182 protein-coding genes, 6 tRNA genes, 3 pseudogenes and 1 riboswitch (1 of these 192 only partly in view) are annotated in these 176,674 nt (G+C 59.3%); of the genes and pseudogenes, 69 read left to right on the top strand and 122 right to left on the bottom strand.

The annotated features are described in order from the left end of the window. Window positions 1-218: 218 nt before the first annotated feature. From FHX16_RS16115 to tehA, 3 genes are all read left to right on the top strand, one after another. The gene (locus FHX16_RS16115; protein WP_259129424.1) at window positions 219-887 is read left to right on the top strand and encodes a response regulator transcription factor; all 669 of its coding nucleotides are present in this window, start codon (window positions 219-221) and stop codon (window positions 885-887) included. Window positions 888-1,213: 326 nt separating this feature from the next. Then, the gene (locus tag FHX16_RS16110; protein ID WP_310503132.1) at window positions 1,214-1,588 is read left to right on the top strand and encodes a response regulator; all 375 of its coding nucleotides are present in this window, start codon (window positions 1,214-1,216) and stop codon (window positions 1,586-1,588) included. A gap of 254 nt (window positions 1,589-1,842) precedes the next feature. Further along, window positions 1,843-3,033, top strand: coding sequence for a dicarboxylate transporter/tellurite-resistance protein TehA (tehA, locus tag FHX16_RS16105; protein ID WP_246712536.1), 1,191 nt, complete (start codon window positions 1,843-1,845; stop codon window positions 3,031-3,033). A 36-nt stretch (window positions 3,034-3,069) separates the two neighbouring features. Here the strand turns inward: tehA and FHX16_RS16100 are convergent, their stop codons facing one another. Further along, window positions 3,070-4,827 carry an MOSC and FAD-binding oxidoreductase domain-containing protein gene (locus tag FHX16_RS16100; RefSeq protein WP_183859093.1) on the bottom strand — a complete coding sequence of 586 codons (1,758 nt, stop codon included), beginning with the start codon at window positions 4,825-4,827 and terminating at the stop codon, window positions 3,070-3,072. Window positions 4,828-5,207: 380 nt separating this feature from the next. Between FHX16_RS16100 and FHX16_RS16095 the strand changes: the two genes are divergently transcribed. The 8 genes from FHX16_RS16095 (at window position 5,208) to FHX16_RS16060 (ending at window position 14,442) form a co-directional block, all read left to right on the top strand. Continuing rightward, complete coding sequence (locus FHX16_RS16095) at window positions 5,208-6,350, top strand: HlyD family secretion protein (protein WP_246712537.1); 1,143 nt, start codon at window positions 5,208-5,210, stop codon at window positions 6,348-6,350. Then, window positions 6,343-7,899: an MFS transporter gene (locus tag FHX16_RS16090; protein ID WP_183859097.1), complete on the top strand. Its 1,557-nt coding sequence runs from the start codon at window positions 6,343-6,345 to the stop codon at window positions 7,897-7,899. Before FHX16_RS16095 ends, FHX16_RS16090 begins: the two co-directional genes overlap by 8 nt. A gap of 39 nt (window positions 7,900-7,938) precedes the next feature. Further along, complete coding sequence (locus FHX16_RS16085; protein ID WP_183859099.1) at window positions 7,939-9,165, top strand: adenylate/guanylate cyclase domain-containing protein; 1,227 nt, start codon at window positions 7,939-7,941, stop codon at window positions 9,163-9,165. A 75-nt stretch (window positions 9,166-9,240) separates the two neighbouring features. Further along, a complete protein-coding gene (locus tag FHX16_RS16080) occupies window positions 9,241-10,194 on the top strand; it encodes an aldo/keto reductase (RefSeq protein WP_183859101.1) in 954 nt (317 codons plus the stop codon). A 56-nt stretch (window positions 10,195-10,250) separates the two neighbouring features. Further along, entirely contained in the window at window positions 10,251-10,856 is a 606-nt protein-coding gene (locus tag FHX16_RS16075; RefSeq protein WP_183756786.1) for a TetR/AcrR family transcriptional regulator, read from the top strand. 146 nt (window positions 10,857-11,002) lie between these two features. Beyond that, window positions 11,003-12,796: an acetolactate synthase 3 large subunit gene (locus FHX16_RS16070; RefSeq protein ID WP_246712538.1), complete on the top strand. Its 1,794-nt coding sequence runs from the start codon at window positions 11,003-11,005 to the stop codon at window positions 12,794-12,796. Further along, window positions 12,793-13,344 carry a G/U mismatch-specific DNA glycosylase gene (gene mug, locus FHX16_RS16065; RefSeq protein ID WP_183859103.1) on the top strand — a complete coding sequence of 184 codons (552 nt, stop codon included), beginning with the start codon at window positions 12,793-12,795 and terminating at the stop codon, window positions 13,342-13,344. Before FHX16_RS16070 ends, mug begins: the two co-directional genes overlap by 4 nt. A 99-nt stretch (window positions 13,345-13,443) precedes the next feature. Beyond that, the gene (locus tag FHX16_RS16060) at window positions 13,444-14,442 is read left to right on the top strand and encodes a GlxA family transcriptional regulator (protein WP_259129423.1); all 999 of its coding nucleotides are present in this window, start codon (window positions 13,444-13,446) and stop codon (window positions 14,440-14,442) included. A 6-nt stretch (window positions 14,443-14,448) separates the two neighbouring features. Here the strand turns inward: FHX16_RS16060 and FHX16_RS16055 are convergent, their stop codons facing one another. The 6 genes and pseudogenes from FHX16_RS16055 to FHX16_RS16025 form a co-directional block, all read right to left on the bottom strand. Continuing rightward, complete coding sequence (locus tag FHX16_RS16055) at window positions 14,449-14,742, bottom strand: helix-turn-helix transcriptional regulator (RefSeq protein ID WP_183859107.1); 294 nt, start codon at window positions 14,740-14,742, stop codon at window positions 14,449-14,451. A 47-nt stretch (window positions 14,743-14,789) separates the two neighbouring features. Beyond that, window positions 14,790-15,012, bottom strand: a pseudogene (locus FHX16_RS16050) (thiamine pyrophosphate-dependent enzyme); the annotation flags it as partial. Between the two features lie 100 nt (window positions 15,013-15,112). Beyond that, complete coding sequence (locus tag FHX16_RS16045; RefSeq protein WP_259129418.1) at window positions 15,113-18,040, bottom strand: 2-oxoglutarate dehydrogenase E1 component; 2,928 nt, start codon at window positions 18,038-18,040, stop codon at window positions 15,113-15,115. A gap of 414 nt (window positions 18,041-18,454) precedes the next feature. After that, window positions 18,455-18,547, bottom strand: a pseudogene (locus FHX16_RS16040) (DUF599 domain-containing protein); the annotation flags it as partial. A gap of 306 nt (window positions 18,548-18,853) precedes the next feature. Further along, entirely contained in the window at window positions 18,854-20,530 is a 1,677-nt protein-coding gene (locus tag FHX16_RS16035; RefSeq protein WP_259129422.1) for an ATP-binding protein, read from the bottom strand. Between the two features lie 770 nt (window positions 20,531-21,300). After that, window positions 21,301-21,552: a hypothetical protein gene (locus tag FHX16_RS16025; RefSeq protein ID WP_183859113.1), complete on the bottom strand. Its 252-nt coding sequence runs from the start codon at window positions 21,550-21,552 to the stop codon at window positions 21,301-21,303. Window positions 21,553-21,933: 381 nt separating this feature from the next. On the opposite strand from FHX16_RS16025, the gene FHX16_RS16020 reads away from it, so the two are divergent. Both FHX16_RS16020 and FHX16_RS16015 read left to right on the top strand, forming a co-directional pair. Beyond that, a complete protein-coding gene (locus tag FHX16_RS16020; protein ID WP_183859115.1) occupies window positions 21,934-22,764 on the top strand; it encodes an alpha/beta fold hydrolase in 831 nt (276 codons plus the stop codon). Window positions 22,765-22,958: 194 nt separating this feature from the next. Next, window positions 22,959-23,822: an MBL fold metallo-hydrolase gene (locus FHX16_RS16015; RefSeq protein ID WP_183860698.1), complete on the top strand. Its 864-nt coding sequence runs from the start codon at window positions 22,959-22,961 to the stop codon at window positions 23,820-23,822. Window positions 23,823-23,832: 10 nt separating this feature from the next. Here FHX16_RS16015 and FHX16_RS16010 read toward each other — a convergent pair whose 3' ends face one another. Beyond that, entirely contained in the window at window positions 23,833-24,006 is a 174-nt protein-coding gene (locus FHX16_RS16010; RefSeq protein ID WP_183859117.1) for a hypothetical protein, read from the bottom strand. 213 nt (window positions 24,007-24,219) lie between these two features. On the opposite strand from FHX16_RS16010, the gene FHX16_RS16005 reads away from it, so the two are divergent. Both FHX16_RS16005 and FHX16_RS16000 read left to right on the top strand, forming a co-directional pair. Further along, window positions 24,220-24,474: a DUF2188 domain-containing protein gene (locus tag FHX16_RS16005; RefSeq protein WP_114712520.1), complete on the top strand. Its 255-nt coding sequence runs from the start codon at window positions 24,220-24,222 to the stop codon at window positions 24,472-24,474. A 2-nt stretch (window positions 24,475-24,476) separates the two neighbouring features. Beyond that, the gene (locus FHX16_RS16000) at window positions 24,477-24,803 is read left to right on the top strand and encodes a hypothetical protein (RefSeq protein WP_016553674.1); all 327 of its coding nucleotides are present in this window, start codon (window positions 24,477-24,479) and stop codon (window positions 24,801-24,803) included. Window positions 24,804-24,893: 90 nt separating this feature from the next. Here the strand turns inward: FHX16_RS16000 and FHX16_RS15995 are convergent, their stop codons facing one another. Together FHX16_RS15995 and ftsZ are read right to left on the bottom strand one after the other, a co-directional pair. Then, window positions 24,894-25,094, bottom strand: coding sequence for a hypothetical protein (locus tag FHX16_RS15995; RefSeq protein WP_183859121.1), 201 nt, complete (start codon window positions 25,092-25,094; stop codon window positions 24,894-24,896). A 116-nt stretch (window positions 25,095-25,210) separates the two neighbouring features. Continuing rightward, on the bottom strand, window positions 25,211-26,239 hold the full coding sequence (gene ftsZ, locus FHX16_RS15990; protein ID WP_016553672.1) for a cell division protein FtsZ: 1,029 nt from the start codon (window positions 26,237-26,239) through the stop codon (window positions 25,211-25,213). Window positions 26,240-26,436: 197 nt separating this feature from the next. Here ftsZ and FHX16_RS15985 point away from each other — a divergent pair, with 197 nt between their 5' ends. Beyond that, window positions 26,437-26,652: a hypothetical protein gene (locus FHX16_RS15985; protein ID WP_040674191.1), complete on the top strand. Its 216-nt coding sequence runs from the start codon at window positions 26,437-26,439 to the stop codon at window positions 26,650-26,652. An 89-nt stretch (window positions 26,653-26,741) separates the two neighbouring features. Next, complete coding sequence (locus FHX16_RS15980; protein WP_259129415.1) at window positions 26,742-27,749, top strand: ketopantoate reductase family protein; 1,008 nt, start codon at window positions 26,742-26,744, stop codon at window positions 27,747-27,749. A gap of 83 nt (window positions 27,750-27,832) precedes the next feature. Here FHX16_RS15980 and FHX16_RS15975 read toward each other — a convergent pair whose 3' ends face one another. Next, the gene (locus FHX16_RS15975) at window positions 27,833-28,990 is read right to left on the bottom strand and encodes a pyridoxal phosphate-dependent aminotransferase (protein ID WP_183859125.1); all 1,158 of its coding nucleotides are present in this window, start codon (window positions 28,988-28,990) and stop codon (window positions 27,833-27,835) included. Window positions 28,991-29,200: 210 nt separating this feature from the next. On the opposite strand from FHX16_RS15975, the gene FHX16_RS15970 reads away from it, so the two are divergent. The 5 genes from FHX16_RS15970 to aat all read left to right on the top strand — a co-directional run bounded on the left by FHX16_RS15970 (window position 29,201) and on the right by aat (window position 33,018). Continuing rightward, a complete protein-coding gene (locus FHX16_RS15970; protein ID WP_183859127.1) occupies window positions 29,201-29,959 on the top strand; it encodes a DsbA family protein in 759 nt (252 codons plus the stop codon). Window positions 29,960-30,103: 144 nt separating this feature from the next. Then, window positions 30,104-30,541, top strand: a complete 438-nt coding sequence (gene aroQ / locus FHX16_RS15965) for a type II 3-dehydroquinate dehydratase (protein WP_153270193.1) — start codon at window positions 30,104-30,106, stop codon at window positions 30,539-30,541. A 22-nt stretch (window positions 30,542-30,563) separates the two neighbouring features. Further along, on the top strand, window positions 30,564-31,040 hold the full coding sequence (gene accB / locus FHX16_RS15960; protein ID WP_183859129.1) for an acetyl-CoA carboxylase biotin carboxyl carrier protein: 477 nt from the start codon (window positions 30,564-30,566) through the stop codon (window positions 31,038-31,040). 10 nt (window positions 31,041-31,050) lie between these two features. After that, window positions 31,051-32,397: an acetyl-CoA carboxylase biotin carboxylase subunit gene (gene accC, locus FHX16_RS15955; protein ID WP_183756798.1), complete on the top strand. Its 1,347-nt coding sequence runs from the start codon at window positions 31,051-31,053 to the stop codon at window positions 32,395-32,397. A 6-nt stretch (window positions 32,398-32,403) separates the two neighbouring features. Next, the gene (gene aat / locus FHX16_RS15950; protein ID WP_183859131.1) at window positions 32,404-33,018 is read left to right on the top strand and encodes a leucyl/phenylalanyl-tRNA--protein transferase; all 615 of its coding nucleotides are present in this window, start codon (window positions 32,404-32,406) and stop codon (window positions 33,016-33,018) included. A 3-nt stretch (window positions 33,019-33,021) separates the two neighbouring features. Here aat and FHX16_RS15945 read toward each other — a convergent pair whose 3' ends face one another. The 5 genes from FHX16_RS15945 to gatB form a co-directional block, all read right to left on the bottom strand. Further along, entirely contained in the window at window positions 33,022-33,453 is a 432-nt protein-coding gene (locus tag FHX16_RS15945) for a DUF2155 domain-containing protein (RefSeq protein ID WP_183859133.1), read from the bottom strand. Window positions 33,454-33,557: 104 nt separating this feature from the next. Beyond that, entirely contained in the window at window positions 33,558-33,956 is a 399-nt protein-coding gene (locus FHX16_RS15940; protein ID WP_016553662.1) for an NADH:ubiquinone oxidoreductase subunit NDUFA12, read from the bottom strand. 104 nt (window positions 33,957-34,060) lie between these two features. Then, window positions 34,061-34,522 carry a GNAT family N-acetyltransferase gene (locus FHX16_RS15935; RefSeq protein WP_183859135.1) on the bottom strand — a complete coding sequence of 154 codons (462 nt, stop codon included), beginning with the start codon at window positions 34,520-34,522 and terminating at the stop codon, window positions 34,061-34,063. Between the two features lie 5 nt (window positions 34,523-34,527). Beyond that, the gene (locus FHX16_RS15930; protein ID WP_183756802.1) at window positions 34,528-35,031 is read right to left on the bottom strand and encodes a GNAT family N-acetyltransferase; all 504 of its coding nucleotides are present in this window, start codon (window positions 35,029-35,031) and stop codon (window positions 34,528-34,530) included. Between the two features lie 5 nt (window positions 35,032-35,036). After that, window positions 35,037-36,539, bottom strand: coding sequence for an Asp-tRNA(Asn)/Glu-tRNA(Gln) amidotransferase subunit GatB (gene gatB / locus FHX16_RS15925; RefSeq protein ID WP_183859137.1), 1,503 nt, complete (start codon window positions 36,537-36,539; stop codon window positions 35,037-35,039). Between the two features lie 139 nt (window positions 36,540-36,678). Here gatB and FHX16_RS15920 point away from each other — a divergent pair, with 139 nt between their 5' ends. Next, window positions 36,679-36,993: a DUF1294 domain-containing protein gene (locus tag FHX16_RS15920; RefSeq protein ID WP_183859139.1), complete on the top strand. Its 315-nt coding sequence runs from the start codon at window positions 36,679-36,681 to the stop codon at window positions 36,991-36,993. On the opposite strand, the gene FHX16_RS15915 is transcribed toward FHX16_RS15920, so the two are convergent. Further along, on the bottom strand, window positions 36,985-37,491 hold the full coding sequence (locus FHX16_RS15915) for a GNAT family N-acetyltransferase (protein WP_183859141.1): 507 nt from the start codon (window positions 37,489-37,491) through the stop codon (window positions 36,985-36,987). The two genes, FHX16_RS15920 and FHX16_RS15915, sit on opposite strands and share 9 nt — an antisense overlap. Before the next feature lie 292 nt (window positions 37,492-37,783). Here FHX16_RS15915 and FHX16_RS15910 point away from each other — a divergent pair, with 292 nt between their 5' ends. Then, the gene (locus FHX16_RS15910) at window positions 37,784-38,041 is read left to right on the top strand and encodes a YjhX family toxin (RefSeq protein ID WP_183859143.1); all 258 of its coding nucleotides are present in this window, start codon (window positions 37,784-37,786) and stop codon (window positions 38,039-38,041) included. A 38-nt stretch (window positions 38,042-38,079) separates the two neighbouring features. Here FHX16_RS15910 and FHX16_RS15905 read toward each other — a convergent pair whose 3' ends face one another. From FHX16_RS15905 to FHX16_RS15890, 4 genes are all read right to left on the bottom strand, one after another. Then, window positions 38,080-38,355: a hypothetical protein gene (locus tag FHX16_RS15905; protein ID WP_183859145.1), complete on the bottom strand. Its 276-nt coding sequence runs from the start codon at window positions 38,353-38,355 to the stop codon at window positions 38,080-38,082. Window positions 38,356-38,476: 121 nt separating this feature from the next. Then, window positions 38,477-39,958, bottom strand: coding sequence for an Asp-tRNA(Asn)/Glu-tRNA(Gln) amidotransferase subunit GatA (gene gatA / locus FHX16_RS15900; RefSeq protein ID WP_183859147.1), 1,482 nt, complete (start codon window positions 39,956-39,958; stop codon window positions 38,477-38,479). 54 nt (window positions 39,959-40,012) lie between these two features. Continuing rightward, a complete protein-coding gene (gene gatC, locus FHX16_RS15895; protein ID WP_016553653.1) occupies window positions 40,013-40,300 on the bottom strand; it encodes an Asp-tRNA(Asn)/Glu-tRNA(Gln) amidotransferase subunit GatC in 288 nt (95 codons plus the stop codon). A 124-nt stretch (window positions 40,301-40,424) separates the two neighbouring features. After that, complete coding sequence (locus FHX16_RS15890) at window positions 40,425-41,129, bottom strand: metal-dependent hydrolase (RefSeq protein WP_183859150.1); 705 nt, start codon at window positions 41,127-41,129, stop codon at window positions 40,425-40,427. A 118-nt stretch (window positions 41,130-41,247) separates the two neighbouring features. On the opposite strand from FHX16_RS15890, the gene ruvX reads away from it, so the two are divergent. Then, window positions 41,248-41,742 carry a Holliday junction resolvase RuvX gene (gene ruvX / locus FHX16_RS15885; protein ID WP_183756807.1) on the top strand — a complete coding sequence of 165 codons (495 nt, stop codon included), beginning with the start codon at window positions 41,248-41,250 and terminating at the stop codon, window positions 41,740-41,742. Here the strand turns inward: ruvX and FHX16_RS15880 are convergent. The 4 genes from FHX16_RS15880 to FHX16_RS15865 all read right to left on the bottom strand — a co-directional run bounded on the left by FHX16_RS15880 (window position 41,679) and on the right by FHX16_RS15865 (window position 45,384). Next, window positions 41,679-42,011 (bottom strand): DUF6105 family protein, encoded by a 333-nt coding sequence (locus FHX16_RS15880; protein ID WP_183859152.1) that lies wholly within the window; start codon window positions 42,009-42,011, stop codon window positions 41,679-41,681. The two genes, ruvX and FHX16_RS15880, sit on opposite strands and share 64 nt — an antisense overlap. Before the next feature lie 294 nt (window positions 42,012-42,305). Continuing rightward, a complete protein-coding gene (locus FHX16_RS15875; protein ID WP_183859153.1) occupies window positions 42,306-42,968 on the bottom strand; it encodes a TetR/AcrR family transcriptional regulator in 663 nt (220 codons plus the stop codon). A gap of 149 nt (window positions 42,969-43,117) precedes the next feature. Next, window positions 43,118-43,735, bottom strand: coding sequence for a GNAT family N-acetyltransferase (locus FHX16_RS15870; RefSeq protein WP_183859155.1), 618 nt, complete (start codon window positions 43,733-43,735; stop codon window positions 43,118-43,120). After that, window positions 43,735-45,384, bottom strand: a complete 1,650-nt coding sequence (locus FHX16_RS15865) for an acyl-CoA dehydrogenase family protein (protein ID WP_183756811.1) — start codon at window positions 45,382-45,384, stop codon at window positions 43,735-43,737. Before FHX16_RS15865 ends, FHX16_RS15870 begins: the two co-directional genes overlap by 1 nt. A gap of 181 nt (window positions 45,385-45,565) precedes the next feature. Here FHX16_RS15865 and FHX16_RS15860 point away from each other — a divergent pair, with 181 nt between their 5' ends. The 4 genes from FHX16_RS15860 to dprA are packed head-to-tail and all read left to right on the top strand — an operon-like array spanning window position 45,566 to window position 49,598. Then, a complete protein-coding gene (locus FHX16_RS15860) occupies window positions 45,566-46,522 on the top strand; it encodes an aspartate carbamoyltransferase catalytic subunit (RefSeq protein WP_037127400.1) in 957 nt (318 codons plus the stop codon). Continuing rightward, window positions 46,519-47,808 carry a dihydroorotase gene (locus FHX16_RS15855; protein WP_183859157.1) on the top strand — a complete coding sequence of 430 codons (1,290 nt, stop codon included), beginning with the start codon at window positions 46,519-46,521 and terminating at the stop codon, window positions 47,806-47,808. The genes FHX16_RS15860 and FHX16_RS15855 overlap by 4 nt, the downstream gene beginning before the upstream one ends. 19 nt (window positions 47,809-47,827) lie before the next feature. Further along, window positions 47,828-48,448, top strand: a complete 621-nt coding sequence (gene plsY, locus FHX16_RS15850) for a glycerol-3-phosphate 1-O-acyltransferase PlsY (RefSeq protein ID WP_183859159.1) — start codon at window positions 47,828-47,830, stop codon at window positions 48,446-48,448. 1 nt (window position 48,449) lies between these two features. Next, window positions 48,450-49,598, top strand: coding sequence for a DNA-processing protein DprA (gene dprA, locus FHX16_RS15845; RefSeq protein WP_183859161.1), 1,149 nt, complete (start codon window positions 48,450-48,452; stop codon window positions 49,596-49,598). A 5-nt stretch (window positions 49,599-49,603) separates the two neighbouring features. Here dprA and FHX16_RS15840 read toward each other — a convergent pair whose 3' ends face one another. Continuing rightward, complete coding sequence (locus FHX16_RS15840; protein ID WP_259129411.1) at window positions 49,604-49,783, bottom strand: hypothetical protein; 180 nt, start codon at window positions 49,781-49,783, stop codon at window positions 49,604-49,606. A gap of 258 nt (window positions 49,784-50,041) precedes the next feature. On the opposite strand from FHX16_RS15840, the gene topA reads away from it, so the two are divergent. The 5 genes from topA (at window position 50,042) to rpmG (ending at window position 57,265) form a co-directional block, all read left to right on the top strand. Beyond that, window positions 50,042-52,699 (top strand): type I DNA topoisomerase, encoded by a 2,658-nt coding sequence (gene topA / locus FHX16_RS15835; protein ID WP_183860700.1) that lies wholly within the window; start codon window positions 50,042-50,044, stop codon window positions 52,697-52,699. Further along, complete coding sequence (gene rnr / locus FHX16_RS15830) at window positions 52,696-55,068, top strand: ribonuclease R (protein ID WP_183859162.1); 2,373 nt, start codon at window positions 52,696-52,698, stop codon at window positions 55,066-55,068. The genes topA and rnr overlap by 4 nt, the downstream gene beginning before the upstream one ends. 32 nt (window positions 55,069-55,100) lie before the next feature. After that, window positions 55,101-55,553, top strand: a complete 453-nt coding sequence (locus FHX16_RS15825; RefSeq protein WP_183859164.1) for a DUF983 domain-containing protein — start codon at window positions 55,101-55,103, stop codon at window positions 55,551-55,553. A gap of 263 nt (window positions 55,554-55,816) precedes the next feature. Continuing rightward, the gene (locus tag FHX16_RS15820; RefSeq protein ID WP_183859167.1) at window positions 55,817-57,004 is read left to right on the top strand and encodes an MFS transporter; all 1,188 of its coding nucleotides are present in this window, start codon (window positions 55,817-55,819) and stop codon (window positions 57,002-57,004) included. A 93-nt stretch (window positions 57,005-57,097) separates the two neighbouring features. Then, entirely contained in the window at window positions 57,098-57,265 is a 168-nt protein-coding gene (gene rpmG / locus FHX16_RS15815) for a 50S ribosomal protein L33 (protein ID WP_003587245.1), read from the top strand. 688 nt (window positions 57,266-57,953) lie between these two features. Here the strand turns inward: rpmG and FHX16_RS15810 are convergent. Continuing rightward, a complete protein-coding gene (locus FHX16_RS15810; protein WP_183859169.1) occupies window positions 57,954-59,324 on the bottom strand; it encodes a PleD family two-component system response regulator in 1,371 nt (456 codons plus the stop codon). A gap of 18 nt (window positions 59,325-59,342) precedes the next feature. Then, window positions 59,343-59,714 carry a response regulator gene (locus FHX16_RS15805; protein WP_007531841.1) on the bottom strand — a complete coding sequence of 124 codons (372 nt, stop codon included), beginning with the start codon at window positions 59,712-59,714 and terminating at the stop codon, window positions 59,343-59,345. Between the two features lie 132 nt (window positions 59,715-59,846). On the opposite strand from FHX16_RS15805, the gene FHX16_RS15800 reads away from it, so the two are divergent. Together FHX16_RS15800 and FHX16_RS15795 are read left to right on the top strand one after the other, a co-directional pair. Then, entirely contained in the window at window positions 59,847-60,155 is a 309-nt protein-coding gene (locus FHX16_RS15800; RefSeq protein ID WP_183859171.1) for a DUF3572 domain-containing protein, read from the top strand. Between the two features lie 2 nt (window positions 60,156-60,157). Beyond that, window positions 60,158-60,829, top strand: a complete 672-nt coding sequence (locus FHX16_RS15795; RefSeq protein WP_183859173.1) for a hypothetical protein — start codon at window positions 60,158-60,160, stop codon at window positions 60,827-60,829. On the opposite strand, the gene FHX16_RS15790 is transcribed toward FHX16_RS15795, so the two are convergent. Next, window positions 60,804-61,391, bottom strand: a complete 588-nt coding sequence (locus FHX16_RS15790) for a GNAT family N-acetyltransferase (protein WP_183859175.1) — start codon at window positions 61,389-61,391, stop codon at window positions 60,804-60,806. The genes FHX16_RS15795 and FHX16_RS15790 overlap by 26 nt on opposite strands. A gap of 45 nt (window positions 61,392-61,436) precedes the next feature. On the opposite strand from FHX16_RS15790, the gene FHX16_RS15785 reads away from it, so the two are divergent. Both FHX16_RS15785 and FHX16_RS15780 read left to right on the top strand, forming a co-directional pair. Beyond that, entirely contained in the window at window positions 61,437-62,756 is a 1,320-nt protein-coding gene (locus FHX16_RS15785) for a DNA polymerase IV (RefSeq protein ID WP_183756823.1), read from the top strand. A 94-nt stretch (window positions 62,757-62,850) separates the two neighbouring features. Then, the gene (locus FHX16_RS15780; RefSeq protein WP_183859177.1) at window positions 62,851-64,086 is read left to right on the top strand and encodes a L,D-transpeptidase family protein; all 1,236 of its coding nucleotides are present in this window, start codon (window positions 62,851-62,853) and stop codon (window positions 64,084-64,086) included. A 2-nt stretch (window positions 64,087-64,088) separates the two neighbouring features. On the opposite strand, the gene dnaE is transcribed toward FHX16_RS15780, so the two are convergent. Beyond that, window positions 64,089-67,589: a DNA polymerase III subunit alpha gene (gene dnaE / locus FHX16_RS15775; protein WP_183859179.1), complete on the bottom strand. Its 3,501-nt coding sequence runs from the start codon at window positions 67,587-67,589 to the stop codon at window positions 64,089-64,091. A gap of 304 nt (window positions 67,590-67,893) precedes the next feature. Between dnaE and FHX16_RS15770 the strand changes: the two genes are divergently transcribed. Both FHX16_RS15770 and FHX16_RS15765 read left to right on the top strand, forming a co-directional pair. Beyond that, window positions 67,894-68,478 (top strand): hypothetical protein, encoded by a 585-nt coding sequence (locus FHX16_RS15770; RefSeq protein WP_183859181.1) that lies wholly within the window; start codon window positions 67,894-67,896, stop codon window positions 68,476-68,478. A 70-nt stretch (window positions 68,479-68,548) separates the two neighbouring features. Next, entirely contained in the window at window positions 68,549-69,013 is a 465-nt protein-coding gene (locus tag FHX16_RS15765; protein WP_183859183.1) for a DUF5680 domain-containing protein, read from the top strand. Here the strand turns inward: FHX16_RS15765 and FHX16_RS15760 are convergent, their stop codons facing one another. The 25 genes from FHX16_RS15760 to FHX16_RS15640 form a co-directional block, all read right to left on the bottom strand. Beyond that, window positions 69,014-69,697 carry an ABC transporter ATP-binding protein gene (locus FHX16_RS15760; RefSeq protein ID WP_183859185.1) on the bottom strand — a complete coding sequence of 228 codons (684 nt, stop codon included), beginning with the start codon at window positions 69,695-69,697 and terminating at the stop codon, window positions 69,014-69,016. Between the two features lie 14 nt (window positions 69,698-69,711). Beyond that, window positions 69,712-71,019, bottom strand: coding sequence for a lipoprotein-releasing ABC transporter permease subunit (locus FHX16_RS15755; protein WP_183756828.1), 1,308 nt, complete (start codon window positions 71,017-71,019; stop codon window positions 69,712-69,714). A gap of 16 nt (window positions 71,020-71,035) precedes the next feature. After that, window positions 71,036-72,358 carry a proline--tRNA ligase gene (gene proS / locus FHX16_RS15750; RefSeq protein WP_183859187.1) on the bottom strand — a complete coding sequence of 441 codons (1,323 nt, stop codon included), beginning with the start codon at window positions 72,356-72,358 and terminating at the stop codon, window positions 71,036-71,038. Between the two features lie 576 nt (window positions 72,359-72,934). Then, entirely contained in the window at window positions 72,935-73,216 is a 282-nt protein-coding gene (locus FHX16_RS15745; protein ID WP_183859189.1) for a DUF1467 family protein, read from the bottom strand. Window positions 73,217-73,349: 133 nt separating this feature from the next. Beyond that, window positions 73,350-73,754, bottom strand: coding sequence for a methylmalonyl-CoA epimerase (gene mce / locus FHX16_RS15740; protein ID WP_183859191.1), 405 nt, complete (start codon window positions 73,752-73,754; stop codon window positions 73,350-73,352). Between the two features lie 3 nt (window positions 73,755-73,757). Then, window positions 73,758-75,428 (bottom strand): ribonuclease J, encoded by a 1,671-nt coding sequence (locus FHX16_RS15735; protein ID WP_114712324.1) that lies wholly within the window; start codon window positions 75,426-75,428, stop codon window positions 73,758-73,760. 17 nt (window positions 75,429-75,445) lie between these two features. Then, on the bottom strand, window positions 75,446-76,210 hold the full coding sequence (locus FHX16_RS15730) for a biotin--[acetyl-CoA-carboxylase] ligase (RefSeq protein ID WP_183859193.1): 765 nt from the start codon (window positions 76,208-76,210) through the stop codon (window positions 75,446-75,448). Next, window positions 76,210-77,655, bottom strand: a complete 1,446-nt coding sequence (nuoN, locus tag FHX16_RS15725; protein WP_183859195.1) for an NADH-quinone oxidoreductase subunit NuoN — start codon at window positions 77,653-77,655, stop codon at window positions 76,210-76,212. The genes FHX16_RS15730 and nuoN overlap by 1 nt, the downstream gene beginning before the upstream one ends. An 18-nt stretch (window positions 77,656-77,673) precedes the next feature. Further along, window positions 77,674-79,185: an NADH-quinone oxidoreductase subunit M gene (locus tag FHX16_RS15720; protein WP_183756832.1), complete on the bottom strand. Its 1,512-nt coding sequence runs from the start codon at window positions 79,183-79,185 to the stop codon at window positions 77,674-77,676. Then, window positions 79,185-81,185: an NADH-quinone oxidoreductase subunit L gene (gene nuoL / locus FHX16_RS15715; RefSeq protein ID WP_183756833.1), complete on the bottom strand. Its 2,001-nt coding sequence runs from the start codon at window positions 81,183-81,185 to the stop codon at window positions 79,185-79,187. The genes FHX16_RS15720 and nuoL overlap by 1 nt, the downstream gene beginning before the upstream one ends. A gap of 7 nt (window positions 81,186-81,192) precedes the next feature. Then, window positions 81,193-81,501 carry an NADH-quinone oxidoreductase subunit NuoK gene (nuoK, locus tag FHX16_RS15710; protein WP_007531803.1) on the bottom strand — a complete coding sequence of 103 codons (309 nt, stop codon included), beginning with the start codon at window positions 81,499-81,501 and terminating at the stop codon, window positions 81,193-81,195. A gap of 29 nt (window positions 81,502-81,530) precedes the next feature. Further along, complete coding sequence (locus FHX16_RS15705; RefSeq protein ID WP_183859197.1) at window positions 81,531-82,145, bottom strand: NADH-quinone oxidoreductase subunit J; 615 nt, start codon at window positions 82,143-82,145, stop codon at window positions 81,531-81,533. A 141-nt stretch (window positions 82,146-82,286) separates the two neighbouring features. After that, on the bottom strand, window positions 82,287-82,778 hold the full coding sequence (gene nuoI, locus FHX16_RS15700; protein ID WP_007789671.1) for an NADH-quinone oxidoreductase subunit NuoI: 492 nt from the start codon (window positions 82,776-82,778) through the stop codon (window positions 82,287-82,289). Between the two features lie 40 nt (window positions 82,779-82,818). Next, window positions 82,819-83,862, bottom strand: coding sequence for an NADH-quinone oxidoreductase subunit NuoH (gene nuoH / locus FHX16_RS15695; protein ID WP_016553616.1), 1,044 nt, complete (start codon window positions 83,860-83,862; stop codon window positions 82,819-82,821). Window positions 83,863-83,874: 12 nt separating this feature from the next. Beyond that, window positions 83,875-85,956: an NADH-quinone oxidoreductase subunit NuoG gene (nuoG, locus tag FHX16_RS15690; protein WP_183859199.1), complete on the bottom strand. Its 2,082-nt coding sequence runs from the start codon at window positions 85,954-85,956 to the stop codon at window positions 83,875-83,877. A 217-nt stretch (window positions 85,957-86,173) separates the two neighbouring features. Beyond that, complete coding sequence (locus tag FHX16_RS15685) at window positions 86,174-86,806, bottom strand: 5' DNA nuclease (protein ID WP_183859201.1); 633 nt, start codon at window positions 86,804-86,806, stop codon at window positions 86,174-86,176. Between the two features lie 5 nt (window positions 86,807-86,811). Continuing rightward, on the bottom strand, window positions 86,812-88,116 hold the full coding sequence (gene nuoF / locus FHX16_RS15680; RefSeq protein WP_114712316.1) for an NADH-quinone oxidoreductase subunit NuoF: 1,305 nt from the start codon (window positions 88,114-88,116) through the stop codon (window positions 86,812-86,814). Between the two features lie 10 nt (window positions 88,117-88,126). Continuing rightward, complete coding sequence (locus FHX16_RS15675; RefSeq protein WP_183859203.1) at window positions 88,127-89,263, bottom strand: NADH-quinone oxidoreductase subunit E; 1,137 nt, start codon at window positions 89,261-89,263, stop codon at window positions 88,127-88,129. Between the two features lie 16 nt (window positions 89,264-89,279). After that, the gene (locus tag FHX16_RS15670) at window positions 89,280-89,552 is read right to left on the bottom strand and encodes a hypothetical protein (protein WP_183859205.1); all 273 of its coding nucleotides are present in this window, start codon (window positions 89,550-89,552) and stop codon (window positions 89,280-89,282) included. Next, window positions 89,552-90,742 (bottom strand): NADH-quinone oxidoreductase subunit D, encoded by a 1,191-nt coding sequence (locus tag FHX16_RS15665; RefSeq protein ID WP_183859207.1) that lies wholly within the window; start codon window positions 90,740-90,742, stop codon window positions 89,552-89,554. Before FHX16_RS15665 ends, FHX16_RS15670 begins: the two co-directional genes overlap by 1 nt. A 73-nt stretch (window positions 90,743-90,815) precedes the next feature. Further along, window positions 90,816-91,418, bottom strand: coding sequence for an NADH-quinone oxidoreductase subunit C (locus tag FHX16_RS15660; RefSeq protein ID WP_183859209.1), 603 nt, complete (start codon window positions 91,416-91,418; stop codon window positions 90,816-90,818). Between the two features lie 15 nt (window positions 91,419-91,433). Continuing rightward, window positions 91,434-92,018, bottom strand: a complete 585-nt coding sequence (locus FHX16_RS15655; RefSeq protein WP_016553608.1) for an NADH-quinone oxidoreductase subunit B family protein — start codon at window positions 92,016-92,018, stop codon at window positions 91,434-91,436. After that, complete coding sequence (locus FHX16_RS15650; RefSeq protein ID WP_016553607.1) at window positions 92,009-92,374, bottom strand: NADH-quinone oxidoreductase subunit A; 366 nt, start codon at window positions 92,372-92,374, stop codon at window positions 92,009-92,011. Before FHX16_RS15650 ends, FHX16_RS15655 begins: the two co-directional genes overlap by 10 nt. A gap of 333 nt (window positions 92,375-92,707) precedes the next feature. Then, window positions 92,708-92,784: transfer RNA gene (locus FHX16_RS15645), tRNA-Asp, on the bottom strand. 52 nt (window positions 92,785-92,836) lie between these two features. Further along, window positions 92,837-92,913 (bottom strand) — tRNA-Asp (locus FHX16_RS15640). A 346-nt stretch (window positions 92,914-93,259) separates the two neighbouring features. Between FHX16_RS15640 and FHX16_RS15635 the strand changes: the two genes are divergently transcribed. Continuing rightward, window positions 93,260-93,865, top strand: a complete 606-nt coding sequence (locus FHX16_RS15635) for a class I SAM-dependent methyltransferase (protein ID WP_183859211.1) — start codon at window positions 93,260-93,262, stop codon at window positions 93,863-93,865. 6 nt (window positions 93,866-93,871) lie between these two features. On the opposite strand, the gene FHX16_RS15630 is transcribed toward FHX16_RS15635, so the two are convergent. Beyond that, window positions 93,872-94,273, bottom strand: a complete 402-nt coding sequence (locus tag FHX16_RS15630) for a cupin domain-containing protein (protein ID WP_183859213.1) — start codon at window positions 94,271-94,273, stop codon at window positions 93,872-93,874. A 202-nt stretch (window positions 94,274-94,475) separates the two neighbouring features. Here FHX16_RS15630 and FHX16_RS15625 point away from each other — a divergent pair, with 202 nt between their 5' ends. Then, the gene (locus FHX16_RS15625) at window positions 94,476-95,462 is read left to right on the top strand and encodes an aldo/keto reductase (protein WP_183859215.1); all 987 of its coding nucleotides are present in this window, start codon (window positions 94,476-94,478) and stop codon (window positions 95,460-95,462) included. 68 nt (window positions 95,463-95,530) lie between these two features. Here FHX16_RS15625 and FHX16_RS15620 read toward each other — a convergent pair whose 3' ends face one another. The 6 genes from FHX16_RS15620 to clpP form a co-directional block, all read right to left on the bottom strand. Beyond that, a complete protein-coding gene (locus FHX16_RS15620; RefSeq protein WP_246712539.1) occupies window positions 95,531-97,729 on the bottom strand; it encodes an esterase-like activity of phytase family protein in 2,199 nt (732 codons plus the stop codon). A 69-nt stretch (window positions 97,730-97,798) separates the two neighbouring features. Beyond that, on the bottom strand, window positions 97,799-98,713 hold the full coding sequence (locus tag FHX16_RS15615; protein ID WP_183859218.1) for a DMT family transporter: 915 nt from the start codon (window positions 98,711-98,713) through the stop codon (window positions 97,799-97,801). A gap of 82 nt (window positions 98,714-98,795) precedes the next feature. Continuing rightward, window positions 98,796-98,945, bottom strand: a riboswitch (FMN riboswitch). A gap of 122 nt (window positions 98,946-99,067) precedes the next feature. Then, a complete protein-coding gene (gene hupB, locus FHX16_RS15610) occupies window positions 99,068-99,343 on the bottom strand; it encodes a DNA-binding protein HupB (protein WP_007531759.1) in 276 nt (91 codons plus the stop codon). A gap of 207 nt (window positions 99,344-99,550) precedes the next feature. Next, on the bottom strand, window positions 99,551-101,965 hold the full coding sequence (gene lon, locus FHX16_RS15605) for an endopeptidase La (RefSeq protein WP_183756846.1): 2,415 nt from the start codon (window positions 101,963-101,965) through the stop codon (window positions 99,551-99,553). A gap of 415 nt (window positions 101,966-102,380) precedes the next feature. Next, window positions 102,381-103,658, bottom strand: a complete 1,278-nt coding sequence (gene clpX, locus FHX16_RS15600) for an ATP-dependent Clp protease ATP-binding subunit ClpX (protein WP_016553599.1) — start codon at window positions 103,656-103,658, stop codon at window positions 102,381-102,383. 293 nt (window positions 103,659-103,951) lie between these two features. Next, complete coding sequence (clpP, locus tag FHX16_RS15595) at window positions 103,952-104,581, bottom strand: ATP-dependent Clp endopeptidase proteolytic subunit ClpP (RefSeq protein ID WP_016553598.1); 630 nt, start codon at window positions 104,579-104,581, stop codon at window positions 103,952-103,954. Between the two features lie 422 nt (window positions 104,582-105,003). Here clpP and FHX16_RS15590 point away from each other — a divergent pair, with 422 nt between their 5' ends. Both FHX16_RS15590 and FHX16_RS15585 read left to right on the top strand, forming a co-directional pair. Next, window positions 105,004-106,209, top strand: a complete 1,206-nt coding sequence (locus FHX16_RS15590; protein ID WP_259129406.1) for a GGDEF domain-containing protein — start codon at window positions 105,004-105,006, stop codon at window positions 106,207-106,209. 41 nt (window positions 106,210-106,250) lie between these two features. Further along, window positions 106,251-107,495 (top strand): cytochrome P450, encoded by a 1,245-nt coding sequence (locus tag FHX16_RS15585; protein WP_183859222.1) that lies wholly within the window; start codon window positions 106,251-106,253, stop codon window positions 107,493-107,495. Window positions 107,496-107,568: 73 nt separating this feature from the next. On the opposite strand, the gene FHX16_RS15580 is transcribed toward FHX16_RS15585, so the two are convergent. Further along, on the bottom strand, window positions 107,569-108,903 hold the full coding sequence (locus FHX16_RS15580; RefSeq protein ID WP_019279768.1) for a dicarboxylate/amino acid:cation symporter: 1,335 nt from the start codon (window positions 108,901-108,903) through the stop codon (window positions 107,569-107,571). A 240-nt stretch (window positions 108,904-109,143) separates the two neighbouring features. Here FHX16_RS15580 and FHX16_RS15575 point away from each other — a divergent pair, with 240 nt between their 5' ends. Together FHX16_RS15575 and FHX16_RS15570 are read left to right on the top strand one after the other, a co-directional pair. After that, window positions 109,144-111,006: a sensor histidine kinase gene (locus FHX16_RS15575; RefSeq protein ID WP_183860702.1), complete on the top strand. Its 1,863-nt coding sequence runs from the start codon at window positions 109,144-109,146 to the stop codon at window positions 111,004-111,006. Then, window positions 111,003-112,361, top strand: a complete 1,359-nt coding sequence (locus FHX16_RS15570; protein ID WP_183859224.1) for a sigma-54 dependent transcriptional regulator — start codon at window positions 111,003-111,005, stop codon at window positions 112,359-112,361. Before FHX16_RS15575 ends, FHX16_RS15570 begins: the two co-directional genes overlap by 4 nt. A gap of 68 nt (window positions 112,362-112,429) precedes the next feature. Here FHX16_RS15570 and FHX16_RS15565 read toward each other — a convergent pair whose 3' ends face one another. The 3 genes from FHX16_RS15565 to FHX16_RS15555 all read right to left on the bottom strand — a co-directional run bounded on the left by FHX16_RS15565 (window position 112,430) and on the right by FHX16_RS15555 (window position 114,599). Further along, window positions 112,430-112,774, bottom strand: a complete 345-nt coding sequence (locus FHX16_RS15565; RefSeq protein ID WP_183859226.1) for a cupin domain-containing protein — start codon at window positions 112,772-112,774, stop codon at window positions 112,430-112,432. Between the two features lie 3 nt (window positions 112,775-112,777). Further along, the gene (locus FHX16_RS15560; RefSeq protein ID WP_259129404.1) at window positions 112,778-114,061 is read right to left on the bottom strand and encodes an O-acetylhomoserine aminocarboxypropyltransferase; all 1,284 of its coding nucleotides are present in this window, start codon (window positions 114,059-114,061) and stop codon (window positions 112,778-112,780) included. 109 nt (window positions 114,062-114,170) lie between these two features. Then, the gene (locus FHX16_RS15555; protein ID WP_183859230.1) at window positions 114,171-114,599 is read right to left on the bottom strand and encodes a CoA-binding protein; all 429 of its coding nucleotides are present in this window, start codon (window positions 114,597-114,599) and stop codon (window positions 114,171-114,173) included. A gap of 104 nt (window positions 114,600-114,703) precedes the next feature. On the opposite strand from FHX16_RS15555, the gene FHX16_RS15550 reads away from it, so the two are divergent. After that, window positions 114,704-115,033 carry a hypothetical protein gene (locus FHX16_RS15550; RefSeq protein ID WP_183859232.1) on the top strand — a complete coding sequence of 110 codons (330 nt, stop codon included), beginning with the start codon at window positions 114,704-114,706 and terminating at the stop codon, window positions 115,031-115,033. Window positions 115,034-115,443: 410 nt separating this feature from the next. After that, complete coding sequence (locus tag FHX16_RS15545; RefSeq protein WP_259129401.1) at window positions 115,444-116,280, top strand: DMT family transporter; 837 nt, start codon at window positions 115,444-115,446, stop codon at window positions 116,278-116,280. On the opposite strand, the gene FHX16_RS15540 is transcribed toward FHX16_RS15545, so the two are convergent. Next, complete coding sequence (locus FHX16_RS15540; RefSeq protein ID WP_183859236.1) at window positions 116,281-117,114, bottom strand: enoyl-CoA hydratase; 834 nt, start codon at window positions 117,112-117,114, stop codon at window positions 116,281-116,283. 73 nt (window positions 117,115-117,187) lie between these two features. Between FHX16_RS15540 and FHX16_RS15535 the strand changes: the two genes are divergently transcribed. From FHX16_RS15535 to FHX16_RS15500, 8 genes are all read left to right on the top strand, one after another. Beyond that, a complete protein-coding gene (locus FHX16_RS15535; protein WP_183859238.1) occupies window positions 117,188-117,619 on the top strand; it encodes a PaaI family thioesterase in 432 nt (143 codons plus the stop codon). Between the two features lie 224 nt (window positions 117,620-117,843). Further along, window positions 117,844-118,308 (top strand): 50S ribosomal protein L13, encoded by a 465-nt coding sequence (rplM, locus tag FHX16_RS15530; protein WP_183756857.1) that lies wholly within the window; start codon window positions 117,844-117,846, stop codon window positions 118,306-118,308. Between the two features lie 2 nt (window positions 118,309-118,310). Continuing rightward, window positions 118,311-118,778 (top strand): 30S ribosomal protein S9, encoded by a 468-nt coding sequence (rpsI, locus tag FHX16_RS15525; protein WP_183756858.1) that lies wholly within the window; start codon window positions 118,311-118,313, stop codon window positions 118,776-118,778. Between the two features lie 135 nt (window positions 118,779-118,913). Continuing rightward, complete coding sequence (locus FHX16_RS15520; protein ID WP_183859240.1) at window positions 118,914-119,216, top strand: putative quinol monooxygenase; 303 nt, start codon at window positions 118,914-118,916, stop codon at window positions 119,214-119,216. Between the two features lie 97 nt (window positions 119,217-119,313). Then, complete coding sequence (gene speB, locus FHX16_RS15515; RefSeq protein WP_183859242.1) at window positions 119,314-120,273, top strand: agmatinase; 960 nt, start codon at window positions 119,314-119,316, stop codon at window positions 120,271-120,273. A 63-nt stretch (window positions 120,274-120,336) separates the two neighbouring features. Further along, window positions 120,337-121,269 carry an N-acetyl-gamma-glutamyl-phosphate reductase gene (argC, locus tag FHX16_RS15510; protein ID WP_183859244.1) on the top strand — a complete coding sequence of 311 codons (933 nt, stop codon included), beginning with the start codon at window positions 120,337-120,339 and terminating at the stop codon, window positions 121,267-121,269. 15 nt (window positions 121,270-121,284) lie between these two features. Continuing rightward, the gene (locus FHX16_RS15505) at window positions 121,285-122,076 is read left to right on the top strand and encodes a sulfite exporter TauE/SafE family protein (protein WP_183859245.1); all 792 of its coding nucleotides are present in this window, start codon (window positions 121,285-121,287) and stop codon (window positions 122,074-122,076) included. A gap of 101 nt (window positions 122,077-122,177) precedes the next feature. Then, window positions 122,178-122,954, top strand: a complete 777-nt coding sequence (locus tag FHX16_RS15500) for a DUF4239 domain-containing protein (protein WP_183859247.1) — start codon at window positions 122,178-122,180, stop codon at window positions 122,952-122,954. Window positions 122,955-122,969: 15 nt separating this feature from the next. Here the strand turns inward: FHX16_RS15500 and FHX16_RS15495 are convergent, their stop codons facing one another. Further along, entirely contained in the window at window positions 122,970-123,377 is a 408-nt protein-coding gene (locus FHX16_RS15495) for a DoxX family protein (protein WP_114712294.1), read from the bottom strand. Window positions 123,378-123,543: 166 nt separating this feature from the next. After that, entirely contained in the window at window positions 123,544-124,434 is an 891-nt protein-coding gene (locus tag FHX16_RS15490; protein ID WP_183859249.1) for an aminoglycoside phosphotransferase family protein, read from the bottom strand. 289 nt (window positions 124,435-124,723) lie between these two features. Here FHX16_RS15490 and FHX16_RS15485 point away from each other — a divergent pair, with 289 nt between their 5' ends. Both FHX16_RS15485 and dapA read left to right on the top strand, forming a co-directional pair. Beyond that, window positions 124,724-124,867, top strand: coding sequence for a hypothetical protein (locus tag FHX16_RS15485; protein WP_183860776.1), 144 nt, complete (start codon window positions 124,724-124,726; stop codon window positions 124,865-124,867). A 7-nt stretch (window positions 124,868-124,874) separates the two neighbouring features. After that, window positions 124,875-125,786, top strand: coding sequence for a 4-hydroxy-tetrahydrodipicolinate synthase (gene dapA / locus FHX16_RS15480; protein ID WP_183859251.1), 912 nt, complete (start codon window positions 124,875-124,877; stop codon window positions 125,784-125,786). A 162-nt stretch (window positions 125,787-125,948) separates the two neighbouring features. Here dapA and FHX16_RS31550 read toward each other — a convergent pair whose 3' ends face one another. Then, window positions 125,949-126,158, bottom strand: a complete 210-nt coding sequence (locus FHX16_RS31550) for a hypothetical protein (protein ID WP_183859253.1) — start codon at window positions 126,156-126,158, stop codon at window positions 125,949-125,951. Between the two features lie 108 nt (window positions 126,159-126,266). On the opposite strand from FHX16_RS31550, the gene FHX16_RS15470 reads away from it, so the two are divergent. Further along, window positions 126,267-126,569 (top strand): DUF1883 domain-containing protein, encoded by a 303-nt coding sequence (locus FHX16_RS15470; RefSeq protein WP_016553576.1) that lies wholly within the window; start codon window positions 126,267-126,269, stop codon window positions 126,567-126,569. Here the strand turns inward: FHX16_RS15470 and FHX16_RS15465 are convergent, their stop codons facing one another. Together FHX16_RS15465 and FHX16_RS15460 are read right to left on the bottom strand one after the other, a co-directional pair. Next, on the bottom strand, window positions 126,570-127,886 hold the full coding sequence (locus FHX16_RS15465) for a replication-associated recombination protein A (RefSeq protein WP_183859255.1): 1,317 nt from the start codon (window positions 127,884-127,886) through the stop codon (window positions 126,570-126,572). It abuts the gene before it with no gap. Then, window positions 127,883-129,286, bottom strand: a complete 1,404-nt coding sequence (locus FHX16_RS15460; protein WP_183859257.1) for a DegQ family serine endoprotease — start codon at window positions 129,284-129,286, stop codon at window positions 127,883-127,885. Before FHX16_RS15460 ends, FHX16_RS15465 begins: the two co-directional genes overlap by 4 nt. Before the next feature lie 138 nt (window positions 129,287-129,424). Here FHX16_RS15460 and FHX16_RS15455 point away from each other — a divergent pair, with 138 nt between their 5' ends. Both FHX16_RS15455 and FHX16_RS15450 read left to right on the top strand, forming a co-directional pair. Then, window positions 129,425-129,814 carry a YkvA family protein gene (locus FHX16_RS15455; protein ID WP_183859259.1) on the top strand — a complete coding sequence of 130 codons (390 nt, stop codon included), beginning with the start codon at window positions 129,425-129,427 and terminating at the stop codon, window positions 129,812-129,814. Between the two features lie 13 nt (window positions 129,815-129,827). Next, a complete protein-coding gene (locus tag FHX16_RS15450; protein ID WP_259129396.1) occupies window positions 129,828-130,178 on the top strand; it encodes a lysozyme inhibitor LprI family protein in 351 nt (116 codons plus the stop codon). Window positions 130,179-130,214: 36 nt separating this feature from the next. Here FHX16_RS15450 and ilvD read toward each other — a convergent pair whose 3' ends face one another. Continuing rightward, on the bottom strand, window positions 130,215-132,053 hold the full coding sequence (gene ilvD / locus FHX16_RS15445; protein WP_183859263.1) for a dihydroxy-acid dehydratase: 1,839 nt from the start codon (window positions 132,051-132,053) through the stop codon (window positions 130,215-130,217). Window positions 132,054-132,371: 318 nt separating this feature from the next. On the opposite strand from ilvD, the gene msrP reads away from it, so the two are divergent. Together msrP and msrQ are read left to right on the top strand one after the other, a co-directional pair. Next, window positions 132,372-133,319, top strand: a complete 948-nt coding sequence (msrP, locus tag FHX16_RS15440) for a protein-methionine-sulfoxide reductase catalytic subunit MsrP (RefSeq protein ID WP_183859264.1) — start codon at window positions 132,372-132,374, stop codon at window positions 133,317-133,319. Next, window positions 133,319-133,975 (top strand): protein-methionine-sulfoxide reductase heme-binding subunit MsrQ, encoded by a 657-nt coding sequence (gene msrQ / locus FHX16_RS15435; RefSeq protein WP_259129395.1) that lies wholly within the window; start codon window positions 133,319-133,321, stop codon window positions 133,973-133,975. The genes msrP and msrQ overlap by 1 nt, the downstream gene beginning before the upstream one ends. Window positions 133,976-134,029: 54 nt before the next feature. Here the strand turns inward: msrQ and FHX16_RS15430 are convergent. From FHX16_RS15430 to rpsL, 32 genes and pseudogenes are all read right to left on the bottom strand, one after another. Further along, a pseudogene (locus FHX16_RS15430) lies at window positions 134,030-134,411 on the bottom strand (VOC family protein). 162 nt (window positions 134,412-134,573) lie between these two features. Continuing rightward, window positions 134,574-134,999, bottom strand: a complete 426-nt coding sequence (gene rplQ, locus FHX16_RS15425) for a 50S ribosomal protein L17 (protein ID WP_183756874.1) — start codon at window positions 134,997-134,999, stop codon at window positions 134,574-134,576. A gap of 44 nt (window positions 135,000-135,043) precedes the next feature. Then, complete coding sequence (locus FHX16_RS15420; protein ID WP_007787729.1) at window positions 135,044-136,054, bottom strand: DNA-directed RNA polymerase subunit alpha; 1,011 nt, start codon at window positions 136,052-136,054, stop codon at window positions 135,044-135,046. Between the two features lie 100 nt (window positions 136,055-136,154). Beyond that, window positions 136,155-136,544 carry a 30S ribosomal protein S11 gene (rpsK, locus tag FHX16_RS15415; RefSeq protein WP_003547577.1) on the bottom strand — a complete coding sequence of 130 codons (390 nt, stop codon included), beginning with the start codon at window positions 136,542-136,544 and terminating at the stop codon, window positions 136,155-136,157. Between the two features lie 135 nt (window positions 136,545-136,679). Then, window positions 136,680-137,048, bottom strand: coding sequence for a 30S ribosomal protein S13 (gene rpsM / locus FHX16_RS15410; RefSeq protein ID WP_007531685.1), 369 nt, complete (start codon window positions 137,046-137,048; stop codon window positions 136,680-136,682). 224 nt (window positions 137,049-137,272) lie between these two features. After that, window positions 137,273-137,923 (bottom strand): adenylate kinase, encoded by a 651-nt coding sequence (locus tag FHX16_RS15405; protein WP_259129388.1) that lies wholly within the window; start codon window positions 137,921-137,923, stop codon window positions 137,273-137,275. Further along, the gene (secY, locus tag FHX16_RS15400) at window positions 137,920-139,260 is read right to left on the bottom strand and encodes a preprotein translocase subunit SecY (protein WP_016553564.1); all 1,341 of its coding nucleotides are present in this window, start codon (window positions 139,258-139,260) and stop codon (window positions 137,920-137,922) included. The genes FHX16_RS15405 and secY overlap by 4 nt, the downstream gene beginning before the upstream one ends. A 239-nt stretch (window positions 139,261-139,499) precedes the next feature. After that, the gene (rplO, locus tag FHX16_RS15395; RefSeq protein ID WP_114712283.1) at window positions 139,500-139,976 is read right to left on the bottom strand and encodes a 50S ribosomal protein L15; all 477 of its coding nucleotides are present in this window, start codon (window positions 139,974-139,976) and stop codon (window positions 139,500-139,502) included. A gap of 15 nt (window positions 139,977-139,991) precedes the next feature. Continuing rightward, window positions 139,992-140,201, bottom strand: coding sequence for a 50S ribosomal protein L30 (rpmD, locus tag FHX16_RS15390; RefSeq protein WP_007531681.1), 210 nt, complete (start codon window positions 140,199-140,201; stop codon window positions 139,992-139,994). A gap of 14 nt (window positions 140,202-140,215) precedes the next feature. After that, entirely contained in the window at window positions 140,216-140,785 is a 570-nt protein-coding gene (rpsE, locus tag FHX16_RS15385) for a 30S ribosomal protein S5 (protein WP_016553561.1), read from the bottom strand. A 133-nt stretch (window positions 140,786-140,918) separates the two neighbouring features. Continuing rightward, complete coding sequence (rplR, locus tag FHX16_RS15380; RefSeq protein ID WP_037127225.1) at window positions 140,919-141,281, bottom strand: 50S ribosomal protein L18; 363 nt, start codon at window positions 141,279-141,281, stop codon at window positions 140,919-140,921. Between the two features lie 12 nt (window positions 141,282-141,293). Then, complete coding sequence (gene rplF / locus FHX16_RS15375) at window positions 141,294-141,827, bottom strand: 50S ribosomal protein L6 (protein WP_016553559.1); 534 nt, start codon at window positions 141,825-141,827, stop codon at window positions 141,294-141,296. Window positions 141,828-141,869: 42 nt separating this feature from the next. Next, window positions 141,870-142,268: a 30S ribosomal protein S8 gene (gene rpsH / locus FHX16_RS15370; protein ID WP_183756877.1), complete on the bottom strand. Its 399-nt coding sequence runs from the start codon at window positions 142,266-142,268 to the stop codon at window positions 141,870-141,872. 12 nt (window positions 142,269-142,280) lie between these two features. Continuing rightward, the gene (gene rpsN, locus FHX16_RS15365) at window positions 142,281-142,586 is read right to left on the bottom strand and encodes a 30S ribosomal protein S14 (RefSeq protein WP_016553558.1); all 306 of its coding nucleotides are present in this window, start codon (window positions 142,584-142,586) and stop codon (window positions 142,281-142,283) included. Window positions 142,587-142,618: 32 nt separating this feature from the next. Beyond that, window positions 142,619-143,176, bottom strand: coding sequence for a 50S ribosomal protein L5 (gene rplE / locus FHX16_RS15360; protein ID WP_016553557.1), 558 nt, complete (start codon window positions 143,174-143,176; stop codon window positions 142,619-142,621). Then, the gene (gene rplX, locus FHX16_RS15355) at window positions 143,176-143,478 is read right to left on the bottom strand and encodes a 50S ribosomal protein L24 (protein WP_037127218.1); all 303 of its coding nucleotides are present in this window, start codon (window positions 143,476-143,478) and stop codon (window positions 143,176-143,178) included. Before rplX ends, rplE begins: the two co-directional genes overlap by 1 nt. A gap of 12 nt (window positions 143,479-143,490) precedes the next feature. Then, window positions 143,491-143,859 carry a 50S ribosomal protein L14 gene (rplN, locus tag FHX16_RS15350; RefSeq protein ID WP_007787738.1) on the bottom strand — a complete coding sequence of 123 codons (369 nt, stop codon included), beginning with the start codon at window positions 143,857-143,859 and terminating at the stop codon, window positions 143,491-143,493. A gap of 261 nt (window positions 143,860-144,120) precedes the next feature. After that, a complete protein-coding gene (gene rpsQ, locus FHX16_RS15345; protein WP_007787739.1) occupies window positions 144,121-144,360 on the bottom strand; it encodes a 30S ribosomal protein S17 in 240 nt (79 codons plus the stop codon). A gap of 11 nt (window positions 144,361-144,371) precedes the next feature. Further along, window positions 144,372-144,572, bottom strand: a complete 201-nt coding sequence (gene rpmC, locus FHX16_RS15340; protein WP_007531673.1) for a 50S ribosomal protein L29 — start codon at window positions 144,570-144,572, stop codon at window positions 144,372-144,374. A gap of 12 nt (window positions 144,573-144,584) precedes the next feature. After that, on the bottom strand, window positions 144,585-144,998 hold the full coding sequence (gene rplP / locus FHX16_RS15335; protein WP_003573792.1) for a 50S ribosomal protein L16: 414 nt from the start codon (window positions 144,996-144,998) through the stop codon (window positions 144,585-144,587). Window positions 144,999-145,034: 36 nt separating this feature from the next. Next, entirely contained in the window at window positions 145,035-145,754 is a 720-nt protein-coding gene (gene rpsC, locus FHX16_RS15330) for a 30S ribosomal protein S3 (RefSeq protein WP_007531669.1), read from the bottom strand. Beyond that, complete coding sequence (rplV, locus tag FHX16_RS15325; protein ID WP_018857110.1) at window positions 145,754-146,143, bottom strand: 50S ribosomal protein L22; 390 nt, start codon at window positions 146,141-146,143, stop codon at window positions 145,754-145,756. The genes rpsC and rplV overlap by 1 nt, the downstream gene beginning before the upstream one ends. Before the next feature lie 2 nt (window positions 146,144-146,145). After that, the gene (gene rpsS / locus FHX16_RS15320) at window positions 146,146-146,424 is read right to left on the bottom strand and encodes a 30S ribosomal protein S19 (protein WP_007531666.1); all 279 of its coding nucleotides are present in this window, start codon (window positions 146,422-146,424) and stop codon (window positions 146,146-146,148) included. Window positions 146,425-146,439: 15 nt separating this feature from the next. Continuing rightward, window positions 146,440-147,276: a 50S ribosomal protein L2 gene (rplB, locus tag FHX16_RS15315; protein WP_183756878.1), complete on the bottom strand. Its 837-nt coding sequence runs from the start codon at window positions 147,274-147,276 to the stop codon at window positions 146,440-146,442. 11 nt (window positions 147,277-147,287) lie between these two features. Continuing rightward, a complete protein-coding gene (locus FHX16_RS15310) occupies window positions 147,288-147,581 on the bottom strand; it encodes a 50S ribosomal protein L23 (RefSeq protein WP_016553551.1) in 294 nt (97 codons plus the stop codon). Continuing rightward, the gene (rplD, locus tag FHX16_RS15305) at window positions 147,578-148,198 is read right to left on the bottom strand and encodes a 50S ribosomal protein L4 (RefSeq protein WP_016553550.1); all 621 of its coding nucleotides are present in this window, start codon (window positions 148,196-148,198) and stop codon (window positions 147,578-147,580) included. The genes FHX16_RS15310 and rplD overlap by 4 nt, the downstream gene beginning before the upstream one ends. Window positions 148,199-148,211: 13 nt before the next feature. Beyond that, complete coding sequence (gene rplC, locus FHX16_RS15300; protein ID WP_183756879.1) at window positions 148,212-148,853, bottom strand: 50S ribosomal protein L3; 642 nt, start codon at window positions 148,851-148,853, stop codon at window positions 148,212-148,214. Window positions 148,854-148,887: 34 nt separating this feature from the next. Then, window positions 148,888-149,196 (bottom strand): 30S ribosomal protein S10, encoded by a 309-nt coding sequence (gene rpsJ, locus FHX16_RS15295; protein WP_003547547.1) that lies wholly within the window; start codon window positions 149,194-149,196, stop codon window positions 148,888-148,890. 311 nt (window positions 149,197-149,507) lie between these two features. Next, window positions 149,508-150,683, bottom strand: a complete 1,176-nt coding sequence (gene tuf / locus FHX16_RS15290) for an elongation factor Tu (RefSeq protein WP_016558834.1) — start codon at window positions 150,681-150,683, stop codon at window positions 149,508-149,510. A 70-nt stretch (window positions 150,684-150,753) separates the two neighbouring features. Next, on the bottom strand, window positions 150,754-152,853 hold the full coding sequence (gene fusA / locus FHX16_RS15285) for an elongation factor G (protein ID WP_114712282.1): 2,100 nt from the start codon (window positions 152,851-152,853) through the stop codon (window positions 150,754-150,756). 29 nt (window positions 152,854-152,882) lie between these two features. Further along, window positions 152,883-153,353 carry a 30S ribosomal protein S7 gene (gene rpsG, locus FHX16_RS15280; RefSeq protein ID WP_016553547.1) on the bottom strand — a complete coding sequence of 157 codons (471 nt, stop codon included), beginning with the start codon at window positions 153,351-153,353 and terminating at the stop codon, window positions 152,883-152,885. A 77-nt stretch (window positions 153,354-153,430) separates the two neighbouring features. Further along, window positions 153,431-153,802 (bottom strand): 30S ribosomal protein S12, encoded by a 372-nt coding sequence (gene rpsL / locus FHX16_RS15275; protein ID WP_003547537.1) that lies wholly within the window; start codon window positions 153,800-153,802, stop codon window positions 153,431-153,433. A 485-nt stretch (window positions 153,803-154,287) separates the two neighbouring features. On the opposite strand from rpsL, the gene FHX16_RS15270 reads away from it, so the two are divergent. Both FHX16_RS15270 and FHX16_RS31545 read left to right on the top strand, forming a co-directional pair. Further along, the gene (locus FHX16_RS15270; RefSeq protein WP_007792012.1) at window positions 154,288-154,581 is read left to right on the top strand and encodes a hypothetical protein; all 294 of its coding nucleotides are present in this window, start codon (window positions 154,288-154,290) and stop codon (window positions 154,579-154,581) included. Window positions 154,582-154,619: 38 nt separating this feature from the next. Further along, complete coding sequence (locus tag FHX16_RS31545; protein WP_405049286.1) at window positions 154,620-154,766, top strand: NUDIX domain-containing protein; 147 nt, start codon at window positions 154,620-154,622, stop codon at window positions 154,764-154,766. 329 nt (window positions 154,767-155,095) lie between these two features. On the opposite strand, the gene rpoC is transcribed toward FHX16_RS31545, so the two are convergent. From rpoC to tuf (FHX16_RS15205), 12 genes are all read right to left on the bottom strand, one after another. Continuing rightward, window positions 155,096-159,307, bottom strand: a complete 4,212-nt coding sequence (rpoC, locus tag FHX16_RS15260) for a DNA-directed RNA polymerase subunit beta' (protein ID WP_016553545.1) — start codon at window positions 159,305-159,307, stop codon at window positions 155,096-155,098. A gap of 186 nt (window positions 159,308-159,493) precedes the next feature. Further along, window positions 159,494-163,633, bottom strand: coding sequence for a DNA-directed RNA polymerase subunit beta (rpoB, locus tag FHX16_RS15255; RefSeq protein ID WP_183859270.1), 4,140 nt, complete (start codon window positions 163,631-163,633; stop codon window positions 159,494-159,496). Window positions 163,634-163,890: 257 nt separating this feature from the next. Next, window positions 163,891-164,271 carry a 50S ribosomal protein L7/L12 gene (rplL, locus tag FHX16_RS15250; protein ID WP_183759279.1) on the bottom strand — a complete coding sequence of 127 codons (381 nt, stop codon included), beginning with the start codon at window positions 164,269-164,271 and terminating at the stop codon, window positions 163,891-163,893. A 58-nt stretch (window positions 164,272-164,329) separates the two neighbouring features. Further along, on the bottom strand, window positions 164,330-164,848 hold the full coding sequence (gene rplJ / locus FHX16_RS15245) for a 50S ribosomal protein L10 (RefSeq protein ID WP_016553543.1): 519 nt from the start codon (window positions 164,846-164,848) through the stop codon (window positions 164,330-164,332). Between the two features lie 329 nt (window positions 164,849-165,177). Further along, window positions 165,178-165,876 (bottom strand): 50S ribosomal protein L1, encoded by a 699-nt coding sequence (gene rplA, locus FHX16_RS15240; protein WP_113363768.1) that lies wholly within the window; start codon window positions 165,874-165,876, stop codon window positions 165,178-165,180. A 4-nt stretch (window positions 165,877-165,880) separates the two neighbouring features. Continuing rightward, complete coding sequence (rplK, locus tag FHX16_RS15235) at window positions 165,881-166,312, bottom strand: 50S ribosomal protein L11 (protein WP_183859272.1); 432 nt, start codon at window positions 166,310-166,312, stop codon at window positions 165,881-165,883. Window positions 166,313-166,481: 169 nt separating this feature from the next. Then, a complete protein-coding gene (gene nusG / locus FHX16_RS15230) occupies window positions 166,482-167,012 on the bottom strand; it encodes a transcription termination/antitermination protein NusG (protein ID WP_016553540.1) in 531 nt (176 codons plus the stop codon). Window positions 167,013-167,029: 17 nt separating this feature from the next. Then, window positions 167,030-167,230: a preprotein translocase subunit SecE gene (secE, locus tag FHX16_RS15225; protein ID WP_132592284.1), complete on the bottom strand. Its 201-nt coding sequence runs from the start codon at window positions 167,228-167,230 to the stop codon at window positions 167,030-167,032. Between the two features lie 189 nt (window positions 167,231-167,419). After that, window positions 167,420-167,495, bottom strand: a tRNA-Trp gene (locus FHX16_RS15220). A 140-nt stretch (window positions 167,496-167,635) separates the two neighbouring features. Next, complete coding sequence (locus FHX16_RS15215) at window positions 167,636-168,529, bottom strand: NAD(P)-dependent oxidoreductase (RefSeq protein ID WP_183859274.1); 894 nt, start codon at window positions 168,527-168,529, stop codon at window positions 167,636-167,638. 106 nt (window positions 168,530-168,635) lie between these two features. Next, the gene (locus FHX16_RS15210; RefSeq protein WP_183859276.1) at window positions 168,636-169,469 is read right to left on the bottom strand and encodes a glycosyltransferase family 8 protein; all 834 of its coding nucleotides are present in this window, start codon (window positions 169,467-169,469) and stop codon (window positions 168,636-168,638) included. A gap of 180 nt (window positions 169,470-169,649) precedes the next feature. Next, on the bottom strand, window positions 169,650-170,825 hold the full coding sequence (gene tuf, locus FHX16_RS15205; protein WP_016558834.1) for an elongation factor Tu: 1,176 nt from the start codon (window positions 170,823-170,825) through the stop codon (window positions 169,650-169,652). Window positions 170,826-171,102: 277 nt separating this feature from the next. Here tuf (FHX16_RS15205) and FHX16_RS15200 point away from each other — a divergent pair, with 277 nt between their 5' ends. After that, entirely contained in the window at window positions 171,103-171,612 is a 510-nt protein-coding gene (locus tag FHX16_RS15200) for a hypothetical protein (protein WP_183751395.1), read from the top strand. Window positions 171,613-171,721: 109 nt separating this feature from the next. Here the strand turns inward: FHX16_RS15200 and FHX16_RS15195 are convergent, their stop codons facing one another. The 3 genes from FHX16_RS15195 to FHX16_RS15185 form a co-directional block, all read right to left on the bottom strand. After that, window positions 171,722-172,309: a hypothetical protein gene (locus tag FHX16_RS15195; RefSeq protein ID WP_183859278.1), complete on the bottom strand. Its 588-nt coding sequence runs from the start codon at window positions 172,307-172,309 to the stop codon at window positions 171,722-171,724. 265 nt (window positions 172,310-172,574) lie between these two features. Next, window positions 172,575-172,648, bottom strand: a tRNA-Gly gene (locus FHX16_RS15190). A 26-nt stretch (window positions 172,649-172,674) separates the two neighbouring features. Beyond that, window positions 172,675-172,759: transfer RNA gene (locus FHX16_RS15185), tRNA-Tyr, on the bottom strand. A 207-nt stretch (window positions 172,760-172,966) separates the two neighbouring features. Here FHX16_RS15185 and rlmB point away from each other — a divergent pair. Further along, window positions 172,967-173,857, top strand: coding sequence for a 23S rRNA (guanosine(2251)-2'-O)-methyltransferase RlmB (rlmB, locus tag FHX16_RS15180; protein WP_183751399.1), 891 nt, complete (start codon window positions 172,967-172,969; stop codon window positions 173,855-173,857). 742 nt (window positions 173,858-174,599) lie between these two features. On the opposite strand, the gene FHX16_RS15175 is transcribed toward rlmB, so the two are convergent. Next, window positions 174,600-174,675 (bottom strand) — tRNA-Thr (locus FHX16_RS15175). Between the two features lie 197 nt (window positions 174,676-174,872). Here FHX16_RS15175 and FHX16_RS15170 point away from each other — a divergent pair. Both FHX16_RS15170 and FHX16_RS15165 read left to right on the top strand, forming a co-directional pair. Beyond that, window positions 174,873-175,646 carry an NAD kinase gene (locus tag FHX16_RS15170; protein ID WP_183859280.1) on the top strand — a complete coding sequence of 258 codons (774 nt, stop codon included), beginning with the start codon at window positions 174,873-174,875 and terminating at the stop codon, window positions 175,644-175,646. 3 nt (window positions 175,647-175,649) lie between these two features. Next, window positions 175,650-176,165: a hypothetical protein gene (locus tag FHX16_RS15165; RefSeq protein ID WP_183859282.1), complete on the top strand. Its 516-nt coding sequence runs from the start codon at window positions 175,650-175,652 to the stop codon at window positions 176,163-176,165. A 95-nt stretch (window positions 176,166-176,260) separates the two neighbouring features. Here the strand turns inward: FHX16_RS15165 and prfB are convergent. After that, the gene (prfB, locus tag FHX16_RS15160; RefSeq protein WP_141652299.1) for a peptide chain release factor 2 occupies window positions 176,261-176,674 on the bottom strand; it runs 718 nt beyond the window's last position. Within the gene, window positions 176,261-176,674 belong to an annotated coding region that runs on past the window's edge; the region does not span the whole gene.

Genomic DNA, 176,674 nt, shown 5'->3' with positions numbered 1-176,674 from the left:
GCAGGTTCATCATGACATCGGTCATCGGTGGTTCCTTCCAATCAGGTTGGTGTGAGCAACCCGACTTTACCGGAGAACTTCGATGACCGCCGCTTCGCCGCTCGCTCGCTACGGCGCGATTGAGAACGCGCTCACGAGCGGCTTCGCTACCGCCGACCTACACCATTCGGCGGGACACGACCCCAACGGTCGTCGCACAGGAGGATGTCTTGCAGAACATGAACCCTCCAACAGATCGATGCCAATCGGCGCCTAGTGCGCTGTCGGTGCCGCCACGTCCCGTTATCATCATCATTGATGACGATGCTTCCGTTCGAGAATCGCTGGAATTGCTCGTACGCTCCGTGGGGTGGACACCCCTGCTGTTTTCATCTGCGCAAGACTACCTATCGCATCTTCCACGGCAGCTCCCAAGCTGCCTGGTTCTGGACGTTAATATGCCCGGACTGGACGGCCTCGACCTACAGGCGGCTCTAACCAGCAGGGGAAGCCGGGTGCCCATAGTGTTTGTTTCAGGCGTGGGCGACATACCGATGACAGTAAGAGCTCTGAAGGCCGGAGCTAGCGATTTCCTGACCAAGCCAATCGATCCGGGCGCATTCCTTGCGGTGATACGGACGGCGATCGCACAAAACGAGTCCATCCAACAGGAAGAAAATCACCTTGGCCAAATACGCCTGCGACACGGTTCCCTGACGCGGCGCGAAGGAGAGGTGATGGCACTTGTGGTTGCCGGGTTGCTGAACAAGCAGGTGGCATACGAGCTTGGCATTAGCGAAATAACGGTGAAGGCGCACCGAGGCCAGGTCATGCGAAAGATGGATGCCCGTTCGCTTCCCGATCTTGTGACCATGGCGGCTTTGTTGAACGTCAAGAGGCAAAGCTAGGGGAACGCGTTCGCGGCGAGCCCACGAGCGTGCCGACAGACGAGAGCGCCGGTTTTAGTGAAACCGCGATTGTCCGATCCTGCGTGCCTCCTCGACCCGCTACCGAGGTAGCGAACACACCTTCGTACAATATCATCCCTCCCTCTTTCGCGTGATGGTGCCCATCGAGCTCGTGTTCGAGATCGAGCCGTACCGCAATCGAGAGCACATCCGATACCATTGTCCAATATACTCTTGGTTGTCGGAAGCATATGCCTGATTGTGCGCCATGAGACATCCAGAGGTGGTCGCAAAAGAGGGCAAGCTGGAACCCAATTCCGGAGGTGATGATGGTGGATCTGCGTGCGCTCATATCCGTCGTAGACGACGATGTGTCGGTGCGCGAATCTCTGTCTGGTTTGCTTGGTTCTCTCGGGTTCGACGTCGAGACATTTTCATCCGCGAATGATTTTCTGCGCTCTCCTCGGATAGCTGAGGTGGAATGCATCGTTCTGGACGTCGCGATGCCGGTAATGTCTGGCCCGGAACTTTTTCAATCAATGATCTCCAGCGGACGCGATATTCCGATCGTATTCATCACGGGCGTCGAGGACGAAATTCTTCGAGACCGGCTGATATCAATGGGAGCGATCGACTGCCTGTATAAGCCGCTGTGCGTTGACGAACTTCGCAAGGCAGTCGCCTCTGCACTCCATCGTTGATAAAGCCTCGGTCGGCCGACGGTTCGAGATTCTGACGACGGTCCCACATGGGGGGCGCTACTGAGCTCTCGACGCGACACAGGGGTAGCCGCGGCTTCCTTCGGACGGTCCGAACGACTGAACATAGATCGCTTCGCCGGCTCCCTGACACCATGGTGCAATAGATCGAAACTCGGTTCAGTGAGAGGCTTTCCGCTTCGAAAGGCAGGAGTGTTCGATGATTGCGTTTGCGCATCACATCCGTAGGAAGGTGCTTGCCGGCGCAGCTTCGGCTGCGGTGCAGATTGTCCTTTCCTGCCGCGACGCGACCGCTGCAGAACCTGCCGCAGATATTCATCCTTTCAGATTTGGAGCCTCTCTGGATCAACCGCACCCACCTGTCGAGGCGCGTCAGAGCAACGCGTTTGCCCGATCCGGAGACCGTCGGCGACCATCGAAGGCGCTTGACTATAAAAATGGAGGCGTTCGTGAGCAGATTATCGACCAACGGAAGCTTGGGATCCACCTATGGTGCGGTGCTATTTCCTAGAGTCCAGGCAAGTTATTTCGGGTGCGTTCTGGGTCTATCCGGGTTGGCGACGAACTGGCGCCTCGCTGCGGAATTGTGGAGGCTTCCGACGATTATCGGCGAGGCGTTATATCTCTGTGCCGGCGCGATCTGGGTAGTATTCACCCTTCTGTTTCTAACCAAATGGGCGCTCGCGAGAGATGAAGCACTCGCCGAATTCTCCAATCCGGTGCAGAGCTGCTTCGTCGGCCTTCTCGGCGTGTCGTCAATGCTCATTGCGCTCGGTGTCCTGCCATATTCCTGGCTCGCGGGAGTGAGCCTATTCGCATTTGGCGCTATATTCACGGTCGTTTTCGGAGTCTGGTTGACAGGTTCCTTGTGGGAGGGAAACCGCGATCCAGTTTCCACCACGGCCGCCCTATATCTCCCAGCCGGCGCGGGATCGTTCGTGACCGCGATCGCCGCAAGCGCTTTCGGCCATTCAGACTGGAGCCAGTTGGCGTTTGGCGCCGGGTTCTTCTCCTGGTTGGCGATAGAGTCGGTGGTCCTGCACAGGCTTCTCACGAACAAGGAGTTGCCAGAATTGCTCCGCCCCATGCTGGGCATTCAACTGGCGCCGCCTGCTGTCGGGTGCCTTGCATATCTGAGTGGCACCACCGGGCACCCGGATCCGCTTTCGCATGCTCTCTTTGGATATGGCCTGCTTCAATTACTGATACTCGCCCGTTTGATCCCGTGGATCAGGCGGCAGCCTCTCGATCTATCCTACTGGGGAATTACGTTCGGGCTCACGGCGCTTACCAGTGCATCGATGAAAATGGCAGCGCGGACTGATGGTCCAGTTCTGGGGATGATCGCGCCGTTCCTCCTTATCATCTCAAGTGCGATCGTGCTGGCCATCGCAATCGGGAGCATTCGATGGCTCCTGAAGCGATAAATCACGGCACGAGCAACAGCGGGCGGCTCCATAAGCTTAAAGATCGAGGATTACATTCGCTTTGGGCTTGGAACAGCAGATGAGGACGTTTCCCTTCGCAGCCGTGTCCAACGGCTGGGGATCGTAGACGACGGCACCAGAAATTAGCGCCGTCTCGCACGTGTGACAGACACCAGCGCGGCAAGACCAGCGCACCGGGAGGTCGCAGGCTTCGGCAAAATTCAACAGGCTGTCGTAGTTTGAACTCCACGCGACGCTGAGCCCGCTCCTGGCGAATGTGATCAATGGTCCAGTTCCCCGTTCTCCGGGAGGCTGATGCGGACGACGTCCCTCGACCGCCGCGATGCCGGGCGTGATCGAGGAAACCGGCCCAAATGCCTCGGAGTGGATGCGGCTCCTATCGACCCCCGACGATCGGAGAAACTCAATGAGATCGCTCATGAATTCGGCGGGACCGCAGATGCAGTATTCGGCGTCGAGGGGCAAGGGCAAGGATTTGAGCACATCCGAATTCAGTCGGGATTTGCGGTCGTAGTCGCGTCCAATGACGTCCATCGGCGTCGGTGAGCTGTAGCAGATCACGCTGTGGGCGCGTGGGATCGATGACAGGAACCGACGGGCAGTTTCACCAAACGGATGTTGCAGACCGTTCCGCGCGCCGTGAAGCCACCAGATCTCCCGTTCTGTCCCCTCTTCCGCCAACGCCTCAAGCATTGCAAGCACTGGCGTCACTCCAATCCCGGCGCTTGTTAACACCACGGGACCGTCACCCTGCGGAAGAACGAACGCGCCACGCGGGGCGCTCAAGCCGACGACGTCGTCGACGACCAGGGTGTCGTGGATGTAGCCGCTAGCGCTTCCGCCAACTTCACGCTTCACGCTAATGGAAAACCCTCTACTATCCGGCCGCGCTGATAGGGAGTAGCTTCTCAGCCACGGGATCGAAGCGGTCGGCTTCAACTCGATTACGACGAATTGCCCAGGAAGGGCGTCGCCGATCGGGAGCCCGTCGCTCGGCTCCAACTCCAGCGAGACGACGTCGCTGCTCGCGAACGTCTTCCGGCTCACTCGGAATTCGCGAAATCCCTCCCAGGCCGGATCAGGCTGCGGGTACGCGGCCAGACCTGCGTTTCCGCTGGCCCGACCGTCGAGGTTAGCGTCCCTCAACTTCTCGAAGGACTGCCGCCAGCCCAGACTCAATGCCGGATTGTCGATCGCAAGGTCGAGACGGTCGATGGGATGGTCGGGTTTATATAGCAGGGCGTCGACCTCCGAGATCGTCAACCGGTTGAGTCCGGCGGCGACCATCTCGACGTCGTCGCCCGCCTCGACCAGCCCCTCCTCCAAGACCCGCATATAGAACCCCGGCCTACCATGGGAGACGAGAAGCGACGCCATCTCTGGGACATCCATACGGATCCCGAGGCGATAGCAGGTCACGCGTGGTTGCGAGATTTCGAACAACGCTTTGCCAATCCGGTATTGGTCTCCGATGCACGCTTCCGCATCTGACAGCCCTTCTACCGTGAAGTTTTCGCCGAATTGTCCGAAGACAAAGTCACTCCGACCGAGGAAACGTTGCCAGTAGTCATAGGATTCGATCTGGTACACGTACACCGCACGGTTCTCACCGCCGTGCCCCGCCAGGTCACCCTGGCCGTCCCCATCGATATTCAGGCGCCTTGCCATCCTGGGCCCGGCAACGGGTTCCTTCCAGATGCCGGTCCGGACCTCCCTGCCGTGCCAGGAGATGGTCTTGGGCAAACCTACGTTGACAGATAGTAGTCGGGCCATCGGGTTACCTCAAAGTCTCGTTGCCATCGAGGGCGGAGCGTCCAGCGCGCCTATCGAACCATCTCACAACCTGTCGAACCATCATACGATAGTATCGGCGATACCTAAGTCCTGTGGCGTGTAGCGCCGCCGGATGATCTGATACCCCCGTCCAGTGTCAGCAAAAACGAATAGCAGTACCGGCGAGAATTCATGAAACAGTCCTTTTCGATACGATACGTATCGTATATATGAAGCGTCTCAGGATTCTTACGGTTGACCGTCGACGAGACGGCCCGCCTTCCAGCGACGGAAGCGGCGAACGAATTCTGCAATCGCGGACCGCGAGGTCCATCACGACGGATGAAGTCATGGCGTGGTCAAAGAAAAGGAATTGGAGCTTGGCACACGAAAACAATGTAACGGCGCTCGTGCCGCAGCCGGGGGAAGCAAAAGCGTCGGCGGCTCCCACGGCTCCGGTGGCGGCAGTCCGCAACCGTTCATCGTTGATCGTCCCCAGTTCGGCAATCATTATAGCACTGGGCGCAGTGGTCGCAGCCGGGGCGAACTGGGACTCATGGGTCGCCGCGCGAAGCGTTCAATCTACCGACGACGCGGCGGTTTTTGCCGATGTCTCGTCCGTAAGTGCGCGCATCGGCGGGACGGTCGAGTTGGTGCCTGTAGCCGATTACACGCGTGTCAAAACCGGCGATCTTCTTTTTTCGATCGATCGGAAGCCATACGAAGTGGCATTGCGTTCCGCCGAGGCGAAGCTTGAGGCCGCGCGCGCCCAGCTCGAAGACAATTCGACGCAGCGTACTTTTCAATTCACGCAGATCGACGTGGCTGCGGCGCAACGCCAAGCGTCGGAAGCCGATAAGGTCCAGGCGGACAAGGAGCTCCAGCGTCAGACCCGGCTGGGCTTGGACGGCCGAGCAAGCTCCGTTCAAAACCTCGAGAAGGCTACGGCGGCGTTCGAGCGAGCTTCGGCGAATTCCAAGACCGCCAAAGCGAATGTAGATGCGCAACAGGTGAAGCTGGAAGTCCTCGCAAAACAACGCGAAGTCCTGCAGGCGAATGTCGACCTGGCCGAAGCGGACGTCGCTGCTCGGCGGCTGGACGTCGGGTATACGACCGTTCGTGCGCCGATCGATGGCATTGTCGCCAGACGAAATGTGCAAATCGGCAACTATGTGAGCGTTGGCACCAGTCTCATTTCGATCGTCCCTCTTCCCCATGTGTACGTTCTTGCGAACTACAAGGAAAACCAGCTCTCGAGAGTTCGCGAAGGGCAATCGGTAGAGGTGACAGCGGACCTCCTTCCCGGAGAGACGTTTCATGGCGCCGTCTCGAAGATTTCGCCTGCCAGCGGCTCGACCTTCGCCCTGCTTCCACCCGACAACGCCACCGGCAATTTCACCAAAGTTGCTCAGCGCCTGACGGTTCGCGTCGAGCTCGATGCAAAGCAGCCGCACTTCGAAAGGCTTCGGCCAGGAATGTCGGTCATCACGAAGATAGACACCGAGGCCGAAGGCCATGACTAAGACCGGAAATGGCAGCGACCTGCCGCGGCAAGGTTTTGTTGCCGTGGCAATGGTTCTGGCGTCGATATTGACCGCGTTCGACGTCCGGACGGCAAACATCGGCCTTGCGGACCTGCGCGGAGCGTTCGGGTTGAGCTTCGACGAAGGCGCGTGGCTGAGCACGTTTGCGACAGCGCCTCAGATACTGGTCGCCCCGAGCGTCGGCTGGTTGATAGCCGTCTTTGGCGTCAAGCGGGTGATGACTGTGCCCGTGGCGCTCTACTCGACGGTGTCGGTTCTCATCCCCTTCCAGCATTCGTTCGAAGTGCTTGCAGTTCTGCACGCGCTGCGAGCTGTGGTCCTCGGAATGTTCGTCGGCGCAACGCTGATGATAGCGTTCAAGAATCTCGACCGCAGGTACTGGATCTTCGCGCTGGCTTTCTACGTGCTCCGGATACCGTTCGCCCAGAATCTCGGTCTCTACACGGCGGGAAGCTACACCCAGACGATCGGTTGGCAATGGCTGTACTGGCAGGGCGCCTTGATTGCTCCCATGGTCGGAATCCTGTTCTGGTATGGCGCGAAGCCGGTCGTAACGGACCGGGAGTTGCTGAGCCGTGCGGACTGGGGCGGCATGGCGCTCTTCGGCGTCGCCTTGACCACGCTCTATTTTGCATTGGATCAGGGGAATCGATTGGATTGGTTTCGATCTGGAATGGTCGTTTCATTGATGATCGCCAGCGCTTTTCTGGTCCTCGTATTCCTCTTGCATGAGGCGCGCGTAACGCATCCGTGGGCGCATATTTCCGTGCTCTTCTCTCGGAATGTGGCCTTGGGCTTTGCGGCAATCGCTTGTTTCATGACCACCAGCTTAGGGAGCTCGCTTCTCGAGCCGAACTTCCTGGTCTCGGTCACGCGACTGCGCCCCGAGCAAGTGGGCGATTTTTCGGCGCCGCTTGCTATTGCACTCCTCCTGGTAGCCACCGGCACCGCTGTGGTGCTGGTAAGGACGATCAAGCAGAGGGCCACCCTGATCCTCGGGTTCTCATGTTTTCTTGTCTCGGCATGGTTGGGCACCCAACTCACCAACCTGTGGGCGCTGCCCGAATTCCGTCTGATAGTCGTTCTTCAAACGTTTGGAGAAGAGCTGGTGTTCCTTGCCGCCGTGGCAACGCTTTTCAGCAACGTGAATCCTGCGCGGGCCGTGTCGCTCACAGCATATGTTCAGGTCATGCGTCTGATCTGCTCTGAAACCGTCGCCACCACGATGACGACCTGGATTCGGCAGCGCGAGCAGTTGCACTCCAACCTCATCGGTCTTCACGTCACCGGCACGACGCCCGGATGGAACTCGATGCTCTCCAGTCTCGGTTCCGGTTCCTCGAGCGGTTCGACGTCCGCGGATGCTTTGAAGCGGGGATTGGGCGTGCTCGCTTCGATCGTGCAAAGGGAGGCTAATGTTCTAGCCTATATCGACGGGTTTTGGCTTACGTTCGCTGCAGCGGTCGCTGGACTGCTCGTTGTTTCTCTCATGGCTCCCTCACCCGCGCATCCACTTACGACCCGCTAAAATCGCAGATTCTTGCCAACAGACTGCTTTGACATGCCAATGAAAGACAACCGAGTTGCAGAGTTGACCGCCTGGCTGATGCAGTCGGGCATCGAAGGAATGCCCGAGGCCGACTTGCTGGCCGGCTTCTGCGTACGTTGCGCGGCGTCTGGCGTTCCGGTGGAACGAGCCAGTGCGGTGATCGAGGCGCTGCATCCCATGTACGAGCGTCGCGCTTTCAGATGGGACGCTAATCAGGCGATCGAGAGGTTGTCAGAGTTCGGATTGGGAACGGGTGGAAGCCTCGCGATAAACTGGGAACGGACCGCCTTCTTCTACCTGCGTACGACTGGCGACCTCGAAGTAAGGAGGCGCTTTTGCCATGGTGATGCGGGTGACTTTTATCTGCTCGACTCCATGAAGGCAGATGGGTTCACAGATTTTGTGGCCTTAGCACATAGGTTCGGAGACAACGGAACGATCGGGGAGATCGATTGCTTCTTTTCGCAGTTTGCAACACGAGCACCCGGCGGCTTTTCGAAAGCGGATCTCAACGCGCTTAAAGCGCTCGCACCCTGTCTGGCGCTCGCGACGAAGTGCGTCGCCATCAGCGGCGTCGCGCAGACAATTGCCAAGGTTTATCTCGGTGAGGATGCCGCACGACATGTGCTGCTCGGCCGGATGCGTCGAGACAAGACCGATCAGATTGCCGCCGCTCTCTGGTTCTCGGATCTCGCGAACTTCACCCGCATCTCGGACCTATCCGATCCGCAGGAGATCATCCCGATGCTCAACGACTACGCAGAGGCGGTCATTTCGTCGGTGAATGCTGCAGGCGGCGAAGTGCTCAAGCTGATGGGCGACGGCACTCTCGCGATCTTTCGAGGAGCTACTGCGCAGGAGGCCTGCGCTGCAGCGCTGCACGGGCGGGGCTTGCTCGACAAGAAGCTCGTTGATCTGAACGCGCGCCGCAGGATCGAAGGCCGCGCCGTGACGGAAGTCTATCTGGCTCTGCACTTCGGCGACGTCTTCTACGGCAATATTGGCGGACGGGAGCGATTGGATTTCACGGTCATCGGACCGACGGTGAACGAGGTGAGCAGGATTGCCTCGCTCTGCCGCTCGCTCGAAAGGGACCTCCTGATATCGTCGACATTTGCCTCAGCGCTGGAGGCGGACAACGGAGGTTGCCTGCTGTCGGTTGGCGCTCACACTTTACGAGGGGTCAGCCGTGCTCAAGAACTTTTCACGATCGAACGACGGGTCGACGTGGATGCCTCGCAGTAATTTCGACCGAGACATCTGTTGCCGTAGCGCAATGAGCGCTGTCGCATCGATGTTTTCTCAACCAAGGAGCATACAATGAAAGAAACGGTAGCGCCTCGCGATCGCCGCCTTCCTCTCCTGGACGGCCGCGGCCATATTCCGGTTGTCGGCTTCGGGACGTTGATACCCAGCCCTATGGCGACAAAGAACGCGGTCAAGCTGGCCATCGAAAGTGGCTTCCGCCACTTCGACTGCGCGGAGCGCTATCTGAATGAGCATGTGATCGGGGAAGCTTTACAGGATGCATTCAGCGCCGGGTTGGTCGGCCGCGAGGACATCTTTATCACCACGAAGCTGTGGAACACCAATCACAGGCCAGAGCGGGTCGAGGCCGCGTTTGAAGCGAGCTGCCTCAGACTGCAGGTGGACTACGTAGACGCATACCTCATACACACGCCGTTTGCCTTTCAGCCGGGAGATGAACACGATCCACGCGATGAGCATGGCGCCGTCATCTATGATGATCAGGTGAACTTGATCGACACATGGCGCGCGCTGGAAGCACTTGTCGATGGCGGGAAATGCAGGGCGATCGGTCTCTCCGACGTCACATTGCCGAAACTGAAGCTCGTCGTCGAAGCAGCAAGGATAAAGCCTGCCATCGTTCAGGTTGAATCACACCCTTATCTTCCTGAATGGGAGATGCTCGAGTACTGCAAGCGGGAAGGAATCGTATTATTGGCCTTCGCACCCCTGGGACATGGCATGGAACCGAACCTCCTTGAGGATCCGGTGATCCAGAACGTCGCCAGCCGCCTTGATATGACTCCAGCCCAAGTATCTCTTGCATGGGCCGCTCAGCGAGGAACAGCCTTTCTGACGACGTCCGTAACGCCAAGTCGCATCATGGAAAACGCCAACCTGCTCTCTATTCCCGAGGAAGCGCTGGTCGAGATCGACCAGAAGATCGAGACCGAGATCCGGTTCAATTCGGTCGTCGACACCGGCGTTCCAGGCTTCATCCCGCGCGCGCGACCGTCAAGCTTTTAAATAAGCCTCGCGCTTCGCGGTTGATCCTGACCTTCAACCTGAGTTACCCCTGAAGTATGACCAGTCTGCCAAAGCCTCTCGCCAAACCTCGCAAGTCCACCGGAGCCCGCCGCAATCCCGAGGCGGAGGCGGCCGTGCTTGCGGCGGCGCGCGAAGTGATCTCCGAGAAGGGGTACATCGGATTTTCGGTCGAGGAAGTCGCTCGCCGGGCGGGATCGGGCAAGACGACGATCTACCGATGGTATCCTACAAAGGCGGACCTTTTCATCGCGATCTACACGGCGGAGCGCCATCTTTCAGTTCCAGTTCCCGATACCGGTGATCTTTTGGACGACCTGGAGCAGTACACTGTCAGCTTGTGGCGCTTTTGGGCCTCGCATCCTGCCGGCGCGGCATTGAAAAGTCTCATTGCCGAAGCGCAGGGCGCGTCCGAGGCTCTGGACGCATTGCGGGAGCGGTTCCTGCCCGCCCGCACCGCCGACGTGAGACAGATGCTGAAGAGGGGCGCGGAACGAGGTCAGGTTCGCGCAGAGGACGTAGACGACAAGGTAACTCTCTGGGTCGGCCTAAGCTGGTTCAAACTGCTGGTGAACGAGCTTGATCAGGAACTGAGCGTCAGAAGGCTCATGGCGCACATCGCTGGAATACCCCCGGCGCCATGAAGCTCAGGCGTCGGTAGTGACGCTGGCAGCAATGGACGCGCATCTGTCCGTTTTTGCCCCCAGCAAGACAATTCGGTCATGCTCGAATTCTATATACTGGCGCGAAAGCGAAGTGGAAGCTTTCTCGTACCGAATGGAATTTAAGGATGAAACCAAACGAATACGCTATGCCGTCCGCGCCGGACGAAATGTCGGGAGCGGAGATGGTTGTTCGGGCGCTTGCAGATCATGGCGTCGAAGTGCTTTTCGGATACCCCGGTGGCGCCGTTCTGCCGATTTATGATGCCATGCTCGACGAGCCGAGGCTGCGGCATATTCTGGTTCGCCACGAGCAAGGTGCCGCACATGCGGCTGAAGGCTATGCGCGCTCCAGCGGAAAGCCCGGCGTCGTGCTCGTCACGAGCGGCCCCGGAGCGATCAACACCGTTGTCGGAATTGCGGACGCGCTGATGGACTCGATCCCACTTATCGTGATCACGGGCCAAGTGCCTACGCATCTGATAGGTACGGACGCGTTCCAAGAGGCGGACACTATCGGTATAACCAGGTCGTGTACCAAGCACAGCTATTTGGTCAGAAGCATCGAGGAACTGCCCCACGTGTTGCATGAGGCGTACCGTATCGCAACCACTGGCAGGCCGGGTCCAGTCGTCATCGACATCCCCAAAGATATTCAGGTCAAGGTAGGAAGATATGTCGGGCCAGCGGAAGCGCGACCTCTGCATCGGTTTGAGCCGCAGACCAAGGCATCCCCCTTACTTATTGACCAGGCGATAGCCTTGTTGGCGAAAGCACGACGGCCGATCATCTACAGCGGCGGCGGGATAATCAATTCAGGCCCAGCGGCGAGCCAGCGGCTTAGACAGTTCGCGGCTCTTCTGGGCGCCCCGGTCACATCGACGTTGACAGGTCTGGGTGCGTTTCCTGCTTCCGATCCGCTTTGGATTGGAATGCCTGGGATGCACGGCGCCTACGAGGCGAACCACGCGATGCACGACTGCGACGTGATGTTTTGCGTGGGCGCCCGGTTCGACGATCGCGTCACGGGTAGGCTGGACGCATTCTCTCCCGGTTCGCGCAAGATCCATGTCGACATCGATCCCTCGTCAATCGGCAAGGTCGTCCAGGTGGACGTCGGGATTGTCGGTGACGCCTGCTCGGTGCTCGACGACATGATCGCCGCTTGGCCGAAAACCTCGACCACAAGCCGCCAAGACCAGCTCTCGGTCTGGTGGGAACAGATCGAAAAGTGGCGATCACGCAACGCCTTCGGCTACCGGAAGTCCGACGAGGTCATCAAACCACAATATGCCATCGAACGATTGCGCGCCCTCACCCTTAACCGGGACGTTTATGTGACGACCGAAGTCGGGCAGCACCAGATGTGGGCAGCACAGTTCTTCAGCCTGGATGAACCGAACCGCTGGATGACTTCAGGCGGGCTTGGCACAATGGGCTACGGCCTCCCCGCAGCAATCGGGGCTCAACTCGCCCATCCGACGAGCACGGTCATCGATATCGCCGGAGAAGCCTCCATCCTGATGAATATCCAGGAGATGTCCACGGCGGTGCAGTACAAGCTTCCCGTCAAGATCTTCATTTTGAACAACGAGTACATGGGGATGATCAGACAATGGCAAGAGTTGCTACACGATGAGCGATATAGTCACTCCTACTCGGAAAGCCTGCCCGATTTCGTGAAGTTGGCGGAGGCCTACGGCGCCAAGGGAATGAGAGCTGAGATCCCGGCGGAACTGGATGGAAAGATCCTTGAGATGCTGGCCCACCCCGGTCCCGTAATCTTCGACTGTCGAGTAGAAAAGACGGAAAACTGTCTGCCTATGATTCCATCCGGAAAACCCCACAACGAAATGATCCTTTCGGACGAGGCGGTCGATCTGAGTTCAGTGATCACCGGGGATGGCCGCGCACTTGTATGAGTGAACGAGGTCCCCAGAACGAGGCGCCGGGCCCCACGGTCTCACCCGCGGGGCTGACGGACGTCTTGGCGCCTGACCTCTCTGTAGTTTTCTGCGGGCTGAACCCGGCGACCTCTGCTGTCCGGGACGGGCACAACTTTTCATCACCGAGCAACCGGTTTTGGCGCGTCCTTCATCTTTCCGGCTTCACCCCGTATCTGTTGCGCGCGGATCAGGAGCGCCAGGTTCTGGAATACGGTTGCGGCGTCACGGCCTTCGTATCTCGTGCGACAAAAAGCGCCGTCGAACTCGGTCCCCAGGACTACGCCTCCGCCGCGCCGGAATTCGAACGCAAGTTACGGGCTTTTCGGCCGAAAAGGCTGGCGTTCCTTGGGAAGCCGGCATTTGCCAGTCTCTGCGCATCGCAACGCTTTGACTGGGGCCGGCAAGCCATGACATTCGCCGGCGCGGAGGTCTGGGTACTGCCCAATCCCAGCGGGCTAAATCGATCGTTTTCGCTGCAGCGCCTTGTTGAGGAGTACGCTCGTCTCCGAGCGAGTTACGAGTAAGTCGATGCCAAAGTACTATTGTCCGACAGCCACCGCCGCCGGCAAAGTAGGCGCGGAAGATTTCGGCGGACTCTGGTGGCCGGCGCGAGGAGTAAGCTCATGCGCATAGCGATACTAGCCATGCCCGGCGTGCAAATGCTGGACGTCGCGGGACCGATGGACGTCTTTTCTGAAGCGAACAAGCTCATTAATGGGAGGACCGGATACGAGCTAGCTGTCGTCGGGCGGGACAGGGAGCCGGTCGTGGCGTCTAACGGCGGGCGCCTGCTCCCTGATCGGACCATCGACGAATCGCTGGAAGGGTTCGACACGCTTTTAATTGCTGGCAGCCCGCGCGTTCAAGACTTCGAGGCGGACCCCAAGTTGGTCGATTGGGTGAAGAGCGGATCCGTCCAGGTGCGCCGGCTGGCTTCTATCTGCACCGGAGCTTTTTTGCTGGGCAGCGCAGGCCTTCTCAACGGACGACGCGCAACGACGCACTGGAATTCCACGACAAGGCTCAGAAAGATGTTCCCAGCGATCGACGTCCAGCCGAATACGATTTTCATCAAAGACGGAACCGTCTACACCAGTGCCGGTGTAACGGCGAGCATGGATCTCGCACTCGCGATGGTCGAGGAAGATTTCGGTCGGGGCGTGGCGCTGAGGGTCGCGAAAGAGCTAATACTTTTCCTGCAGCGTCCAGGCGGTCAGTCGCAATTCAGCGTGCATCTTGAAGCTCAGGTCTCTGAAATGGGGCCTATTCGCGAGATAACTCAATGGGTAGCGGAACATATCGCCAATGATCTCGCCGTGGAGACGCTGGCGTCTCGTCTTGGGATGAGCGCGCGCAACTTCGCCCGCACGTTCAAACGCGAAACTGACATGACGCCAGGGGACTACGTCGAAGCCGTCAGGGTGGATGCCGCGAGAAGAATGCTTGAAGAGGGCGACGTTCCCTTGAAGCGCGTAGCAGCCTTGTGCGGCTTTAACGATCAGAGCGCCTTTCGGCGAGCTTTCGTCCGCCGCATCAACGTCACGCCGGTCGAATACAGAAGTCGCTTCCGTCGGGGCGTTACCCCACCGCCAAAAGAAATATTCACTGCGACGGGCGCTTGAGCCGGCCTAAATTTCTGTTGTGAGCTGATGCAGAAAGCTCGATATGGCTGCCTCATTCCTTCGGTAGAACTTCCACTGCCCGATCTTCCTGGCGCTCAGTAAATCAGCGTCCGTTAGTACTTTGAGATGACCGGATGCCGTCGACTGAGCCATTCCGTCGCGCTGGAATTGGCTGGCGCAAACCCCTAAATCAATTGGATATCCCTGCGGCCCAAAATACCGGTCAGGATCCTTCAGCCACTTTAGGATATTTAGTCGCGTCGGATGGGCCAGCGCTCTGATGATGGTCGCGGAATCCATATCTGATTTCCTAGTTGTCATTTGCCGTTTGCAGCGTTGGCGAACGGCCTCCTCGAGAGTTCCGCCATAACTGATCGCGGGCTCATGCCGGCGGCCAGCGTGTGCCCGCGCCCCCTGTAACTGGTGATGACCTGATCGCCGTGGATGAATGCGGCCCGCATTCCCATCGATCACCTCCTGTCGGATGTACAGATGACAAAAGCCGCCAATCAGGCCTGCCCCATACATCTGGCCTGCGCGCTCCTCGAAGCGCCGTATCAAGAGCATCATCCGTAATATTCAAGTAGGTCAGCCGCACGCGACCGCTTAGTGCTCTCGTTGGCTGTTTGAAGTTCAAGTTCCATTCGATCGGCCCGTCCAGTCTAAGAGATCAATCGGTAGCGAAGGCCCGGTCCATTATCGCCTGGAGCTCGGCGACGTGCCGTGCCATCTGTCCAGTAGCAGTAGAGGCCGACGCGGCGCGGCCGATATAGGTTGGCCGCTGCGCCAGGCCGCGTCCCTGCCCCGATGACCACTCCACGTAGGCTTCGACGAAAGACCAAGCGCCCATATTCTTCGGCTCTTCCTGGCACCAACATATTTCGGCTGTCCCGAACCGGTTCAGCTCGAGAGCAAGCGCCTTTGCGGGGAACGGATAGAGTTGCTCGAGCCGCAGTATGTAGACGTCGGTGACGCCGCGCTTGCGTCGTTCTGCCTCGAGATCGAAATAGATCTTGCCTGAGCACAAGAGAACTCTTCGCATCGACGGAGTCTCGACGAGGTCGCCGTCGTTCTCCGCATCGTCGCGAAGAATTCTCCGAAATGACGATCCGAGACCCAGTTCGTTGAGATCGGAGCGGCACCTCTTATGCCGCAGAAGACTCTTCGGCGTCATGAGAATGAGCGGCTTGCGAAAAGGCCGCGTTACCTGTCGTCTAAGCAGGTGGAAGTAGTTGGCAGGAGTAGTGCAATTAGCGACCTGCCAGTTGCCCTCTGCGGAGTTCTGCAGATAGCGCTCGAGGCGAGCCGACGAATGCTCAGGCCCCTGTCCGTCATATCCGTGTGGCAAGAGGCAGACCAAGCCTGACATGCGCAGCCATTTTCTTTCGGCCGACGACAGGAATTGATCGAATATCACCTGGGCTCCGTTTGCAAAATCTCCGAACTGAGCCTCCCACATGACGAGGCAATGCGGCTCCGCCAAAGAGTAGCCGTACTCGAATCCCAGCACGGCAACCTCAGACAACATCGAGTTGAAGGTTTCGCACGGCGCCTGGTCTACGCTTAGATGACATAGCGGTAGATAGCGGTCGCCGGTCTCCTGATCGATGATCACGGAATGACGCTGAGAGAAGGTTCCCCTTTCGCTGTCTTGGCCGGACAGGCGCACGCGATCGCCTTGTCTCGCAAGAGAACCCATGGCGAGAGCCTCGGCCGTAGACCAGTCGAGATCCCGTCCGCTCTCGACTGCCTTGCGGCGAGCTTCGAGGAACCGGATGACGGTCGGATGCGCTGCAAAGCGATCGGGGAGAGCAGTTATCGCCCGCCCGATATCCCGTAGCACTCCGAGATCAACACCTGTCGGACTATCCGACGTTTCTTCGCTTTCAGGTTCACCACGTTCCAATCCCGCCCATCGGCCGTCGAGCCAGTCGCCTTTGTTGGGCCGGTAGCTCTTTGACGCTTCCAGTTCTGTTTCGAGATAAGCCGACCATGTTGCCCCGGCTGCGTCAACGTCGGCTTCGGTCATAATCCCCTCGGCGACAAGCCGCTGGACGTACAGCTCCAGACTTGACCGATGCGATCGTATTTCCCTGTACATCGCCGGCTGCGTGAATGAAGGCTCGTCGCCCTCGTTATGGCCGAACAACCTGAAGCATATCAGATCGATGACCGCCGGCCGGTGAAACGTCTGCCGGTACTCGGTCGCAAGCCGCGCGACCCATGCAACGGCTTCCGGATCGTCTCCGTTGACGTGAAAAATGGGAGCATCTACGGCCTTGGCGACGTCGGAAGGGTAAGGAGAAGAACGCGCATAACTTGGATCAGTCGTGAATCCCACCTGATTGTTTATTATAAGATGGACTGATCCACCGGTTCGATAGCCCTTTAGCCCAGACAGCCCCAGGCTTTCCGCGACGACGCCTTGGCCTGCGAAGGCCGCATCTCCGTGGATCAGCAACGGCATCACGCTTGATCGCTCGACGGAGTCACCCCTCTGCTCCTGCTTGGCCCGCACCTTGCCCAGAACGACGGGGTCAATGACCTCCAGATGGGAGGGGTTCGCCACCAGCGACAAATGCATTTGCCTGCCATCGACGATGCGGTCCGAAGAGGTTCCAAGGTGATACTTGACGTCTCCAGATCCCTCCACGTCGTCAGGAAACGAGGCCCCCCCCTTGAACTCGCTGAAGATGGCCCGGTGCGGCTTTTTGATGACTTGGCCCAGTACGTTGAGGCGCCCTCTGTGGGCCATGCCCAGGACCACTTCGGCAACGCCCAGTTCAGCTCCCCGCGCTATTATCTCCTCAAGTGCGACGATCGTGGTTTCCGCGCCATCGATCCCGAACCTCGTCGTACCCACGAACTTCTTGCCGAGGAAGCGTTCAAACCCGGTGACCTCGACAAGTGTCTGAAGGATGGCACGCTTCTTCGTCCCCTCCGGCTGATACCTCTGCCCTTCGACCTGCCGTTGCATCCATTCGCGCCCGGCGGGGTCGGCAATGTGCATGTATTCAAAGCCAATCTTTCCGCAGTACGCGCTGCGCAAGGCCGAGACCAGTTGACGTGCACTCGCCGATTCCAAGCCCATGACGCCGCCTATGTAGACCGGACGGTCCAGATCCACGTCTTCAAACCCATGGAACGATGGTTCCAGTTCGCGGTTCTGTGCGCGTGGACTCAAACCGAGGGGATCCAGGTCCGCCGCAAGATGTCCTCTGGTCCGGTAACTCCCGATCAACGCCAGGGCACGCGCGGTGTCCCGTGCGTCAAACTCTGCAGAGACCGTACGATCGCCGGTCGCATCAGCCTCGGCTTTTGCCGACACTGTCTGCTGCCAGTTGCCGTCCAGCGCCGCGATGAGTTCACCTTGAAGTGGAACGGGCCAATTCGCATCCTTCCATGACGCCCCCTTCGCGACGTCGCCGATGTCGTCGCCAAGCTGGTCGAAAAAATCGCGCCATTCGGGACCCACGGAGTTCGGATTCTTGGCGAACATCGCCTGTAGCTCCTCAACATAGGAAGCATTCGTGCTGTCGAGGAATGCGGTCTGGCGGAAGGCCTCGTTCGCTGGCTGTCTTGTAAACGCGCTGTTCATTTCAGCACCCAGGTTCGGTTGTTTCACACACTGCACTTCGTTGACCGAGCGGACTGCGTGCCAACACAATAGCAGGATGGCTGTTGTCCGAAAGCGGCTTCAGAAGGCAATTCCGGACAAAGGCCCTGCAGATCCTGCCGATCGATGCGCCTACAATCTGCCACTGTGCTCGCTCCTCCAATTGCACCATGGTATCGGGAATTTCTCCACGGGGCGCAGACCCTCTGACCAATACCTAAGTGCACTTAAATCGTCTGCCGCAGCGGGTTACCCTGGACCTGTCGTTGACCTCCCACTCTCGAACGCACGTTCAAGACCGGCGACATGTCCCGGCGCCCTCCCCTCCGCCGGGGCCAGCGGCCTACGGAGGCCCGCTTGGGCCGTCTCTTCCGCCTAGAGACGGCCCACCTTTCGATCGCGCGTCAGCACCTCGCGCATCCAAGCACGCCGGACTACCACCATATCCTTCGAGAGGTTGTCATTCTGCATAGGCCCGCCGAGCGCCATCAGCGGCTCGATCGCGACCCAGACAATCGCAAAAAGCAGAGTGCAAGCACATCGAGCATTTACCGGTGCCTCTCGAACCTTCCTACCGTCGCAGCGACTGCGTGCCTTCGCGACCATGTCACCCGATGCAGCACACCTAGGCTAAGCAACGAAAACCATTGCATCGTACGACAAGCGTCCGCGACGGCGTGACGACAGCGGATCGTCAAGGGTGCAGGGGCTAATCATCGAGTGTTGATGACTTAACGGAACTTACTTTGACCGTCCAAGCTGAGCCATTGCACGATCATATTGCACCCTCACGGCTTAGGCCGACGATTTCGACGGGGCCTGCTTTTCCGACGCTTCGTGCGTCGGAAGGACGAACGAAAAGCATGCTCCCGGCTCACGCGCGTTGGCGGCGGCAGATATACGCCCGCCATGATTTTCGACTATCGTTCGACAGATCGAAAGGCCGACACCAACACCCTTCGCTTTGGTCGTGAATAATGGTTGGAACAGCTTTTCCAGCGTCGTCTTGTCCAGTCCAATCCCGACGTCTCGGACACTCACGAGCACACCGCCGGTCCGATCGTCATAGATGGTCTCGATCCGGACAATCCGGGGGCGATCATCAACGGAAGCCATAGCCTCGATCGCGTTCAACAGCAGGTTTAGCATCACCTGCTGCAAATGGATCTTGTCGCCGGCGACAAGCGGTATTCTGTCGGACAGGCTGGTTTGTACTGTAGCGCCGCCCTTCTCCAGTTCGCCCGCGATAAGCGCTACGACCTCATTGACGGCATTGTTGATATTCACCGCTGCTGAAGTCGGCGCGGCCTCAGCGAACATCGCTCGCATCCGTTGGACGATTTCCGTTGCCCTCACTGCGTCTCTCATTGTTCGTTTGACCGACTCTGCAACACCGGAGAGATCAGGAGAATCTAAAGCCAGCATCCGCGCGCCGGCGTCTGCATTCGCCCATATTCCCGATAGCGGTTGGCTCACCTCGTGCGCGAGCGAAGCTACAACTGCTTTAAGGGTGGCAAGCCGGGTTGAATGGGCAAGCGCTGACTGTGTTGTGCGTAGCGATTCCTCACCGCGTTTGTGTTCGTCGATATCGGTGGTCGTTCCAACGAACTTCACCACCTGACCCTCGCGGTCCCGTAGCGCAACCGCTTGATGCAAATGCAGGTGGTAGCTTCCATCGCGGGCGCTAAGGCTTCGTGTCTCGAAGGAAAAGTCTTGTCCTAGCTGAACACCCCGACGGAAAATCCGAGTTGCCGCGTCTCTATCGTCCGGATGAACAGCGTCCATCCATGAGGCTGGATGTGACGTGATATGAGCCAAAGACTGATCGGCAAATTCCAATCCGGAGCGGTTTACGAACTCGGGAGTGCCGTTCGGCTCGAGCATCCAAGCGGATACCGGGAGGACGTCAAGGAGCGCGACTTTCTTTTCCAATTCGGCGTAAAGATCGGCGCTTTCGAAGGAGATCGCGGCCTGCGATGCAAGATGTTCGAGCACCGCGACTCGATCCGGAGTGAACACGCAGGGTGCGAAGTTGTTTTCGAGAAAGAGTATCGCGATGAGCTTCGACTGCGAGAGGATCGGAAGCGCAAGTGTCGAACGCATTCCTCGCGAGAGCACCGTTTCGTCGCGACCGTAGACAGCGTCGGTTGATGCATCGTCGAGTATCACCGGTTCGTTCGTTCGGATCACGTATTGCAAGATCGCCATCGGCAACTCCTTGAACATGCCGACTGCATCATTTCGTGCTTGGACCTCAATGCCGGAGGCCCGAACGACAGCCTCCGCTTTGATCGTCGCCGCATTATCGATGATGAAGATCAGGAGGCCCCGCTCGGCGCCTGCATAATCCACGGAGATCTGCAAAAGACGCCCAACGAGTGTAGAATGGAGGAGGTTGCGGGAAAGAGCCTGCGAGAATCTGATCGCGGCCCCGGCGTCAAAGGGTATCCCAATCGGTTTCTCGGATTGCACATTGGAAAGAGCTTCTCGCAGGGCCTCATTCTCCAACACCTTGCGTCTGAGAATAGTCTCAAGGCTGCGCACCCGATCTTCCAGCTTCTTTGCATTGCAACTGCCAGTCACAGGCTGGTCGGAAACCACGGCCACCGCGCCTCCCTCGCTCAGGCGCCGACGCCCGCAAAGAAGGCTCGGCGCAACTCCATGTCGTCAAGCCGCCGAGGAGACGGTCTCCCAAGGGCATAGCTCGCGGCAATGATCTTCAGTTTGCGTTCCGTTGTCCAGCGCCATCACCGACGTCGCGTCGGAACGCTAAGCGAAGGGTTGCGCAGGAAAGCTGGTGACGCCGATCGCACAGACGATCGAGAAGTCCGTTGCTGCCTCTCGATTTCGCGCCACACCAGCCAGATTGCCCTCGCCCACTGCCGCAAGGAAAACTCATCGCGTCGATCCGATCCATTCAAAACTCCCCGTGCGAAATCTTTGCACACTGGCAGATCCTACACCGTCGAGTGCCAGCGTCGATTGTACCAGGGTCTCGCCGACACCATCGTACAATGGCGGCGCTCCGGAATTGGTGACACGGTTCCGCCCGCCCACCCTCGAACTCACGTCAACATGCGCGCGACGATCCCGACGACGTGGCGGGCCTGCAACCCAGGATAATTTTTGGAGCTCAATTCGAGGGCTCGGCAATTCGCACAGTTTTCGAACTTGACGTTGCGCTGATCACGCCAGCCTCGCCGCCGGCACCGCCGCGAATGCGATCGCGTCACAGCGAGCAGCTAGTTCAGGCTGTAGAGGCAAGGATTGATGTCGTCGTCGACTCGATCGGGAAACAGTTGCCTACGGGCTCGCTTCAAGGCTTCGACCTCCAGGCGATGCTGCTGGAGAAGTCGGTGGCTCACGTCATGGAATGGCGCGCCATCGGACTGCGCGATGCGGACAGTGCCGCCGTGCGCAAGAAACTCGCAGAACGACTGCGCGGAACGGAGCCGCGTGGTGATCTCGATATAGCGGTTTTCGTCAGCGTTCATCAGATCGCCTCCCTTCCAGGAAGGTCGATGCTGACTTTGGCGATATCATGGCCAGTGCCCCGTTGAATTCGTAGACACTCCGTGTTCCCAATCAGGGACCGATCTATAACGAATGCGTCCCATGCCCCGCGTCCGTCCGAAGGCACGACCGGCTAGCTTCTCCTGCGCACCATTTCTTCAAAACGGCATCTTCCATTCTGTAATATTTGCCTCAAGTTACCGTTGGTTCGCAGCGCCGCTAAAGCCGCGTCATGATGATGACGTAGTACGGCAGCGCGGTGGGCCAGCTCTAGCCGGACGCTCCATAATATGGGCGCCGGAAGGATGCTGGCGTGCCTTGCCACCATCGAAGCAATCACATCCAGAAAGAGGGACCTGATCATGCCATTCATCAAGACCACGGACGGAACCGAAATCTTCTACAAGGATTGGGGTCCGGCCACCGCCCAGCCTGTTGTTTTCCATCATGGCTGGCCCCTCAGTGCAGACGACTGGGATGCGCAGATGATGTTCTTTCTGGACAAGGGCTATCGGGTGATCGCCCATGACCGGCGTGGCCACGGCCGCTCCAGCCAGACGTGGCAGGGCAACGAGATGGACACCTACGCGGCGGACGTTATCGCGCTAGCCGACGCGCTCGATCTCAAGAACGCCATCCATGTCGGCCACTCGACCGGCGGCGGCGAGGTTGCTCACTATGTCGCGCGTGCGAAGCCCGGCCGGGTCGCCAAGGCCGTTCTGATCGGCGCCGTCCCCCCGATCATGGTCAAATCGGACAAGAACCCCGGCGGCCTGCCGCTCGCGGTTTTCGACGGGTTCCGTGCGGCGCTCGTCGCCAATCGTGCGCAGTTCTTCCTAGACGTACCCACCGGCCCCTTCTACGGCTTCAACCGCCCGGGTGCCAAGGTCAGTCAGGGCGTCATCGAAAACTGGTGGCGGCAGGGGATGATGGGTGGTGCAAAGGCGCATTACGATTGCATCAAGGCCTTCTCCGAAACGGACTTTACCGAGGATCTCCAGCGAATCTCGGTACCGACCCTGGTGATGCATGGAGACGACGATCAGATCGTTCCCTATGCCGACTCCGCTCCGCTTTCGGTCAAGCTCTTGAAGCACGGCATACTCAAGACTTATGCCGGCTTGCCACATGGCATGTGCACAACGCACCCTGAAGTTATCAACGCCGACCTGCTGGAGTTCTTCCTGGATTAAGCATGTGGATCCGCGGCTCCGTTCGTCACGGCTGCCGCTATGCGGATGAGTATTCGCAGGTGAGTGCGGTCGCGCTCGCCTGCGACACATGACGTATCTGCCCAGCAAAGGAGACGGCTGTGACTACACGAGACAGCATTCCAAATGGATTATCCCGACGCGACCTGCTGAAGCTGACGGCTGCAGCAGCGGCGATGCTCGCTTCCCGCGATGCCATCGCGGCCGAGTTCCATCGCTTCCATCACGGCGCGTTCGACATTACGGTCGTCAGCGACGGTTTTCTAACGCTCCCGGTCGAGATCCTGCTGCCCGACGCCACGCCTGAAGAGCGCAAGGCGATCATGCCGCGGCTCGGCGGAACTTCGGCCGCCGCTCCGGTCCAGGCCAACATCCCGCTGATCCGCCACGGCGACGACCTGATTCTCATCGACACCGGTTCCGGCAGTCATTTCCAGGCAAGCGCGGGTAAGCTGGCCGCCAACCTGCAATCCATCGGCGTCGCGCCGGAGGTGATCACCAAGGTGGTTTTCACTCACGCTCACCCGGATCACTCGGGCGCAACGACAACAGCCGACGGCAAGGTGCTTTATCCGAATGCGCAGTATTTCGTCAGTGAAGCCGAATGGAACTTCTGGACCGACAAGGACTATGAGACGCATCTGCCGTCGGTGCTTCACGATTTTGCCCGCGGAGCGCAACGGGACCTTTTTGCCGTCAAAGACCGTCTGACGTTGGTTCGGCCCGATCAGGAGATCATTCCAGGCATGCGAATCCTGCAGAGCCGCGGGCACACGCCCGGCCACATCTCGATCGAATTGGCTGGAGACGGTGGTCTGTTGATTACGGGCGACGCCTGCACCAACGACGTAATCTTCTTCGAACATGCCGCCTGGCATTTCGGCTTCGACACCGAGCCGGAGGTTGCGTTGAAAACCCGTCAAATGCTGTTGGATCGCGCCGCCACCGACAAGCTGAAGATGCTCGGCTATCACTGGAGTTACCCGGGCGTCGGCTACGCCGAACGCAAGGACACATCCTATCGCTTTGTCGCGGCGTAGCTTTAAAAGGCTACTGCGCGTCGGCGGATTCTGCCGGCGCGGCGGCTGGTTGCGGCAGTTCCTCCGCAATTTCTTCAGCAACGGCCGAAAGATCCAGATTTCCCCAGATCGACGCGGATTGGCGGCGCTCCTGGCGGCGCGAGGATTTAACTTCGACGATGAACGGCTTCGACTGAGCGCGCATGTGGTTCCTATTGAAAGGCGTTGAACGAATCCATCAACGTCTCAAACCTATGAAGCGTTCCCCGCTCGCGCAAGATCGTTCTTCACACTGAATCCAGCCTCACACAGGCCAGGCGTCGATGGGAACAAGCATCTGGCGACCTGCGTTCCAGTCTTGCAATCTGTAGGAAGCCGTCCCGCAAATTCCTGAGAAAAGTTCTTGAAGGAATGATCGATGTCGATTACCTACCACGTCGCCGAACACGATGGCGCCTGGGCTTACCGCCTGGACGATGTCTGGTCGGAAACTTTCCCAACTCACGAACAAGCACTGGCAGCGGCCAAACAAGCCGCGGAGCGACAACAGCTCGATGGCCAGGATGCGGACATTACATATCAGCGTGCAGACGGCAGCTGGACAACGGAACGGTCGAACGGAGGCGACCGTCCCGAGGCCGATGTCGTCGATGACGCCAAGGAAAAAGACTAGGAATGACCATCAAAGAACGTTTTCTGAAGCAGCAGCATGCATGGATGCTCGGCGCATGCTATTCCCGCAAACATCCAGACTTCCAGCGCTATGGCGGCGTCGATGTTTCGATCTCGCCTCGCTGGAAAGACAGCGTTGAAACCTTCGTCAACGACATGCTCGATACCCTGCCCCGGAGCCTTGCCGAGCGCAGGCTGGCGCTGAGAAACCCACGCCGCCCCTTCGAGCCGGGCAATGTGGAATGGGTGTTCGCAAGCAAGCACTACGGCCTTCGCGCCCCTGATGGCACCCGGCCCGAGATGGCGGACGTTCGTTCCCGCCGAGCGTAAACCGCTGTTTACACAATCATACCCTCGCCGGCGACGGACATTTACCCAAATGTCTTTCGCCGGCGAACTGTTTCGAGAGCGCGCTCCTAGCTATCGCGGCCGCCGCGCGTTTCTCATCGCTGCAATCACGATAATTCCGACCGCTGCAGCAAGAGCACCCCAATAAACCCAGGGCGTCTGGTTGATCATGAAGCTCTCTGCGGGATAGGGAAAATAGCCGCTGCCCTGCCCCATCCAAACGAGCCCGACTAGAATAAGCAGGCCAGCAACAAAATAGGCAATCTTGGCCATTCGACATTCCTCAGCATCGGTTGCGCAATCCGAGATTGGTAAGCGCAAGGCGACGTCGAAACAAACGAAATCAGGGCAGATCTGCGCATCTCGGCGGATGCGCAGACCGCGAGAACCTATTGCAATGTACGGGGCTGCATATCCTGACCGAGCGCGATGCCCTGGCGCGGCTGTGTCGCGTTGCTCGCTCCGTCCAGGCCTGTCGCGACAACCGAGACGCGGAACTTGCCGTCGAGATTACGATCGAAGATCGCGCCCACGACAATGTCCGCTTCATCCTGCACTTCGTCACGAATGCGACTTGCCGCCTCGTCCACCTCGAAGAGAGTCATGTCCGAGCCGCCGGAGATCGAGATCAGAACGCCCCTGGCACCCTTCATCGAGATATCGTCCAGCAGCGGGTTGGCGATCGCCGCCTCCGCTGCCTTCATCGCGCGCCCCTCACCCGAAGCCTCGCCTGTGCCCATCATCGCCCGGCCCATGCCGCGCATGACGGATTTCACGTCCGCGAAGTCGAGGTTGATGAGACCTTCCTTGACGATCAGATCGGTGATGCAGCCGACGCCGGCATAAAGCACGCGGTCGGCAGTCATGAAGGCATCCGCGAAGGTGGTCTTTGCATCGGCGATACGGAAAAGGTTCTGGTTCGGGATGACGATCACCGTATCGGCCGCTTCGCGGAGCGCCTCGATGCCGACATCGGCCGTTTTCATGCGGCGATTGCCTTCGAAGGTGAAGGGCTTCGTAACAACTCCAACTGTCAGAATGCCGGCGTTGCGAGCGGCCTGAGCGATGACCGGTGCCGCTCCGGTTCCGGTGCCGCCGCCCATGCCAGCGGTGACAAAGCACATATGCGAGCCGGCCAGATGATCCATGATCTCATCGATCGATTCTTCGGCAGCTGCGCGACCGACTTCCGGCAGCGAACCGGCGCCCAACCCTTCGGTCACATGCGCGCCAAGCTGGATACGGCGGGATGCCTTCGAGGTCGCCAGTACCTGTGCATCGGTATTCGCCGCAATGAACTCGACGCCTTCAAGATTTTCCGCAATCATGTTGTTGATGGCATTGCCACCGCCGCCGCCGACACCAATTACTGTAATTCTGGGCCGCATTTCGGAAATCCCGTTCTTGGCGTTCGTCATCGCAATCTCCTTCGTGCGTTTCGTTGTGGCTCCGCCGCTTATTGGGAACCGAATCGAGCATCAGACTAATCGCGCAACAAGGCAGAGCCGGGGCGAAAGAACAAGATGAAGCGCAGTTGAAACTTTATCCGGAACCTTTTTTAGCCCTCGTGCATTATGTTGAATCATCCCCTGCCAGAGAGAGGAGTACCGTGCAGATGCCTACATCAGCCACCCGCCAGTCAGTTACCCCTCCAAACGAGCACATCCTAACAGCCCAGGAGGCCTTGGAACCGCTCTTCCTCAAGATCGAAGAGGAGGCCGAGGTCCGGATGATCGGCGCCGCCATTCGCGCTGGCTGGTCTGCAGAAGACGCGGTGGCAGCCATCGATGAGCTTCGCCGCAACGAACTTCTTCCCCGCGGCGGCCACTAAAAAGCTTGGGCGGCTTCAAAATATCACTCGCCTTGAAGGAGGGATGACCTAAGTTCTGCGCGGTCCATCAAACGCGGAAAGATCATCCCATGCCCTTCAAGAATATCTGCATCTTCGGAGCCGGTGCACTCGGCGGCGCCATCGCTGCCAGGCTTGCCTCGTCGCTCGGCGCAGAGGCAACGGTTTCCGTTGTTGCTCGAGGCGCCCATCTGGCCGCCATCCGAAGCGAGGGGCTGCGTCTCATTGAACCCGGTGCGGAAGCACCACTCACCGTGAACCTTGCAGCGACAGACGATCCCCGAGAACTGCCGCCACAGGATCTCGTTATTACCGGGTTGAAAGGACATCAGCTCAATGCCGCAGCGGAAGGCATCGGCGGCCTATTGAAGGACGGCACGCGCGTCATGATGATCCTGAATGGCATTCCGTGGTGGTATTTTCATCGCGATCAGGACAGCGGTCATGCGGAACTGCAGTTTGAGGAGCTCGACGAGGGCGGCAAGCTATGGCGTTTTGTCGGCCCGCAGCGCGTAGTCGGTTGCGTCGCCCATCAGGGAGCCGAAGTCAGCAGGCCCGGCGAAGTCAGGCTCAGCAACAGAGGCCATTTCATTCTCGGCGAGCCCTCCGGCGAAATCACCGCTGATTTGGGTGACATCGAGGCGCTGCTGCAGCGCGCCGACATCGGCGTGAAACTCTCGAGCCGCATCCGCGACGATATCTGGAGCAAGCTGATGGGCAATGCCTCTTTCAACCCGATCAGCGCTCTCACCAGATCGTTGATGTCCGATCTCATGGCGGATGCCGCCATCGCGGATCAGATCGGCAAGGTCATGAAAGAGGTGAAGGCCGTTGGGGAGGCACTCGGGGCGAACGTGGGAATGTCGGTGGAACAGCGACTGGAACAAGCCCGACAGATCGGGCCGGTGCGCACCTCGACGCTGCAAGATCTTCTTGCGGGAAAGTCGCTCGAGATAACGCCGCTGGTGGGGATGCTCGTTTCACTCGGTCGCCTGACTGCAACTCCGACGCCGGTGTCCGAAACGATTTTGGCTCTTGTGTCGCAACTCGACCTCGAAAATTGCCGTCCCGCGAAGTGAATGCGAGAGCCGAGCAGCCTGCCGAACCCCCGGCAAGCTGCTTACAGGTTAATCGAGAAAATCTTGGCAAGCCACTGGGATATCTACTTCAGCCAGTCGGCCATGCGGTCAACTGCTTCGACGATTTCGACTTCCGAGCCGGCATAAGACATGCGCATCGATCGATTGCCCTCCAGTGGGTCGAAATCCAGGCCCGGCGTTGCGGCAACATTGATCTCGGCCAACATTCGCTTGGCAAACGCCATGCTGTCATTGGTGAACCGGGTGACATCGACATAGGCATAGAAGGCGCCATCCATCGGCGACGCGATCGATAGCCCGATTTCCGGCAGACGCTTCAATAGAAACTCGCGATTGGCCGCATAGCTCGCCTTGTAGATATCCAGTTCCGCGCTCGCGCCGAGCGCCGCAGTAGCCGCAATCTGTGAGAGTTCGGGTGGCGAGATGTATAGGCTTTGTGCAACGCGCTCGATCGGGCGCACCAGCCGCTCGGGCAGCACCATCCAGCCGATGCGCCAGCCGGTCATGCAATAGTACTTGGAGAACGAGTTGATTACGATCGCTTCATCGGTCAATTCCAGCGCGCTGGTTTCCTCGCCGGCAAACGTCAGCCCGTGGTAAATCTCGTCTGAAATGAATGCGATCGACTCGGCTGAGCAGTAGTCAGCCAGCACCTGCAGTCCCTGGCGACCGGTTACCGTACCCGTCGGATTGGCAGGGCTCGCCAGCAGCACGCCCTTCAGCTTGACATTGTTTGTCTTTTGCGCGGCCTCAAGGCTTTCGGGCGTCAAAGTGAAATGAGTTTCGGCCGTAACCGGCACCTCGATCACTCTGAGGCCAAGCGCGCCGAGAATGTTGCGATAGGCGGGATAGCCCGGTCGGGCGATCGCAACCGCGTCTCCGGAATCAAACAGCGAAAGAAACGCAAGGTTGAAGCCAGCGGAGGAACCGGTAGTTATCGCGATGCGTGAGGGATCGATTTCCAAAGCGTGTCTGTCACGATAATGCGCGGCCAATGCATGTTTCAGCCTTGTCGTGCCGAGCGCGTCCGTGTAGCCGATCTTGCCTTCGACAAGTGCTGCGCGCGCAGCCTCCAGTGCAGCGCGGGGCGCGGGATGAGAGGGCTGGCCAACAGCCATGGAGATGACGGGATGACCGCTTGCTCGCCGCTTCGTCGCTTCGGCCAGGACATCCATGGCATGAAAGGGCTCGACTTCGCTGCGTTGGGAAATAGAAAACAAGGTCGCTTCTCTCTAACTTTGCGTGCGACCAGACAATTGCCGCAATAATCGGATCATCACAATCCCGCGATTGAACAGCGGATACGAAAATTCCTGTTTGAAGACGACAGGACGCACCGTAACTTGGCGGCATCGGAGTTCCGCCGTTAACCGTGCAGTGTTATCCGGCGCCTAGAACGACGCATACGAACTGCTGATAACGAGGATATAATGGCCATACTTCCGAAAATCTTCACCGCGCTGGCGTTTACTGCGTCGGTGGCAGCAGCCTATCCGGCGGCAGCACTCGATGACGCGCAGAAGAAGGAGTTCGGCGAGTTCATCAAGCAATACCTGATCGAAAACCCAGAGATCATGCTCGACGTTCAGGATGCCCTGCAGAAAAAACAGGAACAGGCGCGCCTCGTTAAAGCCAACGCCGTAATCTCCGACAACAAGTCGACGATTTTCGATTCGAAGTATGACGTGACGATCGGCAATCCGAAGGGCGACATCACCATCGTCGAATTCTTCGATTACAACTGCGGCTATTGCCGGCATGCCCTTTCCGACATGCAGACGATGCTCGAGAAAGACAAGAACGTCCGCTTCGTGCTCAAGGAATTCCCGATCCTTGGTCCGGAATCTGTCGCTGCCCACAAGGTTTCCGATGCCTTCCGCAAGCTGGCCCCGCAGAAGTACAGCGCGTTCCACATCGCTCTGCTCGGCAGCGATGGGCGGGCCGATGAAGCGAGTGCGATAGAAGTCGCCGAGTCGCTTGGCGTCAGCGAAAAGCAGATCCGCGACGAGATGGCCAAGAGTTCGAGCGACGCGTCCGTGAAGGAGACCTATCAGCTCGCCCAGAGCCTCGGCATCACCGGCACGCCGTCCTATGTGATCGGCAACGAACTGGTTCAGGGCGCGGTCGGTTTCGACGACCTTGAGACCAAGGTCAAGAACATGCGCGCCTGCGGCAAGACAAGTTGCTGATAGGGCGCCCATCAAATCGCCAAAATCGAAGTGTTTCAGCCATGTGGACAAATATGGCGCGATTCGGGCTGCGCTTCCCAAAGGGCTTTCATTAGGTCCGTCGGGAGTCTATAGGTTGCCGTCTCGCATCTATTGGAACATTCGATGACGCAAACGATTTTCGTCCTGAACGGGCCCAACCTCAACATGCTCGGCAAACGAGAGCCCGGCATCTATGGCGGCAAGTCGCTTCAGGATATCGAGGCGGATTGCAAGGTCGCCGGGCGCGAGCTCGGCTTCGATATCGATTTCCGCCAGAGCAACCACGAAGGTACGCTGGTCGACTGGTTCCATGAAGCGAACGATAAGGCAGTTGGCGTGGCGATTAATGCCGGCGCCTACACGCATACCTCGGTTGCGCTCCACGATGCAATTCGCGCTATTTCCATTCCGGTGATAGAGCTCCATATCTCCAACGTTCACGCGCGGGAAGAATTCCGCCACAAGTCGATGATTGCGCCAGCGGTGAAGGGCGTCATCTGCGGCTTCGGGCCTTACAGCTATATTCTGGCGCTGCAGGCGCTGAAGAATCTTACGGCATAAAAAGAAGACAGGGCAAACACTCATGGCTGAGAAGAAAAACGGTATCGACCAGGCGCTGATCCGCGACCTCGCGAACATCCTCAACGACACGGATCTGACGGAAATCGAAGTCGAGCAGGATGATCTGCGCATCCGCGTTTCGCGCGCCGGCAACACCCAGTACATTCAGGCTCCGATGGCTGCGCCCGCGTTTGCGGCGGCTCCGGCTCCCGTCGCCGCAGCAGCCCAGGTTGCCGCAGCGCCTGCGGCCCCTGCACGCAACCCTGCCAACACCGTCAGCGCTCCTATGGTCGGCACCGCCTACATGGCTCCCGCTCCGGGCGCGCGAGCCTTCATCGAGCTCGGCACGACCGTGAAGGAAGGCCAGACTCTGCTCATCATCGAAGCGATGAAGACCATGAACCAGATTCCTTCGCCGAAATCCGGCAAGGTTACCGAAATCCTCGTCGAGGACGGAAGCCCCGTCGAATACGGCCAAGCCCTCGTCGTCATCGAATAAGGCGGGCGTCATGGTCTCGAAAATCCTCATTGCCAACCGCGGGGAAATCGCGCTTCGCGTGCTGCGTGCCTGCAAGGAGCTCGGCATTCCCTGCGTCGTGGTTCACTCGACCGCGGACGCCGACGCCATGCATGTGCGTCTGGCCGACGAGAGCGTCTGCATCGGTCCTCCGCCGTCGCGTGACAGCTATCTGAACATCCACCAGATCGTCGCCGCCTGCGAAATCACCGGCGCCGATGCGGTACATCCGGGCTATGGCTTCCTGTCCGAAAACGCCAAGTTTGCGGAGATCCTGGAAGCGCACGGCATCACCTTCATCGGCCCGACGGCGGAACATATCCGCCTCATGGGCGACAAGATCACCGCCAAGACGACGGCCCAGGAACTCGGCATCCCTGTTGTCCCGGGCTCAGATGGCGAAGTGAAGACCGAGGAAGACGCGCTACGGACTGCAGCCGAAATCGGCTATCCGGTTCTGATCAAGGCAACCGCTGGCGGCGGCGGCCGCGGCATGAAGGTCGCAAAGTCCGAAGCCGACCTGATCGAAGCCTGGTCGACGGCCCGCACCGAAGCGGCTGCCGCCTTCGGCAACGACGCCGTCTACATGGAAAAGTATCTCGGCAAGCCACGCCACATCGAAATCCAGGTGTTCGGCGATGGCGAGGGCAATGCGATCCATCTCGGTGAACGCGATTGCTCGCTGCAGCGCCGCCACCAGAAGGTCTGGGAAGAAGCAAATTCGCCTGCCCTCAACGTCGAACAGCGCATGAAGATCGGCCAGGTTTGTGCCGATGCCATGAAGAAGCTGAAGTATCGCGGCGCCGGGACGATCGAGTTCCTGTACGAGAACGGTGAGTTCTATTTCATCGAAATGAACACCCGCCTGCAGGTGGAGCATCCGATCACCGAAGCGATCACTGGCATTGACCTCGTTCACGAGCAGATCCGTGTCGCCTCCGGCGGCGGACTTTCCGTGAAGCAGGAAGAAATCAACTTCCATGGCCATGCCATCGAGTGCCGCATCAACGCCGAGGACGCGCGTACTTTCGTACCCTCTCCTGGCACGATCACGCACTTCCATGCGCCGGGCGGTCTTGGAGTACGCGTCGACAGCGGTGCCTACCAAGGTTACAAGATCCCGCCTTACTACGACAGCCTCATCGGCAAGCTCATTGTATTCGGTCGCACCCGCGTCGAATGCATGATGCGTCTGCGCCGCGCACTCGATGAGTTTGTCGTCGATGGCATCAAGACGACGCTACCGTTGTTCCAGGATCTGGTGGATAATCAGGATATCGCTAACGGCGACTACGACATCCATTGGCTGGAAAACTATCTGGCCCAAAAACCGGCGTAACAGAGAATGGCAGGATCGCGCAGGAAATCTCCAGGCATCACACCGGAAATTCTCCTGCGCGCCTATTCGATCGGTCTCTTCCCGATGGCCGAATCGGCTGATGACCCGGAGATATTCTGGGTCGAGCCCGATCTTCGCGGTGTCCTACCGCTCGAAGAATTCCACGTCTCCAAAAGCCTCGCCAAGACCATTCGACGCAAGCCGTTCGATATCCGCTTCAACCACGATTTCGATGCGGTCATCGCAGCCTGTGCGGCAGAGACCGGGGACAGGCCAAGTACCTGGATCAATCAAACGATCAAATCGCTCTACTCCACGCTGCATCGGATTCGGCACGCGCACTCGGTAGAGGCGTGGGACGGGGACGAACTCGTCGGCGGACTGTACGGCGTATCGCTGGGTTCGGCGTTCTTCGGTGAAAGTATGTTTTCCCGGCGGACAAATGCCTCGAAGATCTGCCTCGTTCATCTCGTGGAACGGCTGCGGGCCAAGAGTTTTACCTTGCTCGATACCCAGTTTACGACCGAGCACCTCAAGACTTTCGGAGCCATAGACGTTCCGAAGGATGAGTACACCCACATGCTGGCAGCAGCGATGGCTTCGCCGAACCTCGAATTCTGAAATTTAGTTAGCCGCTTTGTCGGGTGCGGGAACGTCCGAGTTCTGCTTGCAGTCTTTCAGCCAGACGTCGTAGATCGGGTGCTCGACGGCATTGAGACCGGGGCTGTCGGCGAACATCCAGCCGGTGAAGATACGGCGGATCTTGCGGTCCAGTGTGATCTCGTCGACTTCCACGAAGCCGTCGATCTTCTGCGCTTCGGCCTGATCGCGTGAATAGCAGGCCTTCGGCGTCACCTGCAGCGCGCCGAACTGCACGGTCTCGTTGACGTAGACGTCGAAGGTCGTGATGCGGCCGGTGATCTTGTCGAGACCGGAGAACACGGCAACCGAGTTCTCGATCCGGGCAGCGGAGACGACTTGTGGGAGAAGCGTCGAGCCAAGCGCCAGGGAAAGCCCGGCGGCACGCAGGATCTGGTTCCGCGTGAAAAGCTTCATATCTGCCCGTCTCCACAGCATCTTAAAATCGAAGGCCGCAATCGCTGCGGCCATTCTGCGGGTAATGGTCAATTGTGGCTAAAAGCGGGGCTGTCGCCGCGCGCTCAGTTGCCAGGCGTCCAGGCGTCGTAGTCGCCGGTCACCCGCGGACGTTCACCAGGAACGACCAGCGAGCCGGGCGGGCGATAGGCCTGCGGCGAACCCGTCGGGTTCGCACGGTGCGGCTTCTGCCATTCCTTCGCAACATAGTTTTCCTGGGTCGGCGGAACATTGGTGCGGTGATGCATCCAGCCATGCCAGCCCGGGGGAATAGCGGAAGCTTCGGCATAGCCCTTGTAAATGACCCAACGCTTCGGGAGACCGTAGGACGACATGCCGCCTTCGTAGTAAACGTTGCCCAATTCGTCTTCACCGACGCGCTTGCCGAAACGCCAGGTCGCGAAGCGCGTACCGATCGTCTGACCGTTCCACCAGGTGAAGATTTGCACGAGGAGATTCTTCATGTCTTTTCCTTGAGCTAGCCGGACGGCAAGCGGGACCAGAATTTGATCCCTCGCTTATGCCGCCAGCGAGGTGCATTGTCCAGTGATTCCAGTGTCACATCGGTTCATTTCAGCGCCATCTTGAAGCCGAGATGAGATTGCTTGAAGCCAAGTCGCTCATAGAAGCGGTGGGCGTCCTTGCGACCGGCATTCGAGGTTAGTTGAACGAGGCGCAGGCCGCGACGTTTTGCCTCCGCGATGGCAAACTCGATCATCTCAGCGCCAATACCCTGCCCACGCATGTCACCACGCGTCTGCACCGCCTCGATGATCATCGACGACGAACCGCGACCAACCAGCGACGTGACGATCATTGTCTGGAACGTGCCGACAACCTGCCCCTCCCGTTCAGCGACATATAGCGTCTGATCGCGTGATAAGGCGATCCGCTCGAATGCTCTGAGATAGTCGCCGAAGGCCTCGGGCGCAGTCGTGTCGCCGTGACCGCCGAGATCATCGGCGGCAAAGATCGCCACAAGCGCAGCAACGTCGGCGCTACGCGCTTCGCGAATAATGGTTTGGGTCATGATGGTTAGCGCAGTTCCAGGGGCTTTTCGAGGATCAGGGTCGGTATGCCGGACTGCCCCGGTCCGTCGTTTTCATTGCGGCCGACATCCTCGAAACCGTGGGCATGGTAGAAGGCGATTGCCGCCGCATTCTGCGGCTCTATTTCCAGACGCATGATTTCTGCATCGGGAAAACAGGTTTCCAACTCGGCGAAGATCTCGCGCCCGATGCCCTGCCGATGGAGAGGTGGACGGACATAGAGCAGATGAAGCATGACGGTCTTCGTCATTTCATCCGACATGGCGGCATAACCGATGCCGCCGATATCCTTGCCATTGTCGGCAACGAGGAACTCGGCATTCTTCTTCGCCAGCCGCGCCTGCAGCGCAGCCGGCGAAAACAGATGACCAACGAGATCCTTTACCTTCGCTTCGCCATAGAGGCCAGCATAGGTCGCGCGAAACCCCTCATCCAACAACGTGCGCATCTTGCTAAGATCACCCTCGCTGGCAGTGCGCACGAAATACACAGTCCCTACTCCTCGATGCCGAGCTTCGCCTTCACGAGAGCCTGGACAGCCTGCGGGTTTGCCTTACCGCCGGTCGCCTTCATGACCTGACCGACGAACCAGCCGGCCAGTGTCGGCTTGGCCTGAACCTTGGCGACTTGATCCGGGTTGGCGGCGATGATTTCGTCGACGGCCCGCTCGATCGCACCGGTATCGGTCACCTGCTTCATGCCTCTGACTTCGACGATCTCGGCGGGATCGCCGCCCTCGTTCAGCACGATTTCGAACAGGTCCTTCGCGATCTTTCCTGAAATAGTCTCCGCCTTGATGAGGTCAATGATCGCACCAAGCTGAGCCGGCGAAACGGAGGTCTCCTCGATGCTCTTGCCGGTGCGGTTCAGCGCACCGAGCAGGTCGTTGATGACCCAGTTAGCGGCCGCCTTGCCGTCGCGGCCTTCAGCCACGGCTTCGAAATAGTCGGCAATCGCCTTTTCCGAGACCAGAACGGAAGCGTCGTAGATCGACAGACCGAGTTCGCGCACGAAGCGCTCCTTCTTGTCGTCCGGCAGTTCCGGCAGGTCGGCTGCGAGCGCCTTGACGAAGGCATCGTCGAACTCGAGGGGTAGCAGATCCGGATCTGGGAAATAACGGTAGTCGTGCGCGTCTTCCTTGGAGCGCATAGACCGCGTCTCGCCCTTGTTCGGGTCGAAAAGACGAGTCTCCTGCTCGATCGCGCCGCCATCTTCCAGAATGCCGATCTGGCGGCGGGCTTCGTATTCGATCGCCTGACCGATGAACCGGATGGAGTTGACGTTCTTGATCTCGCAACGCGTGCCGAAGCCTTCGCCTGGGCGACGGACGGAGACGTTGACGTCGGCGCGCATCGAGCCTTCGTCCATGTTGCCGTCGCAGGTTCCGAGGTAGCGCACGATAGAGCGCAGCTTCGTCATGTAGGCCTTGGCTTCATCCGACGAGCGCATATCGGGCTTGGATACGATCTCCATCAGCGCGACGCCCGAGCGGTTGAGGTCGACGTAGGACATCGTAGCGTGCTGGTCGTGCAGCGACTTGCCGGCGTCCTGTTCCAGATGCAGGCGCTCGATGCCGATCTCGATGTCCTCGAACTGGCCCTGGCGATCCGGGCCGAGCGAGATGATGATCTTGCCCTCGCCGACGATCGGATCCTTGAACTGCGAGATCTGGTAGCCCTGTGGCAGGTCCGGATAGAAGTAGTTCTTGCGGTCGAAGATCGAGCGCTTGTTGATCTGCGCCTTGAGACCAAGGCCAGTGCGGACCGCCTGGGCGACGCATTCCTCGTTGATGACGGGCAGCATGCCGGGCATCGCGGCATCGACGAGCGAAACGTTGGAATTCTGCGGCTTGCCGAATTCGGTCGCAGCGCCCGAGAACAGCTTCGAATTCGACAGCACCTGCGCATGGACTTCCATGCCGATGATGACTTCCCAATCGCCAGTGGCGCCGGGAATGAAGCGTTTCGGATCAGGCGTGCGAACGTCGACAATGGTCATTGGGATGCTCTTTTTGAGGCTGTTCTTTTCAACTGGTGAGGTAACGGAAATGGCTTGCGGGTGCAAGGCTTTCGGCTCTGCGTCGCAGCAAGCCGGCCGGTTTGGCGCATGTTAACGCAATGGGCTTAGCGTGATTTAAATGACAACGATTGATATTCTAAAGATCATCGGGCTCTTCGTGGCGTTGAATGCCTTGGTGTTCTCGATCTACTTTCTCGACAAGCAGGCTGCCCGCAGTCATCGGCGGCGGATCAGCGAGAAGACCTTGCTTACACTCGCTTTCGTCGGCGGCAGCCTTGGGGCGGTCTGTGCACAACGGCTCTTTCGTCATAAGACGCAGAAGGAACCGTTCCGGTCGATCCTGAGGGCTATCGTGCTGGTTCATATGGCGATCGCGCTTTTGCTATCAAGCGCTCTCGGCTACCTCGCGCTGGAGGGCGCGCTGCTAGACTAGGCCATAGATGCCGTCGTCCGCGGATTCCAATGACTTTGACAGCCCGACCGACGGGACATCACGATCGAGCTTGGGATTGTAGGCAATCGATAGCCAATGAATTGCATACCCACGCTTCTGGAAAAAGCCGATCGCCTCAGAGTTCCCCGAGTGTGTCTGCATCATTGCCGTGTCGAAGCCCTGCGCGGCGATGTCCTTCTCGATATCCTGCAAGAGTGCGGTTCCGAGACCGTGACCGGTGAAGGCAGGATCGATCCAGAAGTCCGAGATCTTCTCGTCGAGCGTCTCGCGCGCTGCCCACCCAGCCGCATGCCCGTTCCACTCAATGACGGTGACGGTGATCCAGCTCCCCGCAACGAAGTTGAAGAACGCGCTTCGCGCGGCGTCGACCATAGCATCTCCTTCGCCGATGGATGCCATCGCCTTCTGCCAGGCCCTTATTCCGATCTCGCTCAAAAGCTCCGCTTCGCCTTCCCGGGCATTGCGAATGTGGATCAACGGCACCTCCGACTTTCCACGGAAGTAAAGCACCGAATCACCCCGTTCTCCAAGCCTCAGGTTTCGAGCGCGAGACACGGCGGAAATGTCCTCTCTCGGTTGCAAATCTTGACGAGGTGTCGCGCAGCCAGTATCAAGGCCGCATGTTGAATTCGTCTTCTCAGACCCGGTAGAGGCCCTGCCCGCAGGTTTTCCCTGTGCGCATGGGCCCGAAAAGAACGAAGCCCTGACGTCCGACCGGACGCCAGATGTTTTTGCGCGCCTCACGGCGCAAGACCGGATCAACATTTCCATGGATATTTCACGCACGGAGCAGCGCATCCTGCACCTGTTGGCCCAAGGCGGCCGCATTGAAATCGAACGCGACGACAACCGGAAAATCGAGGCGGTAAGATGCCTTACCCGCGACGGCTGGGTCTATCCCGGCTTCGGCCTTGAGCTGTTTCGCAAATTGAAGCAGAAGCGGGCGATCAAATCCTCAGGCGGCAAGCCCTACCGGATTACCGAACGAGGACTGGTTCTCGTCAGAGCCGAACAGGACAACAGATAGTTGTCCGAGCCGCGCGTCGCCTGGCGCGCGGCTTACTTTCAAAGCTGCTTGAAAAGCTCCGCCTTCATCACCGACCATTCGTCGGCGACCTTAGCGTTCCCACGCCGTTTACCCGCCTGGCGGTACCAGTAGTCGGCATTCCAGTCGTCGCCTTCGATGCGGTGGCAGATGGCATGCCCCCAATCGAAAAGCGCCTCGCCCTCATGCGCCTGGCAGACTTCATGCACTGCTTGCCATTCCGGACCAACGATGAAACCTGCCGCGGCGAGACGGTCGAATGCTTCGATCATCTGAGTGATATCTGACGCCGACATGAGTCCTCCTCCTGGTAGGGCCGCAATGGACGAATACAAAGTCCACGCCCGAGGTAGCTGGACCTCAGTCGCCCGACAAGGAACGACCGCCTCGTCGGCGGCCGATGCCGATGTGGCTCGCTCACCACCACTTGGCGGGCGTGAACTTGCCTGCCGCCTGCTCTATTACGTGCGCAGTCTTGAACAGCGTCTCTTCGTCGAACGGCTTGCCAATCAGCTGCAGACCGAGCGGCAGGCCGCCGTGATCCAGACCGGCAGGAACGGCAATGCCCGGCAGCCCGGCCATGTTGACCGTCACCGTGAAGATGTCGTTCAGGTACATCTTCACCGGATCGGACGCGAGGTTCTCGTCGGCGACGCCGAAGGCCGACGACGGTGTCGCGGGCGTCAGGATCGCATCGACGCCGGCGTTGAACGCCAGTTCGAAGTCGCGCTTGATCAGCGTGCGGACCTTCTGGGCCTTGATGTAATAGGCGTCGTAGTAGCCGGCGGACAGCACGTAGGTGCCGATCATGATGCGGCGCTTGACTTCCTTGCCGAAGCCGGCGGCACGCGTCCTTTCGTACATGTCGACGATGTCCTTGCCATCGACGCGCAGGCCATAGCGGACGCCGTCATAACGGGCAAGGTTTGATGAGGCTTCCGCCGGAGCGACGATGTAATAGGCCGGCAGGGCATACTTGGTGTGCGGCAGCGAGATGTTGACGATCTCGGCGCCTGCGTCCTTCAGCCAGGCAATGCCCTGCTGCCATAGCGTTTCGATTTCCTCAGGCATGCCGTCGACGCGGTATTCGTTCGGAATACCAATCTTCATGCCCTTCAGCGACTTGCCAAGTGCGGCCTCATATTCGGGAACCGGCAGATCGACGGAGGTCGTGTCCTTTGGATCGACGGAGGCCATCGACTTCAGCAGGATCGCGGCATCGCGCACATCGCGAGCAATCGGGCCGGCCTGATCGAGGGAAGACGCGAAGGCTACCGTGCCCCAGCGCGAGCAGCGGCCGTAAGTCGGCTTGATCCCGACAGTGCCGGTGAAGGCTGCAGGCTGGCGGATCGAGCCGCCCGTATCCGTTGCCGTGGCGCCGGCGCAGAGGTGGGCTGCAACGGCAGCCGCCGAGCCCCCGGAGGAACCGCCCGGTACCAGCTGTTGGTTGGAGCCACCCGAACGCCAGGGGTTGATCACCGAGCCGTAGTAGGAGGTCTCGTTGGAAGAGCCCATCGCAAACTCGTCCATGTTGAGCTTGCCGAGCATGACGGCGCCATCGTCCCAGAGGTTCTGCGTGACTGTCGACTCGTAGTGCGGCTTGAAACCATCGAGGATGTGGCTGCAGGCCTGCGTGTGAATGCCTTCGGTGGCAAACAGGTCCTTGATGCCGAGCGGAATACCCTCGAGCTCGCCGCCCTTGCCGCCGGCGAGACGCGCGTCGGAGGCTTCCGCCATCTGCAGCGCCTTCTCGGGCGTGACCTTGATGTAGGCGTTGAGCTTGTCGTTCGCTGCTTCGATCGCCGAAATATAGGCTTCGGTCAGTTCGGTCGCTTTGATTTCCTTGGCGCGCAGCTTCGTGCGGGCTTCGGCAATGGTCAGGCTGGTGAGTTCGCTCATGGTAATTCGCTTCAAATCTGGAATGGCAACAAAGGTCGAAAAACGGCGAAGGCCTTATTCGACGACTTTGGGTACCAGGAAGAAATTCTGATCGGTGACAGGCGCGTTCGAGACGATGTCAGCAGCCTTGTTGCCGTCGGTCACATCATCGGTGCGCTTCTTCATCTCCATCGGCGTGACCGATGTCATTGCCTCGACGCCCTCGACGTCGACTTCGGAGAGCTGCTCGACGAAGCCGAGGATGCCATTCAGCTCACCCACCATGCGATTTGCCTCTTCTTCGGTGACGGCAATACGGGCAAGGCGCGCTACGCGCTTAACGGTGGCAAAGTCGACGGACATGGTATTCTCCGGATAGGATTTTTCCTACCCGCTATAAAGGCCATGCCCGCCGTGCGCAACGGGCATGGCCCTTGGATTGCGTAGAATTCCGCTACCGAAATCGGAGCGGTTTTGCTGACGTAACCTAGACGGAAAGGCTCTCGCCCGGCTTCGGCGTCCTCACCGCGGTCGTCGATCCATCCATACCCGAGACAAACTTCTCCGGCGTCTGATCGATGATCGGGAAGGTGCCGTAGTGGCAAGGTATCGCCGTCTTGAAGTTGAAGTAGCGCTGGCAGGCCAGCGCCGCGACCGCGCCGCCCATCGTGAAGCGGTCGCCGACCGGCACCAGTCCGATATCCGGCTGATGCAGTTCATTGATCAGCGCCATGTCGGAGAAGATGTCGGTATCGCCCATGGCGAGGATGGAGGCTTCCTCGTCGAAATGCAGCATCAGGCCGTTTGCATTGCCGAGCGCATGCGAAACGCCGTCTTCGGTGATCTGGGCGGAGGAATGCAGCGCGTTGGTGAAGGTTGCCGAGAAACCGTCGAAGGAAACAGTCCCCCCGGTATTGCCCATTTCGAGCTTCGCCAGGCCCTTGGACCCCAGCCACGAGGCAAGGTCGGCGTTGGCGAGAACGACCGCGCCGGTCTCCTTGGCGAGCGCTACGGTGTCGCCGACATGATCGCCGTGACCGTGGGTCAGCAGGATGTGGGTGACGCCGCTCGCGACATCCTTGAGGTTCTGCCCAGCGAAGGAGGAATTGTGCGTGAGAAACGGATCCAGCAAGATTTTCGCCTTCCCGATCTCGATGCGGAAAGCGGAGTGACCGAGCCAAGTGATCTTCATAAAATGTCTCCTTCGATTATCGGATGCAAAAGCCTGTTTTGCTGGCTATGGACATATCGGATGCGGTCGCAAAGAAAAGCGTCACCGCTTCAATTTCTTTTGACAGGATGAAACGACGATGACGGTGCTAACGATCGAAGAACTCTCAACTGCGTTGCAGCCGGGACAGGCGATCGCGGGCCTCGATCTCGGCACGAAGACGATCGGGCTTTCGATGTCCGATCTCGGCCGGCGCTTTTCGACGCCGCGGCCGGTCATCAAGCGCGAAAAATTCACGATCGATGCGACGACGTTGCTGGAGTTTGCCGCTAAGGAAAAGGTCGCCGCCTTTGTGATTGGTCTGCCAATGAACATGGACGGATCGGCCGGACCGCGCGTTCAGGCGACGCGCGCCTTCGTGCGCAACATGGAGCAGAAGACTGACCTGCCGTTCGTCTACTGGGACGAGCGGCTGTCGACGGTCGCCGCCGAGCGGGCGCTGCTCGAGATGGACGTATCACGCAGGCAGCGTGCCGAGCGGATCGACTCGGCAGCGGCAAGCTTCATTCTTCAGGGAGCGCTGGACAGGCTATCGTTGCTCGGCAGAACGGCATCGGGCGATTTTGACGCGTGACGTGCACGCCACCAGGCGGCAATTGCCTTGCGTCGGCGGAACCCAATGATTGCGAAGACGACAAGACTGTCGACGACGATCGCGCGGGCAACCAGCGGCGGAATGGTTTCCGGCGGAATGCCGAGCACCTTGCCATAAATCTCGAAGGTCAGGTCATGCACCTGCCTACTGAGCATATAGATGCCGAAGTTCATGTCGTAATAGGAAAGCCAATACCATCCCGCCAGGAAGACAATGGGACCGGCCCAGAAGATCAGGAACCACTTCATGCGGTCGTCTCTCGTTCTCTTCGACTGGATAGCCCCTCGTGGGAAACCGCCCATATCGACAACGCCATCGAACCCAGAACCAGCCCTGGCACAGCGATATCCAGCGCAAGCACAGCGAAAAACATCATCGCGGCAACAAGAAACGCGCCTCTCGCGATTTTAGTTCCCATGGTTCCAGACACCCAACATTTTGGACTGACTGGCAAACTGACTTCTTACCCGGGAAGGCGCAACGTAAACCATTTGTTAAGGTTAACGCGCGCGGGGACGCCTGTGGAAAGACTGTGCTCGGCCTCAGCCGTAGACGCCGCGAACGATACGTTTCAGAGCCGTTGCGGCCTTCTCCCAATCCTTCGACGTCTTGAGCGTCAGTCCGGCGCACTGGCCTCCAGCGGATGCGGAAAGAACGAGATGCTGGATGGCCGCGATCAGAAGCGCATTGACGGCCACAACGTCGACGCCCTTTGGCGGCATCAGCGATCCCCGCATGCGATCGAGCCAGTTTGCTAGGGCCTTCGACCGCGCCTCGGAAAGCCGCCTGACCTGCTCGGTGTTTTCGGAAACCTCCCAGGCAACGATTCGGCGAACAAGTGGATCATCCCGCAACGCCTCGAGGAAAAGCAGCGACAGCCGCTCCATGAGGTCGCCGTAGGTCAGGAGAAACATGCCACCGGTATCCTCGGGAATGCGGTCCTTGACCCAATTGCCGAGATCGGCGCCGATCGCTTCCACGAGGCCGTTCAAGCCGCCGTAGTAGCGGTAGATCAGTTGCTTGTCGCAGCCGGCGCGGCGGGCAACCGCGTTGATGCCGAAATTCTGGAACCCCTCTTCCGCCAGCAACGACTTGGCTGCGTTCAGAATTGCCTTCTCGGTAGCGCTTCGGTCGCGAATACGCTTTTCGGGTTCGACACGGATTGCGTCGGCAACGGGCGCAAGCACCATGGGGTCGTTCAGCATGAGGGATTCGGTCCAGTTGTCACTTTGCGGTGAGTAACAACGCCACAGATCAGCGGCAACGGACATGTCTTGCAAAGATTGTGGACAGTTCGCGAAAGATGGCAACGATTTCAAAGTGTCACCATACGGTGACATTTAGCTGCCTGCCCTTATAGTCTCTGTCCAAACCAGACCGTTCGGTCGGAAGCGTCGACCAATGGCGGGCCAAGTCGGCTGAACCCGCGGGAGCCCCAAAAACGCAGAGCGCCATAATTGTTAGCATTGGCGCCGAGGTGGACGGCTTCGACGCCGGCCTCTCTTGCATTCGACAGCCATCGGTCGAGGAGCTTCGTGCCCATCCCCTGCCCCTGTAAACGCGGCAGTAGGTTCATGTGGATGTGCGCGGGAAAGGCTTCGACGAGCGCAGCAGGCGCCGAAGACGGATGGTGGATCGCGGAAATGCGTTTCTGATCGGCGTCCCAGTTCTCGGGATCGCCCTCCGGATCGCTGTACGCCCGACGAAGTGCCGGCCACCAATCGCGTTCAAGCCGCTGATCGAATGCAACCGTATCGAACCCGCCGACGATGTAGCCGGCAACTCCTTCGGAGTCCTCTGCCACGAAAGCGGTTTCAGGGCTCAGCAGCACGTAGGGTGCCGAATAAATATGTCCGATCAGCTTGCCGTCGCGGTGCAATTTGGACGCATCGCTGCCGGCGTCGCCCGTCACGAGCGAGATTTGATAGATCTGCTCGAGATCGTCGGTACGGACGGGACGCAGCACAGTCATCAGCTTGCCGGCGGATAGAGAAGATCGACGATGTAGCTGGCGTCGAAGCGCGAATCCAGCATGCCGTAGGTCGAGCGCCAGCCGCCTGCAAGGCGGGTTTCGATGAAGGCATCGGCGATCCGCCCTGCCCCCAGGCGATAGAGTTCGGCGGCACCGGCAGCGAGCGCCAGCTGTTCGACGAGCAGGCGTGCAGCGCCCTCGTCCCGCTCGCAAAGCGCCATGGCGGCGCGCAGCACGTCGATGGTCTTCTTGCCGGCCGGTCCGAGATCGCGCGCGAGACCTGCGAATACCGTTTCGAAAAGGTCCTTGCCGCGGTTCAGGATGCGTAGCACGTCGAGTGCCATGACATTGCCCGAGCCTTCCCAGATCGCGTTAACGGGCGCTTCGCGATAGTGGCGGGCGATCGGGCGCTCCTCGATGTAGCCGCTGCCGCCGATGCATTCCATCGCCTCGTAAATCAGAGATGGCGCAATCTTGCAGCACCAGTATTTTGCGACCGGCGTCATGACGCGGGCGTAGGCCGCCTCTTCGGCGCTGCCGCGTGCCCGATCGAAGGCATCGGCAAGGCGGAAGGACAGCGCCGTCGCAGCCGCCACATCGAGGGCCATATCGGCCAGGACGCGCGTCATGATCGGCTGGCTCACCAGCATCTTTCCGAAAACGCTGCGGCCGCGGGTGTGATGCACGGCCTCGGCCAGCGAAGCGCGCATGATGCCCGAGGAGGCCAGCGCGCAGTCGAGCCGCGTTAATGTCACCATGTCGAGAATAGTGCGGATACCGCCATCCGGCGTGCCGAGCAGGAAGCCGAACGTATCGTTGAATTCGACTTCCGACGAGGCATTGGAGCGATTGCCGACCTTGTCCTTCAGGCGCTGGAAGTGCAGGCCGTTCGCCGAACCATCCTCCAGAAGACGTGGAACGAGGAAGCAGCCCATCCCATCCTTGGTCTGCGCCAGCATCACGAAGGCGTCGCTCATCGGCGCCGACATGAACCACTTGTGGCCGGACAGACGATAGATGCCTTCGCTGACCTTCTCCGCCGTCGTCGTGTTGGCGCGAACGTCGGTGCCGCCCTGCTTCTCGGTCATGCCCATGCCGATCGTCACGGCGGACTTCTGCATGGCAGGCTTGTTGGTGGAATCATATTTGCGCGAGAGGATCTTCGGTGCCCAGTCCTTCTGCACGGCCGGCGAAGCCGAAAGCGCTGCGACCGAGGCACTCGTCATCGTCAGCGGGCAGAGATGGCCGGATTCCAACTGCGCCGTCAGATAGAAGCGCGCTGCCCTAACCTTGTGCGCCTGGTTTTTGGCCTCAGTGTCCGCCTGCGGATCCCAGACAGACGAATGCAGCCCCGACGACATCGAACGGCGCATCAGCGCGTGCCAGGCCGGATGGAACTCGACAACATCGAGCCGCTCGCCGCGCGGACCATGCGTGCGCAGCTGCGGCACGCCCTGATTCGCCATGCGCGCCAGCTCCTGCGCCTCCGGAGAGGTCACGTACCGGCCCATGTTGTCGAGATCGTCGCGGATCCCACGCGGCAGCGTGCCGGTCAGGTCGACGATCAGCGGATCGGACCTGTAGGCGTTGATGCCGGACCACAGGCTCGGCTGGTTGAGTTCGGCAAGTTTCTCTTCGGCGGGCGTCATGAATCGCTTCTAGTGCAAGAGGCAGGCAAAGGGAAACCGGAAGTTACAATTTCCCTGTCCTCTGCAATAGTTGAATTCGGGCAAAATTGCAGGGGGAGACGGGCCTTTGCCCACAGCGCAAGCTTGCCGCCGCCCGGCTCACTCTTTATAGACCCCGCAGACGACAGCAAGAGGCAGGTTCATGGTCTTCTTTCCCCACCGCCACCTCATCGGTATCAAAGGGCTCACCGAGCAGGATATCACCTTTCTCCTCGACAAGGCCGACGAGGCCGTCAAGATCAGCAGGCAGAGAGAGAAGAAAACGTCGACCCTTCGCGGCCTGACTCAGATCAATCTCTTTTTCGAGGCATCGACGCGCACGCAGGCCTCCTTCGAGCTTGCCGGGAAACGTCTCGGCGCCGACGTGATGAACATGTCGGTCGGCAATTCTTCGGTGAAGAAGGGCGAGACCCTGATCGATACGGCAATGACGCTGAACGCGATGCGGCCTGATGTGCTCGTGATCCGCCATTCCAGCGCCGGGGCTGCTGCCCTGCTCGCACAGAAGGTTTCCTGCTCGGTGGTCAATGCCGGCGACGGCCAACATGAGCATCCGACGCAGGCCCTCCTTGACGCTCTGACGATCCGCCGCGCCAAGGGCAAGCTGTCGCGCATTATCGTCGCGATCTGCGGCGACGTGCTGCATTCGCGCGTGGCGCGGTCGAACATCCTATTGCTGAACGCCATGGGCGCACGCGTGCGCGTCGTAGCGCCCGCAACCCTGCTGCCATCAGGTATCGCCGACATGGGCGTTGAGGTCTTCCATTCCATGAAGGAAGGTCTGAAGGACGCCGACGTTGTGATGATGCTGCGTCTGCAGCGCGAGCGCATGTCCGGCGCCTTTGTGCCATCGGTGCGCGAATACTATCACTTCTATGGGCTCGACGCGGAAACGCTAAAAGCGGCGAAGGAAGATGCGCTTGTCATGCATCCCGGCCCGATGAACCGTGGCGTCGAGATCTCCTCCGAGGTCGCGGACGGACCGCAGAGCGTGATTGCCGAACAGGTGGAAATGGGGGTCGCCGTGCGCATGGCCGTCATGGAGACGCTGCTGGTCTCACAGAACCAGGGTCCACGCACCGAAGGAGCCGGCGCATGAAGAACTCGGTCGTCCTCAAGAACGTTCGCATCGTCGACCCCTCGCGCAATCTCGATGAAGTCGGCAGCATCATCGTCAGGGATGGCCTGATCGTTGCGGCCGGCGCGGACGCACAGAACCAGGCAGCGCCCGCCGGTGCCGACGTGCGTGATTGCACCGGCCTCGTCGCTACGCCTGGCCTCGTCGATGCCCGCGTTCATATCGGTGAGCCGGGCGCCGAGCATCGTGAAACGATCGCTTCGGCAAGCCGCGCGGCAGCGGCCGGCGGCGTTACGTCGATCATCATGATGCCGGATACCGATCCCGTCATCGACGACATCGCGCTTGTCGAATTCGTCAAGAAGACGGCGAAGGACAAGGCACTGGTCAACGTCTATCCGGCAGCGGCGATCACGAAACATCTTGCCGGCGAGGAAATGACCGAGATCGGCCTGCTGATGGAAGCCGGCGCCGTCGCGTTTACCGACGGCCGCTCGAGCGTCCACGACACGCAGGTCCTGCGTCGCGTGATGACCTATGCGCGTGAATTCGGCGCCGTCATCTCCTGCGAGACCCGCGACAAATATCTGGGTGCCACCGGGGTCATGCATGAGGGACTGTTTGCCAGCTGGCTCGGTCTCGGGGGTATCCCGAAGGAAGCAGAACTCATCCCGCTCGAACGCGACCTGCGCATCGCCAAGCTGACACGCGGCAACTACCACGCCGCGATGATCTCCGTGCCGGAATCGGTCGAGGCGATCGAGCTTGCCCGCAGCCGTGGTGCGCGCGTTACCTGCGGTATCTCGATCAACAATCTTTCGCTGAACGAAAACGACATCGGCGAATATCGCACCTTCTTCAAGCTCTATCCGCCGCTGCGCTCCGAAGATGATCGTATGGCGATGGTGGATGCGCTGGCGCGCGGTGCGATCGATATCATCGTCTCCTCGCACGACCCGCAGGACGTTGACACGAAACGCCTGCCCTTCGGTGAAGCGGCCGACGGAGCCGTCGGCCTTGAAACGATGCTAGCTGCGGCGCTGCGCCTGCATCACAGCGGCCAGGTCAGCCTGATGCGGCTGATCGATGCCATGTCGACGCGGCCGGCGCAGATTTTCGGCCTCGAGGCCGGCACGCTGAAGCCGGGCGCGAAGGCGGATATTGCGCTGATCGATCTCGATGACCCTTGGCTTGTCTCGAAGGACATGCTTCTTTCCCGCTCGAAGAACACGCCGTTCGAAGACGCTCGCCTCAGCGGGCGCGCTGTTGCGACCTACGTCGCCGGACGCTGCGTGCATACGATATAAAAAGACCACCGGAGGGAACATGGTCTCGGATCTCATGACCTGGCAGATCACGCTGCCGATCGCATTCGCGGCGGCCGCCATTGGCTACCTGCTCGGCTCCATCCCCTTCGGCCTGATCCTGACAAAGGCCGCCGGGCTCGGCGACGTCCGCAGCATCGGGTCTGGCAATATCGGCGCGACCAACGTGCTTAGAACCGGCAACAAGAAGCTTGCAGCCGCAACGCTCCTTCTCGATGCGCTGAAGGCATCGGCCGCAGCTTGGATCGTCGGCTATTTTCTGGGCAACGAAGCAGCGCTGATCGCGGGTTTCTTCGCCTTCATCGGTCACCTCTTCCCGGTCTGGATCGGCTTCAAGGGTGGCAAGGGTGTCGCCACCTACATCGGGACGCTGCTCGGCGTCGCGCCGATCATGGTCCTGGCTTTCGCCGTGGTCTGGCTGGCGGTCGCTTTCACGACCCGGTATTCCTCGCTTGCCGCACTGGTTGCAATGCTTGTCATTCCGGTTGCATTGTGGATACTGGGCGCCGAGAAGGTTGCAGCGGTCATGGCGATCATGACTGTCATCTCCTACTGGAAGCACAAGGCCAACATCTCTCGCCTGATGAGCGGGACGGAAAGCAAGATCGGGGCGAAGGGATAGAATGGACGCTCGCAGCGCAAGGCCAAAAGGAATTGCGCTGACGGAACGCCAACGCATCGCGTGGCTGCGTCTCATCCGCTCCGACAATGTTGGGCCGGCAACCTTTCGCGACCTCATCAACCATTTCGGATCCGCCGAGACGGCGCTGGCCGCTCTGCCCGAACTCTCGGCCCGCGGCGGGGCGACGCGCTCCATCCGGATCGCAACGGAGAGCGAGGCGCACAAGGAGTTGGAAGCCGCGCGGCGCTTCGGCGCCCGATTCGTCGGCATCGGCGAGCCGGACTATCCCCAAGCGCTGAAGCAAGTCGACGGTGCGCCGCCGTTGCTCGCCGTCAAAGGCGATCTCTCGGTTTCCCCGCAGCCGGCCGTCGGCATCGTCGGCTCCCGCAACGCCTCCATTAGCGGCGCCAAGTTCGCCGCGACAATCGCGCGCCAATGCGGCCAAGCAGGCTACGTCGTCGTCTCCGGCCTTGCACGCGGCGTCGACACGGCAGCGCATCGCGCAAGCCTCGACACGGGAACGGTGGCTGCGATGGCCGGAGGTCTGGACCAACCCTATCCGCCGGAGAATGCCGGTCTGCTTGACACCATCTGGAATGGCAACGGGCTTGCCATCAGCGAAATGCCATTCGGCTGGGAGCCGCGCGCACGCGACTTTCCACGCAGAAACCGGCTTATCGCCGGCGTTTCGCTGGGCGTCGTTGTCGTCGAAGCGGCGATGCGCTCGGGTTCGCTGATCACGGCAAGGCTGGCCGGCGACTTCGGCAGGCTGGTTTTCGCGGTGCCGGGTTCACCGCTCGATCCCCGGTGTCATGGCACCAATGGATTGCTGAAAGACGGTGCGATGATTGTCACGACACCGGATGACGTCACCGAAGCTCTGGCACCACTCTCACAGATCGAACGCTACTCCGCGCCGGTCGCCGAGGAGCCGGAACGCGACGGCGGCCGCTCCATGCTCCCGCCTGATGATTCCGATCGCTCGCTTATCGTCGATGCACTCGGGCCGACGCCGGTCGAGATCGACGACGTCATCCGCCATACCGGTTTGCCGGCGGCTTCGGTCTATCTCGTCCTGCTGGAGCTTGATATCGCCGGACGGCTTCATCGCCATCCCGGCGGTTTCGTCTCTCTTGCCATGGGCGACTGAGATCCCTACGTCCGGGCCTGAAGATCGCCGGCCTCCACATAGGCCATCTCGATCAGATAGCAGAGCATATCGGCGTTCTCTTTTTCCGCCACCCGCCGCAACTCAGCGAGCATCTGCCTGATGAAGGCGATGTTCTCATGCGAGCCGGATCGTCCGGTATCTTTCTTTGCGAACTTGGCCGCCATGGGATAGTCTCTGACGAAAGAGAGGCGCTGCCTTTCGGCTAGCCCGAACCACACTTCAAAAACGATACCTCAATTATCAGAAATTGCAATAAGTTTACGATCTCGTATTGGTTGTATCGCGTTGTAATGCGTAAAAATGCAGTCAGACCACTTGACCGAAACGAATTCCCTGTCCATGTCGAAGAGCCGGCTATCTGGACACGGCAGGGATTCCATCTGCTTATCCGCCGGCTTGGCACGTTTTTTTAGAGAATCATGATGAATGTTGTAGTGGTAGAATCGCCTGCCAAGGCAAAGACGATCAACAAGTATCTGGGCTCCGGATACAAGGTGCTCGCCTCCTTCGGCCATGTCCGCGATCTGCCTGCCAAGGACGGCTCGGTTCTTCCGGATCAGGATTTCGAAATGCTGTGGGAGGTCGACGGCGCATCGGCCAAGCGGCTGAAGGATATCGCCGACGCGGTGAAGTCGTCCGACAGCCTATTCCTCGCAACCGACCCGGACCGCGAGGGTGAAGCGATTTCCTGGCACGTCCTCGACATGCTGAACAAGAAGCGCGTCCTGAGCGGCAAGACCGTGAAGCGGGTCGTTTTCAATGCGATCACGAAGAAGGCCGTCCTCGATGCCATGGCGGAGCCACGCGACATCGACGTGCCGCTCGTCGATGCGTATCTCGCTCGCCGTGCCCTCGACTATCTCGTCGGCTTCAACCTGTCGCCAGTTCTCTGGCGCAAGCTCCCGGGCGCACGTTCGGCCGGCCGCGTTCAGTCGGTGGCGCTGCGTCTGGTGTGCGATCGTGAGTCCGAAATCGAGCGCTTCATCTCCGAGGAGTACTGGAACCTTTCGGTTCTCCTGAAGACGCCACGGGGCGACGAGTTCGAAGCAAAACTGGTTGCAGCGAATGGCAAGCGGTTGCAGGCTCGTTCGATCGGAAACGGCGAAGAAGCCGGCAAGCTCAAGGCCCTTCTGGAAGGCGCGAGCTATGCCGTCGACACGGTCGAGGCAAAGCCGGTCAAGCGCAACCCGGGACCACCCTTCACAACCTCCACACTGCAGCAGGCGGCGTCCTCGAAGCTCGGCTTTTCAGCGTCCCGGACCATGCAGGTTGCCCAGAAGCTCTACGAGGGTGTCGACATCGGCGGCGAGACGGTCGGTCTGATCACCTACATGCGTACGGATGGCGTTCAGATGGCGCCCGAAGCCATCGATGCGGCGCGGAGCGCAATCGTCGATCAATTCGGCCAACGCTATCTGCCGGAGAAGGCTCGCTTCTATTCCACCAAGGCCAAGAACGCCCAGGAAGCACACGAGGCGATCCGCCCGACCGATTTCAATCGCTCGCCCGACCGCGTGCGGCAGTTCCTCGATGCCGACCAGTTGAGGCTTTACGACCTTGTCTGGAAGCGCGGCATCGCGAGCCAGATGGCCTCGGCTGAAATCGAGCGTACCACGGCTGAGATCACCGCCGACAACAAGGGCGAGAAAGCCGGTCTGCGCGCTGTCGGCTCGGTGATCCGTTTCGACGGCTTCATCGCCGCCTATACCGACCAGAAGGAAGACGGCGAACAGAGCGACGACGGTGACGAGGATGGTCGTCTGCCCGAGATCAATGCCCGCGAGAACCTCGCAAAGCAGAAGATCAATTCGACCCAGCACTTCACCGAACCGCCGCCGCGCTATTCGGAAGCATCGCTAATCAAGAAGATGGAAGAGCTCGGCATTGGGCGTCCGTCGACTTACGCTGCGACGCTGGCGACCTTGCGCGATCGCGAGTACGTCACCATCGACAAGCGCAAGCTCATTCCGCAGGCCAAGGGCCGGCTGGTGACGGCCTTCCTCGAAAGCTTCTTCACCAAATACGTCGAATACGATTTCACCGCTGATCTTGAAGAGAAGCTAGACCGGATCTCGGCCGGGGAGCTGAACTGGAAGCAGGTGCTGCGCGATTTCTGGAAGGATTTCTTCTCCCAGATCGAGGATACGAAGGAACTTCGCGTCACCAACGTTCTCGACTCGCTTAACGAAGCGCTGGCGCCACTCGTTTTCCCGAAGCGGGAAGATGGCGGCGACCCGCGCATCTGCCAGGTTTGCGGCACAGGCAACCTTTCGCTGAAGCTCGGAAAGTATGGCGCCTTCGTCGGTTGCTCGAACTATCCCGAATGCAACTATACCCGTCAGCTTTCATCCGAAGGTGGTTCGGAAGCCGAAGGCGTTGCGCTGAACGAGCCGAAGAACCTCGGCACCGATCCGGTGACCGGTGAAGAGCTTACGCTGCGTTCGGGCCGCTTCGGCCCCTACATCCAGCGCGGTGATGGCAAGGAAGCAAAGCGTTCCTCGCTGCCGAAGGGCTGGAAACCCGAGGATATCGACTACGAGAAGGCGATGGCGCTGATTTCGCTGCCACGCGATATCGGCAAGCACCCGGAAACCGGCAAGATGATTTCTTCCGGCATCGGTCGCTATGGGCCGTTCCTGTTGCATGACGGCGGCTACGCCAACCTCGAAAGCGTCGAAGACGTCTTCTCGATCGGGCTCAACCGCGCTGTGACCGTGATTGCCGACAAGGCGAGCAAGGGCCCTGCCGGACGCGGCCGGACTGCAGCGGCAGCGTTGAAGGAACTGGGCGACCATCCGGATGGCGGTGCGATCACCGTTCGCGACGGCAAGTATGGTCCCTACGTGAACTGGGGCAAGGTCAATGCGACCCTGCCGAAGGGCACCGATCCGCAGGCCCTGACTGTCGAGGAAGCGCTGGCGCTGATCACCGCCAAGGCAGGCAAGGCACCGGCATCGAAGAGCAAGGCAAAACCGAAGGCGAAGGCCGCCTCGGCTGAAACCAAGACTACCAAGACCGCCGCCAAGCCGAAAACGACCAAAGCCAAGGCGCCGGCAAAGACGAAGAAGAGCAAAGAGTGAGCAAAATCCCGCGGGAAAGAATGAAGGGCATGGGCAAGCGTCCCGGCAAGATCGGACGCGCCAGCCAGCAACCCGCAGCCGAACCGCTGAACATCGCCCACGGGGCCCTGCCCTCCCGCGAAGTGATTCTGCGCTTTATCGCCGACCATCCGCAGAAGGCGTCGAAGCGCGAGCTTGCGAAGGCCTTCGGACTGAAAGGCGACAACCGCGTCGAACTGAAGCACCTCCTGCGCGAACTGGAGCAGGAAGGAATGCTCCAGAAGACGCGCAAGTCGCTGATCCGGCCGGGCGCCCTGCCGCCCGTCACAGTGCTCGACATCACGACGCGCGACAAGGACGGCGAACTGATCGGCCGTCCGGCGGAGTGGCCGGAGGAGATGGGGGTTGCGCCCGCCGTCGCCATCCGCCAGTCGACATCGGCAGCAGGTCGCAACGGCAAGGGCAAGGCTCCTGTCGCCGGCATGGGCGACCGAATCCTCGCGAAGATCTTTCCGGCCTCTGATCGCGGCGGCCCGGCCTACACCGCGCGCATCATCAAGATTTTGGACAAGCGCCGCGGCGCGTTGCTCGGCGTCTTCAAGGATGCACCTGGTGGTGCCGGTCGTCTGCTGCCGATCGAGCGGCGCGGCGAGGAAATGGTGATCGACCCCGAGTACAAGGGCGAGGCCAAGGACGGCGATCTTGTCGAGGTCGAAGTTGCCCGTCTCGGTCGATTCGGCCTGCCGCGCGCCAAGGTGCTCTCGATCATCGGTTCCGTCGCATCCGAGAAGGCGATCTCGATGATCGCCATCCATGCCCATGGCATCCCTTATACATTCCCGCCTGCTGTCGTCGCCGAAGCCGACGATGCCAAGCCCGCGACGATGTCGCATCGCGAGGACTGGCGCGATGTGCCGCTGATCACCATCGATCCGGCTGACGCCAAGGACCATGACGACGCCGTCTATGCCGAGGCGGATCCCTCGCCCGATAATCCGGATGGCGTCATCGTTACTGTCGCCATCGCCGACGTCTCCTATTACGTTCGCCCGAACTCTCCGCTCGATCGCGAAGCGCTGAAGCGCGGCAACTCGGTCTATTTCCCGGACCGGGTCGTGCCGATGTTGCCGGAGCGCATCTCGAACGATCTCTGCTCGTTGAGAGAAGGTCAGGACCGGCCGGCGCTTGCCGTTCGCATGATGTTTTCGAAGGAAGGCCGAAAGATCGGCCATACCTTCCATCGCGTGATGATGAAGAGCGCGGCAAAGCTCTCCTACCAGCAGGCGCAGGCGGCGATCGACGGCACGCCTGACGATAAGACGGGACCGCTTCTCGAACCGATCCTGAAGCCGCTTTGGAATGCCTACCGGATCATGACGCTCGGTCGTGGGCGCCGGCAACCGCTCGAGCTCGACATGCCGGAGCGCAAGATCCTGCTGAAGCCTGACGGCACCGTGGACCGCGTTGTCGTGCCGCCACGCCTCGACGCGCACAAGCTGATCGAAGAAATGATGATCCAGGCCAACGTTTCGGCAGCCGAGACGCTGGAGAAGAAGCGGCAGGTGCTGATCTACCGCATCCATGACGGCCCGACGCTCGCCAAGCAGGAAGTGCTGCGCGAGTTCCTGGCAACGCTTGGCATATCGCTTCCCAAGGGCGGCAACATGCGCGCCAACAATTTCAACATGATCCTCGCCAAGGCGGACGACACGCCGCACCAGACGATGGTCAACGAGATGGTGCTTCGCTCGCAGAGCCAGGCTATCTACAGCCCGGAGAATATCGGGCACTTCGGCCTGAACCTGATGAAATACGCGCACTTCACCTCGCCGATCCGCCGTTATGCGGACCTGATCGTGCACCGTGCACTGGTCGGCTCGCTCGGTTTCGGTGAAGGCGGCATCACGCCCGACGAAGAAGCCGCACTCGACGATATTGCCGCAGAGATCTCGACTTTCGAGCGCCGCGCCATGGCCGCCGAGCGCGAAACGGTGGACCGCCTGATTGCGCATCATCTTGCCGGCCGTATCGGCGAGGAATTCCAAGGACGCGTATCAGGTGTGACGAAATCGGGACTATTTGTCACCCTCCCGGACTATGGAGCGGATGGCTTCGTTCCTATATCTACGCTCGGAACGGACTACTTCATCTATGATGAGGCGCATCAGGCATTGTCTGGCGAAAAGACCGGGCTTGGGTATCGCCTCGGCGACGACGTCACGGTCAAGCTCGCAGAGGCTATTCCGCTTGCCGGTGCGCTGCGTTTCGAGGTGATCAGCGAAGGGCGAAAGATGCCGGCCGCTGTGCGTTCGTTCCATAAGGCTGGCCGGCGCGACGCAAGCCGCGCGCGCAAGCAGGCCGGAACGAGGCCGCCAAGAGGGCGGCGATAGGCGTGTAGGGACGCCGCGAAAGGAAACGGACGATGACGACCACTTCCAGCGACCAGCCAATCCGTTACGGAAGCAGTGAAGAGGTGGAACGTCCGCTCGGCCGTTCTATCAAGCGCGGTATGCTGAACACCTGCCCCAACTGCGGCAGCGGCAAACTGTTCAAGAGCTTCCTGAAGCCGGTGGACAATTGCGCCGCCTGCGGCGAGGCCATGTACCATCATCGCGCGGACGACCTGCCGCCCTATCTTGCCATCGTCATTATCGGCCACCTCATCATCGGTGGCTACATGGCGACTGACCTCGTCTGGCCCATGCCGCTCTGGCTGACCTTTACAATCTGGGCGCCGATCACGGTCCTTGCCGCTCTGCTAGTCATCCAGCCAATCAAGGGCGGTGTTATCGGCCTGCAATGGGCACAGCGCATGCACGGCTTCGGCGGGCACGGCGATGACGAGGAATACGAGATTCCCGGCCGCAACCGGTGAGCACCGCCCACCTTCACCTTCACGACACAATTGACGTGTAGTGGCACGCCCCAACTGCCCTGCTGTTCAGCGGCCGCAGGGCGAAATCTTAGGCGTATTCGGTAAGCTTCTTTGATTGAATCAATTCAAGATCATCCAGGTTATTGCCGCCAGCGCGTTTCATCTTGTAAAGCACAGCCGTCATTTGGATTTGGCACTACCGTGCCTTTCTATGGTGCTTTGCGGTGAGCGATTCTCCGCAGCCAGTCTCTAAGGATGGATACATGTCTCAGCCGCGAAACGGCACAACACCAGGCGATGTCGAGGAAATCCATTGGCCTTCCCTGGTGGCAGCCGTCTCGTCCATCTCGGCTGTCGGCATAGCAATCGGCCTCGGACTTCCACTTCTCAGCATCATTCTCGAAAAGCGCGGCATTCCCTCGACGCTTATTGGACTGAATACGGCGATGGCGGGCGTTGCCGCGATGGCGGCGGCTCCGATCACCACGAAGCTGGCACACAAATACGGCGTCGCTCCGACCATGATATGGGCCGTGCTGATCTCAGCCGTAAGTGCGCTTGGGTTCTACTATGCCCAGGATTTCTGGATGTGGTTTCCGCTGCGTTTCGCCTTTCACGGCGCAACAACGACGCTGTTCATCCTGTCGGAATTCTGGATCAACGCAGCCTCGCCGCCCTCCAAACGGGGCTTTGTGCTCGGGATCTATGCCACCGTTCTCTCACTGGGGTTTGCGGGCGGACCACTGCTCTTTTCTATTCTTGGCAGCGATGGCGTGCTGCCGTTTGCCGTCGGCGCCTGTGCCGTCCTACTGGCTGCCATTCCGATCTATATCGCACGGTACGAGAGCCCGGTCCTCGAAGAGAAGCCGGAACTGCATTTCATGCGCTATGTCTTCTTGGTACCGAGCGCAACGGCTGCCGTCTTCATCTTCGGTGCCGTCGAAGCCGGTGGCCTGGCGCTGTTCCCGATTTACGCAGTGCGCGCCGCCTTTACCGAATCGCAGGCAGCCCTGCTGCTGACGGTAATGGGAATCGGTAATGTGATCTTTCAGATCCCCGTCGGCTTGCTTTCAGACCGGATGAAGGACAAGCGACCGCTGCTGGCCGCTATGGCCTTCATGGGCCTGATCGGTTCTCTGATGCTGCCGATCCTCGTTCACAGCTGGGTTCTGATGGCTGCGGTTCTGCTCTTCTGGGGCGGCTGTGTCGCAGGGCTCTATACCGTTGGCCTCAGTCACTTGGGCTCGCGCCTGACCGGTTCGGACCTTGCTGCCGCCAACGCGGCCTTTGTGTTCTGTTATGCAGTAGGGACCGTGGCTGGGCCGCAGGTGATCGGCGCCGCCATCGACGTTGCCGGCAACGACGGTTTCGCCTGGGCAATCGCCGGATTCTTCGGCCTTTATGCCCTGCTTTCCTCCATCAGACTGCTTTTCCTCCGAAAGCGGGCTTGACTTTTCGAGCGAGATTCGTAGTTTCGCGCCAGAATTTGCCGTGGAGCCAATCCGGCCTGCCACGGCTTTCATTTTATTGAAGGCAGGACGACCATGGCCAAGGCTACCACAATCAAGATCAAGCTTCTGTCGACGGCCGACACCGGTTTCTTCTACGTCACGACGAAGAACAGCCGCACGATGACCGACAAGATGACGAAGACCAAGTACGACCCGATTGCTAAGAAGCACGTCGAGTTCAAGGAAACCAAGATCAAGTAATCACCTGATCTGACGTTCTTCAAAAAGGCGCGCGCCCATGGCTGCGCGCCTTTTTGTTTGCCGGCTCTACAGGTTTGGTCTCGATGCCAGAAAACAGAAACGCCGTCCTTCCCGAAAATGCGGAACGGACGGCGTTTTCTTGAAAGGGGGTCGACCAGCAAGCAACGCGGCACGAGGAACCGCTGAATGTTGCAAACCAGCCGACCGACCCCACGACCCAGGAGATGCGGCGGACCTGAGCATCATGGGGTATCTCGGACTCCTCACACGGAGTGCTTATCTCTTATGTGCCGATAATTTGCTCGAAAATGAAAGAAAATCAACAAATTCTTAATGGTTAGATTTCCGAGGTTGATTTTATGGTTAAAAGTACGGCTTTGGGACAGCTTTTAGACCGCCGAATCGGATACATTGGCAAGAATAGCGCCAAATTGGCAAAGAATGGCGGAACTATAGACCAATAGTATTAGCCTACTTGGCCGCGGCCAGCAGGTCAGTTCGCGTCACTATTTCCGTATAATGCCGGCTAATATGATTAATCCTCACATCTGTCCTAGGCCGGCGACGGATCTGCTTGTGACGATATCGAATGCCAATAAATCAACGTTTCAAGCGACCGGCTATGCAGTCAAATTACTTGGCTGGTTCGCAGCTGTGGATGACACGAAATGTCTCATGGAAGCGTTATTCAAGCCGCCGCGACGACACGATTCCGGCCGCCCGTTTTTGCTTCATACAGTGCGAGATCGGCCTGCTTCATCAACTGTCCTGGAGTGATGACGGAGGAGATCCTTGACGAAATTCCGAACGAAGCGGTAACGCTCAATTCCTGCCCTGATGACTTCAGCAAGAACGGCACTGTCTCGACCGCGGAACGCAGCCGCTCCGCGACAGCCGCGGCTATCTCGGGCGACGTGTCAGGCATGACGACCACGAATTCTTCGCCACCATAGCGGCAGGCAAGATCGGCACCGCGGACGGTGGAGCGAATGCGGCTCGCAAACTCCCGCAGCACATCATCGCCGGCATCGTGCCCGTAAGTGTCGTTGACCTGTTTGAAGCGATCGATGTCGGTGATCAACACGGACAGCGGGCGGCCCCGTGCCATCGATCGATTGAAGAGTGTGCTCAGGTGATTATCCAGGTAGCGACGGTTGCTAAGCCCGGTCAGTGGATCTGTGACCGCGAGTTCGATTGTCTGCTTCACGCTTGCGCGCAGGCGATCATTGTAACGCTTGCGGCGCATTTGCGTGAGGCTGCGAGCCACCAGTTCGTTGGGATCGACCGGCCTTACGATATAGTCGTTGACGCCGAGTTCCAGCGCCCGGATCACCATGTCGTCATCGCCCTGCTCGGTGATGATCAAGATGGGCAGAAAACGCGTGCGCTCCAGCGAGCGAAGCTGAGAGCACAGGCGGAGCGGATCGTAGTCGTCAAAGTTGGCATTGACGATGACCAGCTCAAACGGATTTTCCGAGGCCTCGAAGAGCGCGGCTTGTGGGTCCGAAATCGCCGAGACATCGGCGACAGGCTTCAGGGCCTTGATGATGCGCTCCTGGGAATTGGCACGCCCATCAACCAGCAGCACTTGGCCAGATTCATCGCTCCGCCCCTCGCCCGAACGGAGCAGCTCGTCGATCCCCATAGTATGGGCAGTCTCGGCGCGAATGCGCAATTCGTCGCTGAGCGTCTTCAGCCTCAGGAGGCTTTTCACCCGGGAAATAAGTTGAAGGTCGTTGACCGGCTTGGTGAGAAAATCATCGGCGCCGGCCTTAAGGCCACGCACGCGGTCGGTCGGCTGATCCAGTGCGGTTACCATGACCACGGGTATGTGCGCGGTCTTTGGATTGGCTTTCAGCCGCTCGCATACTTCGAAGCCGTCCATCCCTGGCATCATGATATCGAGAAGGACGAGATCGACCTGGTTACGCTCGCAGATTGCCAGCGCCTGATAGCCGTCACTGGCGGTCAATACGTCGAAATACTCGGCAACTAGCCGAGCCTCGAGCAACTTGACGTTGGCCGGAATGTCATCAACCACGAGAATGCGCGCAGTCATAGGCTTCTTTCCGATGCGTCAAGCATCGCCCAGATAGGTCTTGATCGTCTCAATGAATTTAGGAACGGAAATAGGTTTCGAGACATAGGCCTCGCAACCGCCTTGGCGAATGCGCTCCTCGTCCCCCTTCATGGCAAATGCTGTAACGGCGATAACGGGAATGACGTGCAGATCATCGTCTTCCTTCAGCCATTTGGTGACCTCGAGACCAGAAACCTCGGGGAGTTGAATATCCATCAAGATCAGATCGGGCCGGTATTTGCGCGCGAGATCGAGCGCTTCCATGCCGTTTCGGGTCTGAATCGTCGTGTAGCCGGACGCCTCGATAAGGTCGCGAAAGAGCTTCATGTTGAGCTCGTTGTCTTCTACAATCATTACCTGCTTGGGCATGACACGCGTCCTACGTCTGTTCTGGTACCGCTTCCCCGCATGAAGAAGACTTCTGCGATGGCATGGTTCCATAGAACCGATGGCTGCACACTATCGGTATTTGGTTGAAAAATAGGTAACTTACCCAGAGAAATGCAAAGCAACTTCAAGACTTCGAAACAACTCGCTGCCGATCCGCAGCAGACCGCGATCGCCGTGCTTGCCTGGCTTGCCAACGAACCGGATTTGTTCGGCCGTTTCCTTGCATTGACCGGCGTCGAGCCGGCGCAGGTGCGCCACGCGATCAACGATCCTGGGTTTCTTTCCGGTATGATGGACTTCATCATGCAGCACGAGCCAACGGCGATGGCCTTTTGCCAGGCGACCGGCACCGCGCCCGACGCATTGAATGCGGCATGGCTGCATTTTTCGCCGCCGGGACTTGGCTCGGGAGAATATTGAGCATGGATTTTGCAACTAGCGTCGGCCAGGTGCGGCTCGCCGACCGGCCTTTGGTCGTCTGCGACATTGACGAAGTGGTCCTTGAGTTCCTCACTCCGTTTACCGCTTTCCTGCGCTCGCACAATTACGACCTCCTGCCTCGGTCGTTCCGCCTCTACGGCAATATCGTATCGCTCCTCGACGGCAGCGAATTGGACAGAGCCTCGGTCGATTCGTTTGAGGAAATGTTCTTCGCGAACCAGCACCTCTGGCAGAAGCCGGCGGAAAAGGCCGTCGAAACACTGCAGTCGCTTTCGGTCGACGCCGACATCGTCTTCTTGACCGCGATGCCGCCTCGGCACCACGGCATCCGGCGCGAATTTCTCAATCAACTCGACCTCTCTTTCGACCTGATCGCCACCGAGGAGCCCAAGGGCCCTGTCGTGGCAACACTGCATGATCGCCGAAGCCTGCCGGTTGCCTTCATCGATGATATGCAACGCAATCTCCTTTCCGTTGCCGATCACGTGCCCGACTGCCTGCTCCTGACCATGATGGCTAACGCCGACTTCAAGCCGTTCGCGCCGCCGCCTGTTGGAAGCATCGTAGAGGCGGCCGGCTGGGGCCACGCCGCAGAGTTACTAAGGGCACATTTCGCGGCGGATGTTCTCACGAGCGCAAATCCAGCCGCATAAGCGGTCGGCCATCCTTGCGTTTTGCCACGGTCTCGAATCCGGCAGCTTCGAAAACCGCGGTCGAGCCAGTACAGAGCGTCACCGATTTCGATTGCTTGACGTGGTCGATCGGACAGCCTTCAAGATAGCGAGCGCCGTGGCGTCGGGCATAATCGATCGCACCGGCAAGGAGACGGTGGCTTAGCCCCTGCCCCCGCATATGCGACGTCAGGAAGAAACAGCTCACCGCCCAGAACGACGGATCGTGCGCATCCGCATCCTCGACCGGTCGCGAAACCGTCCGCGGCGAATTGAATTGCGGCACGTCGTACCGCGGCCCGACCTGAACCCAGGCGACGGGTTCGTCATCGTCATAGGCCAGAATGCCCGGTGGCGGCCCGACGGCTATCCGGCCGAGCATATGCGATTTCCGGTCATCCGGCCCCATTTTGGTGCGGACGGAATGAGGCAAGCGAAGCGCAACACACCAGCAATCATAAAAGGCTCCACGGGGACCGAAGAGCCGTTCGAAGTCAGTCCAACGGTCTGCCGTCACCGGCTCGAAACGGAGATCGATGTCCAATGCAAACCTCCCAGCCTCTCTTGAGACTCAAAAGTTTAGAGGCTAATGTTGCAATGTTCAATCTTTGTTCTCATCATGACACTTGTGAGCGCCACGACATCAGGCTTCTGTCGCGACTGCCTTGCCGAGCAGAAGGCAGAAATGCGCCGCTGCAGGGCCTGCGGTAGTCCCCGTCTTGTACGCCATCAAGAGCTCTACCAGCTGACACTGGCGCACATCGACTGCGACGCCTTCTATGCGACAATCGAGAAACGCGACAATCCAGAGCTTGCCGACAAGCCCGTTATCATCGGCGGCGGCAAGCGCGGGGTGGTCTCGACCGCCTGCTACATTGCCCGCATCCACGGCGTTCGCTCCGCGATGCCGATGTTCAAGGCCTTGGAAGCCTGCCCGCAGGCAGTCGTCATTCGACCTGACATGGAAAAATACGCCAAAGTCGGGCGTGAAGTCCGCACGTTAATGCAGGAGCTGACGCCGCTCGTTCAGCCGCTTTCGATCGACGAGGCATTTCTGGAGCTTGGTGGCACCGAGCGGCTGCATCACGATCCGCCGGCGCGCACCCTCGCCAAGTTCGCGCAGCGCATCGAGAAGGAGATCGGCATAACCATCTCCATTGGCCTGTCCTACTGCAAGTTTCTCGCCAAGGTGGCGTCCGACCTGCATAAGCCTCGCGGCTTCTCAGTGATCGGTCGAGAGGAAGCGGTTTCATTCCTCGCACCCCGACCGGTGACGACAATATGGGGCGTCGGCAAAGCATTTGCGGCCACTTTGGAGGCTGACGGTATTCGCACCATCGGCCAGTTGCAGACAATGGAGGAGAACGACCTCATGCGCCGATATGGCAGCATGGGCCAACGACTCGCGCGCCTTTCTCGTGGGATCGACGATCGCGAGGTGCACCTGAACGATGCGGCAAAGAGCGTTTCGTCGGAAACCACCTTCTTCGACGATATTTCCCGCCACGATGAACTCGTTCCGATCCTCCGCAGTCTTTCCGAGAAGGTCGCCTGGCGGCTGAAGAAGCACGATATCGCCGGCCATACGGTGGTTCTGAAAATGAAGACGGCGGACTTCAAACTGCGCACCCGCAATCGCAAGCTCGAAGACCCGACACAACTTGCCGACCGGATCTTCCGCACCGGGCTGGAGCTGCTCGAGAGGGAAACGGACGGGACGAAGTTTCGCTTGATCGGAATCGGCGTGACGGATCTTTGCGATCCCGCTCGCGCCGATCCGCCCGACCTCATCGATGTGCAATCGGGCCGCAGGGCAGCTGCCGAAGCTGCAATGGACAAACTGCGCGACAAGTTCGGCAAAGGCACTGTTCAGACCGGATACACCTTCGGCGGTAAGCGCGATCACTAATATGTGAGCCGTACTCAAGACCCATCATTTCAAGTTTTCATTAAGCTTCGCCGCTTAGGCTGGCGCTTCAGGTATTGCGTATCGGTTGAATCATATGTTGTCGCGTCTCGTCCTTGGCCTCGGCTTGCTGTCGGCCACTGCATTGGTGCACCCCGCGCTCGCGGCGGATGCACGCACGCTGCAAATCTTCGTTTCGAAGGATGCGCAGTCGCTCACGCTCTACGACGGCGCCGAGGTTGTAGCGACCTCCAAAGTGTCGACGGGCAAACCAGGGCATACGACGCCGAGCGGCATCTTTTCCGTCATTGAGAAGCAGAAATATCACGAATCCAACATCTATTCGGCTGCGCCGATGCCGTTCATGCAGCGACTGACCTGGTCTGGCATTGCACTTCACGAGTCGAACGCAGTGCCGCGCTACCCTGCATCGCACGGTTGCGTTCGCATGCCGGCAACCTTCGCCAAGCAGCTCTACAAGATGACGGCGATGGGGGTGCCGGTTGTCATAACCGACGCCGAATTGACACCTGAAGCAATCGATCATCCGACGCTCTTCCGGCCGGACACGCCGGCGTCCCCAGCGCTGCTGTCCGATGCTGCCCTGCGACCAGCGATCGGGCAGATGCCCGTTCAGGTCGCCATGAACGACGTCGAAATGTCGTCTCACGAGACCCCGACCGCAACCAGGCCTGAAAACGACACGCCGATCCGCATTCTCATAACGCGCCGCAGTCAACGAGAGGAAGTCCTCGACCTCCAAACCTACCTCAACGAGCTGGGATTTGCAGTGGGTGAACCCGACGGTCTCCTCGGCACGGCGACGCTGCAGGCGATCAGCGATTTCAGGTTGAAGTATCCGGTTGAACCGACGGCAGACAAGTCACCAATGAGTGACACCCTCCTCAAGGCCGTCTATGCCGCGGCTGGCAAGGGAACGCCACCGAACGGCGTCATCATGATCCGCCAAGGATTCCAGCCCGTTCTTGAAGAGCCGATCTCGATCGCAAACCCCGGCCTCGCGCTCGGCACGCATTTCTTCTTTGTCCATGACGTCGATTTCGAAACCGGCTCGGCGGCCTGGATGGGTACGACCCTTCCCAACACACTCTCGCGCGCGACCATGACAAGGCTTGGTATTAGCAGTCTCGAGAGCTCGATCATATCGGGCACGCCGATCGCCAACGCATTAAACCGTATCGATATTCCGGAGGAGACGCGACACAAGATCAACGCGATGTTGACCTCAGGATCAACATTGACGATCTCCGATACCGGCCTCGGACCCGAGACCGGCAAGGGAACGGACTTCATTACCCTCACAAGGGGTTGACGTCAGACCAGCTCAACGTCGATGACGCCGGGTGCAGCGCGAAGCGCGGCGGCAATCTCGGGCGTGATGCGATACTTCTGCGGAAGCTCGACCTCCACCTCGCGCTTGCCCTCCTCCTTGATGACGATGAAGGAAACCAGGCCGTCGCCCTTGGCGTTCAGGTGTGCAGCGACGGCGCGCAGCGGCCCGGAATCGCGCACATAGACGCGCAGAGCCTTCTGCATCTGCAGAGACTTCTCCTCAAGCGATTGTATCGTCTGCAAGCGAAGGCCGATGCCTTCCGGCCGTTCCTCCCCCGTCGCCGTAATCACGAAGGACTTCCCGGATTCCAACACGTCACGGTATTGGTTCAGCATCTCGGAGAATAGGACGGCTTCGAACTGCCCAGAGGAATCTGAGAACACGATGATGCCCATCTTGTTGCCGGTTCGCGTCTTGCGCTCCTGCTTCGAGATGACGGTGCCCGCGAGGCGGCCGTTGCTCGCTCCCTGCTTCACTGCGGCCGAAAACTCCGCAAAGGTCTGAACGCGCATCTTCTGCAGAATGCTCTGATAGCTGTCGAGCGGATGCGCCGTCAGATAGAAGCCAAGGACCTGAAACTCCTTGAGCAGCTTCTCCGAGGCCAGCCACGGCGAAAACGGCGGCAGCGAGATTTTCTCCGGGCCTGACGACAAAGCGCTGCCGAAGATATCCGACTGGCCGCTCAGCTTGTTTTCCTGCGCACGCTGCGCGTAGCCCATGATCCGGTCGAGCCCGCCTGCCAGTTGCGCCCGATCGAGCCCAAAGCAATCGAAGGCGCCGGCGAAAATCAGGCTTTCGAGCACGCGGCGGTTTACCTGCTTGGGATCGATGCGCAGGCAGAAATCCTCCAGGCTCGCGAATGGCGTGCCACCGCGCACCTCCACGATATGATCTACGGCAGATTCCCCGACACCCTTCAGCGCCGCCAGCGCGTAGTAGATTCGGTTGTCGCCGGTTTCGAAGTGGCGGAAAGAGGTCTGAACCGACGGCGGAATCACCTCGATCACGAGGCGCTTGGCGTCTTGGCGGAAGTCGTTGACCTTTTCGGTATTCGACATATCGAGCGTCATCGAGGCGGCGAGGAACTCGACCGGGTAATGCGCCTTCATGTAGGCGGTCTGATAGGAGACGATCGCGTAGGCGGCGGCGTGCGACTTGTTGAAGCCGTAGTTCGCGAACTTTGCGAGCAGCTCGAAGATGTTGTCAGCCTGCGGCTTCGAGACGCCGTTCTTCACGGCACCGACGACGAAGCGCTCGCGCTGCTGGTCCATCTCCGCCTTGATCTTCTTACCCATGGCGCGGCGCAGAAGGTCGGCTTCGCCGAGCGAGTAACCCGACAGGACCTGGGCGATCTGCATCACCTGTTCCTGGTAAACGATAACGCCCTGCGTTTCCTTCAGCAGGTAATCGATCGTCGGATGGATCGACTCGATCTCCTCCTCGCCGTGCTTGCGGGCGTTGTAGGTCGGGATGTTTTCCATCGGGCCTGGACGATACAGGGCCACGAGCGCGATGATGTCCTCGATGCAGTCCGGCTTCATGCCGATCAGCGCCTTGCGCATTCCCGCACTTTCCACCTGGAACACGCCGACGGTTTCGCCGCGCGAGAGCATCTCGTAGGTCAGCTTGTCGTCGAGCGGGATCGATGCAAGGTCGACCTTGATGCCGCGCTTGGTGACGAAATCGACGGCGACCTTCAACGTCGTTAGTGTCTTCAGTCCGAGGAAGTCGAACTTGACCAGGCCGGCCTGCTCGACCCACTTCATGTTGAACTGCGTGACCGGCATGTCGGACCGCGGATCGCGGTACATCGGCACCAGCTTCGACAGCGGACGGTCGCCGATGACGATACCGGCGGCGTGGGTGGAGGCGTGACGGTAGAGACCTTCGATCTTCTGTGCGATATCGAGCAGGCGGGCTACGACGGGCTCCTTGTCGGCCTCTTCCTGCAGCTTAGGCTCTTCCTCGATCGCCTTCGACAAAGGCGTCGGATTGGCCGGATTGTTCGGCACCAGCTTACAGATCTTGTCGACCTGACCGTAAGGCATCTCCAGCACGCGACCCACGTCTCGCAAAGCCGCGCGTGCCTGCAGCGAACCGAAGGTGATGATCTGCGCCACCTGCTCGCGGCCGTATTTGCGCTGCACATAGCGGATCACCTCTTCGCGGCGATCCTGGCAAAAGTCGATATCGAAGTCCGGCATCGAGACGCGTTCCGGGTTGAGGAAGCGTTCGAAGAGCAGCGAGAAACGCAGCGGATCAACGTCAGTGATGGTCAGTGCGTAGGCGACGAGCGAGCCCGCACCCGAGCCACGGCCCGGGCCGACGGGGATGTCATGCTGCTTTGCCCATTTGATGAAGTCCGAAACGATGAGGAAGTAGCCAGGGAACTTCATGCGCTCGATAACGCTGAGTTCGAATTCCAGGCGTTCCCGGTAGTCCTTCTCCTCATAGCCGGGCGACATGCCGAGTGTGGCTAGGCGATTGTCCAGCCCCTCCTCTGCCTGCCTGCGCAATTCCAGAGCCTCTTCGCGTTCGGCCTCCTCGGGATCGGCCGTCGCGCCGGTGAAGCGCGGCAAGATCGGCTTGCGTGTCTTCAGGATGAAGGAGCAGCGCCGGGCGATCTCGACGGTATTTTCCAAGGCTTCAGGCAGGTCCGCGAACAGCTTGGCCATTTCGGCGCGGCTCTTCAGGTAGTGATCGGGTGTCAGGCGGAATCGGGTATCATCCGAGACAATGGCGTTGTGGGCGACGGCCATCAGGGCGTCGTGCGCATCATAGTCCTCACGGGTCGGGAAGAAGGCTTCATTGGTGGCGACCAGCGGCAGGTCATACTCGTAGGCAAGGCCGACCACCTTCTGCTCGTGGCGCTTGTCGTAGGTGCCGTGCCGCTGCAGCTCTACATAAAGCCGGTCGCCGAAATGGCGCTTCAGCAGCAGAAGGCGTGCTTCCGCCTGGGCGGTATGCCCGTCCTTAAGCGCCATGTCGATCGGCCCCGTCAAGGCGCCGGTCAGAGCGATCAGACCGCCGGTACCGATCTCATCGAGCCAAGAGGCGCGAATGTGAATCGATTGACCGTTGCCCTCACCGCCGAGATAGGCGCGGCTGACAAGGTCCACCAATCGCTCGTAGCCGGCATCGGTGGCCGCCAAGAGCACCAGCGACGGGAGCTTGACGAGTGCCTGCTGGCCGCCTCGCCGTTCCGTCTCAAGACTGTCTTCCATATCGATCGAGACCTGGCAGCCAATGATCGGCTGCAGCCCCTCATCCATCGCCTTCTGCGAAAATTCGAGGGCGACGAACAGATTGTTCGTATCGGTGATCGCGATCGCCGGCTGACTGTCGCCCGACGCCTTGTAGAGAATCTTCTTGAGTGGCAGCGCGCCTTCAAGCAGCGAGTAGGCTGAGTGAACCCGCAGGTGAACGAAGCCTGGCGTGCCACCGATAAAACCGCTTGCCGCGTCTTTCTCCGCACCCGCCATAACATGCCTTCCGATCACCTGAATCAATCAGGTCTATTCTCAGCATTGAGGGGTCGATGTCCAGAGAAGCGATCGGGTTCGGACCGCATGGCAGCCATGCGGTCCCCTGAATTCTTACATTGCCATGCAGATCAGCGAGAAGCTGGCAACGAACATTGCGATGGAGGTGAATGCTGCGATATCACGGATCATGTCAGTCATTTGGCTCTCCTGTTCTCTTATGTTTTCAGTTTGTTCCGCCCTTGTTCTATTGTCAACAGGATTCTTTTCCGCTCTGCTGGCTGCATGGCACGGGGAGAAAAGCATGCTTAAGTTTGTCTTAATTGTTGGATTGGCTTGGTCGGCAGCGTTTACCGCTCGGGCCGAACAAATCGATCCCGCGCGCATCATTGACGCGACGACGGGCGATTGGGACGGCGACGGGCATGAGGATCTCGCGCTGCTGGTTGCTCCGGAAGATGACGCCAGCGACGATCAGATCGGCATCTACCTTTACCTTCGCGACAGCGATCACGAGCTTCTGCGACTTTCGCTTACCGCGCCCGACAAGATTTGGGGCAGCACCAATGCCAATGGCGTCTTCGGGCAGGAACCGTCATTGAAAGCCATTGGCAAATCCTCGATCGCCATCCACTCACAGAACAGTGCGATCGGACGCGACCGCTGGGACCAGACGCTGACAGTGGCCTACCGCAACGAGCAGTTTGTCGTCGCCGGCTATACCTACAATCACTACGACACGCTCGACCCGAATGCCGCCGGCTCCTGCGACTACAACGCGTTGACCGGGAAGTTGCAGAAGGATGGCAAGGACGTCAAAGCCGAGCCACGTGTCCTCCCGATCGCTGAATGGAACAACGAGACCGGGCAATCCATCTGCGGCCAGTGAAGCATGTTCCCTTTTTGTTCTTTACAACTGGCAGTCTTTTTGAGACGTTGCCGAACGAGGGGGATAGGTCATGGATATTGCTGCATTGAACCGGTTCATCGTTGAGGCGAAGGCCCGTACCTATGTTGGCGGCGGAACCCCTGCACCCGCCTGCCGGACAGGATCGCATGACATCGGTTATCAGCGTGGACAGTGGCGCTATCTCGACAGCTATTTCGGCGGCGCCGATTTCGCCGGGCAAGAAGTGGTTTGGCTGGACGGCGAACCGGTCTGGGCGATGAACTACTTCGGACGCATCGTCGAGCATTCGTTGATCGACGGGAAAAGAGCGGGAACGGTGATTAAGGCTGCACTGTCAAAAATGTATGCCGAGTACCGACGTTTTCTCGGCGGCATGGAATTCGAGCATGCTTTCGGTTTCTATGCCGATCAAAACACAGGCGACTGCAGCCATTTCAGCGGTCGTGAAGTGATCGTCGTGAATGAGCGCAGGGCCTATGAACTGGACTACCGTGGCGGTCTCATCCAGCCCTGATCAGAAATCCACGACCTTGCCGTCGGTGATCGTGACGCGGCGGTCCATGCGCCCGGCGAGTTCATGATTATGGGTGGCGATGAGTGCCGCCAGGCCTGATTGGCGCACCAGCGCCTCCAGTGCGTCAAAGACATAGCTCGCCGTTTCTGGATCGAGGTTGCCCGTTGGCTCATCCGCCAGAAGCAGGCTTGGCGCATTGGCGACGGCACGGGCAATCGCCACGCGCTGTTGCTCGCCACCGGAAAGCTCCCCGGGGCGGTGCGCACCGCGATGGCCGATACGCATGTAGTCGAGCAACTGGCCGGCTCGTTCCTTCGCCTCCTTGCGCGGCAACCCGGCGATCATCTGCGGCATCATGATATTCTCGATCGCAGAGAATTCCGGCAGCAGGTGATGGAACTGGTAGACGAATCCGATTTCGCTACGGCGGATCGCCGTACGCTTATCATCCGGCAAACCGTCACAGGCATTTCCGTTGATGACAACCTCGCCGCCATCGGGATGCTCGAGCAGGCCAGCAACGTGCAAAAGCGTCGACTTGCCGGTCCCTGATGGAGCGACGAGCGCAACGATTTCGCCGCTGTTGAGCGTGAAATCGGCACCCTTCAAGATCGAGAGCAGCGTCTCGCCCTGGCCATAGTGGCGCTCGACGCCGGAAAGCTTGAGAACGGGATTCCGCTTCATGAAGAGAGCATTCCTTATTCGTAGCGCAGGGCTTGCACGGGATCGAGCTTGGAGGCTCGCCATGCCGGAAAGATCGTCGCGATGAAGGACAGCGTCAACGCCATGATCACCACGGACATGGTCTCGCTGAAGCTCATCTCGGCGGGCAGTTGGCTGAGGAAATAGAGCTGCGGGTCAAACAGCACCGTGCCGGACACCCAAGAGAAAAACTCGCGGATCTTCTCGATATTGACGCAAACAAGAACCCCGAGCAGCACACCGGCGAGCGTCCCAACGAGGCCAATGGCAGCGCCCGTCATAAAGAAGATGCGCATGATCGCGCCAGAGCTCGCGCCCATCGTCCGCAGGATCGCGATGTCACTGCCCTTGTCCTTCACCAGCATGATGAGGCCGGAAATGATGTTCAGCGCCGCAACGAGGACGATGAGCGTCAGGATCATGAACATCACGTTCCGCTCGACCTGCAGCGCGGAGAAGAAGGTCTGGTTGCGCTGGCGCCAGTCAGTAATCGCAATCTGGCGGCCCGCGGCGGCCTCCACCTTCGGCCGCATATTGTCAATGTCGTCGGGATTGTCGACGAAGAGTTCGATGGATTGAACCAGCCCCTCGGCATTGAAATAGAGCTGCGCTTCCTCAAGCGGCATATAGATGATCGTCGCGTCGTATTCCGACATGCCGATCTCGAAGATACCGGAGACCTTGTAGGACTTGACCCGTGGGTTTACACCCATCGGCGTGACATCACCTTCCGGTGATATCAGCGTGATGGTGTCACCTGCCTGAAGGCCGAGCTGTGTCGCCATACCCGAGCCGATAAGGACACCCTGTCCCGCGGCAAAACCGACAAGATCGCCGGACTTGATGTTGCCCGAGACCGTCTTAACCTTTTCAAGGTCCTCGGGCCGGATGCCGCGCACCAGAGCGCCCGTGCCCGCACCGCCCTGACCTGAGGCCAGGGTCTGGCCCTCGACCAGCGGCAGAGCAAGCTTTATGCCCGGCACGCCGGCAAGCTTGTCGGTCAGCGCCGGATAATCGTTGAACGGCGTATCGACCGGCTGAACGATCATGTGACCGTTGATGCCGAGAATGCGGGAGATCAGTTCCGTCCGGAAGCCGTTCATGACAGCCATGACGATGATGAGCGTAGCAACCCCAAGCATGATGCCGATGAAGGAAAAGCCGGCGATCACCGAAATGAACGCTTCCTTGCGGCGGGCGCGCAGATAGCGCCACGCCACAAGCCGTTCGAAGGCGGAAAATGGCCGGCTGGCCGGCGCCGAGCCGGATTTAGAACCCTGCTGGCTCACCGCTACATCTGCCATCCTGCCTCCTGCCTTCTCAGCCCAAGAGCTTGTTGATCGCCGCGTCGATGGTCATCGTTTCGCGGGCGCCTGTCTTGCGGTCCTTCACTTCGACTTCGCCGCTCGCGACCGCACGCGGGCCGGCAATGATCTGCACCGGAACGCCGATCAGGTCGGCGGTCGCAAACTTCGTTCCGGCGCGGTCGTCCGTATCGTCGTAGAGGACGTCCTTGCCGGCGTTCGACAGCGCCGCATAGATCTTCTCGCAGGCAGCATCGCACGCCGCATCACCGGCCTTCATGTTGATCACCACTGCATCGAACGGCGCGACCGACGCCGGCCAGATGATTCCATTCTCATCATGCGATGCTTCGATGATGGCGGGAACAAGGCGAGTTGGGCCAATCCCGTAGGAACCCATGTGGACTGTATGCTCCTTGCCATCCGGACCCTGCACCTTCGCGCCCATCGGCTCGGAATACTTCGTGCCGAAGTAGAAGATGTGGCCGACTTCGATACCGCGGGCCGAGAGGCGATCGCTCTCAGGAATGGCATCGAATGCGGCCTCGTCGTGCATCTCGGAGGTAGCGGCATAAACCGACGTCCACTTGTCGAAGATTGCCTGCATGCCGGCGACGTCGTCGAAGTCGATATCGGCTGCCGGAATGTCGAAGTTCACGAAATCGCGGTGCGAGAATACTTCCGACTCGCCGGTGTCGGCGAGAATGATGAACTCGTGGCTGTGATTGCCACCGATCGGGCCGGTGTCGGCACGCATTGGAATGGCGCGCAGACCAAGGCGGTCAAAGGTGCGCAGGTAGGCCGCGAACATCTTGTTGTAGGAGTGGACTGCGTCTTCCTTGGTCAGATCGAAGGAATACGCGTCCTTCATCATGAATTCGCGCGAGCGCATGGTACCGAAACGCGGACGGATCTCGTCGCGGAACTTCAGCTGGATATGGTACAGGTTGAGCGGCAGGCTCTTGTAGGATTTCACGTAAGACCGGAAAATATCCGTGACCATTTCCTCGTTCGTCGGACCATACAGCATCGGGCGATCCTGGCGATCCTTGATGCGCAGCATTTCCTTGCCATAGGCGTCGTAGCGCCCGCTTTCCTGCCAGAGTTCGGCAGATTGCAGCGTCGGCATCGACAGTTCGATCGCACCGGCGCGGTTCTGCTCATCGCGAATGATGTTGTTGACCTTGTCGAGCACGCGCTTGCCGAGCGGCAACCAGGAATAGATGCCCTGCGACTGCTGCCGGATCATGCCGGCGCGCAGCATCAGCCGGTGAGAGACGATCTCCGCCTCCTTGGGATTTTCCTTCAGGATGGGCATGAAATAGCGAGACAGGCGCATGGCGAATTCCAGAGCTGTTGAGACACCGCATGGCGCGGAATCGAAGGCGTTCACAAATATTGGCAGCGTTCATAACTGCTTCGTGAAAGGAAAGAAACCCGCGACGGACTTAAGCGGCCTTCCGTTAAAGCATGTTCGCACTTGCGAAGCAGACAATCTAAGAAAAAGGCGAAATTATAATGGCTTGTGCGAAATTCTTATCAACAGAAAAAAATTGCTGAAGTGTAGCAAAAATGCAAAAAAAGCTGATGACAAAGCCCATTCTTTGAGCTAGTTTTAGCCCACAAAACAGGCAAGGAGCTCAAATCCTTGTCGATTTCGCGGTCAAGTCTTGGGAGGATCAGATCTTAGGCGCGCTCGTCGCAGCCCCGGCAACGGATAAGGATCACGCGATACTTAAAACAAGGCTTTTAGCCTTGTTTTTTTTTGCTTTTTATTACTCCAAACAGCCCGATGAATTGGGCCTTCTAACGTAAAGCAATGTCCATATCACGTTACGGCAACTCCATGCCGCAACTTGATGACAGGTGTATGACAGTCGAAATCCGCATTCGCCCAAAAACTGGGCAAACGCCCTTAGACATTTGAGAACGAAGGGCCGATTTGTGGTAGGGCGTCGAAACCCCATCCGAAGTAATTCGAAGCGATATACCAGAGAGCATATATGATGGCGGAAATGAGCGTCGTCATCGAAAAAACGAAGACAGCCCTAAAGCGGGTCGGCGCGCTGTGAACCGTTCCCAGCACGATGTCGTTGTCTTCCGCTTGTGTGCGCAGACCGATCGGGAGAACGGCAAAGAGCGTCATCCACCACACGATAAAGTAGACGGCGAAGCCCTGTAGAAATATCTGCAGCATCGAATTGTCCCGCTAGGCTCTCTGCGACGATCGCAATTGCCGTGCTTATAAGCCGAAATACCGGCCAACTCAAAGCCGCTTTCAGGCACCTTGCCGACTTTCGGCATTTTCGGTCACTCTGCCGCAGGCCTGCTCAGACCTGCTCGAGCTCGATCAGGGTGCCGAAGAAATCCTTCGGATGCAGGAAGAGCACCGGCTTTCCGTGCGCGCCGATCTTGGGCTCGCCGGCGCCAAGCACCCTCGCCCCACCTTGGATCAACTGGTCGCGGGCCGCGAGGATATCGCCAACCTCGTAGCAAATATGGTGCATCCCGCCGGACGGGTTCTTGTCCAGAAAGGCAGCAATCGGCGAGTCCGTTCCCAGCGGCTGCAGCAGTTCGACCTTCGTGTTCGGCAACTCAACGAAGACAACGGTAACGCCGTGTTCCGGCAGAGCTTGCGGGGCCGAAACGGTCGCGCCTAGCGTATCGCGGTATGACGCCGTTGCGGCCGCAAGGTCGGGAACTGCAATAGCGACATGGTTGACCCGACCGAGCATCCGTCACACCTTCGTAACGAAGACCGTGACGACAGGCTTCTTGCCCCAGGTCTGGTTGGCCGTCGCTCGGATGGCACGGCGGACCGACTCCTGCAGCAGGTCGAGATCCTTCCGTCGGGCCCGTGGTATACTCTCGATGGCGCCAACAGCCGCATCGTAAAGCGTATCTTCCATCTCGTCGCCTTCGTCGTCATAGACAGGAAGGCCAATCGCGACAAGATCGGGATCACCGACGATATCGTAGCGGCTATCGATCACCACGTTGACGGCGACGTGGCCGACATAGGAGAGCTTCTTGCGCTCGCCAATGCCCATCTCGTCGAAATCGCCGATCAGCGAGCCGTCCTTATATATACGGCCATGCGGCGCCTCGTCGATTACCTCGACGGGTCCTGGTGCCAGCCGGAGGATGTCGCCATTGCGCACGCGCGGTACGATCGCGATACCGGACTGCTCCGCAAGTTCCTTGTGAGCCGTCAGGTGCGTCGCTTCGCCATGCACCGGCACAACGATCTTCGGCCGGGTCAGCTCATACATCTTCTGCAGCTCGTTGCGGCGAGGATGTCCGGAAACGTGAACGAGGGCCTCGTTGTCGGTGATCACGTGGACGCCCTGCTCGATCAGGCCGTTCTTGATATCCTGGATCGCCTTCTCGTTACCGGGGATAGCGCGCGAGGAGAATACCACGATGTCGCCTGATGCCAGCGCCACATTGCGCATCTCGTCGCGCGACAGTTTCGCAAGGGCAGCGCGTGGCTCGCCCTGGCTACCGGTCAGAATGACCACCACCTTGTCGCGCGGGACGTAGCCGTATTCCTCCTCGGAAATGAACGGCTTGATGCCTTCCATCAGTCCGATATCGCGGGAAACGTCGACGACCCGCTTGAGCGAGCTGCCAAGCAGAAGGACTTCGCGGCCTTCAGCCTCGGCCGCCTCGGCCACGGTGCGAATACGGCCGACGTTCGATGAGAATGTCGTTACCGCAACCCGGCCTTCCGCATTCTCGATGATCTTGCGCAGGCTCGCGGAAACGTCCTTCTCCGACGGCGATACGCCATCTCGCAGAGCATTCGTGGAATCGCACATCAACGCCAGGACACCTTCATCCCCGAGTTGGCGGAACCGTGTCTCGTCGGTCAGCGGACCAAGCGAAGGCTCATGATCGATCTTCCAGTCGCCGGTATGGATCACATTGCCGAGTGGCGTACGGATCACCAGCGACATCGGCTCGGGAATGGAATGGTTGACCGCCACGCCCTCGACACTGAAGGGGCCGGCATTGACAGTGTCGCCCGCCGTAAACAGCGTCACCGGGATCTCGCCAATGGCCGATTTCTCGAAGTTGCGCTTTGCCTCCAGCAGGCCAGCGGTAAAGGCGGAGGCATAGACCGGCACATTGAGGCCCGGCCACAGATCGGCGAGCGCGCCGTAGTGGTCCTCATGGGCGTGGGTGATAAAGATCGCCTTGAGGCTCTTGCGCTCACTGGCGAGATAACGAATGTCCGGCAACACAAGATCGACTCCCGGCAGGTCCGGTCCCGGGAAGGTGACGCCGCAGTCGACCATGATCCACTGGCGGTGGTCCGGCGGGCCGTAGCCGTAAAGGGCGAGATTCATTCCGATCTCGCCAACGCCGCCCAACGGCAAAAATACCAGTTCGTCCTGCTTCGCCATATTTTTCGTTTTTCCAATCAACCAAAGAAGACGTCGCCGGCGGCAATCGTCATCATCCTGCCTGCGCCGGTATCGAGCATCAACAGGCCATTATCATCAATTCCGGCGAAGTGGCCGGAAATCGACCGGTCCGGCAGGTTCACAGTTATCTTTTCGCCGATACCACAGGCGACCCGGCGCCACCGCTCCGTGATTTCCCGTACACCGCGGCCGCGATCCCATGCCTCCAGGACCTCAGCCATCGATGCATAAAGATGGGCGAAAACCTCTTCGGGGGAAGCCGAGCTCCCCTGCTCGCGCAGGCAGGTGACCGGGTAGAGCGGGTTATCAGGCATGAATGCGACGTTGATGCCTATGCCGATGACGAGTGAATGACGCCCGTCCGGGAGGGCTTCGCCCTCGACAAGAATGCCGCAAGTCTTCTTTCGTCCGACCAGGATATCGTTCGGCCACTTCACTTCGAGCGGCTCGGCCGTATGCGGCAGCACATGGCGAACGGCTTGGTGAACCGCGACGGCAATTGCCAGCGGCAAAGAGCCAAGGCGCTCCAGGGGCGCCGGATCGATAAGAAGAAGCGAGGCATAGAGATTGCCCCGCTCGGAAACCCACGGGCGTCCCCGGCGGCCACGGCCGCCGGTCTGTTTTTCCGCCGTGATCCAGAGAAGACCGCGGTCCCCTGCCCGCGCACGGGCAAGGCATTCGCTATTCGTGGACGATGTCTCCGACAGAGCCTCGTGCCTGAAATCGTCGAGCGATATCCGGCGCCGTGCCTCAGAGTTCATCAAAAGAGCGTCGCAGCTGCAAGCTCGGCCGCGCCGCCGATCGGACCGCCGATGAAGACATAGGCGAGAATGAAGAGGCCAGACAGACCAAAGACAAGACGGAGCGACCCCGAGACCCGCGCGAACTCGCCGGTGGCTTCATCGAACCACATCAGCTTAATGACGCGCAGGTAGTAGTAGGCGCCGACGACCGAGGCGAGAACACCGATGATCGCAAGAGCATAGAGCTTCGCTTCGATCGCAGCCACAAACACGAAGTACTTCGCAAAGAAGCCTGCGAGCGGAGGAATGCCCGCCAGCGAGAACATCAGGATGGTCATAACCGTCGCCATGAACGGATTGGTGGTCGACAGGCCAGCCAGGTCGTTCACTTCTTCGACGACCGTGCCGTCCTTCCGCCGCATCGACATGATGATCGCGAAGCCGCCGAGTGTCATCACCATGTAGATGACCATGTAGAGCATGACGCCCGAAACGCCGGTCTGGTTGCCGGCAGCTAGGCCAACAAGCGCATAGCCCATGTGACCGATCGACGAATAGGCCATCAGTCGCTTGATGTTCTTCTGGCCGATTGCGGCAAAGGAACCAAGCAGCATGGAAGCGATCGAAATGAAGACCACGACCTGCTGCCAATCAGCCACGACCGGCTGGAAGGCAGTGATCACAATACGGGTCAACATAGCCATCGCCGCAACCTTCGGAGCGCTGGCAAGGAATGCCGTGACCGGGGTCGGCGCGCCTTCGTAAACATCCGGTGTCCACATATGGAACGGAACAGCGGAAATCTTGAAGGCGATACCGGCAAGGATGAAGACCAGGCCGAAGATGAGACCGAGCGAACGCGCGCCGTCAACGCTCAATGCCTGGGCGATCGCAGCGAACTGGGTGTGACCGGTGAAGCCATAGACCAGCGACATGCCGTAAAGCAGCATGCCCGAGGAAAGCGCTCCGAGTACGAAGTACTTCAGGCCGGCTTCCGTGGACTTGACGCTATCGCGATTGATTGCAGCAACGACGTAAATCGCGAGCGACTGCAGCTCAAGGCCGAGGTAGAGCGAGATGAGATCGTTGGCCGAAATCATCAGCAGGATGCCGAGCGTGCAGAGCACGAGCAGGACCGGAAACTCGAACTTGTCGAGCTGGTTTTCCTTGGCCAGACCAAGCGACATGAAGAGGGCTGCAATCGAGCCAACCAGCGCCGTGATCTTCATGAAGCGACCGAAGCCGTCCGACAGGAAGACACCGCCGTAGGCAAGGCCTTCGCTCGGCAGGAAGATCAGCCACAAGGCGGCTGCCGCCAGCACGATCATCGCGAGAACGCTGACCATGCGGCCAGAGCGCTCCCCCGAGAAGACGCCAATCATCAAGAGAACCAAGGCGCCGACCGCGAGGATCAGCTCCGGAATGGAAAGATGGAGGCTTGCGAGAATAGTTTCAGAGGTCATGTCCCAAAAGTCCCGTCATCATTTCATCGACAGCGCAACATCCTGCGCTGCCTGGACTGCGGCCGTATAGCTATGGATCAGCTGGTCAACCGATGCCGCAGTGACATCGAAGACCGGAGCCGGATACACGCCGAAGAAGATGGTCAGTGCGATCAGCGGATAAAGGGTCAGCTGTTCACGAGGCGAAAGATCGAGCAGCGCCTTGAGCTTTTCCTTTTCCAGCGCGCCGAAGATCACGCGGCGATAGAGCCAGAGCGCATAAGCGGCGGAGAAAATTACGCCTGTTGCAGCGAAAAGTGCGACCCAGCTGTTGACGCGGAAGACGCCAATCAGGGTTAGAAACTCACCGACGAAACCCGAGGTGCCCGGAAGGCCGACGTTCGCCATCGTGAAGACCATCATCGCAACGGCGTATTTCGGCATGTTGTTGACCAGACCGCCGTAGGCCGCGATCTCACGAGTATGGGTTCGGTCGTAGATCACGCCGACACAAAGGAAGAGAGCGCCCGAGACGATGCCGTGCGACAGCATCTGGAAGATCGAGCCCTGCAGACCCTGCGCGTTCGCTGCGAAGATGCCCATCGTCACGTAGCCCATGTGGGCCACCGAGGAATAGGCAATCAACTTCTTCATATCGTCCTGCATCAGCGCCACCAGCGAGGTGTAGATGATGGCAATGACCGACAGCGCGAAGACGAGCGGCGCGAAGAACTCCGAGGCAACGGGGAACATGCCGAGCGAGAAGCGGATCAGGCCATAGCCGCCGAGCTTCAGAAGGACGCCTGCCAGGATGACCGAGCCTGCGGTCGGTGCCTGGACGTGCGCATCCGGAAGCCAGGTGTGAACCGGCCACATCGGCATTTTCACCGCGAAGGACGCGAAGAAGGCAAGCCAAAGCCATGTCTGCATCTGCGGCGGGAACTTATAGGCAAGCAGCGCCTGAATATCGGTCGTGCCGGCCTGCCAGTACATCGCCATGATGGCCAGCAGCATCAGAACGGAGCCAAGCAGCGTATACAGGAAGAACTTGTAGCTAGCGTAAACGCGATCCTTGCCACCCCAGACGCCGATGATCAGGAACATCGGAATGAGGCCGGCTTCGAAGAACACGTAGAAGAGAACGATATCGAGCGAGACGAAGACGCCAACCATCATGACTTCCAGGATCAGGAAGGCGATCATGTAGTCCTTCAGGCGCTTCTCGATCGACAGCCAGCTCGCCAGTACGCAGAACGGCATGAGGAAGGTCGTCAGGATCACGAAGAGCATCGAGATCCCGTCAATGCCGAGATGATAGCTGATGCCGGTGCCGAGCCAGCCATGCTTTTCGATCATCTGGAAGCCCGGGTTAGCATTGTCGAAGCCGATCCAGATGAAGAGCGACAGAACGAAAGTGGCGACCGTCGTGATCAACGAAATGTTGAGCACGTTGCGGCGGCCACTCGGACCGTTTTCATTCATCAGCAGCAGGAGCACCACGCCGACGAGCGGCAGGAAGGTGACCGTTGAAAGAATAGGCCAATCGGTCATCAGACGGAACTCCCGAGCATCATCCAGGTAACAAGCGCCGCAACACCGATCAGCATGGCGAACGCGTAGTGATAGAGGTAACCGGTCTGCAAGCGCACGACGCGGTTGGTGACATCGACAACGCGAGCAGCAACGCCGTTCGGGCCATAGGTGTCGATGACGCCGACGTCACCCTTCTTCCACAGGAAGCGACCAAGCGCCTTTGCCGAACGGACGAAGAGGAAGTCGTAGAGTTCGTCGAAGTACCACTTGTTGAGCAGGAAGTGGTAGAGCACCCGATGCTGCTTCGCCAGGACACGCGGCGTCGACGGCGACTTGATATACATGTACCAAGCGGTGATGAAGCCGACGAGCATCGCAATGAACGGGCTCAGCCCAACCCAAGCCGGAACGTGATGGAATTCTTCCAACAGTTCGTTGTGCTCCGAGGTGAAGAGCGCGCCCTTCCAGAACTCCGCATACTCTTCGCCATAGAAGCGGCCCTCGAAAAGGACGCCTGCGAGTACCGCACCGGCAGCAAGAATATACAGCGGCACCAGCATGACCTGCGGAGATTCATGAACGTGGTGCATCACTTCGTGTGAGGCGCGCGGCTGGCCAAAGAAAGTCAGGAACGCCAAGCGCCAGGAATAGAAGCTGGTGAACAGAGCGGCGATCACCAACAGCGTGAAAGCAAACCCCGCGACCGGCGAGTGCGATGCGTAAGCCGCCTCGATGATCACGTCCTTGGAGAAGAAGCCGGCAAAGCCGATTGGCGTGAAAGGAATGCCGACGCCCGTCAGAGCAAGCGTACCAATCGTCATCATCCAGAAGGTGACCGGGATATGCGTACGCAGGCCTCCCATGTAACGCATGTCCTGCTCACCATCGACGGCGTGGATCACCGAGCCGGCGCCGAGGAACAGCAGGGCCTTGAAGAAAGCGTGCGTGAACAGATGGAAGATGGCAGCGCCGTATGCACCGACACCGAGCGCAACGAACATGTAGCCAAGCTGCGAGCAGGTCGAGTAGGCGATGACGCGCTTGATGTCGTTCTGCACCAGACCGACAGTTGCCGCGAAGAACGCCGTGATCGCACCGATCGTCGTTACGAATACCAACGCGTCCGGTGACAGTTCAAACAGCGGCGACATGCGGGCGACGAGGAACACGCCTGCGGTCACCATCGTCGCAGCATGGATGAGCGCCGACACTGGCGTCGGGCCTTCCATGGCATCCGGCAGCCAGGTGTGCAGCAGGAACTGTGCCGACTTACCCATCGCGCCCATGAAGAGCAGCAGGCAGGCGCCGGTCAGTGCGTGCGCCTTGTCGAGATGCATGCCGAAGAGGTTGAGAACGACCTCGCCGCCTTGGCCACCGGCTTCCGACGGCGCAAAGGTCGCCGCGTTTGCGAAGATGGTATCGAAATTGATCGCACCGAAAAGGACGAAGAGGCTGGCAATACCGAGGATGAAGCCAAAGTCGCCAACACGGTTGACGATGAAGGCCTTCATCGCGGCGGCATTCGCCGACGGCTTCTTGAACCAGAAGCCGATCAGCAGATACGAGGCCAGACCAACGCCTTCCCAGCCGAAGAACATCTGCGCCAGGTTATCGGCGGTCACCAGCATCAGCATCGCGAAGGTGAAGAGCGACAGATAGGCAAAGAAGCGCGGACGATGCGGATCGTGATGCATGTATCCGATCGAGTAGACGTGCACGAGCGTGGAGACGGTGTTGACGACGATCAGCATGACCGAGGTCAGCGTATCGACGCGCAGCGACCAGGACACGTCGATGCCGCCGGACTGGATCCAGCGCAGCACTTCGACCTTGATGGGGCCGCCTTCGTGGTGGCCCATGCCGACGGTGATGAAGACATACCACGACAGGACCGCGGCAATGATCATCAGGCCCGATGTGACGTATTCCGATGCCTTGGCGCCGATCGCGCGACCGAAGAGGCCAGCGATGATCGCGCCGATCAGGGGAAGAAAGACGATAGCCTTATATAAAAACATAGCCTTATCAGCCCTTCATCATGTTGACGTCTTCGACGCCGATCGAGCCGCGGTTACGGTAGAAGACGACGAGAATTGCAAGACCGATAGCCGCTTCAGCCGCAGCGACGGTCAGAATGAACAATGCGAAAACCTGGCCGACGATGTCGTTGAGGAACGACGAGAAGGCGACCATGTTGATGTTGACCGCAAGCAGAATGAGCTCGATCGACATCAGGATAACGATGATGTTCTTCCGGTTCAGGAAGATACCGAAGACGCCGAGCGTGAAGAGGATGGCGCTGACCGTCAGGTAATGGGAAAGTCCGATGACCATTGTATTTGTTCCTTAAGCTCGCGCCTGCTTCAAACGCCCTGTCCCGGCTTCACCTTGACCACCTCAACGGCGGTCTTAGGATTGCGGGCAACCTGATTGGCGATGTTCTGTCGCTTGATGTTCTGGCGATGCTTGAGCGTCAGCACGATCGCACCGATCATTGCGACGAGCAGCACCAGACCAGCGATCTGGAAGAAGTAGACGTAATTCGTATAGAGCACGTCACCGAGTGCTGCGGTGTTGGTGCGCTCTGTCAGCGCCGGGATCGGCATTGCCACCGAGTTGGCGATTTCCGGCGAGATTACGCTGCCACCCACAACGACGATGAGCTCGGCCGCGAGGATCAGGCCGATGACCGCACCGATCGGCGCATATTCGAGAACCCCTGCACGCAACTCCGTGAAGTCGATGTCAAGCATCATGACCACGAAGAGGAAGAGAACGGCCACGGCGCCGACGTACACGACGAGCAGGATCATCGCCAGGAATTCAGCGCCCAGCAGCAGGAAGAGGCCAGCCGCGTTGAAGAAAACCAGGATCAGGAAGAGAACGGAATGAACCGGATTCTTCGACCAGATGACCATGAACGCCGACGCTACCGCGACAAAGGCGAAAAGATAGAAAAATAGAGCCTGCAGACCCATGTTGGTGCCTTTTTCATCTTCCCCCGGGCAGCCGGGAGTTTCCCTGCCCGATGAAGCTTCGCACGGAACTCGCCGGCAAAGCCTCGGTGCATGTTGACCGGAAGCCGCGCGAGGGGCGGCACTCCGGCATTTCAATTTCGATCAACGGTACGGTGCATCCAGCGCGATGTTGCGCGCGATCTCACGCTCCCACCGGTCGCCGTTCTCCAGAAGCCGCGCCTTGTCGAAGTAGAGTTCTTCGCGGGTTTCCGTTGCAAATTCGAAATTCGGACCTTCGACGATCGCATCGACGGGGCATGCCTCCTGGCAGAAGCCGCAGTAGATGCACTTTACCATGTCGATGTCGTAACGAACTGTGCGGCGCGTGCCATCGTTGCGGCGGGGGCCGGCTTCGATGGTGATTGCCTGGGCAGGACAGATGGCCTCGCAGAGCTTGCAGGCGATGCAGCGCTCCTCGCCGTTGGGATAACGACGCAGCGCGTGTTCGCCGCGGAAGCGCGGGCTGACCGGTCCCTTTTCGAACGGGTAATTGATCGTTGCCTTCTGCTTAAAAATGTACCGGAAGGTCAGCCAGAACGCACTGACGAATTCCTTCAGGAACAGCGAGCTGACCGCGTTGGACAAGCCTGCCATCTTCAACCTCCAATATTGCTTGAAACGAGGGCCGGCATGATCACGCCCAACCCGTCAGCTTCAGCACGAATGCAACGATTACGACCATGGCGAGCGACAGCGGAAGGAAAACCTTCCAGCCGAGGCGCATCAGCTGGTCGTAGCGATAACGCGGGACGAATGCCTTGACCATCGCGAACATGAAGAACACCAGGCACGACTTCAGCGTAAACCAGATGACGCCCGGCACCCAGTTCAGGAACCATACGTCGACCGGCGGCAGCCAGCCCCCGAGGAACAGGATCGTCGTCAGCGAGCACATCAGAACGATGGCCGCATATTCGCCGAGCATGAACATCATGTAGAGCGAGGAACCGTATTCGACCATGAAGCCGGCGACGAGTTCCGATTCCGCTTCCGGAAGGTCGAAAGGCGGGCGGTTCGTTTCGGCAAGTGCGGAAATGAAGAAGACGATGAACATCGGGAACAGCGCCAGCCAATGCCAGTCGAGGAACGACGCCGGCAAACCGAGGCGCGTACCGAGGCCGGACTGCTGGGCATGGACGATGTCCGTCAAGTTCAACGAACCCACGCAGAGCAGAACAGTGACGATAACGAAGCCGATCGAGACTTCATAGGAAACCATCTGCGCAGCGGAGCGGAGCGCGCCGAGGAACGGATACTTCGAGTTCGAAGCCCATCCGCCCATGATGATGCCGTACACTTCAAGCGACGAGATCGCGAAAATGTAGAGAATACCAACGTTTATGTTGGCGATCACCCAGCCATCCGCCAGCGGCACGACAGCCCAGGTCGACAGCGCCAGCAGCACCGTCACGAGCGGTGCCAGAAGGAACACGGCCTTGTTGGCGCCAGCCGGAATCACCGGCTCCTTGAAGACGAACTTCAAAAGATCGGCGAAAGACTGGAAAAGGCCCCACGGCCCCACCACATTCGGACCTCGGCGCAACTGCACGGCTGCCCAGACCTTACGGTCCGCCAGCAGAATGTAGGCGATGAAGACGAGCAGGCAGACGAGGAGAAGAAGCGACTGACCGACCATAAGGAGGCCAGGCAAGAGATAAGTTGAAACAAACGATTCCATAGTCCCCTGCCCTTACTCTGCCGCGACTTTGAAGTTGTTGCGGGCCAATGCCGAGCACTCTGCCATTACGGCGGAGGCGCGCGCGATCGGGTTCGTCAAATAGAAGTCTTTGACCGGCGACGCAAACCCGGATTTATTCATCTTGCCGGCTTTTTTAGCGACTGCGGCAATTTTGGCGCTGTCGCTTTCGGCGATCTCATCAAGTGCTGCGAAATGCGGGAATGCCGCGTAAAGCCTTGCGCGCAATTCGCCAAGCGAATCAAACGGAAGCTTCTTGCCGAGCACGTCGGAAAGCGCACGCAGGATCGCCCAGTCTTCGCGGGCATCGCCAGGCGCAAAGCCGGCGCGATTGCCCATCTGGACGCGCCCCTCGGTGTTGACCCAGGTCCCGGACTTTTCGGTGTAGGCCGCAGCCGGCAGGATGACGTCGGCATTGTGGGCGCCGTTGTCGCCATGCGAGCCGATATAGACCGTCAGCTTTGCCTTCTTGGCAGCGAAATCAAGCTCGTCGGCGCCAAGCAGGAAGAGAACGTCCATCGACGACAACATTTCGGCAGCGTTGACGCCCTTTGCGCCCGGAACGAAGCCGAGATCGAGGCCGCCGACGCGCGATGCCGCGGTGTGGAGTACGGCAAAGCCGTTCCAGCCTTCGACGACTGCGCCGACAATGCCCGCAAGCTTTGCAGCAGTTGCGAGAACACCAGCACCATCGGCGCGCGACAGAGCGCCTTGGCCGATGAGGATCATCGGCTTCTTGGCATCCGTCAGAACCTTCGCGAAGGCATGGCTGCCGTCGGCTAGATCTTTCAGCGTGTCCGGGCCGGCGCCGAGATATTCGTAGTCGTAACGCAGCTCGCCTGCCTCACCGATCACGCCGATCGGGAAGTTGCCGCGACGCCAGCGCTTGCGGATGCGAGCGTTGAGCACGGCGGCCTCGAAACGAGGGTTGGCGCCAATGATCAGCAGCGCGTCTGCCTGTTCGATGCCTTCGATCGTCGGGTTGAAGACGTAGCTTGCGCGACCGAGCGACGGATCGAGTGCCGTCCCATCCTGGCGACAGTCGAGGTTCTCGGAACCCAGCGACCTCACGAGCTCCGACAGGGCGTACATTTCTTCGACGGATGCGAGGTCGCCGGCAATCGCGCCGATTTTCTCGCCGTTGGTTGCAGCAACGGCAGCCTTGATCGTTCCGAAGGCTTCGCCCCAGGTCGCTGCCTGCAGGCGGCCATCCTTGCGAACATATGGGCGGTCGATACGCTGCGTCTTCAGGCCATCCCAAATGTAGCGGCTCTTGTCGGAGATCCACTCTTCATTGATCTGGTCATTGACGCGCGGCAGTACGCGCATGACTTCACGGCCACGTGTATCGACGCGGATTGCAGAACCGAGGGCGTCCATCACGTCGATCGATTCGGTCTTGTTCAGCTCCCACGGGCGGGCCGTGAAGGCGAAGGGCTTGGAGGTCAGCGCGCCGACCGGGCAGAGGTCAACGACGTTACCCTGCAGCTCGGAGGTCATCGCCTGCTCGAGGTACGTGGTGATTTCGGCGTCCTCGCCGCGGCCGATCAGGCCGAGTTCGGAGATGCCAGCCACTTCGGTCGTGAAGCGAACGCAACGAGTGCAGTGAATGCAGCGGTTCATGACCGTCTTGACGAGCGGTCCGATATACTTGTCTTCGACGGCGCGCTTGTCTTCCTGATAGCGCGAGCTGTCGATACCGAAGGCCATCGCCTGGTCCTGCAGGTCGCATTCGCCGCCCTGGTCGCAGATCGGGCAATCGAGCGGATGGTTGATCAGCAGGAACTCCATCACGCCTTCGCGGGCCTTCTTGACCATCGGCGTGTTGGTGAAGACCTCAGGAAGTTCGCCATTCGGGCCGCCGCGGATATCGCGCACGCCCATGGCGCAAGATGCCTGCGGCTTCGGCGGGCCACCCTTGACCTCAACGAGGCACATGCGGCAGTTGCCGGCGACCGAAAGGCGCTCATGGAAGCAGAAGCGCGGAACTTCAGCGCCGGCTTCCTCACACGCCTGAATGAGGGTGTAATGATCCGGGACTTCGATCTCGTTGCCGTCAATCTTCAGTTTTGCCATCGTCACTCAGTCCTGTTTTCCGTTTGCCGGATGGCGGCAAACAAACCCACTTTGCAACAGTTTCGCTGCCAGGCCGGATTCTTATCCCGTTGGCATCGGTGTCGCTCAAATTCTCTGCCCACCCCGAGACCCGGGATCGGCTTTCGGCCTCTGCAGTTTCGGACCCCTGCCCTCCACTCTTCAGCCTTGACCTTGCTCCGGCCGTTCGGCCGAAAAATCACTTCCGCTTTCGCCCCTTGGCAAGAAGCGCCTTGGCCTGCGCAACCCAGCCATCGCGGACGATCCGCCCATCGAAACCGAATTCGGCGTCTATGCGTGCCGCATCCTCGTCAGACCAGCCGGCAATCACCGCAAAGGAGCGAATGCTCTTGGCGTTCAAAACCTGCTCGATTTTCGGGCCGATCCCGGAAATCTGCTTCAGATCGTCGGACTTGCGGGGGCGCGAAGCGGGCTTGGCCGCCACTTCAGGCTTTACATCCGGCTTCGCGGGAACAACCGACAGCTTGACCTTGGTTGCGGCGTTCGTGGCAGGCGCCGGGCGAACGTTTTCCGGCCGGATTTCCACTTCAGGCTTGGCCTCATCAGGCGGCGTTTCATCGAGAACGGCGGCAAACTTGCTCGTTGCGTCGAACGCACCCTGCAGCGCTCCGAAGAATGCGCCCGCCATCTGCGTCGAAAAGCCGAGGCCGATCGCCGTCGCCGCAGCCATGGCCGCCGCCGGATTGACCATCACAGGCGGCACCGGCAACGCGCGGGCATTCTCCAGCATCTCGGCAGCAAGACGACCGAAGTCGGCCGAAAAATCAGCCGCTCCCTCTTTTCTCATGCTGTCCGATGCCTTCGTCGTCATCGCGCTTACTCCGCAGCCTCCAGAACAGCACCGTGATCCAGTGCGCTCGCCGTATACTGGTCGATCCGTGCTTCGATCTCGTGACGGAAGTTGCGGATCAGCCCCTGCACCGGCCACGCGGCAGCATCGCCGAGCGCACAAATGGTGTGGCCCTCGATCTGCTTGGTGACCTGGAACAACATGTCGATTTCGCGCTTCTGGGCGTTGCCCTTGGCCATGCGCTCCATGACGCGCCACATCCAACCAGTACCTTCACGGCATGGAGTGCACTGACCACAGCTCTCATGCTTGAAGAAGGCCGAGATGCGAGCGATCGCCTTGATGACGTCGGTGGACTTGTCCATGACGATTGCGGCCGCGGTACCGAAGGAAGAACCGACCGCACGCAGGCCGTCGAAGTCCATCGGGCAGTCGATGATGTCCTTGGCCGGAACGATCGGGCAGGATGCGCCACCCGGAATGACGGCAAGCAGGTTATCCCAGCCGCCACGAATGCCGCCGGCATGACGATCGACGAGTTCGCGGAAGGTGATGCCCATTTCTTCTTCGACGGTGCACGGCTTGTTGACGTGACCGGAGAGCATGAACAGCTTGGTGCCGACATTGTTCGGGCGACCGATCGAGGAGAACCAAGTCGCGCCACGACGCAGGATCGTCGGGGCAACGGCGATCGACTCGACGTTGTTGACGGTCGTTGGGCAGCCGTAGAGGCCCATGTTTGCCGGGAACGGCGGCTTCAGGCGCGGCTGGCCCTTCTTGCCTTCGAGGCTTTCGAGCAGCGCGGTCTCTTCGCCGCAGATGTAGGCGCCGGCGCCGTGGTGGACGTAGATGTCCATCGGATAGCCGAGCTTGTTGCTCTTGCCGAGCAGGCCGTAGTCGTAGCACTCGTCGATCGCGGCCTGGAGCGCTTCGCGCTCGCGGATGTACTCACCACGGACGTAGATGTAGGCAGCATTCGCCCCCATGGCGAAGCTTGCGATCACGCAGCCTTCGATCAGCGTGTGCGGATCGTGACGCATGATGTCGCGGTCTTTGCAGGTGCCCGGCTCCGACTCGTCGGCATTGACGACGAGGTAATGCGGGCGTCCGTCGCTTTCCTTCGGCATGAAGGACCACTTGAGACCCGTCGGAAAGCCGGCGCCGCCACGACCACGAAGGCCAGAGGCCTTCATCTCGTTGATGATCCAGTCGCGTCCCTTTTCGAGGATCTGCTTGGTGCCGTCCCAGTGGCCGCGCGCCATGGCGCCCTTCAGGGACTTGTCCTTGAGGCCGTAGATATTGGTAAAGATGCGGTCTTTATCTTGTAACATGCTTCACCTCTTACCGCGGCTTCTTACCGAAGACCTTGATATATTCCGCTTCGCCGCCCTTGGCGAGCGCCTTGGCCTGCTTGACCCAGTCGTCGCGCTCGATGCGGCCCTTGAAATTCAGGTAGCCGTCGACCCATTCGCGTTCAGCCTTTTTCCAACTCGCGACCTGCGCGAAGGTGAAAATGCCGATCTCATGCAGGGTAGCCTCGATCTTCGGGCCCACGCCGGAAATCATCTTCAGATCGTCTAGTGTCGCGGGCTTTTCGATGCCAGCCGGACGGTTCTTGTCGGTCAGGGACGGCTTGGCTGGCGCCGCAACCTGCGCGGCCGTGGCGGGTGCCGGCTGCTCTTCCGCAGCCTTTGCATTCTTCGCAGCCGCCTTCGGAGCCGTGACCGGGGTCTTCAGGGCGGCATTGGTCTCGGCGTCGGTGCTCTTCGCACGGGCTGCCTCAGATGGCGGAACCGGTGCCGCGTCGACCTTTGCCGTAACGGCTTCCTCGACGGCCTTCTTGGCCGAAACCTTCTTTGCCTTCGGCTCCTCGGTCAAAAGCGACGTCGGACCGCCTTCCGGCGATGAGAAGTGACGGTCGATCTGCGGACCGACCTTGATGCTTGCGCCGTTGCCAGCTTCAAACGTGTCGATGATTTCCTCGAGGCGTTCTGGCGTCAGATCCTCGTAGGTGTCCTTGCCAATCATCACCATCGGTGCGTTGACGCAGGCCCCAAGACATTCGACCTCTTCCCAGGAGAGCGTGCCATCGGCATTCCGCTCAAAGGGATGATGGTGGATCTTGCTCTTGCAGACCGCCATCAGGCTTTCCGAGCCGCGCAGCATGCAGGGCGTCGTGCCGCACACCTGGATGTGGGCGCGCGTGCCGACCGGGCCGAGCTGGAACTGCGTGTAGAAGGTCGCAACTTCGAGAACGCGGATGTAGGCCATATCGAGCATGTCAGCGACCTTTTCGATCGCGGCACGCGTGACCCAACCATCCTGCTCCTGCGCCCGCATCAACAGCGGAATAACCGCGGATTGCTGACGGCCTGCGGGATATTTCTGGATCGTCTTATCCGCCCAAGCTGCGTTCTCGTCATTGAAGGCGAACGCGGCTGGCTGGAATTGATCTTCGGCTAATCGACGAACGGACATTCTTCCTCACGCCTTGTCAGTTTATGGTCCCGCACTGCGATGCCGTCAGAGACTTCATCTCGCATGCGTAGGCCGACTGGTCTTTTTGCAAAAACACAACGAACTTGCCGCCGTTCGGAACGGCGGCCTTGATTTCATAGCCCTTGGACAAGAGCTCGCCCATAGAGGCCTTTGCCGCCGGCGGCTGCACCTCGCCCTGGCCCAACTTCGGACCCATTCCACCCACCTCCTGGGCAAAGGCTCCGGAGGCAGCAAAAAGAACGATCGCGACAAGCGGCAGCAGCTTCATCAGCGGTCCACCTCGCCGAACACGATGTCGAGCGAACCGAGCACGGCCGTCACGTCCGCAAGCATGTGGCCCTTGCAAAGGAAGTCCATTGCCTGCAGGTGAGCATAACCCGGTGCACGGATCTTGCAGCGGTACGGCTTGTTGCTGCCATCGGCGACGACGTAGACGCCGAACTCGCCCTTCGGCGCTTCGACGGCCGCGTACACTTCGCCGGCAGGGACGTGGTAGCCTTCGGTGTAAAGCTTGAAGTGGTGGATGAGCGCTTCCATCGAACGCTTCATCTCGCCGCGCTTCGGCGGAACGACCTTGCCGTCGATCGACGACACGGGGCCGGTCTTGGCGCTGCCCATGAGGCGCTCGACGCACTGCTTCATGATGCGAACCGACTGGCGCATCTCGATCATGCGGATCAGGTAACGGTCGTAGCAGTCGCCGTTCTTGCCGATCGGAATATCGAATTCCATATCGCTGTAGCATTCGTAAGGCTGCGAGCGACGCAGGTCCCAGGCTGCACCCGAGCCGCGAACCATGACGCCGGAGAAGCCCCACGACCAGGCATCCGCCAGCGACACCACGCCGATGTCGACGTTACGCTGCTTGAAGATACGGTTGTCCGTCAGCAGGCCTTCGATATCGTCGAGGATTTTCAGGAACGGGTCGCACCACTTGCCGATATCCTCGACCAACTCCGGCGGGATGTCCTGATGGACACCACCTGGACGGAAATAAGCCGAGTGCATACGGGCGCCGCAGGCGCGCTCATAAAACACCATCAGCTTTTCGCGCTCTTCGAAACCCCAGACCGGCGGCGTCATCGCGCCGACGTCCATGGCCTGCGTCGTCACGTTCATGATGTGCGACAAGATTCGGCCAATTTCCGAGTACAGAACTCGAATCAGCTGACCGCGAATTGGAATTTCGAGCTTCAGCATCTTTTCGACGGCGAGCGCGAAAGCGTGTTCCTGATTCATCGGCGCGACGTAGTCGAGACGATCGAAATAAGGAACGGCCTGAAGGTAGGTCTTCGTCTCGATCAGTTTCTCGGTGCCGCGATGCAGCAGTCCGATATGCGGGTCGACGCGCTCGATGATTTCGCCATCGAGCTCGAGCACGAGACGCAGAACACCGTGCGCGGAAGGATGTTCCGGTCCGAAGTTGATCGTAAAGTTGCGAACGTTATGTTCAGTCATAGCGACGCGCTCCGCGCTGGCAATTGGCATGAGACGGCGAGCAGAGAGGCTTCAAGAAATCCGAGCCTCATCTTCACTTCGCCGCCTTCTCGTCTCCCGGCAGCACGTATTCGGTGCCTTCCCAGGGAGACATGAAGTCGAAATTGCGGAATTCCTGCTTCAGTTCGACGGGCTCGTAAACGACGCGCTTGGCAGCATCGTCGTAACGCACCTCGACGTAACCGGTCGTCGGGAAGTCCTTGCGCAAGGGGTGACCTTCGAAGCCGTAATCAGTGAGAAGACGACGCAGGTCGGCATGGCCCGAGAATGGAATGCCGTACATGTCCCAAGCTTCGCGCTCGAACCACTCGGCGCCCTTGTAGACTGATGTAGCCGATGGAACCGACTCACCATCGGCGACGGCAACCTTCACGCGGATGCGCAGGTTCTGCTTCGGCGACAGGAGGTGATAGACGACATCGAAACGCTTTTCGCGCTGTGGCCAGTCGACGCCGCAGATATCGATCATGCTGATAAAGCCGCAACGCGCGTCGTCACGCAGGAACGTCAGCAGCGCCAGAATCGTTTCCGGCGTAGCGGTTGCGTTCAGCTCGTCGTAGCTGATGGATGCATCAAGAAAGAGATCGCCACGCATCTCACGAAGATACGAGGACAGTTCGCTCAAGGCTTCACTCATGACAGTCCTCCGCCCTTAGCGCTCGATCGTTCCGGTTCGACGGATCTTCTTCTGCAGAAGCAGCACCCCGTAGAGCAGCGCTTCTGCCGTGGGGGGACAGCCCGGCACGTAGATATCGACAGGAACGACACGGTCGCAACCACGAACGACCGAATAGGAATAGTGATAGTAACCGCCGCCGTTGGCGCAGGATCCCATGGAGATCACGTAGCGCGGCTCAGGCATCTGGTCATAGACCTTACGCAGCGCGGGCGCCATCTTGTTGGTCAGCGTACCGGCAACGATCATGACGTCGGACTGGCGCGGCGAGGCGCGCGGAGCAACACCGAAGCGCTCCATGTCGTAACGCGGACCGGAGACCTGCATCAGGCCTTCAACGGCGCAGCAGGCGAGACCGAACTGCATCCACATCAGCGAGCCGGTACGGGCCCAGGTGATCAGGTCGCGGGTCGAGGTAACAAGAAAGCCCTTGTCGGCCAACTCATCGTTAATTTCGCCGAAGAACGCACTGTCGCTGCCGATCGGCTTGCCCGTTGCCGGGTCGATGACGCCTTTCGGATGCGGCGCCACGAGCGCCTTGTCGGTTGGGGCTACTCCCATTCCAGGGCTCCCTTTTTCCATTCATAAATAAAGCCGATGGTCAGCACGCCAAGGAAGACCATCATGGACCAGAAGCCGAACCAACCGATCGCACCGAAGGACACTGCCCACGGGAAGAGGAAGGCGACTTCAAGGTCGAAGATGATGAAGAGGATCGACACGAGGTAGAAGCGGATATCGAACTTCATACGAGCGTCGTCGAATGCGTTGAAGCCGCATTCGAAGGCCGAGAGCTTTTCCGAATCGGGCGCCTTGAAAGCAACAGCAAACGGCGCAATCAACAGCGCCAGGCCGATGACAAGGGCGATACCAATGAAAATAGCGATCGGAATGTAGGAACTGAGCAGTCCAGTCATCAGGTTCTTCCCTGCTTGCGGGCTGCGCCGGGAGGCGCTAGTGGGCAATTGCCCGGCAAGCGAACGTGCGTTGCAACAGAGCCGTGGTTAGCGCAGGCAGCGCCACGGCGCAAGACTTTTAGAGTAGCAAATTCGACTGTCGAGGCGCGACATTATCAAGCAGATGCAATGATGTCGCGACAAATCCACACAAGTTGATTCAGGCTGCATGCCAGCCCACCGGATATTGCATGGCTCACGGCAAAAGATAAAGCCAAAGCTAAGCGACGACAACGAAACGGCAATCGTTCATGACTGCGAATAGAGAGGGCAGATACCCAGCTTGGGAAGGAATGGCGCGAGTGACGGGGCTCGAACCCGCGACCTCCGGCGTGACAGGCCGGCACTCTAACCGACTGAGCTACACCCGCGCATGATGGACAGAAGGACCGGACCAAGCGCCAACTGGCGCGTACCTTGAAATGGCGCGAGTGACGGGGCTCGAACCCGCGACCTCCGGCGTGACAGGCCGGCACTCTAACCGACTGAGCTACACCCGCATTCATTTCAAGCGATCCGGAAGCTTTCGCATCCGTGTCAAAGCAGCCTCGCCGCTTCGATGAGCGGCTAACTAAGGGGTTCGCATTTGAGTGTCAAGCAGCTTTGGAGACAAAACGATGACACTCCGCGAATTGTTTTTGGAGAACGAAAATCCGCGGGCAGATTCAGTGCATTATTAACAGAGTGACATTCGGTCTGCGCGCTAACGATCAGTTTCCCCAGCTCCTCGCCCTCCCCGCTTGCAGCTTGCAGGCTCGATCGAGGGTAGCCAATCGCCCGAGAGGCCCGCTATATGGAGGACCGCGGCTCGGTCCCGGGCATTCTACAAGCAGCAGAGACATCATCATGAAAACACGCGAGGAACGGCAAGCACAAAGAGCGAGCATGCCGCGCACACAGTTGAGCGCACACCATTTGGAGAATGCGCGGTTGCTGCCGGATCGCGGCGAGCTCCTCTATCGCATTCCCAATGGTGGCATCGGCCTAGAGATCGGGGCGGCGTTCGGAGAATATACCGCTGAGATACTGGAGAAGAATCGGCCTTCGCAGCTTTATCTGATCGACCCCTGGAGCATGGACCGCTACAGCTCGGGTCTGGATCAGATCCAGACGCAGTTCAGAAGCGAGATCGAACGTGGACAACTGCACTTGATGCAGGGCACCTCTCTCGAAAAGCTCGCCGAGTTCGACGACGACTTTCTCGACTGGGTCTATATCGACACCGATCATTCCTTCGAGCTTACTTGGCAGGAACTCCTGCTCTGCGAGCGGAAGGTCAAGCGGACCGGAAGAATCGCCGGGCACGATTTCTGCACTGGAAACACCGTCAAGCCGATCGTCTATGGCGTCGTCGAAGCGGTCACCAAGTTCTGCAAGGATTATGGCTGGCAATTCGAGTTCCTGACGGTCGAATCGCACGCGCACTTTTCCTATTGCCTGAAGCGCCTCTGATCCGCGTCACGCCTTTCCAGCGTACTCCTCGTCGCTGACCTGTTCCATCCAGTCGGCGGCGCTGCCGTCCAGCGCTTCGTGGATCGCGATGTGGGTCATTGCGGTATCGGGTGCTGCGCCGTGCCAGTGCTTTTCACCCGGGGCAAACCAGACCGTGTCGCCCGCGCGGATCTCGCGAAGCGGGCCGCCTTCGGTTTGCGCCAGACCCTTTCCGGCGGTGACGATAAGCGTCTGACCGAGCGGATGTGTGTGCCAGGCGGTTCGGGCACCAGGCTCGAAGGTAACGCTGACCGCCCTCACCCGTGCCGGGCTCGGCGCCTCCATCAAGGGATCCTGACGGACCGAACCGGTGAAATATTCTGCGGGCGCCTTCATCGAGGGCCGTGATCCGCAGGGTTTGATCTCCATCTGATTTTCCCTTCCATCCCTAACTTTGCGTTTCCGCCGACCGCCCGCCAGTCACCAAGCGGTGACCGATAGATGTGTGGCAAGGCCGCTGTTCGAAGAAATGCCGACGCTTGCGGCTCGTCGCCCTATCTCCGCTTCAGGCGCTTGCTAGTGGTCGGGGTGACTGCTAGTGCCGGGGCATTTCATCACGCGGAGAGTTTCCATGAAACAGCATTCTTTCGGCCACCTGCCCCATACCGTCACAAATATCGGCTTCGGCGCATGGCAGATCGGCGGCGCCTGGGGCGACGTCAGCGAGGCCGACGGCCGCGATGCGCTGAACGCGGCGCTCGATGCCGGCATGACCTTCATCGATACCGCCGATGTCTACGGAGACGGCCGGTCGGAAAAGATCATTGCGGACGTTCTCGATGGCCGCGGCGGTGAGCGGGCGATGGTCGCCACCAAGGCGGGTCGCCGGCTCAACCCGCATGTCGCCGAGGGCTATACCAAGGCCAACCTCGAGGGCTTCATCGATCGAAGCCTGAAAAACCTGCGTGTTGAAAGCCTCGACCTTGTGCAACTGCATTGCCCTCCGACCGAAGTTCTCTATCGTCAGGAGGTCTTCGAGGGCCTGAACGAGCTGCAGAAAGCCGGCAAAATCATGGGCTACGGCGTCAGCGTCGAAAAGGTCGAGGAAGCGCTGAAGGCGATCGAGTATCCTGGGGTCGTCAGCATCCAGATCATCTACAACATTTTCCGCCAGCGGCCCGATCACCTGTTTTTCCAAGAGGCTCGGCGGAAGAACATCGCCGTTATCGCACGCGTGCCGCTCGCAAGCGGGCTACTGTCCGGGAAGATCAGCCGCGAGACGAAATTTGCGAGCGATGACCACCGCAATTTCAATCGCCATGGCGAGGCCTTCGATGTCGGCGAGACGTTCGCGGGGGTCCCCTTCGAGGTCGGCCTGCAGGCTGTAGAGGAAGTGCGTAAGCTCGTTCCTGCCGGTGCGACAATGGCGGCCTTCGCATTGCGCTGGATCCTGATGAGCGATGCCGTCACTGTCGTTATTCCCGGCGCACGCAACGCCGAACAAGCACGCGCAAATGCCGCGGCGGCGAGCCTCGCCCCCCTCTCTCACGAAGTGATGGACGCCACACGCGAGATCTACGAGCGGCTGGTCGCTCCCCATGTCCACCAGCGCTGGTAAGGCAAACGAGCACAAGAAAAATGGCCGGGCATAGACCCGGCCATTTTTGTTTCATAGCTCAACCAATCTCAGTTCGTGCCGACGAGGTCGACTTGGAAGAACAGCGTTTCACCCGAGGAGTCGTCGACGCCATCATTGTCCGTGGCGGCATAGGCCTTGCCGGAAGCGTCAAAGGTAAAGCCTTCCAGCTTGTCGAGGACATAGCCATTGGTGGCGGTCTTCAGTTCCGGAAGGAAGTCATGGGCTTCCGTCTTCTTGACGAGCGGCAGCTCGCCGCCGAGCTTGGCGGGCTTCAGATCCGATACCGCGACCTTGTAGAGCTTCTTCAGTTTGGCTGCGTCACCGACAAGGTTGTCACGCTCGATGATGTAGACGCTGTCGCCCTGCGCGGAAATTTCGGAGAGGCCGACCCAGCCTGCGTCCGATTTGTCGAGCGGATAGCGAACGGCGCCCCACCCCTTGCTCTTCGGGTTGTAAGAGACGAGCTTTACGAAACCCTTCGCATCATCCTTCCACTCGCGCTGAACAGCCATCCACAATGTCGCGTCGTCACCGGAACCGACGATCGCCACGCCTTCGAACCCGTAGCGGATTTCGTTGGCGGTCAATTCGCTCGGCAGAGCGATCTCTTCCTTGATCTCGCCCTTCGGGTTTACGTGATACAGTGCGTGCGGCACGAGCTTCTCGCTGTTGCCTTCGGAGCCCAGCCAGAACCAGCCCTTATCGTCCACGGCAATACCTTCAATATCGAGCTTCTGCGCGGGCTGGCCATCGCGCTTGACGGTCAGCGTTTCGGTGATGACGGCCGGCTTCTTGGTTGCGTCAATGGTGTAGATCGTCGGCTGCATGCCGAGAACGCTGTCGCTGACTGCAAACAGCTGGCCCGGGTTTTCCGGAACGGCAGCAAGACCGGAGAGTGCCGCAAAGCCGACGGGATTACCATCCTTCTCGGCCGCAACGATCTGCGGATAGGCCATTTCGCCTTCGCCGAGCTCATAGATCATGACGTGGGACCGCGGGCCGCCATCCTTGCCGAGATCGACTTCGTTGGCGGTGGCGAGGAGATTGCGGGACGGCACGGCTACGCCTCCCTCGGGCGACACACCCGACGGAAGAATCTGGACGAGTTGTGGTTCGGCGCCGGTATCCTTGAAGACGCCGACGACCGAGGCGCGTTCCGAAAGCAGGAAGATATACTTCTGGCCGCCGAAGGTCGCGACCTCCAGACCTTCCGGCTCGACACCCTTGGCGGACGAGCGCTTGTCCGGATAGTGCCCGATATTGGCGACCGCGCGCTCGAACGAAGCGCCGGATTCGTAGAGGACCCTGCCTGTCTTGTCGAAGATCGTGAAGCCGCGCGAACCGCCTTGGTAGTCGCCTTCGTTCGCGACGACCAGACGGTCGTTGTCCAACCACTTCACGGCGTCGGGTTCACGCAGGACACCCTTGAGTTCGCTGGTGAACTTCAGCGCGCCGTCGCGCTTCGTATCGATGCCGGTCAGATCGACGCTGCCGGCAGAGAAGTGTGCCTTCACCGCCGCGGTCGCCGCATCGATGATGACGATCTCGTTGTTTTCCTGAAGGGTCAGGGCGATCTCGTTCTGATCGTTGAAGGAGACGAATTCTGGTTCCGGATCCTCCGGCGCAATCCCGGCAAGGCCGGTCAGTGTCACGTGCTTGATCGAACCGCAATCGACGGCGCCGTTCTTGACCTGGAACACGACAAGGTCGCCTGCCGGCATCTGCGGTATCTTGCCATCGTTGACGTCTTCGTCGCGTTCGTTTTCGATCGCAATCGTGCCAAGCGTCTTGTCCTTGTTGAGCGCGATCGAATCCGGCTGTCCTCCGAGGTCGCAGGTGTTTTCGATCTTCTTGGTGGCAACGTCGACGATCGCGAGGCGGCCCGATGGCTTTGCCTTGCTCTCCGACGTGTTGACGGCAACCAGCGCCTTGCCGGCCGCGGAGGTCACCGATGTCGGCTCACCGTCCATCATCAGCGCCCCACCGGCCTTCGGCGCCTTGGCGTTGGAAATGTCGACGAATCCGATCGCACCGAGCGGGCTGTCGCTGTAGATCAGCGTCATGCCGTTGTCGGTGGCCGTGATGATTTCAGCCGACGTGATCGAAAGCTTATCCTTTCCCTCGGGCAGGTTGGATGCCACCGGAAAGGTTGCGATGCGGTTGAAAACGGGCTCTGCGGCGGCCGGAAACGCGGCCGTCGCAAGAAGCGCCGCAACGAGCACTGTCTTGCGCGATAAAGTTGTCATGAAATCCCCCATGAATTCAAACAGAGCGGTTTTGCGGGATTGGCATGACACCGGAATGACACGGCTGTCTTATTCTGACGGTGCCAGGGGGGTCCCCTGCTCCTTCTTCATTTCGTTCCGCATGATGAAGAGCGATGCCCCAAGGATGAGGAATGCGCCCACCCAGAGATAGCCGCTTGGCGCGTAGCCGAAGACCAACCACCCGGCGAGAACGTTCAGCGGGAGCTTGAGATCGTCGAAAGGCTGGACGTAAGCGGCATCGGCGGTGGAATAGGCGAGCGTCAGGAAATATTGCGCCAGTACGGTCAGCAGACCCGCCGCGGCAAAAAGCAGCAGTGTGGTACCGGTCGGGACACTGAAGCCCGCGGCCATCGCCAGTCCACCATTGATCGGCGTCAGAAGAGCCAATAGCCAGACCGTTATGGTTTCCGGCCGCTCGACACCCGTCAGGCTCTTGGTGATAAGTGACGACGCACCCCAGAGAAGTGCCGAAACGATCGGCAGGACCGCCGCCCAACTGAAACTGTCTGACCAAGGTTGAAGAATAATCATCGCTCCGACGAAACCGGTGGCTGTCGCCGCCCATCGCGCGGAACCAATGTATTCCCCAAGGAAGATCCGTGCGCCGACGATGATGAAAAATGGTGAGGTCATCACCAGCGCGATTGCCTGCCAGATTGGTACCGACGCGAGCCCCGCGACCCAAGTGGTCACACCAAAGGCCGCCAAGGAGACGCGTACGATGTGTCGCCAGGGATAACGCGTCCTCATTGCCCGGAGACCGACGCGCCGGAGAAAGGGCAGCGAAAAGACCAGCGCAAAGGCATACTGCCAAAAGGCAGCCGAGGCGGCGGGGAAAGCGAGCTTCATTGTCAGCCATTGCGTGACGACATTGAGGATCGAGAAGGCGATGCCCGCGGCAACCATCCAAGCAGCGCCGGCCATTGCTCGCGAAGCGGAAAACGTAGGGGAAGTCTGATTCATGTTTTTCTTTCCGAAACCAACACAAATCAGGACGCATGAGCGCAATACTGCAGCCAGGACGGATTCCGCCCTCGCCCGTTCCGCTCATTCTCTTTCATCCGGACTGTAACCGTCGGCTCCGGAATTGCACCGGATCTGCTGACCCTTTCGACATTTTCGACGAGAGGCGCTCGCGGGCTCGAGCAAAGCTCTTACCGCCGGTGGGGACTTTCACCCCGCCCTGAGAACGAGCATTTCGTAAGGCATCCCCAGCGTGCCGACAAGGGCACCAAATGCAAAAAGGGTCCGGCCATGGCCGAACCCTCCGAAACTTGTGCCGCCGGTCTCGTTGCCCGGCCGCCAAGCAAATTCACATCAGCCGTTGACGGCGTCCTTCAGGCCCTTGCCGGGCGTGAACTTCGGCACGTTGCGAGCCGGAATATCGACTTCTGCGCCCGTGGACGGGTTGCGGCCCTTCGTGGCAGCGCGATGGGAAACGGTGAAGCTACCGAAACCAGCGAGGCGAACGTCGCCCTTGCCCTTCAGTTCAGCCTGGACAACTTCGAAAACAGCGTCAACTGCGGAAGCAGCGTCAGTCTTCGAGAGTCCTGCCTTTTCAGCAACTGCGGACACGAGTTCATTCTTGTTCATGTTTCCACCCCTTTCTAAATGGTTCGAAACGACTCAAATCTATAAGCTAGGCGCAGAATAGAGTTCATCAGGCCCGCCGCACCCCAAAGACCCTGCAAATCAAGGAAATGCAAGAGTCCGCCGGTCAATTTCACAAAAAAAGGCTGGCGAAAACGCCAGCCTTTTCAGGGTTTTTAAGCAATTAGGCGCGAATGTGGCAAACATGGCTCAGTGAGCTATGGTTGCGCCTGTTTCATCGAGCCCTTCGACCGTCGCGATGACAGGCGTCTCCACCGTGCCATCCCACTCGATCGCCTCCGGTCTGCGGACCAGAGCATGCTTGATCACCTCGCCCATGCGGGACACGGGGATGATCTCCATGTTGTTCTTCACGTTGTCCGGGATCTCCGCCAAATCCTTGGCGTTCTCTTCCGGGATCAGCACCTTCTTGATGCCGCCGCGAAGCGCTGCCAGCAGCTTTTCCTTCAGACCGCCAATCGGCAGAACACGGCCGCGCAGGGTGATTTCACCCGTCATCGCCACGTTCTTGTCGACCGGAATACCGGTCATGATCGAGACGATCGCGGTTGCCATGGCAACGCCGGCCGACGGACCATCCTTCGGTGTCGCACCTTCCGGCACGTGCACGTGGATGTCGCTCTTATCGAAGCGCGGCGGCTCGATGCCGAAATCGACAGCGCGCGAGCGGACATAGGATGCCGCCGCCGAGATCGATTCCTTCATGACTTCCTTCAGGTTGCCGGTCACGGTCATACGACCCTTGCCCGGCATCATGACGCCTTCGATCGTCAGCAGTTCGCCACCGACTTCCGTCCAGGCCAGCCCGGTAACGACACCGACCTGATCCTCGCGTTCGGCTTCGCCGTGGCGGAAGCGCGGAACGCCCAGGTAGTCGTCGATGTTTTCGGCCGTCACATGAACGGACTTCGTCTTGCCCTTGATGATCTCGGTGACCGCCTTGCGGGCGAGCTTCATCAATTCGCGCTCGAAGTTACGAACACCGGCTTCGCGGGTGTACTGCTGGCTGATCGCCATCAGGGCGTCGTCGCTGACCGAGAACTCGTTCGGCTGCAGTGCATGTTCCTTGATGGCCTTCGGCAGCAGGTGCCGCTTGGCGATTTCGCGCTTTTCGTCCTCGGTGTAGCCGGCGATACGGATGACTTCCATGCGGTCCATCAAAGGTGCCGGAATGTTCAGCGTGTTCGCCGTCGTGATGAACATCACGTCCGACAGATCGTATTCGACTTCCAGGTAGTGATCCATGAAGGTCGAGTTCTGAGCCGGATCCAGCACTTCGAGCAGAGCCGACGACGGATCGCCACGGAAGTCCTGGCCCATCTTGTCGATTTCGTCGAGCAGGAAGAGCGGGTTGGACTTCTTCGCCTTCTTCATCGACTGGATGACCTTGCCGGGCATCGAGCCGATATAGGTGCGGCGGTGACCGCGGATTTCAGCTTCGTCACGAACGCCGCCGAGAGCCATGCGGACATACTCACGGCCGGTCGCCTTGGCGATCGACTGGGCGAGCGAGGTCTTGCCGACGCCCGGAGGGCCGACGAGGCACAGGATCGGGCCCTTGATCTTGGTCGCACGGGCCTGGACAGCCAGGTACTCGACGATACGTTCCTTGACCTTGTCAAGACCGAAGTGATCGGCTTCGAGGATCTTCTCGGCGTTGTTGAGATCCGACTTGATCTTCGACTTCTTGCCCCACGGAATGCCGAGCAGCCAATCGAGATAGTTACGGACAACAGTCGCCTCAGCCGACATCGGGCTCATCTGCCGTAGCTTCTTCAGCTCGGCATCGGCCTTTTCGCGGGCTTCCTTCGACAGCTTGGTCTTGGAGATGCGCTCTTCCAGTTCGGCCATCTCGTCGCGACCTTCCTCGCCGTCGCCGAGTTCCTTCTGGATCGCCTTCATCTGTTCGTTCAGGTAGTACTCGCGCTGGGTCTTCTCCATCTGGCGCTTGACGCGCGAGCGGATACGCTTCTCGACCTGAAGGACCGAGATCTCACCTTCCATGAAACCGAGCGCCTTTTCGAGGCGTGCCTTGACGCTGGTGGTTTCCAGCATCTCCTGCTTTTCGGTGATCTTGATCGACAGGTGCGAGGCAACCGTATCGGCCAGCTTCGAGTAATCGTCGATCTGGCTGGCGGCGCCAACGACCTCTGGCGAGATCTTCTTGTTGAGCTTCACGTAGCTCTCGAACTCGGAGACCACCGAGCGGCTCAGCGCCTCCAGTTCGACCGGATCGTCATGCGGCTCTTCGAGAACATGCCCCAGAGCTTCGTAAAAATCCTCGCGATCGGTGTAGGCGTCGATCTCGGCGCGCGCGCGACCCTCGACCAGAACCTTGACGGTGCCGTCAGGCAACTTCAGCAGTTGCAGCACGTTGGCGACGGTGCCGACATTGTGGATGGCGGACGGTTCAGGATCGTCATCGCTCGCGTTGATCTGTGTGACGAGCATGATCTGCTTGTCCGACCCCATGACTTCTTCGAGCGCACGGATCGACTTCTCGCGGCCAACGAACAGCGGCACGATCATATGCGGGAAGACGACGATGTCGCGCAGGGGCAATACCGGATATGCGATGCTCGCAACTGACGTTTTCTTCGTCATTTTATTTCCTTTCCATCGTCCCGTTTCCGGGCTCTTCTGGCGCGGCCACTAGAACCGGGCCGCACTCCACTTGAGACAACAAGTGGAGGTTCTGACTATGCTTTTCAAGCTGCGCCATGGCCGGCGTCCCCCTGGACATGACAGCTATGCGACAACGGAACACCTTCACTCTGGAGCACCAGCCTGGACCGGCGCTTGCCACTTCCGCGCCGGCTAACACACAAGGCCGAAACACACCAACGGAATCATTCCATAATTGCCACGGACGTTAGAAACCGCAACGGCAGCAGAGGTGCTTTCAGACCTCTTTAGCAAGATTTATCAGGGTCGTGCACTGGTTTTGAAATAGAAAGGGGCCTGCCGACGGCAAGCCCCTCAAATTCACGGTTCGTATCGTAAAGATATCTCTAACGGCTTACGCCGAAGCGTTGGCCTTCTCGTCCTGACGGTCCGCGTAGATGTAGAGCGGACGTGCAGAACCGCGAGCCACCTCTTCCGAAATGACGACTTCGCGCACGCCTTCCAGCGCCGGCAGTTCGAACATCGTGTCGAGCAGGATCTTTTCCATGATCGAGCGAAGGCCGCGAGCACCGGTCTTGCGCACGATCGCCTTGCGGGCGATCTCGCGAAGTGCGTCCTCGTGGAAGGTCAGTTCCACATCTTCCATCTCGAACAGGCGCTGGTACTGCTTGATCAGCGCGTTCTTCGGCTCGGAGAGAATCTGGATCAGTGCATCCTCGTCGAGGTCCTCGAGCGTCGCCAAGACCGGCAGACGGCCGATGAATTCCGGGATGAGACCGAACTTGACCAGGTCTTCCGGCTCGAGCTCCCGCAGCACTTCGCCAACGCGGCGGTCGTCCGGGGCCTTAACCGTCGCACCGAAACCGATCGAGGTCTTCTCGCCGCGGGCGGAGATGATCTTGTCGAGACCGGCGAACGCGCCGCCGCAGATGAACAGGATGTTCGTCGTGTCGACCTGCAGGAACTCCTGCTGCGGATGCTTGCGGCCACCCTGCGGGGGAACCGAGGCAACCGTGCCTTCCATGATCTTCAGAAGCGCCTGCTGGACACCCTCGCCCGACACGTCGCGGGTAATCGACGGGTTGTCGGACTTGCGCGAGATCTTGTCGACTTCGTCGATGTAGACGATGCCGCGCTGGGCGCGCTCGACATTGTAGTCGGCAGCCTGCAGCAGCTTCAGGATGATGTTTTCGACGTCTTCACCGACATAGCCGGCTTCCGTCAGCGTCGTCGCGTCGGCCATCGTGAACGGAACATCGATGATGCGGGCGAGCGTCTGGGCAAGATAGGTCTTACCGCAGCCGGTCGGGCCGACGAGCATGATGTTCGACTTCGCCAACTCGACTTCGCCGTTCTTGGAGGCGTGCGCGAGGCGCTTGTAATGGTTGTGAACGGCAACGGACAGGATCTTCTTCGCCTGGCGCTGGCCGATGACATACTCATCGAGGACCTTGATGATGTCCTGCGGCGTGGGAACGCCGTCACGAGACTTGACCATCGAGGATTTGTTTTCCTCGCGGATGATGTCCATGCACAATTCGACGCATTCATCGCAGATGAAAACGGTCGGTCCGGCAATAAGCTTCCGGACTTCGTGCTGGCTCTTTCCGCAGAAGGAGCAGTACAGGGTGTTTTTAGAGTCGCCGCCGTTGCTGCCGCTGACTTTGCTCATATCACTTTCCTTCCAGCACGCCGTATTTCAAGGTGAAATAACGGTCTACTCATTGGCCTGCTCCAACTTTGGAGCCCCAGCCGGCCAAGGCCGTTAAGGGGTACGAACCGGTCCAAACTAAGCTGTCCTGGCTCCGGCGGCAACGAATTCCCCTTCCACTGCCGATGCTATGTCATAAAAATTCAACATAGCATTAATACTTGAGATCGCTGCACCCGCCACCGGGTTTCTTCTCTTGTTCGATCACAAATGAGATAGAACTGTGGCGGATACAACACCATCCCTACTTCTCACTAGGCCGCATCGCCTTCCATCTCGATGCGAGATGTCAGGACCTTGTCGATAACACCCCAGGCCTGAGCCTCGTCCGCATCCATGAAGTGGTCGCGGTCAAGGGTCTTCTCGACTTCCTCGTAGGTGCGGCCGGTGTGCTTGACATAGACCTCGTTCAGACGACGCTTCATCTTCAGAATGTCGCGGGCGTGACGCTCGATGTCCGATGCCTGGCCCTGGAAACCGCCCGAGGGCTGGTGAACCATGATGCGGGAGTTCGGGGTGGCGAAGCGCATGTCCTTGTGCCCGGCAGCCAAGAGCAGCGATCCCATGGAGGCGGCCTGGCCAATGCAGAGCGTCGAAACGGCCGGCTTGATGAACTGCATCGTGTCGTAGATCGCCATGCCGGCGGTAACGACACCGCCCGGCGAGTTAATGTAGAGCGCGATTTCCTTCTTCGGGTTTTCCGCCTCGAGGAAGAGCAGCTGGGCGCAAACGAGCGTCGCCATGTGATCCTCGACCGGGCCCGTGAGGAAGATGATCCGTTCCTTCAGCAGGCGGGAATAGATGTCGTAGGAGCGTTCACCGCGATTGGTCTGTTCCACAACCATCGGCACGAGGGCCATAGCGGTATCGACTGGGTTTCTCATGTGCGTCCTTTGTCAACGTCTGCCGGCTGTGGCCGGGAATCAAAGAAATTGCCTTGTCCCTACATAGAACTTCCCTGCCCTCCTCTTCAAGACGCGCTGACGGATAACGTCAAGAGGGCTAATGCAGAGCGAATGCTTTTCGCCCGATATAGGTTCATTCATGCAAGCGATGGTGAAGAGCGAGCTGCAATCCTAGTGCCACACAGCTTTTGTCGGCGTCAGGATAAACGAATTCTGAATCTGCTTGCGGCTGCGCTGCGTTTACAGACCAGAAAGCCTAACACCAACTCAACGCAAAAATGCGCCAAGGGAGAAGCGCAATTAATGAAGTTGCCAGCTTCTTCCGAAACAATACGCGCAATGCAAGGGGTGTTGCCGTGTTCAATGTTACGACTGGATTAGCCATTTGGTGTTCGGAAGCCATGACGCTCGCGTTGGTGGCGTTCATGGCCTGGCGCCATAACGTCCGAAACAAGACCTATTTCTATTGGGGAATGGGTTTTCTTCTTAGTGGCGTTGGTTTCGCAATGGTGGCGTTGCGGGGGCAGATACCCGCTATTCTCTCGATCGAGATCGGCAACACGATTGCGCTATGCGGACAAAGTGCATGGGTTGCCGGGTATCTGGCTCTTGACCATCGCAAGCTCGAATGGTGGGCATTCCTGCCGCCGCTTGTTTGGCTGGGCGGCGTCTTCCTGCCGTGGGTCAACGACGACTACACCAATCGCGTCATTCTCTACAACTTGGCCTCAGCCACCGGCGCAACCGCGCTTGCAATGGCAGTCCGCGCGACAGGCCAACCCAACGAAGGCTCCAGGCGAACACTCGGCGTTATCTTCGTGCTCCAGAGTTTCCTATGCTTCGGTATGGCAATGGCAATGGCAATCATCGGCCCAACCGACGCGGAAGCCGCCAATTTCGCCGGCGGCGCTGCCATGGCAACGGGCTTCATGCTGACCTTTGCATGCGCCCATACCTGCCTTCTCATCATGGAGCGCTCGGAGAAGCATCTTCGTATGCTCAGCCTCACCGATTCCCTCACCGGTGTGTTGAACCGACGTGGCCTTTTCGGACGGTTCGATGCCATTCAGGAGAGCGCATTCCACAATAACCGCCTGGTCGCCGTACTGCTCTTCGACCTCGACCATTTCAAACGCGTCAACGATCGGTTCGGGCATCAGGCCGGTGACATCGTACTGACGGTCTTTGCTCGCATGGCCCGCCAATTCGTTCCTGCCGGCGTCTTCGGCCGCATGGGCGGGGAAGAGTTCGCCGCCTTCACGACGGTGGCCGACCAAACTGAAGCGGAAGCACTGGCGGAATCGATCCGTGCCGAGTTCTGCCGTGTTCCCGTCAGTACCGGCGATGCGATCATTCCGGTCACGGTCAGTATCGGCGTCGCCATGGCCTCTTCCATCGAGGCAAATAGAGACAAGCTGGTTTCGGCGGCGGATCGCGCGCTTTACGCCGCCAAGGCAGCCGGCCGCAACTGCACCATCATCTTCGGTGAGGCTGAAGCTGCTGCGCCGCCGCCGGTCGAGCCCGATCATACCGGCGGTGAGCTCGTCCCCACGCTCGACAATCAGATCCACGCGCTTCGCCGCGTCGGATCCCTGTCGAGAGGTTGAGCATCTTTTCGAGGCTTGGCAAATCCGCTAAGCCTCGAAGCATGATGATCCCACCTTTTCTTTCCATCGATCCTGCCACACGCCACGTTTCGCTCGACGCCAGCAATCCGGCGTTCTACAGCGACCCGAACGCGGCCTATGCCGCTCTCCACGCGCACTGTCCCACATTCTATTGGGAGCAGCAGAAGCAGTGGTTTTTCACAGGTTACGACCACGTCAACGGCTTGCTGCGCGATCGCCGTTTCGGCCGCCAGATCCTGCACATCGCAAGCCGTGAGGAACTCGGCCTTCCCGAGCCGGACCAGCATCTGGCGAATTTCGACCTGGCCGAACGGTACTCCTTGCTCGAACTGGAGCCGCCCGAGCACACGCGTCTGCGTACACTCGTCAACCGCGCTTTCGTCTCTCGCCACGTCGAGAAGATGAAGCCTGAGCTTGCCGAGCTCGCCAGCAAGCTTATCGACGGCTTCGAGAAGAAGAGCGAAGTCGAGCTGCTTTCGGCATTTGCGGACGTTATTCCGGTAACGATGATTGCCCGCATGATCGGCATTCCGGAGGAGATGGGACCGCAGCTTCTGAAATGGTCGCACGCCTATATCCGCATGTACCTATTCGGTCGCACGCGAGAGGACGAGGATGGCGCCGAACGGGCGGCGAAGGAGTTCTCCGACTATGTGAAGACAGTCATCGCCGAGCGCCGAGCCAACCCTCGGGACGACCTGTTGACCCACATGATCCATACGGAACACAAGGGGCAATACCTGACCGAGGACGAACTCGTCTCGACGACAATCGTGCTGCTCAATGCCGGTCACGAGGCGACGGTCCACCAGATCGGCAATTCAGTCCGCATTATCCTGGAGAGCGGGCACAATCCGGCGGACCTTTTTAAGGACGAGGAGACAACCGAACGAGCCGTGGAAGAGTCTCTGCGTATCTGCGCACCCGTTCACATCTTCCAGCGATGGGCGTTGGAACCGGTCGAGATCGACGGCATTTCGTTCAAGCGAGGCGACAAGGTGAGCCTCATTCTGGCGGCAGCCAATCTCGATCCGACGAAATACGACGATCCGCTTACCTTCAAGCCCGACCGCAACGAAGCGCCTAACCTGTCGTTTGGCGCCGGCATCCATTTCTGCATCGGGGCGCCGCTGGCGCGGTTGGAATTGAACGTCGTCCTACCAATTCTCTTCGAGCGGCTGCCTGGACTGAAACTTGCCCGGACGCCCGTCGTAAAAGATGTCTATCATTTCCACGGTTTAGATCGCCTCGACCTTGCTTGGTAGGTCAGCAATGGAAAAGTCCGCGCCCCGGAGGACGCGGACCTTTTTCGTCGCTTTTGAAAGTCAGGCGGTGAAGCTATTCCGCCGCCTGCAGCGCCGGCACTCCATCCAGCGGCTCCTGCGGCAGCTTGCCGGCCATCGCGGCAGCAAACTTCGTCTGGTCAAGTTCATTTTCCCAGCGGGCGACCACAACCGTTGCGACGGCGTTGCCGACAAAGTTCGTCAAGGCGCGGCACTCCGACATGAAGCGGTCGATACCGAGGATCAGCGCCATCCCGGCAACGGGAACCGAAGGCACCACGGAAAGCGTTGCGGCGAGCGTGATGAAGCCGGCGCCGGTGATGCCGGCAGCGCCCTTGGAGCTCAACATCGCGACCAGCAGAAGCAGGATCTGGTCTGCCAGCGTCAGCGGCGTGTCCGTCGCCTGAGCGATGAAGAGCGCAGCAAGCGTCATATAGATATTGGTGCCGTCGAGGTTGAAAGAGTAGCCGGTCGGAATGACGAGACCGACGACCGAGCGCTTGCAACCAGCCTGCTCCATCTTGGCCATGAGACCGGGAAGTGCGGCTTCCGAAGACGACGTGCCGAGCACGAGCAGCAGTTCTTCCTTGATATAGCGGATCAGCGCGAGGATCGAGAACCCATTGTAGCGGGCGACCGCACCCAGAACGACGAGCACGAAGAGCAGCGACGTCAGGTAGAAGGTGCCGATCAACATTGCCAGATTGGCGATGGAGCCGATGCCATATTTGCCGATGGTGAAGGCCATGGCGCCGAACGCGCCGATCGGAGCGGCCTTCATCAGGACTGCCACCAGCTTGAAGACCGGTGCCGTCAGGGCCTGCAGAAAATCGACAACGGGACGGCCGCGATCGCCGACCATGGCAAGCGCGATGCCGAACAGGACAGAGAAGAACAGCACCTGCAGAATATCGCCGTCGGCAAAGGCGCCTACGATCGTGTTCGGAATGATGTTCATCAGGAAGCCCGTGACGGTCGAGTCATGAGCCTTTTCCGCATAGCTTGCGACGGCCTTGGCATCCAGCGTCGCCGGATCGATGTGCATGCCTGCACCCGGCTGTATGACGTTGGCGACCAGCAGACCAACAGCCAGTGCCAGCGTCGAAAAGACGAGGAAGTAAAGCATTGCCTTGCCGGCGACGCGCCCAACCTTCTGCAGGTCGGACATGCCGGCGATACCTGTAGCAACCGTCAAGAAGATGACGGGGGCGATGATCATTTTGACGAGCTTGATGAAAGCATCGCCGAGCGGCTTCAGAGCCGTGCCGATGTCGGGATAGAAATGACCGAGCAGGATGCCAGCGCAGATGGCGGCAAGAACCTGCACGTAGAGAAGCCGATAAAAAGGAACCTTGCCGCGTGGCTCCGCGACCGGAAGTGCTGCACCCATGATGTCCTCCATGTGCCCCAAAACCAAAAGCGGCCTCCCGGGGCGATTTGCGTTACCAGTCAACAGCCACGCTGGCTGTTTGGTGAGGTTTTGCAACATGCGTGCCAACTCCGATGCGGACGTCTAAGTGATTGCTTCCTAATCTCTTTTTTTATAATGACCTACGCAACCTCAAGCGAACGAGCGTATTTTCGCACAAATTGATTTGACGGGAGTGCGGAATTACGCACAAGTTAGATGATGCTTCAGTCGGCACCGACCACTGGTTTTGGCTCCCTCGACCGCGTCCGCCGGCGCGCACGACGCCTGTGGATTCTGTTTGCCTCCATTTCGGCTGTGCTCATCGTTGCCGTGCTGTTTGGCGCGGAGGCTTATGGGCGTCGCTCCGCCATTGACGCGATCGCGGGCCAAGGTCGGACCGACGCCAGCCTGAAAGTCGCGCTCCTGAACGCAGTCCTGGAGAGGCCACGCGCGCTGCCGTTGCTTCTTGCCGAAGACCAACAAGTTCTCGATGGCCTTTCGTCCAAAGGCGGCGATGCGATCGACATATTGAACCGGAAGCTCGAGCGGCTGGTCACGGGAACGCAGGCCGCCGTGCTCTACGTCATCGGCCCCAACGGCATTGCGGTGTCCTCGAGCAATTGGCGGGAGCCCGTCAGTTTCGTCGGCAACGACTACACATTCCGCGACTACTTCACAAAGGCGATGGAGGACGGAACGGCTGAGCATTTTGCCCTCGGCAGTGTCAGCAAGCGCCCGGGCCTCTACATTTCTCGCCGCGTGGGAAGTGCGGCAGCGCCGCTCGGCGTCGTCGTGGTCAAACTTGAGTTCGATCGGCTTGAGAGCGACTGGCGCGACACACATCGCCCTGTCTATGTCACGGATGATCGCGGCGTCGTTCTCATCACCAGCATCCCCTCCTGGCGCTTCATGATGAACAGCGCTGTGCCGCAGGCTGACCTTGCCGCCATCCGCAACAGCCTGCAGTTCGGCGATGCGCCGCTGGCGACGCTGCCGGTCATGCGCCCTCGGCCCGTTGACGCCGAGGCGTCGCTCGTTTCCGCCGTGCTACCGGGTAGCGGCGAAGGCGAGTATTTGCGCCTAACGACACCCGTTCCCACTACGCCTTGGCATCTCGAATACCTTGTACCCACTGATGCGCCAGTTGCGGCGTCCGTTCGCGAAATGCGCCTGTTGTCACTGGCCGTTCTTCTGCCCGTTCTCGCAATCGCGGCGTTAATTCTGTGGAGGCGCCAAGCGGCAGCAACCAAGATCGCGGAAGAACAGGGCATGCGCGAAGAGCTGGAGCGACGGGTCACCGCGCGAACCGACGATCTCAGCCGGGCACGCGATCGTTTGCAGGCCGAAATCTCTGACCATAGAGAGACGGAAGCGAGGCTGCAGGTCGTTCAGCAGGAACTTGTGCAGGCGAACCGGCTCGCGATCCTGGGACAGGTCGCGGCAGGCGTCGCGCATGAGATCAACCAACCGGTCGCGACGATACGCGCCTATGCAGACAATGCCCGGGTGTTCCTGGAGCGCAAGCAGACCGCCCCCGTGGACGACAACCTCGAAGCGATTGCCGGCCTCACCGAACGGATCGGCGCGATTACCGACGAGTTGAAGGCATTCGCTCGAAAAGGTCGCGTGGCGCCGGAGCCTGTGGAACTGCGTGGCGTTATCGATGGGGCGGTGGTTCTGCTGAAAAGCCGATTTGCCGGTCAACTGAATGCACTCAGCATCCGGCTGCCGCCAGCGGGCCAATGTGTGCTCGGCAACCGCATTCGCCTTGAGCAGATTCTAATCAACCTGTTCCAGAACGCCTTGGAAGCGCTCGACGGGCGCGCGGACGCGAAGGTCGATGTCTCTGTTACCGAGACGGATGACGAGGTTGCGATCGACGTCGCCGACAACGGCCCCGGTATTTCGCCCGCTATCCTGAAATCGCTCTTTACGCCGTTCAACACCTCCAAGGAAAAAGGCCTTGGTCTCGGTCTCGTTATTTCGAAGGACATTGTCGCCGACTATGGCGGCCGCATCGATGTGACGAGCGACGAAACCGGAACCTGTTTTACGGTCCACCTGCGGAAGGCCAAGGCATGAACGATGCGACGCCGATCTTTCTAATCGATGATGACAAGGACTTGCTGCGCGCAACCAAGCAAACGCTCGAACTCGCGGGTTTTTCGGTTTCCGCCTTTTCCGACGCCGGCGAAGCCCTGGCGACTTTGAACCCGGATTTTGCAGGCGTTGTCGTTTCCGATATCCGCATGCCTGAAATCGACGGCCTCCAACTCTTCAGCCGCGTACGACGGCAGGACGAGGATTTGCCGGTTATCCTGGTCACCGGCCACGGGGACATTCCGATGGCGGTCAAAGCCATGCAGGATGGCGTTTACGACTTCATCACGAAACCCTTCGCGACGGACCGGCTCATTCAGAGCGTGCGGCGTGCTGCCGAAAAGCGCCGTCTCGTGATGGAAAACAGATCTCTGCGGAAAGCGACAGACGAGGCGCGCGATGACCTGCCGCTGATCGGCCAGACGCCGGCGATGGAACGGCTGCGCCATACCTTGCGGCAAATTGCCGACACCGATGTCGACGTGCTCCTAATGGGTGAAACCGGCAGCGGCAAGGAAGTCGTGGCAAGCCTGCTCCACCGCTGGAGCCGGCGCGCATCTGGTAATTTCGTTGCCCTGAACTGCGGAGCGCTGCCGGAAAGCGTTGTCGAAAGCGAACTTTTCGGACACGAACCCGGCGCTTTCACCGGCGCGCAAAAGAAGCGTGTAGGCCGCATCGAATATGCGAGTGGCGGAACGCTCTTCCTCGACGAGATCGAGAGCATGCCGCCGGCAACGCAGGTGCAGATGTTGCGCGTGCTCGAAATGCGCGAGGTTGCGCCGTTGGGCACCAACGAGGTCCGACCCGTCGATTTGCGGGTCGTCGCTGCGTCCAAGATCGATCTCGGCGATCCCCGCCAACGCGGCGACTTTCGCGAAGATCTCTATTACCGCCTCAATGTGGTGACGATCTCTATTCCGCCACTCAAGGAGCGCCGAGATGACATTCCGCTTCTCTTCGGTTACTTCGCCGAGCGTGCCGCGAACCGCTTCAAGCGCGACGTGCCCACGATCCCTTCATCGATCCATCGCCACCTGCGGGAGTACGACTGGCCCGGCAACGTGCGCGAACTGTCGCATTTTGCCGAACGGTTCGTGCTCGGCGTCGGGCAGGTCTCAGATCGTGCGGCAGCAGAACCGGTAACGGATGGAACCCTATCGCTCCCGGACCGGCTCGAACGCTACGAAGCCCACATCATTCGCGAAGCTTTGAACGCCAACGGCGGCGACGTCCGCCGCACGATCGCGGACCTCGGCATTCCTCGGAAAACATTCTACGACAAGCTCCAGCGCCACGGCATCGTCCGTAGCGATTTCGCATCTTCCGACAGCAGCTAGCTCTGTCAAAACCAGCCAAGATCAGCGGCGATACCCTTCGGCATATCCACTATTCCGCTACCCTGAAATCAGAGCCGGATGACGTAGTCCTTGCGAGTTATTTCAACGACTTCCCATGTTCCCTTAAAGCCGGGCCTGAGGATCATCCGGTCGCCGGCACGAAGATGCACGGCCTCGCCACCGTCCTCCGTGACGATCGAGTAGCCCGAAAGCACGTTAAAATATTCCCACTCAGCATAAACGATGCGCCACTTGCCAGGCGTCGCCTCCCATATGCCGGAATAGAGGCCGCCATCGGCCTCCTCCAGATTCCAGGTCCTGAACTGCGGGTCGCCGGCCAATATCCGGTCGGCATCGGGGGCGCCGAATTCCGGTTCGACGTCGTCGATGTCAAAAGTCAGGTAGCTTGCCATGGCTCAGATCTTCGCCAGCGATTGCTCGAGATCGGCGATGATATCCTTCACGTCCTCGATCCCGATCGAAAGACGAACGACATCGGGACCGGCACCGGCGGCGATCCTTTGTTCATCCGTCAATTGCCGATGCGTGGTCGACGCCGGGTGGATCACCAGCGAGCGCGTGTCGCCGATGTTCGCGAGATGCGAGAACAGTTCCAAACCCTCGACGAGAGTCTTGCCTGCCTCATAGCCGCCCTTGACCCCGAAGGTGAACACTGAGCCGGCACCTTTCGGAGAGTAGCGCTGCTGCAGCGCATGGTTAGGATCATCTTCGAGGCCCGCATAGTTCACCCAGGCGATCTTGCTGTGCGCCTTCAACCACGTTGCAACCGCGATCGCGTTGTCGCTGTGACGCTGCATGCGCAGCGGCAACGTCTCGATGCCCGTCAGGATCAGGAACGCATTGAAGGGCGAGATGGCAGGACCAAGATCGCGCAAGCCAAGCACGCGGCAAGCGATGGCGAATGCAAAATTGCCGAAGGTCGAGTGTAGCACCACGCCATTGTATTCCGGGCGCGGGCTGGAAAGCATTGGGTAGTTGCCGGATTTCGACCAATCGAAGGTTCCGCCATCGACGATCATGCCGCCCATGGAATTGCCGTGACCGCCGAGGAACTTCGTCAGCGAATGCACGACGATGTCGGCGCCGTGTTCGATCGGCCTAATGAGATAGGGGCTGGCCATAGTATTATCGACGATCAGCGGCAGGCCATGCTTGTGTGCAACCGCCGCGATCGCCGCAATGTCGACGAAGGTGCCGCCGGGATTGGCGAGGCTCTCGATGAAGATTGCCCGTGTCTTGCCATCGATCTGACTTTCGAAGCTCGCCGGATCGGCGGAATCCGCCCAGCGAACCTGCCAGCCATAATTATCAAAGGCATGGCCGAACTGGTTGATAGAGCCGCCGTAGAGCCGCTTCGCAGCCACGAAGTTTTCGCCGGCACGCATGAGCGTGTGGAAGACGACCACCTGCGCCGCATGGCCGGAAGCAACGGCGAGTGCTGCGGTGCCACCCTCGAGCGCCGCGACGCGCTCTTCGAGTACCGCCTGGGTCGGGTTCATGATGCGGGTGTAAATGTTGCCGAATTGCTGCAAGCCAAAGAGAGCGGCCGCATGATCCGAATCGTTGAATACATAGGCGGTCGTTTGATAGATCGGCGTGGCGCGCGCGCCGGTCGCGGGGTCCGGCTGAGCTCCCGCATGCACTGCCAACGTATTGAAACCCGGACCGTTCTTGGCCATGAAGCCCTCCCCTTCGGTTGATCGAATGGCGGCGAGCATAGCCGACGGTCGCGAAAAGTTAATCGCGTTCTATTTCAACCCAGGCACGTTATTTGAAAAATCCACCCACTCAGCCGATAAGCCGCGGATATTCGATGGCCGGGCAGCGATCCATGACGACCTTGATGCCGGCTGCCTCAGCCTTTGCCGCTGCCGCGTCATCGCGGACGCCAAGTTGCGCCCATATCACCTTCGGCCGCGGGTTCATTGCCAATGCCTCGTCCACTACGCCTGATAGATATTCCGAGGCCCTGAAGACCTCTACCATGTCGACTGTTCCAGGGACGTCGGCCAGCCGGGCGTGAACCGGCTGGCCCTGGATCTGCTTGCCTGCCTGCCCCGGGTTCACCGGGATGACTTTGTATCCCCTGGACAGCAGATACCCCATCACGCCGTTACTCGGTCGGGCGGGATTGGGCGAAGCGCCCGTCAGGGCAATGGTCTTCACGGAACGCAGAATGTCGAGGATGTAGTCATCCTCATATCTATCGTGATTCAAGAACGTCGACCTCCAATAACAATCGCGTTTACGTGGCAATTCGCTGAAACCACCAGCTAGTTTGCGCGTATATAGGAACTAGGGCTCCTAAGGAGGTAGTTTCCATGAAAAAATTCGTTGTTGTAATCGCCTTCGTCATGGCGGCCTCTCCGGCGCTTGCAATCTCCCGATATAATTCGCTCAGTATCAGCTGCCAGGCGGCGCGCGCCTCGATCCATAACGAGGGCGCGGTGATCCTCCGGTATCCGTCAAAGCGGGTGAGCGGCATGACGTTGTTCGACCGTTACATTCGCGACAGCACCTATTGCGACGCCCACCAATATGCTGAATGGACGACCATCCCGACGAAGGACAACCCGAGGTGTCGCGTGCTGAATTGCCAGAATATCGACAACTTTGACGGGATGTTTCTCGCCCCTTATAACACGCTATGAAACAGCATGGCTCCAGAGCAAAATCATGATCCACGAGCCTGCGAATACAATCGCGCCCGGCGCTTACCCGTTTAGGGATCGACCGATTCCGTGACGGCTTTGTCACACTGTTGTAAAATTTGCGGCGACCCAGCTTCGCGCACCATCATTGTTCTATGTATATCCCGTATATGTTCGCATATGTTCACGCGTATGTTAGAGACGCCTCATAGTTGAAATGACGGCTGGGCGATGAATACCTCTGGTGTACGTTCCTCTTTTTGGTTGGGGGCCACACGGCATCTTCCGGTTGCCGCGGGGCGCAGGAGCTGCTCGAACGCTATTCATCACGTCATCGAACGGGATTGCTTTTTGCCAACAGCCGCGTAACAAGCATCCAGCGATCAGTTTTCACACCATTTGGTGGTTTTTTGCCTCTCCACATCATCCTACTCGTTCTGTTTGGTGCTCTGCTGCACGCAACCTGGAACGCCATGATCAAGGCGGGCACCGATAAGTCGCTGGATGCAAGCCTGATATCGGCTGGCGGGGCAGTCTGCGCGCTTCCGTTTCTGCTGTTCCTGCCGTTGCCGAATTCGGCCGCATGGCCCTTCATCGGCGCTTCGGCTATTCTGCAGTTCGTGTATTTCCAGCTCGTCGCCGGCGCCTATCGCGCGGGCGATATCGGCCTTGTCTATCCGCTCATGCGCGGGTGCGCGCCGCTCCTGATTGCGGCCACCAGCGGTTTCATCCTGAACGAAACGTTGTCGACAGGTGCCCTCATTGGCACGATGACGATCTGCGCCGGCATCCTGACACTGGCCTTCGAAGCACGAAAAGGCGGCGGGCACGCCATCCGGCTGGCCCTAGCGAATGCCTGCGTGATTGCGACCTATACCTATGTCGACGGAATCGGCGCCCGCATCTCCGGCAATGCGGTGTCCTATACGCTATGGATGTCGCTGCTACCGCCGGTACTGCTATTCGCCTGGGCCATCGTCAAGCGCGGTAGCGTCGCAGTCGCCGTGCATGTCCGCTACAACTGGTGGCGTGGTCTGATTGGTGGCGGCGGATCTATCGCCTCCTACGGTCTCGCGCTTTGGGCGATGACCAAGGCGCCGGTTGCGACCGTTGCCGCGCTGCGCGAGACGTCGATCCTCTTTGCGCTGCTTATTTCCGTGATCGTGCTGAAGGAAAAGGCCAGCCCGTGGCGCTATCTCGCCGGCGCGATCATCGCGCTCGGCGGGCTGGTCCTGAAACTCGGCTAGCTATTCGCCCGTCCACTGCGGCATGCGCTTGGAAAGGAAGGCTCCGATTCCCTCTTCGGCATCGGCCGTCAGCATATTGTCGACCATGACCTGAGCGGCATAGCTGTATGCCTCCTCGATCGGCATTTCGAGCTGGCGGTAGAATGCCTCCTTGCCGATCTTCAGCGTCAGCGGCGATTTGCTTGCGATGACGGAGGCATATTTGGTGACGACCTGAGTCAGATACTGCTTCGGCACGATGCGGTTCACGAGCCCGAAATCCTTGGCGGTCGAGGCGTCGATCGTCTCACCGGTAAGCAGCATTTCCATTGCCTGCTTGCGATGGGCTGCCCGCGAGACTGCCACCATCGGTGTCGAGCAGAACAGGCCGATATTGACGCCGGGGGTGCAGAAGGTCGCCGTATCGGTGCAGATCGCCAGATCGCAGGAAGCGACAAGCTGGCACCCGGCAGCCGTTGCGAGGCCGTCGATCTCGGCAATGACAGGTTTTGGCAAGCGTGTGATCTCCAGCATGAGATCCGCAGCCAGCGCAAAGGTTTCCTCAAAGAATGCCTCGCCGTTGTCCTCATCGGCGCGATGCGCGGTCAATTCCTTGAGGTCGTGGCCGGCAGAAAAGACATTGCCGGTCGATGCGATGATGACCACGCGAACGGCAGCGTCTTCGGCGGCGCTCTGCAGTTCACCGATCAGGGTTTCCATGACGGCGATCGAGAGCGCATTCGCAGGCGGATTGCTGAGCGTCAGCCGCAGCACGCCATCGCTCAATTGCGGGATGACGAGCGCACCCTCACCCGCTTTGCTCGGGTCCTTCCGAAAGGATACGACTTCGGCCATGGTCTAACTCCCTGCATTGTTCTTTCGTGCTAATTGTTCTGCCACAGGCGACAAGCAATTTCGAGGCAAACTCATGCAGCCAATCATGACGATCGATGAGCTTCACCGTTTTTTGGACACGGATTTTCCTCAGATCCACACAGACGGGCGCGTGTTCACGATCACTGCGATCAGCCCAGGTAGCGTCTCGATGCGGCTCGACCCCAGCGAAAGGCATTTGCGACCCGGCGGCACCGTATCCGGCCCCGCCCTCTTCACCTTGGCGGATGTGACAGCCTATGCGGCAGTGCTCGCGCATATCGGACCGGTGGCTCTGGCTGTTACCACCAATCTCAGCATCAATTTCCTGCGCCTGCCAAAGCCAAGACCGACGACCTGCACCTGCCGAATTCTCAAGCTCGGAAAGCGGCTCGCGGTCATCGAGGCATCGATTTTCCAGGAAAATGCGGATGAGCTGATCGCCCACGCAACCGCCACTTACTCGATTCCGCCCCGAGAAATATGAGGTAACATGATACCACACGTATAACATATTGATTTTGCTTTAATATTTTTACGCTCTCGCGATCCATCGTCATTGACCGCACAGCCCTTTGTCTTTATACACACCGCCAGAAATGCAGCCTTTCCGGGCTGCTTTCTTTTTGGTGCGTCTTCGGCCCACCAAACCAAGCAACAAGAAACGCCCTCTCGCCTTCGGGCCGAGGGATCCAAAAGAGAGTAACTACTATGGCAACTTTCTCCCAGAAGCCTGCAGAGGTGGAGAAGAAGTGGGTCATCATCGACGCCGAAGGGCTGGTCGTTGGCCGTCTCGCTTCCATCATCGCTATGCGTCTGCGCGGCAAGCACAAGGCAACCTTCACTCCCCACGTTGACGACGGCGACAACGTCATCGTCATCAATGCCGACAAGGTCGTATTCACCGGCAAGAAGTACTCCGACAAGGTTTACTACTGGCACACGGGTTACGCCGGCGGCGTCAAGGAGCGTACCGCTCGCCAGATCATCGAAGGCCGCTTCCCGGAGCGCGTTCTCGAGAAGGCCGTTGAGCGCATGGTTCCGCGTGGTCCGCTCGGCCGTCGTCAGATGAAGAACCTCCGCGTCTACGCTGGTTCAAACCATCCCCATGAAGCACAGCAGCCTGTCGCTCTCGACGTCGCCAAGCTGAACAAGAAGAACGTAAGGAGCGCCTAAGAATGGCTGACCTCTCCTCCCTGAAGGATCTCGGCACGGCTACCGAAGCTTCGGCTCCGGCACACGTCCGTAAGGTCGACTCGCTTGGCCGTTCCTACGCGACCGGCAAGCGCAAGAACGCCGTCGCCCGCGTATGGGTCAAGCCGGGCTCCGGCAAGATCATCGTCAACGGCAAGGAATTCGCGGAATACTTCGCACGCCCGGTTCTGCAGATGATCCTGCGCCAGCCGATCGTTGCTGCTGCCCGCGAAGGCCAGTTCGACATCGTTGCAACGGTCGCCGGCGGCGGCCTTTCCGGCCAGGCCGGTGCTGTTCGCCACGGCGTTTCCAAGGCTCTCACCTACTTCGAGCCGGGCCTGCGCTCGGTCCTGAAGAAGGGTGGCTTCCTGACCCGCGACAGCCGCGTCGTTGAACGCAAGAAGTACGGTAAGGCCAAGGCCCGCCGTTCGTTCCAGTTCTCCAAGCGTTAATCGCTTCGGACTATGGAAATGCGAAGGCCGGGCTCTTGCCCGGCCTTTTCTTTTGGCCGCCGCTTGAAGCCGCTCGTTCCCTTGCCAGTTCTACCGCATTCCAGGCGCTTCAAGCGCGTGCCAAGGGAGGCAGGAATGACCAAGCAAGCAATCTATGTCGAACTGAAAGCAAAGTCCGGCAAGGAAGAGGAAGTGGCCGCGTTCTTGAAAAGCGCGCAGGCACTTGTCGAACAGGAACCCGGTACGGTGACGTGGTTTGCCGTTCGGTACGACCAGAGCACGTTTGCCATCTTCGATGCGTTCAATGATGAGGCCGGTCGGCAAGCACATTTGAACGGCAAGGTGGCCGCAGCGCTGATGGCACGAGCGGCTGAACTGCTTGCCGAGGCGCCGCAACTGAAGACTCCCGAAGTGCTGGCGGACAAGCTGCCACGGTAAAACCAGCTTGGCCGAGCGACCGGCACCGTTTTGGCCTTTCGGTTTGAGATTCGTTTCTGGTAGGCATAGGCACAGCACACCCCTCAAGGAGCATCTCTTGGCCAACAAGTCGATCGACCACGCCTTCACGGCAACGAGCCTGACATCGGCAGCCACCGACCCGACCTTCGCCGGAGCGCTGTCGTTCATGCGACGTCGCTTCACCAAGGACCTGACTGGCGCAGATGCCGTTGTCTGGGGCATCCCCTTCGATGCCGCGACCTCCAACCGGCCCGGAACACGGTTCGGGCCGCAGGCGATCCGGCGCGCCTCGGCGATCTTCGACAACGACCCGCAATATCCCTTTAACCGGGATCTCTTTGCCGAGATGGCCGTCATCGACTACGGCGACTGCCTCCTCGACTACGGCAACCACCCCGAGACGCCCGCGGCAATCGAGCGGCAGGCAAAGACCATTGTCGACAGCGGCGCCTTCATGCTGACCCTTGGCGGTGACCATTTCGTCACCTGGCCGATCCTGAAGGCGCATGCAGCCAAGCACGGGCCGCTGGCGCTCGTCCAGTTCGATGCTCACCAAGACACCTGGTTCGACGACAACAGGCGGATCGACCATGGCTCGTTCGTGGCGCGGGCTGCGCGGGACGGCATCATCGATCCTGACAGGTCGATCCAGATCGGTATCCGCACGCATGCGCCAGAGGATTTCGGCATTCATATTCTTTATGGTCATCAGCTTGAAGAGATGAGTGCGAGCGATATCGCCTCGACGATCATCTCGCATACCCGCGGTGCGCCGGCCTATCTGACCTTCGATATCGACTGCCTTGACCCTGCCTATGCGCCCGGCACCGGTACACCCGTATCCGGCGGCCCCTCGAGCGCCAAAATTCTCTCGGTTCTGCAGCGTCTGCACCAGTTGGACATCAGGGGCGGCGACGTCGTTGAGGTGTCACCGCCCTATGACCACGCGGATATCACTGCCATTGCGGGGGCGACGGTCGCGATGTATATGCTTGGCCTACATGCCGAGCGCCGCGCGAGCGCGTCACACGGCTGACTCATCCCTCTTACAAAATGATTCCGGACTTCTTTCTAACCTATTGAAAGTGTGAGCGAGACAATGGCACCGAAGATCTTCATCGATGGCGAACACGGCACGACGGGCTTGCAGATCCGCACGCGCATGGCCGGCCGTCGCGATGTCGAACTTCTGTCGATCCCGGAAGCCGAGCGTCGCAACGCCGCGATGCGCGAGGATATGCTGAACAGCGCCGATGTCGCGATCCTCTGCCTGCCGGATGATGCTTCGAAAGAAGCCGTGCAGATGGTCTCCGGCAACAACAACGTGCGGGTCATCGACACCTCCACCGCCTTCCGTGTCAATCCTTCCTGGGCCTACGGCTTTGCGGAGATGGACAAGGAGCAGGCCGAAAGGATCAAGGAGGCGCGCTTCGTCGCCAATCCGGGCTGCTACCCGACCGGTGCGATCGGCCTCATTCGGCCGCTGCGCGCCGCCGGCATCCTGCCCGATGGCTATCCGGTCACCGTCAACGCAGTTTCCGGCTACACCGGCGGCGGCAAGCAGATGATCGCTCAGATGGAAGATCCGAGCCGCGACGATGCGATCTCCGCTCCGCACTTTCTTTACGGATTGACGCTGACGCACAAGCACGTGCCCGAGATGAAGATCCACGGTCTTCTGGACCGCGCGCCGATCTTCTCCCCGTCCGTCGGCAAGTTCCCGCAGGGAATGATCGTTCAGGTGCCGCTGCATCTCGACGATCTTGCCGAGGGCACGACGCTCGAAGGCATCCATGCCGCTCTTGTCGCCCACTATGCCGGCCAGGAGATCGTGACAGTTGTGCCGCTGGACGAGACCCGCAAGCTGCCCCGCATCGATGCAGTCGAGCTTGCCGGCGAGGATACGATGAAGCTCTTCGTGTTCGGCACGCCCGGTGCTTCGCAGGTCAACCTCGTTGCTTTGCTCGACAACCTCGGCAAGGGTGCGTCGGGTGCTGCCGTCCAGAACATGGACCTCATGCTCGCCTCCTAATTTCGGAACCAATCGATGTCGTTTGATACGCTGCTGGCGAGCACGAGCGCGTGGTTTGTCGCCGCCTTGCCGGATCACGGCATTCTGTCGCTCATTGCCATTGCCTTGATTGCCGGGCTTGCGCGCGGCTTCTCCGGATTCGGTGCAGCGCTGATCTTCGTTCCGCTGGGTGGAGCCATCATCGGCCCAAAGCTGATCTCGCCAGTCCTGCTTGTCATAGACGGACTGGCAACGCTCGGTATGATCCCACCTGCCTGGCGCAGCGCTAACCGCCGTGAAGTCTTCACGATGGCTGCAGGCGCATTCCTTGGCGTACCGGCCGGGACGGCGACGCTCGCCTTGATGGATCCACTTTCACTGCGCTGGGCGATTACGGCAGTTGCCGTTTGTCTGCTCGCACTACTTGTTTCCGGTTGGCGCTACCACGGCGAACCACGAATGCCGCTCACGTCCCTGACAGGTCTCATTGCGGGCCTTTTCAGCGGCGCAGCGCAGCTCGGCGGGCCGCCGGTCGTTGCCTACTGGCTCGGCGGCAAGACCGATTTTGGCCGGGTCCGCGCAAACATCATTCTCTATTTCGCGATTTCAACTTGCTTCAGCGTCGTCAGCTACTACTTCGGCGGACTTTTCGTTGACGCCGTCTTTGCACTGACCATTGTTATCCTGCCGAGCTACGCCATCGGCCTCTATGCCGGCTCGAAGCTGTTTGGGCTCGCCAAGGAGAGCACGTTCCGGACGATCTGCTATCTGCTGATCGCGGCCTCCGCCATATTGGGAATGCCAGCGCTCGACGAGATCCTGCGATAGCTCGACGCCCTCGAAGCGATAAAGCCGCGCTGTGGTGCAACCATCGTTGATCAAAATTCGTCCGCCCCCTAAAGTCACCAGTGACCTTTGGGGGAGCGCGCATGAGTGCCGTTGTCTTTTTTGGCATTGCCTTTGTTGGCGGGACGATCGTCGTAACGCTCAGCTTTTATTTTCTGATGCGTCTGATCATGGGCGGCGATCCGACCGGTAAGGACAGGGAACTTGCCGGCGCCGTCGTCATGCGCATCTCGTCATTGCATGCGCTCATCCTCGCTCTCGTCTTCGCGCAGGAGATGATCGAGTATCAGCAATTGAAGTTCGAGAGCGTCACCGAAGCGAACGCCATTGCCGATATATATTTCGATGCCAACCGTTACGGCGCCGACGATAAAGCCGCCCCCATCCAGCAAGCGCTCTTCGAATACGTGCAGATCGTTGTCGATGAAGAATGGCAAATGCTTGGACGAACCGGGCAGCTCTCTCCGACGGCTTGGAACAAATGGGACAATGTCTACCAGCGGGTGCTCGACCTGACGCCAACCAACGCGCGTCAACAAAGCATTCGCGAACACATGCTGATCGACGTCCACAGCATCGCTGAGTCACGGGATAAACGCGAAAACAGCGGCACCGACTCCATCAGCAGCATCTTCTGGTTCGCAGCAGTCTCGGGCGTTGTGTTCATGGCACTCGGCTACTATCCATATCCGCCCGATGCACGAAACCTGCTGCTGCTGTCGGTGCTCGGCGCGTTCACAGGCATCATCCTCTTCTTCATCTACGCGTTCTCTGACCCGTACAATCCGCCGGCTACCCTGAAGCCGACGGCGTTCGAACGCCTGCTCGACGAATTGGCGACACCACCCGCCTCCGGATAGTGCGACCGTCCATTGCTACCGAGCCAGAAGCGGGGACCGCGTCCTGACGACCAGCGTGTCTCCCGGACCGTGGACGGCAGCAAATAGCAATCCGGCCAGGAAGGTGAAGTGATCGATAAAGAAGCCAAACTCTGCCTGATTGCCACTCCAGTGGCTCGGGCCGTGGAACGCAAAGGCCAGAAACACGACGTAGATACCCGCAAGGAAGGAAGCTTCCGAAAAGAAGGCTCCCGTCAGGAAGGCCAGCGTCAGAGCCAGTTCGAAGAAGGCCGCCACCCACGCCAGAAAAAGCGGGAATGGAAAGCCTGCCGCAGCGATATAGCTTGCGGTGGATTGCATATCCATGAACTTGAAGCTCATGGCCATCGCGAAAACGGCGCCAAAGATCAGTCGCGCCAGCAGAACTGCAAATGTCTTGCTCATGTCATCTCTCCCCCGGCCGAAGCCGTTCAGCAAAATTGTCGAGGCTTCCGGCTACCACATCAACTCTGGGCGATGCCTTCAGCCTTCGCCCAAAGGACGCCGCCGGATGCTCCCATCCGACAAGCCGCGAGCATTATTTCTTCTGGCGAGCCGACACTGCGTCATGTCAGGCCCAAGCCAAGTGATCGGCCAGCACGTCTTCAATGACTTGCCAGGACTTCTTGATGTCTGCGGGATTTGCGCCCGCCATGCCGGCGGCGACTATCAGGGCCTTCCACAACGTCCAACCGCGGCCCCTCGCCCAGGTGCCCGGATCCAGCGCACGGGCTTTGCGAAAAACCTGCCGGCTCTCTCCCGCAAAGAGGTGCCAGGTGATTGCCAGGTCGCAAGCCGGGTCGCCGACGCCGGACGTCCCAAAATCGATGACGGCATCGAGCCGTCCGTCCTTGACCAGAAGGTTGCCGTAAGCAATGTCACCATGGAACCAGACCGGCGCGTTCTGCCATGAAGTCGACAGCGCGAATTCCCAGACCTCCGTTGCAGCTCGTGTATCGATCCTGCCATCCAGGCGAAAAAGCGCTTCGCGCGTTTGCCCGTCGTACACATCCAGCGATCCGCCGCGAAAGAAGTTATGCGGGCCGGGCGGCGGTCCTCCAGTCGCGTCTGCTGCCTGCAGTGCATCGAGGAAGCCGGCCAATGTGCCGGCGAATTCTTTCAGGTCGTCAATGCGTTCCACCAGCGCCGTCTCAACATCACGCCATTCATAGACGGACCATGGCCACGGGTAGCTCTCGTCCGGCCGTCCCATCGCCAGCGGCACGGGTATGGGCAACGGCAGCTGCGATGCAAGGATCGGGAGCCATTGCTGCTCCTTGGCGACCTGATCGGCGTAGTGAGCAGCGCTCGGCAGCCGAACCGTCATGCCGGCGCCCAGATGAAAGGTCCTGTTGTCCCATCCGCCAAACTCAACCGGTCTGATTGGCAGAGCGGACCATCTTGGAAATTGCGTGGCAATCAGCCGACGCACCAGTGCCGTATCGATTACCGGGGCATCCATTATCCTGGCACTCCTTCTACGGGCATATTGTTCGGGTTTCGCCGCCGAGATCAACCATCGGTTTGCCTTCGGCTCCTCCGACGTTGAATCAAGTTCCTAAGAGGATGATTCGGAATCTTGCGACAACTATCTGCAATTTCGGGAATTTTATCTGAAGCGGTCAGCTTTGGCCTGCCCCCTTCCTTTATGTGATTTCTATATGTCCGCGCTCGCAGCCGAATGGAATTCCTACCGTGAGCGGCGTTAGCCTTCCCAGGAAATGCGAAGGTTGAATGCCATGCGAGACTTCATGCTATCGAACGCTCCAATCGCCCGCCCGCGACGCACGACACCGAAACGGCAAATGCGCGAACGACGAACCGCTCAGGCGCTGGTGCTGTTCGGCCTCGTGCTAGCCGCGGTCGAACTCTACGTCATCCTCGGCAGCTTCTGAGCAGAGTATGCCCGCAGACAGAACATTGCGCCTCGGCCCCACAACGACGGCGCTTGTCACACCGTTTCGGGAGGGAGCGGCCGATCTTTCCACGCTGGAGCAACTCGTAGAGTGGCAGATCCAAAGTGGCGTTGACGGGCTTGCGGTCTGCACACCGACCGGCGAAGGGGCGACGCTCACCAGAAGCGAGCGCGCCGCAGTTATCCTTACCTGCGTCCGGGTTGCCGCTGGGCGTGTTCCCGTGATTGCAGCAACCGGTACAAATGCGACCGCAAGCACGATCGCCTTGACACGCGATGCCGAAGAACTGGGTGCGGCGGCGGCCCTCGTCACGCTACCCTACTATTCAAAACCGGGTCAGAAGGGGATCGCCAGTCACTTCGCTCAGCTTGCCTTCGCAACCAGCCTCCCGCTGATCGTCGAGAACAATCCGCTCCGCACGGCCATCGATATGACGTTACCGGCGCTGAAAGCCCTCGCCGATATCCCGTCAGTCATCGGCTTTCTCCTTGCCGACGGCAGCGGCGCTGCACGTGCCCTGCCGCCGGACTGGCGTCAGCGTTTCTTGCTTCTTTCCGATTGCGACGCAACCGCACGATCCTTTCTGAGCACAGGCGGCAGCGGCGTCATCTCCGCCGGCGCAAACCTGTACCCACGTCTCTATGCGTCGTTGCAGCAGGCGGCCTGCGGCGGCAATCTGCCGGCTGCGCGCTTGCTCGAGGACAGGTTGGCTCCGCTAACAGCCGTGTTGGGCGCAGATGCAGACCCAGCTGCGATCAAACACGCCCTGCAGACCTTGCGGTTGATTGATCCGGAGGTTCGTCTGCCACTCCTCGCCGTCGATGCTAACGAGAAGCAGTCGATATCGCAAGCCATGCTGCGCGCTTCCGATGCTCACGATTCGTACTTATCTATATGATATTTTTATATTTTCTCCTATCAAGACCAATGGAAGACGCATGCGGGTGCCATTAGCTTCATGCATGTGGCACTGCCCCGAGGGGCAGAAGACAATTCGAAAGGAAAATCGATGCCTTCTCTTCAATCTGCTTTCAAAATCGAGCCTCTCCAACGTCAAAGTTCAGCACGCTTTACCATTGGCCAGGATCGAAACGGTCGCTGGGTCGTACAGGACCGTCAGGGGCTCGTTGGAGGCGTATTCATCAGCGAGCACGCCGCCCGTCATTTTGCAGCAGACGAGTGTGATCATCACCCCGAGCAGATCTGCCGCGCAGCCGATGGCATTATCTTGCCGTTCACAGCGCTCGACCGCGGCGACAACGATATCCACTAATACGACCTTCGCGGCGGCGGGCTGCTGGCTCGCCGCAAGACGGCAAACGCTTCCTTAACTGCAATGGCCTATGGTGCAGGCAGAGACGAGCCACGCCACAGACCGATGCCGAAACCGAATTTCCGCTTTACCCACTACGATCTGAATGAACAGCGCGCCGGGACGATCATCGAGGTGACGTTGAACGCCGTTGCGAACGTGCGCCTGATGACGGCGCCGAACTATCAGCGCTTTACCGAAGTCCTCGACTTCAAATATGTGGGCGGTGTCGCGCGGAAATCTCCCATCCGCCTTTCCATTCCCGATAGCGGCCACTGGCATCTCGTCGTGGACATGGAAGGCCATCACGGCCTGGCGGAATCGGCCGTAAAGCTCGTCGCGCCTGCGGGGCAGATGCGCGCTTCCTGATCAGCGCTGATTGCGCTCTTTCCTGAGCTTCGCCCACCATTCAAGCCGCTTGCGGATATCCCGTTCGAAACCGCGCTCCGGCGGATCGTAAAAGGTCTGCCGGCCCATCTTCTCCGGGAAATAGTCCTGGCCGGAAAAGGCGTCCGGTTCATCGTGATCGTAGCGATAGCCCTCGCCGTAACCTTCCCCCTTCATCAGCTTCGTGGGGGCGTTCAGAATATGCTTCGGCGGCAGGAGCGACCCATTCTGCTTGGCAGCCATCGTCGCAGCCTTGAAGGCCGTGTAGACCGCGTTCGACTTCGGCGCGGTTGCCAGATAAACGCACGCCTGCGCCAACGCCAGCTCGCCCTCGGGCGAGCCGAGGTAGTCATAGGCATCCTTCGCGGCATTGCAGATCACTAGCGCTTGCGGATCGGCAAGGCCGATGTCCTCGACCGCCATGCGGACGAGACGCCTCCCGAGGTAAAGCGGATCTTCGCCCGCGTCGAACATGCGAGCGAGATAGTAGAGCGCGGCGTCGGGGTCGGAACCGCGAACAGACTTGTGCAGTGCTGAAATGAGATTGTAGTGGCCATCCTGGGCCTTGTCATAGACGGGCGCGCGGCGCTGTACGATCCGCGTCAGGCCCTCGGTGTCGAAGGTTTCTGTCTCTCGCGCAGCGCGCCATACCTCCTCGGCAAGCGTCAGCACGGCGCGACCATCCCCGTCTGCCATTCGCAGCAGACTTGCCCGCGCATCGTCCGTCAGCGGCAGCGCTTTTCCTTCCGCCGCCTCTGCGCGCTTCAGCAACTCCAGGAGACTGTCATCGTCATGCGACTTGAAGGTCAGCACACGTGCGCGCGACAGCAACGCCGCGTTCAGTTCGAAAGAGGGATTCTCGGTCGTCGCGCCGACGAGGATGACGGTGCCGTCTTCCATTACCGGAAGGAAGCTGTCCTGCTGTGCCCTGTTGAAGCGATGGATCTCGTCGACGAAGAGGAGCGTCTGCCGGCCGTCCATCCGACGCAAACGCGCCGCCTCGAATACCTTCTTGAGGTCCGCCACACCGGAAAAGATCGCCGATATCTGCTCGAACGCCAGGCCGGCTTCACCCGACAGCAACCGGGCAACGGTCGTCTTGCCGGTTCCGGGCGGTCCCCAGAAAATCATCGAGCCTAGCGAACCGCTCTCGATCATCCGCCGCAACACGCCGTCCTCTCCGGTCAAATGCTCCTGACCAGTGACCTCCGAAAGCGAACGTGGCCGCAGGCGATCTGCGAGAGGCCGCCGATTGGCGACCTCTTCAGGAATACGGGGTGCAAAGAGGTCATCGCTCATCGGAAGAACTGTCGGATGCGCTGACCATCGCGCTCGATCTCAACGCGCCAGAAGTTGGGATCTTCGTCGGCGATCGCCGCGAGTTCCTTGGTGGTCTTCACTTCCGCACCATTGATCGAAATGATGATGTCCTTGGGCTCAAAGCCGAGACGGGCAGCAAGGGAGTCCTCCGTGACTTCGGAAACCACAACGCCGGTCGATTCCGAGGGCATGCGCAGTTCGTCCGCGACGCGAGGCGACAGGTTTTCGACCACGGCGCCGGTAAAGGGCGTACGGCCGCCAATCGTGCGCTGATCGCGCGGGGCGGTCTCAGGGGCTCTGTCGAGCGCAAGGGCGATTTGTTGCTCGCGGCCGTTCTCCACCACAGTCAATTGCACCGATTTGCCGAGACCGGCTGTCGTCAGGCGATAGAGAAGCGCGTCCGGGTGCTCGACCGGAATGCCATCGACGGCGGACACGATCTGCCCTGCCTTCAATCCGGCCTTTGCCGCCGGGCTGCCGTCTGTCACCTTGACGATGAGGGCGCCGCGCGCCTTGTTGAGCCCGAGCGCTTCGGCAACCTCGGATGTCACCGCATCGAACGTGGCGCCGACATAAGGCCGCTCAAACGACTTCACGCCGGCATCGGCCGAGGCGAGGAATACCTTGACGAGATTGGCAGGAATCGCAAAGCCGATACCGTTTGAGCCGCCACCGCGCGAGAAGATCGCCGTGTTGATGCCGATCAGCTCGCCCTTCATGTTCATCAGCGCGCCGCCGGAATTGCCGGGGTTGATCGACGCGTCAGTCTGGATGAAGAAGCCGAACTCGTTCTTCACGACCTGGTTGCGCGCCAGGGCCGAAACAATACCGCTCGTGACTGTCTGGCCGACGCCAAATGGGTTGCCAATCGCCAGCACCAGATCACCGACCTCGACGGCATCGGAATTACCAAGCTGGAGCGTCGGGAAGGTTTCCTTCGTATCGACCTTGAGAACGGCGAGGTCGACCCGGTCGTCTCTCAAGACGACCTTGCATGGAAACTCGCGTCCGTCGGAGAGCGCGATCTTGATATCATCTGCGCCTTCCACGACGTGGTTGTTGGTAACGATCGTGCCGTTCGCCTCAACGATGACGCCCGATCCCAGTGACGATTGCTTCTCGCTGCGGTTCGGCATCTGCTGGCCGAAGAACTGCTCGAAGAAGGGATCGCCGGCAAAGGGAGATTGTCGGCGCACCGTCTTCTCGGCATAAACGTTCACCACAGCCCCGGCTGTCTGCTTGACGAGCGGCGCAAAGGAAAGCTGCATTTCCATCTGGCTCTGCGGCACGGTCTTCGCGGTTTGAGCGTTGGCGGAAACCGGTAGCGCGATCACCAGAGCCAGGAAAGGCAGGGCTGCGCGCTTCAACAGGTCATGCATGGGTATTCCTTCTGAAATTCTCTTGTGAAGACGTTGTAGCGCCGGACGCTAGAAAGGAAAGAGGGCGGAAGCATGGAAGAATGAGGCAGCTCACGAACTGCTGAACGCAGTTGCCAAATTGATTCAGGAACGGCTGGTATGCATCTGATATCAAAGCTCAAAGCATGGGCAAAGTCACTGAAGCGTGACATCGTTGCGCTGTGGCTTGCCGCGCGCGACCCACGTGTCCCTTGGCCTGCCAAGGCTGTCGCCGGTGCGGTCGCGGCCTACGCCCTTTCGCCGGTCGATCTGATCCCCGATTTCATACCTGTGCTCGGATATCTCGATGATCTGGTGATCGTGCCGCTTGGCATCATGCTGGCCCTTCGCCTCGTTCCAGCTGATGTCATGGAGGACCTGCGCACAAGGGCGGCAGCGCGCCTCGACCGGCCGTCGAGCCGCCTCGGCTTGATCTTTATCCTTGCCCTATGGGCATGCTGCATCATCTTCGTCGTGACGGCTTTCTCCAGCCGGATACTCAACAAATAGGAACCGATGCATAATGAAATCTCGCAAGCTCCCACTCGCAATTGCCGCCCTTGCCCTACTGACGCTGCCGTGTGCGGCGCAGGCCGCGAGTTTCGATTGCAATGCGAAAGAGCTGAAGCCGGATGAGAAAGCGATCTGCGAGAACCGCGCATTGAACGACGCTGATGTGAAGATGGTCACGACCTTTGACCTGCTGTCGGGACTGATGGCGATGGGCTCGCGCGGCACCCTGCAGGACGAACAAACAGCCTGGCTGACGAAGCGTCAGGAATGCGGCTCAGACGCTGCCTGCATCAAGGCCGCCTACGACGAGCGCCTGAAGCAGCTGGACGAGACCTACAAAAAAATAAACCGGCCGCTTTAACGGCCGGTTCATGTCTCGATATTTTTTATCCGGGGCTTAGCGGTTGCCAAGGTCGCGAACGGCGCCGCGGTCGGCGCTGGTGGCAAAAGCAGCATACGCCTTCAACGCAGTCGTGACGTTGCGTTTGCGCTGTTCGGCCGGATGCCAACCCTTCTCCTCCTGCTCGGCCCGGCGGTTCGCCAGTTCCTTGTCATCGACGCGCAGGCTGATGATGCGGTTCGGGATGTCGATGTCGATCATATCGCCTCCGCGAACCAGACCGATCGTGCCGCCGTTCGCCGCTTCAGGCGAAACGTGGCCGATCGAGAGACCGGAGGTGCCGCCCGAGAAGCGACCGTCGGTGATCAGCGCGCAGGCCTTGCCGAGGCCCTTCGACTTCAGGTAGCTCGTCGGATAGAGCATTTCCTGCATGCCGGGACCGCCCTTCGGGCCTTCGTAGCGGATGACGACGACATCGCCAGCGACGACTTCGTTCGACAGGATCGCCTTCACGGCAGCATCCTGGCTCTCATAGACCTTGGCCGGGCCGGAGAATTTCAGGATGGATTCATCGACGCCTGCGGTCTTCACAATGCAGCCGTCGAGCGCCAGATTGCCCTTCAGAACGGCAAGTCCGCCGTCCTTGGAGAAGGGATGCTCGACGGAACGGATGACGCCCTTTTCGCGGTCGGTATCCAGTTCGTCCCAACGCGCTTCCTGGCTGAAGGCAACCTGGGTCGGGATGCCGCCGGGGGCCGCGCGGTAAAACTTGCGGACCGTTTCGCTGGTGGTGCGGGTGATATCCCAACGGTCGATCGCATCGCCGAGAGTTTCGGCATGGACGGTCGGGCAGTCGCGGTTAAGAAGGCCGCCCTTATCGAGCTCGCCCAGGATCGACATGATGCCGCCAGCGCGATGAACGTCTTCCATGTGGACGTCACTCTTTGCCGGGGCGACCTTGGAGAGGCACGGAACGCGACGCGACAGCCCGTCGATGTCGGCCATCGTAAAGTCGATCTCGCCTTCGTGTGCGGCCGCCAGGATGTGCAGGACGGTATTCGTCGAGCCACCCATGGCGATGTCGAGAGCCATGGCATTCTCGAACGCCTGCTTGGAGGCGATCGTGCGCGGCAGGGCCTTGACGTCGTCCTGCTCGTAGTAACGGCGGGCGAGATCAACGATCAGGTGACCGGCTTCCACGAACAGACGCTTGCGATCGGCGTGCGTTGCCAGCGTCGAGCCGTTGCCGGGCAGCGACAGCCCGAGCGCTTCGGTTAGGCAGTTCATCGAATTGGCGGTGAACATGCCCGAGCACGAGCCGCAGGTCGGACAGGCAGAGCGTTCGATGACCTTGACGTCCTCGTCGCTGACCTTGTCGTCGGCAGCGGCAACCATGGCATCGACGAGATCGAGCGCATGGGTCTTGCCGTTCAGCACGACCTTCCCGGCTTCCATCGGACCGCCGGAGACAAAGACCGTCGGGATGTTGAGGCGCAGCGAGGCCATCAGCATGCCGGGCGTGATCTTGTCACAGTTCGATATGCAGACCATGGCGTCTGCGCAGTGGGCGTTGACCATATACTCGACGCTGTCGGCGATCAGTTCGCGCGAGGGCAGCGAATAGAGCATGCCGTCATGGCCCATCGCGATACCGTCGTCGACGGCGATCGTGTTGAATTCCTTGGCAACACCACCGGCGGCTTCGATTTCGCGGGCCACGAGCTGGCCGAGATCCTTCAGGTGGACGTGACCGGGCACGAACTGGGTGAAGGAGTTCACCACCGCAATAATCGGCTTGCCGAAGTCCGAATCCTTCATGCCCGTTGCGCGCCAAAGGCCGCGCGCACCCGCCATATTGCGGCCGTGGGTCGTGGTTCTGGAACGATAAGCTGGCATTGGTGTATTCCTTGCGTGTCGGAAATCGTCGGCGATGCGGGACGCTGAAGCCTCCAGGCTATCGCTGCTTTTGCAATCGTCGTAATGCAAACGGTGTTGGCTGTCACTACCGGGAAGGCCGAAACCGGTACGCCTGCGCTGCCGGGTGCATCGACCATATACGGTCGGAACAGTGGTTTTGTTACAGACTATTCCATCAAACAGCGTACACAAAAAGTTGGCTTTCCGCAGCCAGGCCAGTAGGCATAAACAATGATCCAAAGACGCATTCGATGCGTTGAAGGTTTATACCGAGCTCTCGTGCTCAGGAGGTTTCCGATGCCAGCCTATCGTCCCCCCAAGATCGCCTCCTCGGAGATTACACCGCAGCAGGTTTATCTGAAGCGTCGCGAGTTCCTCGGCGCTGCAACACTAGGCGCCATGGCGCTTTACGGCGCCGGGAAGGCCAGCGCTGCGGCACTATCGGTCATCGACAGCAAATATACGGTTGACGAGAAGGCGACGCCGCTCAAGGACGTGACGACCTACAACAACTTCTATGAATTTGGTCTCGATAAGGGTGATCCGTCCGCGCTCTCCGGCGACTTCAAGCCGCTGCCCTGGACAATCAAGGTCGACGGCATGGTCAACAAGCCGGGCACGTTCGATATCGAAGCGCTGATGAAGGAATTCCCGATCGAGAACCGCACCTATCGGATGCGCTGCGTCGAGGCGTGGTCGATGGTCATTCCGTGGGACGGCTTCCCGCTCGCTTCTCTACTCAACAAGGTGGAACCGCTCGGGAGCGCAAAGTACGTCGCCTTCGAAACCGTCGTACGCCCAGACGAGATGCCGGGGCAGAAGGGCATCTTCCAATCGCTCGACTGGCCTTATGTCGAGGGCCTGCGGCTCGACGAGGCTCGCCACCCGCTGACGCTGCTCGCCGTCGGTCTTTACGGCCAAACGCTGCCAAACCAGAACGGTGCGCCGATCCGCTTGGTCGTGCCGTGGAAATACGGCTTCAAGGGCATCAAGTCGATCGTTCGGATCACGCTCACTGACAAGGAGCCGAAGAACACCTGGCAGGTGACCAATTCGCAAGAATACGGCTTCTACGCCAACGTCAATCCGGAGGTCGATCACCCGCGTTGGAGCCAGGCGAGCGAACGGCGCATCGGCGAAAGCGGCTTCTTTGGTGCGAGCCGCCACCCCACGCTGCCGTTCAACGGATACGCCGACGAGGTCGCAAGCCTCTATAGCGGCATGGATCTGCGGAAGAACTTCTGATGGCAGGTTTTTCGTTCAGTCTTCCAAAGCGCTGGCAGTCGGCCTCTGTCTGGGCTCTCTACTCTCTCGGACTGCTGCCTGCCGCCTGGACCTTCTATCTCGGCGCCACCGATCAGCTTGGCGCTGACCCGGTGAAGACTTTCGAACTGTTCCTCGGCCTCTGGACGATCCGCTTCCTCATCCTGACGCTGACCGTCTCGCCCGCGCGCGACCTGCTCGGATGGAACTACCTTCGCTATCGCCGCGCTCTAGGACTTCTGACCTTCTACTACGCCCTGATGCACTTCACGGTCTACATGGTGCTCGACCAGGCACTCGATTTCTCTGCGGTCGTGAACGATGTGCTAAAGCGGCCCTTCATCATGTTCGGCATGGCCGGGCTTGCCTTGCTCGTTCCGCTCGCGGTGACGTCCAACAACTTCTCGATCCGTCGCCTCGGCCTGAACTGGGTGCGGCTGCACCGCCTCGTCTACATCATCGCCGCCGCTGGTGCCGTGCATTTCGGGCTTTCGACGAAGATCCTCGACCTCGAGCAGTACGTCTACGTCGGCCTGATCATCGTGCTGATCCTCTACCGATCATGGCGACCGATCGCGCGCAGCCGCAAACGCGGTCAGGGACGCGAACGCACCCGGGCAGCGGCAACCATCTCGTGATCTTCCACAGGGCTGCGGCAAGGATCGCCCTCGAGGCGCCGGGCCAGCAACCAGTTAGACGTCCGTGGCTGGCTGATTGATCATCCCTTCGATGTTGTAACCGTCGGGATCGAGGACGAAGCAGGCGTAGTAGTCGGGCGTGTACTGCGGTCTTGGGCCGGGGCCACCGTTGTCCTTGGCGCCGGCCTCAAGTGCAGCCTGGTAGAAAGCGTCAACTTCCGCCTTGTTGCGTGCACGGAAGGCCACGTGCAGGCGCGTAAAGGGTGGCGGCGTGTCTGCCTCCTGGATCTCAAACAGCCCACCGTCGCCAACATCGAAGGACCAAAACGCGCCCTCCTTCCCGAATGAGAGCTTGTGGCCCAATGGGACAAGAGCTTGTTCGTAGAACAACTTGCTCTTTCAGATCACTAACGGCAATGGTTATGTGGTCGATCACTTTGCACGCTCTTCGAGACGCTGACAGCGACGGCGACGGCGACGGCGACGGCGACGGCGAGCCTAACCCTGATGCGAAATTCATTCAACAGACGCGCGACCACAAACGAAAACAGCCGGGCTTTGCAGCCCGGCTGTTTTGCTTCCGGCGAACCGAAAAGGATTAAGCGGCTTCAGCTGCTGCAGCTTCGGCTTCAACGCGAGCCTTGTCGGCTGCGCCCTTGGCGTAGGTGTCGCGATCAACGAACTCAACGACTGCGAGAGCAGCGTTGTCGCCCTGGCGGAAGCCAGCCTTCATGATACGCAGGTAGCCGCCGTTGCGGGTTGCGTAGCGCGAAGCGATCGCGTCGAAGAGCTTCGCAACGACAGCGGCGTCGCGGATCTGCGAGATCGCCTGACGACGAGCGTGCAGGTCGCCGCGCTTGCCGAGGGTGACGAGCTTTTCAACGATCGGGCGGATTTCCTTTGCCTTCGGCAGGGTCGTCACGATCTGCTCATGCGTGATGAGCGAAGCCGCCATGTTGGCAAACATTGCCTTACGGTGGCTAGCGGTTCTGTTCAGCTTGCGGCCGGCTTTACCGTGGCGCATTGCTATTCTCCTTCACTTGCAGGCATCCGCCTGCCGTTTGAATGTTAGTACTGGTCTTCGTAACGCTTGGCGAGATCTTCGATGTTCTCGGGCGGCCATGCCGGCACTTCCATGCCGAGGTGCAGGCCCATGGAAGCGAGAACTTCCTTGATTTCGTTCAGCGACTTGCGACCAAAATTCGGTGTGCGGAGCATTTCTGCTTCGGTCTTCTGAATGAGGTCGCCGATGTAGACGATGTTGTCGTTCTTCAGGCAGTTTGCCGAGCGAACAGACAGTTCGAGTTCGTCCACCTTCTTGAGGAGCGCCGGGTTGAAAGCGAGTTCGGTGACTGCTTCCTCTTCGGTTTCCTTCTGCGGCTCGTCGAAGTTGACGAACACGCCAAGCTGATCCTGCAGGATGCGAGCCGCGAAAGCGACGGCATCTTCGCCGGAGATCGAACCGTCGGTTTCGATCGTCATGTTCAGCTTGTCGTAGTCGAGAACCTGTCCTTCGCGGGTATTTTCAACCTTGTAGGACACCTTCTTGACCGGCGAATAAAGGCTGTCGACCGGGATGAGACCGATCGGAGCATCTTCCGCGCGATTGCGGTCGGCCGGAACGTAGCCCTTGCCGTTGTTGACGGTGAATTCCATACGGATTTCGGCGCCCTCGTCGAGCGTGCAGATGACATGCTCGGGGTTGAGGATTTCGATATCACCGACGGTCTGGATGTCGCCAGCCGTTACAACGCCCGGGCCCTGCTTGCGCACGACCATGCGCTTTGCGTCATCGCCATCCATCTTGATGGCGATTTCCTTGATGTTGAGGACGATGTCCGTGACGTCTTCGCGGACGCCCGGGATCGACGAGAACTCATGCAGCACGCCATCGATCTGCACGGCCGTCACTGCGGCACCGCGCAGCGAGGACAGCAGAACGCGGCGCAGCGCGTTGCCGAGGGTGAGGCCGAAACCGCGCTCCAGCGGCTCTGCTACGAGCGTCGCCTTGGTGCGCGAGCTCGAAGAGAACTCGACCTTGTTCGGCTTGATCAATTCCTGCCAGTTTTTCTGAATCATATTTTTGCCTTCCGTTCGTTACCACCATCCAATCGTGGCAACCGAGCTTGAGAAGCACCGGGAGCGAAAAGCCGCTCACCGGTGTTGTGAATGGCGATGATCAGACGCGGCGCTTCTTGCGCGGGCGGCAACCATTGTGCGGGATCGGCGTCACGTCGCGGATGGACGTGATCATGAAACCGGCAGCCTGGAGCGCGCGCAGAGCGGATTCACGACCCGAACCCGGACCGCAAACTTCAACTTCCAGCGACTTCATGCCATGTTCCTGAGCCTTCTTGGCGCAGTCTTCAGCAGCGATCTGAGCAGCGAACGGGGTCGACTTGCGCGAGCCCTTGAAGCCCTTGGCGCCAGCAGACGACCAAGCAATCGCATTGCCCTGTGCGTCGGTGATCGTGATCATCGTGTTGTTGAAGGTCGAGTTGACGTGAGCTACGCCAGACGAAATGTTTTTACGTTCGCGACGGCGAACGCGTACGGCTTCCTTGGCCATTTAATATCCCTTTCTTGGATCTCTGCACCGCCGTAATGCCAGCGGCTACACCGGAACGAGACCTTGCGGCCCTGCCCGAAACTCAAAAGAGGCCGGCGCAGACCGCCAGCCCCCTCACCTCCGGTTTCCCGGAAATTACTTCTTCTTACCAGCGATAGCCTTTGCCGGGCCCTTGCGGGTACGAGCATTGGTATGCGTGCGCTGACCGCGGACCGGAAGGCCACGGCGATGACGCAGGCCGCGGTAGCAACCGAGGTCCATCAGGCGCTTGATGTTCATCGAGGTCTCGCGACGCAGGTCACCTTCGACCTGATAATCACGGTCGATGGTTTCGCGAATCTGCAGGACTTCGGAGTCCGTCAGCTGATGGACGCGCTTGTCAGCCGGCAGGCCAACCTTTTCCATGATTTCCTGCGCGAATTTCGGACCGATCCCGTGGATATACGTCAGCGCGATTACAACGCGCTTTGCAGTCGGGATGTTGACGCCAGCGATACGTGCCACGCCTATTCTCCTTGCGTTCCAGTTGCCATCCGGCAAGTGGTGTCTCGTTACACGGCCTTGGATGGCCGCAATTACAATTCAGGTTCTCAACAAGTCAAAACGATCGAACCCGGAGTTCCCTTGGGAAGTCCGCGCCGATCGCATGAGATATCGCGAGTTGGCGCGGTGTTTAGCGGAATCAGCGCTTAAAAGCAACCGCTTCCGCCAAGTTTATTTCCAAAGCCCTAAAGCTTCGAAAGAATGGCTTCGATCTCGTTCGTGACGTGATCGATGTCCGCCATGCCGTCCACCGACTTCAACTTGCCCTTGGCATAGTAGTAGCCGATCAGCGGCGAGGTTTCCTTGTAGTATGCCTGGAGGCGCGTGACGACCGTTTCGCGGTTGTCATCCGGGCGGCGCTTGAAATGCGTCGAACCACAGCGATCACAGACAGCGTCTACCTTCGGCTTCACATTGGTATCGTGATAGCCGGTGCCGCAATTGGCGCAGGTGTAGCGGCCGGATACCCGATCGGCCAGCACCTTGTCGTCGACCTGGATCTCGATCACTGTCGAGAGCTCGAGCCCCTTGCCCTTCAGCATGCTTTCCGTCGCGTCGGCCTGAACCAACGTGCGCGGATAGCCGTCAAGAATAAAGCCCTTGGCGCAGTCTGGAGCGTCGAGACGCTCGGAAACGATGGCATTGACGATCTCATCCGAGACAAGCTTGCCAGCGTCCATGACGGCCTTCGCACGCTTGCCTACTTCCGTGCCTGCCGCAACGGCTGCGCGGAGCATGTCGCCCGTGGAAAGTTGCGGAATTCCGTACTTCTCCACGATCCGCTGAGCCTGGGTCCCCTTACCCGCGCCCGGCGGCCCTAACAGTATGAGTCTCATCGCCCCCTCTTTCCTCCGCGCAACTTCGATTTCTTGATCAGACCTTCGTACTGCTGTGCGATCAGATGACCCTGAATCTGTGCCACCGTATCGAGAGTTACGCTAACCACGATCAAGAGAGAAGTGCCACCCAGGGACAACGGAATGCCCGTTTGCGACACAAGAATTTCCGGCAGGATGCACACGAAGACGAGGTAAATCGCGCCAATCACCGTAATGCGGGTCAGCACGTAATCGATGTATTCGGCAGTCCGCTCGCCCGGACGGATGCCCGGAATGAAGCCCCCATGCTTCTTCAGATTGTCGGCGGTGTCCTTCGGATTGAAGACGATAGCCGTGTAGAAGAAGGCGAAAAACGCGATCAACAGGCCGTAGAGCAGCATGTAGAGCGGCTGGCCATGGCCGAGCGCGGCCACGATCGAGGTTGCCCATGCAGGCAATGATGTGGTGTTGGCGAAGCCCGCGAGCGTCGCCGGCAGCAGCAGCAACGAGGACGAGAAGATCGCCGGGATGACGCCCGAGGTGTTGAGCTTCAGCGGCAGATGCGAGGTATCGCCCTGGAACATCCGATTGCCGACCTGGCGCTTCGGATACTGGATCAGCAGGCGCCGCTGTGCACGCTCGACAAAAACGATGATGGCGATGACAGCAATCGCAATGATGATCACAGCGAGAATCAGTGTCGTCGACAGAGCGCCGGTGCGGCCAAGTTCCAGTGTACCGGCGAGAGCCTGCGGAAGGCCTGCAGCGATACCGGCGAAGATGATCAGCGAAATACCGTTGCCGATACCGCGCGAGGTGATCTGCTCGCCGAGCCACATCAGGAACATCGTGCCGCCGAGCAGCGTGACAACCGTCGAAATGCGGAAGAAGATGCCCGGATCAACGACGAGGCCGTTGCCGCTCTCAAGGCCGACGGAAATGCCGTAGGCCTGCAGAGCACCGAGCAGCACCGTGCCGTAGCGGGTGTACTGGTTGATGATCTTGCGACCCTGCTCGCCTTCCTTCTTCAGGTTCTCGAGCGCCGGGACGACCGACGTCATCAGCTGCACGATGATCGAAGCGGAAATGTAAGGCATGATGCCGAGCGCAAAGATTGCCATGCGCTGCACGGCGCCGCCCGAGAACATGTTGAAGAGGCCGAGAATGCCGCCTGCCTGGCCACGGAAGGCCTGGGCATAAGCTTCTGGATTGAGCCCGGGGAGCGGAATGTGGGTACCGAGCCGGTAGACGAGGAGAGCTGCCAGTGTGAACCACAGGCGCTTCTTGAGATCCTCGGCTTTGGCGAAGGTCGAGAAATTGAGGTTGGAAGCCAACTGTTCCGCTGCAGACGCCATGCGATTCTCCGCGCTACCGATTTCGGGCTCTAGCCAAGCGAGGTGCAGGACCCGGAATCAGCATTCTGAATTATTCAAAAGCGGGCTTCGGACGGATTGCGAACGCAACCTATGCCTCACCCTTGTGTTCGTTCCTACCGTTTATGACGCACGTGCGTCCAGCCGGTTTTTGTGAGGCTCACATATGGGAGCAAAATCGCCCGGTGTGAAGCACCCCGGGCGACTTATCATAGCATTAATTATTCAGCCGTTGCTGCGGCAGAAAGAAGCGTGACGGAGCCGCCAGCCTTTTCGATCTTTTCGATCGCCGGCTTGGAAGCGCCAGCAACTTCAAACTTGACCTTTGCCTTCAGCTCGCCGTCGGCGAGAACGCGAACGCCGTCCTTGACGCGACGGATAACGCCGGCAGCCTTGAGAGCTGCCGCATCAACCGTGGACTTGCCGTCGAGCTTGCCAGCGTCGATCGCAGCCTGAACACGCTCCAGCGACACGACGACGAAGTCGGCCTTGAAGATGTTGTTGAAGCCGCGCTTCGGCAGGCGACGGTAGATTGGCATCTGGCCGCCTTCGAAACCGTTGATGGCGACGCCGGAACGGGACTTCTGACCCTTGACACCGCGACCACCGGTCTTGCCCGAGCCCGAACCAATACCGCGGCCGAGGCGCTTGCGGCTGTGGGTCGAACCTTCGTTGTCTTTGATTTCATTGAGTTTCATAGCGAATCTCCCGGCTTACTTCTCGTCGACGACGCGAACGAGATGCTGGACGGCACGGATCATGCCACGAACGGAAGGGGTATCTTCCAGCGTGCGGCGACGGTGCATCTTGTTGAGTCCGAGGCCGATCAGCGTGCGCTGCTGGACATCCGGACGACGAATCGGGCTGCCGATCTGTTCGACAGTAACCGTCTTCGCTTCAGTCTTCTTGGTAGCCTTAGCCATCTGTCAGACTCCTCTTATTCTTCAGAGGCATTGCCAGAAGCGGCACGGCGAGCCTGGAGCGTTGCATACTTGATGCCGCGCTGAGCTGCGATGTCCTTCGGGTGAACCTGGTGCTTCAGAGCGTCGAAGGTAGCGCGAACCATGTTGTATGGGTTCGAGGAACCGGTCGACTTGGCGACAACGTCGTGAACGCCGAGCGTTTCGAAAACGGCGCGCATCGGACCACCGGCGATGATACCGGTACCGACCTTGGCCGAACGAAGCAGAACCTTGCCGGCGCCATGGCGGCCATGAACGTCGTGATGCAGCGTACGGCCGTCACGCAGCGGTACGAAGATCAGTTCGCGCTTGGCAGCTTCAGTCGCCTTACGGATTGCTTCCGGCACTTCACGTGCCTTGCCGTGACCGAAGCCAACGCGGCCCTTCTGGTCACCAACGACGACGAGAGCGGCGAAACCGAAACGGCGGCCACCCTTAACAACCTTAGCAACGCGGTTGATCGCGACCAGCTTGTCGACGAACTCGCTATCGCGTTCCTCACGGTTCTGGCGATCGTCGCGAGAACCTCTTCTTTCCTGTGCCATTGTCCTTTTCCTTTTTCTTTTGCGGGTGGAACGGCAAACAAAACGAAGACCGCATCAACCTCTCCTTAGGAAGAGTGTTTGCGGTCCGGTGAACATCCGGCCGGAAGCCTGAAGCCCCGGCCGGAAATCTTAATCAGAAGGACAGACCGCCTTCGCGAGCCGCATCGGCCAGAGCCTTGATGCGGCCATGGTAGATGAAGGCGCCGCGGTCGAATACGACCTCGTTGACGCCTGCCTTCTTTGCGCGCTCTGCAACGAGCTTGCCTACGAGGGCAGCTGCTGCGGTGTCAGCACCGGTCTTCAGAGAACCGCGCAGGTCCTTGTCGAGAGTCGAGGCGGACGCAAGCGTCTTACCAGCGACATCGTCGATGACCTGAACATAAATGTTCTTCGAGGAGCGATGAACCGACAGGCGCGGACGGCCATTGGCCACCGACTTGAGGTGACGGCGCACGCGGTTGGCACGACGTGCAAGTGCTTCTTTCCTGCTAGCCATTTCGCGTGATCCTTACTTCTTCTTGCCTTCTTTGCGGACAATCCGCTCTTCGGCATACTTGACGCCCTTGCCCTTGTAAGGCTCAGGACCGCGGTATTCGCGGATTTCAGCGGCAACCTGGCCGACCTGCTGCTTGTTGATGCCGGTGACGACGATTTCCGTCGGCTTCGGCACAGCGATCGTAATGCCCTGCGGCGGCTCGTAAACAACGTCATGGCTGAAGCCGAGTGCCAGCTGCAGGTTCTTGCCCTGGAGCGACGCGCGGTAACCGACGCCGTTGATTTCGAGCTTGCGCTCAAAGCCGTCCTTAACGCCCTTGAAGATGTTCTCGATCATCGTGCGGGACATGCCCCACTTTGCACGAGCATTCTTCGTCTGGGTGAGCGGCGTTACGACAACCGCATTGTTTTCGAGCTTCACGCCGACTTCGTCATTTGCGACGAAGAACAGCTCGCCCTTCGGGCCCTTAGCGGTAACCTTCTGGCCATCGACCGTAGCCGTGATCCCAGCAGGCACCTGAACGGGCTTTTTACCGATACGAGACATGTTTCAATCCTGTCTGTTCGCTATGGAGATCCTTGCTCAGCCTTAGAAGACCGAGCAAAGAACCTCGCCACCAACGTTCTGTTCGCGAGCCTGGTGATCGGCCATCACGCCCTTCGGGGTCGAAAGGATGGTGATGCCGAGGCCGTTCGCGACCTGCGGAATGGACTTGACCGAGACATAAACCCGGCGGCCCGGCTTGGACACACGGCCGATCTCACGGATCACCGATGCGCCTTCATAGTACTTCAGCTCGATGTTGAGCTCCGACTTGCCATTGCCGAAATCGACAAGGGAATAGCCACGGATGTAGCCTTCGGACTGCAGAACATCGAGAACGCGTGCACGGAGCTTCGAAGCAGGCGTCGAAACCGACGACTTGCGGCGAGAAGCACCGTTGCGGATGCGAGTGAGCATATCGCCCAACGGATCAGTCATTGTCATCTAACCTGCTCCTTACCAGCTCGACTTGACGATGCCCGGCACCTTGCCGAGATTGCCGAGTTCACGCAGCGCGATACGCGACATGCGCAGTTTGCGGTAGTATGCGCGCGGACGGCCCGATACTTCGCAACGGTTGCGAATGCGGGTCTTGGATCCATCGCGCGGCAGGGATGCCAGCTTGATCGAGGCCTTGAACCGGTCTTCGATCGGAAGAGCCTGGTTCATGATGATCGCCTTCAGAGCTGCGCGCTTGGCAGCCTGGTTAGCGACCGTGGTACGGCGGCGCTTGTTCTTTTCAACTGCGCTTGTCTTCGCCATGTGCGGTTCCTTTTCTACGCTCGTCGTTACGGTTACTGACGGAACGGGAAGTTGAACTCTGTCAAGAGAGCCCGCGCTTCGTCGTCCTTCGTTGCCGTCGTGCAAACGATGATGTCCATGCCCCACATCTGATCAACCTTGTCGTAGTTGATCTCAGGGAACACAATGTGCTCCTTGATGCCCATGGCGAAGTTGCCACGGCCGTCAAAGCTTTTCGGGTTCAGGCCGCGGAAGTCGCGAACGCGCGGAAGCGCGATGTTCACGAGACGGTCCAGGAACTCGTACATGCGAGCGCCGCGCAGGGTAACCTTTGCGCCGATCGGCATCTGCTCACGGACCTTGAAGCCCGCGATGGAGTTGCGTGCACGGGTGATGACCGGCTTCTGACCAGCGATAGCGGCCAGGTCAGCTGCAGCAACAGTCGGCTTCTTCGAATCAGCCGTTGCTTCACCAACACCCATGTTGATTACGATCTTGTCGAGCTTCGGGATCATCATTTCGTTGGCGTAGGAGAACTTCTCCTGCATCGCCGCACGAATGCGCTCGACATATTCCTTCTTGAGCCGCGGCTCGTACTTTGCGTCAGCCATCAGATCACCTCACCGGAACGCTTGGCCACACGGACCTTTTTGCCGTCAACAACCTTGAAACCGACGCGGGTCGGCTTGCCGTCCTTGTCGACGATCGCAACGTTGGACAGGTGAACAGCAGCTTCCTTGCTGATGATGCCGGCTTCCTGGCTCTGCGTCTGGCGCTGATGGCGCTTTACGACGTTGATGCCACGAACAACGGCACGATCTTCCTTGGGCAGAACCTGGAGGACTTCGCCAGTGCGGCCCTTGTCCTTGCCTGCGAGCATGACGACCTTGTCGCCCTTACGAATCTTTTGCATCGTTCGCGCTCCTTACAGTACTTCGGGAGCCAGCGAGATGATCTTCATGTGGTTCTTGGCGCGAAGTTCGCGCGGAACCGGTCCGAAGATACGGGTGCCGATCGGCTCTTTCTTGTTGTCGATGAGGACTGCTGCATTCGTGTCGAAGCGGATGATGGAACCATCAACGCGACGGATTTCCTTGGCGGTACGAACGACCACCGCCTTCATCACGTCACCCTTCTTCACGCGGCCGCGCGGGATCGCTTCCTTGATCGAAACGACGATAACGTCGCCGATCCCGGCATACTTGCGCTTCGAGCCGCCCAGCACCTTGATGCACATGACACGACGTGCGCCGGAATTATCCGCCACGTCGAGGTTTGTTTGCATCTGAATCATATCAGGTCGCCTTTTTGGTTTACCGGAATGGTTGGGCTCAGAGCCCCCTTCCCCGGCTTATGAAAATTGTCAGCCGGCCGCTTGCCACGAGGGCAGGCGAAAACACGGCATAGCTTGAATAGCGCGGGATCGATCGTGCCAGGGTGGTTTCCCCAATGGGACCTTCCGTGCGCTCAAAGCAAAAGAACGCTCGACGAACGAGCGTTCTGACGCTGCTTCATACAGATATTTCCGCGAGACGCAAGGCCTCGCGCAAAAATCTTACTTGGCCTGGGCGGAAACGACCGTCCAACGCTTGTCCTTGGAGATCGGCGCGCATTCCTCGATGGATACGGTATCGCCGATCTTGTACTGATTGTTTTCGTCGTGGGCCTTGTACTTCTTGGAACGACGAACGGTCTTCTGGAGCAGCGGGTGAGCGAAACGACGCTCAACGCGAACTACGACAGTCTTCTCGTTCTTGTCGCCAACGACAACGCCCTGCAGAATGCGCTTCGGCATGATGTTTTCCTTTACGCCTTTGCTTCTGCCGCCTTCTGGCGGGCAATGGTTTTCACGCGGGCGATGTCCTTGCGGACTTCGTTGATGCGCGAGGACTTTTCCAGCTGACCGGTTGCCTTCTGGAAGCGCAGGTTGAACTGCTCCTTCTTCAGGTCGGCGAGCTTGTCCTTGAGCTGGTCGGCCGTGAGGCCGCGTACTTCTTCGGCTTTCATCTGCCTTGCTCCTTACTCTGCAATGCGCTGAACGAAGCGCGTCTTGACCGAGAGCTTGGCAGAGCCGAGGCGAAGCGCTTCACGAGCGATTTCTTCGCTGACGCCGTCGATTTCGAACATCATACGGCCTGGCTTGACCTTGCATGCCCAGTATTCGACAGAGCCCTTGCCCTTACCCATACGGACTTCGGTCGGCTTTGCGGTTACCGGAACATCCGGGAACACGCGGATCCATACACGGCCGGCGCGCTTCATGTAGCGCGTGATCGCGCGGCGGGCCGCTTCGATCTCGCGTGCATTGACGCGGTTCGGCTCTTGAGCCTTAAGGCCGAATTCACCGAAGGCCAGGTCAGAACCACCCTTGGCGACGCCCTTGATGCGGCCCTTGAATTGCTTGCGGTACTTGGTACGCTTTGGCTGCAACATTTTCTTATTCTCCGAACTTATCTGCCACCAACGCTATTAAGCGTTGTCGCGGCGACGATCGCGATCACGGCTTGCCGGACCCTGAGCGTCACCCTCGAGTGCGCGGCGCTCGGAGGCCATCGGATCGTGCTCAAGGATTTCGCCCTTGAAGATCCAAACCTTGATGCCGCAGATGCCAAAAGCGGTTTCCGCTTCAGCTGTGCCGTAGTCGATGTCAGCGCGCAGCGTGTGCAGCGGAACGCGACCTTCGCGGTACCATTCCGTACGAGCGATTTCAGCACCGCCGAGACGGCCTGCGCAGGTGATCTTGATGCCTTCGGCGCCAAGACGCATTGCAGACTGAACGGCACGCTTCATGGCGCGACGGAAAGCAACACGACGCTCAAGCTGCTGAGCGATCGACTGTGCGACGAGCGTAGCGTCGACTTCCGGCTTGCGAACTTCAACGATGTTGAGGTGCGTCTCGGAATTCGTCATCTCCGACAGCTTCTTGCGGAGCTTGTCGATGTCTGCGCCCTTCTTGCCGATGATCAGGCCCGGACGAGCCGAGTGGATCGTAACGCGGCACTTCTTGTGCGGACGCTCGATGACCACCTTGGCGATACCAGCCTGCTTCAGTTCGCTCATGACGAACTTGCGCATCTTCAGGTCTTCGTGCAGCAGCTGACCGTACTCGGCATTGTCCGCGAACCAGCGGCTATCCCAGGTACGGTTGATGCCAAGACGGAAACCGATTGGATTAATTTTCTGACCCATTATGCGGCCTCCTCTTGTGCCTGCACTTCGCGGACAACGATCGTCAGGTGCGCAAACGGCCTCTCGATGCGAGAAGCGCGGCCGCGGCCACGAGCGTGGAAACGCTTCATGACGATCGACTTGCCGACATAGGCTTCGGCGACGACCAGGGAGTCGACGTCGAGGTCGTGGTTGTTCTCGGCGTTGGCGATCGCAGATTCAAGCGTCTTCTTGACGGCGCCTGCGATGCGCTTGCGGGAGAATTCCAGCTCAGCGAGTGCACGATCGACCTTCTTGCCACGGATAACCGCGGCAACGAGGTTGAGCTTCTGTGGGCTGACGCGGAGCGTGCGGGCGACTGCTTGCGCCTCGTTGTCCTTCAGCCGGCGTTCGGCTTTTGCCTTGCCCATTGTTACTTCCTCTTTGCCTTCTTGTCCGCACCGTGACCGTAGTAGGTCCGGGTCGGAGAGAATTCACCGAATTTGTGACCGACCATGTCTTCATTGACGCTGACCGGAACATGCTTGCTGCCGTTGTAGACGCCGAAGGTGAGACCGACGAACTGCGGCAGGATCGTGGAGCGACGGCTCCAGATCTTGATTACTTCTGCACGTCCGCCTTCACGAACCTTCTCAGCCTTCTTGAGAAGATAGCCGTCAACGAACGGACCTTTCCATACTGAACGAGCCATTGGAGACTTCCTCTCTTACTTCTTACGCTGATGACGCGAGCGCATGATCATCTTGTCGGTCGACTTGTTCGACCGCGTGCGCTTGCCCTTGGTCGGCTTGCCCCACGGAGTAACCGGGTGACGACCACCAGAGGTACGGCCTTCACCACCGCCGTGCGGATGGTCAACAGGGTTCATGACAACACCGCGGTTATGCGGACGCTTGCCGCGCCAAACCGTACGACCGGCCTTGCCGTCGTTGATGTTGGCATGGTCAGGGTTCGAAACCGCACCGATCGAAGCAAGGCAGGAGCCAGGAACGAGGCGCTGTTCGCCGGAGTTCAGGCGAAGGATCGCCAGACCCGCGTCGCGACCGACGAGCTGTGCGTAACCGCCAGCCGAACGTGCGATCTGACCACCCTTGCCCGGCTTCATTTCCACGTTGTGGATGATGGAGCCGACCGGGATGTACTGCAGCGGCATGGTGTTGCCGGGCTTCACGTCGACAGCCTTCTCCGAGGAGATGACCTTGTCGCCGGCAGCAAGGCGCTGCGGAGCGAGGATGTAGGCCTGTTCGCCGTCGGCGTAGGATACGAGCGCGATGAACGCGGTGCGGTTCGGATCGTATTCGATACGCTCGACCGTGCCTTCGACGTCGAACTTGCGACGCTTGAAGTCGATCAGACGATAGGTACGCTTGTGACCGCCGCCGATGAAGCGGGCAGTGATACGGCCGAGGTTGTTACGACCGCCGCTCTTGGTCAGACCTTCCGTCAGCGCCTTGACCGGCTTGCCCTTATAGAGGCCGGAACGGTCGACGATGACCAGCTGACGCTGGCTCGGGGTCGTAGGATTGAATGTTTTCAATGCCATTGTTTAATTCCTCAGAGACCGGTGGAGACGTCGATCGTCTGGCCTTCAGCCAGCGTCACGACAGCCTTCTTCACGTCCTGCTGCTTGCCGACAAAACCCTTAAAACGCTTGGTCTTGCCCTTGCGGAGCAGCGTGTTGACGGCCGTGACCTTGACGCCGAAGAGCGCCTCGACTGCAGCCTTGATTTCCGGCTTCGACGCCTTCTTGGCGACATTGAAAACAACCTGGTTGTTTTCCGATACCAGCGTGGACTTTTCGGTGATCGCCGGCGAGACGATCACATCATAGTGGCGAAGGTCGGTCACTTGAAACGCTCCTCTAGAGCTTCAACGGCAGCCTTGGAAAGCACGAGCTTGCCGCGGCGCACGATGTCATAAACGTTGATGCCCTGGATCGGCAGAACATCGATGTTCGGGATGTTCTGTGCTGCGAGCTTGAAGTTGCCATCAAGTTCAGCGCCGCCGATGAAGAGCGCGTTGGTCAGGCCGAGCGTCTCGAAAGTCGATGCCAGTGCCTTGGTCTTTGCTTCTGCAGCAACCAGGCTGTCGATGATGATGACATCGTCGGACTTCAGCTTGGCCGAGAGGGCGTGACGCAGGCCGAGAGCGCGAACCTTCTTCGGAAGGTCGTGTTCGTGGCTGCGAGCGACCGGGCCGTGAGCCTTACCACCGCCGCGGAACTGCGGAGCGCGTGCCGAATGGTGACGAGCGCGGCCCGTACCCTTCTGCTTGTACATCTTGGCGCCGGTGCGCGAAACGTCCGCGCGGCCCTTTGCCTGGTGCGTGCCCTGCTGCTTCTTGGCAAGCTGCCAGCGAATAACGCGGGCGAGAATGTCTTCGCGGGGCTCAAGGCCGAAAATCGCGTCAGAAAGAGAAACCTTCCCTGCGTCTTTTCCCTCGAGGGTCTTGACGTTGAATTCCATTGGTCCGGCTCCCTTACTTCGCTGCCGACTTGACGGCATCGCGCACGATGATCCAGGCACCCTTGGAACCGGGTACTGCACCCTTGATCAGGATTAGACCACGATCTTCGTCGGTCGAAACCACTTCAAGGTTCTGAGTCGTTACGCGCGTCTGGCCCATGTGACCAGCCATCTTCTTGTTCTTGAAAACCCTGCCCGGGTCCTGGCGCTGACCGGTAGAACCGTGCGAGCGGTGCGAAACCGAGTTACCGTGAGTGGCGCGGCCACCGGCGAAATTGTGACGCTTCATAACGCCGGCAAAGCCCTTACCGATCGTCGTACCCGTCACATCGACGAGCTGACCAGCGGCGAAGTGACCAGCCTTAAGCTCGGTGCCAACCTCGAGGAGATTGTCTTCCGTGACGCGGAATTCCGTCAGCTTGGCCTTCGGCTCAACGTTGGCAACAGCAAAGTTACCACGCATTGCCTTCGACGTATTCTTGACCTTTACCGTGCCAGCACCGAGCTGGACTGCGGCGTAGCCGTTCTTTTCGACAGTGCGCTGGGCCACAACCTGGCAGCCATCCAGACGCAGTACTGTTACCGGGACATGTTCGCCAGCGTCGTTGTAGACGCGGGTCATGCCCACCTTCTGTGCAATCACACCTGAACGCATCGGTTCAATCCTTCCAAATCCGCTCGAGCAAGGCTCAGAGCTTGATCTCAACATCGACACCGGCGGCGAGATCGAGCTTCATCAGCGCGTCTACCGTCTGCGGGGTCGGATCTACGATGTCGAGGAGGCGCTTATGAGTGCGCATCTCGAACTGCTCGCGGCTCTTCTTGTCGATGTGTGGGGACCGGTTGACCGTAAACTTCTCGATGCGAGTCGGAAGCGGAACGGGGCCCCGGACGCTTGCGCCGGTGCGCTTCGCCGTCGACACGATCTCGCGCGTCGAAGCGTCGAGAATGCGGTGATCGAACGCCTTCAGGCGAATGCGGATATTTTGGCCGTTCATTCGACGTTATCCTTGTGTTTGTTATCCCGTGCGCCTTTTGGGTAGGCACGGGCTGTTCTTATTCCTAAGGCGGACCACCGGTTTCAAAGATCGAGAGAGGCTCCGGGTTACCGTGCCCCTATCCAGTCTTCAGGCCTTTCGGCCCACCTTATTGTTTGCTGTAGTCACCCGCTTCAACGAGCGAAGCAGGGCGCAAATAGCGCTCGCGCGCCATGTGCAACATTTTCTTGTAATAAGCAAGCGGCCAAAGCCACTTGCTTCATAATATTGTCATCGAAGCGGCCACCCGGTTGAGGTGGCCGCAGCGAAGCTTACTCGACGATCGAAGCGACGATGCCGGCGCCGACGGTACGGCCGCCTTCGCGGATCGCGAAGCGCAGCTTCTCTTCCATCGCGATCGGAACGATCAGCTCGACGGCAACCGTGACGTTGTCGCCAGGCATAACCATTTCCGTGCCTTCCGGAAGCGAAACAATGCCGGTCACGTCAGTCGTACGGAAGTAGAACTGCGGACGGTAGTTCGTGAAAAACGGCGTATGACGGCCGCCTTCTTCCTTCGTCAGGATGTAGGCTTCTGCCATGAACTTCTTGTGCGGCTTGACAGAGCCCGGCTTGCACAGGATCTGACCACGCTCAACGCCGTCACGGTTCACACCGCGAACCAGAGCGCCGATGTTGTCGCCAGCCTGGCCCTGGTCGAGCAGCTTGCGGAACATTTCAACGCCGGTAACCGTCGTCTTCGAGGTCGGGCGGATGCCGACGATTTCGACTTCTTCGCCAACCTTGACGATGCCACGCTCGACGCGGCCGGTCACAACCGTACCACGGCCCGAGATCGAGAACACGTCTTCGATCGGCATCAGGAACGGCTGGTCGATCGGACGCTCAGGCGTCGGGATGTAGGCGTCAACAGCAGCCATCAGCTCGCGGATCGCGTCTTCGCCGATCTTCTTGTCAGAGTCTTCCAGAGCAGCAAGAGCCGAGCCCTTGATGACCGGAATGTCGTCGCCCGGGAAGTCGTAGGACGACAGCAGTTCGCGAACTTCCAGTTCGACGAGCTCGAGGAGCTCGGCGTCGTCAACCTGGTCAACCTTGTTGAGGAACACGACGATCGCCGGAACGCCAACCTGACGAGCGAGCAGGATGTGCTCGCGGGTCTGCGGCATCGGGCCGTCAGCAGCCGAGCAAACCAGGATCGCGCCGTCCATCTGAGCGGCACCGGTGATCATGTTCTTGACGTAGTCGGCGTGGCCGGGGCAGTCAACGTGAGCATAGTGACGGTTCGGGGTCTCGTACTCGACGTGTGCCGTCGAAATGGTGATGCCGCGCGCCTTTTCTTCCGGAGCAGCGTCGATCTGGTCGTACGCCTTGAACTCGCCGAAGTACTTCGTGATCGCTGCCGTCAGAGACGTCTTGCCGTGGTCAACGTGGCCGATCGTGCCGATGTTAACGTGCGGCTTGTTGCGCTCAAACTTACTCTTTGCCATGTGGGCTCTCCACTCTTTTTAAGGTCCCCTGAGGGATCTAATTCTTGTTATCGGTCAATTGGTATTCCGGTCACTTCTGACCGGAATACTTTGCCTGGATTTCAGTTGCGACGTTCGACGGAACCGGCGCGTAGTGATCGAAGGTCATCGTGTACTGAGCACGGCCCTGCGACATGGAGCGCAGGTTATCGACGTACTTGAACATGTTCGCCAGCGGAACGTTGGCGTTGATGACAACGGCCACGCCGCGGCTTTCCTGGCCCTGGATCTGACCACGGCGGGAGTTCAGGTCGCCGATGACGTCGCCGACGTAATCTTCCGGCGTTACCACTTCGACCTTCATCATCGGCTCGAGGAGCTGAGCGCCGGCCTTCTTGGCTGCTTCACGGAAGCAGGCACGTGAAGCGATTTCGAACGCCAGTACCGACGAGTCAACGTCGTGGAAAGCACCGTCAACGAGCGTCGCCTTGACGCCGAGCATCGGGAAGCCTGCGAGCGGACCGGAAGACAGAACGCTTTCGATACCCTTCTGAACGCCCGGGATGTATTCCTTCGGAACAGCACCACCGACGATCTTGGATTCGAACTTGAAGTCTTCGCCATCCGGGTTCGGTTCGAAGACGATCTTGACGCGAGCGAACTGACCGGTACCACCGGACTGCTTCTTGTGCGTGTAGTCTTCTTCGTGCTGACGCGTGATGGTTTCGCGGTAGGCAACCTGCGGCGCGCCGACAGTTGCTTCAACCTTGAACTCGCGACGCATGCGGTCGACGATGATATCGAGGTGAAGTTCGCCCATGCCGGCGATGATCGTCTGGCCAGATTCCTGGTCAGTCTTCACGCGGAAGGACGGATCTTCAGCAGCCAGCCGGTTGAGCGCGAGGCCCATCTTTTCTTGGTCGCCCTTGGTCTTCGGCTCGATAGCGATCTGGATAACCGGCTCCGGGAATTCCATGCGCTCGAGAACGACCGGCTTCAGCGGATCGCAGAGCGTATCGCCCGTGGTGGTTTCCTTGAGACCGGCGAGAGCAACGATGTCGCCCGCGAAGGCTTCTTCGATGTCTTCACGCGAGTTCGAGTGCATCTGCAGCATGCGGCCGACGCGCTCGCGCTTGTCCTTGACCGTGTTCATGACCGACGCGCCCTTTTCGAGCTTGCCCGAGTAGATACGGGCGAAGGTCAGCGAGCCGACGAAGGGGTCGTTCATGATCTTGAAAGCGAGCATCGAAAGCGGCTCGTTGTCATCGGCATGACGCTCGATCTCGGCTTCGGTCTTGAAGTCGATGCCCTTGATCGCCGGAATGTCGAGCGGCGACGGCAGGTAGTCGACAACCGCGTCGAGAAGCGGCTGAACGCCCTTGTTCTTGAAGGCGGTGCCGCAGAACATCGGATGGAACTTCACGTCGATCGTGCCGCGGCGAACGAGCGCGCGGATCTGATCGTTGTCGGGAAGGTTGCCTTCCAGGTAGGCTTCGGTCGCGGCTTCGTCGATCTCGACAACGGTCTCGATCAGCTTTTCGCGATACTCTTCAGCCTTCGCCTTCATGTCATCGGGGATTTCGACGACGTCCCACTGGGCGCCGAGCGATTCGTCGCGCCAGACGAGAGCATTCATCTCGATCAGGTCGATAACGCCCTTGAACTCGGTTTCGGCGCCGATCGGCAGCTGCATGACGACAGCCGTTGCGCCGAGACGGGTCTTGATCATCTCGACGGAGCGGTAGAAGTCTGCGCCGGTCTTGTCCATCTTGTTGCAGAAGATCATGCGCGGAACGTTGTACTTCTCAGCCTGACGCCAGACGGTTTCCGTCTGCGGCTCTACGCCTGCGTTGGCGTCGAGAAGAGCAATCGCACCGTCGAGAACGCGCAACGAACGCTCGACTTCGATGGTGAAGTCGACGTGGCCGGGGGTGTCGATGATGTTGAAGCGGCGCATCTTGCCGTCACGGCCCTTCCAGAAGGTCGTGGTGGCGGCGGAGGTGATCGTGATGCCACGCTCCTGCTCCTGCTCCATCCAGTCCATCGTGGCTGCGCCATCGTGGACTTCACCGATCTTGTGCGACTTGCCGGTGTAATAAAGGATACGCTCGGTGGTCGTGGTCTTGCCGGCGTCGATGTGCGCCATGATACCGAAATTTCGGTAGTCTTCGATTTTATATTCGCGAGCCATTGTGGACTGCCTTTCGAACCCGTTCGGGATTACCAGCGATAATGCGAGAACGCACGGTTGGCGTCAGCCATCTTGTGCGTGTCTTCGCGCTTCTTGACCGCGGAACCACGGTTGTTGGATGCATCGAGAAGCTCGCCCGACAGTCGGTCGACCATGGTCGTTTCGTTGCGCTTGCGCGCGGCAGCAATCAGCCAGCGGATCGCCAGGGCCTGACGGCGCTCCGGACGGACATCAACCGGAACCTGGTACGTAGCACCACCCACGCGGCGCGAACGGACTTCTACGTGCGGAGCAATGTTGTCCAGAGCCTGATGGAACACACCGAGCGGCTCCTGCTTGGACTTGCCCTGTACGGAGTCAAATGCGCCGTAGACAATGCTTTCAGCGACGGACTTCTTGCCGTCAAGCATGATTGCATTCATGAACTTGGTAACAACCAGATCGCCGAACTTCGGGTCCGGGTTGATCTCGCGCTTTTCTGCTCTGTGACGTCTGGACATACTTCTCGTCTCTTCAATTGTTAAAGGCGCTCTACCACGCGGAGGACCTCGCGCAGCGCCGGGATTTCAAAACCGAATTACTTCGGACGCTTCGCACCGTACTTCGAACGGCGCTGCTTGCGGTTCTTGACACCCTGGGTATCGAGAACGCCGCGAATGATATGGTAACGAACGCCCGGCAAGTCCTTTACGCGGCCGCCACGGATCATGACGACAGAGTGTTCCTGCAGGTTGTGACCTTCGCCCGGAATGTAGCCGATGACTTCAAAGCCATTGGTCAGACGGATCTTGGCGACCTTACGGAGAGCCGAGTTCGGCTTCTTCGGGGTCGTCGTGTAAACGCGGGTGCAAACGCCGCGCTTCTGTGGGTTTTCCTGCAGCGCAGGAACCTTATTACGCTTTACGTTCGCCTGACGCGGCTTGCGGATAAGCTGGTTTACGGTAGGCATTCAACCATCCCTTACGTTTATATCTCAATCCCTTACGGGCGTAACTCGCGCCGTCTCCGGCAAGACCACACGCTTGTCTCAATGCGCAAAACGTGGCCCGATCCGCTTTCGCAGATGGACCACAGAGAGCAGAGGACGCAAAAGAAATGCGTCATGCGTGCAGGCAACATATCTTCAACGTGCGTTTCGAACCTTGTTTGAGGTGATCTCCGGGGCGCGTCGCCTCGAATGGCCATGCCTCACATGGGTCCGGATGGCGCGGGTACTACTGGTTTCCCGTCGTCTCGTCAAGGCCGTTAAGAAATAAACTTCGGCGGAACGCCTTGAAACCCGGCCATTGCGCGCTCTTTTGCGGCTTCTAAGGGAATTCGCCACCGGTCGCCAAGATAAACTTGAGCATTGGATCAAAAAGCAGCTATGGAATCACTGACTGCAGCCGCTAAGCGCATGAAATCAGATTCAAATCTCGAATCGAAGGACATCCGATGATTACCGCCCCCGACAACGACAACAATTCCGAAGGACCGATGGTCTTCATCATCATCGGCAAGGGCTATCAGTCCGATGACAGCGACGGCGTCGACCTCCACATAATGCTCAAGGCCGCCGATGACGACAGCGCCGTGCGTGAGGCCCTGAATGCCCTCGCCGAGGAAGGCTTCATCGAGGCCGACCTCGACCAGATCGGCATGCTGACCGAAGTGCCGGAAGAGGAGCCACACGCTTCCGCCTATCAGGGCGCGGTCGACGGCGAAGTCGCGATCATCCGTTTCAGCTGAGACTCCGATGAAGCCGGATGCGCTCAAGGTGCTGAACTATGCCACCTGGCGCAACCGGCTCCCGGTTTTCGACATGCCCCGACGTTCCGGAGCGCGAGCTTCAGGCTCCAGGCGGCACAGTGGAGACCGACGAAGATATAGCCACCGCAGCACTTCGCGAATTCTATGAAGAGACCGGTATCTGACCGGAAACGCCCCTCACCCCTCTTACCGTTCACGACTATTGCTTTGCCAAAGCGGAACCGAGGTTCGGCACCGACGGCACTACTTCCACACTCCCCTCAAGGGCGAACAATCCGCCACCTGGCTGCGTCAGGAAATGACGCCGCTCGCGGCGGTGGTCCAATCCTCTTCCGTTTCTTCTGGCTCAAATTTCGACGACGCCCGAACGTGGCTGGGCTATGGCATGCAGCATGGACTGCCCCTGCTTAGCTGAAACGTCGCACGAACCCAAAACAAAAGCCGCCCGGATCGCTCCGGGCGGCTTTCTTAATTCTGAGAACCAGACTGCCGATTATTCGGCAGCAGGTGCGCTCTCGCCTGCGAGATCCTGCAGCATCGGGGTTGCGACATCCGCACCCGTGCCCTTGCGGCGCTCTTCGAGGATCATCTCGTCGCGCGACGTGGCGATGCGGCGGATCTGGGTCATCGTGCCACCAGTACCCGCCGGGATCAGGCGACCGACGATGACGTTTTCCTTCAGACCCTGCAAGCCGTCGGTCTTGCCGGCGATCGCAGCTTCCGTGAGAACCTTGGTGGTCTCCTGGAACGACGCAGCCGAGATGAACGACGGTGTCTGCAGCGACGCCTTGGTGATACCGAGCAGAACCGGATCGCCGTAAGCAGGCTTCTTGCCCTGCTCGATCAGTGCATCGTTGACATCTTCGAGCTCGATACGGTCGACGTTGTCGCCGACGATATAGGTCGAGTCGCCTGCATCGGTGATTTCCACCTTCTGCAGCATCTGACGAACAATCACTTCGATGTGCTTGTCGTTGATGACAACGCCCTGCAAGCGATAGACTTCCTGGATTTCGTTGACCAGGTAAGAAGCGAGTGCTTCGACGCCCTTGATCGCCAGGATGTCGTGCGGAGCCGGGTTACCGTCGAGGATGTAATCACCCTTTTCGATATAGTCGCCTTCCTGAAGGTGGAAGGGCTTGCCCTTCGGGATCAGGTATTCGACAGGCTCGACACCGTCTTCCGCCGGCTCGATGATAATGCGACGCTTGTTCTTGTAGTCGCGGCCGAGGCGGATCGTACCATCGATCTCAGCGATGATCGCGTGGTCCTTCGGACGACGAGCTTCGAACAGTTCGGCAACACGCGGCAGACCACCGGTGATGTCCTTGGTCTTGGCGCTTTCCAGCGGCGAACGCGCAAGCACGTCACCCTGGGACACCTTCTGACCGGGCTCGACCGACAGGATCGCATCGACCGACAGCTGGAAGCGTGCATCTGCACCGCGCGGCAGCTTAACGACGTTGCCGCTTGCATCAAGGATGACGATCGCCGGCTTGAGGTCCGAACCGCGCGGGGTCGAACGCCAGTCGATGACCTGACGCTTGGTGATGCCCGTGGATTCGTCGGTCGCTTCGAGAACCGAGAGACCGTCGACAACGTCTTCGAACTGAACGGTACCGGCCACTTCCGTCATCATCGGACGGGTGTAGGGGTCCCACTCTGCCAGACGCTGACCGCGCTTGACCTTGTCGCCTTCGTCGACGTGCAGCTTCGAACCATAAGCAACGCGCTGAGAGGAGCGCTCGACACCACGCTCATCCAGGATCTGGACGGTCATGTTGCGGCCCATCGCGACCAGGACGTTCTCCGAGTTGCGCAGAACGTTGCGGTTCTTGAGCTGGATCGTACCTTCGTACGAGGCTTCCAGGAACGACTGGTCGACCACATTTGCCGTGCCACCAAGGTGGAACGTACGCATGGTGAGCTGCGTGCCTGGCTCGCCGATCGACTGAGCCGCGATAACGCCAACTGCTTCGCCCATGTTGACGGGCGTACCGCGTGCAAGGTCGCGACCGTAGCAAACCGAGCAAACACCGGTCTGCACTTCGCAGGTCAGGGCCGAACGGATGCGGATCGACTGGATACCAGCCTTTTCGATCTCGATGACATCGGGCTCGAGGATCATCTTGCCGGCGTCGACAAGACGCTCGCCGGTAACCGGATGATCGATATCATCCAGGGCCGTACGACCGAGGATACGCGCGCCGAGCGAGGCAACGACCTGACCGGCATCGACGATGGCGGTCATCGTGAGGCCCTTGTCGGTACCGCAATCCACGAGGTTGACGATGCAATCCTGTGCGACGTCGACGAGACGACGGGTCAGGTAACCGGAGTTAGCCGTCTTCAGCGCGGTGTCTGCCAGACCCTTACGGGCACCGTGCGTCGAGTTGAAGTACTCGTTGACTGTCAGACCTTCCTTGAAGTTCGACGTGATCGGCGTTTCGATAATTTCACCCGACGGCTTGGCCATGAGGCCGCGCATGCCGCCCAGCTGACGCATCTGGTTCGGTGAACCACGGGCACCCGAGTGCGACATCATGTAGATGGCGTTCATCGGCTTCTGACGACCGGTGTTCGGATCGAACTCGACAGCCTTAATGCGGGCCATCATGTCTTCAGCGACCTTTTCGGTTGCCTTGCCCCAGGCGTCAACGACCTTGTTGTACTTCTCGCCCTGAGTGATCAGGCCGTCGTTGTACTGCTGCTCGTATTCCTTGACCAGGTTTTCGGTGTCGCCAACGATCTTTGCCTTGGTTTCCGGAATGACCATGTCGTCCTTGCCGAACGAAATACCGGCGCGGCAGGCATGGCTGAAGCCGAGCTGCATGATGCGGTCGCAGAAAATGACCGTGTCCTTCTGGCCGCAATGGCGGTAGACCGTGTCGATCATCTTGGAGATGTTCTTCTTGGTCATTTCCTGGTTGCAGACGTCGAAGGTCACCTTGCCGTTCTTCGGCAGGAGCTCGCCGATGAGCAAGCGGCCCGGCGTCGTTTCGTAAATCTTAGAGTACGGCTTGCCGTCCTCGTCGATCGACTTGAAGCGACCGCGGATCTTGGTGTGCAGCGTAACGGTTTTGGTTTCTAGCGCATGATGCAGTTCGCCGAGGTCGGAGAAGGCCATGCCTTCGCCCGGCTCGTTCTGATTCATGATCGCGAGGTAGTACAGGCCGAGAACCATGTCCTGCGACGGAACGATGATCGGTGCACCGTTTGCAGGGTGCAGGATGTTGTTCGTCGACATCATCAGAACGCGGGCTTCAAGCTGGGCTTCGAGCGACAGTGGCACGTGAACGGCCATCTGGTCACCGTCGAAGTCGGCATTGAAGGCCGTGCAGACGAGCGGATGCAACTGGATCGCCTTGCCTTCGACCAGGATCGGTTCGAAGGCCTGGATGCCCAGGCGGTGCAACGTCGGTGCGCGGTTCAGGAGAACCGGATGCTCGCGAATGACCTCGTCGAGGATATCCCAAACTTCCGGCTTTTCCTTTTCAACCAGCTTCTTGGCCTGCTTGACGGTCGAGGAGTAACCCTTGGCGTCGAGGCGGGCGTAGATGAACGGCTTGAAGAGTTCGAGCGCCATCTTCTTCGGAAGACCGCACTGGTGCAGCTTCAGTTCCGGACCTGTCACGATGACCGAACGACCGGAATAGTCGACGCGCTTGCCGAGCAGGTTCTGACGGAAGCGGCCCTGCTTGCCCTTCAGCATGTCGGACAGCGACTTCAGCGGACGCTTGTTGGCGCCGGTGATGACGCGGCCGCGACGGCCGTTATCGAACAGCGCATCTACAGATTCCTGCAGCATGCGCTTTTCGTTGCGGATGATGATACCCGGAGCGCGCAGTTCGATCAGGCGCTTCAGACGGTTGTTACGGTTGATGACGCGACGATACAGATCGTTGAGGTCCGACGTTGCGAAACGGCCGCCATCGAGCGGAACCAGCGGACGCAGGTCCGGCGGGATGACCGGAACGACCTTCATGATCATCCATTCCGGACGGTTGCCGGACTCCATGAAGTTCTCGACGATCTTCAGGCGCTTCATCAGCTTCTTCTGCTTGAGATCCGACGTGGTGTCGGCAAGCTCGGAGCGCAGATCGCCAGCGATCTTTTCGAGGTTCATCGAGGCCAGCATCTCGTAGATCGCTTCAGCACCGATCATGGCCGTGAATTGGTCTTCGCCGTATTCGTCGACGGCGAGCATGTACTCTTCTTCCGAGAGGAGCTGGTGCTCCTTGAGAGCAGTCAAGCCCGGCTCGGTGACGATGTAGTTTTCGAAGTAGAGAACGCGCTCGACATCCTTCAGCGTCATGTCGAGCAGCGTCGAAATACGGCTCGGCAGCGACTTCAGGAACCAGATGTGGGCAACGGGAGCTGCGAGCTCGATGTGGCCCATGCGCTCACGGCGAACGCGCGACAGCGTGACTTCGACGCCGCACTTTTCGCAGATGATGCCCTTGTACTTCATGCGCTTGTACTTACCGCACAGGCACTCGTAGTCCTTGATCGGTCCGAAGATACGCGCGCAGAAGAGACCGTCGCGTTCCGGCTTGAACGTACGGTAGTTGATGGTTTCCGGCTTCTTGATCTCACCGTAAGACCAGGAAAGAATCTTCTCCGGAGAAGCAATCGAAATCCGGATGGAATCGAAGTTCTGTGCAGGCACCTGCGGATTGAAAAGATTCATGACCTCTTGGTTCATGCCTGTCTCCTTCATGGGCGAATGCGCCCTTATCTTGCATGGACGGCGGCAAATCCCGGGAGCCGCGCCAACGCTCAAAACGACAATAACCGCAGAATGCGGCGAAATCGTCCCTGCCCGGCCGACACATACGGGGCCAGAGCGGGAACGGTGTGCGCTGCATGACAGCGCACACCCTATTGGTGGTTACTCGGCAGCGTCCGGCAACTGGCTGGCCTGCTGCTCCTCGACCTTCGAATTCTCGAGTTCGACGGAGAGACCCAGCGAGCGCATTTCCTTGACGAGAACGTTGAAGCTTTCCGGAATACCGGCTTCGAACGTATCGTCGCCACGGACGATGGCTTCGTAGACCTTGGTACGGCCGGCGACGTCGTCCGACTTGACCGTAAGCATTTCCTGCAGCGTGTAGGCCGCACCGTATGCTTCCAGAGCCCAGACTTCCATTTCGCCGAAGCGCTGACCGCCGAACTGCGCCTTGCCGCCCAGCGGTTGCTGGGTAACGAGCGAGTAAGGACCGATCGAACGAGCGTGGATCTTGTCGTCAACCAGGTGGTTCAGCTTCAGCATGTAGATGTAGCCAACCGTGACCTGGCGGTCGAACTGCTCGCCGGTACGGCCATCGTACAGGGTCGACTGACCGCTTTCCTTGAGCCCAGCCAGAGCCAGCATAGCGTTGACGTCACCTTCATGCGCACCGTCGAAGACCGGCGTTGCAATCGAAACGCCGCGCTTCCACTGGTCAGCCAGACGCAGGACCGAGTCATCGTCGAAGTCCTTGACCTGTTCCGCCTTCGGACCGTCGCCGACAACGTCGCCGATCGTCTTGCGCAGAGGCTCGATGTTGCCGCTCGCCCTGTAGGCTTCCAGCATGTCGCCGATCTGGCGGCCCATGCCGGCGCAAGCCCAGCCGAGATGCGTCTCGAGGATCTGACCGACGTTCATGCGCGAAGGCACGCCCAGCGGGTTCAGAACGACGTCAACATGCGTGCCATCTTCCAGGAACGGCATATCTTCGACCGGAACAATGCGCGACACGACACCCTTGTTGCCGTGACGGCCGGCCATCTTGTCGCCTGGCTGGATCTTGCGCTTAACAGCAACGAAGACCTTGACCATCTTCATGACGCCCGGAGGCATTTCGTCGCCGCGCTGGACCTTCTCGACCTTGTCCATGAAGCGCTGTTCAAGGCGCGACTTGGATTCGTCGTACTGGCCGCGGAGCGCTTCGAGTTCGCCCTGGACCTTTTCGTCTTCGACGGCAAACATCCACCACTGCGAGCGGGGATATTCGGAAACGACGTTGTTCGCCAGTTCCGTGCCCTTCTTGAAGCCCTTCGGGCCGGCAATCGCGACCTGACCGCGCAGCATGTCGACCAGACGACCGTAGACGTTACGGTCGAGGATCGCCTGCTCGTCGTCGCGGTCCTTTGCAAGACGCTCGATCTCTTCGCGCTCGATAGCCATCGCGCGCTCGTCCTTCTCAACGCCGTGGCGATTGAAGACGCGGACTTCGACGATCGTGCCGTAGGTGCCGGGCGGCATGCGCATCGACGTGTCGCGGACGTCGGAAGCCTTTTCACCGAAGATGGCGCGCAGGAGCTTTTCTTCCGGCGTCATCGGGCTTTCGCCCTTCGGCGTGATCTTGCCGACGAGGATATCGCCCGGCTGAACTTCGGCACCGATGTAGACGATACCTGCTTCGTCGAGGTTCTTCAGCGCTTCTTCCGAAACGTTCGGAATGTCGCGCGTGATTTCTTCCGGACCAAGCTTGGTGTCACGGGCCATCACTTCGAACTCTTCGATGTGGATGGAGGTGAACACGTCGTCAGCAACGATACGCTCGGAGAGCAGGATCGAGTCTTCGTAGTTATAACCGTTCCACGGCATGAACGCGACGAGCGCGTTGCGGCCGAGTGCGAGATCGCCCAGATCCGTCGACGGGCCGTCGGCGAGGATGTCGCCGCGGTTGACAACGTCACCGACGGTGACCAGCGGACGCTGGTTGACGCAGGTGTTCTGGTTCGAACGCTGGAACTTCTGCAGGCGGTAGATATCGACGCCGGACTTGCCAGCTTCGAGGTCTTCCGTCGCACGGATAACGATACGCGTCGCGTCGACCTGGTCGACTACGCCGCCGCGGCGGGCGCCGATAGCAGCACCGGAGTCGCGAGCGACGACCGGCTCCATGCCGGTGCCGACGAACGGAGCTTCAGCGCGTAGCAACGGAACGGCCTGACGCTGCATGTTCGAGCCCATGAGAGCGCGGTTGGCGTCGTCGTTTTCCAGGAACGGGATGAGCGCCGCAGCGACCGAAACGACCTGCTTCGGCGAAACGTCCATCAGGTTCATGCTGTCGCGCGGAGCGAGCATAACTTCGCCAGCGTGACGGCAAACGACGAATTCGTCGGTGAAGGAACCGTCGGCGCCGAGCTCGGCGTTCGCCTGTGCGACGTAGTACTTCGCTTCCTCCATGGCGGAGAGATAAAGAACGTCGTTCGTTACCTTGCCATCGACGATGCGGCGGTACGGGCTTTCGATGAAACCGTACTTGTTGACGCGCGCGAAGGTCGCAAGAGAGTTGATCAGACCGATGTTCGGGCCTTCCGGCGTTTCGATCGGGCAAATACGGCCGTAGTGGGTCGGGTGAACGTCGCGGACTTCGAAGCCTGCGCGCTCGCGGGTAAGACCGCCCGGGCCAAGAGCCGAGAGACGGCGCTTGTGGGTGATTTCCGAAAGCGGGTTTACCTGGTCCATGAACTGCGACAGCTGCGACGAGCCGAAGAATTCACGGACGGCAGCTGCTGCCGGCTTCGCGTTGATCAGATCCTGCGGCATGACCGTGTCGATTTCGATCGAGGACATACGTTCCTTGATCGCGCGCTCCATGCGGAGCAGGCCGAGACGGTACTGGTTTTCCATCAGCTCGCCGACGGAGCGAACGCGGCGGTTGCCGAGGTTGTCGATGTCGTCGATCTCGCCCTTGCCGTCGCGCAGTTCGACCAGCATCTTGACCACGGCCAGGATGTCGTCCTTGCGCAGGATGCGGACAGTGTCTTCGACGCTGAGGTCGAGACGCATGTTCATCTTGACGCGGCCAACGGCGGAGAGATCGTAACGCTCCGCATCGAAGAACAGCGAGTTGAACATGGCTTCGGCCGAGTCCATGGTCGGCGGTTCACCCGGACGCATGACGCGGTAGATGTCGAACAGAGCGTCCTGACGGTTCTCGTTCTTGTCGGCGTTCAGCGTGTTGCGGATGTAGGCGCCGACATTGATGTGGTCGATGCCGAGAACCGGGATCTCTTCGAAGCCGTGCGACAGGATGACAGCGAGCGTCTTCTCGTCGATTTCATCGCCGGCCTCGAGGTAGATTTCACCCGTCGAGTAGTTGACGATGTCTTCGGCAAGGTAGTTGCCGTACAGGTCTTCGTCGGCTGCCTTCAGAGCCTTGAGGCCCTTGTCGGCGAGCTGGCGGAGCAGACGCGGGGTCAGCTTCTTGCCGGCTTCGACAACGACTTCGCCGGTGTCGGCGTCGACCATTTCGGTAATCGCCTTGGCACCCTTGAGGGTCTCAGGCGTAAACGGAATACGCCAGCCCTTGCCGTCGCGCTTATAGTCGGACTTCGTGTAGAAGGTCGACAGAATCTCTTCGCCGTCCATGCCGAGCGCCATCAGCAGCGAGGTCACAGGGATCTTGCGGCGACGGTCGATACGGGCATAGACGATGTCCTTGGCGTCGAACTCGATGTCGAGCCAGGAACCGCGATACGGGATAACACGAGCGGCAAACAGAAGCTTGCCGGACGAGTGGCTCTTGCCCTTGTCGTGATCGAAGAACACGCCCGGCGAACGGTGCATCTGGGACACGATAACGCGCTCGGTGCCGTTGACGATGAACGTACCGTTGTTGGTCATGAGCGGCATGTCGCCCATGTAGACGGACTGTTCCTTGATGTCCTTGATGGACTTCGCGCCCGTATCCTCGTCGATATCGAACACGATCAGACGGAGAGTAACCTTCAGCGGCGCGGCGTAGGTCAGGTCGCGCTGGCGGCATTCGTCGACGTCGAACTTCGGCGGCTCGAATTCGTAGGACACGAATTCCAGCATAGAAGCGCCGGAGAAATCCGTGATCGGGAAAACGGACTTGAAGACAGCCTGAAGGCCCTCGTCAGGGCGACCGCCCTTGGGCTCTTCAACCATCAGGAATTGATCATACGATGCCTTCTGAACCTCGATGAGGTTCGGCATTTCTGCGACTTCTGGGATCTTACCGAAAAACTTGCGTACGCGCCTACGACCATTGAACGAAAGGGTCTGAGCCATCGTCGCTCCTTCAAAATTGCATCCGGGCCTGCAACGGACGGGAACCGATGGCCAGTCGACCCCGTCAATCATGAGTAATTCAATCTCGTCTCACTTCCCAAAATCACGAGGCCGGATTGCCTTCGCGTCTCGGTTCGAGACCATCCTCTTGAAGAACCCATTACCCAAAAGCCGTTTTCACGCGGCTTTTGGGTAATTTGTTCTACAAAACGGCAAATGGGAGGCGGGAAACCCCACCTCCCAGATGCAGTCGAAGATTACTTAACGTCGGCCTTAGCGCCAGCGTCTTCAAGCTTCTTCTTGATGTCAGCGGCTTCAGCCTTGGAAACGCCTTCCTTGACAGCCTTCGGAGCGGCCTCAACGAGGTCCTTAGCTTCCTTCAGGCCGAGACCGGTGATGGCGCGGACTTCCTTGATGACGTTGATCTTGTTAGCGCCGGCGTCAGCCAGGATAACGTCAAACTCGGTCTTTTCTTCTTCAGCAGCAGCAGCAGCGCCTGCACCGCCAGCAACGGCAGCAACAGCTACCGGAGCAGCAGCGGAAACGCCCCACTTTTCTTCGAGAAGCTTGGAAAGCTCTGCTGCTTCCAGAACGGTCAGCGAGGAGAGGTCGTCTACGATCTTTGCGAGATCAGCCATGTTATCAGTTCCTTTTGTTCGGTTCGAACCGGTTGTTTATAAACAGCAAAAAACCGCCTTATGCGGCTTCGTCCTTCTTGGCGTAAGCCGAAAACACGCGAGCAAGCTGGCTTGCCGGTGCTGCAACAACGCCTGCGATGCGGGTAGCCGGTGTCTGGATCATGCCCAGCAGCTTCGCGCGCAGTTCGTCCAACGAAGGCAGGGTCGCAAGCGACTTGACTGCGTCAGCGTTGAGCGTCGTTGTTCCCATGGCGCCGCCCAAAACAACGATCTTATCGTTGGTCTTGGCGAAATCCACGACGACTTTCGGAGCGGTGATCGGGTCATTGCTGTATGCAATGAGCGTCTGACCGGTGAAGAGACCAGAGATCCCTTCCGCTTCCGTACCCTGAAGGGCGATTTTGGCCAGGCGGTTCTTCGCGACTTTGACGGTACCGCCAGCTGCGCGCATCTTGGAACGGAAGTCGTTCATCTGCGCGACTGTAGCACCAGCATAGTGGGCCACGACAACCGAGCCCGAAGCCTTGAAGACTTCGTTCAGTTCCGTGACGAATTCGCGTTTTTCCGCTCTTTCCACTGCCTATCTCCAGTTGGCAGGACCTTTTCACGGGCCCTACCGGGTTGCCTTTTGCCTCCTGGGATCAGAAGCGATCCCAAGCGACGCTTGAGGATCCTGTCCCCTCGCGCTTCGCGCCAAAGAAAGGCCGAAGGCACAAGGCATCCAAGGCTCGAACCAAATTCCTAGAAGCAAAACTTCATGCAATTCGGGTCTTACCCGTCTCATGCAGGCCAAGTGATTAAGGGAAAACCACCTGCAATCTCGGACAGGATTCCGGATTTCTCCGGAATATTCCGGCCCCTTGCGAGGCCGGAATTCTTGAACCGGGCCGAAGCCCGGCGAATTTATTAAGCGGCCGGGGCCGTAACGGACGATGGGTCGATCTTGACGCCCGGGCCCATGGTCGAAGAAATCGCTACGCGCTTGACGTAGTTGCCCTTGGCGCCAGTCGGCTTTGCCTTGATGACGGCGTCAGCGAAGGCGCGGATGTTTTCTTCCAGAGCCTTTGCATCGAAGGATGCCTTGCCGATACCAGCGTGGACGATACCAGCCTTTTCGACGCGGAACTCGACAGCGCCGCCCTTGGAAGCCTTAACGGCACCAGCAACGTCCATCGTAACCGTACCAACCTTCGGGTTCGGCATCATGCCACGCGGGCCGAGAACCTTACCGAGGCGGCCGACGAGCGGCATCATGTCCGGGGTCGCGATGCAACGATCGAAATCGATCTTGCCGCCCTGGACGATTTCGACGAGCTCTTCAGCGCCGACGATATCTGCGCCAGCTGCCTTGGCTTCATCAGCCTTGGCGCCACGAGCGAAGACAGCGACGCGAACGTCACGGCCGGTGCCGTTCGGCAGGTTGACAACGCCGCGGACCATCTGGTCTGCGTGACGCGGGTCAACGCCGAGGTTCATGGCGACTTCGATGGTTTCATCGAACTTCGCGACAGCACGTTCCTTGACCATGCCGATAGCAAGGTTCAGAGCGTAGAGCTTTGTGGGATCAACACCTTCGTTGATCTTCTTGGTGCGCTTGCCAGCCATGGTCTTATCCTACCACTTCCAGGCCCATGGCGCGGGCAGAGCCCTCGATCATCGCCATTGCACCTTCGATATCCGCTGCGTTCAGATCCTTCATCTTGGCTTCTGCGATCGTCTTGATCTGAGCCTTGGTGAGCTTGCCGACGGTAGCGCCCTTGCCAGGCGTCTTCGAACCAGACGTGATCTTCGCTTCCTTCTTCAGCCAGTAGCTGACCGGAGGCTGCTTCATCGCGAAGGTGAAGGACTTGTCCTGGTAATAGGTGATGACGACCGGGATCGGCATACCCTTTTCCATTTCCTGCGTAGCGGCGTTGAACGCCTTGCAGAATTCCATGATGTTAATGCCACGCTGACCAAGCGCCGGGCCGATCGGCGGGGACGGGTTTGCCGATCCTGCCTTGACCTGAAGCTTGAGCTGGCCTGCAACTTTCTTAGCCATATCTCTCTGCCTTTCATTGGTGACCGGTTGCCCGGCCAGTGATGCCGGATTTCTCCGGCGGCTGCGGTTGCGTGGTGCGGATCACAGGCCCGGCTAAGACCCCTCACCTTCCACGCGGTTTGCGGCTTCCGCCGCAAGGAAATAAGTCACTAGTGACTTACTTCCGAGCTCAGACCTTCTCGACCTGAGCGTATTCCAGTTCGACCGGCGTAGCGCGGCCGAAGATAGACACTTCAACCTTCAGGCGCGAACGCTCTTCGTCCACATCCTGAACCGTGCCATTGAACGAAGCGAACGGGCCATCGGAAACGCGAACCTGCTCGCCGATCTCGAAGGTAACGGATGCCTTCGGCCGCTCGACGCCTTCCTGAACCTGACCGAGAATGCGCTCGGCCTCATGATCCGGAATCGGAACGGGCTTGTTATCGGAGCCCAGGAAACCAGTGACCTTCGGCGTGTTCTTGATCAGGTGATAGGCTTCATCCGTGAGATTGGCACGAACAAGAACGTAACCCGGGAAGAACTTGCGTTCGGAATCGACCTTGCGACCGCGACGCACTTCAACCACCTTCTCAGTCGGGACGAGAATCCGTTCGAACAAATGCTCGAGGCCCTTCTGGCGAGCCTTATTCTCGATGTCTTCCGCGACCTTCTTCTCAAAATTCGAATACGCGTGGACGATGTACCAACGTGCCGCCATGTTACTACTCCACCCGATCAATTGCCGACGTTAAGCACGAAGCTCAACAGCCAGCCAATCAGCTGGTCAGCGGCAAAAAAGAACAGCGCGGCAAAGATCACCATTACAAGCACCATGACCGTCGAGATCATCGTCTCGCGGCGCGACGGCCAGGTAACTTTCGACGTCTCGGAGCGAACCTGCTGTAGAAACGCAAACGGATTAGATTTGGATGCCATCGACTGCCCACGCAATTACGGCGCGTAAAGCTGAACATATCAGCCCCACGCACCGCGTGTCTGTTGAACCCTACATAAACATCGATTCCCAATTGCACAAGAGGGAAACCGAAGTTTAGCGAACTTAGCCATACGTCGCCTTTCCGTCCGAGCGGCTGCGCAATATCCGCGCTACTCGTTCAAGAAAGATGGCAGGGGCAGAGGGGCTCGAACCCACGACCTGCGGTTTTGGAGACCGCCGCTCTACCAACTGAGCTATACCCCTTTACGCTTTACATTCAGCTTCTTGGCCGACCGGCCGCGAAGCACAATTGCAAGCATGGCGCTCCCTTTAAGGCGAGAGCGCAGGATTGGCAAGTGCGTTTTTCGATTTTTCCAATCCTGCATCACCGGCAAGGCTTCCGATCAGGCCTTCACGTATTTGCGCCAGTCGTGCTCTTCCTTGAAGCCAAGTACTTCGCGGATCTTTCGGTTGGAGAGCAGGCCTTCATATTCGCCGATCTCCCGCGTGAACGGCACATCAGGATAGAATCGCCTGGCGAGTTCCTTCGACGGGGTATTGGCCGAAACGGTGTCGTTCGCCGCGTTGAACACCTGATAGCCGAGCCCGTCCTTCTCGATGCAGAGATGGCAAATCTGCCCCAGATCGCGGGCATCGATATAGCTCCAGGCGATTCGCTTGCGCATCTCCGGATTGGCAAAGTAGGTCGGAAACCGTTCGTACTCGTGTGGCTCGATAACGTTGCCAATGCGCAAGGCGTAAATGTCGAAGCCAGAGCGCTCCGCAAAGGCACGGGCCGTCTTCTCATTCACCACTTTGGAGAGGCCGTAGGAATCCATCGGGTTGACGTCGTAGTCCTCCTCCAATGGAAACTGGTGGAAGTCACGATGACCTTCGGCAAAACAGACGCCGTAGGTCGTCTCGCTGGAAGCGACGATGATCTTCCGGACGCCGAGCTTCACCGCCGCCTCGATGACATTATAGGTGCCCATCGTGTTGATGCGGAAGGTCTCGTTGTCGGGCTTGATGAGGATGCGCGGGATCGCCGCGAAATGCACGACGGCATCAAATGGCTGGACGCCCCTGCCCGCATCGAGATCAGGAAAGTCCCGATGCATAGAAAGCGCATTGAAGACCTGGCCGCTGTCGGTGATGTCGGCGATCAGATTGGTCACGCCGGGGCTATCAAGCGGCACCAGGTCGACGTTGTGAACCTCATAACCTGCGTTGACCAACCACGGCACTGCATGACGCCCTGCCTTGCCCGAACCGCCAGTGAAGAGAATGCGCTTTTTCATCATGTCCTCCCATACGAAATCGGAAGGATAGATAAAGCCTTTGCAATCAAGCGCAAGGCCATCGCTGGTGTCGCGTTCTCACACAGGTTCAAGTCGATATTGCAGCCTAGCTTCGAAGCGCCTTGTTCAGACGATCCCATTTTCTCTTGACCGAATGGGCGATGCGGTTGAGGCGTCGATCCATTCTGGTCCGCAGCCGAGCATTGGCCCAAGGTGTCTTGGAGCGATATTCCAGGAACGTTGCCTTCTCAGGATGAATGCAATAGGTCGTGTTCGGTTTCGCGTGGGTGAAGTGAATGATGCGGACATCACTCGGAATACTCTTGGCGTGCTGATGATTCCACTTCGGCTCCAAGGCAATGGTTTGGCCCTCAGCCAGAAGATTGAGCACGTCTTGGTCCGGAAAACCGAAAGTACCGCCGCGAAGGAGTTCGACGGCCCGCCTTGTAAGGTTTTGCTTCTGCCATTCACCGACGTTCAGCAGAACCACGCCGGAATTAAGATAGAAGGCAGTTTCCGGGCGACCGAGTTGCCGATTGTGCCGGGATGGCCCACCGAGAGCCGCAGCGACCGCACTCGACATATCCATATCCTGCAGCGGTCGCAGGCTACCCTTAATCATAGTGTCAGCGTCGAGATAGAGAAGATTGCCCCGATCCGATGGCAGCAGCGCCGGCAGGAAGAGGCGCGCATAGACGACCCTGCTCCAATTCGACGTTGTCTTTAGCCCATCGATATGCTGAACAGTGCTGTCGTCTAGATCGTAGAAATTGATCTGACGCGAGGCGCACGCCTGGATCTTGTTCTTGTCGGATTGCCTCAGGCCATCCCCGATGACCCATAGCTCTGCATCTGGAACGTCACCATTTACCTCCAGGGAATAAAGCATCACGCCAGCCAACTCGGCGAAGCGGCGATCAATAGCGCATGCAATAATCACTTACCTGAATACCCCAAGTCAGCGCACGGCGCGGCCCTAAGCAGCCAGCCATGCCTTCCATCACTTAGTTTGAGCCGTCCCACAAACGCAAGGGGGCTGGAACATCATGACAATGTCCCAGCCCCAACGCATAGGCCCCGCTGCTTCCGGCGGAGCTTCTAGATCCGGATAATCCGAAGCTTACTCGACGATCGAAGCGACGATGCCGGCGCCGACGGTACGGCCGCCTTCGCGGATCGCGAAGCGCAGCTTCTCTTCCATCGCGATCGGAACGATCAGCTCGACGGCAACCGTGACGTTGTCGCCAGGCATAACCATTTCCGTGCCTTCCGGAAGCGAAACAATGCCGGTCACGTCAGTCGTACGGAAGTAGAACTGCGGACGGTAGTTCGTGAAAAACGGCGTATGACGGCCGCCTTCTTCCTTCGTCAGGATGTAGGCTTCTGCCATGAACTTCTTGTGCGGCTTGACAGAGCCCGGCTTGCACAGGATCTGACCACGCTCAACGCCGTCACGGTTCACACCGCGAACCAGAGCGCCGATGTTGTCGCCAGCCTGGCCCTGGTCGAGCAGCTTGCGGAACATTTCAACGCCGGTAACCGTCGTCTTCGAGGTCGGGCGGATGCCGACGATTTCGACTTCTTCGCCAACCTTGACGATGCCACGCTCGACGCGGCCGGTCACAACCGTACCACGGCCCGAGATCGAGAACACGTCTTCGATCGGCATCAGGAACGGCTGGTCGATCGGACGCTCAGGCGTCGGGATGTAGGCGTCAACAGCAGCCATCAGCTCGCGGATCGCGTCTTCGCCGATCTTCTTGTCAGAGTCTTCCAGAGCAGCAAGAGCCGAGCCCTTGATGACCGGAATGTCGTCGCCCGGGAAGTCGTAGGACGACAGCAGTTCGCGAACTTCCAGTTCGACGAGCTCGAGGAGCTCGGCGTCGTCAACCTGGTCAACCTTGTTGAGGAACACGACGATCGCCGGAACGCCAACCTGACGAGCGAGCAGGATGTGCTCGCGGGTCTGCGGCATCGGGCCGTCAGCAGCCGAGCAAACCAGGATCGCGCCGTCCATCTGAGCGGCACCGGTGATCATGTTCTTGACGTAGTCGGCGTGGCCGGGGCAGTCAACGTGAGCATAGTGACGGTTCGGGGTCTCGTACTCGACGTGTGCCGTCGAAATGGTGATGCCGCGCGCCTTTTCTTCCGGAGCAGCGTCGATCTGGTCGTACGCCTTGAACTCGCCGAAGTACTTCGTGATCGCTGCCGTCAGAGACGTCTTGCCGTGGTCAACGTGGCCGATCGTGCCGATGTTAACGTGCGGCTTGTTGCGCTCAAACTTACTCTTTGCCATTTGAATGCTTCCTGTGAACGAAATGGATGACCCCGGCGAACCGGTTTAGTGCCGCCGTTTAAGGCTTTCGGGGAAATTGCGCAAGACCTAATTGCGGACCGTATTCCTAGCCCGATTCCCCGTATGCCGGCGCATATGGGAAGCGGGCATGCATTCGGCAATATCTACTGCAGATGGCAGTGAGGAGATATTCGCGAAGAGCGGGCGCAGTGCAGCCAAGGATATGATACTACTTCATTTGCCGTCCTGGCGGGGAAGCACTATCTGGAGATTGGGCATGGAACCTAAGGAAATTGCAAAACGATCCGCAGGCAACTTTCTGATCTTTGCAGGCTGTGCATTCATCTTGTGGATTCTTGCGGCTTCGATTGACTGGGTCGCACAGGTATTGCGCCTGTCCTCGCCTGAGCGTCTTCCGGCTCTGGCAACCTCTATCGTCAACTCATCAACACTGCAGGCAATCGTTGCCATATGGCTGCTCACCGCCGCATTCGCGATCGCCTTCCCAAAAATGCTGACGCCGCTTTCGGCCACCACAGCCCTGATGTTCGACGTGGGATATGGCATCCTCGGCGCCCTGGCCGGCTTCGGCATCGCCATCGGCCTTTTCGGCGGCGGCTGGTCGATCCTGCTGCGCGCGGTCATCTACAGCGCGATCATCGCCATCGGCTTCATTGCCGTCCGCATGTGGCTTTCAAGGGAAGACCTGAGCGCCAGCGGACAGAGGCGCTGGACGATTGCCGGAATCATCGCGCTGGCTTCGCCGTTTGTGCTGCTGTGGGGCTAGAGGTACGCATTTGCGACAGCGCAGCTTGGTGGGTAGCGGGATTCGAACCCGCGTATTCAGCTGGGAAGGCTTTGGGTGAATTACTAATCATCCGATGCGGTCGCAGGCGTCAACGGGCAATAGGTCGTGCCATTCGATAAACAAGGCTTGCTCGACGCCACTCGCTAGCAAGCAACACGATCGTGATCCCCGTCATTTCGAAGAACCAGAGCCACTTGAAGCCAAAGAGGCGGCTACTGAGGAAGTGGTCGAAATGATGAAAAGATGCAGCGCGAATTAGTACGTAGCCCAGCACGAACGTTGAACCGACAAGCGCCAGCCAAGTCTCACGTGGTGATTTTCTTGCCCAAAAAAGTAAAGCAGGTACCGCGGCTGCGCATGCGGCCACGATGCCGATGATAAAGTAAACCTGCACAGTCCGACGCATCTCATACCACCCGCCGGAATGGGCTACCACACGGCCGAGTTCGGTCATTGCTGACTGAAGATCGAGTTGCTTATTTATCCCGAGAAGGAAAAATACCACGGAGATCGCACGCCAGATGGAGCCGTCGGATTGCTGGTTCGGATCTTGTCGAAAGACGACGCCCTTTGTTTTCCAGCAGCTTATGCCAGCAAGCAAGTATAAGGCGACGGTAATCCAGCCACCGATCGTGGGGTCGCCGATGCTGGGTTGCCAATTAAAAATCTCTGCCACTCGCGATCCCCACGATGCGTGCGAAGCACTTCATCCAGGTTCATTGTTCGCGGTTTCCGCTCCGCACGCCAAGTTCGTCTTTGGTGGTACTTCAGTCGAAAGCAAGACTGAGCCGGCATCCTCGCGCCTCGGAATGCGTCGGAGATAGCGGAATAGCTTTCGCCTTAAGCAGGGCAAGGTTCGGCAGCCCTCGCGCGCCGAAGAGCGCAAGTGAAATGAGGTGACACGGAGCGACACGCGGTATTGCTGAGTGGCCGGAAAAACTTGGAGCGGGTAGCGGGAATCGAACCCGCGTATTCAGCTTGGAAGGCTGCTGCTCTACCATTGAGCTATACCCGCGGGGTGGTATCCGATCCAATGACGAATGGTGGAGAGAGTTGGATTTGAACCAACGTAGGCTGAGCCAACGGATTTACAGTCCGTCCCCTTTAACCACTCGGGCATCTCTCCAGTTTTTTTCGTCCGGATCGTGAGACCAAGCTCGTCAGACTTTCGAAGCGTTGCCGCCCCTCGGTCTGCGCCGCGTATATGACCGGACGATTTCCGCATGTCAACACGATGACGGTGGAAAAAATGTGAAAAATTTCATCGCCCGGGGAAAGGTGGGCTCCTGAAAGAAATCCTATGCGGAAAGAAGCGCCCCGGATATAAAGCCGCATGAGCAAAGACAACAAAAGCGGTGGCAAGCCCACAAACGAGAAGTCCGCCAAGGACACACATTACGCAACCCTGCGCCGCGCGCATCGCGACAGCAAGCGTGAACGCGGCGAGATCCCGACACCGCCGCCGCAGAAGCGCCGGCGCGGCGCCGAGGACTGGAAGCCACCGGCACTCGCACCTGAACAGGTCTACCTTTACGGTCTTCATACGGTTCGTGCCGCGCTCGACAACAAGGAGCGCAAGAACGTCAGGCTCTCGGTGACCCAGAACGCGCTCGCCCGTCTTGAGGTCGATGCCGATTCACTCGGTATCCCTGTTGAGATCGTCGCCCCGCATGATATCGACAAGTTCCTTGGCCCGGACGCGATCCACCAGGGCGTCATGCTGGAAACCCGGCCTCTGCCCGTTCGCCGGCTGGAAGCGCTGAAGGACAGCCCGCTACTGCTCGTGCTCGACCAGGTGACCGATCCGCACAATGTCGGCGCCATCATGCGCTCCGCAGTGGCCTTCAATGCCGGTGCCGTCATCACCACGCAGCGCCACAGCCCGACCGAATCGGGCGTATTGGCGAAGTCAGCTTCAGGCGCGCTGGAACTCATCCCCTATATCCAAATCACCAACCTTGCAGACGCGCTCGGCGAACTACACAAGCTCGGCTTCTTCACGATCGGCCTTGATTCGGAGGGCCCGGCTCCGCTCGAGGGTACATTCTCGGGTGACAAGGTGGCGTTGGTATTGGGCTCCGAAGGCAAGGGGCTAAGGCAAAAGACGCGCGAAACCGTGAGCGCACTTGCGCGGCTAGACATGCCAGGCGCTATCAAATCTTTAAATGTCTCGAATGCAGCGGCGATCGCGCTCTATGCGGCGCGGCTGCATCTGAAAGCATGATGCGATAGCGGCGGAGCGGCGAAGGTATGCCGCTCCTGCCTCAATCGACCCACCTTGCCCCGGGAGTGACTGCAAGTGCGAACGACTTTCGCCATGTCACCCTCCGGAGACCGCGCAACGGCCCGACGAGCGCTTCTCGTACTGATAAGCACGAACGACCGACCATTTCATTCGACTTACGGGAAGACGGCAGCCTCGGCAACGCAGGGAAGGAGCCGGTAAACCGTTGCTCGTGGTCAGAAAAAACTTCCGCACGCCTCGGATTTAGCTCTGTCATCCTCTATAGCTTCCCGCACTCGAACAGGAGGAACGTATCCCATATGGCTGTCCGCTCCCTCATTGTCGGCACTCTCTTCGTCGCTGCATTCGTAGCCCTCATCCTCAGCATTGCTTGGATCGACAAGTCGCAACCAATCCACCAACCCGCTCCGCTTGCACCGGCGCCCGAACGCCCTATTCCTCCGCCCGCGGAATAACGGCTGGATCGATCGCCCGCGGAACTGAGATCAATCTGAGGCGTTTGCCACGCACGATTTTCAAGGAGAAACACGTGCGAGTGATGATCGCCGTCATTGTTTTGATGATTGCCTCCGTTCTGAACATCGTCGTCACGCCCTCACGAGCTGGAGAACGCCCCGGCGCGAAGTTGCAGGCCAGCGTGCGACAGACAGCTCAAAACTAAAGCTGCGAAAGCGCCACCGTCTACGTCAACGGGCAACAACTATGCTCAATTGGAGAAGGATGGTGCCCCCGGCAGGGTTCGAACCCGCGACCCCCTGATTACAAATCAGGTGCTCTACCAACTGAGCTACAAGGGCGATGCCTGCCAAGTACCAGATTCTGCGGTCCTGTAAAGAAGAAATCGGCGCCATCCTCATTTCATCGGCGCGGTGTCACCATGGGTGTTGACGTCCGAACGTGCTCGGGCGCTCCGGCGAACGGTTATTGGCATAAAACGCCTTGTCGGTCGGGCTTGCAATCATTTAGCTAGGCCGAGATCAGAAAAGGGAACTCCATGGGCCGTTCATTTCAGACGCTTTCCTTCCTTGCCTCCTCGGCGACCGAGGCGCTGGCGGCGCGGGAAGAGCTGATTCGCATTTATGGCGACGTGCCCCCCGACGAGTCCGATGTCATCGTCGCCCTTGGTGGCGACGGCTTCATGCTGCAGACGCTGCACGGTACGATGAACTCGGGCAAGCTTGTCTACGGCATGAATCGCGGTTCGATCGGCTTCCTGATGAACGAATACCGAACGGAGAAACTTCAGGATCGGATCTGTGCGGCCGTCGAAAACGCATTTCACCCCTTACAGATGACGACCGCGAATTCGGACGGCTCGAATTCGACAGCACTTGCCATCAACGAAGTGTCGTTGTTCCGTCAGTCTTACCAGGCCGCCAAGCTTCGGGTTGAGGTCGATGGCGTCGTTCGCCTTGACGAGCTCATCTGTGACGGCCTGATGGTGGCAACGCCAGCGGGTTCGACGGCGTACAACCTCTCCGCCCATGGCCCAATCCTGCCGCTTGACGCGCCGCTGCTGGCGATGACACCCGTCAGCGCGTTTCGGCCGCGGCGTTGGCGCGGTGCGCTTTTGCCGAATAAGGTGACCGTCGATATCCATATTCTCGAGGCGGAGAAGCGCCCGGTGAACGCCGTTGCCGACAATACCGAAGTGAAATCGGTGCTTCACATTCGCATCGCTCAGTCGGAACATACCACGGCACGCATTCTTTCCGATCCTGATCGCTCATGGTCCGATCGTATTCTTGCCGAACAGTTTGAGGACTGAGAAATGGGGCTGCGACCAACGGCGCTTTGTGCAATGCTGCTCACAGCATCCTCGCTCTACGCTCAAACCGCGGCGGCGGATGATCCGATCCTGCCGGCTTCGATCATATTTGCGACCAGCACGGGTTACTGGGAAGACGACGGCACCGCACCTGCCGTTCAACGGGCACCATCGGCACCTCAGCCGACGGCATCGAGTCCCGCGACAGCCAAGCCGCGCCATGGTTACTACAAACTGTTTGCGGTCCGGCAATCCGACCGCACGGCCAAGATCTACCTACAACAGATCGAGCAGGGGGACGGCGGGCCGGCGATCGCCTCGACGGTTGAATTGCAAGAACTCAACGAGCTAAAGCCATATGTCACCGACATCCGGCCAGAAAACTCCTCCGGAATGCTCAAGGAGCCCGGCCTTTTCGCTATGGTTTATCTGAAGACCGATCCGGATGCGGAATCGGAGACCTGGACGGTCGTCATCGACGAATTTGGTGAGGTCACTGTCGGGAAGGCAAGCAACTAACACTTTGCCGCTGAACGTCGCGCACCCCTAAGCCAACTGGCTTTGCCGATGAAAAAGGCCTCTTTCGAGGCCTTCTCAAATCCGGTTGACAGTAGTCAGTCAACGTCGTCGACGACCGCGTCCGGCTTGCCGCTGATGCGGTGCGCAAGAGCTGCTTCCATGAACTCGTCGAGTTCACCGTCCAACACGTCGCCTGGTGCTGTGCTCGCCACGCCGGTCCGCAGGTCCTTGACCAACTGATATGGTTGCAAGACGTACGAACGGATCTGGTGTCCCCAGCCAATGTCGGTTTTGGACGCCGCTTCTGCGTTTGCCGCTTCTTCGCGCTTCTTCAACTCCGCCTCGTACATGCGGGCACGCAGCATATCCCAGGCCTTGGCGCGGTTCTTGTGCTGCGAGCGCTCCTGCTGGCAGGCGACGACGATACCGGTCGGAATGTGCGTGATACGCACGGCCGAGTCGGTCGTGTTAACGTGCTGACCACCCGCTCCCGATGAACGGTAGGTATC

The organism is Rhizobium sp. BK661 (genome assembly GCF_024808825.1).
Taxonomy (GTDB): Bacteria; Pseudomonadota; Alphaproteobacteria; order Rhizobiales; family Rhizobiaceae; genus Rhizobium.
Note: the sequence above shows the minus strand (reverse complement) of the source record. Positions and strands in the feature narration are given on the sequence as shown.

Bases quoted from the DNA above. Each gene is read 5' to 3' on its own strand.
- dprA (WP_183859161.1), top strand. From the start codon at position 48,450: ATGGACGCTCGCAGCGCAAGGCCAAAAGGAATTGCGCTGACGGAACGC.
- FHX16_RS15970 (WP_183859127.1), top strand. From the start codon at position 29,201: ATGGCCATACTTCCGAAAATCTTCACCGCGCTGGCGTTTACTGCGTCG.
- FHX16_RS15905 (WP_183859145.1), bottom strand. From the start codon at position 38,355: ATGTCGGCGTCAGATATCACTCAGATGATCGAAGCATTCGACCGTCTC.
- rpsI (WP_183756858.1), top strand. From the start codon at position 118,311: ATGGCTGACCTCTCCTCCCTGAAGGATCTCGGCACGGCTACCGAAGCT.
- plsY (WP_183859159.1), top strand. From the start codon at position 47,828: ATGGTCTCGGATCTCATGACCTGGCAGATCACGCTGCCGATCGCATTC.
- nuoL (WP_183756833.1), bottom strand. From the start codon at position 81,185: ATGTTTTTATATAAGGCTATCGTCTTTCTTCCCCTGATCGGCGCGATC.
- FHX16_RS16000 (WP_016553674.1), top strand. From the start codon at position 24,477: ATGACCATCAAAGAACGTTTTCTGAAGCAGCAGCATGCATGGATGCTC.
- rplP (WP_003573792.1), bottom strand. From the start codon at position 144,998: ATGTTGCAGCCAAAGCGTACCAAGTACCGCAAGCAATTCAAGGGCCGC.
- FHX16_RS15495 (WP_114712294.1), bottom strand. From the start codon at position 123,377: ATGAGCAAGACATTTGCAGTTCTGCTGGCGCGACTGATCTTTGGCGCC.
- nuoK (WP_007531803.1), bottom strand. From the start codon at position 81,501: ATGGTCATCGGACTTTCCCATTACCTGACGGTCAGCGCCATCCTCTTC.
- clpP (WP_016553598.1), bottom strand. From the start codon at position 104,581: ATGAGAAACCCAGTCGATACCGCTATGGCCCTCGTGCCGATGGTTGTG.
- rplM (WP_183756857.1), top strand. From the start codon at position 117,844: ATGGCAACTTTCTCCCAGAAGCCTGCAGAGGTGGAGAAGAAGTGGGTC.
- FHX16_RS15570 (WP_183859224.1), top strand. From the start codon at position 111,003: ATGAACGATGCGACGCCGATCTTTCTAATCGATGATGACAAGGACTTG.
- rplA (WP_113363768.1), bottom strand. From the start codon at position 165,876: ATGGCTGGCAAGCGCACCAAGAAGATCAACGAAGGTGTTGATCCCACA.
- nuoI (WP_007789671.1), bottom strand. From the start codon at position 82,778: ATGGCAGGCTTGTCCAACGCGGTCAGCTCGCTGTTCCTGAAGGAATTC.
- tuf (WP_016558834.1), bottom strand. From the start codon at position 150,683: ATGGCAAAGAGTAAGTTTGAGCGCAACAAGCCGCACGTTAACATCGGC.
- FHX16_RS15810 (WP_183859169.1), bottom strand. From the start codon at position 59,324: ATGACTGCGCGCATTCTCGTGGTTGATGACATTCCGGCCAACGTCAAG.
- rpsE (WP_016553561.1), bottom strand. From the start codon at position 140,785: ATGGCACAGGAAAGAAGAGGTTCTCGCGACGATCGCCAGAACCGTGAG.
- FHX16_RS15575 (WP_183860702.1), top strand. From the start codon at position 109,144: ATGCTTCAGTCGGCACCGACCACTGGTTTTGGCTCCCTCGACCGCGTC.
- FHX16_RS16070 (WP_246712538.1), top strand. From the start codon at position 11,003: ATGAAACCAAACGAATACGCTATGCCGTCCGCGCCGGACGAAATGTCG.
- rplE (WP_016553557.1), bottom strand. From the start codon at position 143,176: ATGGCTGACGCAAAGTACGAGCCGCGGCTCAAGAAGGAATATGTCGAG.
- FHX16_RS15765 (WP_183859183.1), top strand. From the start codon at position 68,549: ATGGATATTGCTGCATTGAACCGGTTCATCGTTGAGGCGAAGGCCCGT.
- FHX16_RS15735 (WP_114712324.1), bottom strand. From the start codon at position 75,428: ATGGCGAAGCAGGACGAACTGGTATTTTTGCCGTTGGGCGGCGTTGGC.
- FHX16_RS15860 (WP_037127400.1), top strand. From the start codon at position 45,566: ATGGTCTTCTTTCCCCACCGCCACCTCATCGGTATCAAAGGGCTCACC.
- rplR (WP_037127225.1), bottom strand. From the start codon at position 141,281: ATGGCTAGCAGGAAAGAAGCACTTGCACGTCGTGCCAACCGCGTGCGC.
- FHX16_RS15665 (WP_183859207.1), bottom strand. From the start codon at position 90,742: ATGACTGAACATAACGTTCGCAACTTTACGATCAACTTCGGACCGGAA.
- FHX16_RS15550 (WP_183859232.1), top strand. From the start codon at position 114,704: ATGAAAAAATTCGTTGTTGTAATCGCCTTCGTCATGGCGGCCTCTCCG.
- msrQ (WP_259129395.1), top strand. From the start codon at position 133,319: ATGGCAGGTTTTTCGTTCAGTCTTCCAAAGCGCTGGCAGTCGGCCTCT.
- FHX16_RS15465 (WP_183859255.1), bottom strand. From the start codon at position 127,886: ATGAGCGATGACCTCTTTGCACCCCGTATTCCTGAAGAGGTCGCCAAT.
- FHX16_RS15890 (WP_183859150.1), bottom strand. From the start codon at position 41,129: ATGAAGATCACTTGGCTCGGTCACTCCGCTTTCCGCATCGAGATCGGG.
- dnaE (WP_183859179.1), bottom strand. From the start codon at position 67,589: ATGGCGGGTGCGGAGAAAGACGCGGCAAGCGGTTTTATCGGTGGCACG.
- FHX16_RS15520 (WP_183859240.1), top strand. From the start codon at position 118,914: ATGACCAAGCAAGCAATCTATGTCGAACTGAAAGCAAAGTCCGGCAAG.
- FHX16_RS15215 (WP_183859274.1), bottom strand. From the start codon at position 168,529: ATGAAAAAGCGCATTCTCTTCACTGGCGGTTCGGGCAAGGCAGGGCGT.
- FHX16_RS15270 (WP_007792012.1), top strand. From the start codon at position 154,288: ATGATTACCGCCCCCGACAACGACAACAATTCCGAAGGACCGATGGTC.
- rplN (WP_007787738.1), bottom strand. From the start codon at position 143,859: ATGATTCAGATGCAAACAAACCTCGACGTGGCGGATAATTCCGGCGCA.
- FHX16_RS15405 (WP_259129388.1), bottom strand. From the start codon at position 137,923: ATGAGACTCATACTGTTAGGGCCGCCGGGCGCGGGTAAGGGGACCCAG.
- FHX16_RS15660 (WP_183859209.1), bottom strand. From the start codon at position 91,418: ATGAGTGAAGCCTTGAGCGAACTGTCCTCGTATCTTCGTGAGATGCGT.
- FHX16_RS15800 (WP_183859171.1), top strand. From the start codon at position 59,847: ATGCAAAGCAACTTCAAGACTTCGAAACAACTCGCTGCCGATCCGCAG.
- rpsL (WP_003547537.1), bottom strand. From the start codon at position 153,802: ATGCCTACCGTAAACCAGCTTATCCGCAAGCCGCGTCAGGCGAACGTA.
- FHX16_RS16075 (WP_183756786.1), top strand. From the start codon at position 10,251: ATGACCAGTCTGCCAAAGCCTCTCGCCAAACCTCGCAAGTCCACCGGA.
- FHX16_RS16055 (WP_183859107.1), bottom strand. From the start codon at position 14,742: ATGGATTCCGCGACCATCATCAGAGCGCTGGCCCATCCGACGCGACTA.
- FHX16_RS16110 (WP_310503132.1), top strand. From the start codon at position 1,214: ATGATGGTGGATCTGCGTGCGCTCATATCCGTCGTAGACGACGATGTG.
- FHX16_RS15505 (WP_183859245.1), top strand. From the start codon at position 121,285: ATGTCGTTTGATACGCTGCTGGCGAGCACGAGCGCGTGGTTTGTCGCC.
- FHX16_RS16020 (WP_183859115.1), top strand. From the start codon at position 21,934: ATGCCATTCATCAAGACCACGGACGGAACCGAAATCTTCTACAAGGAT.
- FHX16_RS15745 (WP_183859189.1), bottom strand. From the start codon at position 73,216: ATGCTGCAGATATTTCTACAGGGCTTCGCCGTCTACTTTATCGTGTGG.
- rlmB (WP_183751399.1), top strand. From the start codon at position 172,967: ATGAGCAAAGACAACAAAAGCGGTGGCAAGCCCACAAACGAGAAGTCC.
- gatB (WP_183859137.1), bottom strand. From the start codon at position 36,539: ATGACCATTGTCGACGTTCGCACGCCTGATCCGAAACGCTTCATTCCC.
- rplD (WP_016553550.1), bottom strand. From the start codon at position 148,198: ATGGAATTCAACGTCAAGACCCTCGAGGGAAAAGACGCAGGGAAGGTT.
- FHX16_RS16100 (WP_183859093.1), bottom strand. From the start codon at position 4,827: ATGGCCCGACTACTATCTGTCAACGTAGGTTTGCCCAAGACCATCTCC.
- FHX16_RS15785 (WP_183756823.1), top strand. From the start codon at position 61,437: ATGTTGCAATGTTCAATCTTTGTTCTCATCATGACACTTGTGAGCGCC.
- rplC (WP_183756879.1), bottom strand. From the start codon at position 148,853: ATGCGTTCAGGTGTGATTGCACAGAAGGTGGGCATGACCCGCGTCTAC.
- rplF (WP_016553559.1), bottom strand. From the start codon at position 141,827: ATGTCTCGTATCGGTAAAAAGCCCGTTCAGGTGCCTGCTGGGATCACG.
- FHX16_RS15455 (WP_183859259.1), top strand. From the start codon at position 129,425: ATGCATCTGATATCAAAGCTCAAAGCATGGGCAAAGTCACTGAAGCGT.
- FHX16_RS15675 (WP_183859203.1), bottom strand. From the start codon at position 89,263: ATGTCCGTTCGTCGATTAGCCGAAGATCAATTCCAGCCAGCCGCGTTC.
- FHX16_RS15825 (WP_183859164.1), top strand. From the start codon at position 55,101: ATGACGACCACTTCCAGCGACCAGCCAATCCGTTACGGAAGCAGTGAA.
- FHX16_RS15805 (WP_007531841.1), bottom strand. From the start codon at position 59,714: ATGCCCAAGCAGGTAATGATTGTAGAAGACAACGAGCTCAACATGAAG.
- rpoC (WP_016553545.1), bottom strand. From the start codon at position 159,307: ATGAACCAAGAGGTCATGAATCTTTTCAATCCGCAGGTGCCTGCACAG.
- rpsG (WP_016553547.1), bottom strand. From the start codon at position 153,353: ATGTCCAGACGTCACAGAGCAGAAAAGCGCGAGATCAACCCGGACCCG.
- FHX16_RS15795 (WP_183859173.1), top strand. From the start codon at position 60,158: ATGGATTTTGCAACTAGCGTCGGCCAGGTGCGGCTCGCCGACCGGCCT.
- rpmD (WP_007531681.1), bottom strand. From the start codon at position 140,201: ATGGCTAAGGCTACCAAGAAGACTGAAGCGAAGACGGTTACTGTCGAA.
- tuf (WP_016558834.1), bottom strand. From the start codon at position 170,825: ATGGCAAAGAGTAAGTTTGAGCGCAACAAGCCGCACGTTAACATCGGC.
- FHX16_RS15500 (WP_183859247.1), top strand. From the start codon at position 122,178: ATGAGTGCCGTTGTCTTTTTTGGCATTGCCTTTGTTGGCGGGACGATC.
- FHX16_RS16115 (WP_259129424.1), top strand. From the start codon at position 219: ATGAACCCTCCAACAGATCGATGCCAATCGGCGCCTAGTGCGCTGTCG.
- ftsZ (WP_016553672.1), bottom strand. From the start codon at position 26,239: ATGACGAACGCCAAGAACGGGATTTCCGAAATGCGGCCCAGAATTACA.
- FHX16_RS15460 (WP_183859257.1), bottom strand. From the start codon at position 129,286: ATGCATGACCTGTTGAAGCGCGCAGCCCTGCCTTTCCTGGCTCTGGTG.
- rpmG (WP_003587245.1), top strand. From the start codon at position 57,098: ATGGCCAAGGCTACCACAATCAAGATCAAGCTTCTGTCGACGGCCGAC.
- nuoG (WP_183859199.1), bottom strand. From the start codon at position 85,956: ATGGCAAAACTGAAGATTGACGGCAACGAGATCGAAGTCCCGGATCAT.
- FHX16_RS15920 (WP_183859139.1), top strand. From the start codon at position 36,679: ATGACAACGATTGATATTCTAAAGATCATCGGGCTCTTCGTGGCGTTG.
- FHX16_RS15820 (WP_183859167.1), top strand. From the start codon at position 55,817: ATGTCTCAGCCGCGAAACGGCACAACACCAGGCGATGTCGAGGAAATC.
- FHX16_RS31545 (WP_405049286.1), top strand. From the start codon at position 154,620: ATGCCACCTGGCGCAACCGGCTCCCGGTTTTCGACATGCCCCGACGTT.
- FHX16_RS15585 (WP_183859222.1), top strand. From the start codon at position 106,251: ATGATGATCCCACCTTTTCTTTCCATCGATCCTGCCACACGCCACGTT.
- FHX16_RS15935 (WP_183859135.1), bottom strand. From the start codon at position 34,522: ATGACCCAAACCATTATTCGCGAAGCGCGTAGCGCCGACGTTGCTGCG.
- FHX16_RS15620 (WP_246712539.1), bottom strand. From the start codon at position 97,729: ATGACAACTTTATCGCGCAAGACAGTGCTCGTTGCGGCGCTTCTTGCG.
- rplV (WP_018857110.1), bottom strand. From the start codon at position 146,143: ATGGGCAAGGCAAAAGCCGAACGCCGGCTGAAGGACAACGAGGCGCAA.
- FHX16_RS15670 (WP_183859205.1), bottom strand. From the start codon at position 89,552: ATGAAGCTGCTGCCGCTTGTCGCGATCGTTCTTTTTGCTGCCTCCGGA.
- accC (WP_183756798.1), top strand. From the start codon at position 31,051: ATGGTCTCGAAAATCCTCATTGCCAACCGCGGGGAAATCGCGCTTCGC.
- nusG (WP_016553540.1), bottom strand. From the start codon at position 167,012: ATGGCGGCACGTTGGTACATCGTCCACGCGTATTCGAATTTTGAGAAG.
- FHX16_RS15720 (WP_183756832.1), bottom strand. From the start codon at position 79,185: ATGACCGATTGGCCTATTCTTTCAACGGTCACCTTCCTGCCGCTCGTC.
- msrP (WP_183859264.1), top strand. From the start codon at position 132,372: ATGCCAGCCTATCGTCCCCCCAAGATCGCCTCCTCGGAGATTACACCG.
- mug (WP_183859103.1), top strand. From the start codon at position 12,793: ATGAGTGAACGAGGTCCCCAGAACGAGGCGCCGGGCCCCACGGTCTCA.
- rplQ (WP_183756874.1), bottom strand. From the start codon at position 134,999: ATGCGCCACGGTAAAGCCGGCCGCAAGCTGAACAGAACCGCTAGCCAC.
- FHX16_RS16060 (WP_259129423.1), top strand. From the start codon at position 13,444: ATGCGCATAGCGATACTAGCCATGCCCGGCGTGCAAATGCTGGACGTC.
- FHX16_RS15655 (WP_016553608.1), bottom strand. From the start codon at position 92,018: ATGGGAGTAGCCCCAACCGACAAGGCGCTCGTGGCGCCGCATCCGAAA.
- FHX16_RS16025 (WP_183859113.1), bottom strand. From the start codon at position 21,552: ATGAACGCTGACGAAAACCGCTATATCGAGATCACCACGCGGCTCCGT.
- FHX16_RS15170 (WP_183859280.1), top strand. From the start codon at position 174,873: ATGGGCCGTTCATTTCAGACGCTTTCCTTCCTTGCCTCCTCGGCGACC.
- gatA (WP_183859147.1), bottom strand. From the start codon at position 39,958: ATGAGCGAACTCACCAGCCTGACCATTGCCGAAGCCCGCACGAAGCTG.
- FHX16_RS15590 (WP_259129406.1), top strand. From the start codon at position 105,004: ATGACGCTCGCGTTGGTGGCGTTCATGGCCTGGCGCCATAACGTCCGA.
- FHX16_RS15650 (WP_016553607.1), bottom strand. From the start codon at position 92,374: ATGACTGGACTGCTCAGTTCCTACATTCCGATCGCTATTTTCATTGGT.
- FHX16_RS15770 (WP_183859181.1), top strand. From the start codon at position 67,894: ATGCTTAAGTTTGTCTTAATTGTTGGATTGGCTTGGTCGGCAGCGTTT.
- FHX16_RS15490 (WP_183859249.1), bottom strand. From the start codon at position 124,434: ATGGATGCCCCGGTAATCGATACGGCACTGGTGCGTCGGCTGATTGCC.
- secE (WP_132592284.1), bottom strand. From the start codon at position 167,230: ATGGCATCCAAATCTAATCCGTTTGCGTTTCTACAGCAGGTTCGCTCC.
- FHX16_RS15535 (WP_183859238.1), top strand. From the start codon at position 117,188: ATGCAGCCAATCATGACGATCGATGAGCTTCACCGTTTTTTGGACACG.
- FHX16_RS15450 (WP_259129396.1), top strand. From the start codon at position 129,828: ATGAAATCTCGCAAGCTCCCACTCGCAATTGCCGCCCTTGCCCTACTG.
- FHX16_RS16015 (WP_183860698.1), top strand. From the start codon at position 22,959: ATGCTCGCTTCCCGCGATGCCATCGCGGCCGAGTTCCATCGCTTCCAT.
- rpsC (WP_007531669.1), bottom strand. From the start codon at position 145,754: ATGGGTCAGAAAATTAATCCAATCGGTTTCCGTCTTGGCATCAACCGT.
- rplO (WP_114712283.1), bottom strand. From the start codon at position 139,976: ATGAAACTCAATGAAATCAAAGACAACGAAGGTTCGACCCACAGCCGC.
- fusA (WP_114712282.1), bottom strand. From the start codon at position 152,853: ATGGCTCGCGAATATAAAATCGAAGACTACCGAAATTTCGGTATCATG.
- rpsS (WP_007531666.1), bottom strand. From the start codon at position 146,424: ATGGCTCGTTCAGTATGGAAAGGTCCGTTCGTTGACGGCTATCTTCTC.
- FHX16_RS15485 (WP_183860776.1), top strand. From the start codon at position 124,724: ATGCTATCGAACGCTCCAATCGCCCGCCCGCGACGCACGACACCGAAA.
- accB (WP_183859129.1), top strand. From the start codon at position 30,564: ATGGCTGAGAAGAAAAACGGTATCGACCAGGCGCTGATCCGCGACCTC.
- FHX16_RS15615 (WP_183859218.1), bottom strand. From the start codon at position 98,713: ATGAATCAGACTTCCCCTACGTTTTCCGCTTCGCGAGCAATGGCCGGC.
- FHX16_RS15565 (WP_183859226.1), bottom strand. From the start codon at position 112,774: ATGGCAAGCTACCTGACTTTTGACATCGACGACGTCGAACCGGAATTC.
- FHX16_RS16090 (WP_183859097.1), top strand. From the start codon at position 6,343: ATGACTAAGACCGGAAATGGCAGCGACCTGCCGCGGCAAGGTTTTGTT.
- FHX16_RS15755 (WP_183756828.1), bottom strand. From the start codon at position 71,019: ATGGCAGATGTAGCGGTGAGCCAGCAGGGTTCTAAATCCGGCTCGGCG.
- FHX16_RS15470 (WP_016553576.1), top strand. From the start codon at position 126,267: ATGCCGAAACCGAATTTCCGCTTTACCCACTACGATCTGAATGAACAG.
- FHX16_RS15635 (WP_183859211.1), top strand. From the start codon at position 93,260: ATGAAAACACGCGAGGAACGGCAAGCACAAAGAGCGAGCATGCCGCGC.
- FHX16_RS16010 (WP_183859117.1), bottom strand. From the start codon at position 24,006: ATGCGCGCTCAGTCGAAGCCGTTCATCGTCGAAGTTAAATCCTCGCGC.
- FHX16_RS15200 (WP_183751395.1), top strand. From the start codon at position 171,103: ATGGAACCTAAGGAAATTGCAAAACGATCCGCAGGCAACTTTCTGATC.
- FHX16_RS15165 (WP_183859282.1), top strand. From the start codon at position 175,650: ATGGGGCTGCGACCAACGGCGCTTTGTGCAATGCTGCTCACAGCATCC.
- FHX16_RS15420 (WP_007787729.1), bottom strand. From the start codon at position 136,054: ATGATTCAGAAAAACTGGCAGGAATTGATCAAGCCGAACAAGGTCGAG.
- FHX16_RS16045 (WP_259129418.1), bottom strand. From the start codon at position 18,040: ATGAACAGCGCGTTTACAAGACAGCCAGCGAACGAGGCCTTCCGCCAG.
- FHX16_RS15855 (WP_183859157.1), top strand. From the start codon at position 46,519: ATGAAGAACTCGGTCGTCCTCAAGAACGTTCGCATCGTCGACCCCTCG.
- FHX16_RS15880 (WP_183859152.1), bottom strand. From the start codon at position 42,011: ATGAAGTGGTTCCTGATCTTCTGGGCCGGTCCCATTGTCTTCCTGGCG.
- FHX16_RS15730 (WP_183859193.1), bottom strand. From the start codon at position 76,210: ATGAACTCTGAGGCACGGCGCCGGATATCGCTCGACGATTTCAGGCAC.
- ilvD (WP_183859263.1), bottom strand. From the start codon at position 132,053: ATGCCAGCTTATCGTTCCAGAACCACGACCCACGGCCGCAATATGGCG.
- rplB (WP_183756878.1), bottom strand. From the start codon at position 147,276: ATGGCATTGAAAACATTCAATCCTACGACCCCGAGCCAGCGTCAGCTG.
- FHX16_RS15760 (WP_183859185.1), bottom strand. From the start codon at position 69,697: ATGAAGCGGAATCCCGTTCTCAAGCTTTCCGGCGTCGAGCGCCACTAT.
- FHX16_RS15985 (WP_040674191.1), top strand. From the start codon at position 26,437: ATGCCTACATCAGCCACCCGCCAGTCAGTTACCCCTCCAAACGAGCAC.
- rplX (WP_037127218.1), bottom strand. From the start codon at position 143,478: ATGCAAAAGATTCGTAAGGGCGACAAGGTCGTCATGCTCGCAGGCAAG.
- rpsK (WP_003547577.1), bottom strand. From the start codon at position 136,544: ATGGCCAAGGAAGCCGTACGCGTTCGCCGTCGCGAACGTAAAAACATT.
- FHX16_RS15540 (WP_183859236.1), bottom strand. From the start codon at position 117,114: ATGGCCGAAGTCGTATCCTTTCGGAAGGACCCGAGCAAAGCGGGTGAG.
- secY (WP_016553564.1), bottom strand. From the start codon at position 139,260: ATGGCGTCTGCAGCGGAACAGTTGGCTTCCAACCTCAATTTCTCGACC.
- aroQ (WP_153270193.1), top strand. From the start codon at position 30,104: ATGACGCAAACGATTTTCGTCCTGAACGGGCCCAACCTCAACATGCTC.
- proS (WP_183859187.1), bottom strand. From the start codon at position 72,358: ATGCGCCTGTCTCGCTATTTCATGCCCATCCTGAAGGAAAATCCCAAG.
- FHX16_RS15625 (WP_183859215.1), top strand. From the start codon at position 94,476: ATGAAACAGCATTCTTTCGGCCACCTGCCCCATACCGTCACAAATATC.
- FHX16_RS15560 (WP_259129404.1), bottom strand. From the start codon at position 114,061: ATGGCCAAGAACGGTCCGGGTTTCAATACGTTGGCAGTGCATGCGGGA.
- rpsJ (WP_003547547.1), bottom strand. From the start codon at position 149,196: ATGAACGGCCAAAATATCCGCATTCGCCTGAAGGCGTTCGATCACCGC.
- FHX16_RS15995 (WP_183859121.1), bottom strand. From the start codon at position 25,094: ATGGCCAAGATTGCCTATTTTGTTGCTGGCCTGCTTATTCTAGTCGGG.
- gatC (WP_016553653.1), bottom strand. From the start codon at position 40,300: ATGTCCGTCGACTTTGCCACCGTTAAGCGCGTAGCGCGCCTTGCCCGT.
- dapA (WP_183859251.1), top strand. From the start codon at position 124,875: ATGCCCGCAGACAGAACATTGCGCCTCGGCCCCACAACGACGGCGCTT.
- lon (WP_183756846.1), bottom strand. From the start codon at position 101,965: ATGACGAAGAAAACGTCAGTTGCGAGCATCGCATATCCGGTATTGCCC.
- rplL (WP_183759279.1), bottom strand. From the start codon at position 164,271: ATGGCTGATCTCGCAAAGATCGTAGACGACCTCTCCTCGCTGACCGTT.
- nuoF (WP_114712316.1), bottom strand. From the start codon at position 88,116: ATGTTACAAGATAAAGACCGCATCTTTACCAATATCTACGGCCTCAAG.
- FHX16_RS15940 (WP_016553662.1), bottom strand. From the start codon at position 33,956: ATGAAGAATCTCCTCGTGCAAATCTTCACCTGGTGGAACGGTCAGACG.
- FHX16_RS16005 (WP_114712520.1), top strand. From the start codon at position 24,220: ATGTCGATTACCTACCACGTCGCCGAACACGATGGCGCCTGGGCTTAC.
- mce (WP_183859191.1), bottom strand. From the start codon at position 73,754: ATGCTCGGTCGGGTCAACCATGTCGCTATTGCAGTTCCCGACCTTGCG.
- nuoH (WP_016553616.1), bottom strand. From the start codon at position 83,862: ATGGAATCGTTTGTTTCAACTTATCTCTTGCCTGGCCTCCTTATGGTC.
- FHX16_RS16085 (WP_183859099.1), top strand. From the start codon at position 7,939: ATGAAAGACAACCGAGTTGCAGAGTTGACCGCCTGGCTGATGCAGTCG.
- rplK (WP_183859272.1), bottom strand. From the start codon at position 166,312: ATGGCTAAGAAAGTTGCAGGCCAGCTCAAGCTTCAGGTCAAGGCAGGA.
- FHX16_RS15580 (WP_019279768.1), bottom strand. From the start codon at position 108,903: ATGGGTGCAGCACTTCCGGTCGCGGAGCCACGCGGCAAGGTTCCTTTT.
- rpmC (WP_007531673.1), bottom strand. From the start codon at position 144,572: ATGAAAGCCGAAGAAGTACGCGGCCTCACGGCCGACCAGCTCAAGGAC.
- FHX16_RS15980 (WP_259129415.1), top strand. From the start codon at position 26,742: ATGCCCTTCAAGAATATCTGCATCTTCGGAGCCGGTGCACTCGGCGGC.
- FHX16_RS15910 (WP_183859143.1), top strand. From the start codon at position 37,784: ATGGATATTTCACGCACGGAGCAGCGCATCCTGCACCTGTTGGCCCAA.
- FHX16_RS15685 (WP_183859201.1), bottom strand. From the start codon at position 86,806: ATGACGACGAAGGCATCGGACAGCATGAGAAAAGAGGGAGCGGCTGAT.
- rpsQ (WP_007787739.1), bottom strand. From the start codon at position 144,360: ATGCCGAAGCGCATTCTGCAGGGCGTTGTCGTTGGCGACAAGAACGAG.
- rpsN (WP_016553558.1), bottom strand. From the start codon at position 142,586: ATGGCGAAGACAAGCGCAGTTGAAAAGAACAAGCGCCGCCGTACCACG.
- clpX (WP_016553599.1), bottom strand. From the start codon at position 103,658: ATGAGCAAAGTCAGCGGCAGCAACGGCGGCGACTCTAAAAACACCCTG.
- rpsH (WP_183756877.1), bottom strand. From the start codon at position 142,268: ATGACAATGACTGATCCGTTGGGCGATATGCTCACTCGCATCCGCAAC.
- FHX16_RS15875 (WP_183859153.1), bottom strand. From the start codon at position 42,968: ATGCTGAACGACCCCATGGTGCTTGCGCCCGTTGCCGACGCAATCCGT.
- FHX16_RS15870 (WP_183859155.1), bottom strand. From the start codon at position 43,735: ATGACTGTGCTGCGTCCCGTCCGTACCGACGATCTCGAGCAGATCTAT.
- FHX16_RS15945 (WP_183859133.1), bottom strand. From the start codon at position 33,453: ATGAAGCTTTTCACGCGGAACCAGATCCTGCGTGCCGCCGGGCTTTCC.
- argC (WP_183859244.1), top strand. From the start codon at position 120,337: ATGGCACCGAAGATCTTCATCGATGGCGAACACGGCACGACGGGCTTG.
- FHX16_RS15865 (WP_183756811.1), bottom strand. From the start codon at position 45,384: ATGACGCCCGCCGAAGAGAAACTTGCCGAACTCAACCAGCCGAGCCTG.
- nuoN (WP_183859195.1), bottom strand. From the start codon at position 77,655: ATGACCTCTGAAACTATTCTCGCAAGCCTCCATCTTTCCATTCCGGAG.
- FHX16_RS15705 (WP_183859197.1), bottom strand. From the start codon at position 82,145: ATGGGTCTGCAGGCTCTATTTTTCTATCTTTTCGCCTTTGTCGCGGTA.
- topA (WP_183860700.1), top strand. From the start codon at position 50,042: ATGAATGTTGTAGTGGTAGAATCGCCTGCCAAGGCAAAGACGATCAAC.
- FHX16_RS15780 (WP_183859177.1), top strand. From the start codon at position 62,851: ATGTTGTCGCGTCTCGTCCTTGGCCTCGGCTTGCTGTCGGCCACTGCA.
- FHX16_RS15840 (WP_259129411.1), bottom strand. From the start codon at position 49,783: ATGGCGGCCAAGTTCGCAAAGAAAGATACCGGACGATCCGGCTCGCAT.
- hupB (WP_007531759.1), bottom strand. From the start codon at position 99,343: ATGAACAAGAATGAACTCGTGTCCGCAGTTGCTGAAAAGGCAGGACTC.
- rpoB (WP_183859270.1), bottom strand. From the start codon at position 163,633: ATGGCTCAGACCCTTTCGTTCAATGGTCGTAGGCGCGTACGCAAGTTT.
- ruvX (WP_183756807.1), top strand. From the start codon at position 41,248: ATGACGGTGCTAACGATCGAAGAACTCTCAACTGCGTTGCAGCCGGGA.
- FHX16_RS15630 (WP_183859213.1), bottom strand. From the start codon at position 94,273: ATGGAGATCAAACCCTGCGGATCACGGCCCTCGATGAAGGCGCCCGCA.
- FHX16_RS16080 (WP_183859101.1), top strand. From the start codon at position 9,241: ATGAAAGAAACGGTAGCGCCTCGCGATCGCCGCCTTCCTCTCCTGGAC.
- aat (WP_183859131.1), top strand. From the start codon at position 32,404: ATGGCAGGATCGCGCAGGAAATCTCCAGGCATCACACCGGAAATTCTC.